Here is a 230,686-nt window from a genome sequence, read left to right on the forward strand (position 1 = left end):
CAGAGTCTGGTCACCAGCCTCAGGGGTCAGCGCCTCCTGCTTTGCGAAGACCTCATGCAGGAAGGTGAAGAAAGCATCGTTGCTCTTCTGGGCTACGCAAACTCCGTAAGAAGCTGCTTTATAGGCGTACGGATGAATCTCTGTCAGAGGATAGTTCTGAAACACAACACGCGCATTCGGGAAGTCCGTCACCAGTTGATCGAAGATCTTCTCGGACTCCTTGCAGTGCGGGCATTGCATGTCGGCGAACTCGACCAGCAGAAGATCCTTCCCCGCTGCACCCTTGGCAGGACCGTCGGCCCTTTGCTGCAGCGTTGACCGCAGCGCCGCGAACGGCTTTTCTCCGAATGGCATCACCTGGTCACCAGCCAGCGCGAACTTACCATCAGGTGTGGTCAGGAACTGCAAAGACTGCGGCTGCTGGTTTGTCTGCCCCTTTTGCGCGATGAAGACCACAATGCGGCTTATCCCTGGCGCCATGGTCTTCTGGATTGCCATGACACGCCAGATACGATTTGCGTCATAACCCCACTGCGCCTTCAAAAACGCATTCACAGTCGCAACCGTTGGCGTCTCAGCGGTAAAGAACTTCGGATTGGGCTGCGGCAACGGATCAGCCTGTGCCGCGGGAGGGGCGCCCGCAGTCTGCGCCATGGCTGCGCCGCCAGTAAGCGCCGCCGCGAGAACGAAACCAAGTATTTTCTTATTCAATGAGTGACCTTTCTAAACTTGAACCTTTACCGCAATGGGGAACCTGCGTCCGTTGCCGAAAGATTTGCGCGTCACCTTCAGCACCGGCGCGGCCTGTTGCCGCTTGTATTCACTGCGCTCGACTAACCGTAAGACCTGTTCCACCAAAGAACGGTCAACGCCCTGTGTCCTTGCAATCTGCTCAGCGCTTTCGTAGCGCTCCACATAGGCTTCAAGGATCGGATCGAGAATATCGTACGGCGGCAGCGAGTCGGTATCCAGTTGTCCCGGCCGCAGCTCCGCTGACGGTGGTTTCTCAATCGTTGCCACAGGAATGATCTCGCGCTCGCGATTGACGTAACGGCTCAACTCATAGACGCTTGTCTTGGCCACATCCCCTATCACCGCCAGACCGCCGACCATATCACCGTACAGCGTGCAGTAGCCGACCGCCATCTCGCTCTTATTGCCGGTTGTCAGCACCAGCGCGCCAAACTTATTCGATAGCGCCATCAGCAGCGTTCCACGGATGCGTGGCTGAATGTTCTCCTCGGCAAGTCCGAACGATGTTCCCTGGAAGAGCGGATGCAGCACCTTGGTGAACTGGTCGTAGATCTCGCGGATGGCCAGGAGCTCGAAGCGAATCCCCAGGTTCTGAGCCAGAGCTCGTGCATCCTCCACCGAATGAGATGACGAGAACTCGCTGGGCATGCCAATGCCGATCACATTGTCCGCTCCAAATGCCTCCGTAGCGATTGCTGCAACCAGCGCCGAATCGATCCCTCCGCTCAGGCCGACCAGGACCTTTGAAAATCCGCATTTGCGCACGTAGTCGCGTGTGCCCATCACCAGTGCCTGCCAGGCTCCAGCCACCTCATCATCCTGCGCGACGGGTACACAGGGAGTACTGCGATCAGCGGTGTCAAAGAGCACCAGGTCTTCTTCGAACGATTTTGCCTGGGCGATCACACAACCTTCAGGGTCAAATGCGATCGAAGTCCCGTCGAACAGAAGGCTGTCATTACCGCCGACCTGATTGCACATGGCAACCACCGCATGGTGACGGCACGCCAGTGCAGCCAGCATCTCGCTGCGCACCTGCCGCTTCTCTTTCCAATAGGGAGATGCTGAGATGTTCAGAATGATGCGTGGTGCATCGCTCTGCTGCGGCCATTTCTTCATCAGCTCTCCGACCGGATCTACCGGATAAAACCGGCGCGGCCAGTACAGCTTGTCATTCCACGCATCCTCGCAGACGGTGATAGCGATCGGCTGGCCCTTCAACGTGACAATGGTCTGCTGCTGTGCCGGCTCGAAGTAGCGTTGCTCATCGAAGACGTCATAGAACGGCAGCAGCATCTTCTGCTGTAGAAAGCTCACACGTCCTTCGGTTAACAACGCAGCAACATTGCGCACATGCTTGCCCGTAATGACTCCGGACGGCAGCACCGCGCCACACAGTACAGAGGTATAGGCGGTCTGTTCCGCGATCTTTGCCAGGGTTTCGCTCGCACGAGCGATAAAGACATCTTTTTCCAGGAAGTCAGCAGGCAGGTAGCCGCAGACTGCGAGCTCCGGAAAGACGGTCAGGTCAGCCCCGGCGTCGACAGCTCGCCGGGTGAAGTCCAGAATTTTCTTGAGGTTGCCGGAGAAGTCCCCGATCGTAGGGTTGATCTGCGCCAGAGCAATCTTCACAGATCCAGTGTACCGCTAACGAATACTTAGGTACCGGTACCGGTGAAGACCACGCTGATGGTGCGGATCAGAATCTTGAGATCCAGACCAAAGGTCCAATTCTCCACGTATGCCGTATCGAGGGAGATGTAGTTGTCGAACGATGGATCCTGACGCGCTTCCACCTGCCAAAGCCCCGTAATTCCCGGCAGTACATCAAGACGGCGGAGATGCGAGATATCGTAACGCTCGACCTCAGCAGCGAGCGGTGGCCGCGGGCCAACCAGGCTCATATCGCCGCGAAGTACGTTCCACAACTGCGGCAGCTCATCCAGGGAGTACTTCCGTAGGATGCGGCCCACACGCGTGATGCGGGGATCCTGCTTGATCTTGAAGAGAATGCCATCACGCTCATTCATATGAGCCAGCTTCTTCTTCAGCTCGTCGGCATTCGGCACCATCGTGCGGAACTTGAAGCACCCAAACTTACGCCCCTTGCGACCAATACGTTCCGCGCGATAGAAGATGGGCCCCTTCGAATCCAGCCGGACCATGATGGCAATCAGAAGCATTAGCGGTGACAGCAGGGTAAGAGCCAGCGTCGAGATAACCAGATCCAGGATTCTCTTCGCCATAAAAGCCCCGACCGGGAACTCGCGACGATGCAGGGGGATGGTTGGGAACTGACCGATATACTCTACCGGTGCGTTCCAGGCCAGGCCGTCATACAGGTCAGGCACGACACGGACATCGATGCCCGCAGATCGCGCTTCTTCTACGACGCCGATGACAATACTCCGTTCTGCTGGTACCGAAAAGAAAACCTCATCGACAAACAAGCTGCGTGCCAGCGGAACAATATTGCGGAGATCGCCCACGACCTCCTGGTTCGAATTCAGCGCATCCTGCGGTGTCAACGAGACAAAGCCTTTGAAACGGAACCCGAAATGTTGCAGCGTCTCAAGATGGTTACGTAGTGCCTGGGCCACACGGCCTGTTCCGATAATGAGAACGTTGCGGACCTCAAGCCCCTCGCGATAACGCGAGTACACCATCCTGCGCCATGCAGCACGACGAATCGAGAGCGCTACCTGGGTAAAGGCTACCGTCAGCAGCACCACAACCCGCGAGATGCTCTCGCCGTGCGTGAGATACAGGAATCCGCAAAACAGAAGCCCGGCTGTCAGCACAGACTCGAATGTCACTCGCTGTTCATGCAGCCCGCTATGATGCTGGATCGGGGCGTACAGCCCATGAAGCCGCGAAAAGAAGACCACGCAAAATGCGAATGAGAGCAGGTACAAGAGAAACTGCTGCTGCATCGCCTGGAGCAACATCTCGTGATAGAGAATGGTGCTGGGAATGCCAGTTCCCTGGAATCGCATTCGGAATGCGATCACGCCGCACAAAACAGCGGTCAAACAATCAACAGATGCCCACATCAGCGCAGGCGCGGAACTACTCAGCACAGCGCCCCGGCCGGTTCGGTGCGCAGCAGAACGCCCGCGCTTGCCAGCTACTACCGCCTGTTGCAGATATTCAGGTGCTGCCATCGAAAAACTCGCCTAATCCTGGCTAAACAAAAAGTTTTGTGAGCCTTCAGTGCATCGATACCGTCTGCACAATATCGCCCTCTGAAGGTGAAGTGACAGATTGCGTCTGGATCTTGGTCCTTTGTTGACAGGATAACCTTGCGGCATCTCTTAGAACAACCCCTAAGATGCTGCCACGTACCATTACTAAGCCCAGTTTTCTCTGTCAGATAACACGCTTCGGCGACGAAGGTTGCTTTACACGGGTAAAACTAGTTCGTCGAGCGCCAGGAACTCCCGCAGGACTGGATCGTTGGTTCGCTCCATCTCCTCAATCGTTCCAAAGAACTGCGCTTTTCCTTCGTGAAGGAATACCACGCGATCTGCCAGTTTTTTGGCAAACCTCATGTCATGTGTCACAACGATACTGGTTAGGTGAAGTTGACGCTTTAGGCGTTCGATCAGGTTGCCCAACAGTTGTCCCATCAATGGGTCCACCATGGTTGTGGGCTCATCATACAAAATTGCCTCCGGCTGCGATGCCAATGCCCGGGCAATCGCCACGGACCGCTTCATCCCGGTAGACAGGTCCGATGGAAGAAGGTCTTCCATCCCTGCTACTCCAACCATCTCAAGCAATCCTTTGACCACTTGGCTGATCTGCTCCTCGCCAAGATCACCTCGCTCACGCAATGGAAAGGCAACATTCTCGCCCACGGTAATCGAATCGAACAGAGCTCCATTCTGAAAGACCATCGTGACCTTACGCCGGATCCCCTGCATCTCACGCTCTGTGAACCCGCAGATGTCCTCCCCGGCCACGCGTACCTTGCCGGAGTCAGCCTTCAGAAATCCCATCAAAATCTGCAGGGAAACCGACTTTCCGACGCCGCTTCGGCCAAGAATACAAAGGGTCTCGCCTGGCAGTACGCAGAAGCTGACTTGCTGCAGAACATGAGCATCTCCAAACGACTTTGAGACCTTCTCAAATGAGATATAGGGCAAGGGCTTGCCCGGAACAACAGCCGATTCCTTCGCCGCCTCGTTCTGCTCAGCAGCTTCCGTCATGAACTCTTCCACGACATCGGCCACTTCCGGGGAGACATCCGCCGTCAAAGGCGAGTCTTCTCCAGGAATCTGCTCAGGTACGTCCGGTTCCCTTTCACGCATCATCTCTCTGCCTCCCACGAGATGTCGAAGCCCAGCCGGCGAAGGTCAGAAAGTTCCTCAGGAGTATTCAAATTGCGAAACTGTCCGGAAAATTCTTCCCCTGCTTCTATCCACTGCACCGGCGAGACAAGAGCAGCCATCACCTTATATTGTCCCACCTCAACCGCACACCGCAGCTCAGGCAGCACACTTCGCCGATATGCTGCAACCAGAGGCTGAGGACCTTCCGGAGTCCTGGTCACGATCGCTATTGCATTAGACGTGACTGTCATCTGAGCCAGGTTACGCATCCATGCCTCCGGGACCAGAGGCATATCCACTGGAAGAAATAACATCCACTCCGCTTCGGATGCTTCGAGAGCCGTCACGATGCCACCCACGGGGCCGCACGAATACGGATCTTTCAATACGATAGAGCGCCGTTCTTCCGGATCGACACGCTCCCCAGAGGTGTACAGCAGGGTCGTACATACCGCCAGCTTATCCAGCGCGAGAGCATGCAGCGTTCTGCCATTGATCCGAAGTAAGGCCTTGTCACGCCCCATCCGCGTGCTGCGGCCGCCGGCCAGCACACATCCTGCAAGCCGTTCCACGCGCTATGCCCCGCAGCTCTCCAGAAACAAAATGATGGAATCGATTCCCCGATAGAAGTTCGCGATATGAAACTTCTCATTTGGCGCATGCAGATTGTCGTCCGGCAGACCGAAGCCCATCAGAATCACCGGCACCTTAAGGTGGCGCTCGAACTCTCCGACAATCGGAATCGAGCCGCCGCCGCGAACAAAGACAGTGTCCTTCTGCCAGATCTCGTGCATTGCATTGACAGCTTTCTGCACGAAGGGATTGTCCGTACCGATCACCACCGGTTCCCCCGAGTGGATCAGGCGGGTCTCCACAGTGACCCCTCTGGGCGCAATCTGCTGGACATAAGCGGCGTACTTCTCATACGCACCGGCTGAGGTCATATTCGGTACGAGCCGCATACTAACCTTGGCCAAGGCCTTGGCCGGAATCACGGTCTTCGCTCCAGCTCCCGTAAATCCTCCCGGCATTCCGTGCACATCCAGCGTAGGCCTGGCTGAGACGCGTTCAATGACGGAATACCCCTTCTCCCCGATCAACTCCGGGGACCCGACCTCGGTCTGACGGTAATGTTCTTCGTCAAACGGAAGACGCTTCCATGCGGCGAGCTCGTCCTCTGTAGGCGGCTGAATGTCGTCATAAAAGCCCGGAATGCGAATATGGTCATCGGCATCCTTCAAGCCGGCAATGATCTGCGCCAGGGCCACAAACGGATTCGGCGCTGCGCCGCCATAGATTCCCGAATGCAGGTCTGTTTTGGCTCCACGGACTTCGATCTCGGTATAGATCATGCCGCGCAGGCCAACGCAGAGAGTGGGCAGCTCCGGCTCGAACATTTCGGTGTCGCATACCAGCGCCACATCCGCCTTCAACGCGTCAGGATGCTGCTGTACGTACTCGGCAATTCCCTCGCCCCCGACCTCTTCTTCCCCTTCGCAGAGAACCCTTACATTCACCGGCAGCTTGCCGCCGTACTCCTGGAAGAGAGCCTCCAGAGCCTTTACCTGCATCCAAAGCTGTCCTTTGTCATCCACGGCTCCGCGCGCATAGATGTTGCCATTACGCTCTACCGGTTCAAAGGGAGGCGACAGCCACTCATCCAGAGGATCTGGCGGTTGTACGTCATAGTGCCCGTAGCACAGGACTGTGGATTTTCCTGGAGCACCCAGCCAGTCGCCGTAGACCAGCGGATGGCCCGAGGTCTCAATCAGACGCACATTCTCCAGCCCGATCCGCTTCAACTCATCGGCAAGAAATACGGCAGCCTTGCGTACATCCTCGGCATGGTCCGGCAAGGTAGAGATGGAAGGAATGCGCAGGAACTCCTTGAGCTCCGCTAGCGCTTTCCCCTGGTTTTTCGCTGCAAACTCTAACGCTTTCTTCGACATACGTGTGACCGTCCTGATCCTTCCCGATCCAGGGATGCCTTTGGAGGGCGTTCCCGAAAGGTCAATCATATACACGGCCGAAGTTCGGTGTTGACATAAGTGAACTAAACCGTTCAGTATTGAAAAACCGAAGGGAGTGATCTGCATGATCAGTGTCCGTAACCTCGTCCGGCGATTTGGAGATTTCACCGCAGTCAAGGAGATCTCCTTCGATGTCGCTCAGGGCGAGATCTTTGCCTTCCTTGGCCCTAACGGGGCAGGTAAATCCACCACCATCAAAATGCTGACTACCCTGCTGCGGCCAACCAGCGGCTCCATTCAACTCGACGGCATGGACCCCAATGTCCATCAGAAGGAAGCTCGACAGCGTTTTGGCATCGTTTTTCAAGACCCCAGCCTCGACCAGGAGCAGACTGCCTGGGAAAACATGGAGCTCCACGGCATCCTTTACCACGTGCCTCGCAAGGTACGGGCAACACGCATTGAGTTTCTTCTGAAGACCTTTGAGCTCTGGGACCGTAAGGACTCACTGGTTAAGACCTTTTCCGGCGGCATGAAGCGGCGGCTTGAGATCGCACGCGGACTGCTGCATACGCCAAAGATCCTCTTCCTGGACGAACCCACACTCGGCCTTGACCCACAGAGCCGCAATCAGCTCTGGACTCACGTGAAGGCGTTGAACGAAACCGAAAAGACGACTGTCTTCCTGACGACACACTACATGGACGAGGCCGAAAAAATAGCCCATCGCATCGCCATCATGGATCACGGCGCCATCATCGCGCAGGGCACCTCGGCTGAGCTCAAACAGCAGACATCCATGGACTCACTTGAGGCCGCATTCCTCGCGCTGACGGGCTCGTCTCTGCGTGATGAAAGCGCCGATGCAAAAGCAGGGCTGCGCCAGATGGCGCAGATGTGGAGGCGATAGCAATGGGAGCAATCTACATTCTCTGGCTACGCGAACTGAAGCGGTATGTCCGCTCCCGGGTACAGGTTGCCGCCTCGTTGGCGCAACCGTGTCTGTACCTGTTCGCGTTCGGCTTTGGTTTTGGCGCTGTCTTCCGGCAGGCAGGCCGCGGCAGTTATCTGCAATTTATGGCTCCGGGAGTCGTCGCTATGACGGTGCTCTTCTCTGCCGTCTTTTCAGGAATCGCTATGTTATGGGACCGACAATTCGGCTTCCTGAAAGAGACTCTCGTGGCTCCTGTTTCACGGCTACAGATCATGATCGGCCGCACGCTTGGAGGTGCGACGGTGGCTATCATTCAGGGGACAATCGTTCTTGGCGTCTGCCTGCTGGCCGGCTTCCGGCCGCAAAGCTGGCTGGCGCTGCCAGGTGCATTTCTCTTCCTCTTTCTTATCGCTCTTGTCTTTGCCGCGCTGGGCACAGCTCTCGGCTCGGCGATCAAAGACATGCAGGGATTTCAGATTGTGATGAACTTTCTGGTTATGCCTATCTACTTTTTGTCGGGAGCATTGTTTCCGCTCGACAACCAGAAGATCGGCATGCGGATCGCCAATCAGATCGATCCCCTGTCCTATGGAGTGGATGGGCTGAGAGGAACACTCACCAATGTGTGGCACTTCGCACCATCCACCAATCTCACGGTTCTGACGGTGGTCGCGGGGGCCTTCCTGTTGCTGGGCGCCTACTTGTTTTCTAAGATCGAAGCTTAAGTGGCCCGCACGCGAAGTCAAGTAGCTCACCAAAAGGTCATCGAGGCCGCAATCTCGCTCTTTGCTGAGCGCGGCCTCGATGCCACCAGCATGGACACCATCGCCGAGGTCTCAGGCGTCAGCAAAGCAACCATCTACAAGCACTGGCCGAATAAAGATGCTCTGTGCCTGGAAGCCCTAAGTTATCTCGTCGGGAGCGATATCAGGGTTCCTGTACCAGATACCGGCGATCTGCGCGCTGACCTCATTGCACGCCTGAGCTATCAAGCCGCTCCGGACCGCGCCTTTCTACGCGAGCGCATTATGCCCCATGTGCTTGCTTATGCTTCCAGGAACCTGGAATTCGGCAAGGCATGGCGGGCGCGTGCCATGTCGCCTGTCATCACGGCGCTGAAGGAATGGATACAACGCGAACAGCAACGCGGAACACTGGTCCAGACGATTGATGTAGAGTCGGCGATTTCTCTGCTTATGGGGCCACTGCTCTATCGCAATATCTTCCACAAGCGCGAAGCCGGCGCCCAGGTTCAATTTGCACCTCACCTGGAGCGGCATATCGCTGAGGCGTTTCTCGCCCTGTATGCAGTCCCAAGACGTCAGGGTGTGTCACTCTAGGATTTGGGAATCACACGCTCTAATACCGCGGGATAGCAGGATCAACTTCGCGCGACCAAGCGTCGATTCCCCCGGCAATCGACTGCACGCTCTCGAATCCCTCACGGCGAAGCCAGGCCGTTACTGAAAGCGAGCGTGCTCCGTGATGGCAGAGCACCACGATATGCGCGTCCGGGTCCAGTTCCTGGTGCGCACGAGCCTTTACCTCGCCCATCGGCATCCGGACCGCACCTTCGATGCTGGCAAGCTGTACTTCAAGCGGCTCACGCACGTCTACCAGAACAGGAGCTGCCGGCTGTTGTTTTAACCTGGCGTACTCGCTGACGGAAATCTCCCAGTCCATACCAAAAGGATACCCTGTGCCTGCATTTCCTGCTCTGCCGCGCCTGCAATAATGAACATTTTGCATCTAAACGCTCGTACACTTTTAGCTAGGATAGTTTTTTTGTGAATAAGGTTCTTATTGTTGAAGACGAGCCAAACGCTCGCACAGGACTCGCGGAATTGGTAGCCAGCTGGGGTTACCGTACGGACGTAGCCGGGGATGGTCTGGAAGGGCTGGAGAAGATCCAGCAGTGGGCTCCTTCCATCGTCATCACCGATCTGCGTATGCCGCGCATGGATGGTCTAGAGTTACTAGATCGCATTTCGGAACTGCAAACAAAGGTCGCCGTCATTATGGTGACGGCGCAGGGATCGATCGAGTCGGCTGTTGAAGCCATGCGCATCGGCGCCTATGACTTCATCCAAAAGCCGATCGACCCTGTTCGCTTGCGTACCATTCTGCAAAACGCAAGCCGCCAGGTGGGCGCGGACCTCGAGCTGGAAATCACACGCCGTCGCCTGAAGGAGACCGGTGTGCTTGGCCCGCTCATCGGTTCTTCGACCAGCATGAAAGATATCTTCGAGCTGATCGAGCGCATTGCCCCTTCCAATGTCTCGGTTCTCATTACGGGCGAGAGCGGAACTGGCAAGGAGCTGGCTGCCCGGGCCTTGCATGACCTTAGCCCCCGTAGAACCAAACCTTTTGTGGCGGTCAACTGTGCCGCCATTCCGGAGACGCTAATCGAGAGCGAGATCTTCGGCCACGAAAAAGGCGCATTCACCGGAGCGCAGGAACGCCGCGCCGGTTGCTTTGAGCTGGCAGAGGAAGGCACGCTCCTGCTCGATGAGATCGGCGAGATGCCGGCGGCAACCCAGGCCAAGCTGCTGCGTGTCCTGGAAGACCGCAAACTCCGCCGCCTGGGCGCAAAGGCAGAGACACCGGTCGACGTCCGTGTTATCGCGGCGACCAACAAAAACCCGCAGACGGCAGTCGGCGCCGGCGAGCTGCGAGGCGATCTCTACTATCGTCTGAATGTCTTCAACATCCACATGCCTCCCCTGCGCGACCACCTCAGCGATATTCCATCGATCGCGCAATCGATGATCGAGGACATGAACCATCGTCACCACTGCACTGTCTCCGGCCTGACGGATACGCTCATGGCCCGGCTGATGCACTATCCCTGGCCCGGCAACGTCCGCGAACTCCGCAATACGATTGAGCGTGCAGTGATTCTTGCCGGCAGCGGAGCTCTGGATATGAAGCATCTGCCCGCGAACTTCGGAGAGCACGGCTTTATTCCTCCAAGTCATACGGCATTCCAAAGGCCCGTACCGCAGGTTCCGCCGGCATTCCGGGAATCCGCCTCCGGGGCAGGAAACGATATCGTAGAACTAGAGGTCGGCACGACGGTTGATGAAGCCGAGCGCCAACTTATCCTGAAGACACTGGAGTCAACGAACAACAATAAGACCCGCGCCGCCGAGATTCTTGGTATCAGCTCAAAGACATTGCAGAACAAGCTGAAGGAATACGCCAGCGCGGGCGATGAGGCGTAACCCCCTCCCCCGATCGACATGCGCCTGAAAACCAAGCTCGTTCTCGCGTTTACCGCGCTTACTTTCGCCGTCGTGCTGGTGTTATGCCTGGTTTTTCTGGGCGAACTGCTGCGCCAGCGCATCTCCCAGACGGGCGACAGCAATGACGTGTTGGTACGCGAGGTCACCCTCAGCACCCGCCAGGCACTCGTGAGCGGCCTGCGGGAGCATCCCCCTGCCGACAACTCCGACGATGCGTTTCAGAGTGCTGTGGCCAATGCCATTCGCGGATACCAACCGCTCGCCGACGAGATGAATGCCATTGTGCGTTACTCTCCCCCGGTACAGGACGTCACTGTCACCGGCGCCCATGGCGTCGTTCTCTCGTCGACGGATCCGACACTGCTGGATCAGCAATTTCCTTATCGCTCGCCCTTCAGCCGCATTAGTGGAGGTGGCGTACTGGAACAGGCACGGGCCGTCTTTGGCCGTCCACAGGTGCTGGATGTCACTCTTCCTCTGGATCGCAACGGTCAGCCGTTCCTCACGATCCACCTGGGGGTTCGTTCGACCTTTCTGCGCAGCAGCTATGCACCATGGTTGAAGGCCGCGGTTATCTTTGCACTGGTGGCGCTTGCCGCCTGCGTCTTGATCGCTGCCCTGCTCTCCAGTCTTGCCCTTCACCCCATCGAGCGCATCAACCAGCAGCTTGAACAACTCATGCTGGCAAACTCGTCGACACCACTGATCGAAGGTCCGCGCGATCAACCTGACGCCGTCGTCCGTGCCTCGCAGAGCATCGCCAAACTCGGAGAAAAGATTCGCACCACGGAGCAGATCTATTCTGCCTTACAGACGAACCTGAACCAGATGCTGGAGACCCTGCGCGACGGAGTCATCCTTTTCACCGCCGACCGGCGTGCCGTCATGGTCTCTGAAGCTGTTGAAGGATTTCTCGGGCGCGATCGTGACGCCATTCTGGGCAGCACCGCCGAAGACATCTTCCATCGCGGAACGGTGCTGGGACAGGCCGTCCGCGATTGCTTCGCCATGCATACCAATCTGATTGAAGAGCCGGTGGTCCTGGAAGATGGCCGTGAAGCGAAGGTCTCTCTTCAGTTCATCCACGGCGAGCAGACCGGCAGCGGAGAACGTCTGGGAGCCCTGCTCACCCTGCATGACGCGCACTCCGCCAAGCAGCTGGAACAGGAGATCGAGGTCTCGCGCCGCCTGGCTGCAATCGGACGCCTTACCGCCGGTGTTGGACACGAGGTCAAAAACCCGATCAATGCCATGGTGGTCCACCTGGAGCTGCTGCGCAGCAAACTCGCGGAAGCGACCGATGACAGCGCGCAGAAACACGTCGATATCCTTGCCCAGGAGATGCAGCGCCTGGATCGTGTGGTACAGACCCTGGCGGACTTCTCTCGTCCGATCGACCTTCGTCTCTATGACTACGATCTGCGTGAGATCGTGCGTAAAGTCGGCGCCCTCACCGCCGAGTCCTTTTCGCACCAGAAGATTACCCTGGTTGAAGAGCTGCCCTCTACTCCGCTGATGGTCCTGGTCGATGCGGAGCTGCTGCAACAAGCTGTGCTGAACATCGTCTTAAATGGTGCACAGGCTATGCCAAAAGGCGGCACGCTGCGTATTGTGCTTGACCGTAACGATGGAGACGCGCGACTGCGTATTATGGATGAGGGAGTTGGTATTCCCACTGAACTTCTGCCGAAGGTTTTCGATCTGTACTTTACTACCAAGCCCAAAGGAAGCGGCATTGGTCTCGCCATGACGTATCGCATGTTGCAATTGCACGGTGGCTCGATCGACGTTATGTCGAACACGAACCAGACTGCGCCGGACCATGGAAGCACCTTCACGATTCTGCTTCCCCTGAGTCACGGAGTACCAGGCGAAAGGAGCCGTGTATGACACGCCGCTATCCAGTGCTGCTTACACTTGCAGCCGCCTGCATCGTGATCCAGGGTTGCAAACACTCCCCCAAGGCGGTTCAGGCGGCCACGGCTCCCGTAATCACGGCCCCCCCGATCCAGGTGCCTCCAGCTACTGTCCGGGACGCAGAACGCCGCGCGGAAGCCGACATCCCTGCTCCGCCACCACCGGCGCCACCGAAACAGGAAGAGCCGCAGCACCCCCCTAAGACGCAAGGCCGGCGACGGCCGCAAACACAACCCACTACGACACCGCCTCCTACCCAGAGCGCGAGTACAGGGACACCTGCGCCCGATACCGCATCGGTGATTGGAGAGCTCTCTACAGGCGGCGACACCTCGGCCCAGGCCCGACAGCAGGCAGCGGAACTCATAGCCGCAACGCAACGGCGACTTGAGGGTCTCTCAGGCTCTGTGGCGGGTTCGCACAAAACCGCTGTCGATCAGATTAAGGATTTTCTCTTGAAAGCGCGTGAAGCGCTGAAGGCCGGCGACGTGGACGGAGCAAATACTCTGACGACCAAAGCCAAGCTGCTGCTTGACGATATCGCGCGCTGAGTAATTCAATGATCGAAATAATTGAATAATTGAAGGAAAAACCCGGCGGAGCTGGCCAGATGTGCTTCGTTTCCCTTCAACAAGGACCGTTCTCGGGGCCTATGCTTCGGCGCCGTGGCACTTCTTGTACTTCTTGCCAGAGCCGCAGGGGCAAAGATCATTCCGTCCGACTTTCTCTCCGGCACGGCGCGGAGCAGCGGGCTCGGCAGAGGCGTCTCCGCCTGCCTGCCGGGCCGCATTCAGCTCACGTTCCTTGCGCCGCTGGAACTCACGCTCCAGCTCGTCGATCGTTGTTTGCGGAGCCCGCGTCGGAATCGGGATCTCGCGCATGGTCTGCGGAATCTGGGCCGCATTTTCACCGGAGGAGACCTCCACGGCTTCCAGCTCCGGCGAAGCCGCAGGACGCAGCGCTGCCATCTGCTCCGGAGTCTCAATCGGCGTTCCATCCGGTCCGATGATCTGCATGCGGAAGAGCGTGCGCAACGTGTCTTCCTGGAAGCGCAGCATCATCGCCTCGAACATCTCGAACGATTCCTTCTTATAAGCCACCAGAGGATCCTGCTGCGCATAGCCGCGCAGGCCGATTCCCTCTTTCAGGTGGTCCATTGCCAGAAGGTGATCCTTCCAAAGGCTATCGAGCACGCTGAGCATGATGACGCGCTCGTGATAGCGCATACCCTGGGGCGACAGAATCTGCTCCTTGAACTCGTAGCGGCCACGCAGCTTCTCGTAGATCGCCTCACCCAGCTCATGCCGGTTTAGCTGCGAGGCATCGATCTCTCTGTCCAGTCCCGGTCCAAAGACATCGCCCAGCGCAGCGAAGAGCTCTGTCGTCTTCCACTGGTCCGGATGCACGTCCGCCGGCGCGTTTGCGTCCAGAGCACTGCTCAGAGCCGTCGTCAGGTAGTCATCGAGAATCAACTCTTTCTGATCAACACCTTCCAGCAGACCGCGGCGCAGACCGTAAACCGCCTCGCGCTGCTTGTTCATGACGTCGTCGTATTCGAGGACGTGCTTGCGGCTCTCGAAGTTCTGGGTTTCGACGGCCTTCTGCGCTGCCTCGATACGGCGTGTGATCATGTTGCTTTCGATCGGCACGCCCTCTTCCATCCCCAGGCGCTGCAGCAGCGTACTGACCCACTCACGCGCAAAGATGCGCATCAGATCATCTTCGAGGGAGAGATAGAACTTTGAAGCACCCGGATCGCCCTGGCGGCCGGCGCGTCCACGGAGCTGATTATCCACGCGCCGCGATTCATGGCGTTCAGTACCGATGATGAACAGGCCACCCGCTTCGGCTACCTTTGCGCGCTCTTCGACCGCTCTGGCAGCAAAATCGGAAAAGACAGAGTCCCACTGCTGATGTGAGGTCTCGAACTCCTGTCCCTGGTAGTAAAACCGTGTCATGCCTGGTCCGGCGGTTGGCGAAATCGCGCCCTCGGCGGCGCTTACGGCACGCGCCAGATTTTTCTTCACCAGCTCCTGGCGAGCCATGAATTCCGCATTCCCGCCCAGCAGAATGTCGGTGCCGCGTCCAGCCATATTGGTAGCGATGGTCACCATTCCCAGACGGCCTGCCTGCGCGACGATCTCGGCTTCGCGCTCGTGGAACTTTGCGTTCAGCACTACATGGCGGACACCCTTCTTCTGCAGAATCTGCGAGAGCAGCTCCGACTTTTCAATCGACGTGGTACCCACCAGCACCGGCTGGTGATTGTCATGCAGACGCTGAATCTCGTCCGCCACCGCGAAGTACTTTTCCTTCGCCGTCCGGTAGACCACGTCCTGGTGTTCCAGGCGGAGCATCGGACGGTTCGTAGGAATAACAACAATTTCGAGCTTGTAGATCTTGTCGAATTCAGCAGCTTCCGTCTCCGCGGTACCTGTCATACCGGAGAGCTTCTTGTACAAGCGGAAGTAGTTCTGGAAGGTGATGGTCGCCAGCGTCTGGTCTTCCTTGCGAATGGCAACGCCTTCCTTGGCCTCAATCGACTGGTGCAGACCATCAGACCAGCGGCGGCCCGGCATGAGACGGCCCGTAAACTCGTCGACGATGATGACCTCGCCGTCCTTCACCACGTACTCGACGTCGCGGCGGTAGAGCGTATGCGCCTTGACCGCCGTCTCCACGTGATGCTTCAAGTCCCAGTTCTCAGGATCAGCGATGTTTCCGATGCCGAGCAGTTTTTCGATCTTCTCCCAACCCTCGTCCGTTACGGTGATGGCCTTGTGCTTCTCGTCCACAACGTAGTCGCCGGTGTAGATCTTCTGTTCGATCGTTTCTGTCAGTTCACCGCGTTCCAGCTCCGGAATGATCACATTCACACGGGCGTACTTGTCGGTCGTCTGGTCCGTGGGACCGCTGATGATCAGAGGCGTACGCGCTTCGTCGATCAGGATGGAGTCCACTTCGTCGACGATGGAGTAGTAGTGTCCGCGCTGCACCAGATCGGTCAGCTCGAACTTCATGTTGTCGCGCAGGTAGTCGAAACCGAATTCGTTATTCGTGCCGTAGGTAATATCCGCGGCATAGGCCTCGCGCCGCTGGCGGTCGTCCAGGTCGTGCACAATCACGCCGACCGTCAGACCCAGGAACTCGTAGATCTTTCCCATCCACTCGGCGTCGCGCTTGGCCAGATAGTCGTTCACCGTGACCACATGCACGCCTCTACCGGCGAGGGCGTTCAGATAGCACGGTAAAGTGGCGACCAGCGTCTTACCTTCGCCGGTCTTCATTTCGGAGATCTTTCCGGAGTGCAGCACCATACCGCCGATTAACTGCACATCAAAATGGCGCATGCCTACGGCACGCTTACCCGCCTCGCGCACCACGGCAAAGGCCTCGGGCAGCAACTCATCGAGAGCCGCCATCTCTGCCGCGCGCAAGGCGTCAGCATCTTCGATTCCATTCGTCTTAACGGCGATCCGCTCACGGAACTCCACCGTTTTGGCGCGTAGCGCCTCATCTGACAGTGCCGCAACCGACGGCTCAAAAGCATTTATTTGCTCCACCACCGGGAGCAGCTTCTTCACGGCACGTTCATTACTGGTGCCGAAGACTTTCGCGAGAACGGTATTGATCAAAACGAGTTGTCCCTCGGGCACAATGCGCCCATCTATCAGTTTAGACGAAAGCTTCCGCCGGCGCTCTACCGGAGGTACGTAGTCAGCGGCGAGTTTGCGCGCCGCAGCGCCTCCACCACAGCCCCTGCATTCAGCTCCGCGCCCTCGGAGCTGGTATGCGTGTGGTCGATGGGAAATAAAAGCTTTGTCTTTTCAGCACCCATCGCCTCCAGCTTGTCGGCCTCGACCGTTGCCATGTCGACAAACGCCACATGTTCCGCCTCAGCCGTCTGCCCGATAAAGCCGTCATACCCCATATCCCGTTCGATTCGGCCATCCGTCCAGATGTTGCGTACCGTCAGGCTCAGCAGAATCGGCGTCGCGCCTCTGGCGCGCGTGTCCGCAATGTACTTCCGCAGATACCAGCCGTAGGTGTGAACGACTTCCTTTGATCCATCCAGCAGCGCCACCTCTTTCTGCTCTTCGCCGATTCCTTTCAGAGTGCCCCGCGGCTTTTCCCCATCCAGTTGGCCGCCGTCATTGTGTCCCATCTGAATCAGGACAAAATCGCCTTTCTTGAGCTGCGAAAGCACAGCGTCCCATGCACCTTCGTGGATGAAGGTCCGACTGCTACGCCCCGCGCGGGCTCGATTCGCTACATTGACGCGCGAGGTATCGAAATAGTGAGCGAAATGATCGCCCCAGCCAAGATCTGCCTTATTTTGCGCGGTAGAGTCTCCCACGATGAAGATGGTCGGCAGTGCCGGATTCAGAGGTGGTGCAGCGTTGTCGTACTTTGTGACCGGCCGGGCGACAGCATCGTCCGGATTCGTTTGGGTTGCCTGCCCCAGCACAGCGCTAGAGCACACAAAGAGCAGAAAGACAGGCAATGCACGCATACGCGCCACTTTACTACTATCTCGCTCGAGGGTGCGTCTCGTCGTAGACGCGCTGCACCTGATTCACCGTAAGTTGCGTATATCGCTGGGTCGTCGAGAGCCGTTCGTGGCCGAGAATCTCCTGGATGGCACGCAGATCGGCTCCCTCTTCCAGCATGTGTGCCCCAAAGGCGTGCCTCAGCGTATGCGGATGCACGTCCGCCGGCAGACCTTTGCTAACCGCAATTGCCTTCACGATGCGGCCGATGCTACGCGTGGTCAACCGCGCCGAACCACGGATCCGCGCATTTACCAATAGGGGCCCCGCTTCCACCAGAGCTCCCTTACCCGCAGATGTCAGGCGCTGCTCCCGCTCCGGAAGATAGGCGCGAATCGCCTCTGCGGCAGCGTCTCCCAGGGGAACGAACCGCTCCTTGCGCCCTTTGCCGCGAATAAGAATGACTTCGTTCTTCCACTGAATGTCTGCAAGATCCATGCCCACCAGCTCCGAGTTGCGGATGCCGCAGCCATAGAGCAGCTCCCAGATCATGCGCTCACGCGCCGGCCAGGTTGCAGCCTCCTCATCGCTATCCATCGAGTCAAGAACGCGATTGACCTCTTCCACGCTGGGAACACGCGGCAGATGCTTCGGCAATTTCGGTGTGGAGACCAGGAGCGCCGGGTTTTGTTGCACATGGCCCGTCTTCGCCAGCCACTTGAACCACGATCGGATGGCTGCGAGAGCGCGCGCGGCTGATGGCTTTCCCAGACCCCGATCGAACAAGACCGCCAGGTAGTTCCGGATGTGTGTGTGCTCGACCTTGAGGATGCTTCTCTGCTCGCCGAATGTCTCCGCCAGATACGTTGCGAAGTCTTTCAACTCGCGGCGGTACGCACGCAGGGTATGCGGCGAAGCTCCACGTTCGCCTTCGATCACTCGCAGAAACTCTTCCGCCAGGTCCGCAAAACTCATGACACAGCTCCTTCACGACGCTTTGCGCGCGGATGATGCAGCCGGTGCACCTGCTTCAAGCGGCCGAGAGCGACATGCGTATAGACCTGGGTCGTGGCGATATCGGCATGGCCCAACAGGGTCTGCACGCTGCGAAGGTCGGCGCCGTGCTCCACCATGTGAGTGGCGCAGCTATGCCGCAGCATGTGCGGGCTGGCGCGTTTGTCCCACTTCTTCACCATCGCCCATATCCAGTCGCGTGTCAGCGGCTTGCCTCGCACACTCAGAAACAGGGTACGCTCAAACTGTTTTCCGCAGAGGGCCGGACGAGCTTCTTTGAGATAACGCTCCAAAGCTTTGATGGATGGGACACCAAGAGGCACAATGCGTTCTTTGTCGCCTTTACCGCGGACTTGAACACGCGCCTGGTCCAGGTGCAGATCAGCCTCGCGCAATGTCGTAATCTCGCTGACCCGCAATCCGCCGGCATACAGCAGCTCCAGGATGGCGTAATCGCGCAGCATCTGCGGCTCGGCCTGGGGGTGAGCCGCCATTTGAGCAGCTCGCGTCAGCACGTCACCCACTTCTGTCTCGGCCAGCGACTTCGGCAGAACCTTCCAAGAAGCCGGCGTCTCCAGATTTACGGTCGGATCATGCTGGATGCGCTTGTCTTTCAGCAGCCAGCGATAGAAGCCACGCCAGCAACTCAGCTTCCGCGCAATGGAGCGCGACTCGACATGCCGCGACCGCATGTCTTCCATGAACGCACTTACCTGCGTCTGAGTCGCTGATAACAGCGAGGTGTGCGTCGTCTCCAGAAACTCGGCCAACTGCTCCAGATCCCGCAGGTAGCTCTCGCGGGAGAGAGGACGCAGCCCCTTCTCCACGCTGAGGTACGTCATGTACTCGCGCAGCAGTGGCGAATTGTGGGCAGCATCGCTCATCCTTGTCATTATCCGGCGATGTGTACGCCGCGCCGCCATGGAGGAACCAAGGTGGATAGCAGGGCGATCATGCAGAATAGAGAGATGCCCGTATCACTCAGCACGGACCAGTTTCTCGCCTCCATCCGCACACTCGCGCCGAGAGTCGCCGTCTTCGACTGCGACGGCACCTTGTGGCATCCGGACTCAGGTTCGGGCTTCATGCGCTGGAGCACCCAGACCGGCCTCTTCTCCCCGGAGCAGAGCGCGTGGATTGAGGGCCGTCATGCTGCCTATCGCAACGGCGATGTCGACGAGATCACGATCTGCGGCGAAATGGTGCAGGTCTACGAAGGACTGACCGACGAGGCCATCCGATCCTCCGCGGCCGAGTTCTTCCGTACCGAGATCGAACCCTTTATCTTCCCCGAGATGTTTGATCTGGTTGCGGAGCTGCAGAAGAACGGAACCGAGATCTGGGCTGTCTCCTCCACGTGCGACTGGGTTGTGGAAGAGGGCGCCAGCCGCTTTCATATTCCCCCCGAGCGCGTTCTGGCGGCCTGCGTTGAGGTCAAGGGCGGTATCGCCACCCGAACACTTCGGGATGTTCCGTCGGACGAAAATAAGGCCACCTCACTGCGCCGTGTCGGCCTTCCCCAGCCTGATGCCGTCTTCGGGAACTCGGTCCACGATGCGGCCATGCTTGAGATCGCACGGAAGCCCTATCCCGTAAACCCCACCGTCGCCCTCGCCGAGATCAGCCATACAAACGGCTGGGCAGTTTACTATCCGGCTGCCGTCAGAACTCTCTGAGGCTCAGAGGCCCTCTCGGGCGTCTAACCTTTGTGTACGTGAGCCGAGCCGCGAAAAAAAGCCGACGCCGTCCTGGAGCCAAGGAAGCCGCGAAGCAGATTCGTCTTGTTGTCGCCGCACTGATCCTGCGCGAGACGGAGACTGGCCGCGAAGTCCTTGTCTGTCAGCGACGTCCGGAACAGGCGATGGCCCTCAAGTGGGAGTTCCCAGGGGGCAAGATCGAGGCCGGCGAATCCCCTGAGGCTGCCTTGCGCCGCGAGCTGAATGAAGAACTTGGGATCGAGGCCGTCATCGGCCCACGCATTACCCGCCTGCGCCATAATTACCGCAACGGCGGGGCCGTCGACCTTCAGTTCTTTACCGTCCACGAGTTCAAAGGGGCGCTGGAAAATCGTATTTTCAACGACATGCAGTGGACCCTGCTGCCTCGGCTACCCGAGTTCGACTTTCTCGCCGCAGATTTGTCCTTGATTCAGGACCTTGCCTCCGGGAAGTTGCTTTAGAACAAACCCTGGATCGTATTCCACAGCATCACAGCGGTCAGCCCGATCACAACGACCGCTGTTGTCCACGCGACCAGGTTCAGCCACAGATTGTTCGTCCAGGTGCCCATTAGCTCCTTCCGGTTGATGAGCTTGAGCATGAAGATCAGGACGATTGGCAGCAGTACGCCGTTCAGCACCTGCGACAGAATCGTCATTGGCACCAGCGGGAAGTTGGGAATCAACACCACCGCAGCTCCCGCCACAATCAGGATCGTATAGAGCCAGTAGAAGAATGGCGCCTGGCCAAACCGCTTATCGACACCGCTCTCGAAGCCCAGTCCCTCGCATACTGTGTAGGCCGTGGAGAGAGGCAGAATCGACGCCGCGAAGAGACTGGCATTGAATAGCCCGGCAGCAAACAGGATGAACGCGTAGTCGCCGGCCACCGGTTTCATTGCTTCCGCGGCGTCGGCTGGAACTTGAATATCGCGCATACCGTGCGTGTAGAGCGTCACGGCGCACACCACTACGATGAACCAGGCCACGATGTCGGTAAAGATGGAGCCGACGATGACATCCAGACGCGATGCGCGATACTGCCTGACGGAGACACCCTTCTCGACGATCGACGACTGCAGATAGAACTGCATCCAGGGCGTAATGGTGGTGCCGATCACACCGATCGTCATGTAGATGTACTTGCGGTCGCTCCAGACTTCGCGCCCTGGAAGCTTCACCGTCTCGACCAGCGCCGTATGCCAGTCCGGGCGTCCCAATACGCCGGCGATGATATAGGCGATGTAGAAGACACTAGCCACGAGAAAGATCTTCTCGACGTTCTTGTAATCGCCAAGCACGACCAGCGCCCATACCAGCGCCGCGCAGATGGGTACGCTGATGTACTTACTCATATGGAAAAGCTGGAGACTGCCGGCGATACCGGAGAACTCGGCAATCACATTGCCGAAGTTGACGATGACCAGCAGCACCATCATCACGAAGGTTATCCGCAACCCGAATTCTTCACGGATCAGGTCGCTAAGCCCCTTGCCGGTCACTGCGCCCATGCGGGCGCACATCTCTTGCACCACAATCAGAGCCAGCGTGATGGGGATCATGGTCCACAGCAGCTTGTAACCGTACTGTGCCCCTGCCAGTGAGTAGGTAAAAATACCACCAGCGTCGTTGTCGACGTTCGCCGTGATAAATCCAGGCCCCAGCACCGCCAAGAGCATCATGATGCTGGTGCGCCAGCGTTTCAAACGGCTTGTCGTCACCCAATCTTCTCCTGCCTCTTCCGGTTACTTGCTGGATTTGTGAATCGCCGCAACACGGTCCGTAATCAGGCGCATCTGCGAATCGTTGTCGTATCCGCTCTCTCTTGCCCTGCGGCAGCCGGCAGCAGCGATTCTTTCGCGGGCGGGCTCATCATTCAGGTAGCGCAGGATCTGCTGTTTCATCTCTTCGATACCGTCAAAGAAGACGGCCTCTTCCCCTTCGGCAAAGCGGTCTGTATGTCCTTTGGATCGCTCCGCCAGCAGGAACCCCCCGCAGCCGGCAATCTCAAAGCTCTTCTGCGTAAATTCGTCCTGGTTGGATTTAGTGAGAAAGCTGATATTGACCTTGGAGCGCCACACGCCCTCGCGGTAGGCGTCGTCCTTGAGTTCCCCTTCGCGGTACACCTTCTCGAAGATTTCCGGCGCCAGTGCCCGCTTCCACGAGCGTTCCGACCCCGAGATCACTAGCGGAATGCCGGCCTTTGCAAGTTCCGTCAGCACTTCTGCTCGCTGATCGTAAGGGGTGCCGATAAATGACACCTCGCGGTTGCGGTCTTTATCGCTCCAGCCGGCAGGTGGCGGAAAGTGAATCGTCTGCTCGTAGGCTGTCTGAATTTTGACCACATCCCCGGCTCCACGCTTTTTGTACTCAGGAATACTGACGTCGCGCTGTGTGCAATGAAGATCGAAGTATGGAATGTCCTTCATGTACAGACGCCAGCCGGGATCCTTACGCGGCCCGAATGGGTTATCGATCATATAGCTCACCGTGGTAATCCCCATCGAACGCAGTTTCTTCAGCGTGGAGGGTTGCAGAGCCATGACCTTGTCGGCCCAGAAGCAATCGGGCTTGATCTCTCGAGCAACTCGCAGAATCTCCTGGTTCAAACGGCGAACATGAGGCCCTACCAGAATGCGGAAGACGATCTTGAATAACAGAGAATTTGTAGGCCAGAACGGTTTGGCGTCCATGCGCACCACTTCATGTCCGGCTCGCTCCAGCGCTCGCATACGCATGGGGGCTGTACTACCCGGCGAAAATTCGCTGATGTACAAGATCTTCACGTTCTGGCTTTCCTCTCTTTTACTGTTTATGAATCCGACAGGTGTGCACTACTCTTCCCGAAGCTGAGTAATGACCTGCTCAGCATGAATCACGCCAGCGATCTTGCCTTCGTCATCCAACACCGGCAACGACCGCAGATTGTACTTATCGAACAACTCCGCTACGGCCTTGTCCCGCGCGTGCAGACCGGAGCTGACAATGTAGGTTTCGGCTAACCCCTGCAGCAGAGTGTCACGGCTTGCAAGCAAAAGCCGCGGCAGGGTCACCACTCCCTTCAATCTATCGTCATCGTCCACCAGATACACCTCGGTGACCGTATCGGCATCCCCTTCAAAACCACGTAGCGCCTCAACGGCCTGCTCCACCGTCGCGTTCAGATGCACGCTCACGAAATCTGTGGTCATGCTGCCGGCAGCGGAGCGGTCAGAGAACTCCAAAAGGCCTTCGACCTCTTCGCGCTCTTCCGGCTCCATCTCCTCGAGAATCGCTTCGGAACGCTCGTCCGGGAGCTCCGCCAGAAGATCGGCTGCGGCCCCGGGATCCATCTCTTCTACGATCTCGGCGACGCGCTCCGAGTCCAGACCCTCCAGCAGGGCCTTCTGCAGCTTCGGATCGACCTCTTCCAGGGCTTCGGCGGCGACCTCTTCATCCAGGCTGGCAAAGATAGCTTCGCGCTCTGCCGGGGCAAGCTCTTCGAGGATGTCCGCGATATCGGCCGGGTGCATCTTGGCAAGTCGGTTCTGCTCAATCTTCAGGCGAACCCGGCGCGCGGGATCGCGTTCGATCAGATCCACAAACTCCCACGGAATAATCCGCGCAGCCGCTTGCTCACTTAACGAGGCCAAAGGCCGCGGCAGTCCCTTCATCAGCCGGCGCAGAGCACCGCGAAGGCCAACCTCAACCTCGGCGATGCGCAGCCGCAATGGAGCGTGCCCGTTCTCCCCCTCCCACGCGAGATCTACATCGTTCACGCGGACGACTTTGTGGCCGTGCACGTCAATGATCTGCTGGTCCAACAGATCGCGGTCCAGGAGCAGATATTCGTGATCGGTAGCGACGGGCCTTACCTCGGCACCGGGACGCAACCGCAGATCTCCCGCCTGGGTCCGCTCCAGAGATTCAATGGAGACCCAGCCTGGCGCCCGTTCTTTTCCGGCGCGGCGCAGGACAAAACCCGCAACGTGGTTGGTGTCTTTCGCCGGATCGACAGCCAGGTCCCGCACCTTTCCAAGAACGCCCCCATGGGCATTCTTCACCGGCATGCCGATCATGGCGGCAGCGCTGGTCCGGAGATGGAGGGGAGTGTGCATCCTGTTCGCAGTCTACCCAAGCATTTCGATGCGCACCACCAGCGCTATGTAATAGAACCAAAAAGAGAAAGCCGGCCCTCAAAAAGAGGGCCGGCTTCCGGTGCTTCAGGCGTGCGCTAGAGCGTTTTTCCTGTTGCCGGGTATCCCGGGAGGAGCGTGCAGAGGCGTTTTCATTGAGGAAAACGCCCATAGATGCACTAGCCCGGCACTACACCTACAGGAAAAATGCTCTACCACACCTTGCAGACCGCCTCTTTCACCATCGGCTGGCCCTTTTTGCATCCGAAGGCTGTGGCAAATTCGGGCATATTCGTCACGATACCGTTGATACGCGCATAGCCCGGAGAGTGGGGATTGGTGATCGCGCTCACCCGCAGATTCTCCGGCCGCTGGTTCTCGCATGCCCACTGGGCAAACCCAATAAAGAACCGCTGGTCGGGGGTGAATCCTTCCACCGGTGCGAGCCGCTGATTCTCCGTCGCCTTCTTCCAGGCAATATACGCGATCAGCGTTCCGCCCAGGTCGGCTACGTCTTCGCCGCTGGTCAGCTTCGAGTTGATCTTGATGTCGTCTACGATCGTGTAGGTAGCAAACTGGTCGCGAAGGCAGTTGATCTGCTTTTCAAAGCCTTCCGCGTCTTCCTTGGTCCACCAGTCCTTCAAATTCCCTGCTCCGTCAAACTGCCTGCCTTCATCATCAAAGGCGTGCGTCAGTTCGTGGCCGATGGTTGATCCTGTATTGCCATAGTTCGGAGCGTCGTCGAGCTTGGCATCGTACAAGGGCGGCTGCAGCACGCCGGCTGGGAAGTTGATGTCGTTCATCTGGGGGTTGTAATAGGCATTGACGGTCGGCGGCGTCATGTCCCACTCGTTCTTGTCGACCGGTTTACCCACCTTGGCCCACTGGCGCTGGTCTTCGAAAAGCGAAGCCCGCAGCATGTTGTCGAAGTAGTCATCAGCCTTGACCTCCAGCTTTGAGTAGTCGCGCCACGTGTCCGGATACCCGATCTTGTTCCGGACCATATGCAGCTTCTCGATCGCGCGCTGCTTGGTGGCATCGCCCATCCAGCTCAGTCCTTTGATCTCCCCGGCCATCGCCTGCTCGACCTCATCGGTCATCTTCACGGTCTTTGCCTTGGTGTCTGGACCGAAGGTACGGCGGACGAACTCCTGCCCGAGGGCCTCGCCCAGCATGTTGTCTACCTGGCGCGTACAGCGCTTCCACCGGGGCTGCTGTTGCTGCACGCCACGCAGATACTTCGAATAGAAGTTGAACTGCGCCTCATCGAAATCCTTCGACAGTGACGAAGCCGCAGCCGTAATCGCATGGAAGCGCAGGTACGCCTTCAACGCCGGCAACGGTTCCGCAGTCAGCTCCGTCTGCAGCGCTTTCTGGAAGTCAGGCTGGTTCACATTCAGCGACTTCACTCCGGGTACATTCTGCGCCACAAAATAGCGATTCCAGTCGATCGACGGCGTCAGTTTGCCCAAGTCCTCGACCGACATCTTGTGGTACTCCTTGTACGGATCGCGACGTTCGACGCGGGTCAGCGAGGCCTTTGCGAGAGTGGTCTCGATCTTCATAATCGCGGCGGCGTCAGCCTCCGCCGTTGCCTTCGGTTCTCCGGCGAGGGTCAACTGCTGTGCGATGTAGGCAACGTACTTCGCGCGGGTCTCTTCGCTCTTGGCATCGGTCTTGGTGTAGTAGTCGCGGTCGGGCAATCCCAGGCCTCCCGCGGCGATAAATGCGATCACCTGCGAGGAATCGCCGAGATCCTGTCCGGAGCCGGAACCGAAGAAAAAGTTCCCCACCTGTTCGTGGTGCAACGCCGGAAGATAGGCCACCAGTTCCTCGCGCGTCTTCAAGCCGTCGATCCGGGTTAGCAGAGGCTTTAGAGGGGCCAGGCCGCGCTTGTTAATCGAATCTTCATCCATGCAGGCGCCGAAATAATCGCCGACCTTCTGCTCGCTGGGCGTGCGATTGGTAGCCTTCGAAGCATCCACCAGGATGCCCCACAAAAACTGGAGATTGTCCTGCGCCAGCTTGCCGTAGACGCTCCACGCGGCCTGATCCGCGGGAATCGGATTGCTCTTTATCCATCCGCCGCAGGAGTACTGGTAAAAGTCCACGCACGGATCGACCGACTTATCCATATCGGCCACATTCAGGCTGGGGGAGTACGGCATCGCCTGCAAGGGTTTCAGCGATGTCGATTGCGCGGCTGTTGATTGCGCAAAGACACCACCTGCCAGGCCACACCACATCGCGACCGCTAAACCAAAGCGCAAACGCATTTCGTTCTTTCTCCTTTTTAGACACTTCATCCTATCGCGGTGACAGGGCATACGCTCTCGCAGCGACGAAGGTTCCCCGCCCGGGGGAGGGCCTCCAATTCCATTTCTTGACTTTTGCTTCCCCGGGAAGCAAACTGCCTTTGCAAGCACCTTGGACGAAACTCCGGCTCCTCTGGGCGTCGGGAGCTCCAAAATCAGCTTCTCGCCTGCAGGAGTAATTTGGCCGACTCAACCACAAGCCGCGCCAGTTTCACCCTCGACTCGACGCTCGACACCGTTAACCGGCTCGAGCTGGAAGCTGAGCAATTCGCCCAGCGTGCAGGATTTTCCGAGGACGACATCCCCAACATTGCAATGGCCGTGCGTGAGGCTGCAGTCAATGCTGTGCTTCATGGCAATAACTACAGCACGGAGAAGCATGTAAGCGCGTCCTTTGAAACCACCTCGTCAGATCTGGTCATCAAGATTACGGACCAGGGGCCGGGACTCGATCCTGACACCATTCCCGACCCGCTCGCGCCAGAAAACATCCTGCGCGGCTCCGGACGAGGCATCTTCCTCATCCGCGCTTTTATGGATGAGGTACACTTCCGCCAGACCCATCCTGGGACGGAACTGACCCTGATCAAACATCGCACTCCCGCACCAGCGGGCAATTAACTAGGAGGAATCACCACGTGAGCATGAAAGTCAGCACCCGCCAGGTAGACGGCGTCACTATCCTGGATCTGAGCGGCCGCATCACACTCGGAGAAGGCAGCGTCGTGTTGCGCGACGCCATCCGCGACCAGCTCGCTAAGGGCAATAAGAGCGTCCTGCTGAACCTGGGCGACGTCAGCTACATCGACTCCTCGGGCATCGGCGAGCTCGTCAGCTCCTTCACCACCGTCAAGAACTCCGGTGGCGAGCTGAAACTGCTGAATCTGACCAAGAAAGTCCACGACCTGCTCCAGATCACGAAGCTCTACACCGTCTTCGACGTCAAGGACGATGAAGCTTCGGCCGTCGCTTCGTTCACGAAGTAAGCCGGTTAAGCTGATCTGCACTGAGACTTTGACGCAATGAAGAAGGCCGCCCACAAGGGCGGCCTTTCTGTTTTGCTTTGATTCCTTTACTTACCGAAATCTACCTTCGGCGCAGTCTTCGAACCCGGATCGGCCGCATAGTAGCCCGTCTTCGGGGTGAACCCGGCCATACTCGCCCAGATGGAGTGCGGGAACTGCTGAATGTACACGTTGTAGTCCTTGATGGAATCGTTGTAACGGCGGCGCGCCACAGCAATGCGGTTTTCCGTCCCGCTCAACTCGTCTTCCAGGCGCTGAAACTGCTCATTGCTCTTCAGCTCCGGATAGGTCTCCTGCAGGCGGGTCAGCGGCAGCAAGGCGACACTCAGACGATCGTTCGCCGCCAGCTTCTCATCCGGAGTTCTCGCTGTCAGAAGGCCGGCGCGCGCATTGGAGATCGCCGTCAACACGTCCAGCTCCTGCTTGGCGTAGCCCTTCACGGTCGCCACCAGATTCGGGATCAGATCGGCACGGCGCTGCAGGTTTACATCAATCTCAGAGAAGGCAGCCGTCACCTCCTCATTCTTCTGCACCATGGTGTTTTTGGAGCCGGTATAGCTTCCGAATGCGAACACAACAATCAGTACAACGGCTACCAGCCCAATCAGAAAACCTTTCATTTGCCTCGTCTCCTGTTTCTCCGGAGGCTTGCCTCCGGCCAACTCTAAAAATCTTTACCAGTCCCCGCTGGAACCACCGCCACCGGAGTCACCACCACCAAAACCGCCAAACCCGCCGCTGGAGTCGCCTCTGTCGCCACCACCCCCGCCGCCGCGTCCATCCCAGTCACGGCGTCCACCGCCACTGCCCAGGATATTGCCGAGAATCAGCCAGGGCAGCCAACCACCGCCACCTCCACCGCCGAAACCGCCAGGACCACCGCCGCCAAAGATACGGCGCAGGATGCTTACAACGATCAGGAAAAGGATAAAGCCGACGACAAGAACACCGATCCCGATGCCGCCACCGGAGTGTACCGTCTCGCGATGATAGGTATGCGTCGTCTGCGGAGGATTGAGCGTGACACCGGCATCATCGGCGATCGTCTGTCCGATCTCGGTTACACCAAGACGAATAGCTTCGTCCCACTGATTCTGCTGCAGCAGCGGCCGCATCGCCCGCCCGATGTCGCCAGTCTTGGCGTCGGGCAGAATCCCTTCAAGACCGAAGCCCACTTCGATACGTCGCTTGCGGTCCTGCGTGGCAAACAACAGCAGGATTCCGCGATCTTTGTATTTCGGATCCTTGGGTCCAATACCCCATGTGTGAAAGAGATTGTTCGCGTAGTCTTCGATCGGCTGGTCGTCGAGCGACTTGATGATGACCACGGCAATCTGTGCGTGCGCCTGCCGCTCTACCTCGCCTGCATATTGATTGATCTGCGCTTTGGCCGGATCGGACAACACGTTCGCCAGATCGGTTACATAAGCCGTCGGTTTGGGGAGGTCGCTTACCTTCTCACCCACCGCCGCCAAAGGCGCCAGCACGATCAGCAGCGCCCACATCCACGATCTGGCCCATCGGCCCATATCTGTCATCATTCTACGCTTTCACCCCGCAAGAGGTTCCGCAGGGCAAAACAAAGGCGGGCGTTCGCCCGCCTTGTCTTCCAGCATCTTACCTTACTGCATGGCAAGGTAACCGTTCTTACGCGCTACCGAATCCGCCTGCATGATGTGGTCCTGAATCACAGGGATTGTGCGGTCGAGAGCGTCTTTGAGTGAATTATTCGACGTGGCGAACATGGTGTCGCGAAAGAGCTTCAGATCTTCGCGATGGCTTTCTGCCATCGCCATCATGTATTCCTTGTCGAACTGCTCTCCTGAAAGACCGCTCAACCGGTCATACAGCTTCTGGTCCTTCCTGGAAAGCTCCCGGGCCGGAGGACCTCCGAGTTCCTGTGCCAGCGGCTTCCAGGTGCGCGCGAGCGCGGCATGGTCTGTCATGATCTTCTGCGCGAATGTCTTTACATCGTCGTTGCTGGACTTCGCGAGAGCAAGCTGGCTCATTCGAACAACTCCCCTGCTGCTCTGAGCCGCGGTCTTCAGGAAGAACCGGTCCCGCATACGCTCACCGGTATCCCCCAGCGGCGCCGAGGTATCTTCCGGTCTCGCATTGGAAACACCAACACCTGCCGGCTTCTCCTGCCGCTGCTGCTGCGGTGTTGGATTGGTGTTGTAGATGCTGCCGCTCGTATCCTGCTGTGCGGCTAAAGTTGCCGCACCAAATCCCAACATCACAACAAAGGCTGAAACGCCTGATATTCGCATCTTTTGGGGCCCTCCTGTAGCTCTACGATCTCTACGATGAGGCACAATACTCCTCTCTTTCTTAGGGTGGCAACATCCATCTGCGGTTGCCTGTATCCTCTACCTTTGGAGCCGAATCAAGACATGCAACCCCCTGTCGCCCGCCGCGAGCCGCATCCCACCAACATCCACGGACAAACACTCGAAGACGATTACTTCTGGCTCCGTAACAAGGACTCAGAAGAGGTGATCGATTACCTGAAGGCCGAGAACGCCTACACCCATGCCTTCATGGAGCCCACCAAGGGGCTGCAGGACAAGCTCTATCGCGAGATGCTGTCGCACATCAAGGAGACCGATGTTTCGGTTCCCTATCTCGCGAATGGGTACTTCTATTACACCCGCACGGTTGAAGGGCTGCAGTACCCCATCTACTGCCGCAAGCCATCCCCTGCTCCGGGCGATCCGAACGCCGTCTACAACGACGATGTCGCGGAGCAGATCATCCTTGACGTCAATGAACTGGCCAAAGACCAGCCCTTCATGGCCATTGGAGGCCTTGCGGTCTCGCCGGATAATACGCTGCTTGCCTATTCGACTGACAATACCGGCTTCCGCCAATACACGCTGCATATCCGCTCTCTCGTCACGGGAGAAGACCTTCCGGATACTGCGCCGCGCACCGGCTCTCTGGTGTGGGCCGACGATTCGAAGACGCTCTTCTACACCCTCGAAGACGAACAGACCAAGCGACACTATCGCCTTTACCGTCACACGCTGGGAGAGGATACGGCCAAAGACGCCGTGATCTTTGAAGAGACGGACGAGCGTTTCAACCTCGGCGCCGGACGCAGTCGTGACCGAAAGTACATCTTCATCGAGTCCGGCAGTCACACGACAACCGAGGTGCGGTTTGCGCCTGCCTCCAACCCGGCAACGTTCACGCTGCTGGCTCCGCGCATCAACGATCAGGAGTACTACACCGACCATCGCAACGGTCGTTTCTATATCCGGGTGAATGACACAGGCAAGAACTTCCGCCTGGTTTCAGCAGACGTGAATGCTCCCGGACGCGAGCATTGGATCGAAGAGCTCCCTGAGGATGCAGAGTATCCGCTCGAAGACTTCGATCTCTTCCGCGACTTTGCGGTCGCCTCCGACCGCGTGCTCGGCTTGCCTCGACTTCGCGTCTTCGGCTGGAGTGGCGACAAGCTGACATCCGCCTCGGAAGAAGTGACCTTCCCGGAGCCGACCTACTCCGCGGGGCTGCACGTCAATGCGGAGTTTGCTGCGGCTACCTTCCGCTACAGCTATCAGTCGCTGGTCTCGCCTTCTTCGGTCTACAGCTACGATGTCCTTACACATTCCTCCACACTGTTGAAGCAACAGGAGGTTCCGGGCGGTTTCGACCGTTCCCGTTATGCCTCTGAGCGCATCTGGGCCACGGCATCTGACGGTACAAAGATCCCTGTCTCGCTGGTCTATCGTCGTGATGAGTTCGTCCGCAATGGCGAGAATCCGCTTTACGTCTACGGCTACGGTTCCTACGGTTACGCACTGCCGGTTGGCTTCAACCCGAACCGTCTTTCTCTGCTTGATCGCGGCCTGGTACTGGCCTACGCACATATCCGCGGAGGCGGCGATCTTGGCGACAAGTGGCACGACGCCGGCAAGATGCAGGTAAAGATGAATACCTTCACCGACTTCATCGCAGCCACCGAGTATCTTGTAGCTGAGGGCTATGGTGATCCAAAACGAGTGGCCATCGAAGGCGGCTCCGCGGGCGGCCTGCTGATGGGCGCGGTCACCAATCTTCGTTCTGATCTCTTCAGCGTTGTGCTGTCGCATGTGCCCTTCGTCGATGCGATGAACACCATGCTGGATGACTCGCTCCCGCTCACCGTTGGTGAGTATGAGGAGTGGGGCAATCCGAACGAGCCGGAGGCGTTCGCCACCATGCACGCCTATTCGCCGTACGACAACCTGAAGCCGGGCGACTACCCGGCAACACTGGTGAAAACCAGCCTGAACGATTCGCAGGTGATGTACTGGGAACCGGCCAAATATATCGCCAAGCTGCGCACCCTGAAGAATAACGGCACTCCGCTTCTGCTTGAGACCAATATGGACGCGGGCCATGGAGGAGCTTCAGGCCGTTATGACTACCTGAAGGAGATCGCCTTCGATTACGCCTTCCTGCTGACTCAGTTAGGAGTTGAAAAACCATAATGAGAAAGAGAGCACTCTTTACGGTGGCTGCGGCTGCCATGATCTCCATGACCACACACGGCCAAACACCACAGACACCTCACAAATGGGCCATCGTCATCCACGGGGGCGCCGGCGTCATCGAACGCAAGAACATGACGCCCGAGGCGGAAAAGGCCTACCGCGCGGCTCTCGACAAGGTGCTGCAGACCGGCGCGGATGTGCTGGCTAAAGGCGGATCTTCCCTCGATGCCATTGAAGCCTCCATCAAACTGATGGAAGACGATCCGTTGTTTAACGCCGGACGCGGCGCAGTCTTTACCGCTGCCGGACGCAACGAACTGGACGCTGCCATCATGGACGGCAAGACCCTGAACGCAGGCGCAGTCGCCGAAGTCACCCGGACACGGCACCCTATCTCGCTCGCGCGCGCGGTCATGGAGAAGTCGCCGCACGTCATGCTGATTGGCAACGGAGCAGACGAGTTCGCCGCCGAGCGAGGCCTGGAGCAGGTTGACCCCAGCTACTTCTTCACCGAGCGCCGTTGGCAGCAGCTTGTAAAAGCGCTCAAGGCCAAGGGCAAACCGATTCCTCCGCGCCCGGCAGGCGCTCCTTCCGAACCAAAGGAACCGATCTCTTTCTTACAACCCGATGAGCTGCCTGCTGCGGCGTGGCCCGATGAAAGCCAGACTCACAAATACGGGACCGTCGGCGTCGTCGCTCTCGACCGGGACGGCAATGTAGCTGCCGGCACCTCCACAGGAGGCACAACGGCGAAGCTCTATGGCCGCGTCGGCGATTCGCCCATTATCGGGGCGGGTACGTACGCCTCCAATGAGAGCTGCGCTGTTTCTGCCACAGGCACCGGCGAGTATTTCATCCGCCTCACAGTCGCCCGCGAGATCTGCGCGCTTGTTCAGTACAAGGGAATGAGGTTGCAGGCCGCGGCCGACGAGGTAATTCAGAAGCGCCTTACAGCGCTTAAGGGTGATGGAGGCATCATTGCCGTCACACCCGATGGACAACTTGCATGGAGCTTCAATACGCCGGGGATGTACCGCGCCAGACTGGCAGAAGGCGGCAAGGCGCAGGTCAGCATCTATCACGACGAACCATAAGGGTTCGGGGATTTCAAAAAGCAGAAGAGGGGGCAAAATGCCCCCTCTTCTGCTTTGTAACCGTTGGTCTTTGACTATGCCTTAGCTTCTTCTTCCAGCTTGTCGCCTTCGCCGGGAGCCAGGAACATATTCATCTCTACGCCGTGCTGCCGTGTGTAAAGCTCGTAGTAGCGTCCGCCCATTGCCAGCAGTTCCTCATGGCGTCCACGCTCCCGGATGCGGCCTTGTTCCACCACCAGAATCTGATCTGCCCTGCGAATGGTTGAGAGCCGGTGAGCGATGACGAAGGTGGTGCGTCCTCGCATCAGGTAGTTCAGGCCTTCCTGGATCAGCGCCTCGCTCTCCGAATCAAGCGAACTGGTCGCTTCATCCAGAATCAGGATGCGAGGATCCGCAAGGATGGCGCGAGCGATGGAGAGCCGCTGCCTCTGGCCTCCGCTCAGTTTCACGCCGCGCTCGCCGACGATGGTTTCATAGCCTTCCGGGAAGCGCTCCACAAACTCATCCACGCGCGCGATGCGGCAAGCTTCTCTCCACTGCTCTTCCGTAGCTTCCGGACGTGAGAACAGCACGTTTTCACGCACAGTACCATCAAAGAGGAAGGTTTCCTGCAGAACCACGCCAAGCTGCGACCGATAGCTGCTCAGCTTTACATCTGCCAGATCCACGCCGTCCACGACGACCCGGCCCTGCTGTGCAGTGTGGAAGGCACATACCAGGCTGATGATGGTTGACTTGCCGGAACCGGACGAGCCCACCAGCGCCGTCGAGGTCCCGGGCCTGGCCACGAAGTCGATATCGTGCAGCACAGGTTTGCCTTCTTCATACTCAAAGCTGACGTGTTCAAAGCGGACATCCCCACGCAACGTTCCCAGCTCCGCCTTGCGCTTCGAGCCTGCATCTTCGGTCAGCTCCGCCAGCACTTCATTGGTCCGATCCAGGCCGGCTGCGGCTTCCGTCAACTGCGTTCCAATCGAAACCAGTTGCACCATGGGAGCGATCATGAAGGTCAGGAACATGGTGTATTCCACGTATCCACCAACGGTCAGGCGCCCCGCCGTATGCTCCCTGCCGCCGAGGTACATCACCAGGCCGCCGACCACGCCCAGCACCATCGTGCTCGATAATGTCATCATCGACTGGGCCCGCAGCGAGCTCAGCACGTTCGTCAGTAATCGCTGGACGCCACCCGCAAAGACATTCGCCTCACTCTCCTCGGCGTGATATCCCTTGACGACCCGGACGCCGCCTAACGACTCAGTCAGGCGTCCTGTCACCTCTGCAGAGATAGCTCCGCGCTGCCGGAAGATGGGACGGATCGTCTTGAAGGCACGCATCAGGATCACCGCAAAGATCAGCAGGATCGAGAAGGTCAGAAGCGTCATCCGCGTGCTCAGGCGGATGAGCACGACAAATGCAATCGACGCTGTCAGCAGTCCGCCGACAAACTCCACCAGCCCCGTGCCGATGATGTTGCGAACGCCTTCCACGTCGGTCATGATGCGCGAGACCAGCACACCCGTACGATTACGGTCATAAAACTCCACAGGGAGCCGGCCGATATGCTCCTGCACCTTCCGCCGCAGCTCAGCGATAAGCTTCTGGCCTTCTGTCGAGAGCAACTGCGATAGAGCATAGGTTGTGATGCCCTGGATCATGGTCGCAGCAGCGACCATAGCGATGATCTTCGGCAACAACGATGACTGCCCGTGGTACATCACGTTGTCGATCAGGTAGCGAGAGGAAGCGGGAAGCACTAAACCGCAGGCACGGTTGACGATCATCAACAGAAAGCTGCCGACCACCAGACCGAGCCGTGGTCGAAACAGCGCCCATACCTGCGGCAGTACTTTCTTCAGAGGAGGCTTTGGCCTCTTCTCTCCTCCGGGAGGGGTCTTATGACTGCGGATCGGCCGGTCGCCGGCGTGCATCCGCGGTGCTCCTAATGACGACGACATTCCGCCCATATTTCGCTCCACTCCGCTATTGCCGCAGTAGTCCACACCAGCCACGGCCGTACCTCAGAAAATCGACGTTATGCTACCCGTGCGCGGCGCGCAGCGATGAACGACCGCACACACAGCAGCGTGTAAATCAGGCAGATCACTGCCATCAGAACCTCTTCACGAACTGCCAACGGACGAAGGATCGGACCGGACAGGTAGGCCTTCAGGGCGCGAATGGCCGGAAACAGGAAGCCCAGCAGACCGATAGTGACCGCGATATGCATGACGATCATGCGCATCTTTGCGTCTTCCGTACGGGCGACCATTCCCAGGATCGCCAACGCAATCCCGAACCATGCCGGGATAAGTGCAGTAAACGCGGTGTGTCCAGTGATCCAGAAGAAGATCACTCCAAGCAGAATCAGCAACACACCAAACCGAATTGTTACATTTGCCATCAACGTTTCCTCTCAGGCCGCACGGGCCAGTTCTTTCATCCGCGCTGCGACCTGCGCAGCCGTCCAGTCATTCCCCGGAAACCACTCGGCCACACGTCCGCTTTTATCCACGACTACCGTAGATAACGAATGAGTGAGCGATTTATTGTCGTCCGAAGTCACTCCCAGGTCGAAAAACTCCTCCATGGGCCGCAGATCGCTCTGCAAAGGCACTGCAAACTCCCAGTGCCGGAAGTCCGTCTTCCCGGCATAGATTTCGCCGTAGCTCTTCAGCACCTTCGGTGAATCGAAGGCCGGATCGAAGCTAATGCTCAGCAGGTGCGTCCCTGACGCCGCATCCTTATCCGTTGCGAGCGTCTTCTCGATCTCCGCAAAGTTGCGGCTCATCTTCGGGCAGTAGTCATCCAACGGGCAGCGCGTATAGACAAAGGTGATCAACAGAACCCGGCCCTGGAACTCATTCAGGTGAATCGCCTTCCCGTTCTGATTGGTCAGCTTGAAGTCCGGGACGACGTCGCCTTTCGCGGGCGCATGAAACTGCATTGTCGGTTTGTAGTCCGGTTTCCCCTGGGCGATTACGACAATCTGATCGAGCTTGGCGTTCTTGTAGACCTCGCCGTCGTACTCGACAAAGAGCTTTGCCGTAATCCGGTCCCCCGGATGAAGCTCCTTCAGTACCGCCGAATCTTTCACCTTGTACGGCATGATCATGGCTTCCATAAAGCCTGGAATGGCTTCATGATCCAGCGTCACCTCGCTGCGGGCGGGATTCGTCTCGATCACCTTACCGCGAACATCAAACGTCTTCGTCGTGCTCGGAGGTTGGGGGGGCTTTTTGCACCCAGCCATGCAGACCACGACAGCCAGCAGGATCGCAAAAGAAATCTTTCTCACACCCTCATGATAGTCCTCGGCCCCTGCCATCCCGCGTGACACACTGGAGAGGTGCGCTCGAGAGCCCAGGCACCGTCACTTCCGCTGCTCGCCTATGGATTTCTGCTGACCGGCCTGGGTACGGCTCTATTGGGTCCCATCCTTCCCCTGCTTGCAGCCAGGCACCATCTGTCGGACGCCTCCATCGGCCTGCTGCCGTTGGCGCAGTTTCTGGGGGCTACCGTCGGCGGCATGACAGTCTTTCGCCGGCCGCAATACAGCTTCGGAACCGGAGCCTTCGCCGCAGCGGCCGGGCTTGCTCTCTTTGCGATTGCACCTGCTCTCCCGATGCTCATGGCCGTGCTCTTTGGCGGAGCCTGGGGTATCGGCCAGATGATCGCTTCCTCCAATGTGATTACAGGCTCACGCTATACGCAGAATCGCGCCTCCGCTCTCACATTGCTCAATGCCCTGTTCAGCGCCGGTGCGTTGCTGTCGCCGCTGTTCGCCTCCTGGCTTACACCTCACATGCGGCTGCGATCGATGCTGTTGGGTTTCGCGGCTCTCTTCGCGATTGCGGCGCTGCTGTTTGCTTTCGAACGCAGCCGGACCCCGATCGACGTTCCAGAAAACACCTCCGCGGCCGCTTCGGACGTTCCGCCGGTTGGTCTTCATCTGTTCCTTTTCTTTGCCCTTCTGCTTGCCCTGTACGGAGCGTATGAGAGCAGCTTCAACGTCTGGCTTACGACCTACATGCTCCGCTATGGAGGGCGTTCGCTTTCTGAAAGCCAGGCCGTGACCTCCGTGTTCTGGATCGCCCTCGCCTGCGCCCGTCCCCTCTCGTCAGCCGTCCTTCTGCGTCTGAAGGACACGCTCCTGCAGCGTCTTGCGCTGGTGGCGCTGGTGATCAGTACACTGGCGCTGCTCTTCGCTCACACTGCTGTCGAAATCACCGTCGTGGCCGTCATTCTGGGGCTTTCGCTCGGTCCGGTCTTTCCCGTGACCTTCGCCCTCATCCTCGGCCGCAAACCTTCTCCACGGCAGGCAGGTGTCATCCTTGCCGCCTCCGGCCTGGGAGCCGCCCTTCTGCCATGGCTTATGGGAGTTCTCTCACGGCAGTCGGACTCGCTGCGTACGGCATTCCTGCTTCCGCTTGCCGTCGCTGTGGGCCTGTTGATCTTCTCGTTCCGCCTCAGCCGTTCAGCACAATAGCGAGCTATCGGCTGCCGGCAGACAGCTCCCCTGAGATCTCCGCCTCACGCGCAGCCTCCACGTCCTCGATACGGAAGACATGTGTTTCCTTCGGAGGCTCGAACCGTCCCGACCCCAGATACGCGGCAACGATGCCCGCCGTTAACTCCGGATGCAGGAATGCCAGCGGAACCAGATATTTCTTAGACTTCACCAGCGATTCGGCAACTCCGTTCACGCGGGTACTGCGAGGGATATCGCCAGGCACCTGCGGAATGACGAAGGTAGTCAGATCCAGCTCATCGTGTTTGCGGGCGTACTTCACGAAGGATTTCGCAATCTGCTTCGGCGTGGTGATGCCGCCATCCGCCAGAATATTGCGGTGAACCGCCTTCGGGAAGTACAGATTCAGCAGCTTGCGCGAGAAGTCGGCACAGTTCTGAAACAGCAGGTTGAAGTGGCTGCGATTGTGGCCTTCGTTGTAAGCCGTAATCAGCTCCGCATCCTGCGCAGCCGTCGTTCTTACCTGGAAGCCGTAGATCTTGCGGTCGTACGAAGATCCCACCATCTGGATCCAGTCGCCTTCCGGGGTGCTTCCATCCGCCTCATCCGGCACAATCTCACGCAGGTGGCGACGCCGGTACGCATCCCGAAGATCCGTCTCTAGCTGTGCTGTCGCAGCCAACGGGATGTCGCTTCTGTCTTCCACGGCGTACAGGTATGGAATCAAAGGAATGGCTACCCAGTCGTAGTGATTGACCTTGTAATAGCGGCTGATCACCACTCCCAGCTCGCCAGGCGCGCATGTCCGCAGGCTGACCGGAGTCTCGGCGCAGACATGGTCAAGATATATGGCAGCGTGGCCCGTCGGATTCATCTCTCCGAACCGGCCGAAAGGTTCCTCCACGAGCAGTGCGACACTGCCCTGCGCGGCAAAAGAGGCAAAAAACAGTGCCGCATATATTCCCCAACGGAAAAGTCTCCCAAACCCAAATAAGCTCATCAGTCCCGTATTTATTTCGATGCAACTTAAACAACCTGTTTACGGCTTCTTAAGGCTTCAACCGCCACAACAGAAAAAAGTCGCGACGGGATTGGTTGCTCACATTGCCTGCGATAGAGCATTTTTCCTGTAGATGTCGCGCGGGCTTCCGCATCTATGGGCGTTTTCCGCAATGAAAACGCCACAGCACACCCTTCCGGGATACCCAGCAACAGGGAAAATGCTCTAATGATTATTGTGAGCGAAGTTATTGTGCAAGAACGGGTTATCACGCTTGCGATTACCGGCGCCAGTGGTGCGATCTTCGCACGTCTTGCGCTTAAGATGCTGGATACCGACGCCCGCGTTCGCCGCATCCATCTGGTTGCATCGGATGCGGCTCTCCGCGTTTTTGCCGAAGAGCTGCAACTTGCCGGTCGCGCCCAACTCGTGGAACGGCTTCTTGGCCGAAGCTCAGACAAGATCGTGCATCACGGACAGGACGACATAGGAGCAGCGATCGCCAGTGGAAGTCATCTTAGTCACGGCATGATTGTGCTTCCCTGTTCCATGGGTACCTTGGCAGGCATCGCCAACGGCCTTGCCTCTAACCTGATTGAGCGCGCGGCGGATGTCATGCTGAAAGAGCGCCGTCCACTGGTGCTGTGTGTGCGTGAGACGCCTTTCAACCGCATCCATCTACGGAATATGCAGCTTGCGGCAGAGGCCGGTGCGACCATCTATCCCGTTATTCCGACCTTCTATAACCATCCTCAGAGCGTCGAGGATATCGCTCGCAACTTTGTTCATCGAGTTCTGGCGCATATCGATCTGCCACAGGCCGGGGCGTATGAATGGAAGCCGGAAGACTAAGTAGTGGTTTCGCTTCGTGCAGCCATACTTCCTACGCGAACGACTCTTCAAAAGAGATCGGCGCCAGTGATTGGGACAGTAAAAGCCGGGCCCATGTCCCCGAGGGACGAGGGGCACCCAGTGCATGGGTTGTTCGAGATTGGTTGATTCCCTTCGAGCAACCAGGAACTAACAACCAGCAACTCGCTTTACTTCGGCCATTCCCTGCGGCCGCCGGCAGTTGCAGGCTCTGACGCGAGGAATTCCTTCGTCGCTGCAAAGACTGGTACGGGGCACTCGCGGGGAGCCAGATGTCCGCAGCCATCCACGATCTCCAGCCGCGCCTGCGGCACCAGTTGCTGTAACCGCTCTCCGGTCGCGGGCGGAATCAGACGATCCATCTCTCCCCACACGACCAGCATGGGCATCTTCAAGCCGCTCAAGCGGAAGTCCATCAACTCGCGTCCGATGGTCATCGCGTGAATACTCCGCTGCGTCACCCATCCATTCTCGGCGGCACGCCGTACAACATCACGGGATACGAAGTCCGGCAGGCGTGTCGGCACCGGCTCCAAAACGCGCAGCAGCTCGGTTACCTCGTCGATGCTCTTCGGCGTGAAGTTGTCGAACGAGAAGTCCACCTGGAAGTAGAGACCGGCGGTGTCATACAACACCAGACGCCGAATGCGCTGCGGATAATCGACCGCCAGACGCATGCTTACCCAGCCACCCATCGACCAGCCGATCACGTCCGGCTGTGCCAGGTGCATAGCGTCCATGAACTGAGCCACCATCTTCTCTTCTTCAGCGATGGAGTAGTCGGAGCCCTGGGGCTTTGCAGACCGGCCGTAGCCCAGCAGATCAGGCGCGTAGACGTGATATCCCTCACCGGCGAACCTAGGCATCAACTCAGCCCAGTCCTCGACGCGGCTTCCCAGTCCGTGAACCAGCAATAGCTGCTTCCCGTTCACAGGCCCGGCTTCGACGTAGTGAATCCGGTGACCGTCAAGCTCGATGTAATGGCTGCTTACGCCCTGCCGCCACATCTTGTAGCGCAGCAATTGATCGCTCACCCACAGGGGCCGTAGATAAAACACTGCACCAGCGACGAGAACCACCAGCAGAAAACTTCCAAGGATGCGTAAGAACCAGCTCTTCATCAGGTCAGTTGAACCCCAGCTTGCGGCAGAGACTGTCGACCCGTGCCTTTACCTCTGACGGCATTTCCAGCATCTCCGGCCATTCGCGGGTGAAGCCTTCGGCGGCCCACTTCCGTGTTGCGTCGATGCCCATCTTGCTGCCGTAGTTCGGCAGACGCGATGCGTGATCCAGAGAGTCCAGCGGCCCCAGTGTGAACTGGATATCGCGCTCCGGATCGATGTTGTTGGTTACGCGTAGCGTCACTTCGGCCAGATCCTGCACATCGCAGTCCTCATCTACCACGATCACGATCTTGGTGAACATTGCCTGCCCCATCGACCAGATGGCGTTCATCACCTTGCGCGCCTGTCCGGCGTAGCTCTTCTTGATGGAGACGATCATCAGGTTATGGAAGACACCCTCCGGCGGCAGATTCACATCCACAATCTCCGGACAGGTCAGCTTCATCAAAGGCAGGAAGATACGCTCCACCGCCTTCCCCATCCATGCATCTTCCATTGGAGGCTTGCCCACTATCGTGGCAGCATACACGGGGTCTCTGCGATGCGTGATGCACGTAATGTGAAAAACGGGATATTCGTCCTTCATGGTGTAGAAGCCAGTGTGATCGCCGAAGGGGCCTTCGGTACGCAACTCCGTCAGATCGACATAGCCTTCCAACGCGATCTCCGCATGCGCCGGCACCTCCAGATCGACCGTCTCGCACTTCACCAGTTCCAGCGGCTGCTGCCGCAGGAAGCCAGAGATCAGATACTCCTCCACCTCAGGCGGAGCGGGCACAATCGCGGCGAAGGTCGTCGCCGGATCGGCGCCAATTGCTACCGCGACCTCCATCCGGCTGCCGCGAATCTTCGTCAGCACCTGCTGCGGCACGCTGCTTATATCGGCCGCGGCTGCCGTTCCCCCCTGCGTCAGGGCCATCACGTTCACCGCATCGGTGCTATTACCGGCAGCCTCACGCAGGACCTCCCGCAGGTGCTCCGCGGCGTTCTTCTGCCGCTGCCAGTGCATGCCGGTCGTCTGACCGTCGTAGACCTGCATGCGATACATACCCAGGTTGCGCTTACCGCTCTTCGGATCTTTCGTCGTTACCAGCGGCAGCGTAATAAAACGCCCTCCGTCCTGCGGCCAGGTCTTCAACACCGGAAACTCAAGGACGTCGAAGTTCTCGCGCCGGATCACCTCTTTGCACGACGCGTCCTTATTGCTGACGACTTTGGGGAAGAACCGGCCGACCTCTGCCAGCTTGGGCAGCATCTTCAGCTTGTCCATCAGGCCACCGGGCATTGGCGGATGCAGCAGCTCCTCAATGCGTCCTGCGACTTCGTCGAGCGAGTTCACGCCCAGCGCCATCATCATGCGGCGTTCTGAACCGAACTGGTTCATCAGGACGCGGCTTCCTGAGTATCCCTTCACGTTCTCGAAGAGAAGCGCCGGACCATCGCTTTTGACCGCACGGTCGGCGATCTCGGCCATATCAAGAATCGGATCGACCTGCTCGCGGATCCGCACGAGTTCCCCAGCCTGCTCCAACGCCTTGATCCAATCCCGCAAATCCCGAAATGCCACTCGACTCTCCTTACCACCCCTTATCCTACCCTGCGCTACGCTGGAGGCATGCTCCTTCAGCCAGCCTTGCGTGACGATATTCCGGCCATCTGCGCGATTGAGTCGCTCTATCCCGCATACATCACCGTGCAGCCGGCGGAACAACACCTTGCCGCCCTCGATGACCCGAATCTCGCTTACCTTGTTGCGCGTGACGCGGACGGCAGCGTTGCAGGATACGTGATCATGGCCGGACGTCGTTCACTGCACCACATCATCGAGCTGCGCCGTATCGCAGTAGGCAATCCGAGCCAGCGTCTGGGCCGTCCGATGCTGCTTGAAGCCATGCGGCTCGCCTTCCGCAAGTATGGTGCGCATCGGCTATGGCTGGATGTCGCCGAAGATAACGAACGTGCACACGCGCTCTACCGTTCCGCCGGCTTCCAGAAGGAAGGCGTTCTGCGAGAAGCCCACTATCACGACGGGAACTATAGCTCGTTGGTGCTGATGTCGATGCTGGAACAGGAATACAAGGAACAAGAAGGCAAGGAACAAACTTAGATCCGACAGTGTCTAAGGCAGCGTACGCATTCCTCGCTGGATGCGCACTCACTTGAAGGAGAGTGCCATCATGCTTGAGTCTGCCCTGATCGAATCCACAGGACGCATTCACACCGCCCGCCGCTACACCGCCATCGCCTCGATTGGTCTCCAGCTAGTTATCGGAGCAGCTTGCATTACCTATCCGCTGCTCTACCCAGAAGCACTTCCAAAGTCGGCGATCACACCGCTGCCCCTTCAGCCGCCGATGCTTACCAAAGCGCCTCAGGTCGTTACCCAGGCAGCAGCCAGAACCGTAACTCAATCGACGCCTCTGATAGATCGCACATTTACGGTCCCACGGCAGATACCAACGACCATTGATACAACCCCAGATCCAGATGTGGCAAAGATCGGGATTCCTGACATGAACATGGCCTCCGGAAATACAAACGATGTCATCGGAGCGCTCCTTCGCAACGCAGGCCCGGTACCTTCCGTTGTCAGCGTCACACCAAAACCCAAGGCGGCCATGCCGCGTGTCACGGAGGGCGTTACACGCGGCCTTCTGCTGAAGTCCATCACTCCTGTCTATCCAGCTATCGCCCGCGCGGCGGGTGTCCGGGGCACAGTTGTCGTTACGGCGGTGATCTCGAAGTCGGGAGCAATCGAGAGCCTGCAGGTGGTCAGCGGCCCTGAAATGCTACGCGGCGCCGCCCTTGATGCCATCCGCGCTGCACGCTACCGGCCCTATCTTCTGAACGGCGAACCTACGGAAGTACAGACCACCATCACGATCAACTTCATCATGGGCGGCTAGAAAAGCAGTTGCTCGATAGGTATCGGTAGCGAAGCAGATTTCTCCGCTTCGCTACGAAATGACAAAAAGTTTGTTGGAACCGACAATGCTGACGAACAACCAGCAACCAGCAACTAGAATCAGGCGCTCACCGCAAGCTTTGACCCGGTGGAAGCCGGCTCGACGTACTCTTCCAGGGGGTATCCGGCCTGCTTCCACCCGTCAAAGCCGCCCTTCAGAGGTCTTACGCGGTAGATGCCCAGCTTGTGCAGCCGCAGCGCCACCTTCGCGCTGGTCTCCTCGCTCGGACAGGTGCAGTACAGCACCACATCCCGGTCGCGCGGAATTTGGTCGTGCTGCTTCTCCAGCTCTGCCGGCTGAATGCGGACGGCGCCCGGCAGGACCCGAGGGTCCGGGAGGTAGTCCAGCGGATGCCGCAGATCCACGATGAACGGCGCTACAGTTCCGTCTTCCAACGCTGTATCGATCATCTTTTTCAGCTCAGAAGCGTCCAGACGGAGTTCGCGCACGCTCAAAAGGAACTTGCGCTGCCGCCAGATCTTCTGCACAAGGAAGCCGATGACAAGCAGAACGAACAGAACCCCTGCGAACCGTCCCATCCAGTGGAAGAAAGCTGCGTTCCTTTTGGCGATATCGCCAAAGAACCTACCTGCGAAGATATATGCGCTTCCCCAGATCAGTGCCCCAAGCCCATCCATGACCAGGAACTTCGGATAAGACATGCCGGTTTGCCCGGCAACAGGAGGGGCGAGGGTATTCAAACCCGGCACGAACTTGGCGAACAGCAGGGTTACGCCGCCGCGGCGGCCAAAATATCCCTCGGTCTTCTTGACGCAGGCGCTCGCCTCCAGGCTCAACCGGCAGACCAGCTTTACGACCTTGCCGCCGAACCGGCGTCCCAACCACCACCAGACAGAGTCCGCCAGAAGACACGCTACGACCACTGCCGCCAGAGAGAAGGAGGCGTGTAGCTTGTGAGCAGCCGAAAGGGTTCCCACCGTAAGCAGAGCGGGCGTCGTCGGAATAGGAATGCCGAGCTGCTCCAGCAGGACCCACGTAAACAAAATCACGTAGGCGTACTGCACAAAGAACTCGATGGCGATAGGCATGAAAGTGGCCCCGGAGGAGGTTACATCCTAACTCACTAGATGTATGGATGGGTAAAGAAGGTGCAAAGCAGCAAAAAGAGCCTGCCCCGCCAGGGACAGGCTCTCATATTTTAGGGCTTCCGGGGTAGATTTACTCCGCAAAGGTCAGAGGCATCTCCACCAGGTGTTGGCTGAGGAACCAGCTCTGCAGCTCGTTCGGGCGGAGCACATCGCTGACCGCCAGATCATTGGTGCCATCATCGCCCGCCTTATCGGCAGCCTCGGCCAGCTTGCGGCACTCCTCGATGATGACCCGGTGGGCATCCAGCAGGCGTGAGATCTGCACTGGAACCTCTTCCCGGCCGCGGGGCGGACGCTGAATCTGCGATACTTCAGCGACATCCGCTCCCATCGCGATCGTGACACCACCCAGCAACTGGATGCGCTCGGCGATCACGTCGACGATCTCCACCTGCTCTTCGAAGTGTTTATCAAACAGAAGGTGAAGCTGGTAGAAGGTAGGTCCCGCCACCTGCCAATGGTGCTTTTTATACATGTCACGGAGGGTGATCGAGTCCGCCAAAAGCTGATTCAGCTTAGCGCACATCGCTTCACGAACATCGGACTCCAGAGCGTTCGGAAGATCCTTCACTACCGAACCGTACTTCTGGATCTCCTTCGCCTTCTCATGCCAGTGGGGCGTGATCAGGTCTTTGCTCTCAACCTTCTTCATAGCGACAGCCATTGTTGTTCTCCTTGGGGAATCCCACATCGTGCTTAGGATGCGGGCTTCCCCAATTCGGATTGCCGCTACTTGATCCGTACCTCCGGCACAACCGAATAGCCGGGCCGCAAGGAAAGATCCTTGTTTTCTTCCTTCAGGTTGGTGAAGTCAATGCGTACCGGAATACGCTGCACGACCTTTACGTAGTTACCCGTGGCGTTCTCCGGCGGGAAAAGGCTCAGTCGCGAGCCGGTCGCTCCACCGATCTGCGTCACCTTGCCCTTGTACTCACGTCCACCCAGAGCGTCTACCTTGATCACGACTTTCTGATCAGGGTGCATCTTCTCGAGCTGGGTTTCCTTGAAGTTTGCGGTCACCCAGAGGTTCTCCAGAGGCACAATGGTCAGCAGATTCTGCCCGATGGACAGATTTGCCCCCACCTGAACGTTCTTCTTGTTCACAATGCCCGTCACCGGAGCCAGGATCTTGGTGTAGCTCAAGTTCAGTTTGGCCTGATCGACCCGGGCCTGGGCCTGCTTGACTTCGGCTGCCGCAGCAGTGGCGCGAGCCTCCTGCACTTTGACCTGTTGAGGACCATTCTTGGCGGCCTGCGCAGCACTGGCCTGAGACTGTATCAGCTTCTGCTGCGACTGGCGGACTGCTTCCTGCTGCGCTACCAGGGACGACTGGGCTTCGAGGTACTGCGCCTTCTGTGCGGCAGCAGTCGCGACAGCAGCGTCGAACTGCTGCTTCGAGATCACGTCCTTAGCCACCAGGGGCGTATACCGTTGTACATCCAGATCGGCTTTGGTCAGGTTCGCCTTCGCCTGTTCCACCCGGGCCTCGGCAGCAGCTACCTGCTTCTGCGCCTGCGCCACGGCGGCGATCGATCCCTGGACGTCCGAACTTGTAGTCGAGGTTTCTGTAAGAGTGCTCAGGCTCGTGATCGGTACGTTGACCGTTGCCTGCTCATAGGAGGCCTGGGCATTCGCCAACTGCGCCTCGGCCTGTTGCAGCGCTACCTCGTAGTCCTTCGGATCGATCTCCGCCAGCACCTTGCCAGCCTCAACCGTCTGGTTGTCTTCTACGTAGACCTTGATGACCTGGCCGGTCACACGTGAGCTCACCTGGTACAGATCGCCATCCACCTGGGCATCATCGGTGTCTTCGGTGAAGGTGCTGCGCCAGTAGAACAAGCCGCCCGCCAGTGCCAGCAGCACCAGCACCGCAATCACGATGACGCGCCGCTTGGCCTTCTTCTCCGGCTGCTCGGGCGCCGTATCATCGCTGCGCTCCTGCACAGCCTGCGGCTGAATCCTCTGCTGTTCCTGATTCTGTTGTCCGTCCGCCACGGTCACTTTCCTCCCACATAATCTTTGTAGTTCGTCTGCGCCACACCCAAAGCACGCGCCAGTTCCAGCTTGGCGAGGTTGTGTTGATACAGCGCACTGATGTACTGATCGTTTGCCTGCGCGGACTGCGCCTGCGCCTGAGACACCGCAAGGTTATCGCTCACTCCGGACTTGAACCGCTCCTGAGCTTCACTCAAAGCCTCATTCGCCGTAAGCACGTTGGTATGCGTTGCCTCTATCAGCTTCGCCGCAGACTGAATATCCAGAATCGCCGTGCGAATGTCCTGATTGACCTGCTGCACCTTATCGGAAAGCTGAGCCCGTGCCGTCTGGTAACTCGCATCGGCTACTTCTTCGTCGCCGTGCGTCTTCGCAATCTGCAGTAGCGGAGCCTTGACATTGCCGCTCGCCGTATAGGTTCCATGCGAGTGTCCTGGCGTGGGTCCAATGTCGCCATAGTCACCGCTCACCGTCACGGCCGGTAGCTGCTGCGCCCATGCTGCCGTCTTCTGTGCATCCGCGCCTTTCAGCGTTTCCTCTGCAGCAGCCAGATCCTTCCGGTTCTTCAGCGCCTGCTGGAAAGCAGCATCCGCATTCAGATTCTCCAGCGGAGCGAACGGAGCCGTATCCGTAAGCCGGAACTCCTGCTCCAGAGGGAGACCGATCGTGCGTGCAAGAGCCAGTTTGTCCTTTGCCAGGTCGTTCTTCGCTGAGATCAGTTGCTGCTGCTGGTTCTGATAGTCCACCTGGGCCCTCAGAACATCGAGCTTCGGGCTCGTACCGGCATCGTGGGCGGCTGTCGCCTGATCCAGGCTCACCTTCGACGAGTCCACCTGGGCCTGCACGCTCTCCACGCGCGAGGCATCCGCTATGCATAGCAGATATGCATTACCTACTGTCAGCGTGACCATGTCACGGGCATCTTCCGCGTTCAGCTTCGATGCCGCGAAGTTATGTTTCGCCGCGATGTAGTTCTCCAGCGATTGAACATTGATCACAGACTGTGACAGGTATCCACGGAAATCGAAGACCTGGAACGGTCCGACAATCGGGCTCACTCCGGGGAAACTAAGACCAAATGCCGCAAGGTTAACCTGCTGCACGTTATAGGTCATCTCACCACGTGCCGTCGGCAACAGAGCCTGCAACTCCTGCAGCCGCTTGCCCCCGGACTCTTTCACCGAAGAGGTTTCCAAAATCAGTCCGAGGTTCGTCTTCAGTCCACGTTGAATAGCGTTAGCGAGACTCAAATCGAGAACTCCGTCCGTGGCTTTTCCCTCCACGACCGAGCCCTTGAAGTTGTCTTGCCCACTCGTCCCTGTCGTGCTCCGCGACTGCTGTTGCAGCACACCTTGTGCTGTCTGCACCGCCGCGGCGCCAGAACCCGGCGAAGTATTCCCCCCGCCCGAAGGCGCCACACCGCTGCGCGATTGCTGCGCACCGAGGGCTCCAGCCAGGAGCATCGCCGGCAAAACCAAGATCTTTCTCTGCGCCATTGTCCTCATGCTAATCGCAACCGCACATCACACTTTGCCGGTCTTGATCCGCCGGCCCTTTTTCATACGACTGGAGCGGTTGTTCTTCCTTTGGATGCAGGCCCCTGCGCTGAACGCTTCAAAAAAGTTGCATTTCATCTTCCATTTCGCCAAATCCCTCGTCCTGGCATCTTGCATATCGAGCTCTTTCACCTGCACCCTATACCCATGATTCGCACCGGACTCATCGGCTTTGGCCTCGGCGGCCGTGTTTTTCACGCGCCCTTTATCTCCGTCACCCCCGGCATGGAACTTACCGCGGTGCTGCAGCGCGGCCCATGGAAGCAACCCTTCCCATCGGCCTCAGAACAGTACCCAGGCGTCCGCATCGTCGGCTCCGTCGAGGAACTCCTGGCCATTGAGGAGATCGACCTTATCGTCATCTCCACGCCGAACGAATCTCACTTCTCGCTGTGCCATGCCGCACTCTCCGCGGGAAAGCATGTTGTTATCGACAAACCCATCACGACCTCATCCGAGGAAGCCCGGCAGCTTATCGACCTCGCTGAGTCAAAGAACCTCATCTTCGCCCCCTTCCAGAACCGGCGCTTTGATGCGGACTTCCGCACAGTCGAACGCATTCTGGACTCCGACCGTCTCGGTCGCCTGGTCACCTTCCGCGCGCACTTCGATCGCTTCCGCCCCGGCATTCGTGCGAATACCTGGAAAGAGAGTGGCGCCCCGGTCAACGGCCTGCTCTTCGATCTCGGACCGCACCTTGCCGATCAGCCGCTTGCACTCTTCGGTAGGCCGGACTTCGTCACCGGCTCAGTCCGTACCGATCGCGATAATTCTGCGATCGAAGATGCCTTCGATATTCGCCTCGACTATCCGCGCCTGACGGTTCACCTCTCGTCGAGCATGATCGCTGCCTCGGCGTCGCCGCGTTTCCTGCTGCACGGTACGGGTGGCAGCTTCGTAAAGTACGGTCTTGATCCGCAGGAGCCTGCTCTGCTTGCCGGTCAGCGGCCCACAGTGGACGGAGAATGGCTCTGCGAACCGGAATCGGCCTGGGGCACTCTGGTCCTTGCCGATCCAGCATCCGGCGGTACGGTTTCAGAAACTGTTCCGTCTGAGACCGGCGACTATCGTCTGTTCTTCGCAAACGTGCGCGACGCTATCACCGGTAAGGCGCCGCTCACAATTCCGGCCATTCACGGACTGCGTATCACCCGCACCCTCGAACTGGCCCGTCAGAGCAGCGCGGAAAAACGCTCCATCCCGTTTACCGAAGCTGAATGGAATTACAGGTAAACTCAACCGAGTAATGAACGAATCACAGCCTTCCTCACTTCCTGCCGGCTTTCTGTGGTCTGCCACGAAAGCCGGTATTAAGGCCTCCGGGAAACCCGATCTGGCCCTGGCTCTGGCGCCCGAAGGCGCCACCGCGGCAGCAGCTTTTACCAGCAATCAAATGGTCGCCGCTCCCATCATCATTGGGCGGCAGCATATCGCCGCTTCCGATGGCCGCGTCACGGCGCTGTTGATCAACGCCGGCAACGCCAATTGCGCTACTGGACAGCACGGACTGGATGCCTGCGTAACCTCCTGCGATACATTGGCGGCCCTGGCCAACTGCCGCCGGGAAAATATCTTCCCTTCCTCCACCGGCATCATCGGAGTTCCCCTTCCAGCTGAGAAGATTACCGCTGCCCTCCCCACCGCCTTCGCTGCCCTCGCCGGTACCGAAGAGGCTGCGGACAGCTTCCGCCGCGCCATTATGACGACGGATACCAAACCGAAGTCGGCACGCGCCACTGTCATCTATAAGGGCAGGTCAGCCTCGATTTTCGGTGTCTGCAAAGGAGCAGGCATGATCGGCCCACAGCTCGGGCCGCCGCACGCCACCATGCTGGTGTATCTGTTTACGGATATCGCAGCTACTCCTGCCCAGCTTCGCGAAGCGCTCGGCCCGGCGGTAGAGGCCAGCTTCAACTCCATTTCGATCGACGGCGATACCTCCACGAACGATACGGTGCTCCTGCTTGCCTCCGGGGCCAGTGGTCTGACGTTGGATAGCGACACCACGGACGCCTTCCGGAGCGCCCTGAATCAGGTTACCCAGGATCTGGCTCACCAGATCGTCGACGACGGCGAAGGCGTAACGCATGTGGTCACGCTGCACGTCACCGGAGCTGCCTCTGTCGCAGACGCCCGGGCGATCGCCCGCACGATCGCCAATTCTCCGCTCTGCAAGACCGCGTGGTCCTCCGGCGATCCGAACTGGGGACGCATTATTGCGGCGGCCGGCCGTTCGGGCGTCGTCTTCGACCCCGCCCTTGTGTCCATCCATATCGGCGATCAGGCGGTCTTTGAAGCAGGTACGCGGTCACCGCATTTCGACGAGGCCGCAGCGCATGCCGTCATGCTGCAGCGTGAGTACACTATCCGGCTGGATCTCCACGCCGGCCAGGCTGAGACCCGCTTTCTGACCTGCGACCTTACGCACGAGTACGTCAGCATCAACGCCGACTATTCCAGCTAGTATTCCCTCTGTCCGCTCCTGGAAAACCGGGAGCGGGCCCTGATTTTCTCCTCTTCCGGCAAGAACTCCCAAAAGTTCGCACACCCGTGCGGTGATCGCACGGAAACGGTGACGCGCGTATGGGTAACGGTTTATCGTGGTAGGCGGCAGGCTGATATCCGCCCAAACTTCTACTTATAGGGGTGCCCCGTAATGTCCACGAAGCTCGATAACCCTCCGGCGACCGCCAACCCGGATTTCCTGGCTGAAGTCTCCGAGTGGATTGAAGCATTTGACGAGCTCGTCGTCGCCGAAGGCCACGAACCCGCCGCTGAGCTGCTGTCTGCGCTGAAACAGCGCGCTGCCGAAGCCGGCGTGGCCGCTACCGGCGAACTGACGACCCCATATCGCAACACCATCCATGCCCATGATGAGGTTCCTTATCCCGGCGATCGCAATCAGGAGCGCCGCGTCGAGGCCCTGATCCGCTGGAACGCCATGGCCATGGTGCACGGCCAGAACAAGAAGGATGCCGGCATCGGCGGTCATATTTCGACCTACTCGTCGCTGTGCACCCTGCTTGAAGTTGGTTATAACCACTTCTTCCGCGGCAAGTACGGCGACCAGCCCGGCGATTTCATCTACTTCCAGGGCCATGCCTCGCCCGGTGTCTACGCCCGCGCCTTCCTTGAAGGGCGCCTGAGTGAAGACCACCTGAAGAACTTCCGTCACGAGCTCCGTTCTAAGCCCGGCCTGTCGTCCTATCCCCACCCTTGGCTGATGCCGGAATTCTGGAACTTCCCCACCGTTTCCATGGGCATCGGCCCGCTGAATGCGATTTACCAGGCACGCTTCATGCGTTACCTGGAGAACCGAAATCTGATCCAGAAGACCGGCCGCAAGGTCTGGGCCTTCGTCGGCGACGGCGAGTCGGACGAAGTGGATACCCTGGGCGCGATCGGTCTTGCTTCGCGTGAGAAGCTCGACAACCTGATCTTCGTCGTCAACTGCAACCTGCAGCGCCTGGACGGTCCGGTCCGCGGCAACAAGCGCATTATCGACGAGTTGGAAGGCGTCTTCCGTGGCGCCGGCTGGAATGTCATCAAAGTGGTCTGGGGCGCGGACTGGGATGAGCTCTTTGCCCGTGACTACAAGGGCCTGTTGCTCAAACGCATGGAAGAGTGTGTCGACGGCGATTTCCAGACGTTCAAGGCCAAAGGCGGCGCCTACCTTCGTCAGCACTTCTTCGGTAAATATCCGGAGCTTCTGGAGATGGTCGCCGACAAGACGGACGAGCAGCTTGCTCGCCTGCACCGCGGCGGCCACGACCCCGCCAAGATCTTCAACGCCTACAAGCGTGCGACCGAATACACCGGCGGCCCGACCGTCATCCTGGCCAAGACTGTCAAAGGTTATGGCCTGGGAACGACGGAGGCTCGTAACGCCAGCCACCAGGAGAAGAAGCTTACCGACGAGGGGCTGGCGGCATTCGTCAAACGTTTCGACATTCCCGTGTCAGAGCAGACTGCTAAGGATGCCGGTCTCTATCACCCTGGACAGGATGCTCCCGAGATCCAGTACCTGCAGGCTCGCCGTAAAGAACTTGGCGGTTACCTGCCGGTTCGCGAAGTCCCCGCGTTGAACTTCAAGGCGCCGGGGCTCGACTTCTTCAAGGAGTGGATGGCCGGCAGCAAGGGCCGCGAAGTCTCCACCACCATGGGCTTCGTCTCCATGCTCCGCTCTCTGCTCAAGGAGCCGAACTTCGGCAAGTATGTTGTGCCGATCGTTCCTGACGAGGGCCGCACCTTCGGTCTTGAGTCTGTGATCAAGCAGGTCGGCATCTATGCCTGCGAAGGTCAGAAGTACACGCCGCACGATGCCGACATGCTTCTGAGCTATCGCGAAGAGAAGGATGGCCAGATCCTTGAGGAAGGCATCACCGAGGCAGGTTCAATGGCCAGCTTCACCGCTGCGGGAACTGCCTACTCCAACTACGGCATTCCTTCGATCCCGTTCTACATGTACTACTCGATGTTCGGCTTCCAGCGCGTCGGAGACATGGCCTGGGCATTTGCGGATTCTCGCGGAAAAGGCTTCCTGATGGGCGGGACAGCTGGACGCACCACCATGCTGGGCGAAGGCCTGCAGCACCAGGACGGCCACTCGCCTGTACTGGCAAGCACCGTTCCAACCTGCCTGAGCTACGATCCTGCCTTCCTCTTCGAAATGGCAGTCGTCATTCAGGATGGCCTGAAGCGGATGTACGAACAGGGTGAGAACGTCTTCTACTACATCACCATGTACAACGAGGACTACGTTCAGCCTGAGGCGCCGGCGAATCTGGACGTCAACGGTATTCTCAAGGGTCTGTACCTTTACAAGCCTGCTGCCGGTGAAGCGACGGTGCAGCTCTTCGGCTCGGGCACCATCCTGAACGAGGTGGTCAAGGCGCAGCAGATTCTGGCCGACGAGTACAAGATCCAGGCAAGCGTATGGTCCGTCCCCAGCTACACCGAGCTCCGCCGCGACGCACTTGCGATTGAGCGGTGGAATCGCCTGCACCCCGCAGAGCCGGAGAAGAAGCCGTATCTGCTGGAGGCTCTCGGCAACGCTCAGGGGCCGGTCATCGCGGCCTCGGACTACATGAAGGTCATGCCGGATGCTCTGGCTCCGTGGCTCGGCCAGCGTCTGGTCGCGCTCGGTACAGACGGCTTTGGCCGCTCTGACAACCGTGAGTACCTGCGTGCGCACTTCGAGATTGGCGCCAAGGATATCGTCGCAGCCGCGCTCTCCAAGCTGGTTCGCGACGGTAAGGTGAAAGCCAAAACCGCGCTCAAGGCGTTTGCAGACCTCGGCATCAACACCGAGAAGAAGGACGCTGCCCGCGCCTGAGATCCACTATCATCCGTAAAAGCCCGGCTGTCGCCGGGCTTTTGCTTGCCAAGCACAAGCACCATCTTGCTCTTTTGGCGGTGTGTGCTACCTTGCAGAGAAACAGGTCGAAATGTCTGCCGCTACTTTTGAAAACCCACTGATTCCTAATCAGCGTCTCAAGCAGCTCTACAACGCCATGCGCGATCTGCGCTCCGGCAGCAAACGTACACGCGGTCTTGAGGCCGGTATCGCGGCTACAGCGAACCACCTGCGGCCGCAGGACACGATCGCCGCCTCCGCCGCCCTGGCGCCGGCTGTCGGCATCGTGCAACAAAGCAGCGGCAATCTTTTGCCCAGCACGCTGGACGCTGCGCAACAGTTCGCTGCTGTACATGGCGCTGCCTTTGCGAACATGCACTTCACTCCTGGCTTTGTGGCTGTGCTCTATCTGGATAGTGCACTCCCTGCCGGATGTGAAAGGTTCATTGAAATGACTGCGAAGCGCGAGTTACCCGTGCTGTATCTCCAGCTTCCAGGACATACTCCTCATCCCTCCGCCGCGAAACATAAGATCCCGGTCATTCCTGTCGATGTACACGATGCTGTCGCGTGTTATCGCGTGGCACAGGAGGCGTTTACGCGGGCTCGTACGCTGCATCTACCCACGTGGATCAGCTTCCAGCAGATTGGTAAAGAAGATTCTCTCGATGCAATGCGCGGGTATCTTAAGGCCAAGGGCCTGCTGGCGCGTTCCTGAGCAAAGGTAAACTGAAAGCAGCATGCGCCGCTTCCCTACAGCACTCTCCCTCGCTTTCGGTTTCGTCTTTTTATATTCCGCCAGTGCGCAGCAGAACGATTCGGCGCAGCAGAACCTTCCTGCGCAACAACCCGGTTATAACCAGCAACAGCAGACCAATCCCCCGGCTCTGCCTCCTTACAATCCGGACCAGAAGCAGCCTCCGACCCTGCCGAAGCCGCAACCCGTACCTCCTCCAGTCGTTGCACCGCAGCCGACAGAGCAACATCCATTCACGGCGCGCAACCAGTACGGGCCGCCAGCAACGATCCGCAAAATAGACTTCCTGGGGTCTGTCTATATACCCGTCGATAGCTGGATCTATCCAGCCATGCTGCGTCTGCATGCCTACGGATATCTCAACACGGCTTTCATCAGCATGCGGCCCTGGACCCGGCGTAGCGCCATCAATATGCTGGTGGACTCAGAGCAGGACATTCGCGCCAGCGATAATGAAGAAGCGAAGGCTATTCTTGATTCGCTGCTTCATGAGTTCGATGCGGAACTAGCCGCGAACTTTGATGGCATTGGCGCAGTGAACGGACTTTATTCGGCGTACACCCGCCTCGGTTATATCTCCGGACCTGTGCTCCGCGATAGTTTTCACCTGGGGCAGACTGTCAGCAATGACTATGGGCGCCCGTATCAGAACGGCTTCAATAACATCACTGGGTTCTCTACCGTCAATGAGATCGGACGGCTCTCATTGTCAGTTCGTGGAGAGTACCAGCATGCGCCTTCGGCCGATGGATACAGTTACGCACTTGCGCAACAACTGGCGGCAGTCGACAGAATTTCTTACGACGGGTTCAATCGCCCCCAAAGCACGATTCCTGAAGGTCCTATTGCAGCAACGAATACGTTTCGGATCCAGGAAGCAAATCTCTCATTTCACCTTGCCAAGCACGAGTTCTCACTCGGAAAGTCCGATGCCTGGAATGGTCCTGGCGTGGGAGGTGCCTTCTCCTGGACCAACAATGCCGAGAATATTTATTCGTTCCGCATCAACCGAGTCGAACCCATGTACATTCCGTTCATCCGTAATGTCCTGGGACCTGTTCGCTATGACATCTTTGTCGGCAGCCTGAAGGGACACACGTATCCGAATTCTCCGTGGGTACATTCCACTACGTTTAGCTTCGCACCTACGAAGAACTTCCAGTTTGGATTTTCCCGTACCGCGATCTGGGGCGGTAAGGGGCATACGCCGATCACCTTCCACACGTTCCTGAAGAGCTTCTTCCACTTCCAGGATACGAATGGGTCTGAAAAATTCTCCCGCTCCGACCCGGGAGCTCGTTTCAGTATGTTTACGGCGTCGTGGCGCCTTCCCATTCCGAAGCACCTTGTGACCTTCTATCTCGATTCCATGGTGCACGACGATGTCACGCCAATAAGCGCTCCGCATCGTGCCTCGTTTCGTCCGGGGCTCTATCTGGCGCAGCTTCCCTATCTTCCGAAGCTCGACCTCCGCCTCGAAGGCGTCAACACCGATCCTCCGGTCGTTAACAGCGGGAACGGCGAGTTTATGTACTACGAAGTTGTTCAGCGCCAGGGTTACACCAACAAAGGCTTCATCATGGGAGACTCAATCGGCCGCGAAGCCAAAGGAGGCCAGGCATGGCTTACCTGGCACTTCTCCGGCAACGAATGGTTACAACTGCAGTACCTGAACAAGAAAACCGCTAAGGACTTTGTCCCCGGCGGCACTACGCAGAACCAGTTCTCCGTCAACCTCGTCAAGCGCTTTGCCAAAGAAGTGGAACTCAATGCGACCTTGCAGCACGAGATCTGGAAGGCACCCATCTACAAGCAAGGCCAGCAGAACAATACACTCGTCCAGTTTCAGCTCACCTGGTACCCGCGCCTGCGTCAGGGACTGGGCATGCACTAAACAACCAGCGATTAGAGCATTTTCCCTGTAGGTGTAGAGTGAGTCTTCCGCATCTATAAGTGTTTTCCGCAATGAAAACGCAGCTGTACTCCTCTATACCCAGCAACAGGGAACATGCTTTAAACAGAAAAGGCTCGCTCACTTGAAGTGCGCAGGCCTTTTCTTCGTTTTTATGCTAGATCGAAGCTGCGGACTTCTCTGCCTCGACACAGCTTTTGAAATACGTCAACGAGAGTCCAAGCCCTTCATGCAGCATTACCTTCGGTTCCCATCCCAGCAATGTTCGTGCCTTGGTGATGTCGGGACGGCGCTGCTTGGGATCGTCCTGAGGAAGAGGCTGGAAGCTGATATCACTCTTCGAGCCTGTGATTGCCAACACCTCTTTGGCGCACTCCAGAATCGTCCACTCCACCGGATTGCCAATATTCGTCGGCAGGTGCTCGTCGCTCCACGCCAACTTGACGATTCCATCAATCAGGTCGGAGACATAGCAGAAGCTGCGCGTCTGGGATCCATCCCCGTAAATCGTGAGGGGTTCACCACGAAGCGCCTGCATCATGAAGTTGGAGATGACACGGCCATCATTTGCCTGCAAACGAGGACCGTAGGTGTTGAAGATACGCACCATGTGCGTATTGACGCCGTGATAGCGCTGATACGCAGCAATGGCAGCCTCGCTGAAGCGTTTGGCCTCGTCATACACGCTGCGAGGGCCAATCGGATTGACATTGCCCCAATACGTCTCCACCTGTGGATGCACGAGGGGGTCCCCATAGCACTCCGATGTAGAGGCGTGAAGATATCCAGCCTTGTATTTCTTCGCGAGTTCCAGTGTGTTCAGCGTACCGGCAGAACCGACTTGCAGCGTCTCGATGCCGAGACGCATATAGTCGGCGGGACTGGCAGGTGATGCCATGTTGAAGATGTAGTCGAACGGGCCGGGATCGAAGCTCTGGCAGATGTCCTGCTCGGCAAAAGAAAACCGCGGTTCACTGGCAAGATGGGCCAGATTGGCCATCTTGCCAGTCGCCAGGTTGTCGATGCCGTGCACGTCATGCCCTTCACTCAGAAGCACATCGCATAGATGCGACGCGAGAAATCCTGCAGCTCCGGTGACAACAATGCGGCGTTTGCCCATGCTTTTGGGTCTTCTCCTTATGCGCGTTACGTTCGAAATTTAGTGAGCCGGATGAGCCGAAGGACGTCCAACACTGGTGTAGTGGAACCCAGCTTCCGCCATCGCTTCAGGCTCGTACATATTGCGGCCGTCCACAATGATGGAATAGCGCATTGATTTATTCAGCCGCGCCAGATCGAGCTGGCCAAACTCCGCCCAGTCTGTAAGGATCAATAGCGCATCAGCATCGTTTGCCGCTTCATAGGGATCGCACACATACTTGCAGTTCGGCCCCTCAGGCAATTCCAGCTTAGCGCGGCCCATGGCAGCTGGATCGAATGCTGCAACCGAGCAGCCCTCAGCCAACAACGTCTGGACCAGATCAATCGCAGGGCTCTCGCGGATGTCATCCGTGTCACCCTTGAAAGCAAGTCCGAGCACGGCCAGTTTCTTACCGCGCAACGTCCAGAGGGTAGAACGAACCTTGGCGATAAAACGCTTCTTCTGTTGTTCGTTGATCCGCTCGACCTCTGCCAGCAGATTGAAGCCCAGGCCCATCTGCTCAGCCACCGAACGGAACGCCGAAACATCCTTCGGGAAGCAGGAGCCACCGTATCCGATCCCAGGCCGCAGGAAGCGAGGCCCGATACGTGCGTCCAGCCCCATGCCCTTTGCCACCTGCTCGACATTTGCGTCAGCTTCTTCGCAGATATTGGCCACGGCATTGATAAAGCTGATCTTCAATGCCAGAAAGGCATTGGAGGCATGCTTGATGATCTCTGCACTCTTGGTAGAGGTAAGAAGAATCGGAGGAAGCTCCTCTGTATTGCAGATACCGGTGATGTGCCCTTCCTGCTTGTAATAGGCACCTTCCGTCAGGGGAGCATAAATAGCTCTGAGAAGCTCGGCTGCACGCGGGCTGTCAGAACCTACGACAATGCGGTCAGGATGGAGGAAGTCCTCAACCGCGGTACCCTCGCGCAGGAATTCGGGGTTTGATACGACATCAAAGAGATGCTTATCTACGCCATTGCGCTCAATGACGCGGCGAATCCATTCATTGGTGTAAACAGGCACAGTGCTCTTCTCGACAATGACCTTATACCCATTGATGGAACGCGCAATCTCGGCGGCAACAGCTTCAACATAGGACAGATCAGCATCGCCTGTCTCGCTTTGCGGTGTACCTACAGCAACAAAAATGACATCAGAGTTCTTAGTGGCTTCGCCCAGGTCGGTCGTAAAGGTGACCCGGCCATTTCGATACTTGCCCAGCAGTTCGGGCAAGTGGTTTTCGTGGATCAGCGTGTCACCGCCCTGTAATGCCTTCACCTTGCGCTCGTCGTTGTCGACACATACGACCGAGTGCCCGATCTCAGCGAAACAGACCGCCGCCACCAGCCCCACATACCCTGAACCGACTACTGCGATGCGAACGTTTTGCGCCATAGGCTCCCTATCAAAATTTGATCTACTGGCTCCAGTCTAGGGCATAGCAAGGCTTTTTTAATCATTTGCGGCATTTGATGCAGTACTTTTCAAATTCCATGAACCTAGGGTCTCGGTTAGACTGAGTAAACATGGGTCCGCAAAATCCTCAGCAACCTCTCCCGCCGACGACGGATTACCGTGCTGCTGCGTCTGCGCCTACGGATGCATCGCTTTCTGAAGCAATCCTCGTCCTGCGCAAACGCCGTTGGGTTCTGCTCATCGCCATTGCAGTGGGCTTAGCGTACGGCATGTACCGGTCGGTCTCCCAACCGCGCTTATATATAGCGACCGGCCGTATTGAGGTGCGTTCAGGCTCCTCGAACGAGTACCGACTCACGACTGTAGGCGCTCCCGACACGAGCAATCACCTCACGACCCAGTCGTCCATCCTGACCAGCGAAACCCTGCTGCTGACGGTTGCTCGCGAGCTGAATCTTAATAACGAACCGGCTTTCCTGGGCGTACGTCCCCCCGTACCTGTGACATCCCTCGATACGCCGATGATCCGCCAGGCCACATTGTCGCGGTTGAAGGCAAATCTCACAGTGTCGATCGTGGCACGTACGAACCTGATCACGATCAACTATCGCAGTCTCGATGCGCATCTGTCGGCTAACATTATCAACACGCTGATCAAAGATTACATCCAGCGCAGCTACCAGACCCGGTTCAACTCAGCACAGCACGCCAGTCAATGGCTGACCGGTCAGCTTGATGATCTCAAACAGCAGGTAGAGACTTCGCAGGAACAGCTTCTCGAGTTACAACGCCGCCTCGGTTCTGTGGGCGTGAGCATCGATCCAACCCATAGCCAAAGCGAGATCACTTCCCTGATCGACAGCCTCACGAAGGCGGCCGGCGATGCCCGCATCAACCGCATCATCGCCGAATCCCGCTATCGCGCGCTGGCCCAGGCGGATCCGGCATCGATGGAAGGCCTCATCGATGCAACCCCCAGCATCCAACCGGCGCCTCTGAATGCTTTGCGTAGTCAGCTGGCTACCGCCCGCGCGCACTATGCCGAACTGACATCGCAGCTTGGTCCGAACCACCCTCAGGTCAAGGCAGCCAAAGCGCAGATGGATGAGCTGGCTACCGAGATCAATACCGAGCAGGGACGTCTACTCAATCAGGCAAAACAAACGTATCTCGCTGCTAAGGCCACTGAAGAGCAGACCCAGGCCGCACTCGAGGCACAGAAGGCCGACGCATATAAACTACGCGACGAGCTGGTGGAATATACGCTGCGCCAGCGTGAGTTCGAATCGGGACGACAGCTTTATGACAGCCTGCTGCAGCGCTTGCGTGCTGCGGGTATTCAGGCGGGTCTCGAATCCCTTGAAATTGACGTCGTCGATCAGGCGCTGATTCCGGCGGCACCTACGCTTCAGTCAGCAACCACCATCATTATCGTGACGCTGCTGTTCAGCCTGTTTGGAGGCATCGTCATTGCCTTCCTGCTTGAGAGCCTCGACACGGGCCTGCGTACGATTGCTGAAGTCGAAGGCATCACGGAACTACCGGCATTGGCCATCATCCCGAGGTCACGCCGCACCGTCAGCGAATTGCCTGCCGGCATGAGTGTGACACAACTCAATATGGGTGTGCTTACCATGCCCAAATCCCAGTTTGCTGAAGCATTCCGTTCGCTTCGGACCTCCATCCTGCTGGCCGATACGGCTCATCCACCCCGGACGATCCTGTTTACCAGTGCGACGCCGTCGGAAGGCAAGACCACCTGCTCTACAAACCTGTCCTGCATTCTGGCTCAACGTGAGACCAGGGTGCTTCTTATCGATGCCGATCTTCGGCGTCCCAGCGTCCATCATCGTTTTGGATTGAATGGCAAGGTTGGTCTCTCTACAGTACTGAGCGGGTCCACCAGCCTCGAAGAAGCGGTGCAACAGGTGGCCGATGTTCCGAACCTTGACATTCTGGCCAGCGGTCCGGTTCCTCCCTTCCCGACCGAGATGCTCAGCTCAGAAGGCATGCAGCATCTCATCGAGAGCGCAAAGACGAAATACACGCATGTCGTCATCGACTCCCCCCCAATTCTTTCCGTTACGGATGGTGTGATCCTTGGTCGCCAGACGGATGCCGCGGTACTTGTCATTCGGCACGGCAAATCCAGCAAACAGGTTGTCCGCCGTGCAAGAGACCTTCTCGTCCGCTCCGGTATCCGTGTGACTGGTTTTGTATTGAACGCGGTCGATATCAACTCGCCTGAATACTATGGCTACTACGGCTACTCGGGTTATTCCTACGCGAACCTTGACTCTGACACGTGGGAGACAGCAGCCACACCCAAGAAGCGTCAGGGGGAAGGAGAGTGAAACTGACTATGCCGTTTCTCAAGGTTAAGATCGGATCTCCGGTTCTGCTGGCTGTCATCATGGCCGCATCGGTTCCCTCGATTCGTGCACAATTCGCAGGCCCGGCCCCGGGGAATGATAGCGGTGTCAATCATCCGCTGAAGATCACTACGGACCCAGCTCTCCTCTTCCCCCCTGACCGCGAACCAACGATCGGCGGCGGCGACTTGCTATCGGTCCATATCTACGGAGCCACGGAGTACAATCCGACGGCTCGCGTCTCACTCGATGGCTCAATTGCTCTTCCCCTGGCCGGTGTTGTCCATATCCAAGGATTGACCCTAACCCAGGCCGAACACGCCCTCGCCGAACGCCTGGTCGCCGGAGGGATGTATGTTGATCCGCAGGTTTCCATCCAGGTCATGGAGACCCCAAATCAGATCATTACGGTCACTGGCGAGACAAGGGGCGTTGGAAGCGTTGTCCCGGCTTTGGGGCGGCGGCGTCTTTTTGATGTTATTGCAGCGGTCGGAGGGCTTCCTCCTACTGCGAGCCACGTGGTCACCATCCTACGGCCCGGCAAGGACGCCCCTCTGGTTGTCGATCTCGGCAATAACCCGGCTAACGGCTCCATGGCAAATGTGCCTCTCTTTGCGGGTGACACCCTGGTCATCGCAAAAACGGGCGTGATCTATGCTCTTGGAGCATTCCGCACACAAAGCGCGATTCCGATGATCAGCAACTCGCCTCTTACCGTGCTGCAGGCCATCACGATGGCAGGCGGCCCGAACTTTGAGGGGAAGCGCGAGGATACCCGCATTATCCGCACCGAGGGAACACGCCGCATTGAAGTAAAGGTCAATATGTCTCGTGTGATTGCAGGCAAGGACCCAGACCCAGTCCTGCAGCCAGATGACATCCTTTACCTGCCGACAAGCGGAATAAAGGCCGCGATTCGCGCTGGCGGTATCGCCACACTGATGGGTATCGCACAGCTTTCGTCTTACATCACGCTCAGTCACTAAACGCCACGACGTCCATTCAGGAAAGGAGTTCAACGTCCGCATGGTGGATGACCATCAAGTGTCCTCCAGGCGCAAGCTCCGGCTCGCATACCTGGTTACGCATCCGATCCAATATCAGGCCCCCCTGCTCCGCCGTATCTCTCAGGAGCCGGATATTGACCTGACTGTTTATTTCGGTTCGGACTTCTCCGTTCGCGGCTACAAAGACCAGGGGTTCGGCGTTGAGGTGAAATGGGACATTCCTCTCCTGGAAGGTTATAAATACGAATTCCTCCCCCGGATTCTGGACAACGTCGCTTCACCAGATCATTTGCGTCCCCTGAACCGAGGTTTTTTCTCCAGAATCGCCCGGCACGACGTGCTTTGGACCCATGGATACTCCAGCGTGAATGCTCTCCATGCCATGGTGGCTGCCAGGGCGCTTGGGGTGCCGGTCCTGCTACGGGCCGAGCCATGGATGGCGGACCGGCCGAGAGCCGGATGGAAGCTGGGGATGAAGAAGGCCTACTTTGCGGCTCTGTCGCATCTGATCGATGCGACCCTGCCGATCGGAACCTTGAATAGCAAGTATTGGAGCTATTACTTCGGGGAGGATATTCCTCAGTTCCTCTTTCCGTATGCGGTCGATAACAGTTATTTCCAGCAGCGCGCGATTCCCGCCCGGGAGACTCGTGCGCAGTTGCAACAGGAGCTCAACCTGGATCCATCTCGCCCGGTGATCCTGTTCGCTTCCAAGCTGCAGCAGCGCAAGCACTGCGACCATCTGCTGGAAGCCTACCTTCGGCTGTCGCCGGGGACAGGAATCGATCCGCATCCCTACCTCGTCATCGTCGGAGACGGAGAACAGCGGGCGCATCTGGAAGCACGAGTCAAAGAGTCCGGATGCACCAGCGTCCGCTTTGCCGGTTTCCGCAACCAGGCAGAGCTTCCCCGTTTCTTCGATCTCTCAAGTGTCTTCGTTCTACCCTCACGGCATGAACCCTGGGGACTGATCGTCAACGAGGTCATGAATGCCGGACGCGCGGTGATCGTTTCGACCGATGTGGGCTCTCAACCAGACCTTGTAACCGACGGCGTTGAAGGTTGCGTCTTTCCTGTTGGTAATATCGATGCACTGACTGATGCCCTGCGGCGTGTTTTTGCGACACCGGATACTCCGGCGGCAATGGGTACCGCCGCCCTGGAGCGAATCAACCACTGGAGTTTTGAAGAAGATGTGCAGGGACTGCGGCAGGCGCTTGCACACGTTACCGGCAACTTTATCGCCTGAACTGTTTTATTACCTGTTGTCCCTGAGAATCTCTGCCAGACCATGCGCATTCTGCACATCATCCGGACGATCAACCCTGAAGCTGGCGGGCCGGCTGAAGCGGTCCGCACCCTGATCAGCTATAAGGACCTCGGTTATGAAGGGGAAGTCCTTACGCAGGACGATCCGAATGCTCCTTATCTCAAAGGGCTGCCCTTCCCCGTGCATGCCCTAGGGCCCGTCAATTCGACCTATGGCTACACCTCGAAGCTGATTCCATGGCTCAAGAAAAACCGTTCTCGCTTTGATGGAGCGGTGGTCAACGGACTTTGGAATTATGGGGGGCTCGCTGCCTATCGTGCGCTCTTCGGAGAGATTCCGTATCTTGTCTTCCCACATGGGATGCTTGACCCTTATTTCAAGTCGGCATACCCGCTGAAACACCTGAAGAAACTTGCCTATTGGCTTTCGGCAGAGTACCGGGTCCTAAAAGGGGCCAACTACGTGCTCTTTACCTCTCAAGCAGAGAAAGAGCTTGCCGAGAAGACCTTTCCCATCTACCGGTGGACGCCCCATATCGTTCCCTATGGGGCCGACACGCCGCGCATTCAAAAAGCGGAAGCGCTACGAGCCTTTTATGACCATGCGCCGGAGCTTAGAGGCAAACGTTTTCTACTTTTTCTGGGACGAATTCATCCTAAAAAGGGTGTCGATCTGATGCTTCAAGCCTTTGCACAAACTGCGGCGCTCGACCCCGAGTTGCATCTTGTGATCGCCGGCCCGGATCAGGTGGGATGGCGCCATGAATTACAAACTATCGTCGACAAGGCGGGCCTGACCAGCCGTGTCCATTGGCCCGGCATGCTCAAAGGAGCACTCAAATGGGGGGCGTTTTACGCCTGTGAAGCATTTATTCTGCCGTCGCACCAGGAGAACTTCGGCATCGCGGTTGCCGAGGCTCTTGCCTGTGGTAAGCCAGTGCTTCTCTCCGACCAGGTAAACATCGCGCCCGATATCAAAGCAGATAGCGTCGGTCTGGTGGAGGCTGACACCCTGGATGGAACACTGAACCTCTTCCGGCGCTGGAATGCTCTTTCCGCAGACGAACGCACGCAGATGTATAAGCAGGCTCCAATCACTTTTCGTACACGGTACGACATGAAGGAAAACGCCAAGATTATCCTGGGCCTGTTTGGCAAAGAGCTGAAGAAGCATCCCCTCAACAACTCGGAGAGCTAGTGATGGCCAGACAGATCGATTACAAGTCGACAGAGGCACTGCCTTCTGACACTACGGGCGATCCATATCTTCGCCCCGCCTTCTCTGTCGGAAACCGCCTTAAGCGCCTGGTATGGAACATTACCTGGCTGCTGCTGTATCGGCCCTCGCCTCGGCCATTTCATGCGTGGCGTAGCATGCTTCTGCGCCTCTTCGGCGCAACCATGGGGGCGCACTGCCACTTCTATCCCGGCTCGCGCGTCTGGGCTCCATGGAATCTCATCTGCGGTGAACAGGTAACCCTTGGCGACGGCGCAGAGGTCTACAACCCTTCGCCCATGACCTTTGCCTCCCACGCCATCGTCTCGCAGAATGGCTATATCTGTGGCGCAACCCACGACTACGACGATCCGGCCTTTCCCCTGGTCAGCTACCGCATGCGCCTCGGCGAATACTCCTGGATCTGTGCCCACGCCAACGTCGCTCCTGGCGTCAATGTTGGTGACGGAGCCGTCCTCGGTCTGGCTTCTACCGCTACCCGAGACATGGAACCCTGGACCGTCTACGCCGGTTCGCCCGCCGTCAAGATCAAAGACCGCAAGCGTGTCTACACCACCACGACACCCTCCGGAGACGAACGGGCATGATCTCCATCCTCATCCTGACCAAGGACGAAGAGAAGAACCTTCCCGGATGCATTGAGTCTGTCCGCTGGTCCGACGATATCCACGTCCTCGATTCCGTCTCCCGCGACAACACCCAGGCCGTCGCTCGTAAGCTCGGAGCCATCGTCACCGAGCGCCCCTTCGATAACTGGGCCGCACACCAGAACTGGGCACTCGCCAATATTCCCTTCAAGCACATGTGGGTCTTCTACCTGGACGCCGACGAACGCTGCACACCCAGCCTAAAAGACGCCCTTCTGCAAGCCGTCGCCGCTCCGGGTGAGAACGTCGCCTTCCGTATCCAGCGCCGCGACTTCTTCCTCGGCACCTGGCTCAAGCACGTGCAGACGTCGCCCTTCTACATGCGCCTCTTCCGTCCCGAGTGCATGAAGTACGAGCGCCTGGTCAATCCCGTCTCTATTCCTTCCGGCCCGGTTGCCCAGCTCACCGGATACCTCGACCACTTTCCATTCAGCAAAGGCATCGGCCACTGGATCGAACGTCATAATCAATACAGCCGCTTTGAAGCCGAACAGATCGTCGCCAACCGCCGCGCCCAGAGCGAAGAAAGCCCCAAAGTCAGCATCCGCTCAGCTCTCTTCGAGAAGGACTTTCACAAGCGCCGCTTCCACCAGAAAGAACTCTTCTACAGAACACCCGGGCGCCCGCTCATCAAGTTCCTGGTCCTCTACCTGCTCAAGAAGGGCTTCCTCGACGGTCGCGCCGGCTTCACCTACGCCACGCTACAGGCCATCTACGAATATCTGATCGTCCTCAAAACCCGCGAGATCGAATACATCGGTCAACTTTAAGCGCCGTTCCATACGTCTCATCATTCAATCCTCTTAACAAAACAAAAAGCGCCCCTTCCCCAGGGACGCTTTCTGCTTACTTACTAAAAATTTACCCGCGAAGCTTTGCCAACAGGTCGGTTGGGTGTACGGGCTTTGCCAGAATCTCGAACTCGTGCCCTTGGCTCCGTGCCTTGTCCAGCAGATCGGCCGTAGCGGCCTGTCCACTGAAGAGAAGAATTTTGCAGTGGGGAAGACGCGTACGCGTCTCAATTGCAGCTTCAATACCCGTCATCCCGGTCATGATGACATCGCTGATCAGCATGTCCGGACGGAAGGAGTCCAACGCCTCCACGGCTTTTTCGCCGCTATAAACAGCCTTTGCCTCGAAACCGGCCTGGTTGAGAATGATCGCCAGCGTATTCGCGATCACCTGCTCATCGTCCGCCACCAGCACCTTGGCGCGTGGCTGATTCCCTGTGGTCTCTGTCATGGGGGTGATTCCTTACCTCAAAGTCGAAAAATTTCAACCGGCAGCTTGCACGAACGTATTATCCTGCGCGAAAGCGTCTGACGCGCCCGCTGAAACAATGATACGCTGTCCGCAGCGTCCCCGCTTGCAAGTTGTGAATTTTCAGCAACAAACGACTTATCAAACCTCAACATTAAAAATCAAGAAGCATGCAGCCAGCCATCATTCGCGCCGAGCGCGTCGAGAAATATTATTCCCAACCGAGCGAGAACCGGATCCAGGTGATCTCGCCGACGGACCTCTCCATCGTCCAGGGAGAGATCATCGCCTTGCTTGGCCCTTCGGGCTCCGGCAAGTCGACCCTGCTGCGCATGCTCACTGGTCTCTCCACGCCTTCGGCGGGGCAGGTCTACTGGCACGAAGCGCCGATCCAGAGCGCTGATGTGAATGTCAGCATCGTCTTTCAGTCGTTCGCGCTCTTTCCATGGCTTACGGTTCTCGAAAACATCGAAGCACCCTTGAAAGCACGTGGTGTCGATGCGGCGACACGCCGGAAACGCTCCCTCAAGATCCTCGATACTGTTGGTCTCGACGGCTTCCAGGCCGCCTATCCCAAGGAGCTCTCGGGAGGCATGCGACAGCGCGTCGGCTTTGCCCGTGCCCTGGTTGTCGAACCAGAGGTACTGTTCATGGACGAGCCGTTCTCCGCGCTGGATGTCCTTACGGCGGAGAACCTGCGCTCAGAGCTGCTGGAGCTGTGGCACAAGAAGACAATCCCGACGAAGTCGATCTTCATCGTGACCCACAACATCGAAGAGGCGGTACTACTTGCAGACCGCATCATCGTGCTTGGCCGCAACCCCGGCCACATTCGTACGGACTTCCGCGTCAATCTGGCTCATCCTCGTGACCGCAAAGCCGCTGCCTTTACGCAGCTGGTTGACTACATCTACAAAGTGCTTACGCAGCCCGAGGCGCCCGCGCCGGCACTTCCGAATATCAACGGCCGCCGTGTTCGCGATCAACGCGAGATGAAGTACCAGATGCTGCCGCACGCACGTCCGGGCGGCATTGCGGGTCTGCTTGAGTTCTTGCTCGATCACGGCGGCAAATCGGATATCTATCGCCTGGCCGATGATCTTGCCTTTGAGATCGATGACCTGCTGCCGATCGTGGAAGCTGCATCGATCCTGAAGTTCCTCACAGTGACCGAAGGCGATGCCGCCATCACAGCCCTGGGCACCGAGTATGCCAACGCAGAGATCCTTCGCCAGAAAGAGATCTTCCGCGAAGCCGCGGTAGAGAACGTGTTGCTGCTGCGTCAAATCGTTCGCGCACTGCAATCGAAGTCTGACCATACCGTGCCGGAAGACTTCTTCCATGACACGCTTGACGAAGTCTTCTCCGAAGAAGAAACCATCCGGCAGTTGGAAACAGCGATCACCTGGGGTCGTTATGCAGAGATCTTCGACTTCGACTCGACGCGTCGCCGCTTTATCCTTCCCGAGTCGGCTCTTGCAGAGCCGGAGAGCATCTTCGCCGATGCTCCAGAGGAAGAGGAAGAGAAAGACAAGCAGGAGACCGGTCTATGATTCAGCTTCCTGCCGGCTTCCACCTGCGGCGCGACACTCTCGCACGGTCTGTCGTTGTCCGTCGCAGCTGGCCGGTCTTCCTTGACCTCTGCGTCGCGGGCCTTCTGCTGGCTTGTTTTTACGCCGTCGTACAGATTGCCCGTTACTGGAACTCGACTCCACGTACGGATTTCGCCATCTCCCTCTCGCCGCATGCATTGCCGATGTATGCCTTTTTCTCGATCGTGCGCATCGGCTTTGCTTACGTGCTGTCACTCGCCTTCGCGCTGACATACGGCTACATCGCCGCCTATACGCCACGGCTTGAGGGCCTGATGCTGGCATGCCTGGACATTCTGCAATCGATCCCGGTCCTAAGTTTCCTTCCCGGAGTCATGCTGGCGATGGTGGCGCTCGTTCCTGGCCATCAGCTCGGCATCGAGATGGGCGCCATCATCCTCATCTTCACGGGACAGGCGTGGAACATTGCATACAGCTTCTATGCATCGCTCAAGGCCATCCCGCGCGAGTTGACCGAAGCAGCCCGCATCTACAACTTCTCTCCGATGCAGCGGTTCTTCCATCTGGAACTTCCCTTCGCCACCATCGGTCTGATCTGGAACTCGATGGTCTCGGTCGCCGGGGGATGGTTCTTCCTGATGGCTTGCGAGATGTTCATCCTCGGCAGCCGCGACTTCCGCCTGCCGGGCCTCGGATCGTACCTGCAGACAGCGGCAGCGAGTGGGGACTTCCGCGCCATCACCTACGGTCTGCTTACGATGATCGCCATCATCGTGGCCACCGATCAGCTTCTGTGGAGACCGCTGATCGCATGGAGCGATAAGTTCAAGTTCGAGCAGACAGAGAGCTCGAACCGCGTCTCCTCGCCGCTGCTGCATCTACTGCAACACTCCTCGGCAATTCGTCACCTGCAGCAGCGCACGCTACGGCCGGTCAGCGAGTTCTTCTACCGCACCTCGTACAAACGCCGCGCAGCACAGCACCTGCAACCTGCTTCGAACTCCAAGGTGCAGAAGGTGCTTCGCTATATCGCGGCCGGCCTATTCATCGGCATCGTGCTGTTTGCAGCGACCCATGCCATCGTCCTGTTGCGCGAGGTGCAGCCGCGACAGATCGGAATGATCTTCCTCGGTGCCGGAGCAACCTTTCTGCGTGTCTTTGCTGCGTTGCTGATCGGTTCCGCATGGACCATCCCCGCCGGTGTAGCAATCGGCCTGCATCCGCGCCTGGCCCGCATTGCACAACCCCTGGCGCAGATCGCGGCATCTGTGCCGGCGACCGCCGTCTTCCCGGTGTTACTGCTTGCGATCGTGAAGGCAGGCGGCGGACTGGGCATTGGATCCATCGCGCTGATGCTGTTGGGCACACAGTGGTACATCCTGTTCAACGTCATCGCTGGAGCGATCGCCATTCCGAGCGATCTGCGCGAGGTGGGCCGCCTCTTCCGATTCTCGACGGTCGAAAAGTGGAAGGTGATTATTCTGCCGTCGATCTTCCCTTACCTGATCACCGGCCTGGTGACAGCATCCGGCGGCGCATGGAATGCGTCCATCGTGGCGGAGTACTTCCGGTTAAAGAATCAGACCTTGTCCACCTTCGGCCTGGGAGCGCAGATCTCCGCGGCGACGGATGCCGGCCAGTTCCCGGTTCTGCTATGGGCGACGATCGTAATGGCGTTGATTGTCGTAACCATCAACCGGCTGCTGTGGCGGCCGATCTACCGGATTGCGGAGACCCGCTACAGACTCAGCGCGTAGAAAAACGGCCTTCGGCCGCTTTTCAGTTGCTGGTTGCTAGTTGCTAGTGTCCTGAGTTTAAAGTTCGCACCATCAATGCCAAAGTGTAGACGACGACATTCTGGGTGTTCCATCAACTAGCAACCAGAAACCAGTAACTAGGAACTAGTTTGGGTACTTCACGGCACATCCATAGGGCCGCGTTGATGTTACAGCAACCGGCTGACCAGCCATTGCCGCAGTCAAAGCATCGTTGAGATAGTTCTTCGCGCCCTTGAGCGTCGCCGGATCGGGCGACGGTTTATCATCGATCGCTCCCATGTACACGAGCTTTCCCTGTGGATCGATCACGAACATATGGGGTGTCGTCTTCGCGTCGTATAGATGGCCGATAGAGCCCGATGGATCGAGAACAACTGCCGAGGCAGCAACCTTCATCTTCCTGATGTACTCATTCTCCTGCGGTGCGGTGACATATCCCTGCTCTCCAGGAGCCGACGAGATAATACTCAGCCAAACCACACCTTTATCCGTCCATTGCTTCTGCAGGGCTTCCATGTTGCCGCTCTCGTAGTGCTTTCGCTCGAACGGACATCCCTGGTTATGCCACTCAAGCACGACCCACTTGCCCTTGTACTGTGAGACCGACTGGGTTTTGCCGTTGGAGTCCGTTCCCTTGAAGTCCGGAGCGCTCTCCCCCGGCTTCACAGCCATCGCAGGCAGCGTCAATCCCGCTGCCAGGCCCAGTACCACTAGTCGACGAGCTATCATACGCACCTCCGCGTGCCCAATATTCTGCTCTGGAGGCGGCAGGTCCGGCAAATCCCTGAGGTGGGGCCTGTCCTAGTACACTGAAAGTATGGAGCTTACTATTTACTCCGCCGGCTGGTGCCGGGACTGCCGCGAAGCCAAGCGCTTCCTCACCAAGCACAATATCCCCTTTACCGAGATCGACATTGAAAGCACTCCCGGAGCTTCGGACGAAGTGATCCGCAATGTTGGCAAACGCGCCATTCCGCAGTTCGTAATCAACGGGAAGTGGATTCAACCCTACCGCCCGGGCGAAGGCTTCCTGCACGACGAGATGTCCGAGCTCTTCGGCGTTACAGGCTGAGTTCGCCTCTTTAGAGCATTTTCCCTGTTGCTGGGTAGCCCGAAAGAGGAGTGCAGCGGCGTTTTCATTGCGGAAAACGCCCTTAGATGCGGAAGCCCTACACCACACCTACAGGGAAAATGCTCCGCCGTCGTCTATCCATTCCACGCGGCAGCTCTCGCAATGCCAGCGGTCACTGGGTACAGGTACCGGAAAACCGAGCCAGAGCAGGAAATAGCTCCAGCCTTTGCGGATGCCTGGATGGGAGACATCGAGAGAACCGCAATGTGGGCATCGAGGCTGCGGTTCAGGCTCTTCTCCATCCGCGACGTCCAGCTCTTCCGGAATGGGTGCGGCCAACAATTCCCTCGCCCTCTCGAGATCAGCAGGCGCCACCTGTAGACGAATCCAGCCGATGAACTGCGAGTAGCCCCAGTCCATCCGGACAAAGTTTTCGTCCTGCAGAAAACACTGGATGCCATCGCTCTCCAACAAACTGCGCGCGATCATAGCAGCGGTCAGATCGCGAAACTTCTCGACATTTACCAGAGCTTCGGCCATGTGCCGCCCATCTTACCCGAGGACCCTCGCCCTACTGACATATCTCGGCCCGAAGCTTATTTGCTCATGACCTTTTCCAGAGCCTGCTTGATCTGGGGACCGACGCGATCCAGCTCCAGGAGGTGCCGATCAACAAGGCGCATGAGGATGCGCTCTCCGCGTGGCGTAAGCTTCAACACAACTCTGCGGGCATCAATCAGATCACGCTTGCGAAGCAAGAGCCCTTCTTCGACGGCACGGCCAACCAGCTCCACCGCGGAGTTGTGCTTCAGGTACATCCGTTCGGCAACGTAGGCTATTGTTGGCTCCGTTGCCGCAAAGACAACCTGCATAAGCTGGTATTGCTGGGCATGAATTCCCTCTTCCGCAGCGGCTTCCTCACTGAAGAAGAGAAAGCCGCGCAGGGTGTGGCGGAACTCGACCAGGCGTTCAAAGCGATTCGCGTTCATGTTTATATCGTATCACGATATTTAAAAACAGTTGCCAGTTTACAGTTTCCAGTTGACGAGCTACGGCATGGGCGCGCCCTGCATTCTCAACACACCAGCTCAGGCAACCCATCGCTGTATCGCTAGTCCAAACTGGCAACTGGCAACTGGCAACTGGCAACTGGCAACTGGCAACTGGCAACTGGCAACTGGCAACTGGCAACTGGCAACTGGCAACTGGCAACTGGCAACTGGCAACTGGCAACTGGCAACTGGCAACTGGCAACTGGCAACTGGCAACTGGCAACTGGCAACTGGCAACTGGCAACTGGCAACTGGCAACTGGCTCTCCGGTAAACTAGTGTTTTCAGGGAGAATTTCACGGAATGATCGCGCGCTATACCCGCCCGGAGATGGGCAAGATCTGGTCTGACGAGAGCAAGTTTGGCTCCTGGCTGAAGGTGGAGCTGGCGGCCACAGATGTACTGGCCGAGCATGGCATTGTTCCCAAAGAGGCTGCCGTTGAGCTGCGCGCCAAGGCGAAGTTCGATGTCGACCGCATCCGTGAGATCGAGCTGGATACGCGCCATGACGTCATTGCGTTTACGACCAACGTCGCCGAGAACGTAGGGCCTGCCTCGCGCTGGCTGCACTATGGCCTGACCTCGACCGATGTAGTCGATACCGCTCAGGCGCTGCAACTGGCCGCCGCCAATGCGATTCTCCGCGAGGGCATCCTGAAGCTGATCCTGGTGCTGAAGCGCCGCGCGCTCGAGTTCAAGCACACGCCCATGATCGGCCGCACGCACGGCGTCCACGCCGAGCCGACGACTTATGGCCTGCGTCTGTTGCTCTGGTACGCCGAGATGCATCGCAACCTCAAGCGCTTCGACGCGGCAGCGGAAGATATGCGTGTCGGCAAGCTTTCGGGCGCCGTCGGCAGCTTCGGCCACCTGAAGCCAGAGCATGAAGAGCGCATCTGCGCGTCTCTTGGTTTGCAGTCTGCTTCGGTTTCGACTCAGGTGCTGCAACGCGACCGCCACGCCGCCTATATCGCCACGCTAGCCGTCATTGCGAGCACCCTGGACAAGATCGCGCTTGATATCCGTCATCTGCAGCGCACGGAGGTGCGCGAGGCAGAGGAGTTCTTCTCTGCCAAACAGAAGGGGTCGAGCGCCATGCCGCACAAGCGCAATCCCATCACCTGCGAGAACATCTGCGGCCTGGCTCGCGTGATCCGCGGCAATGCGCAGGTCGCGCTGGAGAACGTGGCCCTATGGCACGAACGGGATATCTCCCACTCGTCGGCCGAACGCGTCATTTTGCCCGATACGACCATCGCCCTCGACTACATCCTGGATAAGACCTCCAACCTGATCGACAAGCTGCTGGTCTACCCGCACCGTATGATGAAGAACCTGGAGCTGACGGGCGGTCTGGTCTTCTCTGGCCAGCTTCTGTTGGATCTGGCGGAGTCCGGAATGCTGCGTGAGGATGCTTACAAGCTGGTCCAGTCGCATGCAATGGCCGCATGGGCAAGCGAAGGTGAAGGCCCCACGTTCAAGGACAGGATTGCCACCGATCCTGAGGTCACCAAGCGTCTGTCACCGGAGAAGATTGCACTGGCATTTACCTTTGAGCGGCAGCTTGCGAATGTAGACACAATCTTCGAGCGTGTATTAAGCGAACATGCTTAGATATGGCGCGGATCTGGGTTGAACGTTCCAAGTATCAGCGGTCGATGCCAATGGGCTGGACTCGATTCCAAGAGAGACCTCGTTCACCCCATGACTTCCGCGGACTTGAAACCTGGTACGTCCGCGTATGTTCCTTTACGTTTCGATTTACAAACATCCAACAACTGGAGGCGTGTCTTTTGTATTACGGCCAGAAGACACGCTCGACCAGCAAGCTCCCTTATCGCGAGATTAAGCCCTTCATCGAGTTAGGATTGCGCGGCTGGGAGATCGAACGCTGGTTTGAACGTCTTCCCATGTATCTTCTCGAAGAACCGAAGAGGCAGAAGGTTGTAAAAGCCCTAACATTGGCACACCGACAATGGAAGGCTTGAAACGAGAAATTGGTCCGTCCACTTATTGACTCTTCTCCATCGAAACCGGTAGGCTTTCCTCCGGAAACATCCAATTCTCCCGAAAGTGGTCTTATCCGTATGTCGAAGTCTCTCTTTGCCCTGGCCCTACCAATTCTGATGACAGGCGCTGCGTATGCGGCCCCGGTCTGCAATGTGACCCAGTACGGCGCGAAGGCCGACGGAACGACCAAAAACACCGCCGCGATTCAGAAGGCCATTGATGACTGCTCCGCAAAGAAGGGCACGGTTGTGCTCTCGGGCGGAACCTTTGTCTCCGGCCCCTTGGTGCTGAAGAGCAACATCACCTTCCGCGTGGAGAAGGGCGCGACGCTGCTCGGCTCCGCTGACCACGATGACTATCCGAAGATGGAAGTGTTGCGGGCACCGGGCCGGCAGTCGCTGATCTCGTCTGATCACGCGGAGAACATCACTATCACTGGTGGCGGTCTAATCGACGGTAATGGTGAGAGCTGGTGGAAAGAAGCTCGTGCGACCAAGAACGCCGGCTTTGTCGGCGGCGATACCATCTTCCGTCCGCGCCTGGCCGTCTTCAACTACTCCAAGCACATCAAGATGGAAGACATCACCTTCCAGAACTCACCTTCCTGGCAGGTGGTTCCCTACTACTGCGACGATGTGATTATCCGCAACGTTCGCATCCTGGCCCCGGAGCACTCACCTAACTCCGACGCGGTCGATCCGTTCTCGACCTCGAACATGATCATCGACCACCTGTACGCCGATGTGGGCGATGACAACATTGCCATCAAGTCCGGCCTGGTGAATTCTCCTGGGCCGGATGCTCCGTCGAAGAACATCACCATCACCGATTGCACCTTCATGCACGGCCATGGACTTTCGATCGGAAGCGAGATCGCCGGCGGAGCCCAGAACATCCGTGCTGAGCGCATCCACTTTGACGGCACCGATCAGGCGCTGCGCATCAAGGCCAACCGCGATCGCGGCGCCGACGTCTCGAATATCGTCTTCAAAGACATTGATATCAAGAACGTGGGCATGGCCATCCTGATCTCAGAGTATTACCCGAAGGTGCTTCCGCCCGAGGGCGATTCAGCCCAGCCGGTAACGCGCCTGACCCCGCTCTTCCACGACATCACCATCGAAAACGTCACCGCCACCAATGCCAAGACCACCGGCGTTATCATCGGCCTGCCGGAGTCGCCGGTGAAGAACGTCGTCCTGAAGAATGTACACCTGGAGGGTGGCGCCGGCTTCCGCATCAGCGACGCTACCGTCACGGCGGAGAACTTTACCGTCAAGGCTGAAAAGGGTGAGGCGATCATTGTTCTCCCTTCGGCCAAGCTGACGAAGAAGTAGAAGTATTCCATGCATCCAATAAGGCCCGGCGGCGCCGGGCCTTTCGCTTTAAACTGAAAACAGGCAATCTCCATGACCGACCAGGACCTCATTCAGATCACGACTGCAGCGCTGGCTTCCTCCGCCGAGCGCGCAGGGCAGCATCTCGCCTGTCATCCTGGCTGTCATCAGTGCTGCATCGGCGTCTTTCCCATCTCTCAGCTCGATGCCCATCGTCTGCGTTTAGCGTATGAAGCATCTCCCAAGCGAGCTGTGATCCATGCTCGTGTGCAGGATGCTATTGCCCGCCTGAGCCCTGACTTCCCCGGAGACCCGGCGACCGGACTGCTCGATCCGGACGATCCTACATTTGAAGACTTTGCCAACGATGAGCCCTGTCCGGTGCTCGATCCGGTTACCGGGACCTGCGATCTCTACGAAGCTCGCCCAATCCCCTGCCGGACCTTCGGCCCTCCTATGCGTACAGAAGACGATGGTCTCGCTGTCTGTGAGCTGTGTTTTACGACAGCGACACCAGAGGAGATTGCTGCCGCTGAGGTAGATCCGACGTTCCTGTCGCTGGAAGAAGAGCTCAATGCGCAGTATGAAGAAAAGGCAGGCAAGCATGGACCGACGTTGATCGCCTGGGCGTTGCGAGAATAAATGCCGTTCCTGCCGACGGCTCTATAGCGCGGGCCTTCAGCCCGCAATCCTTCGCTTGCACCCATACCTGGGCGTTGCCCCAGGCTGGCATAGAACGCGCCTCCACCCCAACGAACACGTTCGTTGGGGGCCCCGGCCCTTCAGCGCTTTGCGAACACTGCCAGCAAAGCGGGTCCTTCGCTACGCTCAGGATGACAAGATCCAGAAGGCGTTCTCCACAGACGAGCACCGGCAACAACGCTGTAGGAAACCATCTAAGCTAGAACGAGTGCCTTTCACCGTGATCCTGGAAGCGCTGCAGCGCGGCGCGACAATTCTGACCGGCAATCAACGTGCCGCCCGTTCGCTTTCGCGTGAGTACGCTCGGCATCAGCGTGCGCAAGGTTTACGTGTGTGGCAGTCGCCCGTCATTCTTCCCTGGTCGGCCTGGACACACACTCTCTGGCAACAGCTTCTTGTCGATGGCCATGAGCATCGCCTTCTACTCAATCCCTGGCAGGAATCGGAGCTGTGGCGTCGGATCATCGCTGACGATGAACGGCTCTCCACACTGCAATCGGCAGATTCGCTGGCACCGTTGGCGCAACGCGCCCACACGCTGATGCATCGCCATCGCGCCCGGCGCAATCTTGAAGTCCACAACCTGAACGCCGATCAGCAGGCTTTTCTTCGCTGGCTCCACGCCTTCGAACGCACGTGCCGCGCTGATGCCTGCCTCTCTTCCGCTGAGCTTGAGTCCGCCCTGCTCGCGAAGGCGGGCGAGCTCCGCCTTGCCCGAGAGTATCTGCTGCACGGTTTTGATGGCCTGACGCCCGCGCAGCGGGTATTGCTGCATACGCTGCGTGCACAGACCACCTTCTCTGAGACACCGCCAATCGCAATCACTGCACATGCATCGCTCCATGCAGCTAATAGTCCCGATGATGAACTACGTTACCTTGCGCAACAGGTGCGGGATCGACATGCTGCGGAGCCTTCGGCCCGGATCGCCGTCATTGTGCCCGATCTGCAATCGCAGCGATCAATCGTCGAACGCGCCTTCCGTAATACGGTCGCTCCCTGGCTCAACCGTGTCGGCAATACGGCTCCTGCGCCCTTTGAGTTCACACTTGGCACGCCACTCTCGCAACAGCCCGCCATCGTTGCTGCGCTGCGGCTGATACGTTGGATAAACCGGCCTCTCGCTCTCGACGAAGTCTCAAGCCTGTTGCGTTCTCCTTTTCTCAAAGGAGCCGAAGAGGAGTTGCTGGCGCGTGCAGATTTCGATGCGCGTGTGCTGCATGAACAGGCTCTCGTCGAACCCACGCTCTCCGCCGATCGCCTGCTCTCGCTGATCAGGACGCGGCATGCTCCGCGGCTTGATCGTCTGGAGGAGGTGCTCCACGCCATTCGCCGCACCAGCACGCGCGCGCGCAGCTTCTCCCAATGGTCCACCAGCCTTCGTGCCCTGCTTGAGGCCTGCGGATGGCCGGGAGACCGCTCGCTGGACTCCGCTGGTTTCCAACTTATGGAACGCTGGCAGGACCTGCTCGACGACCTGACAAGCCTCGACTTCACCGGCGGGACCTACAGCTTCAGCCACATGCTCGGCGCCCTGGAACAGGCCGCGCACAGCACGCTCTTCTCGCTGCGCTCTCTTGATGCACCGATCCAGATCATGGGCGCTCTTGAGTCTTCCGGCAGCACCTTCGATGCGATCTTCTTCCTGAACGCGACCAATACGGCCTGGCCTGCCCCGGTCTCCGCGCATCCTCTTCTGCCCTTCGCGCTGCAGCGCATCAACGCCATGCCCGGAGCTGATGCCGCGACCGACATCGCTCAGGCACAGCGCATCACGGGCCGGATCCTTAGTAGCGCACCCACGGTAGTGGTGACCTATGCCCGCGAATTCGCGGAGGGCGAGCAACTGCCGTCCCCTCTGTTCACTCACCTGCCGCAGATCGACGCCATGCCACAACCGATCTCATCCCCTGATGTGAAGCTTGAGCCAGTCGACGACACGGAAGCCATCCCGGTTCCACATGGGACGTTACGTGGCGGCAGCAGCCTTTTGCGCAATCAGGCAGCATGTGCGTTTCGCGCCTTTGCCGAAGGGCGCCTACATACGCGCGCTATCAACGATGATTCTCCGGGCCTGACTCCTCGTTCACGCGGCAATGTGACGCATGCGGTGCTTGAGCACTTCTGGAAGGACACCGTCAGCCAGGCCGCATTGAAGTCCATGCCAGCTGCAGAGCTTGCGGCACGTGTGGATCAGGCCATCGATGATGCCTTCGCACAGATCGCCGCCGATGCCTCTTCCTGGAACCGCGCCTATCTGAGCGTGCAACGGGAACGTTTACGCAAGCTGGTGTTGCAATGGCTGGAGTACGAGAAGAAACGGTGTGACTTCACCGTCGCCGGCGTCGAAGAGAAGCGCGAGAATGTCGCGTTTGGTCCGCTGGAACTGACCCTTCGCGCCGATCGCATCGATCGCACCGAAGAGGGCCTGGTACTCATCGACTACAAGACCGGCCAGGCGAAGCCGAAGTCATGGTTAGGCGATCGCCCAGACGAACCTCAACTTCCTCTTTATGCCTCTCTTCCCACGGAAGAGCCCGTTGCAGCCATTGCCTTTGCCACATTGCGCGCCGGCAAGGAGTTACAACTCGCCGGCTTTCAGAGCGCTGTTCGCGTACTGCCGAGGCCTGACAAACATCAGCCAAAGGAACCCTTCGAAAAGACCCTTGCCAGATGGAAGGATGTCTTGCTGCGGTTGGCCGAAGAATTCTATGCCGGCCACGCTGAGGTGAACCCGAAGAACTATCCCGCGACCTGCGAGTTCTGCGAACAGCGGCTTCTCTGCCGTCTGAATCCTGCAAACCTCGACCGGGATGACGAAGACGCAGCGGAGGATGAGGATGAGTAAGCGGCCCGCGGATTTTGCTCAGCGCCAGGCGGCGTTGAATACGCGTGCGTCCGTGCTCGTCGAGGCGCCAGCCGGTTCCGGCAAGACAGGTCTGCTGATTCTGCGCTATCTGAAGCTGTTGGCCGATGCCTCCGTGGAGCAGCCGGAGCAGGTGCTCGCGATTACCTTCACCCGTAAGGCAACGGCCGAGATGAAGGCTCGGGTGTTGGGAGCTCTGGCGGCTGCACAATCCGGATCGGAACCCGAAGGCGAGGAGTGGGAGCACAAGGCACAGGTGCATCGCACGGCGGTGCAGGCGCTGGAACGCGATGCTCAGCTTGGATGGCACCTGCTGGAGCATCCGGGGCGGTTGAATATCCGAACCATCGATTCCGTTTGCACGGAGCTGGCGCGGGCATTGCCGGTGTTGGCTGGAGCCGGCGCTCTGCAACAACCCGTCGATGACGCATCAGCACTCTATCGCGAGGCGGCATCGCGCACACTGCGCCTGCTGGGCGGTGAAGATGCAGTGCTCAACGACGATATCCGCCTGTTGCTATTGCACCGCGACGGCAATCTGTCCGACTGCGAGTCGCTGCTGGCAGAGATGCTGGCCCTTCGAGAACAGTGGGGACATATCGTTCCGCTGACAGGCGATCTGACCGATAAAGCCCTCGATACGGAGGTTCGCCCACGGCTGGAAGAAGCAATCGAACGGCTGATCTGCCTGGAACTGAGCAAGCTGCTGGAGATGCTTGGCAGCGAGTTGGCAAACCGGATCGCACGCATGGCGGCTGCTTTCGGCGACGAGCCTGCGTATGAGTCGATTCCCAATCCCTATGTCTTGTGTCTCGGACTTACCGGACATCCCGAGCCCTTACCGCATGCTGTCGAACACTGGAAGACCTTTGCCAGGATGTTCACAACAGGTGGAGGCAAGGCGTGGAGGTCCGGATCGATCTTCAATCAGAAGAACATGCAGGTGGCGGCCTCAAAGGCTCTAAAACAGCAGTTCCAGTACCTTCTGGCGGATGTCGCCCAGAACGAAGCCTTGCTGCCACAGTTCAAAGCAGTATTGCGACTTCCCGACGCGACGTATCCCGACGATCAGTGGCAGGTAGCAAAGGCTCTCTTCCGCCTGCTGCGGGCGGCGATGGTAGAGCTGAGGCTGCTCTTCGCCGAGCGCGGGCAGTGCGATTTCTCTGAGCTGTCGCTGGCGGCGCGCGCCGCGCTGGACCAGGATGCGGAAGCAGCTTCGCTGGCAGCCGGGTTGGGCATGCGGCTGCAGCATTTACTGGTGGACGAAATGCAGGACACCTCCACCTCGCAGTATGACCTGTTGGAGAAGCTGACCGAGGGGTGGGACGGTATCAGCCAGACGCTGTTCCTCGTCGGAGATCCCAAGCAGTCGATCTATCTCTTTCGCCAGGCGCGCGTTGAGCGCTTCCTGGAGACGATGCAACTAAAGAAGCTGGGGACCATTCAACTGGAGGTGGTTCAGCTCACGACGAACTTCCGCTCGCAGCATCATCTGGTCAAGGAGTTCAATCGCCACTTCACGCCTATCTTCGCGGAAGACGCGATTGCCTACACAGAGGCGGCGCCTCATTTGGAGGCCGGTGGCAAGGAGCCTATCCGCTGGCATGCCTGGGTAAGCTCCGCAACCCAGCTCTCTCCAGAGGGCAAGCGGGAAGCCCGGCAACAGACCCGCGCCTTCGCCAGGGAGATTGCAGCCCTGGCAAAGCACGAGGTAGGGTCGAAGGCCGTCCTTGTTCGCGACCGCAAGCACCTGCTGGAGATCATCGCCGCCTTTCGGGCCGAGGGTATCCCCTACCGCGCGGTCGAGATCGACTCGCTGGCCGAGCGCATCGAGGTCCTGGATCTGCTGGCCCTGACGCGAACTATATTGCACCCGGCAGATCGTCCCGCCTGGTTTGCAGTCCTGCGGGCTCCGTGGTGCGGCCTATCGCTGGCTGAGATGCACCTGTTGGCCGGGCAGGACGATCACGCCTGGAGGCATGTACCCGTCCCCCGGCTGCTCACCGAGCGGATCGCACTCCTGGCACCCGAAGCGGCCGCACGGGCCGGGAGGACGTGGGAGGTGCTTCAGGCTTCCATCGCGGAACGTGGTACACAATCGACGGCACGCTGGGTCGAGCGAACCTGGAGGTCACTGGGAGGAGATGTCGGCCTGACTCCAGAGGCGCTGACCAACGCGGAGGCTTTCTTCCGTCTGCTCGACACCCTGGAATCGACAGGGGCTTCTTTGACGACACTGCCCGACCGGTTGCAGAAGCTCTACGCCACACCAGAACATCGGCCGGACGCAGTCGACCTGCTAACAATCCATAAGTCCAAGGGACTGGAGTGGGATGTCGTCTTCGTGCCGGCGCTGGAACGGAAGTCTGGCATTACGGGCTCGCGCGCGCTCTCATGGCTGGAGCTTGAGTCGAACAGCCACCTGGTGCTGCTCTCGCCGATTGCGCCCCGTGAGGAGGAAAAAGACGCACTCACATCCTGGATCAAGAACATTCATAATCAGCGAGAAGCTCATGAAAGAAAAAGACTTTTTTACGTTGCGGCAACCAGAGCCAAACGTAGCCTGCATCTGTTCGCGCTTGCCCATACGAGCGCGAAGAATACGGTAGAGCCCCAGTCAGGGACCCTGCTTCAGGCCGCATGGCCGGCCGCGCAGACCCACTTTGCTCCTGTGCTCGATCCCGGGCTTCCGTTCCCAGCGCTCGACGAAATGGAACAGGAAAGCTCTGCTGGCGAGACTGGAAATGGGCTCCTTCGGCTACCAGCGGCGTTAGACCCCATGGCGTGGCTGGCACGACCAGACAAACTGGGGGTGCCATTGGAGCCGAGCTATCAACGCCCCCAGGGCGGTATCGAAGCCAGGGCCTTCGGCAATGTGGTGCATCTGCTGGTCGAGTCCATGGCAAACGCCATTGCCAGAGGAGAAGAACCAGACGTCACTCAATGGCATCCCCGCGCGCACGCTCTGCTGCGAACGGAGGGCATTGCACCGGACGATCTACCACGTCAGACCCGGGAGGTGGTGAGAGCCCTGGAAAGCATGCTGTTAGATCCCCAGGGCCGCTGGCTACTGCAGCCGCATCTCGCAGCGGCGAGCGAGTATGCCCTGGAAGACGAGACCGGACGACAGCTGCGTACCGACCGCACATTCTTTGCCGGTGCTGCTCCGTTGGCTTTGGGGAAGGAGGCGCTGTGGATTGTGGACTTCAAATCCTCAGAGAACTCGGGGAACGATACAGACGCTTTCCTGGCTGCACAGAAGAGACTGTATGCGCCCAAGATGATGGAGTATGCCCAGACACAACGTGCACAGTTGGGGGCGGAGACACCGATCATCCTGGCGCTCTACTTCCCGCTGCTGCCCGCCCTTATCCATTGGCAGGCAGAATAGAGCACCGGGCTTTCGTCATGCTGCGGCGCTGATGCGCACCGACTTTGCGTCCTTAATTTGGCGGTGCATGCGCGCCAGATCCCGCAACTGCTCCGCCTCGTGGCGGTCCGCAGGAGGCATCTGGCTGGCTTCGGCTTCGAGCAATCGGGCGATGTACTCCCCCACCGTCATGCGAACTTCGTATTTGGTTGCCATATTTCGATCTTTCCGTTGGAAAACGTTTCCTGTAGGAACCATTCCAAGCCGTAACGTTACCGCTTACGTACGATATCGGCGGCTTTGCTCCAGGCTTTAGTTTTGATTTCGTACTATTTTTCGGAGCGCCGCAGCACCCGGCGTTTCCCGGGGTCACGGAAGATCCAACTACCCGTCGATACCGGTGGGAAACCCGTCGATGCTGCGGGTGTTCTTGAGTCTGCGGTACTCCTCAAGCTCGGTTTCGCTTTTGGACTCTGCCCAGCGGGTCAACGTGGCGCGATCTTCGACGTATTCGAATCTGGGGACTCCGTAGCCGCATGAGGTCTGCACCAGCTCAACTCTGAGCACGATCATCTGCCGCGCTCCCGGACGCTCGGAACCCGCGAAATGTGCGACAAGCAGATCGCCGTACTCTTTCGATCCCCGCTTTGCGATTCGTCCCATGCCATAGAGCCGCAGGATCATCGGCGGTCCGTCCAGCGCGCAAAACATCAGAGTAAGACGGCCGTCCCGAAGGAGATGCGCTGCGGTTTCATTGCCGCTTCCCGTCTGATCCAGATAGAAGACCGCTTGCGGATCAATCACACGTAAGGCGGCAGCATCCTTCGGCGAGAGGTTGATGTGCCCCTCCGCCGCAGCCGAGGCGGTGAAAAAGATTCGCTGCTTCTCGATGAATTCGCGATGGATCGGCTCGATGGAGGAGAACTGCTTCGCCATAACAATCTGATTCTAGCGACCCGCCTCTCTTCATTGTCCAGAATGGGAGGAGGCCACACCCGTGTGGTGCGACTAACGTACACGTCAAAAATTCATTGAATTGAATAGAGAAATCTGATTGACAAATCGTTATCGTACACGTTTTCATGTTAGCCGTTATCTGCGGCCTGAGATTCCCGGCACGTCGAATCGTCAAAACCTCTTTCCCTTGTCTGCTGAGGCACATACCGGTAACAGAGGAAGTGATCGCATGAGACGCAGTTTCCTTCGCCCTCTCGTCCTGCTTACGGGACTTACCTTCTTTCTTCCCCACGCCAATGCCCAGGTCAACGGCTCGGGACAGAAACCCTACCTCGGCTGGAGCAGCTTCAGCCAGCAGACCCTTGACGGCAACTTTCTGACGCAAGCGAACATGATTGCCCAATCCGATGCGCTCAAGGCGTCGGGACTCCAGGAACACGGATTTGTTTACATCAATCTCGACTCTGGCTGGCAGGGCAGCTTTGACCAGAACGGACGTCCGATCCCCAACACGGCAACCTTCCCAGACATCAAGGCGCTTGTAGATCACATCCATGCCAACGGCCAGAAGGCCGGCATTTACTGGATTCCCGGTATCGAGCAGCCTGCGGTTGACGGGAACTACCCGATCCTCGGCACGCAGTACCACACACAGGACATCGTGGTGACTCCGCTCGCCAGGGGCAATGCCTTTGGCGGCAATCCGCCAAATCCCTACCACGACAAGATCGACTTTACGAAGCCCGGCGCGCAGGAGTACATGGACTCGGTCGTCGCGCTCTTCTCTTCCTGGGGTTTCGACTTCATCAAGCTGGATGCCGTGACGCCTGGGTCCTATTCCAACGATCTCTCCATCGATAACCGCGCTGACGTCGAGGCCTGGTCGAAGGCGATCGCCAAGACTGGCCGGCCGATCTGGCTTACGGTCTCCTGGCAGCTCTCGCAGGACTACGCCTCTGTCTGGCAGCAATGGTCAAACGCGCGCCGCATTGACGACGATGTGGAATGCGAAGGCCGCTGCGCTACGCTCACCAACTGGCCGCGGATCGTTTTGCGTGAGTATGACGACGTGGGCTGGCAGCACGAGACCAGCACGACACTCGGATGGAATGACATGGATACACTCGACGTCGGCGATGGAGCGCTCGACGGCCTCTCTGATGACGAGAAGCAGACCGCGGTCACCATCTGGGCCATGGCGAACTCGCCCATGTATCTGGGCGGAGACCTCACGAAGCTGGACGATTTCGCCAAATCTGCCTTCACCAACGATGAGCTCATTGCCGTCGATCAGTCTGGACGTCCTGCTGTGCAAGTGACGGGAGGTCCGCAGCCGGTATGGATGTCGAAGCAGGCAGACGGCAGCGTCTATGTCTCGCTTTACAACCTGAACGGACTCCCCAGCAAGATCACCGTGCGCTGGCGCGATCTCGGCTTTCGCAGTGCCAGCGCAGTGCGCGATGTGTGGAACCGCATTAACCTCGGGGCCTCACCCACGGCCTTCACCACAACCGTCCTTGGTCACGGCTCACGTCTGCTGAAAGTGACACCATTCAGTACGGTCTCCGCACCGGCAGGCCATGTCTACGAGGCGGAGTCCGCAACGCTCAACGGTACCACCTACGTCTCCCAGTGTTCTGCCTGCTCCGGTGGCGCTAAGCTGAGCTATCTGGGCGCCTCACCTACGACGAACAACGCAACCTTCAATGTCTATGTGCAGAAGGCCGGCACCTATCGCATGGAAGTCGACGCGATGACTCAGGGACCGCGTGCCCTGGTTTACACCGTCAATGGGAGCCATCCTGCGACTCTCAATATGGGTGGAGGCAGCTTCAACCTGCCTCAGGCCACAACGGTTCCGGTAACGCTGCTAGCCGGGAATAACGCGATTACCTTCGGCAATCCCGGCACCTATGCCGCGGATCTCGACCGCATCGTGATCTCCGGCGATGGCAGCGCGATTGCACCCGACTTCATCACCTATGAGGCGGAAGCCGCGCAGCTCAGCGGCACGGCGAGCGTTGGCGGATGCAGCTTCTGTTCCGGCGGAGCCTATGTTGGGAACTACGGCGACGGCAGTCAGAACGCTGTCACCTTCCCTAACGTCACAGTTACGCAGGCGGGCACGTATCAGCTTGAGATCGACTACACGACCAGCGGCCCCCGCACCTTCTATATCTCCGTCAACGACGGTCCCGCGAGTCCATTGGAAGTGAACGGCAGCACCTTTGATTCCCCGGTACCCGTCCTTCTGCCCGTGCAGTTGAATGCAGGCAGCAACAAGATCGTTGTCAGCAACCCGAACGCCGGCGGCTATGCTCCCGGCCTGGATAGCATTACCGTCGGACCGATCGTCGGCACATCCAGCCTGACGGCGGCAATTACCAACAAGACAGGCCCAGACCTGCTCCGGATCTGGCAGCTTTCCCTCACGAATGCGGGCAATGCCGCGGCACAGAACGCGCACCTGAACAGCTTCACGCTGATTCCGACCAACGCCGGTACAGGATGCTATGCCAAACCAGCGCTTCCGACGCCACTTCCTCTGGGTAGCATCTCCAGCGGATCAACAAGCAGTCTGAGCATGCCCATTGCCTTCTCGCCGCTCTGCCGCGATGATGACACCTACCGTTTGCAAGCCATCTTCTCTGCCAACAACGGAGCCGATGTCGGCAGCCTTACCTCTATAGAAACCCACTAACGCCACAGATGAGAAGGGCCGCCCGATGGGGGTGGCCCTTCTGTTTGTTCCATCAGAACGCACATCATTGGCGATCGAGAACGAACATGGCTGCCTGAAAGTCTCCACGTAGAGCGACATCGACACCGTGATGCATCCAGTACGCTCCTGTCGCAGATTGGGGAGTATCGTCCTCTGATTTGCCAGTTACAACTCTAAGTTTGTAGATGGCGTCCTCGCGAAGCCCTCGTAGATAGATACGGGGGAAGGGGTAGAGCTGGGAACTGGAATGCAGGAACGCGAAGATCACGGCCTGCCTTCCATCGCGGGAGACACTTTCGGTCACGGCCTGCTCTCCCTCACGCGGAGACATCAGGCGGTAGAGACTTCCCCTCTGTACGGTCTCCCGCACTCCCTTGTAAACATCGATCATCGTGCGCGCCTTCGCGAAGTCTTCCGGTGTCCACTTGTTCAGGTTGGCGCCGATACCGAGCGATCCCTGCATTGACGAGAGGAATCGATACTCGAGCGAGAGCGCACGCTGGTTCACCCAGGTCGGTGAATCAGTTACCCAAGCCATCATGACCGCCGGCGAGTAGGCGTAGCTGAAGCCTTCCTGCAGAAGCAGCCGGTCATACGCATCCGTGTTGTCCGAGGGCCAGACCTCGTCTGTAAGGTGCATGACTCCAAGGTCAACACGACTTCCGCCGCCGGAGCAGCTTTCGATCTCGACACTGGGATGCTTCTGCCGAAGCTTCTCCAGGATGTCGTAGTAGTTGCGCGTGAAATCGACGTACACGTTCTTCTGCTCTTCCACCGGCACTGCGGACCATCCAGGCTCGGACCAGTTGCGGTTGTAGTCCCACTTAAGGAAGGCGATATCGTTTTCGTTGAGCAGCTTATCGAGAGCCTGCAACACGTAGTCATGCACATCCTTGCGTGCCAGGTTCAGGACCAGTTGATTGCGTCCTTCGGTACGCGGTCGACCAGTAAAGTTCAGAACCCAGTCCGGATGCTTTCGATAGAGATCGGAATCGGGGTTCACCATCTCGGGCTCAACCCACAGACCGAAGTCCATCTTCAGGGAGTGCACCTTATCGATCAAGGGCTTCAGTCCGTGAGGAAACTTCTGCGGATTGACCGTCCAGTCTCCAAGCCCGGCGTGGTCGTTATTCCGCTGGCCGAACCAGCCGTCATCCATCACGAAACGCTCGACGCCGATACTCGCGGCCTTGTCAGCCAGCGCCATCTGGCCGGCCTCATCCACATTGAAGGTCGTGGCTTCCCATGAGTTATAGAGAACGGGCCGCAGCTTTGGTTGCGGTGCATGGGGCAGCAACGAATCCACTTCGAACCGATGCAATAAACGCGATGCGCCACCGACGCCCTGACTGGAGAAGCCGCCGTAAAAATATGGTGTCTGGAAGGTCTCACCGTTTTTCAGCAGATATGAGAAATCAAATGCGTTTGGCCCTCCCGTGATGCGGACGCCTTTTACAACATCCTGCTCGATAGAGATCTGCCACGATCCGCTCCAACCCAGCGCAGCAAACCAGACCTCGCCCGTGTCCTGATCGTGATCTCCGACGTGATCAACCATGATCCATGGATTGTTCTGAGAACCCGTCGTACCGCGACGGCTCTCAAGAACGGTCCTACCGGCGTGAACGGGCTGTTGTTGCAGATCCCACTCACCGGCCCAGCGCCCTGTGACGTAATGCAACTGATAGTTGAGAGCACGAGGCAGGTTGTAGGTTCCTCCGGCGACCTGTTCGATAAGGAATGGCGCACCTGTCCGATTGGAAACCTCGGCGGAACGGCGAACGATACCGGTCTCGCGGTCTATGCGGTACTGAACCGTCACATAAACCTCGCGAGAGATGTCTTTCATCACAACGTCGAAGCCGTCGGCGACAACGCGATGGGATTGATACTTCAGCACGAGGTCGCGGTTCCCATCCGGGAAGGTCACCTTGAGATCAGGTTCGACATACAGTCCCCCACCCCAGCCAGTGAACTCCTGCGGTGTTGTGTTGGATGACATATCGAAGGACGAAGAGCCCTGCCCCGGCTTCGGCGGGGCAAACTCCTGGGCCGCCGGAAGACGTTCCCCCCAATACATGGTCTGCAGCTGCCCGGCATCATTGACACCTGCAACATAGGTCACGTCACCGCCATCAAGGCGAAAGACGCGCTGCGATGGATTGCTCTGTGCGCGGGAAACCTGAATCGAAAAAGCGACCGCTGCCATCAGCAGAGCAGCCGAGCGGATGCGCCTCATGTCGTACTCCTTATTGCTTGCGAAGTTCAGAGGATGAGAGGATGCGTGATTCTTCGCGGCGCAGTACCACGCTTGAACGCCGGTCACGATACCGGATCTCCACGGGACCTCCGATCCGGCTTTGAATCTTTGCGGAAACGAGCGAGCCCTTCCGCCACAGAATGTCCACGACACAGCCGCCGCGCGAGCAAAGACCCTTGACCTCTCCATCGGGCCAGACGGCCGGAAGCGCTGGAAGCAGCTCGATATAACCGGCGTGTGATTGCAGCAGCATCTCAGCGATGGCCGCCGTGCCAGCGGTGTTTCCGTCGACAGAGAAGATATTGTCTTCGGCGCCGGCGACTCCTGCCGCTGAGTATGTCAGCAGGCTGTCGTCGGCGGAATTCGCGATGAGGTCGATCAAGTAGCGATGCGCGACATCGCCTTTCAGCAGACGTGAGTAAAAGGCCACGAAGTTAGCGCGTCCCCACTCGCTTTGTTCCCAGTTTGCCGCCTTCGTGCGCATCTCGATCGTTACTTCGCAAGCGCGTGCAAGATCGGGTGTGCTCTGGGGCGAGATCTGGGACTCAGGATACAGCGCCGTAAGATGAGAGGTATGACGATGATTTGGGTCCGCATCGTCAAAGTCCTCGATCCATTCCTGCAGCCGTCCGTGTCGCCCGATCTGGAAGGGCGGGAGCTTCTCCCGCGCCACCTCAACACGGGCTCTGAACTCAGGATCGATAGCCAACCGTTTTGCGGCTTCGATGCAGTGGGTGAACGTGGCGTAGACAAACACGCGGTCCGCCGTGTTCCCCATAGATTCGGCGGCCCGTTTGCCTGACGGCGTGAGATACCAGTTCTCCGGGGAATCCGATGGGCCTGTAAGCAACCAGCCGTGAGTCGGATCGGTCACGAGATAGTCCAGAAAGAACTCCGCCGCTGAACGGAGAATTGGATAGGCCGTCTTGCGAAGGTACTCCAGGTCTTGCCCGAAGGCATATCGATCCCAGAGCTGCAGGGCAATCCAGGCTCCTCCAGCGACAAACAACCCCCAGCCTGATCCTGATCCGGGTGCGGTGTATCCCCAGGGATTGCTGACGGTATGAGCCACCCAGCCCTTTGCTCCATACATCTCCTGCGCGGTTCTCTGTCCAGCGACACTTAACGCATGGATGTATCGAATGAGTGGCATCTGGCATTCGCCGAGGTTGCATACCTCGGCGGCCCAATAGTTCTGTTGCGTATTGATATCGAGATGGAAATCGTTAGACCATCCCATACCGGCCGCCAGGCTATCGTTCCATATTCCCTGTAGCGCCAACGGAAGCGGAGAATCATGCCTGGAACCTGCAATCGTCAGATAGCGGCCATATTGAAAGAAGAGCGCAGAGAGTGGATGATCTGTTTCACCGCTGCGAACGCGTTTTCTTCTTTGATCGGTGGGAATGCCATCCAGTGCCGTCGAGTGATCGCCGGAAAGCTGCAGCGAGCAGCGATTGAAGAGTGGCTGGTAATCATTGAGATGACGCGTCTTCAGCGTGTTCCATGACAAGGCTTTCGTCCGTTGCAGAGTCGCCTTGCATTGTTCTGTAGGGTCATGGCCTGCGAACGAGGTAGCGATCGCCAGTCGAATCTCTACTTTGCGGGCTCGATCGATCTGCAAAGAATCTCTCTGCGGCGAGATCTGACCGTCGGAGAGGATGTACAGGCGAATCTCAAATGCGACTCCCGTCGCTCCGTCGCTATGTTTCTTCTCGAAGGCATGACCACAGAGATAGAGCGCGCTTCCATCGTTGATACCTTTGCTGATGGGGAGGCCTGAGTCTCCAAAACCGATTGTCATTCGCGGCATTGCCTGGGGACTGCTGATCCGCGATACCAGTATCTGGTCGGCATGCGAGACAAAGGTCTCTCGGGTGTACCGCGTGTCGCCGCTCTCAAATCGAACGTAGCTGATCGCGTCGCTAAGATGAAGGGATCGCCGATATGCGGCCGGCGCTGACAGGCTGGAGGTATGAATCAGCAGCTCAGGAAGAGGAACATTGGTGCCAAAGTTCTTCATCTTGCCGAACATGTATTTCGAGCACTCCGCATTGAGCTCGTCATACTTGCCATCGAACCAGAGCTGGCGGATTGCGGGCAGTCGCTTCTTTGCCTCCGGATGGATCTGATCCGAGTCTGGTCCACCCGACCATGCTGTTGACTCAGACAACGCAATGCGTTCGGTCTCAACGCCGCCGAAGACCATCGCGCCTATGCGTCCGTTGCCCAGTGGAAGAGCGGATAGCCAGCGCTCAGCAGGCTTGTCATACCACAATTCAAGGGGTGCAGGCTGCACCTGTCCTCGCGCGGCGGGAAGGCTTGAAGCAGTCGCAACAGCCCCAGTCAACTTGAGAAAGTCACGGCGTGACGTCTCTATCACTACTTCTCCTTCTTGAAGCGAATCGCGGCTCCACCGCCCGGCGCCAACCGAAGCGACAATGCCTCCTTGCCCGATACTTGCCTGGACGAGATGTTGAGATGCTTCGGCTCGGTCGCTGCGTCCTGCGCATCTTCATACGTCTGTGCAGTGTAACGGCCGTTGCCGAGGAAACTGAGCGGTACTTGTAGCGTCCTTGCCTGCCAGTTGGTCATAGCTCCCAGATACCATTCATCACCGTGACGGCGTGCGATCACAGCTTCCTCTCCGGGCGTGCTCGACAACACGCGGGTCTCGTCCCACTCGACTGGGACATCCTTCAAGAACTGAAAGCCCGGCTGGTTGGTGTAGTTCTGCGGGCTGTCAGAGAGCATGGGAAAGGGCGTCTCATAGATGACATAGAGCGCTAACTGCTGTGCACGGGTTCCCATAGCCATGGGAGCTTCGTTACGCGCGACAAACTTGTCTTCGGTTGCGTTGTCGAAGGCTCCGGCGGTGAAATCCATCGGCCCAGCCATCAGCCGAGTCGAGGCAAAGGCCGTACGATCGACGGGACTATCGCGCCGTCCAACTTTGTTGTTTTCCAATCCCAGAACAGCCTCATAGCTCAGGACATTGGGATAGGTGCGGAGGAGTCCCCACGGTGTGTGGCATCCATGAAAATCAACCATGATGTGATGCTCCGCCGCCAGCTTCGCAACGTCATAGTAGAACTGAATTCCCTGCTGGTCGTCGCGGTTGACGAAGTCGATCTTCAACCCAGCTACGCCCCATTTCTCATAGAGCGGAAATGCTTCCTGCATCTGCTTCATCACCGACGTGGAATAGAGCCAGATCCAGACCTTCACGTTCTTGGTCGCACCATAGCGGACCAGCTCCGGAACATCGACCTTGCCGTTCAACTGCGTAATGTCGCCGGACTTCGACCAGCCGGCATCGAGCATGAAGTAGGACAGCCCATTTGCTGCTGAAAAATCGATGTATTCCTTCATCACTTCTGTGGTGAATGCGGAGTGTCCGGTCTTGCTGACATTGTCGACCCACCAGTTCCAACTGGCCTTGCCACCGTGGATCCAGCTTGTGTCCGTCACTCGAGACGGCGGATTGAGATCGGTAAGCAGATTGGATTCGACCAGCGATCCGGGTTCGTCGGCGACGCCGAGCACTCTCCAGGCTGAGTGATGCGGCAGCGTGCCAAGGACAGCGTATTGCTGGTCATCCCACCGTGGAGACAGCTTCACCGAAAGAAGGTGGCCGGCCCAGTTGCCTGAGGGGTTGGTCAGATACATAGAGCTGTTGGTTTCGAGATCGGCCTCCATCAGCGACAGCCATGCCACGCCAGGCTGATGGAGCAGAACAGGAGTTCCAATCAGGAAGTTGCTGGAGACGCCGCCCTGATTGCTCAAAGCCGAGAGGTTCAGGCGGACATATTCACTCTCATAACTGCTGCGATAGTTTGGCAGGGCCAACACCCAGGCGGTGTCATCTTCGGCAAATCGGAACTCCGTTCCTTCCGACTTCAGCTTGAGATCCGACAAGCCTTCCTGCGCGGGAAGGAGATAACGAAATGCAATGCCGCTGTTATAGGCGCGAGCTTCCACGTCGAGCTTCCGATGGATTCCGGCGGCCTCTACCGAGTGCACAACCACGGCGTTGTATGGGTCGTGGACTTTGCTTGTCTTGGTATTGCGCAGGCTGTAGTCATCGACACCCGATGAGGGCTCTGCTCCTGCAACTCGTACATCTGCCCCAAGCATCGGTCCCGGATCGAGATCGAGACCGAGCGCCGATTCGTTTAATACGCTCTTCCCTTTGAAGGTCACCGAATAAACCAGAGCACCGGTTCCCTCGCGAGCCTCTTTCCCTTGTTTCAAGGTGAAGGTCATTCTAAGGCGTCCATCAGGAGACGTTACAGCGGGAGGCTCCTGAGCGAAGACGGGTGTAACGACGGTTAGAGCGAGAGCGGCAGCAAGGGGGGCGATAGAACGCAGGTGCATCCAGCAGACTCCATGGAACGAGGAGAACAGAGCAGGTGACGTTCACCCTGCTCCGTTCCTCATATTCAGTTACCTAGAAAACATACTTCAGAGAGAGCTGAAGGAAGCGTGCATCAGGTGCATTTGCCTGAAGATTCTTGGGACCGGTGATCTGGCCGCCGTTGCTTCCGTTGCTGGTGTTGGATGGATTGCCAAGTGTCGGGTGATTGAAGAGGTTGAAGGCATCGGCCCGGAACTGGAGGAACTGCTCCCGGAAGGTTGGGAAGTTCTTGAAGATGGACGAGTCTGCCCGCCAGAAGCCCGGACCATAGATCAGGTTCTGCTTATCGCCGAGATAGGCAAGCACCTGGCTCGGGTTGGTGATGAGGGTTCCTGCCGGGATGGTATTTCCCGGTAGTGGGTTGGCAAAGGCGCAAGGGTTGTACCAGTTGTCTTTGGTCCGCACCTGCGACGGGCAGGCGCTGGCTCCGCCTACCGGCGCCGTGCCTCCAGCCTTGAATGGATCGCCAATTCTGACAGCGCGGGCCGAACCACCTGAGGCCGTGGAGCCGATCGGGCTGATGCCGCCAAGTGGAAGTCCGCCCTGGCCCGTGAAGGTAGCGCTGACCTGCCACCCGCCGACCGCGAGATCGAGCAGGCGCGAGTTGTTCAGGTAGCTACGCCCATGTCCAAAGGGAAGCTGATAGCTGCCATTGAAGGTGAAACGGTTGCGAATGTCATAGGAGGAGTTCGTGTACTCCGAACCAAGGCCCAGGAGATAGTACGAACGTACACCGATTCCATTCGAAAGGCCGCCTGCAGAGCTCGAGTTATCGAGCGCATGAGCCCAGGTATAAGTCGCCAGGAAGGAGAGGCCGTGCGAGAACCGCTTCTCCAGCTTGGTCTGCAGCGAGTTGTAGTCGCTGACGCCGCTGTATTGGATCTGCCCGGTCCATCCAAGAGTGGGAAACGGATTGAGATTATTGGTATTCGTTCCTGCCGTGGTGAGCGCCAGGGACGAATTAGGCGCCCAATAGGTGGAGAGGTGACGGCTCACATTGCCGACGTAGGCGATGGAGGCCACAAAGTCGGAGCTGAGCGCGTACTGGAATGAAAGGCTGTAATTCTGCGTGTAGGGCGTCTTGATGCTCGCATCCGTCGCATGGAATCCCGGCTGCGTTGGAACAGCACTTGCATTCAGAGCCGGGAGCCCCGACTGCAAAGTATATGGAAGCGGGCTGCAGCTTGTGGCGTTGCAGGTGGGCTGGTTATAGCTCGAATTCAGAGTGAAGGGATAGTTTGCTCCCAGGTTGCCATTGCCATGACTCTGCAAGCCGCCGTAGAAGATACCGTAACCTCCACGAATGACCGACTTCGGAGTGAGCTGATACGCGAAGCCGAAGCGCGGCGCAAAGTTCACCTTCTGCGCCTCCAGCAGGCGGGAATTATCGACATACTGAACGGCGACATTATTCGCCGCCAGCAGGGAGACAAATGCCGGGCTCAGCGAGTAACGCTGGGCTCCCGTCGGTAGCTGATATACCGCTCTGCCGGTTCCAACACCAGAGCTGTTAAGGCCAACAGGGCCGGTAAGGACGAAGTTCGCCTGCTGATTGCGAGATTCCGCATAGGGCTGATACCAATCCCAGCGAAGTCCCAGATTGAGTGTCAGCTTCGACGTGGCGCGCCAGTCATCCTGAAAGTAAGCCGAGTCATACCACTGCTGATCGTGCACCGCCGGAACGTTAGAGATGTACGCGCTCGACATCTGGTTCGCAAGGAAGTCCGCCGTGCCGCTGGTCGCGCTGGATCCGGGGACAGACGTATAGCTGCCGTTGAAGTTGTACTGACCACGCGGCGCTTCCGCGTAGGTGTAGTAGAAGCGGACGTTCTGGAAGGCCACACCGTACTTCATGGAGTGGTTGCCCAGAATCTTCGTCATGTTGTCGAGGATCTGGTAGACATTCTGCGACTCGTTCGAGGTACCAACCGATCCCCAGTAGCTTGCACCGACCGTTCCCTGCAACTGCCCCTGCGGAAGTCCGCCCTGGAAGGGGCTGAAGGGTACATTACCCAGACCGAGGCTGGAGGCCAGGGTGGAGTTGTTCGCGTTCGGCTGCAGGAAGCGGAAGACGCCCCAGTTGTAGCCAGCCCGAAACTCATTCGTCAGCGACGGGCTAAAGACGTGAGTCTCGCTGAACATACCATTCTGTGAGAGGTTCGTGTCGCGCTCGCCGCCATAACCGCTGCCGTCGAGAATGGAACCGAAAGGGAGACCGTTGTTGATGATCTCGTGGGCATAGCTGTAGCGGCCATAGATCTGGTCTTTCGAGCTGATGTTCCAGTCGAGACGCTGGTCCCACTGGATGGTGTTATCACGCCTGCCGATGTTGGTGTTGTAGTTGTTGTAGGTCTTGCCGTTGTTGACGTTCGGCGACGGATACAGGTTGAGAATGTTCTGTGCGGTTGCATTGATGTCCGCGGAACAGAAGACATTCTGCGCGCGGCCGCATGGCTGGCCGAGAGGCACGGTGCCGCGGGAGCCGGGCTGATACAGATTGATGGGTCCGCTATAACCGGTTAGCGATGGGTTCAGAAGCTCCGTGAAGTCGCCGGTACGCATTCTCGCTGTCGGCACCGTAAAGATCCCAGGGCTGCCGAATGAGACGCGGTTCGCTTCGATATCGCCGAAGTAGAAGAGCTTGTCCTTGAGGATAGGAAATCCGAGCGTCGCTCCGAACTGATTCTGATGGAATGCCGGAACAGTCAGCGCGTTCCAGTTACGGGCATTCATCTTGTCGCTGCGGAAGTACTCCCAGAGGCTTCCGTGGATGGCGTTGGTTCCGGACTTGATACTCGCGTTCAGGACGGCGCCCGCCGAATGGCCGAACTCCGCACTGTAATTGCTGGTCTGAAGGTTGAACTCGGCGAGGGCATCTGGCGGCGGCCGCATGACGAAGGTTGCGCCGTTCAGGAAGTCGACAAGGTTGGTGTTGTTATCCACACCGTCCAGAATGAAGTTGTTCTGCTCCGCGCGCTGACCGTTGGCGACGAAGTCTCCCTTGCCAGAGCCACGAGTCTGTCCTTGAGGAGGAGCGACGCCGGCTGAGAGCTGCGCGATAAAGACCCAGTTGCGACCGTTAAGGGGTGTCTCATTAATTGCCTTGGAATCGACAACCTGCCCTACCGCTCCGGTCTGCGTATCCAGAAGTGGCGGCGCCGTATCCACCGTGATGTTCTCGGTGACTGCACCAGGCTTCAATTCGAAGTTGATGCCCAGACGGGCCTGAACATTCAGCACCAGGTTCTCACGCTTCGACGTCTGAAAGCCGTCTGCCGTGATCGTGATGGAGTATCGGCCGATCTTCACTGGTGAGAAGACATAGATACCGCTCTCGTTGGTCCACCGTTCGAGACTCAAGCCAGTATCAGTGGCATTGAGCGTGACCTTTGCATTGGGAATCGTTGCGCCGCTGTTATCGCTCACGACTCCGGTGATGGTTCCCTGGTCCATTTGGGCTTGTGCAGGGGGGAGAGATAGCCCGAAGACAAGTCCGACGATTGCGATAAGCGGGCGTAACCGCACCCAGATATTTTGCTTCGAGATGCACATACAGGCCTTCCTTTACTGAACTCCGTTCCCCGATCGAACCTTCCCGGAAAACGTGTTCGTACACGTAAACACCCTCATGTATGAGGTGCCGGCAAAACTAATACAAACCGTGAACGTATGTCAAATACCTTTAACAAACTAAATAAAGGAGTTGAAGGAAAGACCCCGCTCAGCGTGCCCAAAAGCAAGAGGAAGTCAAAGGGATCCCAGGAAAATCCAGAACTATAAGATCAAATCCAGATGAGAATTGGTTTCTCCTGTGGTACGGTAACGTTCACGATAGCTTTGCGTTCGTTCGCAACATCGGGTAACTTTCCACGAGGTAATTGTTATGGCTTACGAGTCCATCTCAGACCAGAACCTGGCGCCGCACTCCGAGTCACAGCTGGTTTTGCCAGAAGCGCCCAGCTCTGAGACCGGTCCAGTAAAGGTCTGGAACGAGCCCGTCACCATGCTGACGTATGAGCCTGCGGCGCCTGACAGGAATCCCCTCTTTCTGGAGAAGCGTGTCTACCAAGGCAGCAGCGGCCGGGTCTATCCGCTGCCGGTGATCGATTACATCGCCACAGAGCCCGAGCCCAAAGTATGGGAGGCGGTCCATCTCGAAAACGAGTATCTGCGCCTGATGGTCATGCCCGAGATCGGCGGACGAATCCACGTCGGTCTCGACAAAAGGACGGGATACGACTTCTTCTACCGCCAGAATGTGATTAAGCCGGCTCTGGTGGGACTCGCCGGCCCCTGGATCTCGGGCGGAGTTGAATTCAACTGGCCGCAGCATCATCGTCCTGCCACCTTCATGCCCGTGGAGGTCAGCGTGGAGCGTGCATCAGATGGCAGCGTTACGGTCTGGTGTTCCGACCATGACCCCATGTCTCACCTGAAAGGCATGCATGGCATCTGTCTGCGGCCGGGATCCGCAGTGGTGCAAGTAAAGGTTCGCTTATACAACCGGACGCAAGATACGCAGACCTTTCTCTGGTGGGCAAATGTCGCCACGAGGGTCCATGAAGAGTATCAATCGTTCTTTCCGGAAGATGTACGCTTCGTTGCGGACCATGCAAAGCGGGCTATCACGGAATATCCGCTCAGCCAGGGAACGTACTACGGCGTGAACTACCAGCAGCGCGCGCTTGAGGGTGTTCCTCCGGAGGAGATGCCACCCTGCTTTGTGCCCGACGGCTCCTATCCTGCCAATGACCTGGGCTGGTATGCCAATATTCCCGTGCCGACGAGCTACATGATCGTCGGTTCGCAAGGCGACTTCTTTGGTGGATATGATCATGCGCGGAAGGCGGGAACGGTCGCTGTTGCGAATCACCATGTAGCTCCGGGCAAAAAGCAGTGGACCTGGGGGAATCACGAGTTTGGCTATGCCTGGGACCGTAGCTTGACGGACGACGATGGTCCTTATGTCGAGCTTATGTCCGGTGTCTACACGGACAATCAACCGGACTTCTCCTTCCTGGCGCCGGGTGAGACCAAGACCTTCAGCCAATTCTGGTATCCCATCGGGGAGATCGGAGTTCCGAACCTGGCGAATGTCGATGGAGCGCTTCGTGTCGAGCGCAATCCTGAAGCGATCACCGTACACGTTCAGTTGACCTCAGCAAAAGAGGATTGCACCGTCATCGCACGGACTGCAGAGCGCGAGCTCGGTCGCTGGTCGGGCAATCTAACGCCGGAGATGACATGGTCCGGACGATTTGATCACAGTGGCTCGCTAGAGGGTCTCGAAATAAACGTACAGGCTGGAGATGTGACGCTCCTGCGTTATGCGCCTGACGAAACGGTTCCCGTTCAGGCTCCTGAGGTGGCGACCGAGCCGCTGCTGCCGCAGGACGTAGGCAGCATAGATGAGCTGTTCCTTACCGGTCTTCATCTCGAACAATATCGCCATCCGACGCGCAGCCCCGAGGCTTACTGGCTTGAGGCCATCCGTCGCGATGCCGGAGACAGCCGCTGCAATCACATGCTCGGACGGTGGCATCTGCGGCGGGGCGAGTTTGAAAAGGCGGAGCAGCATCTGCGCACCGCGATCGCCCGCCTGACTCGGCGCAACCCTAATCCTTACGATGGCGAACCGCACTACAACCTCGGACTCACCCTGCGTTATCAGCAGCGGATTGCCGAAGCCTATGATGCCTTCTACAAAAGCACCTGGAGTGCTGCCTGGCGTGGACCGGGATATCACCGCCTGGCGGAGATCGATTGCGCACGTGGAGAGTGGCCGCAGGCGCTCGATCACCTCAACCGCTCGCTCAGCGCAGATACAGATAACCTTTCTGCGCGCAATCTAAAGGCGATCGTGCTGAGCCGGCTGGGAAGAAGCGAGGAGGCACAGCGGCTTCTGGATGAGACTCAGGCGCTTGATCCTCTCGATGTATTCGGCCGCTTCCTGAGGCATGGGGAAATACTCAACAATCCCCAGATGCAGCTTGATCTCGGTTTCGATCTCGCGCGCGCAGGACTCTTCGAGGAAGCTCTCCAGGAGCTGCCGGCCGATGCTCGGTCCACGATGGTGAGGTACGCTCGTGCCGCTGTCCTGTGGCAGATGGGAAGAACAAGAGAGAGCGCTGAGGCATACAGCCTCGCTTCAGAGGGAGACCACGATTATCTCTTCCCGGATCGTCTGGAAGAACTGGTCGTTCTCGAGCAGGCTCTGAAGGTCAATCCGAAGGATGCACGCGCAGCCTATGCGCTGGGCAATCTTCTATACGATCGACGGAGACACCGCGAGGCTATCGCCCACTGGGAACAGAGTGTAGCTGCAGAGCCTGACTTCGCGGTCGCCTGGCGAAATCTCGGAATCGCGTACTTCAATATTCTCTCCGATAGCCGTAGCGCTGTTGACGCCTTTGAGTGCGCTCGCAGATGTGCTCCGGACGATGCACGGCTTCTCTACGAGCTGGATCAGCTTCGCAAGCGCACTGGGACTCCTCTCGCCGCGCGACAGAGATCGCTTCTGGACGAACACGAGCTTGTCGAGAAACGTGATGATCTCTCGGTGGAGCTTGCCTCGCTGCACAACAGTCTCGGCAGACCTGAAGAAGCGCTTCGCATTCTTCGTCAACGGCAGTTCCAGCCCTGGGAAGGTGGGGAGGGATTGGTGCTCTCAGAGTATGTCCGCGCGAACGTGCTTCTGGCCCAGGATGCGCTCTCTGCAGAACCACAGAAGGCTCTGGAGTTTCTCCACGCGGCCAGTTCCCCTCCCCTCAATCTCAGCGAGGCGAAGCATCTGCTGATGAACCTCAGCATGATCGACTACTGGTACGGGGTTGTTTATGCTGCGATTGGCAATATGGACAAGGCCCGGGAATCCTGGTCACGCGCAGCCCGGTATACCGGCGACTTCCAGCAGATGCAGGTGCAACCCGTATCCGAGATGACGTACTGGAGTGCGATGGCGTTGCGGCAGCTGGGACAGGAGCAGGAAGCAACTGGTCTTTTCCGAAAAATTGAGACGTACGCATCCGCGCTGGAGCACCAGACACCGAAGATCGACTACTTCGCAACGTCATTGCCTGCCATGCTGTTGTTCGAGGTCGATCTGAAGGAGCGCCAGACGACCACGGCGCGCTTCCTCAAAGCACAGGCAGCATTCGGAGTGGGAGAGCGCCAACGCGCAATGGAGCTGCTCGAACAGGTCGAGACAATGGATCGCAGTCATAGCGGCGCCATCGATATGCGCAAGCTGGTTATGGGTGAATCATGCACGGTCCGATAGAAGTTGCCACGACAGGAAGTTCTGTCGAAGCAGAAAAGACGACGTATGTGTGGGGCATCGCCATCGCCGCTGCGCTTGGCGGTCTGCTCTTCGGCTATGACTGGGTGGTGATTGGCGGCGCGCGCGCGTTCTATGAGGTCTACTTTCATCTCACCTCCGCCAATCTTGTGGGATGGGCGAATAGTTGCGCACTGGTAGGCTGTCTCGCCGGTTCTTTGATCGCTGGCTCGCTTGCGGATCGGTTTGGAAGAAAGCCGGTCTTGCTGGTCTCCGCGCTGCTGTTCGCGGTCTCTTCCATCCTGACAGGCTGGGCATATACATTTACGAGCTTCATTGCGTGGAGAATCGCCGGAGGAGTCGCGATTGGACTTAGCTCGAACGTGTCGCCTCTTTATATTGCCGAGGTTAGCCCGTCCTCACTTCGCGGGCGACTGGTCAGCCTGAATCAGTTCGCGATCGTCGTCGGAATCCTACTTGCCCAGCTTGTCAATTGGCTTGTGGCAAGGCCTATCCCGGAACATGCTTCCATCGACGTTCTTTTTTCGTCATGGAATGTGCAAAACGGATGGCGCTGGATGTTCAGCGCGCTTGTGATTCCATCCGCAATCTTCGCGTTAGCCTCGTTATGGCTTCCAGAGAGCCCACGCTGGCTTGCCGCCCGCGGACGGCAAGAGGATGCGCAGCGTACGCTTCAGCGAGTGGGCGGCAAGACCTATGCCCAGGCGGAATTGGCTAATATTGACCGCACGCTGCATTTCGAACACAAGGTTGCGACCAGCCTCTGGAAGGAACTGGCAATTCCTGCCGTTCGCCGGGTCCTGCTTGTGGGAATCGCCCTGGCCGTCCTGCAGCAATGGACGGGGATTAATGTGCTTTTCAACTATGCGGCAGAGGTCTACCGCAACGCAGGCTATGGCGCCAATGACATCTTCCTCAACATCGTCATCACCGGAACCATCAATCTGGTCTTTACTATTGCGGCCGTCTTTCTGATCGACCGGATCGGGCGGCGCAAGCTGATGATCTTCGGCTGCGCCGGGATCGCTATCTCTCACGTTCTGTGCGCGATGGCGTATCGAGCCGGCATGGGCGGAATCGCAGTTCTTGTACTTACCCTGAGCGCCATCGGCTGCTATGCACTGACGCTTGCTCCTGTGACCTGGGTTCTGATCTCTGAGATCTTTCCTCAACGCGTTCGGGCACAGGGTGTCTCCATTGCTGTCAGCGCGTTGTGGATTGCCTCCTTTGCCCTGACCTACAGCTTCCCCATCCTCAACCGCCGTTTAGGTACAGCTTGGGTCTTCGCCGGATACGGTGCGATCTGTGTCCTCGGAGGCATTCTGGTCGCAACCTCGGTTACAGAGACCAAGGGCCGCAGTCTTGAGGAGATTGAGGCGGGAGTCCTGCAGGGCTGAAAACGCAGCAGTTACCTGTGTTTTCAGTGAGAGAATAGCTCGTATTCCCAGGAACGGATCAAAGCCCGCATGAACGATGAACCGAAGAGTATCAGCATTAAAGATATTGCCGAGGCCCTGAATATCTCGATCGGAACCGTGGACCGTGCTCTTCATGGGCGCCGCGGTGTAAGTGAAAAGACAAAAACCCGCGTTCTCAAAACGGCCGAGCAGATGGGGTATAAACCCAATCTTGCGGCGCAGGCTTTGAAACTGAACCGCCGCATCTCGATCGGCGTTGTCCTGCCAAAGCATATCTCCTACTTCTTCGATCCGTTGCGCGCGGGCATCCGTGCCGCTGCCGGCGCAGCCATGGGCTCACAAATCTCTCTTGAGTTTCACGAATATCCCCGCATCGGCAGCGGCGATATTGAAGCGCTTGAAGCAGCGCATGCACGGAAGTATGACGGGCTGATCTTTCTTCCCGGAGACATTCAGCGATTCAGCCCACTGATCCGCAAGATCTCACGCAGCGGTACGCCGATGATGTGTGTCGGCAGCGATGCTCCCGATACTGGACGCATCGGTTCCGTCTCTGCGCATGCCTATATCAGTGGCTCGATTGCGGCCGAGTTGCTTGCCCACAAGCTGCCACGCAAAGCCAATGTAGCCATCCTGACAGGAGAGCTGTCCACCCTGGATCACGCGGAAAAGCTGAGTGGATTTGCAGCGACGCTGGCGATCCAGGCGCCTCATCTAACGCTTATGCCCACGTTGGAAGGTCACGAGAAGCCTAAGGAGGCTTACCGGCAGGCGCTCACCCTGATGCGGCAGAAGGACCGCCCCGAGGGGCTTTATCTCAGCACAGCCAACAGCATTGCCGTGATTGAAGCCCTGGAAGAGCTGGGGCTGCTGGGCAAGGTTCAGGTGGTGGCAACCGATCTGTTCCAGGATCTGGCTACGTTAATTAAGTCCAACAAAATTCTGGCGACGCTCTATCAACGGCCGTTTACGCAGGGCAAAGTGGCGTTCGAGAATCTTGTAGCCTATCTCACCCGCGGCAATCTTGAGTCTCCGGTCGTACAGCTCGCACCTCACATCGTGTTGCGGAGCAATCTGCCGCTGTTTGCAAGCCGCATCTCTGAGACGGACGAGGGTGAACCTGAGTCAGACAGTCTGGAATAGCTGAGTGCCGCTATCGACTGCTCCCCGGAATGTCTCCCACGTGATTCCGGAAGGCGTCAGATGGATTCCCAACTCCCACTCAAACGCCTCGCCAGGCGCTAACTGGAAAGCAAGCCCCTTCTCATGCGCCTCTTTCAAGGTTCCGCATGGGGCTGTGGTCGGTTCCAAAGCAACTGCATATTGCTGCGGCGCCGATCCCCCGGGCCATCCTCCATAACAGAGCCAGAGACCGAGGTATGGCAGCTTCTGAGGCGAGAACGAGAGAAGTAGCCCTTGCTTCCCCTCCGACCGAAACAGGCCGCAACGTCCTGTGCTCAATTTACCGCTGTAGAGCATCTCGGCATCTCCTGCTTCGGCTGGCAGAACCACGTCGAACTCGTTGCCAGGCCAGGCGACTTGATCCCCAGGCTTTCCCATTCTTCCCGTACGGGAGTAGGTCAACTGTAATGTTTCCGCCTCCGACGGCAGCACGACCCGGTCGCCAGGCTCAATCGCAAAGAGAGGATGGCAGGCGTACAGAAATGAAGTATCGCGCTGGCCGATATTCTGGACACGATAGCGTATGGAAAGACCACTCTCCTGCAGCGAGATCGTCTTCTGAAATAGCAGCGGCCGGCTGAATCCATTCGCCGCAAGAGCGGCATTGTCGGCCGATTGCGCGGTCACCCGCCAGGAGAGTTGCCAGAAATCGCCGTGGTCGGGGACCGGGCCACCCGCAGTTGTGTCGTCACATATACCTACCGTCGGCAGACACTCTTCGATTCCCGCACAAGCGCCATGCTGAAATTGCGCATCGAGGCCTGGCTTCAGGTGGAGATCCTCGTTCGTTGACTGCGTAAGAAACTCGATCCCGGTGACACGCGAGACCAGAGAGCTGATCCGGCCTCCCTCTTCCGGCACGATACTTACTGAAAGCGAGCCATTTGTCAGGACAATTGTTTTGCGATGAACACCCACGTCGTCAAGTATCCTCCACAGACAAAAGTGAATCCAATTACCATTGCGTTACTTCTACTCGCCATCAACAATCCACACAGCGAAACATACCGAATCGTCAGCTATTCTTGAGACATGGACATTGACTGGATCATTCGCGAAATCGATACAGAAATAGAACGGCTTCGCCATATCCGCGATTTCGTCGAGAATTTGTCCAATACGCTTGACGTAGAACCCAAGACGGCTCGTAAGGCATCCTCGAAGAAAAGGACCTCCCCTCGGAGTGAACCGCCGGTGATCGTACTGCCCCCGAAAGAGAAGCGGACCTATACTCCACGTCGCAAGTCCCCCGTCGAGTCGCCTCGAGCTCTCGCCTCCGCGATCCCCGATCGCCCGGTCTTCGTCTCAAAACCGTCTCCTGTCTCCGCTCCAAGCGTAAAGATTGAGACCCCTCCGCTAGATACGAAGGAACTGGAAGCGGCCGTCCGGCGCAGCCTGTTTGGCCAAACGGCATAGTCAGAAACCACCGTTGGGCTCTCCACCGGCCAGCGGGCCCTGAGAAATGTCTACCCGTGCTAACTAAAACATTAGTTGCCCGTCCATCTCTCTGAGACGCTATGCCGCCACGCCGCTCCAATACGCTCACTGAGGCCGAACTCCGGCTGATGCGCCTGCTATGGCGGCTAGGCGAATGCTCCGTCCAGGATCTTGTCTCGGCCATGCCTGCTGATGCTCGGCTCGCCTACAACTCCGTCCTGACGACCATTCGCATCCTCGAATCCAAGGGCTACGTCGAGCACCGTCAGGATGGCCGCGCCTTCCTCTATACCGCAGTTGTCGCCGAGCACGATGCGCAGCAGAGCGAAGTGCGCCATGTGATCGGCCGCTTCTTTGAGAACAGCCGTGAAAAGCTGATGCTCGCGGTGCTGGGAGACGGCCAGGTCAGCGCAGAAGAATTGGCCCGGCTCAAGCAGGCCATTGCGGAAGCCGAGGCTGCGGCACGATCCACAGAGCAAGAGGTGCCCGGCCAATGACTGCCTCTCTCCTGAAACTGTCATCACTGCTCGCCACGACCTGGGCTGCCAGCCTGTGGGAAGGCGCCGCCTTCTCCCTCATCGGCTTTGCGCTATTGCGGCTGATGCCCCGTGCGTCCTCGGCGCTTCGCCATACACTGCTACTGGCTCTTTTTCTGCTTAGCGCAACGCTTCCCTGGCTTCCACTTCACCGTGGCACGGTTGACGGCGCAGCACCCCATGTACTCACGCTCTCCCAGTGGCTGGCGACCGCAATCGCCGCCGTCTGGCTGGCGGCCACAGGGATTCGCGCCACTCTACTGGTTATCGCCTGGAGGCATCTCCGCGACGTGCGCCGCTCTGCACAGCCACTCGCTCTTGACCTCCCTCTCACTACGCATCGCCGTCCGGTCGTGTGCACTTCCTCTACGGTCGAGTCGCCACTCATCGTTGGCTTCTTTCGCCCGGTGCTTCTGCTGCCCGAATGGCTCGTGCCTCAACTCAGCGATCGCGAACTTCGGCAGATCGTAGTGCATGAATGCGAGCACCTGCGCCGCGGTGACGACTGGACCAATCTGTTACTGCAGATCGGCCTGATGTTGTTCCCGTTGAATCCGGCGCTCACATGGCTGAATCGCCACATCGGCGTGCAGCGCGAACTCTCCTGCGATGCCGCCGTCGTTGCGGCAACTGCGCAGCCGCTGGCCTACGCGGCATCATTGACGCGGATTGCGGAGCAACACCTTGAGCGCAGCTCGCTGCGCCTGGCGCTGGCTGCATGGGGACGCCGCTCCGAACTTGCCCAGCGTGTTCATGCTTTGCTCAGGCAGTCAAAGAACTGGAAGCCGTGGCAGTCCGCGGTTGCCTCCATCGCCAGCGCAGTCCTCCTGCTCGCCATAGCTGCCGGTCTCTCCCGTGCGCCGCAGCTTGTTGCCGTCGAAGCACCTGTATCGGAATCGGCCGCTACAAGCTTGCCCGCGGTCCCGACATTGCCGTCCGCAGCTCCGGTTCGGTTTGTTCCCGCGTCATTTACAACAGACGCGCCGGCCCCAGCCACTCATAAACCCAGCCGCAAGCACACGCCTCTAAGACAAACCGCCGCACCAGAGCCGGGCAGCAATAGCACCAAAGTCAAGCGCGCTGAGATACAGCGAGTGGAACATGCTCCCAGGTTCCTCCGCACCGCCGCCGCAGGCGACACAATACTTTTGCAGAACTCTGACGGCAGCATCAGCACGCGTGAGCGTGTTGCTCCGGCTGTTGTCCTGACACCCGCGTGGCTCGCCGTGCCTGTACCGGACGGCTGGCTCGTCATTCAACTCTAGTCACACTCAACACAGGAGAAAACTCAAACCATGCCCGCAAAAACTAATTCATTAGTTACCAGCAAACTGACTCGCCGCATTGTCCTGCCCGGCATCCTCGCCTTGGGAGCCTCTGGTGCTGTCCTCATGGTTCACAAGCATGAGGTGCAAGCTGCGGCAGTCACCGCCTCTGCGCTCGACGACAATAGCGTCCCCTCCCTGATCGCGCTCGACCGCGACATGGAAACTCTTGCGGCTCGCGTGACCCCTGCAGTCGTCAACGTGGCCGTGACCAGCAAGGGCGGCGATGACGAAGACGTGCAGACGCACATGCAGGGGGAGCTTGATCCCAACGACCTTCCACCACAGTTCCGTCAGTTCTTTGGATTCGGAGGCCCCGGCGGCCACCGCACACCACAGCAGGAGCCGCTCCGTCACGGTGTCGGTTCCGGCGTCATCATCTCGCCTGACGGTTACATCGTGACCAATCATCACGTCGTCGATGGAGCGACACAGATCAAAGTGACGCTTCATGATCGTCGCGTGCTCACTGGCAAGGTCATCGGCTCCGATAAGCTGACGGACATTGCCGTGATCAAGGTCGATGCGCATGATCTGCCGGCCATCACCTGGGGCGATTCCGCCAAGCTGCAACCAGGTCAGAGCGTACTCGCCTTCGGCAGCCCGTTCGGCGTGCTGCAGTTCAGCGTCACTCGCGGCATTGTCAGCGCTGTCAATCGTCCGGCTCCCTTCTCCAGCGATGCCCGCACTCCTGGAGGCCTGATCCAGACGGACGCTGCCGTAAACCCTGGAAACAGCGGCGGCCCACTGGTCAACGCACACGGTGAGCTTGTCGGCATCAACCAGATGATCGCCACTAATAGCGGATCGTTCGCCGGCGCCAGCTTTGCTATTCCGGCAAACACCGCCAAGTCCATCTCCGATCAGATCATCCGCACCGGCTCTGTTCATCACGCATATCTTGGCATCGGAATGAACGACGTCACGCCTGAGAACGCACAGTTCTTCAATCTGCATGATGCTCGCGGCGCGGTCATCTCTCAGGTCACCGCCGGATCTCCTGCTGCATCGGCCGGACTGAAGAATGGCGACGTCATCCATACACTGAACGGACATCCCATCGCGAATGGCGGTGACCTGCAGTTACAGGTTGCACAGATGACTCCTGGGACGAAGGTCGCTCTCGGCATTCTGCGCAACGGGAGCGAGCAGACGGTCAATGTCACGCTGGGCGAGTACAAGAAGAACGCCGAAATGGCCTCTGAGGACGGCGACAACAGAGGACAAGCGAACGGAAACAACGGCAAGATCGGTATCGCGCTCGGCGAGCTGACACCGGATCTACGTCAGCAGCTCAATATCCCATCTGACGTAAAGGGTGCGGCGATCGAGCAGGTTCGGCCGGGCAGTCCTGCCGAAGATGCCGGTCTTCAGCCCGGTGATGTAGTGCTCGAAGTCAATCGCAAGCCTGTTGCATCAGCCGATCAAGCAGCAAGCAGTCTTCGTGGAACTGCAGACGGCAAGAACGTCTTGCTCCTGGTCTGGTCAAATGGTGGAGCAAGTTATCGTGTCGTTACACCAAGCCGCGGCTGAGACAGCAGGAGAACAATAACAGCCAAGAGGCTCCCCTTCCGGGGGAGCCTCTTGTGTTTTCTATGGCGACCAGCGAGATCGCAAGAATTTTGTCACTCCTTCGTCTTCACATTGCCATTTCTCGGCATAGCGCCGTTCCAGAGGCCGGCAACGGTATCAAATTTTAAGAGCACCGACGGTGCAGGCGCGATCGTTCAAAGTGACGATCGTGATGACACAGAGCTCAAGACCGATGAGGTACATATTCACGATGAAGCGCGCACATACCGCACTCCTCTTCCTGATTCTCGGTATTGTTCTTGTTCCCGCAGTAGGATGGCTCTATCTGCACTTCGGCCATCCACCTGTCGCGGTAGCCGATCCCATGCTTCCCGGTGAGGAGCAGATCGCACGTTCTGCACTACTCGCCCGCGTCGACGAGGAACGCCCCAGGAACAATCCCGTCCCCATCAACGAAGCCACCCTGCAGGAAGGCGCATCCATTTACATGAGCGAATGCGCATTCTGTCACGGGGTTCCCGCTATTCAGTCAAGCGTGGGAGTCAATACGTTTCCTAAGACACCGCAGTTCTTTCGTCGTCATGCCACGGGCAGCCGCCCGCCAGATTTGGCCGACCGAGCGGCGTCGTATCACTGGTTTGTAGAGAACGGTGTCCGTCTAACCGCGATGCCCTCATTCAAGCACGTTCTGACCGATCGGGAGCAGTGGGAGGTAGCAAATCTGCTGGCGATGAGTGAGACTCCCCTGCCGGAGAGCGTAAAGAAAGTCCTGGCCGGATCTACCGACTAGAGAACATGGCACAGAGCCTGTTCTTGCAGGGCGTACGCGGAGTCTCTAGAGCATTTTTCCTGTTGCTGGGTATCCCGGGAGGGAGCGTGCAGCGGCGTTTTCATTGAGGAAAACGCCCATAAATGCACAAGCCCTGCGATACACCTACAGGAAAAAATGCTCTATCACTGGCAGCTTGACCAGATTGCACAGATCAACAGCATGAGAAGAATCGAAAGCCAGGTTGTCTGGCGGCTATCGGCTAAGTCGGTTAAGTCGGTTTGCATTTCAATCTCCCCCTTATCAAACATGCTGTATATCGGACTCAAGATGAGAGAGTTTAACGCTGTTGCGAACGTTCGCAACAAAAATTATTGAGCTTTGAGGACCAAATCGGCACCGCGACGAGCGATACCGCTGCGGCCGGCAGCATGTGTCCTCGGTTCGGACATTCTTGCGGCCATTGATGAGATGACGGTTAACAAACCGGGCGTGTAGTCTCTTCCGAAGAGTTCCGTCGAACGTGAGAGCCGGTTGTGCGGGGAACTCTGCACGAATCAGGCATTTCTCGTGAATGCCGGCCCTGAGGAGATCTCGATGAAGCGCATCCTCCCTGCTGTACTGGCTACTCTTCTTTTTGCTAATCCGCTGGTGTCACAGGCTCCGGCAACCAATGCAACGAAGCTCTACCTTGGCGCTGCATGGTACCCGGAAGCGTGGCCGGAGAGCCGCTGGGAACGCGATCTCACGCTGATGCAGCAGGCAGGCATCAACTTCGTTCGCATTACGGAGTTTGCGTGGAGCGCGATGGAGCCTAGCGAGGGCCACTACGACCTTGATTGGGTTAATCGGGCGATCCGCCTCGCGGAGAAGCACGGCATCGCCGTGGTGCTTGGTACGCCAAGTGCGGCGCCTCCCGCTTGGCTAACGCAGAAATATCCCGAGACCTTGTGGGTTGACCAGAACGGAAAACGCGCGGAGCATGGCAACCGTCAGCAGTTCAACTGGGCCAATCCCAAGTACCGTGAGTTATCCGCCAAGATAGCATCGGCCATGGCGGAACGGTTTGGCCGTGACCCGAATGTCATTGGATGGCAGATTGATAACGAGTATGCGGAGGTCAGCTACGATCCGGAGACCAAAAAGATGTATCAGGACTGGCTCCGGGCTCACTATGGCACACTCGATGCTTTGAACACGCGTTGGACCACCAGCTACTGGAGCCAGACCTATAACGACTGGTCACAGATTCCCATCGAGACGAAGTACGGGAATCCGGGTCTGCTGTTGAGCTGGAAGCGGTTTATCTCTGATACGTGGCGCAGTTATCAGAAGAATCAGCTCGACGTCATCTGGGCGAAGGCAGACCGTCGTCAATGGATCACCACTAACATGATGGGCTGGTTCGATGAATACGACCACTACACCGTCAGCCAGGACCTCGATCTCACATCTTGGGACGATTATGTCGGCAGCGGCCATCTCAATGCCGCGCGCAACGGTGCGGCCCACGATCTGACCCGCGGCTTTCTCCGTAAGAATTTCCGGGTGATGGAGACTCAGCCGGGATTCGTCAACTGGCACGCAAACAACAACGCGCTCGACAAGGGCGAAGTCCATGCAATGGCGTGGCATGACATTGGTCACGGCGCCGACGCGGTTGAATACTGGCAGTGGCGTTCCGCACTGAACGGGCAGGAGGAATACCACGGCACCTTAGTCGGTGCGGATGGTGAACCCGTCCCACTGTACGACGAAGTTGCCCAGGTGGGTAAAGAGTTTACCGCCGCTGTCGGGGGCCCCCTTCGTTAGAAGAGGAACGTCGTTCTCGTCTGAAGCATCCTACGGTGCATGGAAGACGGTGGAAGGTGGTTCAACGTGAAGGGTGAGAGCAACTTCGATCTTCCCATCGATCCACCGGTCCTCCCCATGCTTTCCAAGCGAGTCGATCAGCTACCCACGGGTTCTGAGTGGATCTATGAACCGAAGTGGGATGGGTTTCGTGCACTGGTGTTTCGCGACGGGAAAGAACTCCTGCTCCAAAGCCGGGATACAAAGCCGTTGAACCGATACTTCCGGAGCTTGTCGATGCCCTCCTTGTGCAACTCCCGGAGAAGTGTGTTCTCGATGGCGAGATTGTGATCTCCAGAAACGGGGCCCTCGACTTCGATGCCCTGCAGCTCCGTATTCATCCAGCGGCATCGAGGGTAAAGCTGCTGAGTCAGCAGACACCCGCCTCAATCGTATTTTTTGATCTGCTGGCCGAAGACAATCGCGACTGGAGGGAGACAGCGTTTCAGGAGCGGCGAGCTAAGCTGCAATCGTTGTTTTCCAGGACCAAACCGCCAATTCATCTCACACCCGCCACAGACGATCTTGAATTAGCGCGTGACTGGTTCAAGCGTTTCGAGGGCGCCGGCTTCGACGGCGTCATCGCCAAAGCGAAGGACAGCACCTACCAGTCCGACAAGCGGACCATGTTTAAGGTGAAACATGAACGCGACTGCGATTGCGTTGTTGCGGGGTTTCGCTGGTATCGCAAAGGCGATCATCCGGCCGTCGGTTCCCTGTTGCTAGGGCTCTATGATGATTCCGGCGTGCTGCAACATGTTGGGGTGTGCGGAAGCTTTCCTCTCAAAAAACGATATGAACTCGTCGAGTACTTGAAGCCCTATCAGAAGGATGCTCTCGCGAATCATCCCTGGAAGGGGAGGTTGGACGAGGCGATGGAAGATAGCGGCGGCGCACATCGCAGGCCTGGAGGCCAGAGCCGCTGGAGCCAGGGGAAAGATCTTTCCTGGGAGCCTCTTCGACTGGAGCTTGTCGCCGAAGTGGCCTATGAGCACATGCAGAGTGGACGTTTTCGTCACATGGCGCAGTTTCGCCGGTGGCGTCTTGATAAGAAGCCGGAGGAATGCACGTACGAACAACTTGAGGTCGTGCCACCGGAAGAGTTGAAGGCAATCTTTCCGGAGAATCAATGAATCAGTTCTTTGCCGGCTGCCGCCGCGATCTGCCGGCCTTGCGAGTCGGGTCGTCATCCGGATCTGGAGTCTCCTCAACCGGTCGCATCGCTTCAGGCACATGACGGAGATTCACCCGAATTCTTGTCCAAGTCGACGATCGGCCACGCATGGAATCAACCAGTATGTCATCCGGCTCCAGGTGGCTGGCTGCTTCTGCATGCCTGGTCTTCCATCGGTCGAGCCCAGCCAGGGCAGCATCTTTGTCGGGTGAATTAGCAACTGTTACAAGCGGCATCTTCACCCGTGGCTTCTTGGCGCGGGAGGGCGCCACACGAGTTCCCTCACCTTCGGTCTTGCGGAAATGAGGTGGCCAGGGCGCATCACCCAGACCTGCGGCATCGTCTCGCGCAGCCATCTCTAAAAGCTTCTCCAGCGATCCGGGATGGACATCCATATCGGCATGCGCATCTCCTCGCGCGGCAAACAGCCCGGGCACGGTCAACACGGTGAAGTCGGCGGGATTACACTCCCGTACTTCATTCCATGAGAGAGGCATGGATACGCGGGCATCCGGAAGTGGACGGACAGAATAGGCCGACGCCGTCGTACGGTCCTTTGCGTTCTGGTTGTAGTCGAGAAAAACTCCGTGGCGTTCCTCTTTCCACCATTTCGATGTGGCCAGGGATGGTGCACGGCGTTCGATCTCGCGAGACAATGCCAGGGCGGCGCGCCGCACTTCCTCGAATGTCCATCTCGGCTCAATCCGAACGTTGACGTGCATGCCTCTGGAACCACTTGTCTTCGGCCATCCACGAAGTCCGAGTTCTTCAAGGAACGCATGGACTTCAAGAGCGACGTTACGGACGTCTTCCCATTCCACACCTGGACCGGGATCCAGATCGATTCGCAGCTCATCGGGATGATCCAGATCGGTCGCCCGTATCGCGTGAGGATGCAGTTCGATACAGCCAAGGTTCACCACCCAGATCAGTCCGGCTGCCTGATTGACGACAAGCTCTTCAGCGGTTCTTCCGGATGGGAACGAAAGCGTGACCGTCTGCAACCACGAGGGATGATCGGCTGGAGCACGTTTCTGGTAAAAAGCCGGCGCTTCGGCCCCATTCACAAAGCGCTTCAATACCAGTGGACGATCTCGGATTCCGGCGAGAGCGCCAGGCGCTACTGAAAGGTAGTAGTGAACAAGATCAAGCTTGGTAAGACGAGTCTCCTTCGAGAAATAAAGCTTTTCAGGATGCGTAACACGCACCTCCAGCCCGTCGATCGAGAGGATCTCCACCGCTTCTGTTTTTGCCATCGGGTCGTGCTCCCTCTTCCACCACAGTGAGATGCGCCGCCGGCGTGGGCAGAAAATTCACCCTACACGATATAGTCGTCTTTTGGCAGCATCTAACGGGCTTGAGGAGACATGGGGAAGAGACACAGACGTGAGTTCCTGAAACTATGGGCGGCGTCCATGCCTGCGCTTTTTCTTGAACACGAGGCGCACGCCCAGAAAAAAGAACCGAGCCCTCCGAAGACCGGCTACCGGACACCCGCGACCGTTGAACGCTACATCGACCCTTTGCCGAGACTGTCACAACTGTCGCCCTACAGAAACACGAGGGGTAAGGACCTGTATCGCATCCGGATGACGGAGTTTACCCGTCCGTTGCATTCACAGCTTCCTCCGGCACGCCTGTGGGGCTACGAGGGACAGTATCCCGGACCGATTATCGATACGCGCCGCAACAAGCCAATTGCAGTGCAATGGGAGAACAGGCTTCCAACCCGGCATATTCTGCCGATCGATCCCCACATCCATGGAGCCATGCCCCCAACCCCTGAGGTCAGAACGGTGCCTCACCTTCATGGAGCAAACGTCCCTTCGCCCAGCGACGGCCTTCCGGAAAAATGGTTCACGCCGGGGCACTCCGCACGGTACGAGTACCCCAATCGACAGCGCGCTGCGACGTTGTGGTATCACGATCATGCCATCGGTATCACGCGACTGAATGTTTATGCCGGCCTGTCGAGCTTCTACCTGTTGCGGGATGACGAAGAGCTAGGCATGCACTTGCCTTCCGGTGAATACGAGATTCCTCTCGTGCTGCAGGACCGCACACTGGATGAACACGGCCAGCTTCTCTATGCCCCCACGCTGGACGACGCTGTTCCGCTGCCAAAGGGAGTCTGGGGGCCGATGTTTTTCGGAGAGCTTCCGGTGGTCAACGGGGCAATCTATCCATATGTGGAAGTCCGGCCCCAGCTTTACAGGATTCGCCTGCTGAACTCTTCCAACTCCCGTGTTCTGAACCTGTACCTGAATCTGGCGAAGAGCCCGACGGATATTCCTCAACTGATCAAATTTCATCAGATTGGTTCAGACGGTGGACTTATGCCACGGCCTGTTGCTCTCGAAAAGCTGGAACTGGCGCCTGGGGAGCGGGCAGATCTCATCGTCGATTTCTCGTCGCTCGCTGGAAAGACAGTCACTCTCAGCAACGATGCACCTGCCCCCTATCCGGGTTGGAACGTGATGAACGCCACCTGGCCGATTCTGTTGGAATTCATGCAGTTCCGGGTCACCCTTCCTGCCGAGCCGTCACGATCATTCAGCCTTCCGCAGAACGTAACGTTTGCGAAGCTGGACGAAGGGGAAGCCATACGCACGCGTGACTTCATCCTCACGGAGGAGATGGACGCACAAGGCCGATCGGTCGGTCTCCATATTAATGGGAAGGGATATCACGATCCTGTTACCGAAACGGTGACGCTGGGTACGCTGGAAAAGTGGCGGTTCATCAATACCAGCGATGATGCCCATCCCATGCATCTGCACCTTGTGCAATTTCAGATTCTGCATCGGCAAGGCTTCAATCTAGGCACCTACCGCATGAACGGAAAGATCGAACCGGTCGGCCTGACGAGGCAGCCACGCGCGAACGAACAGGGATGGAAAGACACCGCCACCGTAAATCCCGGCGATATCCTGACCATCCTTGCACGCTTTGAAGGCTATACCGGGAAATACGTCTTTCACTGCCACATGCTGGAGCATGAGGACAACGACATGATGAGGCCATTCGTCGTTGTCGCACCCGGCCAGGGGTGAGAAAGCGTTATCAAGCGGCTCGCATTCTCAGGTCTCCGAAGTAGATACAAGGGGCCCTTCCGCGGGACCGGCCGCCGGCTTCGGCGCCAGTAGCGGCCAGCCTTTATGAACAACGATATCCAGCCACGCACCCGCAATCTGGGATGTAACGACAGCGGCCACAACTAACGTCGTGTAGAACTGTGCGCTGATGATGCCGGCATCGAGGGCAACGCTGGCGAGAACAATTCCCGGACCTCCGCGCGCATTCGTAGTAATGGCGAGGTTGATGAGGTCCAGTCCGCGGAACCCGGCGAAGCGCCCGGCCAATGAAACAGACAACACCTTCACCGCCGACGTTCCCACGATGAAGGCTGCCAACATCCAGAAGGATAATCCTCGAATCAGATCGAGCCGTAAGCCGACGATCGCGAAGTAAACCGGAATGAAGAAGGCAAAGGAGACCTTGCCGATGGCTTCCAGTGCATCGGCGAAGAGCCGGCGCTTTTTGTGGACGACGGCAAAACCGGCAAGAAACGCAGCGAAGACCATGCTGATATGCAGGACTCCTGCGATTACGCAGTATGCCAGCAACACGGCAACGGCATAGCCGGTCGGCGAGGCCTTTGCCATCACGTTGAAGCGGGCTTTGTTAAACCGCTTAACCAGCCGCGGCGCCAGGGTGAGTCCAAGGATAAAGAAGGCTACCGTCACGATAAGGTGGTAAGACAGCCCTCGGACGTCCAAAGTAGCCTTCCCTGCCGCGGCAGTAGCAATCGCCAGCGCCAGCCACAAAACGATGTCTTCGAGGACTGCCACGCCCAGCACCAGACGCGCGAAACGCGTGTGCAGGATCTGCAGGTCGGCAAAGATTTTCGAGACAACCGGCACCGAAGTGACGGCGACGCCTACAGCCAGGATGATGGTGATCGAGATTCGATTTCCATTTGGGCCCAGCAACGACGGCTTAATGAGCCAGGGAGCAAAGAATAGCCCCAACAGGAATGGGAGGCCCGTACCGACAATCGTCAGCCAACCGACCTCGCGCCGCTCTTCGCGCGTAAAGAGCTGCTGTGTCTCCGCACCGGCAAGAAACATAAGCAAGAGAAGACCAAGCCAGTAAACGAAATCAAGAATATTGCCTTGATGTTTCGCGCTGTCGATGAAATGCGCGACAGCAGGAATGCGACCGGCCACCGCATTTCCCAGGATGACACCGGCGAGAATTTCACCAACTGCTTTAGGCTGTCGCAGTTTGACAAAGACCCACCCCAGCAGCTGGGCCAGACCGGCTAATAGCAAAAGAAGAAAGAGAACCTGAGTCAGCTCAGAATTGTTCATCGCTGCAAAGTCTCATCAGTGAATCTCGTTCATGGCTGCAACCGTCGTGACCGCCGGCCGATTGGGGGCCTCCGCAAAGACCCACACCCCTCGAAAGTTCTCGCGAACCTCAGGGTGTTGCTTCACGAATGCACTCATGGCGTCACGGTTACGCTTCTGCGCTACGGCCGGATCGGTAATGGAGGGGTCCATTTGCATGTGAATGGCAATATCCAACTTATCTGCGTGGAGACCATTGTCCGGGGCGATGGAGAAGAAACGGTACGCTGTACCATCGGCACCGTTGACAAGCAGTGGCGTATCCGGACCGATGCCGTTGGCAATCTCCGGCGGGAGAGCGCTTGTTGACTCAGAGCGAAGGCTTTCCAAATGCGTGCTTGATACAAAGACGGTCGGCTGAAGTAGCAGCCTGGCCTGCTGATAATAGATATAGGCCACCCAGAGCGCTTTACTGGCCGCCATGGTTCGCCCCTGGCGCCAGTACCACAGGCCATCATGGCCGGCGGCGGAGTTCTCCTTCGGGAATAAACCTGCGAGCTTCCAGGGACTACCTGCGCCATCTTGACGCAACAGCATGGAGAGAGTCCAAGGAGAAGAGCCTGCAAAATCCACCATCGCAAACGCGTAACGCCCCGGCGGCAATCCTGGAATACTGAAATCGGCCTCAGCATTACGACCGTTGAGTGTGCAGAAGAATTCGGCGTTCGAAAAAGTTCCATCCGCATTGCGCGCGTTGCCGCTCGCATCGAGCAGATACACCTGCTCCACTTCAGCGTTCTTCCCTGCAAGCTTCGGAGACACGGTAGTGATTGCACTGGCAATGCCGCTGAAGTTTGCCGCGAACTCCGGGATAGTCGCAGCTTGCACGCCAGGCTGGTCGTTTGCCTGGACCTTCCGGGCCAGGGCTAACGAGGCATCCGCCAGAACGTTCCTTTCGGCCGGCTGCATCTTTGATTGTGTCGTGCACGTTTCAGCGGGAACCTGATAAGGAAGAGTCAGCAACATTCCCGTGCAGAACGTTAACCAAAAGCTTCGCTTATTCGAACACTTCATAATGCGTCCTTCTTACTAAACAGTTCCAAATACGTGGGCCCTAGCTCAAGATCTGGAAGTTCACTTCTACGTTCATCTCAACGGTGACAGGGTGTCCATCCTTCATCGCCGGCTTGAATTTGTACTGACGAACAGCTTCCAGTGCCTTTTCATCAAGCCCCATTCCCAGGCCGCGGACAAGGCGTACATGCATGGGGCGCCCATCGGGGCTTACCTGCAGATAGACAATGACCTTTCCGGAGACTTTCGCCTGCCTGGCCTCTTCCGTGAATCCTGGCGCCGGTGCAGAGATTACCTGCGGCTCTGAGACACCGCCACCAACTTTGAAGACACCGCCGCCAAAATTACCGCCTGAACCCGATCCCAGGCCATTTCCGAAGCCCGCACCCAGTCCAGCACCTGCCCCGTTCCCTGCCGATACTACGACTGATGGGGCACTCGATATTCCCAGGTTGGGCACATCGGCCTTAGCCATCTTCAGATCCGCCTGAACATTAATCGTTGGCTGGACTGCCATCGTAATTTTTGGAGCCGCCGTCGGTTGTACCGCCGGCATGATGGTCGGCTTCGGCTCAAACTTCGGCGGATTGCCACGCGAGACGGGAATCGGAGTGTGTTGCCCTCCACCACCACTCATCGCTACCGCTTTCGGGGGTGCGATAGGTAGTACCGGAGGAGGCGGTAGAGGGTCGACCAAGGTGACATGAGTCGTCACTGGCCTTGGAGTCACAACAGCAACGATCTTCCGGCTGCCGAACCAGATGAGAGCCACAAGTGCAAAACAGTTGATCGCAATGGCAAGGCCAGTCGCCCGAGGGTCTCGTTTCACTGCCATGCGGTCGGGCAGAACAATGGGCCGCGATGTTGTATGCAGAGGAGGAGCCTTCGGTGGAGCTATAACATCGTGCAGGCTCTCCATGAGAGAAGCAAGCACACTCTTCTCGGTAACCTGGGACAGATCGCCACTCAAGATTTTGTAGTCTTGAGAATTTTTCGCTTGGGGTTGCGTTCGATCAAAGGCAGGTAACGTTTGCGAGATTCCCATGATAGTTACATCCTCAGTTCTTCTGCTATCGCAGGATGTCGTTCGAGTATTTGGATGCAATGAAGAGTAGGAATGTTTCCTGTTGGGCTCGAGTACTGCACTTGCATTTCTCATGAGTGCTCCAGATCCTTACAGCCATAGATACAGTCACCGAGCTGACGTGTTACCGGATAAAGAAGAAGGCCCCTCGCGCAAGCCGAGTAGCTATACGTGAGAGGCGATGGATAGTAACTCATATTCGTCATTGAGCAATTGCAGGCCGTTTCGATCTCTCGATGGGACGCGAAGGAGCAGTCACCAGGTTGCTGGTATCCCTCATCGCCGCGATCGCACGGCTGTAACGGCCGGCAGCCGCATTGAATCGTATGATCGCCATCTCTTCCAGCATCTTGGCACCATCCCTGAGATAGCTGATACGGCTACGATCATCATGTCCCCATGTAACTGGAACCTCCGTAATGCGGTAGCCAAGCTTACTGGCGATAAACAGTAGCTCCGGATCGAATCCCCAGCGCTCGATCGTCTGCAGGCGGAAGATCACCTGTGCCGCATCACGCTTGAATGCCTTGAACCCGCACTGCGTGTCCTTGAAAGAGAGACCAGTCACAACTCTCGTAACGTAATTGAAGCAACGGCCGAATATCTGGCGATACAGCGGCTGCTGTACTGTCTGTCGAGACCGCTCGAGCCAGCGCGATCCAATGGCTACATCGACGCCTGCATCCAGTGCAGCAATCAACCTCTCCGCCTCGATCATTGGTGCAGAGAGATCCGCATCGGTAAACATGACGACGTCGCCCGCCGCTTGTAGAACGCCATTGCGGACGGAGTATCCTTTGCCACGGTTGCTGAGATTTTTGATCAGATGCAAACGCGGATAGCGATCCATCCACGCTTCAACAATCGAAGCCGTACGATCCGTGGAACCATCGTCCACCACCAGCAACTCCGCGTCCCAGCGACGCGCCTCAATGCATTTCAAGATGAGGCTCAGCGTATTGCCGATCCGGTTAGCTTCGTTGTAGGCGGGAATTACGATGCTGAGGTGCGGATGGGACATAGAGCCCAACTCCAGACAGGAAAATTAGCGTTCCATAAAGATGACCTGTGCGGCCCATATAACTTTCCTGTTTACCCTGGACCACACATGTCACAAATACATGTGCAATATTTGTTGCTGCAAACCCGCACAAGGTTGTGCAGGCTGAACCGGAAGAGCTCACCAGATTCCCTTGTCACTACCGGTGATCTTGTGTCCGATTGCCGCAGCCGTTGCAAGCCACGGCAAAAGCCCCAGGCGGGCGCCGCTGCTGATTTCGCCCTTCCTGAACGTGTCCAGCAACTGCAGTCTGTAGAGTTCCGCTGACTGAGGCACGATGGGTACGCGCAAAAAGCTCTTCCCGCAGTACATAACCTTTCCATCGAAGCGGGCGGCATCTCGTACAAACGCGGGGAGTACAAGATGGGAGCCGGTGTACTTCCAGACGTAGTCCGAGACCAGTACGAGGTAGGTTGCAACCCCCTCCCAGATTCCGCTTTGTTGCGCGGAACGTCTCAGGTCCTCATAGTCCAGAACGCCGGAGGCTACCAGCCCTGCAGAGTCCACGATGTCGCACAGGCGGAAGTAGAAGTGGCGATACATGCGCTGCAAGGTTGAAATCATGATCCGGTCGGAAGGCGACGGTACGCGAAACCTTTTCCTATCAAACTCCACCGCTCGTGACCGCGCTGGGATATTCTCTGCGAGTGTCAGATGTTCCCCCGTCTGTCCCAGGCGGCACATGTGGATCTCGACGGATTCAGGCAGACCGGGAATCTCGAAGTTCCACTTCCCTGCCAGGCGATCTCCCCAACTGCGCGACACGATTGTGGCCTCGAACTGTCGCTGCATCAAAGCCAGCACGACATCTGGAGCAGCGTTCGTATACAGGTCCATATCGCTTCCGAAGTCGGGCCAGTGATCCAGGGTCTTAATGACGGTTACGTCAAGACCGGCTTCAGAAAACGCGGCACAGATCGCCTGTAGATAAGCCGTAGCATGCGCGATACGGGCACGCTCCGCAGCGATGACCTCATCGGCACGCCGAACCTGCTCAAGATCGTTCGCCTGGAGCATCAAACTCCGGTATGCCTCCATTCCTCGAACGACCACGTGGTTGGCATGCGCCAGCGACACGAGCTCATCGAGCTGAGCCGTGCTCATCTGCTGCAAACGGGTGATGAGCGAAGACAGACCCGCCACTGGCGATAGGACCAGTCGAGAGAGTATGTCCATGGTGTCACTTATGGTATCGGGCAGACGGGAGTTCGGCATTCCTGGGAGCATCCTTTGATTGATCGTGGCTGTGCTTCGCGGGCAAGGGCGCGGGCTCAGCGAGGTAACGGCGCACTGGAAGGCGCCGGCGTTGGATTTTCGGGTTCAGATGGCGGCGGTTCCGGACTACCATCACGCCGTATGAGTTCGACGGGTTCATTGGGGTTAGCAGGGGCGGGATTTCGGGACTTCAATGCCTGATAGACATCCTGCCGGCTCTGAAGCGCGACTTCGGCGAGGCGACGCCCCTCGGCATCTGAACGGCTCGCCATACCAACTGCTTCTCCCGCATCCCTCGCAGCTCTGGCTCGTGTGTAATAAGCAACCGCCGTCTCCAGATCGCCATCTCGCTCTGCCAGATAGCCAATGTTGTTGAGAGAGAATGCGCTCGAGGGATCCGCGGCGTAGGCCTGTTCAAAATTGCTGCGGGCGGCAGCCCAATCTTCCTTATTAAGCGCCGAGACACCTCTTACCGTGAACATGTGAGCACGAATCTGATGAATGTCCATCTCCGCCATACGTGCGCGAAGCTTATCGGCGGATTCTGCAGCGAGCACACTGATGGGCTTACCTCGTGACGACTTATCGAGAGCTACCACTACCTTCTGCGTCGAGCGGGTTCTCGCTGCTGCGTCATAGTACTTGAGGGCATCTTCGAGATTCCCCGTCGCCTGTTCGGCAATACCAAGATTATTCAGCGTGAACGGATTGTTCGGATCCAGAGAAAGTGTCTGTTTCAGCACAGCCTCCGCATCAAAACTGCGATTCTGCTGCAACAACTGCATCGCATAGATATTGATGCGGTTGATCCTCATCGGCATGTTCTTGATCGTACCGAGGGCATCCATCATGGGTTTGCCCTTAAGTTCCTTATCGCTGCTGCGGTCGATCACGGCTTCGCATCCCTGCTGCACCGCAAGCCGGTAATACTCGGCGGCGCGTTCGACCTGACCCTGAAGCTCGGACACATAACCGAGGTTGTTCAGGGTGAACGGATCGGAAGGATCGTAGAGATAGGCTTTGTAAAACAGAGCCTCTGCCCTCTCGTACTTATGCTTCACGACCTGGTCGACGCCCTCGCGGTTGAGCCGTTGCACCGGAGTCGATTCGGCCCGTCGCGGAATCGTGATGCGGATGTACTGCTGCGCAGAAAGAAGCGGCGCGGTTAGAACACCAGCAAACGCAACCCAAAGATATTTACGATTCATAGGATGACCCGTTGCTTCGGATAATTGACACACTTCCGCAACTTGGGGAGTTAGATTCAGGTACGGGGCATTTGGGTTTCCTGCTAAGTACGCGTGTAACTCAGGCTTTTTCGTCCAGACCACCTGGCGGCCCGCCAAAGCATCCCACCGTCATGCGCGTCTCGTGTCTTGGTCTGCTGGCTCTCTGTGCCACTGCCGCTTCCGGTCAGGCTCTTCCGGAAGGGTTACTCCCCCCGTCTGAGACGGTGGCGAGGACAACCTTGCCATCGGTCCCGCCAGGGCGCAGCACCGTCATGGGCGGGCAAATCGGAGATGTCGACCTTATTCGCGACCAATTTTCCCTTAAGGTGCCCGGCAGCGGGGGCAGCCACACGATCAAGATCCTCTTCGACGAACGGACGCAGGTCTATCAAAACGGGCAGAAGATTTCGGTATTACGTCTTCATCCTGCGGACCATGCATCGATCGAGACCAGGTTGGATGGAACCTCCATCTTTGCCGTCCGCATTCATATCCTTTCCAATACGCCCGACGGGCAGCTACGTGGTCAGGTCGTCGGCTTTGACGCCGGCAAGGGTGAACTGAAGATACGCGGGACGAATATCGATAGCACCGTGACAATCACCGTACCCGCTGGGACGCCGGTCGCCCGAACCGGTCAGGCAGCGTTTTCCAGAACGAGCCCAGGCCTGGCCGATCTGGTCCCCGACGCAATCGTTGATGTCGCCTTTCGACCCGGGAACAACGGTATTGGGCAAGCTAACCGGATTGATGTGCTTGCGGTTCCGGGTGCGGAGTTCGTCTTCCGCGGTGAACTTCTATCGGTAGACCTTCGGGCCGGAAGAATGTCTATCGCGACAACCTCCGATCATCCGCCCATGGATATCGCGTTCGACCCCTCCCGCTTCGAAATAACCCGGCAGCTGCATCAAGGGGGATTAGTAAAAGTCACGACACGCTTTGATGGAACCCGTTACAACGCGACAGACATCCTGACTCAGTAAAAAAATAGGCCTTAACGCATTCCTATTTGGGATCGCGATCTTTCCTTTCTATTGAAATCCTTATTCCAAAAATCAGAGGGAGCCGGACCGGCTCCCTCTGATTTTGCGCTTAGTGGGAACTACGGTCCAAAGTTCGTCGGTGTGCACGGATCGTATCCGAGTGAAGCGGGCGACACAGGAGTTGGCGGTGTCGGGGGTGCTGTCCAGGGAGCGCCGGTAAAGTCGAAGAAATCGGTCAAATCCGGCTGAGCTTTATCGCGTTCCGTGAGGTGCTCTGAGGCGCCGAGGAAACGGTTCTGCACGAACTTCAGGATGGCCGTGTGATCCATTGGAATATGAGAGACATAGTGTTTCCGGACGTATGGAGAGATGACCATATTAGGTACCCGGAAGCCCAGTTGCGCTGCAAAGCCCTGTTGGGCCGCCGCATCGTTGATGTTGGCGCCAGGCTGTGATGGCCTCAGGTCGCAATGCGTGGTGGGAGTTCCCCCCGGTGGCACGCAGGGGTTATATGTGTCTGGGTTTACAGATATGGAGCGGATGTCCGGAATGTCTGCGACCGAAAGGCTGCCTACCATTGAATCTGTATTGTCGTTCGAATGTGCCGGAACCGGAGGCACATGATCATATGGGCCGCCGCCTTCATCGTAGGCCAGGAAGAAGACGGAGTTCATCCAGGAAGAGCTCGTCATGAGCGAATTTACGACCTTCGCCACCTGCTGCTGTCCGGCGAGAATTGACTGCCCTGAACCAGGATGCTCGTCGTTTACCCCGTACCCGGCTTCGATGAACGCGAAACTTGGCAATGTTCCGTTTGCCAGGTCCGTGTAGTAGGAGGACAGAGGGGCGATGTGTGTCGGATCGATGCAGAACGAGTTCGACGAGTCACCCACGACGCTCGATGGCTGGGTCGGAGCAGCGCAGGTACCCGGATTCGAGTGGAGGTAGGTATAGGAGTCCGCAAGCTGCGAGAAGTTTGTTGCCGGATATACAGCGGATGCTCCAGCGCTCTGGCAGTCGTCAGGATCGAGACATCCCCCCTGGGTCACCGTGTAGTAGAGCTTCCAGGAGACATTCGCAGCAGTCAGTTTGGCGAAGATGGTGGGAATCTGCAATTGTGGCAGGCCGTCATCGTTGCCAGGATCCAGAGCCAGCCCCTGGGTCGTGCCTCCGGTCAAGGTGGCGATGCGATTCGGGATGCTCTTGCTGGATACCGGCGAGAACCAGCGATCGGAAAGAGCAAACTGAGACGCCATGTAGTAGTAGTAGTTCAGGAAACCCTGATCGTAATACCCCATGGCACGACGGCCCGTGAAGTCGCTGAAGGTTCCCGCACATCCTTTGCCTCCTGCGGCCTGGCAATTCTTCGCATAGTTTTCGTTGGTATGCACGAAACCATCCATCAGGATTGACCTGCCAGTCGTGAAGTCATAACGGCTGGCGTCGCCGTAACTTTCGAGCCATGAGGACGTCTCATCTTCGACACAACTACTGGTCAGTTTGAATAATGAGTAGGCTGTTCCCTCATCGCTCTTATTGCTTATCTTGGCTAACTTGTCCTCGATGCCGTCGACGTCGTAGGTCTTTCCATCGTTACCGACATTCCAGTTGTTCGTCAGACGATATGGATTCAACATGCCGAAGTACTGGTCGAAGCTGTGGTTCTCCTGCAACATGAAGATGACATGGCGAATGGATTGCAGATCCGCTGTCACCGTCACCTTCGTTGTAGCAGTTGCATTGCCTCCGCTTGAACCAGTGGCTGTCGCGGTGTAGGTCGTGGTTGCAGATGGTGTCACATTCTGCGTTCCACCGGTCGCCGATAGCGTATAGCTGCTGCCGTCTGTCCCCGTAATCACAACCTTCGTTGCATTCGTCGCAGTTGCGGTGAGGGTCGAAGATCCGCCCGGTGAGATGGAAGTCGGACTGGCGCTCAGGGTGACCGTCGCCGGGTTGCCCGTCACTGTCACCGTCGCGGTGGCAGTTGCTGTGCCGCCGGCAGCACCTGTGGCGGTCGCCGTATAGGTGGTGGTTGCTGACGGTGTCACAGTCTGAGTTCCGCCCGTCGCCGAAAGCGTATAGCTGCTGCCGTCTGTCCCGGCAATGACAACCTTCGTCGCATTCGTCGCGGTCGCGGTGAGGGTCGAAGACCCGCCGGACGAGACCGAGGTAGGATTCGCGCCCAGGGTGACTGTGGGCGGGTTGACCGCTCCACCTATTGTTACGGTCGCGGTAGCACTGGCGCTTGCCCCTCCAAGCCCCGTAGCAGTAGCGGTATATGTCGTTGTCGCAGATGGAGATACGCTCTGGGTCCCGCCCGGCGGCGACAGCGTATAGCTACTGCCGTCACTTCCCGTAACGGAGATATGCGTAGCGTTCGTTGCCGTCACGGTCAGGACGGCCGACCCCTCGGAAGAGATCGTAGTTGGATTGGCGTTCAAGGTGACCAGGACAATCGGGTTACCTGGCATGCCAGAACCGCATCCGCTCAATATCAATAGTAGGAACGGGAAAACAATCCACTTCACCCTTACTAAGGCACGCCAATTGAGGACAGCACCACATGACTCGAGCACTGCATTTCTCCTATCCCACTCGGGAGTGGAATGTGCCGCAGAGATCAGAGATACAACCAAGAACCCAAAAGGAACCTGAAAGTCCTGCAACGTCATACTTCGCTTGCATATCGTGATGCATACACTAAAGAACTCGTGATGCATACACTAAAGAACCTGTTCTGGATAGCCATTCATCGCTGCCGGAGGTGCGGCCTCAAGCGGTACAGCGTTTTGCTCCGGCACATCGCGGCGCGGCGCGGCCGGCTCCTCCCGGGCAGCATAGCCACCGCTGAAAATGTGCTGCACAGGCATTCCACCAACGTGTCGAGTCCACACGCTCCATGGACGAAACCGCCTCGCCAATCCTCTGGCATCCACAATCTTCTTGAGCTTATGCAGCTCAAACCAGCGAAGATAGGTCCGGGCGACATTCGCCATCGCCATCTGGACGCCAGCCTGGTAGTTGTGCTCTGACATCTCCAACTGGACCTGGGGAGATTCAAGGACGTTGACAATTTTCTCGGCGAAATCCGCGGCATCACCGGTTTTGTAAAAGAGGATGGCCATATCATCGTCCGTCCCCATGCAACGAAAGTCTGGGATATCCGAACACACAATCGGGAGGCCGTACTCACAAGCCTGATGTGCCGGACCGCTGGACCCCGTCGATGAGTCATAGGGCATCACCAGAAGAGAGCTGGTACGAAACAGCTCCGAAACATCCTTTTGAGGGATATAGCCGAGGAAATCAACCGGAAGCTGAGGCGGCAGCGAAGCGCGCACAGACTCCCAATAACCGGCGGCGGCCGGATGATTTCCACCAGCCACGATCAGGCGCGCATTTGGGATCTTCTCAAGTACCGCGGGGAACGCTTCCATCAGCTTCTCGAGCCTCTTGTAGGTTCCCCAGTTCCCGAAGGCAAGAATGCGGTGTTCCGGGTTTCCGCGCCGGCTTAGATCGGGCCCCTCTGAGATGGTCGTGAAGGTGCCATGTGTACCGATCATGATGTTTCGGGCGGCGTACTTCCTCTCGAGTGTCCTTCGGTAATCCGATAGCAAAACCGTGACCCAGTTCGCCTTCAACAGAACACGCGTTGCTACATAGGTTCCCGTGCGCAGCAGCTTTTCCCGTTGCAGGCTTGCAGTAGAAGCACTCTTGAAGTCAACATGCTCGATGATGTGATGGAGCGTAATGTGGGTGTAGAACCCGGCTGCCCGGGTAAGAGCCGGAGCGAACAGCCCTAGAAACGCAGCGACTGGATTCTTCGGCGTTCCGAAGCTCGAGAACACCAGGTTGAACCAGACCACATCGGGCTTCCATTCGTGAATTGCTTTAAGAAGCCTTGCGGGGTTCGCCAGGCTGTCGACCTTCCAGCAGCGTACGATCTTTATCCCTGGGAGACCTGGCACCTCTTCCGAAGAGAGGGTCTTTCCATGAGCATCTGTGACGAACTTGTACTCTTCAATTTCATCCGCGAGAACAATCAGCTCTACACCTTCATGACGCTGAATCTCTCTCGCGATGTGGTAGGAATATTCGTTCAACGGCCCCTTACTTGGAGGAAACGCCGCGACTAGGCAGATTCGAATCATGGTACTTAGAAGAGGCTTAATGACTAATTGGATGTATTGGTTAAGGTCATTTTTTTGAGAGGTGAACGCCAGAATGTGCGCGCCAATCCTGCAAACTTAAGTAACCGCGGCCTCCTTCGATCAAAGCTTTTGCAGGATGAAAACAGCTTCTACTTATAAGAACCGATCTCCTTAGAAGATGGTCAGGCTGAAAAACGGAACCAGCTTCTGGCTCGAACCCTGGGTAAAGTTGGGGAAGTTCTGCGTGCGAACGCCTGCCGCCAAACGAATGGGATACTTCAGGCGTACTGCCCCTGTGCTCTCATTGAAATTGCGTTCGAGCGGGCGAACATACGAAACCGTAAACGAGTTCTGGATCATGTCGTAAACATGAAACCCACGCGTCAGTTCATAGGAGCCTGATGCCTGCATCTCCCAACGCGTGGTTGGGGAGTAACGAATGGAGGCGGCGGGCCGAAGAGCCTGCGAGATGGCCGAGTGGATAGGAGAGTAAGGCTGGCTCCGCCATGCGCGAAGATCTTCGGCAATCGCTTCGGCACTGAAACGCGACGAGAAGCGTCTGCTCAAGCCGATGTAGGTAGAGGTGTAGAAGTTTCGGCTGTTCCCCAATTGGGAAGAGTCGAACCGCTGGTCCGTTGTCTTCCAGCCTGTGATCAATGCGGTCTTACCCCATGGCATACCTACCCGAAAATTGATCGCGCCCGAAACCTGACGCTCGGTGATCGGACTCTCGGTAAACGAGCCGAATTCAGCCGAGAAGAAGCCATCCGCGGAAAGTACATTGAAAAACGAACTCGTGCTCGCATACGTAAAGACGCGGAACAGGTTCTGGTTCATCTGAACGGGAGAGCGCGTATCGCGACGGAGCGTCCCCTGTATGCCGCTGTTGAGCGAGACGACATTCGAACCCAGATGCAGTGTGGGATCAATTCCGAAATTGAGAGCGTAATCGGTCGTGTTGCGTTGCACTACGGAGCGTGTCGCCGGAACAGAGATGGTGCCCTGCGCGTTTCGAACCTGGAAGAATCCACTCGTCGTTGGCAGTGACGCCAGGTGCAGGTTGAAGGAGTTGAGCAGGTTGGTCTCTACCGAGGATCGAGGAGGCGGCAGGTTCGCGACATCGGAAGGGTTCACCGGACCTGCAGGGCTATTCAACTTCGAATCGAGCACATACACGGTGCTATCTTCGAAGATGGGCTGCACAACAAGGTTCGAGAGCAGGCTCACCTTGGAATTCACCCGGTAGCCTTCCGTCCCCCCGGCCTCGAGAAGACGTTGCTCCGCTGTAGGGTCCTCTCCGGCATCAGAGGCTGCGGCAGCGAAGGATGAGAGTGTCTCCGCGCTCCGGTGTTCCTGCTGGTACAGCGACGCCTGCGCCAGCAGGTATTGATAATCCACTTCACTGTCTTCCACCTGCTTGACAGCAGCAAGTTCAGCGGCGGCGCGGCGTGTCTCACCCAGAGCCAGATAACTATTGGCGAGCGTAATGCGAACGGATGGATCCGGCGCACCTGCGGCTTTTGCGCGTTCGAGATAGGTCTGAGACAGCTCGTACTCATGCAATTGCTGGAGCACGCTCGCCATCGCGATATATTGTTCGCCGCTGGGAGGTTCGGCATCCTTCGCGTCGACTTCCATCTGCGCCAAAGCGATCTGGCGCTCCGCGTCCTCGGTCCTCCCCTGCTTCGCCATATTCTTGGCGACGGCCAGACGTACGCCAACGCGGTCTTTCGGATGCAGCTCGAGCGCCTTGCTGAAACGATTCATCGCCGCATCCTGCTCTCCCAGTAGGGCCAAAGCTTCTCCAGTGGAGACATAGATATCGGTGAGTGCGTCCTGTGCGTCTGGGTCGTCTGCATTCGTTTTGTCCGCCGAGGTGGACGCAGCATACTGTTCGGCCAGATCGACGTCACGCATGGCTTCGTCGTGATTGTGCAGTTCCGCGTTGGCTCGCGCCATGACGGCGTAGAGAGAGGCGTCTTTCGGCAGATGCTCCCGTGCGTTTTGCAGCTCGACCAAAGCTTCGCGATAACGCCGCTGCGCCATCAGGATATTGGCCAGTCCAAGGTTCAGCGAACCATCGTCCGGATCGAACTGGAGAGCTGCCCGGTACTCCTGTGTGGATTTGGTAAGCGCTCCCTGCCGGCCATACGCCGTTGCCCGCACGACGTGGATCAACTTTGAATCGCCTGCAATCGCCTCAGCGAGTTGCGTTTGCTCAATTGCAACCTTCGGATGACCGAGATTCAGCTCCGCAAATGCCAAGCCCATATGCGTCTCTGCATCATCAGGCTTAATTTTGAGTGCCGATTCAAAATCGGCAGCCGCCAGCGCAGGCTTACGTAGATCGTTATAGACAAATCCCCTGTTTGTATAGGCTGTCGCCACCTTCGGATCCCGCTTTAGCGATTCGGTGAAGCTCTTCACCGCCTCCTCGCGCTGACCATTGTGCTTATAGACGTAGCCGGCCAAAAGCGGGACATCAGCATCCTTAGGAAGCACATCGAGGTTGTTTGCCGTAAGAGTCTGCAGTTCGTCGAAGAGCTGCAGATGAAGCAGATCGTATCCGAGGTAGACAATGACCTCGCGGTCACGAGGAATCAGCTTGAGGGCCTGACGTCCGAGATCTGCAGACCGCCGGTAATCTCCCATGAAGTTGAAGTATCGCTCCTCTTCCCGTAACACCTGGGGCACCGTCGCCATCTTCTCGCTCACCCGTTGCTGCCAGATCCCGGCCAGCGGAAGATTGTGCGACTCGATTGCCGCATTCATTCCCCCGGCGACGATCATGGAATTCTGAGGAGCGAGTTTGTATCCGTGGGAATAGGCCTCTTCAGCCTTCTTGTACTCGCGGTTATCCGTGTACATGTCTCCGAGAGCGAGGTACGGAACGTAAGACGCTGGATACGCTTTGGCCAGGAGATTGAAGTACTTCTCCGCTTCAGCACTGTCCCCCTTAGCACGCGAGGCGTACCCCAGGGAGGTAAGGGCGAAACGGTTACGTGGATCGAGCTTGAGAACCTGCTGGAATACCGCGATCGCTTCTGAGGTGCGGCCGAGCTTCATCAGCACGTCTCCATTGAGCTGAAGACTATTGGGATCGTTCGGCGTGAGCGCGAGAGACTCCTTCATGTCACTCAGAGCCGCCTCGTACTCTCCCGCCTCGGAGTGAATCACGGCTCTCAGGCGAAGAAACGCGGCGCGATCTGCGCCCCGCTCATCCAGACTGCCGATCAGCTTTTGAGCGCTTGTCAGTTCCTGGCGAGCCTGGTCAGGCTGGTTGAGGTTCTTGTAGAGCGGAATGAGATCCATGTGGAGCTGGATTCCGTACAACGGGCCTTCGATCGGGGTAGGTGGCAGGGCCGCGATCGCGGCGCTGAACTCGTGGGCCGCCTCTTCGTCGCGATCCTGGATCTGTGCGATCTGGCCGCGGATCGCGTGCAGGCGATAGTAGTTTGCATCAAGCCTGGATGCACGCTGCAGGAATTCTTCCGCGCGGTCAAAAGATGCAATGCCCACCTGTGCCTGTGCCGCGGATAGCTGCAGGGTGAGGTCATGCGGCATGGCGTTCGCTGCCTGGACGTAAGTCCGCGCCGACTCTTCCGGGCGTCCGGCGAGACCATAGGTGAAGGCGAGCTCGGCTACGACGTCCGGTTTAGGATTGCGGATTCCGGCCAGCGACGAGACAGCCTTGTCGTAGTCGCCTGTGTCGCGATAGAAGGCAGCAAACGCCCGCTGCACGTCAGGGTTGTTCGGCGCTCGGCCTTTTGCCAGCTCAAGATAATGGGCAGCCTGATCCATCTGCTTCAGATGCTGGGACGCAATCGCGAGCAACAGCTCTGTCTGCGCCGCGGGCTCCAGATGCTCAGCCTTCTCAAGCCAGACCTTTGCCTCCTGGTAATTTACTGTCCGAATGTACAGATCACCGAGAATTAGAAGCTCGTTTTTGCGCTGAGGCGCCGCGGTCACGACCTGCTTCAGCAGACGCTCAGCCTCCCCGGTACGGCCGGAGGCGAGGTAAGTTTGCGCCATTCCGGACATCCCGTCAATGGAGGACGGATTCAGACGCAGACTATGTTGATACGCATCCAGGGAAGCGCCCAGCTTGCCATCGAGCCTGGCCGCATATCCCAACAGCAACCAGAGCTGCGGGTCGTTGGGAGCCGCCTGCGCGGCACGCTGCGCGTAACTGAATGCCTGGGCATGATCCCCACGCTGCAACGCCAACTCGGCCGTCCTGGCCAGACGGGCATTCTGGATGTTTGATCCCCAGCCGAGATCCTGCTGCTTCCCTTCAGACTGTTTCGGCGCAGGCTGCCCCGTGGCATCTGGTCCAACCTGATAGGTTTGAGCAACGCCATTGCTGGCAAGAATAAGCGCAGCAACACACCAAACGGATCGAAACTTAATACGAATCTTCAAGGCACGTCACCGGCAGAAATCTTTTGAACGCATTCAAGGAGTGAGCTCCCAAGGCTTGCGAAGTTGCACCTTCGGATGCTGGCGAAGGCTTTGAAAGTTGTCCGGTGCTCTATCTCCCATGACCAAGAACTTACTTAGTTGAACGAGTTTTGAGGGGAGCAACTAAGAGCAGAAGAGAGCGCATCTCAAGGAAATACAAGAGGGAAGTCCCTTGCAAAATCCTGCTTCCGCGTATCCATCTGCACGACCCATTCCCATGAGCTTCATTCTCATGGTCGCTGTAGCCGTTCATCTGCCGTTGCTGCTGATGCAGCTACCGCTGAAGTCGTACGACACCAACTTCCACATCTTCTTTGCCTCGCACTACGCACAACACTGGTTCGATCCGTGGAACCCCAAGTGGTTTGCCGGTTTCTCCCAGACCACGTACCCGCCTCTGCCACAGCAATGGACCGCGATCCTTTCGTGGGTCCTGGGACTGAACCTGGCGTATATGACCGTGCAGTTCGTTGGAATCCTGCTGCTGGTTGTAGGGGTATACCGCTTCGCGGAGCTCTGGGTGTCACCGCGTGCTGCATCGTACGCAGCGCTTGCATCTGTCTTCATTGCCGCTGAAGGCTTTCTTGTCTATTCGGCCGGCCAGCTCAGTACTACCGTCGCCGCTCCCATTTACCTGAACGCACTTCCCTTTCTCTTCCAATGGCTTCGCCACGGAAGCTGGCGATCTTTTTTGAAAGCATTTGTGCTGCTGGTAACCGCAGCGGCCGCCCATCACGTCACGCTAATCTTCGGCTCGGTGCTATTTGCGCTTCCGATCATCGCGCTTGCATGGATGGATGGCCGCGACAGCGAAGACTCGGATAAGGTCTCCGCGCCGGCGCTGGTGGTCCGCATTGTCTCGATCGTTGTTGTCGCTGGAGCAGCGATTGCCGCCGTACTGCTTCCCTTCTGGATCGGATTGATCCGCTATCCCGTAACCCAGACCCCCATTGCCCACGCCAGCCGCGCCAACTTTCTGCTGAGCCCAGAAGCGGGAATAAACTACTTCGTCGTTCCCTATGGCGCCCTAATTCTGGCCCTGCCTTTCATCGTGATTCGCGGCAGTTCCATCCGCCGGCTCCGGCCGCTGCTGCTCGGTTTCTGGGCGACGTTCCTGCTTGGCCTCGGTGGCACCACTCCCGTAGCTCCGGTCCTGCTTGGCCGCTCCTTCAACGTCTTGACCTTCGAGCGGTTCAGCTACTGGGCGACCTTGCTCTGTCTGCCTATTCTTGGCCAGGTGATCGTGGAGGCTGTTGACCGGTTCCGGCTGAAGGCGCTTATCCCGATTGCATCGCTTGCAGCAGCTACATGTGCGCTGGCAGTGGCGTGGTCGACATACAAGCCGGCCGATGCATCCAATCTCAACGTTGACTCTGTCGCGTTGTGGCTCAACCGAGACGGGCATGACCACTACCGCTACATCACGCTGGGGTTTGGGAATAAGTTGTCACGACTGGCAATCCAGACAAACGCCAATAGCGTCGATGGAGAATCCAATTCGGCCCGTATGTTGCCGGAGCTTACTCAGTTTGGCGGTGCAGCCCTCACCAGTTCCAAGTACTTTGCCAAGCCTGGCCTGGATTCGCTGAGGGCCATGCTCAACCATGCCGACCGGTACGGGCTGAAGTTCATCATTGTCCGCGATCCCTATTACGATCCCCTGCTCTACTTCGCCGGTTGGCGCCAGGTAGATTCTCTTGACGACAAGACAATCACCATCTGGAGCAAGGACGGCGTGCCGCCGGCGCTTCCGATGAATGCCGCGGAGATGCCGACCCACTTCCAGGGTCTTATCTGGGGTACGCTACCAGTCGGCTTCAGCCTTCTTGCCATGCTTGTCGTCCTACTTCCGGAAAAGCGGTTGCGTCCGGAGCATGTCACAGATGCCGCCTATACGCGGGAACATCTCGTCTCTGGAGGAATGGTGTCGTGAGCCAAGGAAGACTTCTCGCTACCGCGATTGCCGTCACGACCGGCCTGCTGGTCACCGCAGGCACCTTGTGGCCCTCCGCCATCGCTGCTTCCTATGGCGGAGGCAAGACGGAGGGCATACTCAGCTCCACCTCAACTCCGGAGGCGGCAGTGAATGACCTTACCGCACAGCTCAAGCTGCACGCACTGGCCAAGGCTTACTCAAGCCTGGCCAATAAGGCCGAGTTCAGCGAAGCTGACTTCGAGCGCGACCTGCTTGGTTCCGGGCTAAGCCTCCGCACCTATGCGACGCTCGACAGTGTCGATGTGCGCCCCCTCCATCAGTCCAATACCGACGCCGATCTGACGATGAAGATGCATTGGTCCTCTGTCGTCGGCAATTTTGATGACACGCGCGATGTTCACGCTGTCAAAGTGGGTAACCACTGGGCCCTCAATTGGCCGTTGAAGCACGAGTCACCTGTGCCGCCGCAAGTTATTCCGGTGAACTACTTGCGCTGGGACGTCATCTATCGCGGCGCGGGCGACGACTGGGGGAGCCAGGACGTGGAAGCACCCCATGTTCGCATCGTCGACATGCACCCTCTAAGCCGCGCTGAGGGTGTGGTGGTCATGGGTGAGTTGCTGAACGAGGACGTTGTACCCGCCTTCGTCTCTGTAAAAGCCACACTCGTAACCAAGGCAGGAGAAACGCTGGACAGCGAAGGCTCCTTCGACATGATCTCGCATACTTTGCTGCCGAAACAGGTCACGCCATTCATCATCCATTTCCCGGGAACCGACCTCTCCAAGATCTCCACCATCCGCATGGAACCGACTTCCGTACTGGTGGCCGCATCGGCCGACCCGGTGATCGAGATTGAAAACCAGCAGTATCAGGAAGGTTCCGGAGCCGCTGTCACGGGTCAGCTTACAAACCAGAGCGGGCATACGGTCAATGTCTCCCATGTGCTGTCGACGTTTTATGACGCCAACGGCCAGGTGGTCTGGGTCGGCGGGCAATATATCGATCGTGCCCTGCAGCCGCAGACTCCTGTGGATTTCCGCGTCCCCGTGCCTCAGGATCTCGCCGGAAAGGTGAAGAGCGAGCGCACCGTGGTCTCTACCTATATTCAGGGGAATTCCTAGTGAAACCGCGAGCATTGCTTCTACTGACCCTTGCTCTGCCGGTATCGAAGATGCCTGCTCAGGAGATACAGGTCCCGAGCACCGTAACGGCCGGAAGCGCCTTTGCCGTCACCACAACCGGTAGTGGAAAGGCTGTGTTGTACATTGTCGGGCCAGGACAGGCGCTTCGCCGGGATCTTCAGCTTGGAGAGCGTGTCTCGTTTGCCACAGGGGAGTTATATAGCGCCGGACACTACACGGCGGTCCTGGCAACCGAGTCTTCGTCGAAAAACGCAGAATTCGATGTGCTGCCCGCAGCGCAGCCCGGTTCCCTGGGTTTTCTGGCAAGGCCTTCTCGCTTGCCAGTCAATGTGGCTAATGGAATCAGCGGCTCCATGTATGTCTTCGACTCGTACCATAACCTCATCACTACCCCAATGCCTGCAACACTTGAGCTCTCGATTGCGGGTGGGGCGACGCTCACTCGTACGGTGACAACGCGCAACGGACTGGCGTGGGCCACGATGAACTCGGCCACCAAGGAGGGTTCAGCACGATTCACAGCGCGCGTCGGAGATATCTCAAGCACGCGCATTATCAATCAGGTTCCGGGAGAACCTTGCTCAATCTCCATCAGCGCCAGACCCAACGGATCAAAACTCGAAGTACAAACAGCGCCCGTGCGTGATTGCAGTGGAAATATGATCCCCGACGGCACCATCATTACCTTTATCGAAACCCTTGGGAACGCTCAATCGACAGTTGATGTACCTCTGAAGAAAGGCATTGCAAGCGTGGTCATGCCGGCGAACAAAGGATCGAAGATATCTGCCGCCAGTGGCGCCGTAGCAGGAAATGAAATCCATTGGGATGGTGGCCGCTGATGAAGCCAATTGCGTGTCTGACTTCTGCCCTCCTGCTCTCGGCGACCATGCTCGCGGATGAACCTGCGGTGCGCGTGGCTCCTCCCCAACTCCAGGGCTCCCGACCGCTGGAGAAGCAGACCGAATCCTCGGTTATCCGCAACTATCTGGAGTCCTGGAAGAGCCTGCAGGAGGCGCTTGATCAAAACCAGGCCGGCAAGCTCGACCGGGATTTTGTTGGTGTAGCCAGAGATAAGCTGGGCGATACCGTCGAAGCGCAGAGCCGGATGGGAATACACACACGCTACCAGGACCTTTCCCACGATCTACAGATCGTTTTCTATTCGCCGGAGGGTTTGTCGATCCAGATGACTGACAACGTTGAATACCGGCAGCAGATCTTTGAGAAGGATAAGGTTCTGGCCACAACAGTCGTCCACCGGCGCTATCTTGTTGTCCTGACTCCCTCTGAGGTCCGTTGGCAGGTCCGGATCCTGCAGGCCGGGCTCGACTGACGGATCCTATTGCCCGACAAAGCAAAGGCGATCGTGAAAAGCGACCGCCTTTTGTCGTTTCGCTCTTCTAGAGCATTTTTCCTGTTGCTGGGTATCCCGGGAGGAGCATGCAGTGGCGTTTTCATTGCGGAAAACGCCCATAGATGCACAAGCCCTGCACTACACCGACAGGAAAATGCTTTATTGCGTCGTCTGATTCTGCGCGCTGGTCAGATTTTTCCCTGGTCCCTGGGTACAGGTCGGAATACCGGTTTCGATTTGTGAGCCCTCTTCGTAGTCGTTCCAGGTCTGGACCAACATAAACGGAATGACCTGCCCGGCTGGAAAATACTCTTTCCATAACTCCAGCGCCTCACGATAAGTTTGCCCGCACCGTGCAGAGATATGACGATTCAAACTCCAGGCAGCCCTGGAATCGTCAAACTGTGGCCACGCACCACCGACGACGATCTTGTCGGAGTATTTCTCAGCCATGTTTTTATAAAAGTCTCTGAGGTAACGATCTCCCCAATGGCTTCCATCCGCAGCCCAACCATCGGGGCCAGGATTCACCCACGGATAAAAGCCGTCGAAGGCTTCAGGATGGGGTCCGGGAAGGTTTTCCTGCATTAACCAGGGAGGCGAGCTCCACTTATTTACGGCAGTCCGGACCTGTGCCCAATCTGTATGGCTGCCATGTGGAAAGACAAAGATCACCGGCCTTCCCTTGTACGTCAAATAGGCCTCATGACCGGGGGAGTTCGGGAGTAAGTAGTTGTCATGAAAGGCTGTGAGGTCGGCAATCACCTGGTCTGTTGCTCCCTCATCGGTATCGCCCTCGTCGTACATCAGCGCCACCGTGAACTTTTCCTTCGCAGCGGCTTTTTGAATCACGGCATAACTCTGGTCGATGAACGGCTCGCGGTTTCCATACCAGTCCACCACAAATCCCGTGATACCAAGCGACTTCGCTTTGCGCATCTGCGTACGGACCGTCTCGGCATTATTGGTCGAATAACCTACAGAAATGTGTTTGGGCAGGCCGAACCACGCTTCATATACGGCCAACGTCTGCGGTGCGTTTCCGACGGCTTTATGTGTCAATTCGACCGCTCGTGTAGCACCACAACCACGGAAGAGAAGAAAAAGGCACAAACAAGACACACTCGTGGCGAACGACATGCCTGTTAGAGAACTTCTGGAGATATTCGGTTGTACGACAATTCTTTCTCTCTGGCGGATGAAGCGGGAATAGCGCCAAAAGTAATATCCAAAAGTAACTTCAGAGAAGTACAACAATGTCCCTAAAAAGGGATAAAAGGCGGGCAACTAGGGCGAAACCTCGAAGCATCGATATGGAATCACGATTGTGTTATTTCGGGGAGACAAAACAAATTCGTCTCGCTCGGTAGCGAAGGATTTCACTGTGTCTACGGGGCCGTCGGTCGAAAAAAGCCTAAGAACACGGATCATTTCCGGAAGTGTGGTTCTGCTTTCCGGCTCTACTCTTTCGGTCGTCATCAATCTTGCCTACAACGTTTCAGTCGCCCACTTTCTTGGACCAAAGGGATTTGGAAACGCAAACGCGCTTTACACAGTCCTGACGCTCATCTCCGCCATCACTCTTTCGTTCCAGATCATTACCGCGAAGATCGTTGCGCAGCAGGGGGAGGGAGCCCGCCGCGACACGGTGTACCGGACGCTGCACCGTGGCAGTTGGGTATGTGGACTGCTGGTAGCTCTACTGCTGCTCGTGTTCCAAAATCAGATCACAACATATCTCGATCTTCCGGGTACAACCCTTGTGACGATCCTGGCGGTAGGAGCCGCCTTCTATGTTCCCCTGGGATCTCGCCGTGGATACATACAAGGGGCCTATGGATTCCGTAAGCTGGCCGCGAACCTGGTGCTTGAAGGCGTCACGCGACTGCTTGGTTCGCTCCTGATGATCTCACTCGGCTTCGGCGTGGAGGGAGTCATTGTCGCGAACTCGGCGGCCATGGCTATCGCCTACTTCGCTATAGCCCCAAAGCTCGACTTGGCCGCGATCAACCCACTGAGTCTGCGCACAGCATTTCAAGAGGTCTCGCACGCGACCGTGTTCTTTACCGGGCAGGTATTGATCAACAACTCCGACATTGTTCTGGTCAAACACTTTCTGCCTGCTCGGGAAGCCGGTCTGTATGCCGCAATCGCCATGGTGGGGCGCGTGATCTTTTCAGGGTCTCAGGCGATTGTGAACAGCATGTTCCCTGTCGTTGCGGGCTCGAAGGCGGAAGAGAGAAAGAACCTTTCATTGATTGGGACAGCACTTCTTTCGGTACTGGCTGTGGGCATGGCAGTCTCCGTCGGCCTTGCGATCACGCCTGACTGGCTGTGGACCATTCTGTTCGGTCCCGAATTCAAGATTCTCGGGCCCCATGGATTTCCATATCTCCTGGCGATCTATGCCGCAACTACAGTTGTCTATTGCCTCAGCGTGGTCGTGATGACCTATGAGATGTCATACAAGATTGCGAACACGGCCTGGTTCCAACTCCTCTTCAGCGGAGTTCTGATCGCCGGCATCTGCAAGTATCACGAGTCGCTGCAACAGGTGATCATGGTGCAGCTCGTCTTGCTCGTCTGTTTCCTTATTCTGGTAGCCGTTCCATTCTTCCTGGACATGCTGAACAACGCAGGCTTCCTGTTGGAGCGTCGTAAGCTTCGACTTATGCGGCGAATGAGCGAAGACGAAGTGATCTCAGGTTTTCTTAAAAGTGAACTCGGAAAGGGCGTCTATGCCGAGTACGAAGAGAGATTGCGGAGCATTTTCCTGGCCCCCGACCTGCAGGACGTCTCGGAGTGCGCCGTTCGCCGGGCACTCCTGGAACTTCGGCATCGCGCTCTGTGGAGGGAACTTCCGGATGATACGCAATGGTATGAGGTCGAGATCGGCGCGGCAGAACTGAATCAGATCCGCGTCTTTCCAAGGGCACAATGGGCGAGAACCGCCCGGGGCAACTTTGCGATTAAAACGGTAGCCGAACGCATTAAAAATCGTCAGTCTCTCCCTGACGACCCATTTGTACGCAAGATCAGTGAGATTCGCGGCGCCCTCACCACGGACACCCTGGATTCAGGACCGATCATTTTGATCGGTCTAACAGAGTCAGACCCGCTGACAATTCTCGACGGCAACCACCGTTTTGTCGCGGGTGTTTTGGAACAGAAAGTAGAACGCCTCAAATTTGTCTGCGGCCTGTCAACCAGCATGGCGCAGTGCTGCTGGTACAAAACCAGCCTATTCAATCTGCTCAGGTATGGACGAAATCTCCTTAGAGCTTTTTTGGAGATACGAAACACAGAAGTACTCCAGTTATGTGAGAGTCCGGGAACGCTTCCGGATGAAGTTCCGCCTCCGCCTGTGCTGTAAGCACGTTCGCCCATCCATACGTCCTCAACAAAAGGGATGACTCCGATGTCTATTAGAAAAAGAGCAGTAAATATTCTTCAGCTTCCAGGCCAGATCTCTTCCAGTAGTCATGCAGAAATACTTCGCCGGCTTAAGCTGGCCGTTCAGAGTGGTCATCCGCGGTTCGTGCTTGATTGCTCAAGGATTGAAGTCATGGGTGCGGAAGAGATCCAATTTATTCTCTCCTGCCTGGAAGAAGCTATGAAGCATAACGGTGATGTAAGACTTGCCGCAGTGACCCCAGAAGCTCGCGCCGTACTACAGAATGCCGGAATCAGTCGTCTGTTTGAAATTTACGGATCGACAGAAAGTGCAATTCATAGCTATCAGGTTCGCCCGGCCAGCATGGCGCCCCTGTACTCGGAAACCGCTGAAACACAACCGGACAGCGAATACGCGGCTTAAAGCATCCAACGTCCAGCTGGTCTCAATGAGTGCAGCAGCGTAAGCCTGGAGCGTGAAAGAATGCCCCGCAATCGATTCCTGAAACAATACTTATCTCTGTGCCTGGTAGCTTCACTGGTTCTGCCGTTTGAGGCATATGCCTCTACGGATCATGACGATGCGGAACAGACATCATCCACGAGCCAGCAGAGTACTCAAACCACCGAGCCTGCCACGACAGGCAAGGATTCCAGCGCTCCTGCGCCACAGTCCACGGATGCACTCCAGAACAACGCCCAGCCCGGCTCTCAGAACGGCGCCCAAACTCCTACCCAGCAGCCCTCACAACCACAGGAGAAGGTGCCGCCGCCCAAGGGCACGGCTGCCGCTCCTGATACCCGCGTCGATGGAGTGCCTGCAGCCACTCCATCGGGCGCAGCTATTGCGCCGGCGAAACAAAAACGCGTTCGCAGGTTCTCCATCAGGACGGCTCTTGTCGTTGGGGCTGTGATCGCCGTGGGAACTGTGGCCGGACTATCCCTTGCTACCTCAGCTAAGCCTTCTAACTGAAGCGAGCCAGAAGATGAATCAGACCTTGCCTGAAAAGAGGCCTCTTCTCATAAGCTTTTCCGGTATCGATGGAGCCGGAAAGAGCACGCAGATTGCGCTGCTTCGCGACATTCTGCAATCGTCGGGACAACAGGTCCAGTTGGTCACCTTCTGGGATGATGTCGTCGCGCTGAAGTCTTTCCGGGAAGATCTGGGCCACAAAGTCTTCAAAGGCGACAAAGGAGTCGGCTCTCCGGAAGCTCCCATTCACCGCCGGGACAAAAATGTTCAATCACCGCTGCTCACCTGTATGCGGATGGCACTCTATGCGCTGGATCTTCTATCGCTGCGCCGAACAGTAAAGAAGCTTCTTCGGGCAAATCCTCGGGCTGAAGATCGTGTCGTGATCTTTGACCGCTTCCTTTATGACGAGCTTGCCAACCTGCAGGTGGATCGTTCCTTTCACCGCTTGTATGTACGCGCAATCCTACGGTTTATTCCGAAGCCAGGCCTCGCCTTCGTTCTGGACGCCGATCCCGACACAGCGTTCGCCCGCAAGCCGGAATATCCTCTGGAGTTCCTCCGCTCGAACCGCATGGCGTATCTCCGTCTCGCCGCGATCGCGGGAATGGCAGTGATTCCGCCGTCAAGCGCGGAGCTCGCACACCGTGAGATATGCCGCAAGGTCGAGGAAAGGAAACATGCCCTGCTCTCAAAAGGAAAGACAGGGCATGAGCTGCGGGATGAGAGATTGTTTTCCGGACCGGTCTCTACCAGTACGTAAAGTGGAAGTTATCAAGGGCGGTGGTATAGCCATCCATCTTGTAGTTGCCATCCATCTGGTAGTTGACGGTCATCCCCCACCAGTCTGATGGAACCGCCTTCGGCGCTACGGTAATATTCAGTGGATAAACCACTCCGTTCACGGTGATGGACTGGTAGAGAAGATCGTTGTTGGCTTGCCGATGCGCTTGTAACGTTACATGGTTCCAGCCATCTTTGAGTGTGCACGGGATCGAGGTCGGCACCCATCGGGCTTCAACGTTGTTCCAGTAGTCCCAAACGTTGCCATTCAAGTGATTGCACTCAGTTCCCCACTCCATACCTAATCCTCCGGCATACATGTTCAGATCGAACTCGAGCACCTGGGTAACGGCCCAGTTGCTCACATACACGTCGGTGTCATAGAGAAAGTCATGCAATGTCGGCAGGAGGGTGTGGCTTTCGTCTGTTAGGCCCTGCTTGTTCCCATGCCCGATAACAGGGTTCGAGAAGAGGACGTCAGAATAGGGAGTCGTACCGCCAAGATAGAACTGCGTTGCATTGCCGCTGAGCGAAGGTGTCTGCTGGTTCTGCGTCATCGACCAGTAGACTCCCGCACAGGGTGCATCGCAGATGTCATATACAGGCGGCAACTGTCCCCACTGATTCCACCCTGGAGCTGCCTGCAGATTTGTCAGCCTGGTTCCCGTAACGGTGACATCAATGGGCGTTGCCGCGGTTCCTCCACAGTTATCCCATGCCTGAACAACCGTGGATTGCTGCCCTTGTCCCATGGTGATCGGAGTGGCAAGTGTCGAACCGTCGACCTTATAAACGAGCTGCTGATTGACGTAAATGCCCATCGCAGATATGCCTTTGTCGCAAGCCGTCGTGGCACTCGCAACATAGATCGCAGGAGTTCCTACCTTGCTCCCGTTTGCGGGCGAGGCGACGTTCACACCGGCGGAGGAAGACGAGGTTAGATTCAATGGAGTATAGGTAGAGCCTCCGCAGTAGTCCCATTCCTGTACCACGACAAGGTGATTGCCAGGAGAAAGAGGAACGGATGAGTCTAGAGTGGTTCCGTCTACAACACGCTGTAAAGCATGATCGACGTAGATGCCCATTGAGGCGACCCCATTGGAGCACGACGTTGTGGCATTCGCTGTGACCCGGACAGACGATCCGACGGTCGTGTTATTGGTGGGTGAAGTAACTGCAACTGTAGCAAACGCTGGAATCGCGCAGCCAAAGAACAATATCAAACGAACAAATACGTTCATTCACACAAACTGAGCGGCCGTAGAACATTTTCCCTGTGGGTGTAGTGTAGGGCTTCCGTATCTATGGGCGTTTTCGCAATGAAACGCCGCTGCACGCCCTTCCGGGATAACCGGCAACAGGGAAATGCTCTAGTCGACCACCTTTTCCTGGGGAGTGCCGAGGAGTGCTCGCCTTGGCAACTTGAGTATATGGGGAAAAAACCTAAATGGCGGGCAACGAAAGTTCCACAAGCGCGCATCTTTAGATAGCCAGCGCCAGCGCGTAATTCTTTCCTGTCCCCGCAATTAATGCCACCTACCGTGAACTTTCTTCCCTCTCTCCGTTGTTACCACCAGCATCTACAAATCCATCGGGCCCCAAGGTGCAATTTATGGCCGAAACTTCTAGAATCCTTCTAGCGGACGCCCATGGCAGAGTAATCTCGTCCTATCCTTGCGGCATCTGAACGCGCCGGCGACAAGCTTTTCATGCGCCACAAAAACATCAAAAATCGCTTTCAAGACCAGATCGGAGAGTTAGCTCCGGTTTCTGTCGCTCTTCTCCTGATGTCGGTGATTCCCCCATGCCGCGCCCAATCGACATCGCGGCCGACTGCAGCAGCAAAGAGCCATTTCCAATCTCGCGAGAAGTTGAATTCAAAGATCGCCAACCCTGCTCCTGCTCCAGCGCCCGCGCCGGCGGCCAGTCCGGCAGCCGTCCGCCTCAATGGCGGAATGCTGACCGTCAATGCGGATAACTCCGAGCTTCGCCAGGTCTTGCAGGACATCTCAAGAGAGAGCGGCATGGCTATCCAGGGAAAAGTCAGGGATGCCCGGATCTTTGGCAACTACGGCCCGGGTGAGCCGTCGGCCGTTCTTACCGAGCTACTGGCCGGCCAGGGTTACAACATTCTGATGATCGGTGGTGGCCGGGAAGGGGCTCCCCGGCAACTGTTGTTGACCGACCGGAGTAATGGCCCTGCTCTTCCTTCCCCACAGCCGGCCATCCAGAACAAAGCCGAAAGAGTTGAGCTCGGCCCAGGCGCCATCGCGCATCCTCCGCCGGAGGCGGTGGATGATCCCCAGATGCGCACATATCTCCGTGACCGAAAGCTGCAGCAGATGTACGAGTCGCAGGAGAAAGAGAATAAGGGCAACCCGGCTCCTCCCAAATAGACAATCAGATAGAGAAACAACGCTGAAGGGTCTGGTCATCATCCAATGACCGTACGTCGAAGATTGCGGCAGCGCCCAGTAGCTGCTGCCGCAGTCCGACGCTACGATCTTCGTTCGACCAGGTACCTATGCAGCTTCGCCTTCCCTTCCTGCTCTGCTCGGTTCTGACACTAATGTGTGTGGGTGCAGGTCACGCGCAGACCGCACCACAATCATCACGATCGCTGAGTGTGGATCGTGATCCAGCGCCCTCCATCGATCCTGACGGAGTCACTCCGGCGCAGCCGGAGCCAGCTTCTGCTGTGGCCACCGGTCCAATCCAGAAAGATGCGGGTGGACGCTATACGCTACGAGCTGATGCCTATGAAGTACAGCTCAATGTAACCGTTCTGGATCCCTCAGGCCGGCCAGCGACGAATCTTACAAAAGATACGTTCCATGTCGCGGAAGACGGTGTGCCGCAGACCATCACCAGCTTTCGGCATGAAGACACTGCCGTTTCGATCGGCCTGCTGATCGACAGTTCTGCGTCGATGTACGACAAGCGCGCGGCAGTAGAGAAAGCGTCTCTGGACCTTATCCGCCTTTCCAATCCCAAAGATGAAGCCTTTCTCGTCGACTTCAGCTCAAAGGCTTACATCGATCAGGACTTTACCTCCTCGGTAGACAAGCTGCAGCAGGGCTTACGTTATGTGAAATCCACTGGCGGCACCGCGGCTTACGATGCCGTGATGGCGTCAGCGGAATATATGTCGAAGCACCGCAAGAATGCCAAACAGGTTCTCGTTCTGATTACCGACGGTGACGACAACGCTTCGCGAACGACATTGAGAGACATGATCAAGCGCGTGCAGGGTCTGGAAGGTCCGGTGATCTATTGCGTTGGCCTTCTCTTCGGCGATGACATCGATAAGGTAGAAGCACAACGGGCACACGCCCTGCTCGAACAGATTGCCGATCAGACGGGTGGAGCCGCCTTCTTTCCGAAATCTCTGAAGGAAGTGGATACGATCGCCTCGGCCGTAGCAGAAGATATCAGAACCCAGTACACCATCGGGTACCGGTCTACCAATCCGCCTAGCAACGGTGGCTACCGTACGGTACACGTCGATGCGTTTGCCGGACGTCAGAAACTCACAGTGCGGACAAGAAATGGATATCTGGCGAAAGCGTTGCCGGTTGCATCCTCTAAATAGGTGATAACTCCTGTGTCCTGAATCTAAGGTTCGCGACATCAACCATCAAGAACTTTGCCATCCGAAGTGTTGAAAAGCAGGTCCTTCACAACGTTTAGGATGACAACATTTATGACAAGAGCTCCGAGACACCATTCCAACCTCCGTGATCAGTTCTGCCCGTATGTAAAGCATGGGAAACTTCTGCCCTAAATGAAAACTTAATCGATATCCTGAGCAACCATCTGGCTCGCGGAAGACTCCTTTAGTGCGCATTGCAATCACTCGGCTCGTCTTCAGGAGTCCCCCATGCGGTTCCCCTTTGTCCCTGTCTTACTTCTATTAGCCAGCAGCTCTATTCTTCCCGCGCAAACCAATCTGAGTTTTGAACTGAGCCGCGATACTTACATGGCCTTCGGCGTCGAGGCTATGGCACAAGGTGACTTCAACGGAGACGGCAAGCCTGACATGGTCTTCGGCGGGGGCTCCAGCTTTACCGTAGTCACACTACGCCTCGGTAACGGGGACGGGACCTTCCAGCCTCCAATCACTGTCGGGCAGGCGGATAGTTCAGAAGTGGAGGATATCGCCGCGGCTGACCTTAACCAGGATGGCAAGCTTGATGTCATTGTCCTTTGTATCGGTGGCACCTTCGATGTCTTCCTCGGCAACGGGGATGGCTCGTTCCAACCAGCCATCGCGGTGGCTACCGCGGGTTCTCCACGTGCGATGGCGGTAGGCGACTTCAACGGAGACCAACGACCTGACCTGGCGATCGGCGATTCGCAAGGGTCGGTCGAGATCTTCAACAACACAGACGGCAAAAACTTTGTGTTAAGCAACACGGTCCCGATTGACCCCACCAGGGACATCCTGAATGTGAAGGCCGGCGATTTCGACGATGACGGAGTCACGAATCTTGCAGTGCTCACCTCCGACTCCGCTTATGCTCTCTGGAACGATGGAGCCGGGAATTTCAGGAAGAGTGCGCTGTCCGCTTATACCAACCCTGCGGGACTTAACGTCGGCGATCTGAACCAGGATGGAATGACAGACATTCTCGTCTCCTATGACTGCCACCCCAATCCTCAGTACCCTGGCCCCAAGGGACCGATCTCTACGTGCGAAGGTGTCGATGTCTTTTATGGGCAAGGGCAGCAGAAGACCTTTGAACGTCACATCATCACCGCGGATACGGTTGGAGCAGCGAGATATCTTTGGGCCGCTGACGTCAACGGCGATGGCATTGGCGATCTTGTCACCGGCACCTCCGACCAGAACGGCAGCCAGACAGGACTCTTCATCTGGCTCGGCCACCCGGATGGCTCCTTCGATCAGGCTGCGAGCCGCTTCATTGCTACCTCAAGCGGCACCGGACAACTTGTGGTAGCGGACTTCAACCGCGATGGAATGATTGACTTCGCGCAAGCGCTTCCCGGAGACGCACAAACCCAGATCTATCTGAACGCAACCAACCGTGCCCCTTGCGCTACGAGTCAAATCAATCCAACCGTCACAGTATGTCAGCCTGTGGACAACACTTACCTCCCAGCTCCTGCCATCAGGGTAACGGCCAATGCCTACGACACGAATCAGGTAACGGCGATGCAGCTGTATGTCAATGGCGACCTTGTCTATTCGCGGCCAGTTTCCGGCTTCAACCGCACCTTCCAACTCGGAGAGGGCTCTTTCAATCTTGTCACTAAAGCGTGGGACTATGCCGGTTTAAACTTCAGGTCGGTCCGGCACGTGACGCTCTACAACGGGACACCTGGATCTGTCTGCGCAGCCGCACTGGGTACCGCGGAGATCTGTCTTCCCTCTGGAGCGACTTCTACGTCGCCCGTGCATATCGTTGGCAACGGCTATACCTCTTATGTTCCGACCGCGGCTCAGCTTTATATTGACGGCAACCTTGTCATCAACAACACAAGCTGCAACGACTATGGAGCTTGCCCCGGTGGCTCATCGCTTGTCGATACCTATCAAGGCCTCTCCAGCGGCAGCCATGATCTGGTCTTCAAGCTGTGGGATGCCAACGGGAACATCTACAGTGCCGATAAGACTGTCTCCGTCGAATAATTCGACCGCGGCTGGAGATATTCCAGCCGCGGTCGATGGTGACCAGTTTTCAAATCTACTCTACGTAAATTGTCTTCTGATCCTGATACACATCCCCCGCCAGATCCCACACCTTGAAGACAAGCGTGTGTGATCCAGGGGATAGGCTCTGCTCCGTCTGCACCATCGTATTGACTCCATAACAGGCTGTCTCGCAGGGAGCCGCATTGTTCACGACCAGATTGTCATCGATATAAAGCTGCGCTGCGGTTGTAAGACTTGTCCCTGTGTTCCCGTTGCCCACAATCAGGACAGGTCCTGAGCTACTCGTCCCTTTTGGGAGACAGAGGCTGGCGGAGTTCATCGCCGCGTAGCATGTGGCTCCGGGCGTCCCGTCGTACACGGTTACTGTTCGGAAGGACATGAAACTCGCCCCGCTTGCGTCCCAGGCTTTGGTCACGAACAGATGAGAGCCCTCGCTCATCGGGAATCTCTGGTCAAGGCTCGTTACAGGCTCAGAGTACTTCAGCACACCGTCGATGTACTCCTGGAGGGCTGTCACCTGGGTCGTGTCATAACTACTAGCACGCACATGCACGGAGTTCGGCAAGTAGGTGTTATCGACTGGAGAGCATACCGTCACGGAGGGGCTGATGGTATAGGTCCCGCAGTTCCTTCGCCGTGTTGCGTTCAGATAGAACTCCGTTGGTCCCCCAGCTCCGGGTTGTGTCTGGGCAAAGTCCATCCTTCCGTCGCGATTAAAATCCGCCATAACGGCTGCGCCCACCTGTACATTTCGCGAAGTGAAGAAGTTCGCAGGAGTCTGGAGAAATGATCCGTCGGCATTTCCCTGCCAGATCGAAAGGCCCTGCGGTGCATCGTTACACTCTCCCGTAGAACCATTACACTGCAGCGCTCCGACCGCAGCGATATCGATGTAGCCGTCCCCATCCACATCGACACCTTCAATCTGCCCAAGATCTCCAGGATTTAAGCCTGACGTCGAATTGACCAGCGTCTTCTTGGAAAGATTGTTTTGTCCGGCTCCATAGAAAGCATCGAATCCCACGCAGTAGTAGCCAGTTCCGGGCGGCGGTGTGCACTGGTAACTCACAAGGAGATCTGCATTGGCATCCCCGTTCATCTGAGCGGTTGTGATTTGAGACCAGGAATATTGCCCTAGCACCTGCCGTGTAAAAGCTCCATTGCCGTTATTCCATAACACGCTCAACTCCGATGGCATCGCAAAGTCATTGGAATTCAGAACAAGCGCTGCAAGGTCAGAGATCCCGTTGCCATTCAGGCTCCCTGCCACTACCTGAACGGGGCTGAAGTTTCCAGTACCAACCGATATCGAGCCCGCAAAAACAAACGTTCCATCTCCATTGTTGCGGAATAGCTCGATCAGGCCGTACGACTCGCCAACCGCAATGGCCGATTGACCATCATTGAAGAAGTTCCCGACAACGGCTTGCCCAGGCTCTTGAGTGGTCGCGTAGGTCTGCGGTGCTCGAAACGTGCCATCCCCATTTCCCTGGAAAATACTCAACACATATGTACCGGCCGCGGGAGGCGCAGGGGGATTCAGAGCTGCGACTGTAACGAGGTCGAGGTTGCCATCATGGTTTATATCGGCTGCAATACCACTCTGCAGCGCAACGGCATCCGCAGATGCCGTAACCGGTGGCTGAAATGTGCCATCGCCGGTACCTGCACGAAAAATCAGATTCCGAGTTGAGCTGCAACATTGGACCAGATCAACTTTGCCGTCGCGATTGAAATCGGCTGCGATCATTGGACCGCTGCCTCCGTTATATCTGTCTCCATAGCTCTCGAAACTAAGTGGAGTTTGACCGCATAGCCGTGAAGCGCACACGGCAATAGTGACGACTACAACAAGTCGGGGAAGCATGACCGGGGAACCTCCTGGGGATCAACGAGACATCGGACTTTTGGAACACAGCGGCGCGAAATTCATAGTGACGCAGTTCTTATCGCGCAAACTTCGTTACAAGTTGTGAAAGGAGATCTTCAGTGGGAGGGTGGGGGATGAATGTCGCTCGGGGTAAAACAATCACGGAGACAAGTGCGCAGCAACATAGGTGACTCCAGGCGTGATCATGAGAGCGACGCAGCAACTTTTAGGTTGTACTTTCACACAGGAAAGTCACGAATTCCTGTAAAGGTTTCCGTGGTCTATTGACTTCCGATTTTGAAACACCGGCCATTGCCTGCCTTCCTCGGGCTCCAGCTCAACAAAATAGCCAGATTTACTGGGGAATCGGCATTAAGCAGGTTTAATCCCAAATCGGCATCGCTTCTTTCGGTTCCCAGAAAGTCGTAGCTGACTTCCTGAAGTACCGGGTTACTCTCTGAATAACAAAAGCAAGCAAATCCCCCCACGAGGACTGCTCAAGCTCAGGGAGATCAAGGGCAGCAGCGCTTTCGTGGTCAAGCAGGTTCCCATGCGGAAACTCACCGCACTCCTATGCCTTGTCGCAGCATTTGTCATCGCCAGCTCAGCTCACGCAACCGTCCTCGTTTCACAGCCCTTCATCGGACAGACCACTGGAACGAACGTAGCGTTCGCCGCCACAGCCACCACAACGACGTGCAGCCGCGGTATCGCATCAATCGGTGTCTACATTGACAACACACTCGTCTACGTAGCCCAGGGAGCCTCCCTCAACACCACACTGCCAGTTTCATTGGGGTCACACTACACCGTCGTGCAGGCATGGGATCTCTGCGGCGGCTCGACAAATCTGCCTGTGCCTATTACAGCCAAGAGCGAGGCGGGCGTATGGGTGAACTCGCCAGCCAGCGGCAACTCCAGCACGCAGCCGGCGTTTGTTGCCTCCGCCACAACGACCTGCGCTTCCGGTGTGGCGGCAATGGGGCTTTATATTGATAACCAGCTCGTTGACGTCGAGAATGGCAATGCCCTCAACTACCAGGCCACGCTGACACCCGGCACACATCACACCATCGTGCAGTCCTGGGATAACTGCGGCGGTTACGCCAAGACCCCGCTCGACCTTACGGCCCTCGGAGCATCCAACACCTTCAGCAATCTGCAGATGAGCCCGGCATGGAATATGTCCGGCCAGAAGGCTCCCTACTACGACAACTGTGTCGACCATGTTGAGGCAAACGCCTGCGCCGGCATTACCTACTCCTACAACCGGAACATCGCCAATCCGTCACTCAGCGGATCCGCGACGCAGTTCAACCTTGGCGGCACTCTGCCTTACTCTGATGTACTCTTCTGGAACCACCTGATCGGTGCGTACTCATCGCAGGGTCTTCCGGATGTGGATCACACTCTTATAGCTGCAACCAAGAACTTCACCTATGATGCCTACTTCTATGTCACCAGCTATGATGAGGCCCACACCCAGGCACTGGAGTTCGACATCAACTGGTTCCTCAACTCCTTCGGTATGACCTGGGGTACCGAGTGCCGCCTCCACGGTGGCCATGAATGGGCTCTCTGGAACAACGTTGACAAGCACTGGGAGGCCACCGGCATCGCTTGCAACCCAATGAAGGATGCCTGGAACCACGTGACCATCAGCGGCAAGCGGAACGGTGACAACACGCTGACCTACCAGACCATTACACTCAACGGCAAAACCATCGTTCTGAATAAGACGGTGCCACCGTTCTATGTCCCGGCCAACTGGTACGGCGTCACCGTGAACTATCAGATGGACGGCGATGAGTATCAGACGTCAATCAAGAGCTACGTCGATAAACTCAGCCTGATTTACTGGTAGAGACGAGCGAAGCAAGCGATGACACAAGGCCCTCCAGCTGGAGGGCCTTTGATTTTGTCAATTCACATTCATCGCCATGCAACGTCACTTGCTCCAGCATGTAGGAGAAAATTTCCGACATTGCGTAAAAATTGCCAAGGCACAGGGAACTTATTGCCTTTAGATGGGCCTTATCAAAAATACGTTGCCATCCGCACAGGATACTCATTGCGTTTCCTCGAAAGCGAGAGTTAGGATTTGGTTATTCCAGTAGTGGATTTGGAAAGCACTTTTGCAGACTTGCAAGTCCAGCCGAGGGAGTGTGTGCGGCTGAGAGTAGAGCAACAGCGCACTCGCGAATTTCATTGCTTCGCAATCAGAACGATTGCTTTCCTTTGCCTGCCAGCATCGCCAACAATTTGTCGACCCTTGTAGAACACCTGGGGGCGGTGCGCGACATTACTACTAGGATTTTTGATGAAGATCTTCCGTCTTTTTTTATTTCTCTCTCTCTTCATCTCGTGGCCGGCATTCGCAACGGTCGTTGTCAGTTCTCCCGCAAACGGCTCGACTGTCGGCACTAACGTTCAGTTTGTTGCATCGGGAAGTACTAGTTGTTCCAGTGGCGTTTCAGCCATGGGCGTCTATGTGGATGACGGCCTGATCTATCAAGCCGGCGGCACATCGATGAATACCACTCTTACCCTTCCTACAGGCAATCATCGAGTAGCCGTACAGGCGTGGGATTATTGCGGTGGCGCCACCAACACGCTATTGAATCTGGCAGTGGCCTCGCAGGGAGGAGTCACCGTCAGTTCGCCTGCAAATAACAGCACCGTAAGCGCCCAGGCGCACTATGCCGCAAGCGCAACCACAAGCTGCGGCAGCGGAGTGAGTGCGATGGGAGTTTATGTGAATGACTCTCTTGCCTACATGGTCAACGGAGCATCGATGGATACGACCCTGACGCTTCCCGCCGGTACGCAAAGAACCGTTGTTCAAGCATGGGATCGCTGCGGTGGCGCCTCAACGACGCCGATTACGGTCAATGTCACCGCAGGAACGAAGATCAGCAACATTCACGCGACCAACGGCTGGAATCAGTGGGGTGAGCTCCCGCCGGTCTATGACATCTGCGGTGCTCCCTGCTCCGGAGTGGATTGGTCAATGACGCAGCACGTTGGCTCCGGATCATTGAGCGGTAACGCCACAATCTTCTGGGTTGGCGGATCCACTCCCTATTCTGATGCTCTTTGGTCGAATAAGCTGATCGGCCAGGGCACGACCCAGAACATGCCTGACACGAATCAGACCATCCTGCCTTCCATCCATCACATGGTCTATGACACCGACGTCTACGTCAGCAATCTTGCGGTTACGCAGGATCTGGAGTTTGACGTCAACCTATTCATGTACGGTGTCGGCATGGAGTTCGGAATGGAGTGCAACCATCTCAACGGCAATGTGTGGGACATCTGGAACAATGTGAACGTACAGTGGGTCCATACGAGTATTCCGTGTACGCTCAATGACAAAAGCTGGAACCATGTCAGCTTCCAGGTTCAGCGCGAGTCGAATAACGACCTGACGTACCAATCCATCACCGTGAACGGAACCACCTACACCATCAATCAGACGGTCGCCCCCTTCTCCGTTCCCAGCGGCTGGTATGGCATGACAGTGAACTATCAGATGGATGGCAACTACCAGCAGACGCCCTATACGACCATGCTGGACAACCTGAGCATTACCTATTGGTAGAAAGAGGAGTTCGACATTAAGGCGCCACATCGTGGCGCCTTTTTTCGCTCGTCAGGCAAGACTCATAGAAGGAGTCTCAAACACAACCATTCGGTATAGCAGCGCATCTATCTTTTCGAATTGGTGGTGCCAGTGCTGAGCGAACCAATATATAGTTTCTTCCGCTAGATTGAATTAGCGCATTCCCACGACTCCGAGGAATGCGCTTTTTTTTGCGATCTGATTTATGTATGCCGTTGTTGCCGCACAAACAGCAATGCCGCGATACCAGTGGTCGCACAGCCCATCACCAGCAGAATCAATCCATTCATCCAGAGATCCTCGAGGCCGGCGCCGCGTAACACAATGCCACGCAAAATGCGGATGTAGTACGTGGTCGGAACCAGCTTGCTGAGCATGGCAAAGAACGGCGGCATGTTCTCAATCAGAAAGATGTATCCGGAAAGAAAGATCGATGGCAGAATAGTCGCCATTGCAAGCTGAAAGGCCTCTGCCTGCGTCTGTGCCTTGGTGGAGATGATCAACCCGAGGCCAAGAACCGTCAGCAGGAAAGGAACCGACAGTACGAGCAACGTCAGCACATTTCCATGCACCGGCACCAGGAAGACCATGCGCATCACCACGAGGATCACGCACAGCTCCGCAAAGGCCATGACGCCATATGGGATCATCTTGCCGACCATCAGCCCCAGCGGAGCCACCGGCGTCATGGTCAACTGCTCCAGCGTGCCGCGTTCCCGCTCGCGCACCAGGCTTAGGGCTACCATCAGGATCACCATCATCTGCAGCAATACCGCAATCAGACCCGGGATAAAGAAGTTCGCTGAACGCGTGCTGGGGTTGTAGAGGACCGACGGCCTTACTTCCACCGGCATCGGCGTATTGCCCAGTAACTGCGCGAGTGAGAGCTGCATCGCCACGCCGGTGGAGGCATTCGTCGCCTGTCCGGCAACGGATGAGTCCGAGCCGTCCATCAACACCAGCACCCTGGCGGTGCTGCCCCCCTGCAAGCGGCGCGCGTAGTCATACGGAATCCGCACGCCGACTCTTGCTTCGCCCGCGCGAATGGCGCTATCCAGCTTATCCGCGGAGTCTACGTGAGCCATGATATGGAATGAGTCCGACGCTGCAAGTTTGTCGATAAACTGACGGCTCTGCTGCGTGTGCGACTCATCCAGAACGACCGTCGCAATTTGACGCACATTCGTATCCACCGCAAGGCCAAGCAGAAACAACTGCATCAGCGGTACGGCCAGAGTGAAGAACAGAGTTGTGGGGTCACGCCGGATGTGCGTGAACTCCTTGCGGCAGATGGGCCATAGCCCGTAGAAGAGATCCTTCATCGCCGCTCCTTCATGATCTCGTAGGTCAAGGTGACGAAGACATCCTCAAGCGACGGGACAATCGTCTCCACGGATGCCCCGTTGAGCTGCTGCCGAATGGCTTCCAGATCATCCTGCTCCACCAGCGCGTGAATCGAACGTCCGAAGATCGTTGCTTCACGAACTCCCTTCATCGATCTCAGACGTGTCAGCTCCATGGAAGCATCCCGTGCTTCAATCTGTACCCGCACAGTTCCCTTCGGATTGGCTTCAGGCAACTGCTGCAGTTCGGCGACCGTGCCTATCGCCGCCAGCTTTGACAGATAGATATAGCCCACACGGCCACAACGTTCAGCCTCATCCATATAGTGCGTCGTCACGAAAAACGTAACGCCCTCACCCGAAAGTTGAAAGAACAGATCCCATAGCGATCGCCGCGCCACGGGGTCGATACCGGCCGTCGGCTCATCCAGAAAGAGCACCTGGGGCGAATGGATGATTGCACAGCTCAACGAAAGGCGCTGCTTCCATCCGCCGGAGAGAGCTCCTACGCGCCGGTCCAGATAGGGCTCCATACCGGTCAGCGCAAGCAACTCCTTTGTGCGCTGTTCAGCCTGCGTTCCTTTGATGCCATACACACCGGCGTAGAAGGTCAGGTTCTCCGCCACCGTCAGGTCTTCATATAAACCGAACTTCTGTGACATATATCCGACGTGCCGGCGAATATCCGCAGCATGCTTGCGGATATCCATCCCGAGGATGGTGCCTGTACCTTCAGTTGGCGTCAGCAGACCACACAGCGCTTTGATGATCGTCGTCTTCCCCGAACCGTTTGGTCCAAGAAATCCAAACAATTCTCCCTTACCCACCTGGAAGCTCACGTCCTGCACGGCTGTAAAGCTGCCAAAGCGAATCGTCATTCCATCGACAGTAATCACCGGTGTCATGGCAGGAGCACCGTCGCCGCCATGCCGGACTTCAGCACACCGTCCGGGTTATCAATCATCACCTTTGCACCAAAGACCTGGTGTTGGCGGTCATCGCGCGTCTGTACATTCCGCGGTAGAAATTCAGACGAAGCATTCACCTGCATCACGTGCCCGGTAAAACTGCGTCCGCTGAAGGAGTCGACGGTGACCGTTGCCTGCTGGCCCACCTTTACCTTCGCCATCTCCGTCTCCGGAATATAGATCCTTACCCAAAGCTGTGAGCTCTCGAGCATTGTCAGCACAATACGGCCGGCGGGCACCAGATCGCCGCTGCGCACACTCACCGTCTCAATCAAGCCATCGGCCGGCGCCGTCAGCTCAGCTTCGCGCAAGCGCGCCTGCAACTCTTCGACATGTCCGCGGGCCTGCGCCAGCCGTCCGCGCGCGGCCTGGATGTCCTCCTTGCGGAAGCCGCGCTGTGCCAGTACGGCCGCGGCTTTGGCCTGTAGATATCGTTGTTCAGCTGCATCCAGATCTTCTTTGCGGGTGCCTGCCTGCAATAGCTTCAACCGCTGCCTCGCTGACTCCGCCTTCTGTGCCGTAGTGTCGCGTTTTGCCAACGCGTCATCGTACTGCTGCCGCGAAATCGTCTCGCCGCGCACCAGCATCGCCATACGCTTGAAAGTCGCCTCGGCATTGACGGCATCTGCCTGTGCTGCATCGAAGTCAGCCTGCGCCTGCGCAAGCTCCTGGGTGCGCGGTCCGTTTTTTGCGGCCTCATACGCTGCCTGCTGTACTCTCGCCGTAGCCTCGGCCTGGGCAATCTCTTCGGGACGGTTACCGTGCTCCATCTTGGCTAGATCTGCCTCGGCCTGATCCACAGATGCCCGCGATTGCGCCAACTGCGCCTTCAGCTCATCCGCCTCAAAGCGCACAAGCGTGGCGGAGGCCTTCACCATCTGCCCCTCTTCGACAGCAACGTCAGTCACTCGGCCACCGACCTTCGATCCCACTTCGATCTCGCGTGTCTCCACCGTACCGGAGTAGACCAACGCCCTCGATCCGCGTAACAGCCAGTACGACAGGACGGCGATCGCCACCAGCATTAGGCCACCACCTGCGATCACTGCGTTCCGCTTCATATCACCCCCGCAAACGCAACACCAAGCCGCTGCTCCAGCGTGTGCGAAAGCCAGTTCACCGGCAGCTTTTCGTTGACCATCCATTCGAGCATGGTTGCCATCAAGACGGCGAAAATCGTCTCCGCCACCATACGTGCGGAAAATAGTTTCTTCCTGCGGGGCATCTGATCGATCAAACCACTCAACACCTCCACCGCCTCAGCGCGCCTTTCCAGCAGATAGCCGTACGACGCCGGCTGAAACCACGCCAACATCATCAGCTTGCGATGCCCACGAGCGATCTCTTCATGCTCTCGCGCGATCCGCAGAATGAAGGCGAGTATCTCGTCCCGTGTGACAGGGCGGGCGCCTGCCTCCATCTGCCCGGCAAACTCCTTCAGCCGCTCCACACGTAACCGCGCAATCTCCGGAAGAATCAGCTCCTTGCGCGCAAAGTAGTTGAACAGGGTCGCACGCGAGACCCCCGCGGCCTCGCTGATGGCTTCCATGGAAACCTCGTCATAGCCATCCCGGACGAAGAGATCGTAGGCGGCGCGCACCATCTCCATCCGGGTCTGTTCCTTCTGCCGTTCGCGAAGTGAACCAGCCATTTGCCCAACACTATAGTCCAAAATTTGGACTCAAATATAAACTTTTGCGATTTGGCCTCCGGGCATGTGCGGCTCAAAAGCCACCCCATCGGGCAGATAGTTGTAGCGACGCTCAAATATCTCCTGAAGGGACGTCATCAAGAGCCTCATGCAAACGGCATCGATCGACAACAGAGCTTGCCGGCCGACAAGTCCAATCTCATCTATTTGATACCGATACGTCTCAAAAGATTGAGGTCAGGTTACTAGTCGCAAAAAACTCAATCTTCATGAGATCTCTTTCCTTGACAGCGTCTCTCAGCCTCTTCTAGTTTTCTCGTGGCCCAAATCAGCATCTTTGGGGGCCATTAGAGTCGTGTTTCTTTAACTGTGGTGTTTCGGCACCTTTTTGGAGGCAGCCATGAGCCTGCTACGGCATTTCAGAATGTCGCTTTATGTCTTTGTTCTATTCCTTCTTCTCTTCCCATCCCTTACCAACGCACAGACCGTCTCGGCTACATTGGTTGGCACCGTTACGGACAAGACCGGCGCCGCGACGCCAAACGCCAGGGTAGTCGCGCGAGAAACGTCTACCAACGCAATGCGGGAGACCTCGACGAACGATAGCGGCAACTATACGTTCTCTGACATTCCCCCGGGCAACTACGCCATCTCCGTCGAGATGCAGGGCTTCAAGAAAGAAACCCGTGCATCCGTCGACGTGATTGTGAATACAACCTCACGTGTGGACTTCAACCTTAGCCCTGGTGCGGCAACTGAAGAGATTACTGTCACCGATACTATTCCGCTGTTGCAGACAGACCGCGCGGACGTCAGCACCAAGCTTGAGGCTGAGAAGCTTGCGAACCTGCCTGTGGGTACCAACCGCAACTTTCAATCGCTGCTGAACCTTGTACCCGGCACCACGCCGGCTACATTCCAGCACTCGCAGTTCTTCAACGCCAGCGCATCGCTGCAGACGGAAGCAAACGGTCTGCCTCGTATGGGCAACGTCTACCAGATCGAAGGTATTGACGACAATGAACGTACCGGCCTGCTGCAGGTGCTTATTCCTCCCGCCGATTCGATTCAGACTGTAGATACGTCGACCAACAACTACGAAGCGGAACTCGGACGCGCTGTCGGCGCCGTGGTGAACGTGACATTGAAGTCCGGAAGCAATGCATTCCACGGCAGTGCTTCAGAGTATCTGCAGAACGACTACTTCAATGCGCGCTCGTATTTCTCCAGTAAAGTAGGTAAGGTTGCCTACAACTACTTCGGCGGCAACCTGAGCGGTCCCATTATTAAGGACAAGTTGTTCTTTTATGGCGATTACTTCCGCACCTCTGACCATGAAGCGAACAGCAACACCGTAACGATTCCCTTTAAAAAGACGACGACCTGCGTCGGCGGCTTCTACGATCTGAGCGATGGCTACACCGCAAACGGCAAAGGCCAGATTTATGACCCTTCAACCGGCACTCAGACCGGCAGCAACACCGGCAAGGGCCGTACACCGTTCGCGGGAAACCTTATTCCCTGCGGACGTGTGAACCCGGTAAGCGCAGCACTACTGGCGCTGATTCCGACGCCCAACACAAACCTCAGCTCGGCCAGCTCACCCAGTAATAACTACTTCATCAACCTGCCATTTCAGAAGACGTCAGACAACTACGATGGCAAAGTCGATTGGCAGATCAGGGCCGCCGACCGCCTGAGTGGCCGCTTCAGCTACCAGAAGAACAACCTGTTTCAAGCTCCTATCTTCAACAGCTTTGCAGGCGGCCCTTCTCCGAATGGCGGCTTCGCGGGCAGCGGTGTTCAAAAGGCATGGAGTACAGGCGGAAACTATACCCACACCTTCTCGTCCACGTTCCTCACAGAGGTTCGCCTGGGGGTCGCACACTACCGTAATGACGCGCAACCCTCTGACTACGGCAACAAAGATGCAACGACCATCGGTGTTCCGGGCGTGAACCTCGACGCCCTGACCTCCGGCCAGGTGGGCATCAACCTTGGCAGCTTCTCACAGCCGACCCTCGGTTACGCCGCTTCCCTGCCATGGATCCGGGCGGAGGCGAACATCGACTTCGTCAATCACTGGACCAAGGTCGCAGGCAATCATCAGTTCAAGTTCGGTATCGACCTTCGCCGGGTCCGGGACGATCTGCTTCAGGGCCAGACGTACAGTCCGCGTGGACTCTATACCTTTGCTCAGAATCAGACCGGCCTTAACGGCGGACCGGCAACGGACTTCCATAACGACCTTGCTTCGTTCCTGCTCGACCTGCCGAGCGCCGCAGGGCGTGACCTTTTCACCTATTTCCCGACGTATCGCCAATGGTGGTTCTTTGCCTTCGCCGGCGATAAATGGAATGCCACATCACGGTTGACACTGGACTACGGTCTCCGCTGGGAGTTCTATCCGCCGGCCACAGCCCGCAAGGCGGGACAGTTCTCCAACTACAACCCCACGAACAACACGCTGGTGATCGCAGGAATTGGCGGCAACCCATCCAACCTCGGGCTCACGACGCGCTACAGCTACTTCGCTCCCCGCACAGGCTTCGCCTTCCGCGTGAACGACAAGCTGGTTGTCCGTGGCGGCTTTGGCATGAGCTACATGCCATTTGAAGACAACAGCTATGCCTATAATTACCCGGTACGCGCCAATAATGCGTACTCCCAATCCACAACGCAGAACAGCTACGGCCCTGCCGTGCTGGCGGACAACACGACGGCGGCGACCTTCCAGGCGGGCTTCCCTGCTCCCGTACCGGTGACCGTTCCGTCCAACGGCATCATCTCGATTTCCGCTGGTACCGCGCTGAACTCTTCCTCCTATACCTATATTCCGCAGAACTACCGCAATCCGTACGTGGAGAGCTACAACCTGTTTGTGCAGCGTGCCCTGCCATGGGACTTCTCGCTTTCGGTAGGCTATGTCGGCAATCACGGTGTAGGGATGGGTGCAAACCAGAACATCAATCTATCCTCACGTCTTGGCGGCGGCAATGCGGACCTTCCACTGAATATCGCCTTCGGAAGGACTGCGGCTGTCACACAGTACTTCATCGGCACATCCACCAACTACAACTCGCTGCAGGTGTCGTTGAACCGCCGCTTCACGCACGGCTTCTCCAACATCACCTCATTTACCTATGGCAAGGGACTGAACCTTTTCACCGGCGACGATGGCGGCTTCATGTTCTTCCAGGACCAGCGTCGCAACTACGGTCCTACCGATTACGACCGCAAGTTCAACCTGCAGGAAGCATTCACCTATGAACTTCCGTTTGGCAGAGGCAAGAAGTTCCTCAATCACGGAATTGGAGCCTATACCATTGGCGGCTGGAAGCTCTCCGGCGTGGTCTCGGTTGTTAGCGGTACTCCGTTCAGCGTGACCGCTAACAACAATCTCAATACGCCGGGATGGACACAGACGGCCAACCTCACTGGAAAGTTCACGAAGCTGGGCGGCGGACCAGGACATAAGTGGTTCGATACCTCGGTCTTCTCACAGCCCGCAGGTTGCACGGTCGTCTGCTCGGAGAACTCGGGTACAACGGTCGGTAACACGGCACGCAATGCATTCCGTGGTCCGGGGTTTGTGCAGAACAACGCGTCGATCTTCAAGACATTCCCGGTCTACAAGGAAGGCACTACGCTGGATATCCGTATGGACATCTTCCAGGTGTCGAATACTCCACAATTTGCAACTCCGACCACCAGCACCGGTCCGGACGTTGCGAACATTACCGGCGGTACCTTCGGGCAGATCACCCGCACCGTTGGCAGTGGAAGTGGTGTCAACGGAACGGGAGGCGGCCGCTCATTGCAACTGGCCGCAATCCTGAAGTTCTAAAACCTTAACAAACCGCTAAAGCGAAACGGCCTCGTACTAGAGATACGAGGCCGTTCTGCTTTAGTCTCTGACTACCTACACTTTGACCACTTCGTGTTTCGCAATATAGGCAGGATCGATGTCGACACCCAGGCCCGGTCCAGTGGGGACCGTTACCACACCACTTGAGTCGGATCGCAGGCTTGAGGTCGCGCACTTGTAAGGCAAGGTGTCGTTGAACTCCTTGAACTCATGGTACGGGCCGGAGTTAGGAATCGCGGAAACGAAGTGCATCATATACACGTAGCCAAGACCGGTAGCAGAGATGTGCGGAATCGTCTGCTTGCCGAAGGCGTTGGCCATGCGGGCAACCCGCACGCAGCGCACCATTCCCCCGAAATAAAACATATCCTGCTGCGTAATCGAGAGAGCTCCATTCGCAACCAGCCAACGGAAGTTGTGCATGGAGGGTTCCTGCTCGCCGCCGGCGATAGGAATCTCCAACGCGTCGGCTACCTGCCTGGTCTCTTCGTACCAGTCAAAAGGCACCGGCTCTTCGTAGAAGGCATATTTATGTTCCTGCATCAGCTTTCCGATCGGGATTGCCTGTTTTGCCGTATACGAGCCGTTGGCGTCGGCCGAGATCACCATCTCGTCACCAAAGGTCTTGCGGACCAATGGAATCAATTTCTCGCTTCTGCCGGCAGGATACTCGACGTGGCTCATGCGGCCGCCGAGCTTGAACTTGATAGCCTTCGCATGTGAGAGAGCCAGATCGCGCTGCAGGTGTTCAATCACCTCTTCCGCCGAGTTATCTCTCTCGCCGTTCGCCTGATACACGTTGATCTTCGGGTTATAGATCTTGTCCGAGATCAACAGGCCGATCGACCGGTTTGACATTTTCCCAAACATGTCGAGGATGGCGAACTCGATTGTCGCTAATGGAACCCAGATCGCGAGGCTTTGCGCCTTGTAGTTGGAAGCGTAGACCGTAACAGCTTCGAGAAGATCTTCCAGGTCTCTGGCATCTTTGCCGATGAAGAACGGCGCCATACGTTTTACAAGGACAGGATAGAAGATCTGCATCTGATCGGCATTGGAGACCGAGATCCCTTCGTGCCCATCTTTGGAACGTACGCGACAGATCCATGAATTCTTGTAATGCAACAGCTCAATGGATTCGATAATGACGGGATCCTTGAACAACTCGCGCTTGAAGACCGGCTGCCCGAGGATGGTGTCCAGCTTCTCATAACGATCCTGAAGAGTGCCGAGGAGCCCGTGCCTTGGTGCATTCAGGAATTGAGCCGAAGCCCTGCCATGCAGAGCGGACAAAGCGCCTGCACCGAGCGCTCCATGGAAGAGTTGACGTCGATTCAAAGCCATTTTTTCATTCACCCTTTACCTGCGATCTTTTTCGGAGCATCGGCAGCGAGAAACATACTAGAGCCTTTTCCCTGTTGCTGGGTATCCGGTCGAATCGAGCCTTGCCCAAATGGTCTCGAGTTTGGCACCATCGATTGCATTATTGATTTCCTACTCGGAGCGTTCTCTCAAATGCGTGTTCAGCAATGGTGTGCGATTGGCTTTCTGTTAACAACGATCTCAATGGCAGGAGCTCAGACTGCTACCCCCACCGTGATGACGGGAACCTGGGCTACCGCGCCCGTCCAGGCACTTGCCAAAACCACTGACGCCGGTGACAAGACGATTCGCAACATTGTGCGTGTCTCCCTTGGATCAACGGACACCGTCAGCGTTCAGTTGACCAATGAGTTTGGGATCGAACCACTCACCGTAAGCGCTGCCACCATCGCCCTTAGGCAGACGGACAATACAGTGTCCACACCGGTTGCCTTGTCCTTTCATGGGCAGGCGAGCATTGTGATTCCTCCCGGCAAATTCGTCTGGAGCGATGCGGTTCATCTTCCCTTCCCCGCGATGAGCGACGTCGCCGTCAGCTTGTTCGTTCCCACTCAGCCGATGACCTTCGTCTCGCAACATAACTTTGCGAATGCCACCAACTATCTGGCTCCGGGAAACCAAGTATCTGCTCTCACTTTGACGGATGCAACGAAGTTGATGAGCTTCCGCTACCTGAAGTCTGTCGCGGTGTCCTCGCCCTCGCAGGGAGCCATTCTCTGTTTTGGCGACAGCATTACAGACGGCTCCAGAAGTACCGCCGATACGAACCAGCGTTGGCCCGATCTACTGGCTAAGCGCCTGGCCGCAAATTCCCCAACGGCAACGCTGGCGGTGATGAATGTAGGCATTGGCGGGAATCGGATTCTCCACGATGTGACCGGCCCCAGTTCTCTATCGCGATTCGACCGTGACGTCCTGGAACTTGCGAACGTCAAGTATGTCGTTCTTCTGGAAGGAATTAACGATATCGGGCACAGCTACGACCAGAAGAATCCCTATGACCATGTATCAGTACAGGAGCTCATCGCGGCAGATCGTCTACTGATCACACGTGCCCATGCAAACGGGCTCAAGATCATCGGCGCAACGCTTACACCGTACCTCCCAACCGGATACTCTTCACCCGCCGGAGAGCAGGTGCGGTCTGCGCTGAACCAGTGGATACGGACCGGAGGCGAGTTCGATGGAGTGATCGATTTCGAAAAAGCGACATCGGATTCCGCAAAGCGGGACGCATTTCTTTCGACGTACGACAGCGGCGATCACCTTCATCCGAACGATGCGGGCATGAAAAGCATGGCCGATTCCATCGATCTGACGCTATTCACGAAATAGTGTCAGGTCGCTTCCCCGTAACGGTTCGCCGAAAAGGTAGGATTTTCTGGAAAGTGGTGGAGAAGATGCACAGGATCAGACGAATTCATTGCTTCGCGATACTACTTTGCCTGTTGGCTCAGACTGCACAAAGCCAGACAGCGGCGCCCGCTCCTGCAAGCCACCAGATCATCATCGATACCGATATCGGCGACGATATCGATGATGCATTTGCCCTCGCACTTGCACTTCAGAGCAGAGACATCAACCTGCTCGGCGTTACAACTGCTACCGGAGACACGAAGACCCGCGCACAGCTTGCCCTTCGCATGCTGCGTGAGTCCGGCCACGGTTCTATTCCGGTGGCTACAGGGCGGGCGACGCGCCCGCCCACAACGCTCACCCAGGAAGACTTTGCCAAAGACATTGATCTCCGAGGGGTTCGTTTCCCCTCGGCGGTTGACTTCGCTCTGGCACAGATTCGTAAACATCCACATCAGATTGAACTGGTGGCGATTGGACCTCTTACCAATCTGGGCGACATGATCGACAGAGATCCCGCGACATTTCATCTCCTTAAGAGGATCGTCATCATGGGAGGCGATATTCCAACCGAGACCGAGAAAGCCTTACCGGAGTGGAACATTAAGAACGACATAGCTGCGGCTCAGAAGGTCTTCACTTCAGGCGTTCCGATGACGGTGTTCCCTCTCAACTCCACTCGCTTGAGACTTGATGCCGAGAAACGGAAGACCATCTTCCGCCAGGCATCGCCACTTACCTATATGCTGACGGCACTTTACTACCAGTGGGGACAAGAGACGCCGACCCTCTTCGATGCAATGACCATTGCTTCGCTGCTGCTGCCGGACGTTTGCCCAATAACCCCGATGCAGGTGAGTGTCGACGAAAAGGGATCGACGGTTCCATCGTCGGGAACACCCAACGTAGACGTCTGCCTCACAGCCCACGAAGATCAGTTCTTTCAGCTTTACCTGCAACGCATACTGGCGAAGCATCCGTAGCCAGCTGCATAGGCGGCGAAGGGCCTGCTGGTCATTTCCCCTCGAAGATGCGATCGGCAAACTCGATAAAGTATGGCCAGTTTGGTGCAGGAGTGTGGCCGTACTGGTGCTGCCGGAACGCGACTTTGCCAGTATTGACGAAGGTATTCATGGGCGGAAAGGTGCTGGTATTCAATCCCTTCGTCCCATAGATCTCCCATGCGGGACTGGCTGCTGCGGCTGCCATGAACATTCCTTGAGCGTCCTGCCAGGCATCTCCGGGAAGGTACTTCGGCTCTTCGATGAATGCGCCTCCGCCGATAAACACAGCGCGTGGAGCAGACAGTGCAATGAACTCGTGGCTATCTACCGGCATCTCGTTGGCCGTATGACCGACAGCGGCATAGCGCAGGAAGTTCCCGGCAAACCAATGGAACTCCGAGTTCCCTGTCAGATTGCTTACCGCCTCGCCATAGTTGCGGCGGTAGAGGTTGGCTCCGCCTGCGCCTGAGGAGGAGATGTATCCAATAGCGATGCGTGCATCATCGACCATGGCGACCAGCGCAGCCTTGCCTCCGCGCGAATGACCAGTGACGCCAATCTTCGTGCCATCAACGTTGGGATCAGTCAGCAGATAGTCCACGATGCGGCTATCGCCCCATCCCCATGCGCGCAGAACACCCCAGTCGTCCAGGCTTCGCGGCTGGCCCTTATTGACCAAGCCGATGATGCCGCTGGTCAGACCGGCGCCGTTGTCGGCCTGCACCTCATTCGAAGTACGGCTGACAAAGCCCCATCCATGCTTCAGCAGAAGCTCCGCGGAGTCCGGCGGATTCTCCGGCATGGAGAGCATATGTACCTGCTGCCCCGCTGCCGCCGGCGGGCGCACCGGGCGTGGACGAGTGGAGCCGCCGCCGATGATGACCGGCACCTTCTTGCCTTTTGCTGAGGCCGGCGTCACCAGGTCAGCGTGGATGTCGACGGTGATGGCTGGATACGCCGAGTTGTCCGTATGCCCAACGAGATGCTTCACTACCGCCGGAACACCAGCGACCGTCATCTCCTCGGTACCGGTAACGGTCCAGCTCACCGATGGGATCTTCGCTGGAAACTTGCCGTAGACGTCCTCATCAAACGACGCTTTGATCTCTTTGCGCCGTTGTTCCCACTGCGCCCGCGTCTTCACCTTCGCGCCGTTCTGCAGGGTCATCAACTCCGGCAGCCTGGGAAAGGGATTCGCCTTAGACTCGTCGTAATTCGCATTGCCGGGCTTGCCGACGTCGTACGCAGTCACGCCCGGTTGCATCTCCGTAATGCCCAACAGCTTTAGTTCGCGATTGCGTGCGGCGACATTTCCGGCGTCAATGCGCGCCCGCTCCTCCGGGGAAGGCATCTGGCCTACTATGGCGCCGGTGAGGGCAATTGCACTTAACGCAGCCAAAGCACGTCGGGTGCGGATATTCATAGCTCTCCTCAGAAAGTAGCGTCGTACACTGTGCGGCAACGTGCGACATCGGATTTAGTTTCGAACCCGAATAATACTCCTTTGGGCCTATGAGTGCATTTCCGCAAACCCACAGCGTTGGCAATATCCCTCGATCGAGTGGTATCTTGCTGCCCCAATGGGTCCTTTTGCCGGTTTACCTCCGTTTGCTACGGTTGCACAGCCGGTCCGAGATCGTGGCGAACGCCACAGAGATAAGGAGAACGACCATGTTCAAGATGTCATCCATCAAACCCGCTCTTATTGCAGGTACACTCGCAGGCCTTCTGACACAAGGAAGCCTAGCCTATGCACAGGAAGACCTCGCCCATGCCGTAAAGGGAATCGTCAAACATGTCGACCATGATGCCAAAAAGATCACTATCAAGACGGCCGATGGCACAGAACACACCATCAAGTACACGGATCACACGGCCATTCGTGCAGGCAAGGCAGCAGCACGTGTTCCAGCGGATACATGGCTAGGTACAAAAGAGGGTTCAAATGTTGTGGTTCGCTACACCGAAACCGCCGGAGAAAAAACTGCGGTTGCGATCAGGGACGTAGCGAAAGATACGGAGAAGGCCGTGAAGTAGGAGCATGCGTAGCCGCAAGGCGATACGACCTTCGATCTCACTGACTCGGATGCGGTAGGAGCGGTTTGGATCAGGGGTGCACCTGGACAACACGGATCTGTTCAACTCACGGCAAGCCATCCAGCATTTGAATCGAAATCCGTGGTCGTCAGCATGCTGTAACCCCACATCCCGGCTACGCCGGGATGTGGGGTGCCCGTCAGCGGGTTACTTCAGTGCTTCTCAACCTTGGGAAGAGCAAAGGCGACATAAGAGCCGTGTACGATCTTCGGGGTGGTCGTGCCAAAGTACGTTGATGCAGCGGCAGCGCAGAAGACGATGTATTGCCGCCCCCCAATCTCATAGATAGCCGGTATTCCCTCGAGAGCTTCATCCACGGTTGCCTCCCAGAGAACCTTGCCGCTGGCTGAGTCCAGCGCACGCACCTTGTGATCGCGGGTGCCCGTGAAAATAAGACCACCTGCCGTCACAACCGGACCGACCTTCGGCATCTGGGATCCGGTGTCCTTTATGCCTTTCTCCGCAAGCTCAGGCACCTCGCCCAGCGCAATCTTCCAACGGATGTCGCCCGTGTTCAGATCGTACGCTGTGAGTGAAGTCCAGGGCGGAGCAATCGCAGGAAGACCATTCCGTCCCACCATGAATCCAAACCCGCTGCGATAGTGCGCCGTTGCCGGATCGACGACCTTCGGCTTTGAAGAATCTACATCCACGGCAGGCGCGAGATCCGGCTGCGCAAGATAAGAGAGGATGTTGCCCGCATCCGCTTCCGAAATCTTCGCAAACGCCGGCATCTGTCCCTTTCCGTACTGCATGACGTCGCGGATCTGCTCGTCTGACAGCCGCGTTCTGACATCGGCCAGTGACGGAATCACCGGTGGTTTCCCTGCTCGATCGGCACCGTGGCAGATGCTGCAATTTGCGTTATACAGATCGCGTCCCTGCGCGACAGGAGTTCCGGAGCGATCCACATCAGTCGACAGCTCAAGCTTCAGCATCGCAGGCAGGTCTTTCGAAACGACGTAGACCATACCGGCAGGATCAGCCGCTGCACCGCCAAAATTCGCTCCGCCATTATTGCCCGGCATCTGCACGGTGTTCTGTGTCCCGGGAGGCGTAAAGAGGCCGTGATTCTTGGCCTCCAGCATTTGTTTGTGAAATTTCTCGCGCTCATCGGCATCGAGATAAGGATTGATCTGGTCGGCTGTAAAGCTCTGCCGCGCAAAGGGCAACGGCTTGGTCGGAAACGGCTGCGTCGGCCAGGTCTCCTCACCGGGCATGTCTGATTTCATCTGCGGCCGTTCTTCGATCGGCCATAGCGGTTTTCCAGTCTCGCGATCGAAGACCCACAAGAAGCCCGTCTTGCCTGGCTGTGCGACAACATCGACCATCTTGCCGTTGTGCTTCACCGCGGTCAGCATCGGCGTGGTGGCATTGTCGTAGTCCCAGATGTCGTGATGGACCATCTGGTAGTACCAGACAAGCTTGCCGGTACGCGCATTCAACGCCAGCAGCGAATCGCCATAGAGGTTCTTGCCGAGCCGGTTCGCGCCATAAAAGTTATACTTCGGACTCGCCGTCGGGACATAGACGATGCCGCGTTTCTCATCCAATGCCATGCCTTGCCACGCATTGGCTCCGCCGGCTGTCTTCCATGCATCCTTGGGCCAGGTTTCGTAACCGGCCTCCCCGGGATGCGGAATGGTGTGGAAGATCCACACCATCTTGCCAGTCAGCACGTCATAGGCCCGCACATCGCCGGGCGCCGAGTTGTACTCCTCGTTCGTGGCGGACCCCAGAATAAGCAGATTCTCGAAGACACGGCCTGGATTGACCGACTGCACCAGCGTCAGCGTATGCGGATCGCGCCCAAGTTCCTCACGCAGATCAACGTGTCCGTTCTTTCCGAAGGTCGTGATGCTCTTGCCCGTGCGCGCATCGATCGCCTGCAGGGAGTTGTTCACGGCAAAAAGAAGCCGGCGGTCGGACCGGTCAACGCTCTCCCAATAGTTCAGGCCGCGATACGTAAGCAGCGTGGCCTTCGGATCGGTAGGGTGCACCCACAGCTCTTTGCCTGTGGCGGCATCCAGCGCAACGATGGAGTTCTCTTTCGCCAGCACATACATCACGCCGTCAACCACGAGAGGATTGAAGAGATACTTACGATTGTCTCCGGTGGAGTATTTCCAGGCCACCTGCAACTGCTTCACATTGGAGCGATCGACCTGCCGCAAAGCCGAGTACTGGGCGCCATCGGCGGCGCCGCCATATTCCCGCCAGGTTGTGTGTGTCTTATCGTTGTGGGGCTTTGCGGACTGCCCCGGCAGAACACCGGAAACGAATCCGAGCATCGTTACGGCAATGGTTTGCCAGGGCCTGTGCAGGAAGCTGTTTTGCATGCCAATTTTCTCGTTTGTCGAAGCACTCAAATCCTCTCATCTTTGAGGCACAACAATCCACTCTTGCGAAAGCAAAGGCGTTCCAAGGATTCTTCTGATTTAGACTTCGTAGCGGCGGGCAATCGATCATAAAAATCGATCACAAAGAGGGGGAAGACATGCTGGTTTGGCACTCGTTTTTATTGGCATTCAGTGCCCTGTTACCGCTTATCAACCCACTGGGCTCAGCTTTAGTCTTTCTCGGGCTCGCGGGCGATGCGCCGAAACCCGTCTACAAAAGTCTCGCGAGGAAGATCGCGCTCAATAACGTCATCTTCCTTGGAATCTTCGAACTCCTGGGCTCAACCATCCTGAAGTTTTTTGGGATCTCTCTCCCGATCGTGCAGGTTTCGGGCGGTCTCGTGATTGCCGCCATTGGATGGTCTGTTCTCAACGAGAAGGACTCGGAGGCCGCGGCAAAGGATAAGCAGGAAGAAGCACACATCATGCCTGAAGATCAACTGCACAGCCTGGAAGAAAAGGCGTTCTACCCATTTACGTTTCCAGTCACCTCCGGCCCCGGAACGCTGGTCGTTCTGCTCACTCTCAGCGCCCGGTTTTCGGAGGGGCCCGATAGCGCGGTCGTTCTCGCCCATCTGGCGCTTTTCCTTGCAATTGTCGCGGTCAGCCTGCTGGTGTTTGTGTGCTATGCACATGCCGCGAAACTCACGAAGCTGATTCCGGCCTCAACCGCCCACGGAATTTTGCGGGTAGTGGCGTTCATACTGCTCTGCATCGGAGTGCAGATCACATGGAATGGCGCCTCGGCATTGATCGCAACGTTGTCTCGCCATTAGGCAGCCAGCCCCATATCTCCGCCGAGCCGAGAGATGGGACACGCGTCCGTAACGAAAACGAGTAGGTGCGGGCTCCCCAGGCGCACTCTTGGGTGATCCAACCAGGACGGCAATGAAGATTCAGATAAAACGAGCCTACGAACCGGCTGCCCCGTCCGACGGGTTCCGCATCCTCGTGGATCGCCTGTGGCCGCGAGGATTATCCAAGGAGAAGGCGCACATTGACCTTTGGCTGAAAGAGATCGCTCCGAGCCCGGAGTTGAGGACATGGTTCGGCCATGATCCAGCCAAATGGAAAGAGTTCCGCTCTCGCTACCTGTCGGAATTACGGGGAAAAAGCGACGAAATCGATCAGATCAGAGAGAAAGCCAGGGACGGAGTCGTGACACTGGTATACGCGGCAAAGGACGAACAGCATAACGATGCCGTCGTGCTGCTTGAGCGAATCAGCCACCCGTGAGCGTCAGAAGCGTACAGACCTGTTCAATTGCGAATCCAGCAAAATATCGGCATAGACCGTCTGCTGTGGCAGAACGATGGAGAAGCAGGTCCCATGCCCTGAAGGATCGGTCGAGGTTTCGAACTCGATCGTTCCGCCATGTCCTTCCACAAATTGCCTGGCGATAAACAGCCCGATTCCTGTGCCGATAGTGTGCCGCGTCGTGAAAAAGGGTTCGAAGATGCGCTCTCGATGCTGGTGAGGAATCCCGCAGCCGGTGTCCTCAATGGAAAGGCGCACGGCGGGCCCATCGTCCTTCATGATGTCCTCCACAGTAACACTGAGGTCCCCTCCATCCGGCATCGCGTAGATTGCATTAATGATGAGATTCGAGATGACCTGCATCATCTCTCCCGTGCGCAGCACCAGTCTGGCTTCAGAGTTCAGACTGGCCTTCACGAGCGCTCCAACGGTTTTACAGCGAGGCCCGTAAATGCGAAGCACATCTGCCACGAGGCTCGAGATTGAGATCAGAGCAACGGCAGAGTGCTCTCGATAAAACCCCAACGTCTGTCGGGCAAGATGGGCAATACGGATTAACTCTGTCTCTGCATCTTCGGCATAGGCGAGAACCTGAGAAGAATTCGCGGCGTTCGTCTTAATGAGAAAGACAAGATTCAACACCGCTTCAAGTGGATTGTTGATCTCGTGGGCGATCGTAGCCGCCATGCGACCGGCAGCCGCCAGTTTCTCGGCCTGGATCAGTGCCTTCTCCATATTTTTCCGGCGCGTTAGATCGCGCAGGATAGAAGACGAGCCGACGACGGCGCCAGAACTGTCACGAAGGGGAGAAATCCCAAGATCGACGTGCAGGGTTCGTCCGTCTTTCGACAAACGAAGCGTTTCATAATTTTCAAGCTTCTCGCCGTTGCGGATGCGGCCGAGAATGGCCCTCTCCTCTTCGTGGAGATGGGCAGGGACAAGGTCGAAGATCGGCCTTCCAACCATCTCCTCTTTACTGAAACCGAAGATCTGCACTGCAGCCTGATTCCAGCTTGTAATACGGCCATTCAAATCTTTACTCAGGATCACGTCATCGGACGATTCCACGATAGCGGCAAGAGCTGTTACGTGGCCTGACACATTCATGAGATTGAGCTTCGATTTCTCCAGATCCGCGATCTTTCGTGTGAGCTGCTCGCGAAGCCGCACGTTCTCAATGGCAGCTGCGGCCTGGGCAGCAACCATGGCGAGAAGTTCTTCGCACTCCAACTCGAAGATTCCTGCTTCTTCGTGCCCATAGAAGAGACCTCCAAGGACTTCGCCGGAACTCGCCTTAACCGGGACAGCGAGATAACTGCGAACCGGCAGGTGCCCTTCTGGCATTCCTTTGTATGGGGCATTTTGTCCATAACGAGGATCTTTGGTGATGTCGGCGGAGCGAACGATGCCAGTTCCCTCGAAGGTAGGTGCAAACACACCTGTATTACGGGGCATCGGAAACTTTGCGAACTTCTCTCGCGCAACGCCCGAAAGGGTGTAGAGGGCATAGCGCTCCCCATGCTTGTCGAGGACATTGTAGAAAAAAGCACCGAACTGAGCGCCACACAGTTCGAGCCCTGCATCGGTTGCAGCTTGCACTATGGTTTGCAGATCAAGATTTTTCGCGAGAAGCAGCCCAGACTGGACAACGAGTTCCAATTTTCGCTGATCAGAATTCAAGAGGCCCATACCGTCATTCCGCAACGGGTATCAAAGTCAGAACCAAAACACAGACCCTACACTGCCGGGATCGGGAAGAAACCGTGAGATGAGAACTGGTCCGATGCGATTATTTTAGAGCATTTTCCCTGCTGCCTGGTATCCCGGAAGGGTCGTACAGCGGCGTTTTCATTGCGGAAAACGCCCATAGATGCGGAAACCGTACATCCCATCTACAGGAAAAATGCTCTAGCCTAAGACCGATCTTTCCAATTTAGGGAAGTCCCCAGGTTTAATCGATGGTTCGGACGGTCTGTCACCGCACAATGGAAACAGAAAATTCAAAATTGCAGGTACACCCTCTGGAGCTGCCTGCATTACGGACGGACCAGGGGTCCCGGGCTGAGCCGGCATTGATAGAAGTCGATTTTTCGATACTTTATTAGTGCGTTCTAATCTGCCCTCTTGCAATATCGCTGTACGATGCGTTAAAAGTGGTAAACGTCCGGGGCCATAGTTTATAAAGTCACCCCTCTCTGGGGGGGTCGAAGTAGGCCACGGTTATGGAGTGGTTTGCTTCGAACACTATGGCAAGCAGCCTTGGAAATAGACAGCGAATTTACGTAGTTGATGACGAGCACGTGATTGCGACGACACTCGCGATCATTCTCGCCCAGAATGGCTTCGATGCCCTGGCATTCGGGTCGGCGAAAGAGGCTATAACCGCCGCTGAGGCGTTGCCGCCAGATCTTCTGCTGACCGACGTGGTTATGCCGGACATGAATGGCATAGAGTTGGCGATCCAATTTCGCCAAAAGTATCCTGATTGTAAGGTTCTTTTATTCTCCGGCCAGGCTGCCACAAACAATCTGCTAGAGGAAGCGAAGGGCGCCGGATACGATCTGGAACTGCTATCCAAACCTGTCCACCCGCAAGATCTTCTTGCAAGGCTTAGCTACGATCCAGCCTCTGGAAGAGAATAACTTGCGAGCAACGGCGCCGAGCGATCAGCTCCTGGTCGTGAGTTCTATGGCTGGAGAGCAACGCACTGCTCTCCAGCTCGACCTCTCGTATCGCTAGAGCATTTTTCCTGCAGGTGTAATGTAGAGCTTCCGCATCTATAGGCGTTTTCCGCGGCTCGCCTTGGGCTTGGCCCGGGAGCTTCGAGTTCGGCATTGGATGCGTTAGTTGTCAATGCTCTGCTCACGGCACACCAGACCGATTCCCGCTAATAAGCGGTTGCGATCGGATTGATCGTTACTGGAATCTGAGATAACCCCACATCTCCGGAATATGCATGTTTACCGCGCCCTGCGGAGACCAAACCCAGTTGTCCTCACGGGGCTGGCCTGCTTTCCACTCCACACGACTGAAGTTGACGCGCCACTCCGTGCCGGGCTTGGGAGGCTCTACGGGGAGCCGCGAAGTGAATGCGGTCCATGGAATGGCGATCTCGACGCTCCATCCCTTATCGGCGTCATTACTCTTGTTCAGCGTGCCATTCAACGAGACCGCAGTTTTCAAGCCCGGGATATCCCAGGAATTGTCGGCCTTGCCACCCTGCCGGTAGGGTTTGTTCAGGAATAGATCCCATGAGGTATTCAGCGCATTGATCTCAAACTCAAAGTAGCCGGGTGAACTGGTGGGAGGCTTAAGAAATAGCTCGAAGTCGTTGTCATGGAAGATGACCGAATCGTGCTCGGTGAGCTTTGCTTTAATGTCGGGTTCTTCCAACTCGGCGCCAATGTAGAGATACGTCTCATCCCATAGCATCTTCATGCGCGTATGAAAACGCGGACGTGGCTTGGCATCGCCCTCGATGTCCACGAAGTCAGTGCTCCAAGCAGCGGACCTCCAGGCGCGGTCGTCCAGTTTGCCGTCGATGACCAGTGGTCTGGCAGTGTGCTTACAGTCATAGCTCTTCGGAGTCTGCGCGACGGCAGTAGGAGATAGGAGAGCCAGGGTGCCGGCAACGAGGAAACGAGCGCGGGTAGAAAAGATGCCCATAAGGATGGAGTCATCATAAGGCGTCCCCCAGGGAGCAGGCTCGGTCAAAATACCTACGCCTGCGTGCTCCCCACTAGATCGATGGGTTTCCTGCGGAGGACGTGAGGTTAATCGCTTGACTTCCCTTTCTGATTTTCCATAGGATTCGCTTCGATCCACACGAACTTCGAAAGAGAGGCGATCTTCATGAAGACGATCCTTGTCGCTGCACTGATTTTGCATGCTGGGTTACTCGCGGCACAGACACCGGGGTCCCCAGCGAATGTATTCGCTGGGGTGGAGATACCGGGGTCCCCAGCGAATGTATTCGCTGGGGTGGAGATACCGGAGAAGTATGCATTGCAGTTCAGCGAAGACTTCAAAGGCGACCAGGTCGATACGAACCAATGGACCTTCCGGACCGATGCGAAGGCGCTGAGCACCCAACTTGCCCGCAACGTGAGTGTGCACGATGGCAAGCTCTACATCACGCCACGCAAGGAAGATGTGGCAGGCATGCATTACACCGGCGGAGGCATCGTTAGTAAAGCCGCATTTCGTTATGGATATTTCGAAGTCACCGCACAGGTCACCAATGACCCGGGTTGGCATACATCGTTCTGGGCAATGGCCGGTGATGGCAAAACGACCTTCACCGATATCAGTCGTACCGAGATCGATGACTTCGAGATCGAGTCGCCGCTAAAAGTTTCGATGGGGTATCTCGTGTGGAAGAACCGGCAGAGCATCAGTTCAGAGCGCTGCGACGGAGGATTCAGTCCCGGTTTCAGCACAGCCTCCGGAATGCACATGTACGCGGTGGAGTGGACGGAGACATCGCTTACCTATTACCTCGACCGAAAGAAGATCTGCCAGCAGGCCTACCTGCCGACTCAAGGCACCCACGACCGCGTAAACATCTGGCTGACAACCATTGGCGCCAAACAACCGATCGATGCGAGCGGCACAAGCCCGGCCATATACTCCCAGGTCCGATACTACGTACGCGATTACTACATCGGTGCAGCAGAACAAGGCTATGCCGAATATGGAAAAGACTGGCATGACGGCCCCGAGCCGGGATTCAGCAATTCCCTAACCCGCGCCTCCTGCAGCGGTGACGCCACGGCCATGTATGTTCCCTCCATCGCGCAGAGTGGAACCTATAACGTGCAGGTCTGGCACGTGAAAAATAACCCATCACTGCGAAATGGTGCTGGCGAGGCGCACATCCTCAGCAAGGCCGGGCCAAGTACAAAAGAAATTCCCGCCGATACGGCAACTGGCTGGGTTGATCTCGGCACTTACGACTTCGATCGCGGGACAGCAGGTTCCGTCACCCTCGCCCCCAAAGATGGCTGCGTTGAGGCGAACATGGTGAAGTTCCTGAGGCGTTAGTGCGAACGATGGACGGAGCTAGGTCCCGGTTTGATGAAGTGGTCTCCCCTACCTCATCAGGCCGGGATGAACTACGCATCAGGAAGCGTTTCTACCCATAACCTTGATGAAATAAAACGTCATGAGCGTTTGACCGGTGTTCCGAACACCATGCAACACATTGGATTCGGCGAATAGCATGTCGCCTGTCTTTACCTGTGTGGCCACGCCGTTGAGGATGAATTCACCTGTGCCCTCGCCCACGATCATGATCTCTTCCTCAGGATGCTGGTGCGGCGGATGTGGCTGTGCTCCTGGCTCCAGGGTCACAAGGCCGGAGGCTACTGCCTCGAGCTGCTTTGTCGGCCCATTGAAGTGCACATACGCCTTCGCACCGGGTGCGGCGCCCTCCGGTTTCAAGCTCTCAACCTTCACAACACTGCTCTGAAGCAATGGACCGCTGGTCTTGGTATCCACATGAGTAATCTGCGGCCCGGATTGCGCCAGAACTTCGGAGAACATAGCCGTTCCGGTCAATGCAGTCATAGACGTCAGGAGTTGTCGTCGGTTCATGCTTCCCCTCCGCAACAAGTCTACAAGACACGCGATCGGCCGGTTGAGCGACTGGGCCCCCGGAGCAGGCACGGAATTGTCTCCCCTGCTCTAACCTTCATTCCTAGAGTCTGCAGATAAGCAGTTCTCTTTCGTAGATCATCTCCGGTGGTAGATGGTCATGGAGTGGGAGGAAGAGTTCCTCATGGTCCGTCACCTCTTTTCTCCAAGCGGCCTGATCGACGTGCGAACCGTCTACCCAATGAATCGCCGATGGCCGGCATAAATCCGCCAACATCTCTACCCAACGGATAAGGTGACGGTTCGTCGTCGGAATCGTCGATTGTGCTCGTTGCGGTATGGTCTCCATTGGCATCTGTCCATTCTTCCGTTTGAGAAGACAGAGCGAGCAGAGAAACAGTATCGCTACCGTTCTGAGTAGGTATCGGAAACATGATTTACGCAGAATAGCGGAAACAGGAGGCGATGGAAGGCCAAAAAGACCGGCTTTCCGTCGTCCTCATGCTGGCGAGGCACTGCAATCGTAATCCCGGAGAGAGGATCCACGTCATATTGCATGTTGATCTTTTTCTCGGAGAGTCCCAGGAGCACGAATGCTTCTTCCTTCAAGTATCTGTCACACCAGCCGCACCCTCACCGTGCTATTGCTTTCCTTTACCGTCGCTCTCGGGGTTGTGGGATGCGGCAGTGGTGGTGGAACTGCCGGCACGAGTGGATCTACGACCACTACCCTAACGTCCTCTGCCACCTCGGCGATTTCCGGCACCTCCATTACACTCACTGCGGCGGTGTCCCCAAGCGGCGCAACTGGAACTGTGACCTTCTACGACGGCTCTACTTCAATTGGAACGGGAACGCTCAGTTCTGGAGCCACAAACATTTCTACGAGTTCGCTTTCCGTCGGCACTCACACCATCACCGCTACTTACGGCGGAAACTCTTCATACTCGGGAAGCACTTCAAGTTCCGTATCCATTACGATCACATCGGGCTCGACGACCTCAACCACAACGACGTTGAGTACTAGCCTGACCTCTGTCACGTACGGTTCCGCTGTTACTTTTACGGCAACTGTATCTCCGAGTGCGGCCACAGGCTCTGTGACCTTTTACGACGGATCAACCTCTCTTGGGGCCGTCACGCTCTCCTCTGGCAGCGCTTCACTCAGCACCTCTACGCTCACTGTTGGCACTCATACGATTACAGCGACCTATGCCGGTTCGTCGACATACTCTTCGAGCACTTCGAGCGCAGTAACTGTGGTCGTAAATTCCAGTTCGAGCAGTAGTTGCTCCAACTATACCGGAACACCGCTCATCGTCTGCTTGGCACAGGAGTTCTACGCGACATTGTCAAGCACTCAGCAGTCAACGATGCAGCTCTCCTACACGGAGGCGAATGCAATCATCTGGTCCAACCTACCGACCGCGCAGGTCTCACGTAACGGCGTGAAGATCGCAGACCTGTCATCCACTCAGGTGACGGCTCTCAAGACACTGCTCGCCGCAGTACTTTCAAGCGAAGGTTATACTCGGGAAGAAAACCTCCGTGTTGCGGATGACTACCTGGCATCCAACGGCGGCGGTACAAGTTCTTACGGTGCGGGACGCTACTTCATCGCCTTCCTCGGAACACCGTCCACGACATCCGCCTGGCAACTTCAATTCGGCGGACATCACTATGCGCTGAACGTGACCTATAACGGAAACTATGTGAGCGCCACACCTTTCTTCCTCGGTGTGGAACCTCCGACCTTTACGTCGAGCGGTACCACGATTCAGGTCATGGAGAAGCAGCGCGCAGCTGCGTATGCACTTGGCCAGACACTCACCAGCAACAGCTCGGCCAAGCTGTCCGGCACATTTGACGATGTGGTTCATGGCGCGAACGGCAGCACCAGCCATGATGACAACTATCCCCAGGCATACCCGACGAGCGGCCGTGGCGTCCTGTACTCCTCTCTGAGCAGTACGCAACAAGCGCTGGTGAAATCGTTCATCGAGGCCTGGGTGAATGATCAGAATAGCGACATCGCCTCTACACTGCTCTCAACGTACGAAGACAGCACGGCACTGGCCAGCACGTATGTCGGCTACTCTGGCACAGGTGCATTCACGACTCAGGGCGATTACATTCGCGTAGACGGACCGCGTGTCTGGATCGAATTCGTTGTCCAGAATGGGATTGTCTTCTCCAGCAGCATCCACTATCACTCCATCTGGCGTGACAAGTCGGCAGACTACGGTGGGGACTTCTAAGTTGCTGTCTGATTCAACGCATCATATTCGCACCCAGAATCGCACTCCTCGATGTTTGGGAGTGCGATATCTGCTTGGCGCCGCTTTACCCTTCTCCACGCCTGCAACGGCTCAAAAACGAACAGCGCTCGTTTTGGTTGAAGGGATGTACGCGACCAACTTTGAGAGGTGATCGATGGCAAACAGTCGCATAACACGAACGGCCGCAATGGCGGCATGGGTTGCGCTTTTTGTGGCTCTTCTTGGAGCACCCTGCAAGGTGTCAGCACATGCGATGTATCAGACGGCCGTGCTCCTCGACTTCGATGACAATCGCGTCGGTGCAGAACTCCAGTTGCCGGTCGATCGTCTCTCGATCTCTTTCAGACAGACCGTCGACGCAGAGCATCTCCCTTTGGAAAAAGATTCGCTTCGCCAGTACGTCCTGGGGCACGTTCATCCTGTTGCGCAGGATGGTCGACCCTTCATAGTAGAGTTCATCGACCAAGCGATCCAGACTGTGGAAAACGCTCCCTATCTCGTCGTTCATTTGATGCTCACACCTCCGAAGGGCGCGAGTGTCGGCCACTTTATGCTGAACTACGACGTGATTGCTCACGAGATCGTCACACACGTTGTGCTGATCTCCATCCGAAGCGATAAGCAGCATCCTATTCCCGCAAACGACCCTGTCTTGCTCGGAATGATCCGTTACACCAAACTCTCACAGGATATAGATCGGATGAAGAGATAGGTGAGAGGCATGGTTCGTCGAACGCTAGGTTGGTGGATTCTGCTGCTGGCGCTCGTTATGCCAGAGATCGCCCAGGCGCACTCCATGTATCAATCTTCGGTTCTGCTCGACATCCACAACAATGAGGTTGATGTCGAAATGCAATTACCTTCAAGCCGTCTGGGCGATGTGCTTGATGTCGCCATCAATTCCACGACACTGGCAACTCAGAGCGATCGCATTCGTGCATACTGCGATGCACGACTCAGCGTAAAGGACACTCACGGAACCGCTTGGAAACTCGGCAAAGTATCGATCCCCGAGTGGAGAATGATCGATGGCACACCCTATATCGTCATACATCTGATCGCACGGGCGCCAAACGATGCAGATAAGCGCAATTTTATTCTTGATGACCGAATCATTACGGAACGTCTACGCTCTCACGCCGTGCTCGTCACAGTACGATCAGATTGGGAAGGCAATGTCTTCGCAAACAATCCGAACCTGGTTGGCATCATCACGGGTGATGAACAAACTCTCGCGATAGACCTTGGACCAGGTAGCTGGCAGCGGGGTTTTGGAAGTGTATTTCGTCTGGGAATCGAGCATATCGCACAGGGTACCGACCATCTCCTGTTTCTTCTTGCATTGCTGTTGCCAGCACCGCTTTGTCATCTTGGAAAGCATTGGGAAAGTCACGCCAGTGTGCGCCGAAGCAGTTCGCAGATCGTAAAGATTGCAACGGCCTTTACGTTCGGACATTCGCTCACCCTGGCCCTTGCTGCCTTCCGCGTGGTTCATGTACCGGATCGTCCAATCGAGATCCTGATTGCATTCAGTATTCTCGTTTCTGCTATCCACGCTGTCCGTCCCATATTCCCCGGGCGTGAAGCGGCCGTAGCTGCTGGCTTTGGTCTAATTCATGGCCTTGCTTTCGCAACGACGCTCGCCGATCTCGGCCTTCAAGGATGGGAACGCTTGCAAGGCATCCTTGCGTTCAATCTGGGTATCGAGGTGATGCAACTTGTGGTAATCGCCTGTGTCATGCCTTCACTTGTCCTATTGAGCCGCATAGAGTTCTACAAGGCGTTTCGAGTGACTGGCGCGCTCTTTGCGATCGCGGCCTCCAGTGGCTGGATGATTGAGCGGATCAGTAGGCGGTCTCTCGGGGTTGACAACGCTGTGAACGTCGTAGCAGTACGATCAGCTTGGATTGCAATGCTCCTCTTCTTGACCGCACTGATTCTCTACACGGCGAAGCGACAGAAAGATTCACAACCCGCCTCATCCCTATAACCACGTTTCATACCGGAGAATGTGTAGCTCCTCGTCCTCCCGTAACAGACGAGTGCTGGAAATGACGAGGAGTGGAGAGCATGGAAAGCCAAACACTGGCCTTTCCGGCATCCCTGCTCCTCTCGGCAATCCTTCCCTGGAGTTAAGTTTTATAGAAGAGACAAAAGATGTACTTGCCGGAGAACTGCATGATGCGTGGATCAGCCGCAGTGGTGATGTATCCGAACTGCGCGCTGCTCAGTGCGCTGGTTGGGTTATTGAAGTTTGCCTTGTTCGGAACGTTGAAGGTCTCCCAACGAAACTGGAGCTTCTGCGACTCAGTAATCCTGAACTCGCGCGACAGCGAACCCGTCCTCGTCGCTATTGTCCGTGTGATTCGTGTATGGCGACCGCCGCGATCCCAACTCCTGATTCCACTGGCTGTGGAGATGTCTCCCGCCGCCGAGCGTAGCAAAATCCGATGTCCCGCTTGCACGGACCTTGGGGACTTTATCGGTGATCGATGTCGCTACCTTGGATCCATTTCATATCGATTTCGCCCGCCACCCTACTGCAAGACCTTCTTATAAGGTCCAAGTACTAGTGCTCCGTCTTTTGTCACGACAACATCGTCTTCAATCCGAATGCCGCCATGCGCGGTCGTATAAATACCCGGCTCGACTGACGTAAACATACCTTCTTCCAATACATCCTCTGAATGCGGCCCAAGAATGGGAGCCGGCTCGTGGTATCCAAAGCCAAGACCATGACCCGTGATGTGTGGGAAGCTGGGACCGTACCCAGCCTCTTCAATCACAGCTCTGGCCGCGGCATCCACGTCTCTGGCGCGTACACCGGTATGCACAGAAGCAACCGCTGTCTCCTGTGCCTTGCGCACCGTCTCGAAGATCCTTATCTGCTCATCGCTTGCGTGCCCCGCGACGCGGACCCGCGTCCGGTCTGCCCAGTAGCCATCGACCACAACTCCAAGTTCCAGTACCGCAATATCTCCATCGGCCATCGGTCTCGTAGTGGAGATGACGTTCGGCCGATGGGCATAGGCTGTCTCTGCCGGCCCTGTCGTAACTTGAGCAAAAGCTCTCACACGTACACTGTCGCGATACCCGGTACCGTGCACCATCACCGCCTGTTCCACCAGGGCAGCGAGCTGCACTCCAGAGATGCCAATACTGACGGCCTGCTCAAAGGCCTCCAGTCCGAAACACGAGACCTCACTCGCAATCGCCAGCCGCACGATCTCATGCGGTGTCTTGCGCATCCGCTCTTCGAGGATCAGTCGTGTCACATCGACGAGCGTCTTTCCCTCACATGCTTCGGCGAGTAGATGTTGAAAGGAGGCTGTGGGCACCAGGCCTTCAGCCGCATTCCATGAAGGAGCAACCGTCTCGAAGTCTCCTTCATACCCAATCGTGCGCCACTCTGGCTTCATCTGCTGCGCCAATAGATCTTTCACTACACGGGCCGCCGGCGGATCCAGTGCGCCGCCCAATGGGTAGTGGATCGGCTCGCAATCGACCAGTGAGCCACCAACCTCTGCCTGATAACACTCCGGAACTATACAGACTGATTTTCCTTCACGGGGAAAGACCAGGTAAGCAGCGCCAATCATTGGCCAGTGCCCGCTCAGCAACAACACATTCTCCGGCAGACGGAGAATCAGTGCATCCAATTGCTGCGCTTCCATCGCGTGACGCATGCGGAGCCTGCGTTGCTGATTCACCATTCTCTGTTCACCATTCCGTCTTCTTCCCTTCGCATTGACAATCCCTGTTCTGCCTAACCCGCACCGATAAAGCCCGGATACAGCGACATACCGCCGTCAGAATAAATGGTGCCCATGAATGTAGTCCGGCTGATCTGAAATAAGCCACACCGCAAGTTGCGCGACATCCTCGGGCTCCCCAATCCGTCTGGAGGGAATCAACTTCAGCAGCTTACCGCACGGGTCGTGTTCAACCCGCCCTCCAACCGCGCCGTGACGGTCAATTTCCCGGAGCCTCGACGCAGCGTAGCGACCGGCGTGACTGGCCGGGCCCTCACGGCGGCGGCGGGAGACGGTGACCTGTTCCTTCACGTGAGCGGAACGCCCCCGATAGCGCGATGATCTGCATTAACCTGTATCAGGAGAGTGGTGGTGGAACAGTTTCGTATTCACATTGCGGATGAAGTGCTCGACGACCTGCGGGCGCGACTACTCCATACGAGATGGCCCGACCAGATACCCGGCATAGGCTGGACACAAGGCACTGAACTGGACTGGTTGCAGCGCCTCGTGTCCTATTGGACCCATGAGTTTGATTGGCGCATCTGGGAGCAGAGGCTCAACACTCTCGACCATTTCACGTGGGAGGGCATCCACTTCGTATATAAGCGAGCGGCCTCGGGCCGGGGTATACCAATTATCCTTACGCACGGCTGGCCCGGCACCTTTCTCGATTATGTGGACATGTTGCCGATGCTCGACGACTTCGATGTGGTCGTACCCTCTCTACCCGGATATGGATTTTCACCACGCCCACCCCAGGTTGGAATCAATTACCGATACGTCGCGGAAAGATGGCATCGGCTTATGTCCAAGCTCGGGTATTCCAGTTTTGGTGCGAGCGGTTATGACTTTGGGGCCGGAGTAACGACAATTCTCGCTCTGGACCATCCAGAATCGGTAACCGGAATCTATCTCACCACACTGGAGTCCGACCTTACGCCCATCGTGGATGATGCGGACTTGTCGGATGGCGAGCGCTCGTATCTCTCTGTAAACCGAAGCTGGGATGCCACGGAACGAGGCTACAGCGCGATTCAGTCCACTAAACCACAGACCATCGGGTATGGACTGAACGATTCCCCAGCGGGGCTTGCGGCATACATGGGTGAGAAGTGGCACTCATGGAGCGACGCCACACCGCCTGATGACTTCCTTTGCGCCACGCTTACCCTGTACTGGATCACGCAGACCATCACTTCATCGATGCGTGACTACTGGGACAATCGCTTTTACCCAGTTGATCGTTCTTATGTCAACACGCCCACGGCATTTGGCGTTTTCGCACACCAGACCGTTTCCGAAGGTGAGCCGCCGCGCTCGTATCTGGAGCGCGTGTACAACATCCACCATTGGACAGTCTTTCCACGCGGAGGACACTTCGCTCCGGTTGAGGAGCCAGTGGCCGTCGCGGAGGACATGACCACTTTCTTCCGTAACCTCAGATGAAGTGTCATGCTGACAATCCACGCTCTCATCGGTGAATGCGGTCGAGCTGATCGATCAGCTTCGATACATCATCGACCAGTGTACCCAGGTCGTAACCGATGTTTGGTGCGTCCGAACGGCCATGCCCTCGGCGACCTGGAGCAGTTATCGCGATTCTAAGAGGCTCAATAACGGAGGCAACATGGCTAAGAGTCGCTTTTTGCTTACTCCATCGCGCGCCTGAACTGAAATACCATGCAGAGCCGTAGCATAGAGGTCCCCCAACGAGTCCGCATCCGTACCGGGAGGCAACTCGCCCATTCGCTCTGCCTTTTGAAGGCGTTCCAGGATAGTTGCGGTTCGAGACCGGCGATGACCAGCCAGCCATTCACGCACTGAATCATTTTCATTGCTGCAGTTGGTCGCCGAGGATACGACCATACAGCCGCGCGGGGCTCCTTTACGCGTGTAGAGGTCGATGGCATCGATAAACAGGCGCTTGATCGCTTCCGACACGGAACAAGCTTCAGACAACGCTTTTGCGGCGAATGCCCCCTCCTGTGCCTCATAAAGAGCAACGGCTTCTCGGAACAAAGCCTCTTTCGAGCCGAAAGCGGCATAGATGCGTGCGGAAGCCAATCCGAGCTTTGCCGTAAGATCAGACATCGATACGCCCTCGTAGCCGCGCTCCCAAAAGAGGTCGCGTGCTTTTCGCAAAGCGATATCTCGATCAAATTCGCGTGGTCTTCCTGCCATATTCCTTGCCAACCGTTAAAGAATACATGAATCGGTGCTATTCTTTGTTGGTCAGCAAAGAATGGAGGCATATGCGTGCTGCAGTCATCGAAGAACTTAACCGTCCGCTTGTAATCCAGAACGTGCCTGATCCGGAGTGCCCACCCGATGGGGCGATCATCCGCGTAGGGGCGAATGGTATCTGCAGGACGGACTGGCATCTGTGGACGAATGACTGGACATGGCGAGGTCTGGCCATACAGCCGCCTTTTGTTCTGGGACACGAGTTCAGTGGCACTGTGGAAGAAGTGGGCCGTGACGTGAAAAGCTGGCGTCAAGGAGATCGTGTCATCTTCCCGATGAATCCTGGTGAAGGTAGCTGCGAGTGGTGCCGCAGTGGAAACCAACACGTCTGTAATTCAGGTGCAAAGCTCGTCCCCGGTGTGTCATATTGGGGAGCTTTCGCGGAATATGTCATGGTCCGATACGCAGACGTGAACCTGGTACGTCTTCCCGAGTCGCTTTCCTTTGTGGAATCCGCCAGCATGGCTTGCAGGTATATGGCGGCGTTTCGCGGCATAGTCGACCAGGCTGAAGTGCGTGGAGGCGAATGGGTCGTCGTTCATGGAGCTGGCGGTGGAATGGGACTTTCTTCTGTGCAGATCGCCGCAGCCGTTGGGGCCCGTGTTATCGCGGTGGACGTCTCAGAGCGGGCATTATCAGCAGCGCGCACTGCCGGCGCGGAATTCACCATCAATAGTAGGAAAGAAAGTCCGATCGAGGCAGTGCGAACTATAACGCAAGGCGGTGCGCACGTATCCCTCGATGCCCTAGGAATCGCCGAGACCTGCCGCAACTCAGTCCTGTCCCTTCGCAAATTAGGCCGGCACATCCAACTCGGTCACACGACCCGGAAAGAGGAAGGCTACGTTCCGCTTCCAATTGACGTCATTCTTCTCAACGAATTGCGCCTCTTTGGAAGTTTTGGCATGCAAGGTCAACAGTTCGGAACCATGCTCTCCATGTGCGAGGCTAGGATATTGAGACCGGGCCAATTGGTCTCGAAGCAGGTAGATCTTGGGGGCGTCAATGCTGTCCTTGAAGCGATGGGCGATTTTGGCACGACGGGCGTGGTCGTCGTCTCTGGCTTCTAACCGGATTAGCGTGGGAATATCCCAAGGCTATAGAGAGATAACGTTGTCTACCCTCACTACATCCATCGTGGATGAGGGCAGCCTGCTCTGATACCGGATGACGCGCATTAATTTTGTGACCACAACTTAATAGATTTGCTTTGAAAAAGTCAACCAGAAGTCTTTCTCACCAAAATTTATTCGCTTCCCGAATGATCATCACGGCATTCGAAACGTTTTGAATTCCACCGGTGGCCATCGGGAAGAAATCGGGCATTGCGGAAAACGTTTACCTGCTGCTGTAATGACCTCAATAAGGCATCTACGGGTAGAGCGTTCGCAAAGGTAGCTCAACATCTGCAGGCTCGCCCGTTGCCCAACGTGAATCAATCGATGGAGGACCACTTGACGAGGACTCGAACACAAAAGCTCCTCTCTGCCGCAATTTTCCTGGAGATCGCTGTCATGGCTTCGGCCCCGGCCTTTGCCGCAGCGAGCTCTTACCAGAAGCAGCAGAGCGGAGCTCAGATGGACTTAGACGGCGGCACTCTTCGCATCCAGTTCTGGTCTCCAGAGATCGTTCGGGTTACGTATGCGCCTGGAATAAAACTGCCGGAGCTGGCAAGCTTTTCCGTCGTTGCCAAGCCATCGACTGTCTCTCTAAAACGGCAGGAGAGCAAGGATGCGTTCACTCTCGCATCAACAAAAGTCAAGGTACAAATCGATAAGCAGACCGGCGCGGTGAGTTTCTGGGACCCGGCGGGTCATATCCTACTGAAGGAAGCGGCGCATAGCCGCGAGATCGCTCGGGCAACGGTAGCGGGCGTGTTCGTCACGTCGGCAACGCAGAGTTTTGACGTGGCTGCGGACGAAGGCATTTATGGCCTGGGTCAGCACCAACAGGGTGCATGGAACTACAACACGAACGTTGGATCCAGTGTGAAACTGGCGCAGGCGAACACGAACGTCGCCATTCCCGTGATGACTTCCAGCAAAGGTTACGTGCTTCTGTGGGATAACCCCGCGGTGACCACGATTTCGACGGAAGCTCCGAAGGAAGCAGCATCCTCTGGCCGCTTTTTGCGCTGGTCCTCAGAGTACGGCAAGGCCATCGATTACTACTTCTGCTTTGGAGACGGAAACATCGCAACCGCCATGGCGGCCTACCGCACGCTGACAGGTCAGGCGCCTATGATGCCGCGGTGGCAGTTCGGCTTCTGCCAATCGAAGGAGCGCTATGCCTCCCAAGAGGAACTGCTGGGTGTCGCCGAGAAGATCCGTAGTCTGAAAATTCCCGCGGACGGCATCATTCAGGATTGGCAGTATTGGCCTGAAGGAAACAATACGTGGGGATCACACCTTTTCGATCCGAAACGCTACCCCGATCCTGCGGCCATGTTCCAGAAATTACATGACCAGCACTTTCACGCGCTCATCTCTGTATGGGCCAAGTTTGATGTGGGCAGCAAGAACAGCGAGGAGTTGAATGCTGCAGGTGGCATGTTTCCGGAAATAACCCATTACGTCTTCCCTCCTGGCCAGGGGCAATGGTACGACCCATTCAGTCTGGCCGGCCGCGAGATTTACTGGAAGCAGATCCGCACAAACCTCTTTGCAAAGGGTGTGGATGGTTGGTGGCTGGACGCGCCCGAGCCGGAGATCAACAACATGGGCTTCCGCACGTATAAGACACCTGCGGGCCCGGGATACACGGTATACAACCTCTATCCGCTGATGCACTCTGGGGGCATCTACCAGGGACAACGCGTCGCGACGGACCAGAAACGGGTCGTGATCCTGACGCGTTCCGCGTATGCAGGGCAACAGCGCAATAGCGCAATCACCTGGTCCGGCGACATACAGGCGACGTGGCAGGTGCTTCGCAACCAAATTCCGGCAGGTCTGAACTTCTCCTTGTCAGGTATTCCATATTGGAATACCGATACGGGTGGCTTCTTTGGCAATAAGGAGGCGGGCGACGGCGATCCCTCGAATCCAGCATATGAGGAATTGTTTGCGCGGTGGTTCCAATTCAGCTCCTTCTGTCCTATGTTTCGCGTGCATGGCTCGTATGGGCTGAAACCTGGCAAGGAATTGTGGCGCTTCGACGACAAAACGCAGGCGATCATGCGGACGTATCTTAATCTGCGTTACCGGCTGCTTCCCTATACCTATTCCGTGGCTTGGCAAGTCACATCGGAAGGAAGCACCTTCCTGCAGCCGCTCGTCATGAATTTCCCCAAAGATCCGAAAACATTGAACATCGGCAATCAGTATCTCTTTGGGCCCGAGATCATGGTGACACCGGTGACGAACGCCGGAGCGACAGAACAGGACGTATACCTACCGGCCACGGGAGCGCCCTGGTACAACTTTTGGACCGGGGAGAAGGCTGAGGCCGGTCGGAATGTCCACGCATCAGCTCCGGTGGAGACGCTGCCCTTGTTCGTTCGACCGGGAGCAATCCTACCCATGGGCCCATTCCTACAGTATTCCGATGAGAAGCCTGCCGACCCGATTGAGCTGCGCATTTACCGTGGCGCGAATGGCAAGTTCACGCTTTATGAGGATCAAGGTGACTCGTATAACTACGAGAAAGGGCAGTTCGCCACTATTCCAATTACGTGGCGCGAATCCACGCAGACCCTTGAGATCGGTGACCGCACGGGAAGCTTCCCCGGCATAGTAAACGACCGCACCTTTCATATCGTGTGGGTCTCGGATAACCATGGTGCCGGAGTAGATCTTACGGAGAAATATGACTCCATAGTTCACTACAGTGGCAAGTCCGTAAAGATCGCCGCTCATTGAGGCAAAAGGCGCAACCCGTTTCGGAGGTTCCGGAGCTTGACTCATAGTGTAAGTTACTGCCAACCTACCAGCCGCTGTTCCACGAGGTCGCCTGCTTCCGAGAGCCAGTGGGTGCGTTCTTCTACGGTGCTGGTCGCAATGACTCGAAATACGTACCGAACCACATTGCGGACACCGCAGTAGTGCAAGAGACAGTTTTTCCAAATCAGTTCCAGAGGGTCTCCGAAGTTCGCGTGTTCGCGCACTATGGGCGTATTGCTGGTGTTGAAGATGAATGCCTCCTTGAGGCCAAGAAGTCCTTTGGGGACATCGCCTGCATCGGATCCCTTCTCGAAGGCATACGCCGCATTCAGCGCGAATACTCGATCAATCCATCCTTTCATCATCGCGGGAGGAGATCCCCAGCAGTTTGGATGAATAACGACGAGAATGTCCGAAGCTCTCAAGAGCTCTATGTGCTCAATCACCAATGGATCCGTAGTCGCTTGCCCGCGCATTTCACTCGCTGTAATCCTTGGTTCGAACTCTTCGGCGTAAAGATCACGCAAGGCGGTGGATACGCCCAGGCGATGTAGACGACCAACCACAGATTGGGCGATGGCGTGATTGAAGCTATTCTTGTCTGGATGAGCAACTACTATGAATGCGGTTGCACGATGAGTTGAACTATTTTCCTGCCCCATAGCTTGCGAGCATTCTAATTTATGTAATTCCGATGCGCCCCCAAGATTCTTCCGCACTCGAGTGGCCATTTCTAGCCACATGTTCAAGTCTTCCCCTAAAAACAAATCTCGATTCCCCGCCCGATGATCCTCCTGTCACGAAAGAGAAACGTCACCGGTCTTTCTAATGAGCCGTGCGTTCGATAGAACGCGGCGTTGAACTGTTCCTCAGGCGTTGAGGAGCGCAATTAGGAGGGGATAGTGCAGATTCCCAGATGGTTGGTGGCCGTGCCGGTACCTCCTCCTCCGTCGGGAGCTCCCCCAGCGCCTCGTGGCATGCCCCGCATGAGTAGTACCTTCAGTGAGATGATGTTCGCGGACCTGGTCCCCATGGTGGAGAAGAACTATCGCGTTGCTCCAGGACGTGAGAACCGCGCAATGGCAGGGCTCTCCATGGGCGGCTTCCAGACCTTCAACACCGGGCTTACTCATCTGGACAAGTTCTCGTACCTGGCCGGCTTCAGCGGCAATTGCGGCGGTGGAGGAAATTTTGATCCGAAGACGAGCTGCAGCGGGGCATTTGAGAAACCCACGGAGTTCAACAAAAAGATCAAGTTGCTCTACCTCTCGACTGGTTCAGTGGAAGGGCCGCGCGTTAAGCAGTTCAGCGAAGAACTCAAGAAGATCGGCGTGGAGAATGTTTATTACGAGTCTCCCGGGACAGCACATGAGTGGCTGACCTGGCGCCGGTCATTCTATGATTTTGCGCCGCGGCTATTCCGGTAGGAAGCCAGAATGCAGGCCTAAGAAAAGAGCCTCCTCGACGGAGGCTCTTTTTCTTATGGCTTGGTTTTCTCTGAAAGTTTATGAAGCATTCGTTGCAACGAATCTGCGACTGAGCGGTCTGGTTATGTACGACAGCATCAGGGCCGCAAACGTAGCGAGTGGCTCAAGCGCGAGAAGCCCATCACCTGAGCAATAGTGCGAATAGCAAGCGCTCAGGACCGTGATAGTGAAACCCGCATAAACCCACTCCTTTAGCCTCGGTAGTCCGGGAGCCAGAAAGATGCCAAGTCCAAGGAGCTTTCCGATTCCAAGTATGTTTGAGAAATACGGCGGATATCCAAGATGAGCCAACGCCTTCATCATTGGCGGAAGATGTATGATCGCCAGCCCGCCAGACACACCCAGCACTAAGGTGACCAAGCCCGTCGTCACCCAATAGACAATTGCACGACCTGCCATCGCGAGTCCTCACAAAGCGGTCACAATTCTCGCGTTTCTTCTGAATTGCACTCGCCTATACCAAAGACCGGCGAAGCGTGGGATTCGTGACAGCAACATGTCCTCAAGTAGCGATGGGAGATAGCGTCACAATCAAGCGTGACATCCCCACGATCTGTGCTAGGGATGCATGAAACGGTCGATGATCTCTCCCTGCAATATCACCGACCTGATCTCACGCAGCGCGGTAACATCCTTTCGTGGATCACCTGTGAGCAATAGGACGTCGGCTCGGCGCCCTTGCGCAAGTTCACCACGATCCATCCAACCGAGAATATCCGCGAAATTGCTAGTCGCCGCTGCAAGCGCCTCGCGGGGTGTGAGGCCAATTCGCTCAAGAAGGGAAAGTTCGAGGTGCAATCCGGCTCCGGGGAGGTTCCCAAATGCCGGCGTCGCACTCCCCGCAAGGAAATGCGCTCCCGCGCGGTGGAATTCGCCATCCAACTCCTCCCGGTGTAACGCACATGTGCGCAGAGATTGCTGTTTCTCTGGGGTATGCCGCGCAAGATAGGGGTGTATCGCTGTCTTTGCGTCTACAGGATCATCGAGATCGGTCGACGTTATAAAGCGCGCGGCACGATCCATCCAGGGATTGGGCACATCAAGATCGTCCGCATTGGCTTCGATCGAAAGCATCGGCATGAGGGCGGTCGTCGAGCCTTTCAGTTGGGCTCCAAATGCTGAAACTCTCTCTTCTCGTATATCGCTGGCGCACACCCCGCGATAGCCCGGAGCCCCACCAGGGCCTTCCGGATCCTCACTGTAAGCGAGGAAATCCTGCGCAAGGTCAATTGCGGTTTGATAGCGGTCGTTCCGCAAGAAGGCTCCGATCCCGGCCCGTAGAGCATACGGATAAGAGGTGAAGGCCATCTCACCAAAGGTGCTCAAGTGGTCCCGCTTAGCCGCTTCGAGAAGCACATCCAATTGATCGGGCCAGACATCCATACCAATCAGGACCCCTCGGTATCCGTCCCTTGCGAGTTCATCGACCCGTTGCTCCAGTTCCTCCCTGCTTAGCCGCTTTCCATGCAGTCTCTCTGCTGTCCAAGGATGCTCGTGAGAGGTCGTTCCGTCTGCTCGATAGCCACCCACCATGCCACCGCGCAGGATGTCAGGACTCGGATGTATCGCAGCTACCGATTGCTCACCGTCCTCTCCGGCTGGAGACTTCATTACAAAAACTGTTGTAATGCCTTCGGACAGGTAAGCGTCGGCATAGCCTTGTGTGCGCAAGGCACCAAACCCGTCGATTAGACCGGGTGCAAGGAACAATCCCCTCGCGTCTATAACGCGATATCCCTTCGGTATGGAAAGTCCCGTGCTTGGGCCGACGGCCTCGATCTTGCCATCGCGTATCAGGACCGTCGCATCCAAGATGTCTCGTTGAGATGTTCCGAAGTGACTCACATCGATGAGAGTGCCACCGCGAATCGCAAGCCAGTGGTCGTTTGTCTGTGAGGCAAGGCGAGGAGAAAGGCAGATGTACACGCCCAGTGTAAGGAGGGCGTTCCGCCAGCCCGATCGATCAAGATATCTTAAACAGATCATTCGTTTGGAGAGTCCTTCCCTGCCGCAACTTCCACGACTGCGCGGAGGTCTGACCATGGCGACGGCGATACATGCATCATGAAGTATCGCGATACCTCTAAGTGTTCGCGATCGGCAGCCTGCAACACTTCGTCGACAGTCTGAGGAAGGTTATAGCTGCCGTCAGGATTGATTTGAAACGCATCGCTACCATAAAGGAGCCTTGATTCCGGGAAGTACGCCATCATCTGCCGCTCCGTCGTCGGCCCGCGCAACGGCATGAGTTCGATCGGATTGTGCTCCGAGGCCAGTCGTTCATGCTCATGCACAAAATGGAAGACCGCCTTGCGCGGTGATTTCTGAAGGAGATCTGGCTCGTGAGTGTGGGGTGCGGTAATGGTTCGCTCCAGGATGGGACCGTCAAGATCCAAGGCATAGATAGGAATTCCACGCGCCACGTACTCTCGAATTCCAGCCAAATGCGGCCAAGAGTCAGATGTTGTAATGACTGCCTTGACTGGAATACCCGGGAAAAGCTTCTGTGCTTCGGCAATTGCCTTTGCCGAGTATCCCGATGAAATCGGTGCTTCTAGGATGACCACCCCATCGTCCTGCCGAACAAGAGTGACATTCCAGTTGCCGGCGATGAACCAAATGCCGGGTGCGATCTCGCGTTCAGGCTCTTGTCCAGTACCCAGGGGGTAGTTTTCTAAGGTTGCGCCCTCGGGATTGTCCGCGATCTTCTTTCTCACGCTATCCGGAATCTCAAAGGTCTTGTTGTCTAGCTGTCCATTGATGGTTACGGACCGTGCAACCAGGACTCTGTCAGGAAGTCCATTGCTCTCAGAGGTCCATGCCATCGGTAGATGAACGCCATCCTTGGCGAGCCACCAGATGCCGTACCACGTACTGGATGTAACGTCACCCGTAAAAGCCCAGAAGCCCTGCCTTGCCATCGGCCCGGAATAATCCACGCGAGTTGGAAGCAACGAGTAGGCATTCAGGAAGATCCGAACAGGCGATCCATCCAGATCGAAAGAGATCACTCGTTGAGGTACGGTGCGCAGGCTTGTATCTGGTTCGAGACGGGCACTTCCCGAATCGACTGCAGTGACCAACAATCGTTCCGGGCTCAGGGCCAGCCGTTCTTGCAGCGCTTTGACCTGCTCCGCATTTCCCGCACGTTCGCGGCCACCAATCACTCGCATCGACGCAGACAAATCTGCAACTGTCGTTTCAGAGAACTTGAATGCAGGGGGGACATCTGCCTTTATCGAGACGCGAAGCCGGGAATGTCCGTAGTCATGAACTTCGTCGGTTGTGTCGAATTCCTGAACGTAAGGACCTTCGGGGCGCTCTGATTGCTCGACTTCTTGCCGATAGCCCTCCATCTTCCACACTACAGAGCGGATCGCTCGGAGTCTCCCTTCACCGCCTTGAGCAGCCAGAGCGCGACTCAGGAGAGCGTTCGCCTGTGGGTTATTTTCCCCGCGTGCCAGCGCAGTCGATATGAACAAACCAGCGGCACACGCCGCGATAACCCGATTCAAATTTAGTTTCTCCGGATACCAAAGATAAGAGTTGACCGATCCACTCCCTGAACAGAAGACCGAAGAGACGAGCAAAACGTGACACAGGGGGGATCTGAGGCCGTTTGTACCTCGACCGTTGCCTGTATGGTCGAATAATGCCGCCTTGTGAAGGGCTGATCGTCCCTCTTCTTTATCGTTCGGAAAACCAGAGCATTTTTCCCGCACTACACCTGCAGGAAAAATGCTCTAACGTTCCTGGGCTTTACTTCGAGTTTGACCAGGAGCCAATGTAACCATGTGCAATGTCCTTTCGCCGGAACTGTAATGTTGCCGGATGTCCTTTGATTGGCCCTATGACAAATAGCTCGTAAGTTGCTTTGAACAGATCCGAAGCGGAGAGGTAGAGCGGCTTGCCTTTGCCATAGCCATGGCACCGGAGTACGTCGCGATAATGAATGTCGCCGCTTCATCTGCCCTCAGGTGCTTCAGCATGCCACGTGTCTGATCGTGCTGAATCTTCTTTGCGAGTTCCCTGTGCCAATGTGAAAACACGGTATTCAATGCGGCCCGCAAGTCTGAGTCTTGAGTAGAAAGTTCAAGGACAAGGTTGTTAAGCGGGCAGCCAGAGATGGTCCCGGCTCGGTCGAGTGATTCGATGATCTTGCGGAAAACCACTGTGACACCTTGTTTTGTAGAATCCGCAGCCATGACCGGATTAACCCATGACTTGTCGACCGCGTCTTTAATGGCGGTGGCGATAACCGCCAGGGCGAGATCCTTCTTCGAGGGAAAATGATGAGAGTACGCGCCACCACTCACTCCGACTGCGCGGATGAGGTCCTGTATGCCGGTCGCGTTGAAGCCCTTTGTCGTAAATGCTTGAAAGGCTGCGTCAACTACGCGCTGCTTGAGAACTTCGGGATTGTTCGTTCGACTCCTTTTGACTGAATTCATCGCAAAACCTCCGCACAAATCGACTCCAAGCTTGACAAACAGGACATTCATCCTGTTTCCTGACTCTGACAATACAGGACAAATATCCTGTTTACAACAGGAGCTACATGATGGTTCCAACCAATGACACTTCAGGAAATGCCGGCGCTCAGGCGGGGATCATCACAGAACTTCGATGCTATCGCCTGTATCCGGAGAAACGTGAAGATCTAATTTCTCTGTTCGACCGCGAGTTCGTCGAAACCCAGGAAGAAGTGGGCATACACGTCGTCGGTCAATTCCGAGACATCGACCATCCGGACACGTTTGTCTGGCTGAGAGAGTTCGCGAACATGGAGGCCCGTGCGGCAGCACTCCAGGCATTTTACGGCGGTCCCGTTTGGTCGAAACATGGCGCTCAGGCGAATACCACGATGCGCAATTCCGACAACGTACTCCTTTTGAAACCATGGGCAATCGATACTGCTTTACCCACGTCGAAGGGGCGACGCCCAGCACCGGGAGACAGCGCAGTTCCCTGCAGTCTGTTTGTGTGCAGCATCTGCTATCTCAAGCCGTCAGGTGAAAAAGCGTTTGGCGATTTCTTTGAACAGAAGGTAAGGCCAGAGCTCCTGGAGGCGGGCGCAGAAATTGTCGGAGTTATGGTCTCAGCTCATACGCCAAATACCTGGCCACGTCTCCCAGTGAGAGAAGGAGAGAATGTCTTCATTTGGCTGACTCGCTTTTCGAGCGTTGGTGACTACTCGATTTACACTGGCCGCTTGGCGCAGAGCGGTACCTGGCGAGACATCATTGCGCCTGAATTGGACATGCTTCTTTGGAGACCAATGGAAATGAGCCGCCTGTCACCCACCTCCCGGTCTGGACTACGCTGAGATATGGATAGGGAGAGCGTCCTCAAGCACCTGTAACTTTCTTCGGTATGGCTGTTCTGAGTTGTTCCTTTGGCCCTGAGCAAGTGAGTCTCCAAGAAGGTCTGGACATCACGCGCAAGAGCAACAATGCAGTTGCGGACGCGATCAGGAGAAATCCGGGACGCTACCTCGGTAACACAATACGTACAGCTCCACTGGTTTTTGAATTTCAGGAGATTCCGTCAGTTGAGTTGGACAGTCCTGTATTGTCCATCATCGCCCTCAGGCGCTCCTCGACCGCGGGGGTGATCGCCTGGAGTGCGTCGCTTCCGGCAACGAACAGCTTCGGAGGGTTGTCCATTGCGGCGATCTGCACCAATGCTTCTCCCAGCTTCGTCGGATTTCCTGGCTGCGCCCCGTTGTACGGCGACCACATGTCTTCCGCGGAGCCCTCGTGCGCGTAATCGTTGATAGAACTATCGGCGTATTGAACACTGCCCTTATCGATTAAGCTGGTGCGGAAGAAACCCGGTTCGACAATCGTGATCTTGATGCCGAACTGTTCGACTTCATTCGCAACAGCCATTGACAGACCCTCGACTGCGAACTTGCTCGCACCGTATGCGGAGCAGTGTTTGAATCCAACGACACCGGCCACAGAGCTGATGTTGATGATGTGTCCGGAACGTTGTCGACGCATCACCGGAAGAGCGGCACGCATGACGTGGGCCACGCCGTAGAAGTTCGTTGCCAACTGACGTTCGATGTCGGCAGTGGTGAGCTCCTCGAAGTTGCCGAGAACACTGTAGCCTGCATTGTTGACCAGCACATCTATACGGCCGAACCGCTCGCATGCCGCCGCAACGGCAGCGTGCGCCTGCGCCTCGTCAGTGACGTCCAGCTCGATGAGAGCTAGATCTTTCTGTCCGGCATCGGGGTACGCGGAGCGTAACTTCTCCATGTTTCTGGCAGTTGCGATGACGCGATCACCTGCCTTCAGTGCGGCCTTTGAGACTCCGAGTCCAATACCGCTATTGGCACCAGTGACAAACCAGACTTTGCTCATGCTGCTCTCCTCCAACTTCTATTTCGAGACTAGACAGATTCGATGACTCGGCGGTAGCCCGATCCTTCCAAATTGTTGCCTATTCGTCCTCAGCACAGGACTTTTCGTTTCTGTCAGGTGAGCCGCGGATTATGCTTGAGAGGAGGCGCGGAGGCCTGGATGATGGCAAAAGGACGCATTATTGACGCGGCAAATACGTCTAGACTCGGCCAGGCTTTGATCGAACTTGGGAGTAGGATTGCCAATTCAGTCGGTAGTCTAGGTGAACTCGCAACGGAGGTGCCAGGGCTCATGCTGTATCGATCCACTGCACCAACCGCTCCCAATCCCTGCAGTTACGAGCCAAGCCTCCTTGTCGTCGCACAGGGGAAGAAACGAGTCGATCTCGGCAGGACAAACTATGTGTTCGGGGGATCGCGCCTCCTCCTCACGACAGTCGAGCTTCCGGTCGTGAGCCAGGTGACTGTGGCTACCGAACGAGTGCCATACCTTGCGTTCTTCCTGAAATTGGATTTATCTACGGTTCGGGACATCTTGAATATGGAAGAAGTACACATCCCCGACGCCTCTCAAGGAACTCGTGGAATGGCTCTCGGAGAGACCACGATTGAAATCGTCGGCGCGTGTTCCCGTATGGTGGATCTCCTGAACACTCCGCAAGACATTCCATTCTTCGGGAAGTTACTTCAGCGCGAAATTGTCTATCGCATACTCCAAGGAAGACAGGGAGGGCTCCTCAAGGCAATCGCAACCCTGGGCGATCAGAGCCATCGGACGGCGAAGGCGGTTGCGTGGTTGCGTGGACACTACGAAAAGCCTCTGCGAGTGGAGCACCTGGCAACGATTGCAGGCATGAGTCGATCTGCGCTGCACCACCATTTTCGATCCGTTACCGCGATGAGCCCTCTTCAGTTTCAGAAGCAGCTTCGTCTCTATGCCGCACGGAAGCGGATGCTTGCCGGTGAATTGGATGCCGCAAGTGCAGCGTTCGAGGTAGGCTACCAGAGCGCAAGCCAGTTCAATCGCGAATATAAGCGTTTCTTCGGAAAGCCGCCCATGCGAGATATAGAGGCACTGCGATTCATTGGGAACGCAGCGCCATAGATCACCGACCGTGTGGAGGCGCGCCAGCTAGCGGGCGATGGAAAAGGGGACGGTAGCTATGTCGTCCCCTTCTTTCGTCATACTCGAAAAGCTGCATTGGGAGAGATTTTTCCTGTTCCCCTCTATACCATTCTTCCTGGGCTTGCTCAGCGAACAAGGGTCATCAGCGCAGAGAGTTGTTGTGCCGCACGTAGCAAAGATATTGGTGCCGGGATTGGCTATTCGAGGCTTTCAATCCGTCTTATCACGCCGTCACTTTTAGTCATTACGTAAATTTCTCCGTCGCTATCCGTTGCGAGACGAAGGTCGATTCGAAGCGGTCTCGGCGGTGGGGCTGCCGCCCCTGGAGCAGGTGCTGCCGAAGGCTGCGGTACACGAACGCGCGCTCGATCGAGCGCAACCTGCGGCAAGTCAGTCTTAATCTCGGTGTAAGGTGCAAGCGTGGTCGGGTCTCCATCGGTGGCGGTTATCAAATCGGCCACCTTCGCATAGAAGATGCGACCGCTGGTGATATCGCCGAAGACCAGCGAGCCTTGCAGCGCCGGCCACTTCGTACCCCGATACACAAAGCCGCCGGCGATAGCGTTTCCTTCAACCGTGGTCTTATATGCCAGAGCCGAGTCTTGCATTGGTACGCGTTCGCTCAACACCACCGTATCGGTGATACGGAGCGGCAGGCTCTTATCTGCCGCGAGGGATCCGTATATCTTGTGTTCCGGCCGAAATTCTGGTCCTTCTCGCAGCGGATAGCCGTAATTGGCACCCCGCCGAATGACATCGACGGTTTCATAACGTACCGGATTGCCACCGTTAGCCCCGATCACAAAAGCCAGAAGGTTGGCCTGATGGGGCGACTCGATGTCCCAGGCCATTCGATGTGGATTGCGCATACCGTAGGCCCAGATCTCTTTGCGGGCGCCAGGTGTTGAGAAGAACGGATTGTCGTTTGGGATGCGATATTGCCTGTTCTCGCTCACTTCGCTGCTGGAGACATGCTCCTTCAGGTCAGGTATGATCCGGATGATCTTGCCGCCGAAGTGATCGAGTCGCTGCGGATTCAAACGCCGGACGTCGTCCGTCTCCCCCGTGCCGCCGTCCCCTGTCGAAACGTAGAGTACCCGCCAATCAGGATCGCCGCGTCGCGCCGTTGGATTGAAGGTTAGATCGTCCATAGGGTGAATTCCGTTCAACAACTGAACCCGCATCACCTCTCGGGCAGTGCCCTCAAACTTCGTGTCTCCGATGTTCTTATCAGTCCATTCGATGAGAACGGCTTCGCGCGTTATGGAATAGCTGCCAGCAGGGGTGACGACCGACTTGGTCGGAACGTACTTCGACACATCGAGACCCGGAATGACGCCAGCCTTTGGAAGGGATGACGCCGTGGAAGCCGCGTCCTCCAGATGAATGGTGTAGAAGATACCATTGCGCTCATAGTCCGGATCGAAGGTGAATCCGAGCAGACCGCTCGCATAGCTCCCATCGGCAAGAAAGGTAGGAAAGAGGCCCTTTCCGCTTCCTGAGCCGTCGAAGTTGAGATAAACGGTTGGCTGATGGGTCTTCTTATCGAGGATATAAAGTGGACCGCTGGAATCGCTGACAAAAAGCCTGCCATGATTCGGTTCCTCGACGAGAAAATTGATCCGGGCCGGCTGAGAGCGCGTGTCCCGAACGCTGAAATTACCCGTCAGTGGCATCTCGACATAGTCTGTCAATCGAGCCGCAATGGGCTTCGGCGCGCTTTGGGCTGGCATTGCGGCGACAAGTGTGAGCGCCAGTGCTAAGCCGCAAACCGCTTTGATCGTCGAAGCTGCTTTGTTCATGATTTCTCCCATTGTTTGCTCGAAGAGGTCGCTCTGAAGTCCGGTGTGGCGAAGCACTGCGGAAACTGAAATTCCAGACGCCTTCCGCCTCAGCAGAAGACGGACTCGAACACGGAAGTGTTTAGGCGTCTGTACTCGCTTCAAAGCTTAGCGAGAGGAGGACTTCAGCGCCATGCAAGGCACGACATACATACTCCCGATTCCGCCAATTTCAGCCCAGAAAGATTCTTCGGCTAGGCCTTCATCATCTGCTTCACGTACTCGGGACGAAATGGGAGTTTGCGCGCGTGTTTTCCGGTTGCGTCGAAGATGGCGGCCGCGATCGCTGGCGATGCGAGAGCGTTAGGCGCTTCTGAGCCCTGTCCATAGATACCGGCTTCTGGATTGTGAATGAGCACAACTTTGACATCTGGAATCTCGTTCATCGTGAGGATGGGATACGAGTACCAGTTTTCTGACGTGATTCCGCTTTCGTTGAAGGCAACTTCTTCATGCAAGGCGATACTTACGCCCATGACCGCTCCGCCTTCAACCTGGCGCTTGAGTTGTTCTGGATTGATGACAATTCCAGGATCCGAAACGATGGTCATTCTTTCGACCTTAATGGCGCCAGTGTCAGGAGTAACGGCGATCTGGCACGCGCAGGCCCAATAGGTGTTGGAACGAAGCATGACGGAGATGCCTTGTCCGCGGATGGGCGCGGAGCCAGTGGATGCAGCTGCCGGACTTGGCGAAGGGCGTGATTCCCAGCCGTGCTCTTCACGCAAGCGGCGGAGGGTGTTCATCATACGCTGATCTTTGGCGTGATCGAGGCGGAACTGGATGGGATCAGCTCCGGCGAGGGCGGCAGCATCATTGATGGCGACTTCGCGAGGGAAGTTCTGTTGAAACTGGCCAGGGGTACGCATCGTGTGGTCGCGAAGACCTATGGCGAGTGGAGAAGCTTTCTGGCCAACCTGGTAGGTTCCATAGCAGAGTTCGGCAAGGTTTGGGACCTGATCATACATCCAGGGATCGGATGGACCGTTTGCCGTGTTGTTGAGAATTCCGCCCTTTTCACTGGGAGCGGGCATTGTGGGCAGACCAGCGAGGACGGCGCCGATGAGCCGATCATCTTGCCCGGCCGGCATGTAGTGCTCAATCTGATAGGACGAGATGCGATTGTTCGCATCGAGACCTATCTTGACATCGGCGTAGGCAGCGGGCGATTGCGTGGACCACTGCATGTCATCGTTACGCATCCACTGCACTCGGACAGGTTTTCCAAGTTCCTTTGAGAGAATAACGGCCTCGTCTTCCGCGCCTGCGTTGCCACCGTTGGAGCGGCCGTAGTGGCCTGCACCGGGGTAGGTCTTGATGACAACTTTATCGACAGTCGTGCCAAGCATCATCGCAATCTGTCCGCGGAGGGCCTGTGCATTCTGAGTATGCCCATGAACAGTGACGGTTCCGTCTGGCCGATAGTCCGCAAGCGCCATCGTAGGTCCGATGGGAGCGTGCTTGAGAAACGGCATTGCGTAGGTAGCAGTGAGGGTCTTGGTAGAAGACTGAAGTACGGCTGCGGCGTCGCCGGTATTCTTTCTCCCCTTGGCGACCGGAGCCGACTTCCAGTCAGACTCGTTGCGGAGATGATCGTAGAGCTTTGCCGGCGTCGGCAGAGACTTCCACTCGGACCACTTGGTTTGTTCCGCGACTTGCGATGCGGCCTGAATTGCCTCCCACTCGTCGGGCGAAACTACTGCAACAAGATTGCCCTTCACGACGACCTGGGCGTTTGGGTACTTCTTCTTGTCAACGACACCTGCGGAGACAAGGGTAGAACCCAGAGTCGAGGGATGGACGACACGGGCATGAAGCATGCCTGGAAGCCTAACGTTGGTGACCCAGAGCTCTTTGCCGGTGACCTTGGTGGGGATGATGGAATTCTTGAAGGACTTGCCGACAACCTTATAGCTGCTGACGGGCTTCATCGGCGGATTGCCGGTGACATTAAGCCCGAAGATACTGGTGAGTTCACCAACAACCGGAATGGTGAGCTTAAGGTTCTGCCCTTTGACGAGTTCTCCGTACTTGATGCTTTTCCCTGCATTGGGAACGACGCCGCTCTCTGCAGTGACAGATACAACACCGCTTTCGACAGTGAGCTGCTCTTTAGGGACGCCAAGCTTTTCGGAGGCAAGCTGCATCAGGGCCTGGCGCGCGTAGGCTGCGGCCTTCTTGATGTTAGGGGTACCGCGACCGAGAAGATCGAAGGTGCCTCCGCCTTCGGGTGTGGTATCGGTGTCAGCCGTAAAGACGGTGGTAATGGATTCGAATGGGACGTCGAGTTCCTCGGCGACGATCTGGCGGTAAGCCGTGTAGACGGTGCCCTGGCCGAAATCACTCTTACCGGTGCGGAACGACACGGTGTTATCGGGATGAATCTCGATCCAGGTTTCGACAAGCGCTGCATCGAAAGCGCGGATGGTGGTGTTGTCAACGGCCTCTGCGCGGGCGATACCGGAGCGGATAAGGCTAAAGCCGACAGCGAGGGACCCGCCGGTTTTAAGGAAACCGCGGCGAGTGAGTTGAGCGCCGTAGATGCTTGTGGTGGTTTCCGCAATGGGCTGAGCCGGCGTGACTTCAGAGAGAGCTTCGATAACTTCAATCACTGCGCGCCTCCTTTGGCCATCAGCGTTGACGCGAAGCGGACCGCATCAATAATGGCAATGTAACTACCGCAACGGCAAAGGCGGGGTGAAGGAGCGGAATTGGTAAAGGCGTCCTTGATCTGCTCCACAGACGGATTGGGATTGCTTTCCAAGAGCTCAGTCGCCTTGATCATCATGCCGCTCTGGCAGATGCCGCAAAGAGGCGTCTGCTGTTCGATCCAGGCTTCCTGCACCGGGTGGAGCGTCTTTGCAGCTTGTGCGGGTGAGAGGTGCTTTTGCTGTGCCCAGCGGGCGGAGAGCCCTTCGATGGTGGTGATCTCTTTGCCGGCGGCCATCATCGCGGGAGTGATGCAGGAGCGGACCTCTTTCCCGTCAAGGAGGATGGAGCAGGCTCCGCACTGCGCCATACCGCAGCCGAACTGCGGGCTGTCGACGCCAAGTTCGTTGCGAAGGACATAGAGCAGCGGCGTTCCCTCAGGCGAACTGACCTGTCTTTTCTGTCCATTGACTGAGATTGTGAGCATTCGTCACCCCTTCATGGGCCACACTAAGTGCACTGCTAAATACGTCGAGGATTTGCGATACGAGGTTAGCGCATTCTCGCAAGAAGCGAACCTGCCTGATTCAATATTGGCGCGATCAGCCTGAATGTTGGCGCGATCAGCAGCGTCATGTTGTATCGATATCAGTGAGATGCGGAAGGCACGAAAATAGCGCGTCTTCAATTCGCTTTCCACGACCGATGCGTCTCTCTCCAATCGCGAGGAGCCATCCCTTCCCAGTTGCGAAATGCACGTCCGAAAGAGTTCGGGTCTTCGAAACCGAGTAAGTATGCAGCTTCATTCAATTCAAGGGCGGAGTTGCTGAGGTAGTACCGGGCCATCTGATGACGCGCTTCATCTAGAACACGTTGGAAACTCGAACCCGAGTCCTGCAATTTGCGTTGCAATGTTCGTGAGCTCATATGCAGCACATGAGAGATGGAATCAACGGATGGTCGTTGCCCTGTCAATCGGTCTTGAATAGCGCTGCGTACGAGCTCAATAAAGGAGTCCTCTTCTTTGTACTGCCGCAACTGCTCCTCAAACTGAGGCGCTAAGAGGTCGAGTAGTTCGGCATTCCGTGTCACAAACGGCGCAGTGGCATCGGAGGCGCGGAATACGATCAGGTTACGAGCAGCTCCTCCCAAGACCGGGCAGCCGAGACTTCGCTCAGCGGCCCGAAGGTTGGCACGCCCATGAACATACTCGGCGCGTATAGGGTTTAGCCGGGTTCCAGTTCCGTGACGCGCGATCGTCACCATCCAGGAAAAACAATAGTCCGTTAGCACCTGAGGCTCGTCATCAACCGAAAGCAGCCAGCGAAAGCCGACGCGAAACTCCTCGCCCTCCAGTGTGTGGGTGATTTCTTCGGGTGCCGTCAGCTTCTTATACCGAGCCATATGCTCGACAGCAGCCACATAGTTCTGCGTGGACAACGCCGCTATCGCCATTGGATGAAAGCGTTCGGTCTTGGTTTCGACGCCAAGTTTGAAACCGATCAACGGATCGGCACTCACACTTTCGATCGCACGCCAGAGCGCAAAGAGCTCGCCCGTAGAAACGAGAATGCGTACCTGATCGAACAAATCGCGAGGAAGGCCGGCACGACGGAGGACATCTGGAACGGAAACCCCCAGCTCTGTCAGCTTGAGAGCGAGCCGTCCGGGAATCCGGAAATGCTTCAGCATGGATAGTTCCCTCTTATAGAGCCTACCGACCTTTTGCCAGCGCCACCCTGCAGTCTACGCCATAGATCCAGCAGGCTGCGCCAAACTGGCCGCTGGTGAATTGGCGTGATCTGAAACGATATTGGCGGGTTTTGCTGGGCAGCGCCCCTTGCTTCAGCCTACCTTGGAATCCACGGAAACTGGACCTTGCTCAAGATCCGGCGTCGGGTCACAACAGTACAAATGGGAAGGAACTTCATTAAGGACTCTGAAGACCTTGCGCAGAGACGGAACAAGGGCCCCCAAGCGGCGTGTCTTCATTCGCACTGCAGGGGCAATGGCAGCAATAGCTATGATGGAATGCCTCTCCACCCTCGCTGTTGCCTTCAGCTTCGAATCGAATGAAAGGAATCAGGAGCAATTATGCAAAAGCGCAAATTAGGTAAAGAACTGGAAGTCTCGCCACTCGGACTCGGTTGCATGAGCATGACCTCAGCCTACGGCCCGGCAGCCGACAAGGTTGAGATGATCCAGCTAATTCGTACGGCATACGAACGCGGCGTCACACTGTTCGACACCGCAGAAGCTTATGGTCCATTCGCAAACGAAGACCTGGTGGGCGAGGCGCTTCAACCCATCCGCGATAAAGTCATTATCGCGACGAAATTTGGTTTTGATATCGATCTTGAAACCGGTAAGCGTGGTTCTGGAACCAATAGCCGTCCTGAGCATATTAAGGCAGTGGCCGATGCGTGCTTGAAGCGACTGCGAACGAACCACATCGATCTCTTCTATCAGCATCGCGTAGATCCTGACGTACCGATTGAAGATGTTGCAGGCGCCGTTAAAGGACTTATTGCTGAAGGGAAGGTCAAGTACTTCGGATTGTCAGAAGCCGGCGTTCAGACGATCCGCCGTGCGCATGCGGTTCAGCCCGTGACAGCAGTACAAAGCGAGTATTCGCTATTCTGGCGTGGACCTGAGGAAGAGCTTTTGCCAACTCTTGAGGAACTTGGCATCGGCTTCGTCCCATTCAGTCCGCTCGGGGCCGGCTTCCTTACCGGCCAGATCGACGAGAACACCAAGTTCGATCCCAGCGACTTTCGGAACTATGTGCCTCGCTTTTCGCCTGAGGCGCGTAAGGCAAACATGGTTCTAGTCCATGCAGTCAAGGCTGCGGCAGATCGCAAGGGTGTCACGCCTGCACAAATTGCGCTCGCGTGGCTGCTCGCACAGCGACCCTGGATCGTACCGATTCCAGGTACCACCAAGCTTCATCGCTTGGAGGAGAACCTTGGGGCAGTCAACGTAGAACTCTCAGCCGAAGACCTCAAGCAGATCGACGGCGCCACCTCGAAGCTTTTATTGGAAGGCGCACGCTTACCGGAAGCTGCACTCAAGATGACGGGGCGCTAATCCATCGATAGTTGCTCTATGCAAGTTGAAGCGGTCGCCAAAGATCTTAAGGCTGGAAGGGCTCACCAGGGCGTGAAATTTAGGATCTCGCCCGGATACTCGAGCTCAACACTGATCGTTTTGCAAGATCTGCTCCAGATCTTCTCAAAGCTCGTCCTGACGTGACAGAATCAGCGGCCAATGGAGATCTTCACTCACTAGCCTTGCCGCAGTTCATAAAAACCAGGGGAGGAATACGATGCAGATTCAAATGGCGCTTTGTATCTCGCTTCTGATGGTCGCACCAACGATATACGCTCAAAGCTCCGCGACTAAAGATTCCATAGTTATCTGGCGTCGCGATTCACAACCCTCTCGCCAGGCTGGAGACGAACATTTCACCGGCACGGTGCGCGTAGATCGTCTCTTTGAGGCGAAAAGTCCTGCACGCGCATCAGCTTCGCTTGTCAACTTCGATCCGAATGCACGCACCGCATGGCACACTCACCCGCTCGGCCAGGTTTTGATCGTGACCTCCGGCACCGGACGCGTTCAGCGATGGGGCGATCCAGTCGAAGAGATTCGCCAGGGAGACGTTGTCTGGATCCCACCCGGTCAGAAGCATTGGCACGGCGCTGGGCCTTCGGGAGCAATGGCACACATCGCCATTGTGGAACAGCTCGATGGCAGGTCTGTGGACTGGATGGAGAAGGTGAACGATTCACAGTACAACGCCCCGCCGGAGGACGCGAAAAGTGTGACTTCCAAGCCCAGGCCCTCCCAGGCTGCAATCGGAGACTTTGCACCCAAGCTGGCTCAGATTACCGACGACGTGCTGTACGGAGATGTCTGGGAGCGTCCAGAGCTATCGAAGCGAGATCGGAGCCTTATCACAGTATCGGCGTTGATCGCCATGAACCGGCCCGACCAGCTCCGCTCGCATCTCGTACGGGCACGAGAAAACGGGGTTACACAGGACGAGGTGGTTGAAACAATTACCCACCTTGCTTTCTATGCTGGATGGCCGAATGCCGTTTCCGCGCTGTCGGTTGCGAAGGAAGTCTTTGCCCAGAAGTAGCGAACAGCTTCAGACTCAAACGATGGAGAATCACCACACATGTTTCGTAGCAGGTTCAACCGCACAGTAGCAGTCGTCGCTGTATCTACAGGCCTGGCGCTCTCCGCAAACGCGCAGACGTCGAACGGTAAGAATGCGCCCCTCATGATTCAGGAGCAAGGCAGCTTTGCTGTCGGTGGCAAGGTCATTACCAATCCAGGGACTTTCAATCCGAAGCAGCCGACGCCTGATGGACAAACGCTACATGGTGACCACGCCTATGTTTCCTACGAGATTCCTGTCAACCGACGTAAACTCCCGCTTGTTTTCCTTCACGGGACCGGACAATTTTCGAAGACATGGGAGACCACTCCGGACGGCAGAGAAGGTTTTCAGACGATCTTCCTTCGCCGTCGCTTTCCCGTCTATCTGATCGACCAACCGCGACGTGGCGATGCTGGACGCGGCACGGTCTCTGCGACGATCAACGCAACACCGGATGAGCAGATGTGGTTCGATACCTTCCGGGTCGGTATATGGCCTGACTATTTTCCCGGTGTGCAGTTCTCCAAAGATCCGGATGCTCTCAACCAATACTTCCGTCAGATGACACCGAATGTGGGGGCGTACGATCCTAAGGTTATCTCTGACGCGTGCGCGGCCCTATTCGACAAGATTGGGCCGGCCATTTTCGTGACTCACTCACAGGGCGGTGGTCTGGGATGGGCGACAACGCTGAAGACAGCGAACATCAAAGGTATCGTTGCCTATGAACCCGGCAGCGGTTTCCTATTCCCGGAAGGTGAGGTTCCTCCCCCTCTTCCAAGTGCTGGTGGAACCCTTGAGGCGATCGGAATTCCCAAGTCAGAATTCCTAAAGCTCACCAAGATTCCGATCATCATCTACTATGGCGATTTCATCCCAGAAAAGCCCATTGACAACCCAGGGCAGGACGGCTGGCGAGTTCGGCTGGAGATGGCAAGAAAATGGAGAGACACCGTGAACCACTATGGTGGTCACGTCACGGTAATCCATCTACCCGAAGTTGGAATTCATGGGAATACACACTTCCCATTCTCTGATCTCAACAATCAACAAGTGGCGGACTTGATGTCGAAATTTCTCAAGGAGAACGCACTCGACTGATTTTTTTGCCGTACGTAGTGGCGGCATACCAAGCCATAGCTTCCCGAGCCGTCCTTACTGAGCGTCACGCTGTCTGTAAAAGAAACGCCATGGCATGATCGGCGAAGTGCAAATTGGACCAGACGTGGCTGGTAGTTCACATTTGTAGAGGTTATGGGACCGAAGTTCGAAGCGGTGACGGTCATATTCGCATTGGCAAAGTTGGCCTGGTTTGCCACGTTGAACATCTCGGCACGAAATTGTGCCCGCACACGCCGGTTGGCGTCGACTCGTGCAAAGTTCACCGTTCTTACTCGAGCCCAAATATCCCGTCCACCGCGCTACAAATCGATGTAAACCTTGTTTTATTGATGTTTTGAAGTTCTAAGTAGTGCGGGAAGGTGCGACGACGTGCGTCATTGGTTGCCTCCCAGGGATTCACTTCTATTGAAAACAAAAGCGATAGGAGAGATTTCCACCACCGTACCCCGATTCGTACCCCTGAAAGAAAATTGGTGCAGGTAATCAATTCTGCAGGCCAAACGAAACCAACGGAGATCTTCGCCTCAGGACTCCCCTACACAAGCATTTTCAATAATTTAGAAGAAATTCTTTACTATAAGAATCAACACCCCACAACCGGCCAGGGGTAGACATAGTAAAAGCGTGGGCTGACTCAGCGAGATCTGGATCGAACGGGCCAAGAACCAAAGGAACCGTTGATCGAGATTCGTACTTTGATCGAGGATGCCCGCCGCAGACCGCTGTTAGCGTCAACATAGCGCTTTGTCAGGACTAATCGTAGAGAGGCGCCTGACCAGTTTTCGATGAGTGGATTGCCCTCATTTCGTGAAACATGTTCATATGGTGCGGAGTTGGAGCTTGGCAAACCCAATTCGCAATATTTCGGATACTGCCCTGTGGGCAGCGGTGTACCGCGCGCAGGAGAGCGAGCGCGCCGACGCCGTTTTCCGCGACCCCTATGCGCGCAAGTTGGCCGGAGATCGGGGCATGCAAATGGCCGCCACGTCGGGAACGTCCGTGAGCGTGATAGAGCCGCCTTGTACGCTTGTTGTCCCTGGAAAAAATGAACGCCGGCCTCGATGGCCGGCGTCTCTCTTTACAAAGCCTTCCTATTGCACGGGTGTCTCATCCACGTGATCCACTACCGTCACCGGTATCGTCCGCTTGCCCTTCACCAACTTCAATCCCAACTCCTTCTCCACCGCATCAAATACCGAAATGCCATTCCCGACGGACGGTTCTCCATTCGCAGTGGGTGGCAGCGGAGCCTCAAGCTGCGCCTTCGACGTCCAACCAACCAGAAAATCCCATCCACCCTCCAGGCCGGTGTCATCTATAACTGGATGATCGAGATACGCATTTGCCTGCTGTTGCAACAACTGCGCTAACTCGCCCATCGACGTGTTCTTGCACTCCACCATCATCACCACGCCAGGAGGCTTTGGCGCATTCGGATTCGGCCTGCACCCAACACGTTGCGACTCATCCGCCTTCGTCAGCTTCGATTTTCCAATCGCTGATAACAGGTAGACCGGTACTTCACGTGTCTCCACATGGGTCTTCATCTCAAACTGGTCCATCAGCACGCCACGCATCATCTCCAGCGCAACAGACAGCGGCGGCGGGCGCAGCTGTCCATTTACTGTATTCACAGCGCCTTCACCAGTTGTCGGCATCTTGCCCACAATATCCCACACCCGCGTCGTCGCCGACTTGGGCAAACCAATGATAGTGTCAGCAGCAACATTGGGTGTGATCTGTAGCGATAGCGCCAGCAGGAAGCTCAAGGTGCCTCCTGCGTGAATCGTGCTCCCACCCTGGTAAAGAATGCCGTTGAAGGGTTTCGCATCTGGATTAGCCAGCTTGATGGTTGCCACTTCAAACCGTGCCGGTGGCAATGCCAGCGCTGTTGCAATGCCGGATGCATTCGATGTCGGCTTGCGATTAACGCTTATGATCGCCAACGACTGCTGTGGGATGTCCTGTTTTGTCAGCTTCAATCCCAGCTGCTTGCTCACGGCGTCAAAGATGGAAATGCCATCATGGCCCTTGGCATCGAGAGCGCCTCGTGACGTCCATTCCAGATCGAAGTCATAGCTGCCTTCCAGCTTGGTCGCATCGATCACATTGTGATCAAGGTATCCACTAGCCATCATGTGCAGATTCTCTGCGATTGCCGCTGCCGTCAGATTGGTGCAGGTCACCTTGATATTCGGCTGCGAAGCGAGATCTGTAGGCGTCGGGCTCGGCGGTTGCGGCTGCGCCTTGCAGCCAGGCGTTGCAGATTCATTTGCGGCGGGCTTCAGCTTCGACCCACTACCAATCGTCATCACATAACGCGGAACCGGCCGATCCTCATTACGAACCACCAGACCAAACCGCTCCGCCAGTAAGCCCCGCAGCATCAGGTCTGCGTCCGCCTTGGTCGTGCCCGCGGGAACTTTCGCGATCACGTCAAACATGTCCGCCCCCACCCAACCCGGGCCACCGGCAATGGTATCTTCTGCAACGCCATAAGCCTGTTCGATGAGGTTCAACATCGTCGCGTCCCGGTTGATGTAAAAGCCGTTGTTAACCAGACCACCAAAGCTCTGTCCAAACCCGCGCTGCGTTGAACTGGAATGTACATCTGCAATCTCAAACTTGGACGGCGATGTTGCGGTTGCAGAAGCAGGGGTAGCCAGCTTTGTCTGCGCAACCAAGACCGGACAAAATAACAGAGTGTATGCAAGTAAGCGCTTCAAGACGTTCTCCTTCTCTGCGAAAGGTACTGCGAAGCCATTTCAGGAACTACTTATATAATGCTACGACCTTTATACGATACAAATCGTAGAGTACGACATTAATCGTTGATGCCAGGTCGGTTTTCCCATTCGGTTACCTCGCTTGTCGTGCAACCGGTTGAATGGGAACATGTCACTATGCGGCAAGTGAGAGCGAACCTATGGGCTTCCTAGCTTGGCTGGTTCTTGGAGCCTATTTCGCCCTGATGATCATTGTTGGTTATTGGGCCCGCAAAAAAGTTAAGAATGCCAGCGATTTTTTCACGGCCGGCGGCTCGATGCCGTGGTGGCTCTCCGGAATCTCACACCACATGTCCGGGTACAGTTCTGCGGTCTTTGTTGGCTACGCTGCGCTGGCCTATACCTCTGGCATCACCGTTTACTTCTGGTGGGCTTCCTCTATTGCGCTCTCCTTGCTGCTGGGAATGGGAATCTTTCCGGCGAAGTGGGCTCGCATGAGGCAGCGTTTCAACGTTATCTCGCCGCTTGAATATCTGAAGATTCGCTACAACCTGCCGACCCAGCAACTGCTTGGATGGAGCGGCGCATTCCTGAAAGTCTTTGACGTCGGCGCCAAGTGGAGTGCATCAGCAATCCTTCTACACGCGTTCGCCGGCGTACCTTTTCTCTGGGGAGTCCTGCTGACCGGCGGTGTCACAGTGGTGTACTCCGTAATGGGAGGCCTCTGGGCTGACGCGCTTACCGACCTGAGTCAATTCGTGATTCAACTGATCGCAGGCATCTCCATGCTGGTGGCAGTGATAATCAGGCTGGGAGGCGTGAGCTCGCTTTGGCGAATGTGGAAGCTTTTGCCACCGGACCATGTGAAGCCGTTTCACGGCGAGTATACGGTCGTCTTCGCAGCAACATATTTCTTTGTAAACATGCTCTCCTACAATGGTGGAACCTGGAGCCTGGCGCAGCGATTCCTTGCTTCAGCGACGCCGGCCGATGCTCGACGGTCGGCGATGCTTTCAGCGTTTCTTTACCTGGTATGGCCGCCGGTTTTGTTCTTTCCCATGTGGGCAGCGCCGCTCATCTTTCCGCACCTGCAGGATCCTTCGGAATCCTATGGACTGCTTACCCAAACGCTGCTTCCCTCTGGGCTGATTGGATTGGTGCTTGCCGGTCTATTTGCGCATACCATGGCTATGACGTCATCCGATGCAAATGCAGTGTCAGCCGTAATCGTTCGAGATATCATTCCCGTTCTCCGAGGCAAACGAGCAAAGTTGCACGACTCTCCGCAGCTTTTGCTGGGTCGCATTGTGACCTTCTCGTTCCTCTTACTCAGCATGGTGCTCGCCTTGTTTGCCTCTCATTTTGGCGGTGTAGTCGGTATTGTTATTCTTTGGTATGGTGCCCTGAGCGGACCGATTGCAATCCCGATCCTCCTCGGCCTTTTGCTTCCCTTCCGCCGAAGCGGATCTGCCGCGGCAATCGGATGCTGGGTTGCTGGTGGCGCGACGTTCGGTGCTCTAAAAATGTTTCCGCCGCAGAACTGGCTCTCCTTAAGTCCACGCTTTGCGAATGCCTTCACCGTGGGAGCGCCGATGTTTGCCGCACTGCTCACCTACATCGCGCTTGGGTTTATAGCGCCTGAACTACGCGAAAACTCTACCACCTTGCTGATGACCCTCGATTCCGATGTCGAAGAAACCGTCCTGCCACTTAGATAGCCCAGGAACCTTGCTTCCATAAATACAACTACACTGAGGAACTTGATGGATATTCGCATTGCCAACACGCGCACAGAGATGGGCCGGCAGGCGGCGGCCGACATTGCAGCCGAGATTCGCGACGGGCTTCAAAAGAAGTCTCATCTTCGCATCGTTCTGGCGGCCGCTCCCAGCCAGAGCGAGATGTTGTCTGCATTAATCGCCGAACCAGGTATCGACTGGCGCCGCATCACAGCCTTCCATATGGACGAGTACATCGGGCTGCCCTCCAATGCTCCTCAGCGGTTTGCCAACTGGTTGCGCGAAGCCTTTTTCAACCACGTTCCTCTGGCCGCCTGCCATCTGATTGAGCCTGGAGACGACGCAGAGGCAGCCTGCCATGAATACGCACGTAAGCTGGCCGAAGCCCCCATCGATTTTGTTCTCCTCGGAGTCGGGGCAAACGGGCACCTTGCGTTTAATGACCCTCCTGCAGACCTTGAGGATCCACTTGCAGTGAAGGTGGTGGAACTGGACGAAGTCTGCCGGCAACAGCAAGTGGACGACGCTTGCTTTGCAACGCTCGACGAAGTGCCGCGCACAGCGATCTCGCTGACGGTGCCAACGCTGCTAAGCGGAAGGAGGCTCTTCTGCTGCGTTCCAGGAGCGAATAAAAGCGCGGCTGTTCAAGCTATGGTTGAATATCCCATCAGTGGTGAATGGCCGGCGACTGCACTGCGAACGCATCCGCGCTGCACTGTATATCTCGATCGCGATTCAAGTGCCCGGCTTGATCGATAAACTTCGCGGGAGAAGACGCTTTGAGCGGAACACCTATCCTCGGCCGTGATCCCAGCACCGGTCAATGCATCCGAGTGCTGGTAGAAAATGGAACAATTGCTTCTGTTGAAGAGTGCGAGCAAACCACTGACCTCTGGATTTCCGCAGGCTTGATTGATCTGCAGGTAAATGGCTATGCGGGTCTCGATGTCAATGGCGAAGATGTCATTCCAAACACTGTCATCGACCTGGTACAAGCAATGCTTGCTACGGGCGTCACCTGTTTTGCGCCGACTATCATTACTGCGCCTGAAGCCACGATCCTTCGCAATCTGCGCGCAATTGCAGACGCACGCAAAAGTGATTCGCATTCCGCCGCGTGCATACCGTTTATTCATGTCGAAGGACCTCATATCTCGCTGGTCGACGGATACAGAGGCGCACACTCCAGGGAGTTTGTTCGTCCTCCATCACTCGGTGAGTTCGAGCGCTGGCAAGCGGCAAGCGGCGGCCTTGTTGGGCTCGTCACTCTTTCACCGCATTTTGACCAATCGGATGAATACATCTCCGCGCTCGTTTCACGCGGAGTCCATGTAGCAATTGGCCATACCCATGCCTCACCCGAACAGATTCGGAGCGCTGTCGATGCCGGTGCGCGCCTGTCGACGCATCTGGGAAATGGGGTCGCCCAGCAAATTGCACGGCATCCGAATCCTATCTGGAGCCAGCTTGCGAACGATCGGCTTTCTGCGTCCTTCATCGCCGATAGCCATCATTTGCCCGCCGAAACCCTCAAAGCAATGGTGCGCGCAAAAGGTCTGGAGCGGTCCTTGCTTGTCTCTGACACCGTGGCCCTTGCCGGCATGCCCCCAGGAATCTACACAGCGCCCGTAGGAGGCCGCGTGGAGCTCAGTCCCAGTGGACGACTTTCAATGGAAGGAACAACGACACTGGCAGGCGCTGCAATCCCGCTTGTCCACTGTATCGGCGAGGCTGTCCGAATGACCGGCTTTTCACTTCCCGAAGTGCTTTCCATGGCTACCGCAAATCCCGGACGCTTTGCCCGTGGACGAGGACTGCTCCAGGAAGGAGCACGTGCGGACCTCATTCGATTCCGCTGGACACGCGAAATTGCCATCCATGATGTATGGCTGGCAGGCGAGCTGGTGCATCAGGAATCGGCCTGACCGCATTTCTGATGCGACACCCGACCAGCTAGACCGCAGAGTACTTTTTGCAGAGCCGCTGGATCTCTGCAATCTGTGCAGGCACTCCGGTAAGACTCTTCTCTTCCCCCTTCTACGACATATAGCCCTTATACCCCGCATCGGCAAACATCGTCCACACGCGGTTCATGTCGATCAACGTGCCATCATCGAATGTATTGCGGATATGCGTATGTGTCGCATACGGGATACAAGCGGCAATCTGAGCGTATGAGTCCTGGGCAGGCGTCGGTACAAAGTGCGAGATGTCGATATTAACTCCGGCGCATTGAGAGTTGACCCGATGCATAATCTCCGACACACGTCCGCACTCTGTGACACGCCAACATGGTCTGGGGCAGCGCCCCTTAGCGAGGCTTGTCTTGCATATTCGCATGCGTCAGCGTGCAAATTTTCGAGGGGCAGCGTTTGCAGGCACGAACGAGACTTTACGAGTTCTTTTTACGGTGGGGCCAGAATTACTGACGCGAAGCCGCGCCAAGTGCTACCACATACGCTGGTGCTACACCGATGCTGTTCTTCGGCGGCTGAAAGTGATTGTCCCTTCTTGGGGACCACAGAAAGGAAGCACCGCATACAAATGGATTGTTCCGGCCCGCCCGGTACCAACTTTGGGAAGAATTTCGTTCCGGAGTCCATGCTCACCTCCCCAGATGGACAAGGCCGGATGCAAGAACTCAAATCTCTACAAGGCAATCCTCTTCCCGCGAAGGCCAAACTGATTGCCCTCAACGCGCTTCATTATCTTCACTCTGGAATCATTTTTTTGGGAGCACTACTAACGTGAGGCGTGGATCTTGCTCCGCAGAGATGCAACTTCGGCATGCAGATGTCTCACCTGCTCGACGTGAGCTTCCACAATTGCCTTCTTATAGAGAAGCTGCTGAGCAAGCATTTCTTCCAGCATGGCGATACGGGTTTTGGCCTTCTCTCGATTTTTCATGAAGGAGAAGATTCCAGTGTCAGAAATGCCAATGATCTTACCAATGGTTAGTTGCTTAAACATAATTTCTCTCCAGATCGTCCGCCCCGGGACACACCGAAGTTAGATCTCAACATTGGGCAGGATATTCAAGAGAATTATGCCGTTGTCCAGCTGGCGATCATATAACACTTCCGTGCTAAGACATCCAGCGAGGGGCTACAGAACTGCCCACTCCGTAATCTGGGCAACAAACACGGATACGGCCTTCCACACTCGATCAGCTATTTGGACAGACAGGCTAGCCGCCAACTCCTCGCATGAAGAGTCTTCGTCGCCAAGATAGACCAGGGGAGGCAGGTGAATTGTCTCCAGCGTTTCGTTTGGAACGCTCTGTCCAACGATCTCCTTATAGAACCCGTTTTTATGCATGAGATCATCAAGCCGGACAAACTCTTCCGGTCCGGGAAATCCGGACAAATGCACACACACGATAAAGCGCACGCTGTCTGCTCCTTCGTGACGCTACCACTCAACCGGGAAATTTAGAGAATTTTACGCGAAGAGACCGAACCTGCCACGAGAAAAACTTCCTATGCGTGCACTCTCACTTTTGCAGGGTGAAAATTACGGTTTTCATGGCGTTTTGCTCGTAAATATCGAATCGGCCCGCAAAACTCCGGCAACAGGTGGGGAGAAGCCGGCCCAGCCTGACTGGGTTTCTGGACACGCACGCAAGCTGCATATGGGCGATATTGAGACGTAATGTAGTAGCGCCTGTTGAAGAGCGCCGTTTAGATTGCCGCACTTCGTACCGTTTGCAGATGTTGCGCATCCATCATCAGGTCTTCGGTCTGAACCAACGGCTGGTTTACGAGATATCCGACAACATCAACTTGATCTCCCATGGCATACACGCCAGGATGTGTTGGCGGAAAATCCTGCTACATGCCTGGCTACTTCGACCATTTGAGGCATCTCAGCCGGCTCCCATTGCAGGGTGAACCTCTTCAAGCATGAAGGCGCTGCAACCAACCCAGCCACATAGATGTTCCGAAGCGCGACCGATATTCTGGATAAACCTACTCTTGTCCTGCACGGGGCCCATTGATCTCAAAAGATACCGGCTTCGCTGCAATTTTTCCAAGTGTTGCAGTTACCGTTCCCGCGCCATGGACGCCTGAAGGCAGGTCCGGTGTAAAGGCGTTGTTGGCATGAAACTGCAATTGCGCGTTACTAGCCTTGAAAGCGGCCTGCGGACCGCAGTCAGTAGTAAGACCATCGGAGTAGTAGCAAACCAGATGGATTGGCCTCGGCGTATAGTAAGGGCTCCTGAGGGTCATCAACATCAACTTCGATTCTGGAGTCACCTCCATCGAGACAAGCTCTGGTTTGTTTCCTGACTCAACCGCACCGATCGTCTCCGATTTTTCACGAAGCTGTAAAAATGCCTTTTCCACGTTGTATTGAAATCGCACTGGCATCAGGCCGATCATCGGATCCGCAATTAGAGTACCGGCATTCACAGCGCCCCCCTCTTCGACGGGTGCAAAGGTGACTGGATTGTAAGGTTGCAGATTCGTACACGGCGTCGACAAAAACTCGGAGTCCGTAATCCCGTATTGATGCGCGTCAATAGGAATATCGAGGGGATATTGAAATGTGTCGGTATAACTATCCCATCCGTGCACCGAGGCCAAGTCTGTCGATTTCTCGCCTAGGATGGGTCTATTGATGGTGAACGTATCCTTATTCATCAGATTCGTATGCCATATTCCGATAAAGCTGGCATTGCGCGCAAAGGCGAAGATGCTGATCGATCCCGTTCTCGCTTTATAGAAGATGTTGTTCGCAGCCAATATGCGAGGTTTCATGAACTGCTGCAAGGGCTCGGAGCCATTGTTTGTTCCAGAAAGGGTTCCAAATACGGCAAGCCCAGGCTGGTCGACCGTGTTGTTATAGAAGTAGGTAATCCCCAGATGATCTGCCATTTCACTCTGGTTGGCGAAGTTATATCCATAGCCGCCGCCCGAGTCGGCCAATTTCAAATTGGCCAACGAGACGCTTCTGCCGGAGTAGATGTTGCCGTACATGAAGCTTTTCTCCAGGCCTTCCTGATATGCGGCGATATGGTCGGCAGGAACAGCCTCGTCATAGTCGCAATACGGATTTTCGCATTTATGTTTCCCTGTGGCACCCAAATACGCTTCAAATGCCACGTAGGGCTGCGAATCGGTTTCCGATTCGATTCCCACCAGATATCCCGCATTTTGGGTGTGCACAAAGTTGTAACGATGAATAATCTCCAAGCCCCGGTCCTTAATCGCATCCCCGCCGCCAATACCGCGAAGCTGCTCAAACCGGTTTCCCTCGACGACGCTGTACCATGCATTGGAGTAAAGATGGTGTTTCCCCGCATCGCCTGCAACTCCGTTCTCATGAAAACGGTTCCCCCGGATCGTATGAAACTGAGTCACCTGAGAAAAGCCGGCAGCAGAATTGTTGGCGATAAACAGACCATTTCCGCAGTCGTGCAGATCATTCCCAGCGGTTAGGATGTATGTTCCGGAACGGATGTTGATGCACGACGCGAAGTCATTGAACTTCCTGACAGTTCGATCTTCCGACGAAACGAAATTGTGAACTCCATTCGCGTTTCGTACCTCGAATCCGGAAACCACAACATAGTCGGGTCCCGCAGAACCATCTTTGTATTTCCCGTTGTAGACACTTCTTCCCCAAACGGAAATCGCGCCATACTCCTGCGTTGCATTCCTATTCACTGGATCGGATGTTGAATCCTCAGCATCGATCGCTGGAAGGGTGCCTGTGGCATCAGGCACTCCACAGAAGAGAATTGGCTGCCCAGGACGCCCGCCCTTCGTAATTCGGACCGTTTCGTGATACGTCGTCGGATTCTTACCGGTGACATCTGTATTGTGAACACGCACAATGGAGCCGGGAGCCAGTTGATCGAACGGGACGCTCCTCAAAGAGGGATATCTGAGCCCGGGGCCAACCTCATATACTTCCCCTGTAAGCATGGGGTCTGGATAACACTCGATTGATTGCGCCAGATTCTTTGTCGCAAGGCCATATCCAGGAATCTCGTTCGGCGATACATAGACCACCGCCGAAGCGCGCACTGAAGGGTCAGCCGCACTGGTGAAGATCAGCGTATAGCGACCAGACGCTGTAGCGGAAAATACAGCATCCCGTTTGTCGAATTCCTTCAGCGCTCCATCTCCGCCAGATGGCCCGGACGCAATAGACCACCGTCCCGCTTCGTTAGTATTTCCAATGATGTAGCTTTGTAGCTCGACCAACTGACTTTTGTAGGCCTGTTGATAGGCAGGTGCGACCGCTGCCCGGGTTGAATTGGCGCAAACGTTGAAGAGGAAATATGCCGCTTGAGAGCGGTCTTCTGTGGACTGCGCCCGAACAGTGATGGTCACCGGCGACGAGACAGTATAACTACCCAACTGCCCAGAGATTTCACACTTTCCTGCTATCTGTCCGATGGTGACCTTCACCGTTCCAATGGAGTTTCTGCCGCGGTCAAGTGCAGCCGTCGCACCTCCGGTTGTTTTGGCAATCTCCCAATCGACCGTTCTTGTCTTTCCGCCAATCATGCTGACGCTGATCTGACGCTCGGAGCCGGCTAGAACCTGAAAGTTATACTGCGGAGCATTTGCCTGGAGCTTGATGAAAGTCTGCCCGGTTGCCGGCTCCACAAGAAGTACGAAGCATAACAGTGCCTTGCAGGCGAATCTCACTTCAGCATCCCTCCAGTGCCGATTGAATACAGCAATCATGCTTCCACTCAAGCGGAAACATGGCCCTTTGCATGCATACTTTCTTGCTGGTTGCGCGAAATAGAAAATGCAGCAGCCGGGGACTATTCCGGTGAAGAATTTGCGCGTATTGCAACAAACCCAGGAATAGCGATGGGCATTCTTTTTCTCAGGTAGTGGAAGAACAGTTCACACTAACCGCCATCAGAGCCGGAATAAGCCGGTCAACAATAGAACACCGTGCGACTTTATAGGATCTCTTTCAGTGAACTTTATCGATCAGCTAAAACTTCATCGTCTTAGGCAGTTTGAAGAAGAGACAGCTCGCTATGAGAGCGCAGTTGATCTGAGACTGCGGATTCTTGAAACCGTTGTCGAAGCATCACGGGATAGTGTCGTCATCACGGACGCCGCCAGCGACTGTCCCCGCGTTCAATATGTCAATCCCGCATTCACTGCAGCCAGTCAGTACTCTACGGCAGAAATCATCGGGAAACCGATAGCTTGCCTGTGGAGTCTGCCCGCCAACAGCGAAGCCCTGACCTCCATACAAACGGCTTATCAGTCCGCTCATCCTGGCAATCTGGAGATTCAGTGCAAGCGTAGTGACGGTACTCCATTCTGGGTCGATCTGAAATTCTCTCCCCTCGGAGACGAAAATGGCTCTATCCACCATTGGATCCATACTTTGCGAGACATCGGGGACCAGAAGGCGTATGAAGAAACGTTCGTGCGAGCGAAGCTGGCGGAGGAGCAGAACGAGAAACTGCTCTTAGAGATCATGGGCCACAAAGAGCTTGAAAGAAAGCTTCTACACACAGCTTTCTACGACTCTTTGACCGGCCTGAAAAATAGAGCATTCTTTATGGAGCATCTCGAACGGAGCCTCCAGCATACCCATAGCCGCAGTAAATATCGTTGCACGCTGCTCTATCTCGACCTTGACGGTTTCAAACCGGTGAACGACCTACATGGTCATCAGATCGGCGATGCCTTACTTGTCGAGTTCTCGCGCACGTTGAAATCCTGCTGCCGCCCCCAGGATTTCGTTTGCCGTATGGGCGGTGATGAGTTCACCGTGCTGCTCGACGATATCAAAACGAGTGAAAGCGCTCATTCAGTCGCGAAGCGCATTCTCGATCAGCTCCGGACCTCCTTTTTGATTGGCGGAGTTTCGCTGGATATCAGCGTAAGTATCGGGATATGCGAGCTCAACCCACGTCATAAGGTTGTCGACGATGTAATTCGGGAAGCCGATATGGCGATGTATCGTGCAAAACGGGGTGGAGGAAATCAATACGTCTCTTCAGATGGTCCCATCGATATAACTGATGGCCTCCCCATGGGGGACTCGGTAAAGAAAGAGAGAGAGGCACTCTCATTTGCCATCGAGCAAGGAGAGCTAGAGTTGTTTTACCAGCCTGTCGTCGACATCAACTCCCTCCGGGTCGTACAGGTCGAAACCTTGGTTCGTTGGCAGCACCCGGAACGCGGCTTGCTCAAACCATCGCAATTCTTGCCTCTGGCAGAGAAGAGTGGCCTCATTGTTCCACTTGGACAACTCGTCATACGAGCTGCCTGTCTTCAGCTGAAGGAATGGCAACACTTGATTGAATTCCGGGATACGGTATTGAGCATCAATCTTAGCTATACCGAACTGGCAGATGAGCTTTTCTTCGAAAACATTATCGACCTGCTGGCGGACACACTCACCGGACCAGGCAATTTGCAGTTTGAGCTCCCTCCGGACCTGCTGGATTTATCCTATGCCGGCCAGTTCACCGAACGTCTGAGAAAGATAGGAGTCCGCATTGCGCTCTCCCATCCGAGTGAAGGAAACGCTCTGCTGGATGTGATCTCGCATCATCCTGTTGACATGCTCAAGCTCGTATATGAGCCTCGCCGAGCGAAATATCAGCCCATGCTTCCGCCGGAGATCATTGCCCGCACTCAAGGCTCACTTCCTTCATTGGATATCTGTATTGAACGGGTTGAAACAATCGAACACCACTTGAGCCTTATCCGTCAGGGGATAAAACTGGCGCAAGGTAACCTTTACAGCCCGCCGTTGCCAGCCGATGAGGTCATTCATACGCTGGTCTATGGAGTACGGCCGTCGGCACTGAAACTGTCGGCCTGCGGCTGATATTCCTGCCGGGAAGGCTCCACAGAGGCAACACGATCCGATCCTAGCTCCGTGAGCGCCGTCAGCATGCGGGGGTCGATCGAAGACGCATCGTTCGTGGTGAGCATATCGCCGCGCAAATACGTCGTACGATCGTAGAGAGTGGTGTCTGCCACAACCCGCAGCAAAGCTTTAGGATCGTTGCGGGAAAACTCGCTATATTCTGCCCAATTCGACTCTCCGCATACAAGGACGAAGTGCCAATTGTCCACGTGGGAATACCTTGCCACGAGCGTACGCGCAACTCGCATCTGCTCTGCGCAGCTTTTCCTCTCGGAGGCCGTAAAATGGCTGGTTTCGCCGCCCAGGCAGAAACGGTTTTCCGCATTGCAGTGCAAGGCGGCCATGGCAGTGAGTGCAAAGACAACAAAACTACGATAGTTCCGCATGATCCACCTTCCAGAGGTCACAGCAACAAACGCTGGAGACATCGGCATAGTCCGATGTCCTCAACTTAGCATCGAAAGTGGACAATCTTTAGAACTTTGTGGAAGTAAATTCCACAACTTTTGGGGAGTCATGTGCAATTTTTTGCACTTGCTCTTATTAGCGGACCCGAAGGATCACGTAAACAATCACTAATAAACTCGCCGCAGCGACCGCAGACATACGCAATAGCCGGGACGACGAATCAATCTTGTAGGAGCCCCCCTGGGCCTGTCCCATCTGCAATGCCGACTGCATCATGCCGCCATAGATGAAGAGCCACATGACATAGGCTCGCGACAGAAACCAGCCCGCGACAAGAAAGCCCGCCAGTGCTATCAGAATGAACCCGGCAAGTCTCCTGATCTCAGGCTCGGAGACATCGAAAGCCATTCGCTCGGGACCAGGGGATTCCAAAACCGTCATTGCTCGAGAACGGGGAGCATTGGCAAGCGAAGGCGAAGGCCCTCTCTGCAGAGACGCCATCCAATAGGGGGTTGGCTCGGTAACCGGCGGCTCCGCAGGTTCTATGGAGCCGCGGCTAACACTGAGACCCCGGCGAACGCTGGTAACCAGAAAGAGCACCCAGAAATAGAACCCAATGATTCCGAGCTCCGCAGCGCATACCACGATGGAATTGTGCGCGGTGATGTAGTTGTAGTCGGTAAAGCGCTTGAATCCCACTCCGAAAAGAGGATGCGACTTGAAGAGCTCGAGGCCGGTGGCCCACGCATCCATGCGATCGGCGCCGGCTTCCATCGAAATTTGACGTCCCCCCGACCAGCTCAACGCAGTAGCCGCGGCAAACGCTCCACCACCTAGAATGGCCGCCGGAATCGTCCCGATCTTGCGGCGAAAAGCCAGCACCATGACCGCGACCAGAGCCAACATGGCTCCTCTTGAGTGAGTGAGATATAGGCCTGCGATCAAAATAGCAATCGTCGGCACAAGAATGATCATGTTCCGAGACCGCCGCCCCGGACACGCGAAGAAAAACATACAGGGCACCAGACTCACAAGAACCTGCGCAAAATCATTAGGGTCTCCAATGATCGAGAGCCCGCGGATCCTCAGAATATAGTCTTCATTACCAATGCCCTGACTATATATATAAGGGCTGTGCGCGTCGTGCGCACGAACGGCCAATGCGCCTTGAACGATGACGTAACAACTGGCGAGGAAGAGGGTAAGCGTTACGAACTGCAGGCTTCGTTTGCTGCGGCAGTGCGTCACGATCAGGACATACACAAAAACATCTGGCAGGAACTCCATAACGCCGCGCGGCGCAGACCCAAGCCACCCAGTAAAAAGCCGCGACATGAAAACAGCAAACAGCATGCCCGTAATTGCAAGCATCTGTGGCTGTTTAAAAAGATCACGCGAAAAAGAAGGTATGGAGACGAGAAGAGCGATTGCCGCCAAAATGAACTCGAGATGAAAAGCTGCAAGCGGACCAAAAACCGTGGGAGGGCTGAGATAAGCGGTCAAAATGTAGAGCAACGTTACGATTAGGCCCATGGCTTGCAATACTGCTCCTTAGTTATGCTACTGCATGATCGCGCAAGCTCCTTCTCCAATGCTGAGTCTTACCATTTATTTACCAATACGGTGCTTCAGACGGAAACAGCTGCAGTTGCCCGGTCGGCCCCTTTCGCATTTATCCGGCGGCTGAGGCCCCGTTGGATGCTATTGATCGTTTGCGCTCTCTTCGTTCTTCAAGTGCTTCCTTATTTGTCCTATCGCTGGGTCACGGATGAAAGCTGGTATGCAGGGCCAGGCTTGTCTCTTGCACTTGGAGAAGGCCTGAAAGATCCGGCGATTGGTCCGAACGATATTGAAAACCATATTGATGCCCGTCCTCCTGGCACGGCGCTTGTAATCGCTGCGGCATTTAAAACGTTGGGCATTGGCCAGGTTGCGGCGCGCCTGGGATCTGTCCTTGCGGGACTTTTCACCGTCCTTCTGACCTATCTCCTTGCCCGCCGATGGCTCGGAGAGCATATTGCGCTCTTCGCTGGTCTTCTTATTGGCACGGATAACCTTCTCATTCTCAGCTCGCGTACAGCGAGACCTGAGGCGTTCACCATTCTGTTCGTCCTGCTCTCGCTCCTCCTGGTTGATCGCTATTACCAATCCTCGCTGTCCGTTCTTGCTGCCGCCGCGGGTCTCGGAGCTGCCATCGGGACAATGTTCCACATCACTCTGCTGGGCTATATTGTTTCCTCCGTTCTTTTGCTCTTTTGGATCGACTATTCAAACGGCAAATTCCCTCTGCGGGGAGTGGCCCTTTACTCCGCCGGTTTTGCATGTGGCCTCGTGCCTTATGCCGTATGGGTGTTCACCACGCCTCGTGGAGTGGAGGGCTTTCGCGCTGAGTTTCTAAGCCGTGCTGCAACGGCCTCGCTGCTGGCAAAGTTTTTACAAGAGGGACGGCGTTACTCGGATGTTTTAGGATTACATCTTCTGCCTGGACATCTTTTAGGCTCTCTGCCCATTCGGCTTCCCATTCCGCTCTTCCTTTTGTTTTCGGGATGGGTTCTCTGGAGGCTTCGCGCGCGCTGGTTCTATCTTGCGCTGGTGTTGACTGTTCCTTCTCTTCTTTGGTTTATTTATACGGTAAACAAGTCTTCCCGCTATTTCACGCTCTTAAGTCCCGTTACCGCACTTGTTGTCGCGGCGGCTATAGCCGCAACGCTGCATCATCGGCAATTACATCGACTCATGATGGTGGGCGCGTTGATGGTAATTATTGCCCAATTCGCTGCGAATATCACTCTTCTTGCGGCCGCACGGAAAGCAAACTACAACGTACTTGCGTCAGAGTTGCTCAACACAGTGCCCGATGGAGAAGCAGTTTACGGAACAATTACTTTTTGGCTCGCATTCCACGACCGCCCTTATATTTCATATGAGCGGACATGGCCGCTCGATGCAGAGAAGCAGTTTCACGTCCGCTACTTCATTGCGGGCGATCGCATGATGCGGCTCGGCGATGATCGAGACAGCTTCTATGAGGAGCTAAACCAGCAGATGAAGGATATCGAAGCTCGAAGCGATGTTGTACGCAACATCGAAGATCCGTATTACGGAAATCTTAGCGTCTATCGTGTGCACCGATGAGTGGCAATCATTTTCCGAAGTGGAATTCCTTTTCTCTTTCCATACGGCGGAGTGTGCACAATCCGCACAGCTTTCAGATTTGGCGAGAGGATTGCACACATGCATTCGAATCGACTTTCAGCTCTGGGGTTCCCTCGAATGCGCCGTACGATCCTCGCGTTGCTCATCTTCACCACCATCACTTGCGGAATGGTTAAGACCGTATCCGCATCTCCAGATTGTTCTAAATGGATCGCCGACTATCGCCAAAAGCTTGAGGCTGACCGTAAAGTACAGCGCCTGATTCGTGCAAAGAAGCGGATGCATGCCTACCTAAAAACAAAGCTCCACAAGGAACAGAAGCCGAAGCCAGTGCTGGTTCGTACAGTTGCGCGTCCCCGCCCGCGCCGTCCCCGTCTCACACCTGAAGAGGCCCTTCGTCGCTTCAAGATCGAATGCGGAGATCTTCCAACGGAAACCCCGAATGGGCCCCTGCTTCCATACGATCCCACGCCGGCATTCACACTAGCGCGCAACTTTTCGCCTGTCGAGAGTGGAGATACACCTCCCGCCTATCCGCCGTTATCGCCACAGATTCCCTCAAGCCCAAATACTCCTATTCTCCCTATCAATCCATCTCCCCCAGGGCCTCCGCTCATTCCACCTCCAGGACCACCTGTCACTCCTCCTGTTCCCGAGCCGAGTTCGATTGTTCTGGTCGCAAGTGGATTGGCCGGTATGGCGGAGATAGTACGCCGTCGTCGCGAGAACAGATAAGATATGCACTTTTTTGCGGCCAATCGCCCGTAATGGTTATCAGGCGAGAACATTCTTCCGTTCAATTCGCAGAAACATGTCTTGAGAGAAATTTTTTCTCAAGCAAAGAGTCTGCACTGCAAAAGTTTGCGCATGCTTCTAAAGCATGCGCTATAAACCGCTGATTCATTTAGCTGGTTTTTGGAACAGCACATGCATCGTTCTACCGCGCAGCACAATCGTGCAAGTTGGCCAGTAGTCTTCGGCACACGAGCGCACCTATGTTTCACAGCCTGAATCATCACAAAGTTCTCTAGGAGACCCTCTAATGAAACGCATGCTTCTCAAGGTACTGACCATCAGCGCAGTACTTCTTGGATCGGTAGGGATTGCCTCAGCCGACTCGATCGGTGGCAAGATCTCGATCACCGGTGGAGACACCTATAACAACACCTCGGTGACATTCAACGGCCCAAGCAGCGTCACGCAGGGCACGACCACCGGCACATTCAGCGTTTTTGATAGTGCCGCGACCGTCACCATGAGCAGCTTTACCTATAACCCTTTCACGCCGAATACGCAGATCCTGCAAATTATTGAAAACGGCATCACTCTCAACGTCATTCTCCAGAGCATCTCTCTTATCGACAATGCTGGTGGCGCTCTTACGCTGATGGGACAGGCGCTTCTGCAGCAAACGGGATACTCGGATACATTGGGCAGCTTTGTGCTGAGCACGCAAGGTGGCGCGAACAGCAATGTTTCGTTCTCCGCAACCGCAGTTGCACCCACGCCGGAACCGAGCACGTTATTCCTTCTCGGAACAGGGCTGGTTGGATCTGCAACGGCGCTCTACCGCCGGCGCAGATCTGCTAGCGTTGCTGTCTAACCTTTCGAACTCCCGGGAGACATCGTCTCTGATGTCTCCCGGATTACGTTGTAGTAATTGTCGCGGCAACGAGATACACCATCGCCGCTCATAAATATGTTATTTTGCACTACCTTATTTCGCCGGTGCTATTCCCTTCTTCCAAACGAAAATGCGTGATGTATGTGCTTGGCCTCTCCCCATGCAGGATTGGGGGAATGGAACGCTTCCTGAAGGCGATCTCCCTGGAGATGACACAGTCCGGGTGGAACTGCGTTTTTTGTTTCGATGGAGAGATTTCCGACGTGTTTCGCGAGTACATCTCGCAACCCGGAGTCTATCTCGAACGAGTGGACTCCCAGGGTAATTTAGGATTCAGAGCAGCCTTTCGCCTGTTCTCTGTATTGAGAAAATATCGCCCGTCGGTATTCGTCTATGCCTTTCACGGAATAATGCGATGCTTCCCCTGGATTGCCTACCTAAATGGATGCGACTCCATTTATTTCAATGATCACTCGTCACGCGCCCCAGGCTTCGTAGCGCGTCCGCTGAGCTCTCCAAAGCGCGCTATCGGAAGACTTCTTACATGGCCGCTCACCGGCACTCTCAGTGTTTCACACTTCACAAAAATTTCCGGCCACGCGCTAGGCTTATCGAAAGCACCAGGAATTGTTATTCCGAACGGAGTTGAAGCAAGAGAGACAAGCGCTGAGCTCAGCGCGGCTTTCCGACGGGAAAAACATATTCCTTCGGATTGCACTCTAATTTCGCTTGCAGCCTGGATGGTTCCAGTTAAAGGCATCGATGCGGCTTTACGTGCAGCGCAGATCGTTCTAAATAGATCTTCGAATACGCACTTTCTGTTTGCTGGCGATGGCACGCATCTCAGATCCTTTCAATACACGGTCACTGAGCTCGGGATTGAGCACGGCGTTACATTTTCCGGCCCTATAGCGAACCCAATGGAGCAGGGGCTTTTCGATGCCACCGACATCTACATGCAGCCCTCTCTCTGGCAAGAGGCGGCTCCACTCGCTATTTTGGAAGCAATGTCGCTCGGCCTACCGGTCGTGGCCAGTCACATCGGCGGCGTCCCTGAACTAGTGATTGACGGCAAAACCGGTTTCCTCGTACCTCCAGGCGATTCAAACGCCTTGGCAGAATGCATTTTGAGACTCACCGAAGATGGAGACCTCCGTCGAAGCATGGGCTTGCAAGGAAAGCTGATGGTGCAGATGCGGCATCAGCTCCATCAGACCGCATCGCAATACGCCGCTGTCTTTCTACGGAAAATTCCTATATCAGGGGTTCCTGCTGTGGAACAGCCTTATCCTGCATAGGAAGCCCCATCAACGATAAGGCTCCCCTCACCGGCGCAACCATGATTGGGGGGCAGCTGCCAAGCACAACCGCAAAGCGTTCCCAATCCTCTCGCTCGAGCACGCCCAAAACCCGGATCAAGACAAGGCATGCCACAATCGCAGTGATTCCGCCTGTAAATAGTCCTGCTGCTGCGCTCAGATGCGACGTAATCAAATATGCCGCAAGCGACGCCGCAACGCTGGCTGCGACGATCTTCTGCACGAACCTCCAAGGCACCGGAATCTGATACTTTTTGATGCCGATCATCCAGAGAATACCGATTGCAACAGTTTGAGCGGCACCGCTGCCAATGCACGCTCCCAGCGCCCCATAATGTGGAATAAGCGCCCACGCTATACCAACATCAATGAACGAGGCGAAGACCGTTGCCCAGATGAAATATCTCTGTTCTTCCGAGGCCTCGAATAGATTCTGGATCGGAGCCAGGAATGCCTTTGGAAGACATAGAAGCGGTGCGGCCATGGCAACAGCAACTGCTCCAGCATACTGCCGCCCGTAGAGAAAGAGCACGGCTGGCCCTGCCAAGGGGATTGCAATGGCATAGAGAGGTATCGAAGAAAGGGTCAGGTACCGGATGGATGCTGCAACCATCACCGGAACTCTTGTGCGGTCACGTCCATGCTGCACAAACATACTTGCCCCAGCTGCTCCAGCAAAAACATTCGGAAAAATCAGAAGCCGCTCGGCAAGATTAAATGCCACTGAATAAAAAGCGATCTGCCGGATATCTGCCGACAGGTGCTTTAGCAGAAAGAGCTCGGAGCGGTCCCAAACAATGAGTGTCAGTACCATGCTCGCGAGACTTTGAAGAGCAAACGTTGCCATGCGCTTGTAAAGATGTTCGGGGATGCTCTTATTCTCAGGATTCCATTTGAGAATTGTACGAGCGGTAGGAAGAACACGCACCGCGAAATCAACAAAGCGCATGCAGAACATCGCAGAGGCCACACCCACCACACCCCAGTGACGAAACACAGCCAGCAGAATGACGATGAGAAAAACAAGCATCGATGCAAGAGAGGCCGGCAGGTTGGCCGACAGCTGCTCGGCTGCAACGTTCGCCTGGGCCGAAACGAAGTTTAGCATCGCTGGCCATATGCTTAAGAGCAGGATGACAGAAGCACTTCGGAAAGCCGGAGGAGCATGATGCAGTACCCACAGGAGACTGACAGCTGTTGCGATAGTAGCTAGCATCGCCTGCACCATAAAGGTGCGAAGATAAATGAACCGCGCTGTGGCGCGATCGTCCGCCCCCAGATACTCCGCCATATATTTCCGCGTGGTTACCGGGATTCCAATACTGCCGAACGAGCTGGCAATGTTTGCAATCCAGATCACATAGATGATGTATCCCATCTGCGAAGGACCAAGCTCCCTCGCAATGGCAACGGATGTAATAAATGAAGAGCCAATACTGATAAGGTTCTCAAGACCGTACCAAACCGTATTATTCAAGATTCTCTTGCTATTCAACCGGCACCACCATTTAAGCCAGATACTATCCGAGTCGCTGCAGTTCTTGTGTTGCAGCCGACATAGTCTGCGTGTTCGGGGCCAGAGAAACTGCTTTTTGTAAGTGTGTGCGGGCATCAGCTTTCTGGTTGAGCCGGCTATAAGTCATGCCCAGGTGATATTGAATCGAAGCATTCTTCGGGTCTTTCGCGGCCGCATCTTCAAGCAGATCTCGAGCCATATCGTATGCGCCTTTATGGAAATAGACCCACGCGAGGGTATCGGCAGTACTGGGAGAATTCGGCAGACCACGATGTGCTGTCTGCGCGAGCGACAAAGCAACATCCAGATTCATGTCATTCTCTACCATCAGATATGCCAGATTATTTGATGCCATAGGCTGATCCGGTTGGATCTCAAGAGCGTTTTTGTAATAGTCCATCGCCTTACTGTGATCTCCGGAAGCCTCTTCCAGCATCCCCAGAATTGACAAACCCTGAGCATCTTTAGGGTGCGATGCAGACCATTGCTGCCATCTGGAGATCGCAGCGGGAGTATTTCCTAAGGCGAGTTGCGTTTCGGTATAGATCTTTACCGCTGCAGAATCCGAAGGATCAAGGTGCATCGCTCGCTCAGCAGAAGTTGCCGCGCCAGCTAAGTCTTTCCGCTCCAGCTGCAGCAATGCAAGCTCGTTGTTGAGTGCGGCACTCTGCGGGAACCGCCCGGCCTGCTCCCGAACGCGATTGAGAGCTTTGTCTGCCTGCTTCGATTGCAGGTCAGAAAGAACAAGCAGATGAAGTGCCTGCGGATTTCCATTTACCTCCACGGCACGCTCCAGAAGGGCTCTTGCCTCCGGAACGTGACGCTGGGTAAGTCGGACCTGTGCAAGCTCCAGCATCGCCGTCGAGTTTTTGGGATCGGCCTTGAGTGCACGCTGAAAGTCATCCGCGGCCTTTTCAAACTGCTTATCATTTGCTTCCGCGGTGCCCAGCCAAAGAAAACCATCCCCACTTGCGGGATATGCTTTGACCGTCGATGTAGCTATCTGCCTCAGCAGGTCCATATCGCCTTTTGCACTGGCCAACTCGGCCGTGCCTTGAAGCGCGCTGAAATTAGAAGGCTCCGCTATCAGAACTTTCTTGAAGCTCTGCTGTGCTAATGGGAAGTCGCCCTTGGTACGGGCTGCGACGCCCAGCCAAAGCGACACTTCGATATTGTCAGGAGAATTTTTCGCCGCGTCCTGCAACAGCTTATACGCGTCGTCCGCTCGCTTTTGATTGAGAAGGATCATCCCTTTGAGTACCGCCAGGCGGGGATCGCTTTCCCTCAGCCTTCCTGCTTCATCGGCGATCGTCTGCGCTTGCGTGATTTTATTCTGTGCCACGAGAATGTTTGCATAAGCCAGCTTGAGCGAGACGCTGTCTGGATGACGCTGGCTCATTGCCGCATAGGCAGACTCAGCCTGATCCAGCTGACTATTCCGAATATAGTAATCCTTCAGAAGGCCGACGGCCTGCGGTGAATCCCTTAGCTCTTCAGACGCCTTCTGCAATATTGCTTCAGCTTTCGCATGTTCGCCTTGTTGGATATATAAGGCTGCCAAACTCACCCTTGCCTGTAGATTTCCAGGCGATGAGGATACGGCCGCAGCAAATTCCCGTTCAGCACCGGATGGGTTATTTTGCCCTTGCAGCATAAACGCGAGTGCAAGATGAGCCGTTGCATCTTTCGGATCAAGCTCAATCGCTTTCTTCAGTTCGGCCTGGGCTGTACCACCCGGATTTGCCCCCCCACTCTGCAGCATTCCCAACAGGGTATGGAAGCGTGCGCGGTTCGGATCTATAGACAAAGCCTTTTTAATTTCATCCATCGCAGCGGCCGTATCTCCGTTCTCCGCTTTAGCTTTTGCAAGCATTGCATGAGCGTCGGCATTATTCGGCTGAATCGATAGAATTGCGGATGCTTGATCTTCCGTGATGCCGTACTGTTTACCCGCAAGCGCAAGATCCCCTAAATCCATTCTCGCGGCGATATTATCCGGCGCCAGATCCACGGTTCTTTGAAGCTCATTGAATGCAGCCTGCGCCATGTTCATCTGGATATAGGTCTTCGCAAGCTCATAGTGAGCGTCGCCGAAGTTCTTGTCCGCCTTCAATGCGTTGGCGAACTGAATAGCTGCTTCCTGGTACTTCCCTTCCCGCTCATACCGCCTTCCGCTTTCAAGGTATTTCACACGCTGAACTTTCGGATCTCGAAAACAACCTGTAGCCGAGACACAAAAGATTGCGAGGATCATTATTCCAACACGATCTGGCTTTAGCTTCGTCATCATTCTTTACTTTGTTCCTTCATAAGGAGCGATAGCTGCTCGATGAATCTGGCTAGTCTGGGAGAAACCTTGGAAGCACAGGCGCAAGAGCCGATGCAAACCTGGTTGCCCTTTCATGTGCACTTTGATACTGCTCTTTCGGATCAATAGGGGTGATGATGCGGATCAGTGCACCATCTGTGCGTCCGTAACGAATCGCATCCAGCATCATGTATGCCTTTGCGGTGTAGTCATTCGCAATGCTCTTACCGTGTGCGTGATACCAATAAAGCACCAACTGCTTCATGATTCCATTTGTGATCACATACTCGCCTACATCACCCTTCATATCGGCTACGACAATTCTTCGAGATGACACGAAACTCCAACCGGCACCGGGCAGGCAGTTCTGCGGGGAATGAATCGCCTGTCCTGAACGCTGAGTTGGGAAATATGCAATAAACAGGCCGACTGTATCAAAATCTGCACCGCTACCGGCCGTTGCCGCCGATTGGTAGACGCGGTTTAGAAAATACCCGTCGCCTAGTAACTTCAAAATGCCGGCATCAATTGGAATATCCATGCTTACCCGCGAATCAACTTGTTCCGGCAATTGAGATAAAGGTGCGCGGAAAGGCACACGATCCGCATCAGAACGGCTATGGATAATCAGCACTGCTGCTATCAGGGATGTAACAATCACGGCAAAACGAGACTTGCTCATCGGCTCACCTCGGAGCCTTGGGAAAAGACATCCATCATTCTATGAACGCAATAGAGGCACCCTAAAGAGAGCACAAACATTAGCCAGCCTGAGAATTCATGAAAGAAACCAATCGCCTTATCCGGATTCCAATACTGCACACAGAGTCCTGTCCCAACAATCCTTAGGGAGTTTGCTACCACCGCGATAGGCACACTGGCTAACGCCAGCAGAATTCGCTTGCCAGTGCTTCGTTCTAAAAAATATCCATAAAGAATTGCGATCGTGAGAAGACTAAGCAGCGAGCGGATTCCACTACAAGCCTCAGCAACTTCCAGCTGGATGGAAGGTAGTTGAATTACATTGCCTTCACGCAACACGGGGACACCGAACAGGGGCAGCAATAAACTGGCCGTCCTGGAAGCTAGAAGCTGAAGCGGAAAAGTAATCTGATTGAAGATTACTGCGGGCAGCGGTATCGCCAGAAGCAGAATGCCCAACGGGAACTTCAACGCCCGCAGAATGTGCGCGCCTAATAGCGTCCATACGACTCCCGCGAGCAATACCACGAGAGACACCCGTGAGAGAAAAATCTCAGCTCCAAAGGTTCCCAGCATCAGCAGGATCAGACCGAAGGAAAAGAGAGCCATCC

General features: G+C 56.6%; 177 protein-coding genes and 1 pseudogene (2 of these 178 running past the window's edge). 90 read left to right on the forward strand and 88 right to left on the reverse strand.

All coding sequences use genetic code 11. The features are described from left to right. The 6 genes from FTW19_RS16680 to FTW19_RS16705 all read right to left on the reverse strand — a co-directional run. On the reverse strand, nucleotides 1-711 hold the 5' portion of the coding sequence (locus tag FTW19_RS16680; protein ID WP_246153348.1) for a DsbA family protein. Its footprint begins 249 nt before the window's first position; 711 of the gene's 960 nt are visible here — the first part of the coding sequence; its start codon is at nucleotides 709-711; its stop codon lies beyond the left edge, outside the window. 12 nt (nucleotides 712-723) lie between these two features. Further along, a complete protein-coding gene (locus FTW19_RS16685) occupies nucleotides 724-2,385 on the reverse strand; it encodes an NAD+ synthase (RefSeq protein WP_147648680.1) in 1,662 nt (553 codons plus the stop codon). A 26-nt stretch (nucleotides 2,386-2,411) separates the two neighbouring features. Continuing rightward, a complete protein-coding gene (locus FTW19_RS16690) occupies nucleotides 2,412-3,917 on the reverse strand; it encodes a sugar transferase (RefSeq protein ID WP_147648681.1) in 1,506 nt (501 codons plus the stop codon). Nucleotides 3,918-4,154: 237 nt separating this feature from the next. Further along, complete coding sequence (locus FTW19_RS16695) at nucleotides 4,155-5,069, reverse strand: ABC transporter ATP-binding protein (protein ID WP_147648682.1); 915 nt, start codon at nucleotides 5,067-5,069, stop codon at nucleotides 4,155-4,157. Beyond that, a complete protein-coding gene (locus FTW19_RS16700; protein ID WP_147648683.1) occupies nucleotides 5,066-5,659 on the reverse strand; it encodes a molybdenum cofactor guanylyltransferase in 594 nt (197 codons plus the stop codon). The genes FTW19_RS16695 and FTW19_RS16700 overlap by 4 nt, the downstream gene beginning before the upstream one ends. Nucleotides 5,660-5,662: 3 nt before the next feature. Then, entirely contained in the window at nucleotides 5,663-7,036 is a 1,374-nt protein-coding gene (locus tag FTW19_RS16705) for a dipeptidase (protein ID WP_147648684.1), read from the reverse strand. A 145-nt stretch (nucleotides 7,037-7,181) separates the two neighbouring features. On the opposite strand from FTW19_RS16705, the gene FTW19_RS16710 reads away from it, so the two are divergent. Genes FTW19_RS16710 through FTW19_RS16720 form a run of 3 tightly spaced genes read left to right on the forward strand, consistent with a single transcriptional unit; the run spans nucleotide 7,182 to nucleotide 9,331 of the window. After that, nucleotides 7,182-7,967, forward strand: a complete 786-nt coding sequence (locus tag FTW19_RS16710; RefSeq protein ID WP_147648685.1) for an ABC transporter ATP-binding protein — start codon at nucleotides 7,182-7,184, stop codon at nucleotides 7,965-7,967. 2 nt (nucleotides 7,968-7,969) lie between these two features. Beyond that, on the forward strand, nucleotides 7,970-8,716 hold the full coding sequence (locus FTW19_RS16715) for an ABC transporter permease (RefSeq protein WP_147648686.1): 747 nt from the start codon (nucleotides 7,970-7,972) through the stop codon (nucleotides 8,714-8,716). Next, nucleotides 8,717-9,331: a TetR/AcrR family transcriptional regulator gene (locus FTW19_RS16720; RefSeq protein ID WP_147648687.1), complete on the forward strand. Its 615-nt coding sequence runs from the start codon at nucleotides 8,717-8,719 to the stop codon at nucleotides 9,329-9,331. It abuts the gene before it with no gap. Between the two features lie 19 nt (nucleotides 9,332-9,350). On the opposite strand, the gene FTW19_RS16725 is transcribed toward FTW19_RS16720, so the two are convergent. Then, nucleotides 9,351-9,674 (reverse strand): rhodanese-like domain-containing protein, encoded by a 324-nt coding sequence (locus FTW19_RS16725; protein WP_147648688.1) that lies wholly within the window; start codon nucleotides 9,672-9,674, stop codon nucleotides 9,351-9,353. 104 nt (nucleotides 9,675-9,778) lie between these two features. Between FTW19_RS16725 and FTW19_RS16730 the strand changes: the two genes are divergently transcribed. Genes FTW19_RS16730 through FTW19_RS16740 form a run of 3 tightly spaced genes read left to right on the forward strand, consistent with a single transcriptional unit; the run spans nucleotide 9,779 to nucleotide 13,704 of the window. Next, a complete protein-coding gene (locus FTW19_RS16730; protein ID WP_147648689.1) occupies nucleotides 9,779-11,215 on the forward strand; it encodes a sigma-54-dependent transcriptional regulator in 1,437 nt (478 codons plus the stop codon). Between the two features lie 18 nt (nucleotides 11,216-11,233). Further along, nucleotides 11,234-13,126: a sensor histidine kinase gene (locus FTW19_RS16735; RefSeq protein ID WP_147648690.1), complete on the forward strand. Its 1,893-nt coding sequence runs from the start codon at nucleotides 11,234-11,236 to the stop codon at nucleotides 13,124-13,126. Further along, nucleotides 13,123-13,704: a hypothetical protein gene (locus FTW19_RS16740; protein WP_147648691.1), complete on the forward strand. Its 582-nt coding sequence runs from the start codon at nucleotides 13,123-13,125 to the stop codon at nucleotides 13,702-13,704. The genes FTW19_RS16735 and FTW19_RS16740 overlap by 4 nt, the downstream gene beginning before the upstream one ends. A 99-nt stretch (nucleotides 13,705-13,803) precedes the next feature. Here the strand turns inward: FTW19_RS16740 and secA are convergent, their stop codons facing one another. The 4 genes from secA to FTW19_RS16760 all read right to left on the reverse strand — a co-directional run bounded on the left by secA (nucleotide 13,804) and on the right by FTW19_RS16760 (nucleotide 19,541). Next, nucleotides 13,804-16,788, reverse strand: coding sequence for a preprotein translocase subunit SecA (secA, locus tag FTW19_RS16745; protein WP_147648692.1), 2,985 nt, complete (start codon nucleotides 16,786-16,788; stop codon nucleotides 13,804-13,806). Between the two features lie 65 nt (nucleotides 16,789-16,853). Beyond that, on the reverse strand, nucleotides 16,854-17,666 hold the full coding sequence (locus tag FTW19_RS16750; protein WP_147648693.1) for a rhamnogalacturonan acetylesterase: 813 nt from the start codon (nucleotides 17,664-17,666) through the stop codon (nucleotides 16,854-16,856). 16 nt (nucleotides 17,667-17,682) lie between these two features. Continuing rightward, entirely contained in the window at nucleotides 17,683-18,618 is a 936-nt protein-coding gene (locus tag FTW19_RS16755; RefSeq protein WP_147648694.1) for a tyrosine-type recombinase/integrase, read from the reverse strand. After that, complete coding sequence (locus FTW19_RS16760; protein ID WP_147648695.1) at nucleotides 18,615-19,541, reverse strand: tyrosine recombinase; 927 nt, start codon at nucleotides 19,539-19,541, stop codon at nucleotides 18,615-18,617. The genes FTW19_RS16755 and FTW19_RS16760 overlap by 4 nt, the downstream gene beginning before the upstream one ends. Nucleotides 19,542-19,625: 84 nt before the next feature. Between FTW19_RS16760 and FTW19_RS16765 the strand changes: the two genes are divergently transcribed. Both FTW19_RS16765 and FTW19_RS16770 read left to right on the forward strand, forming a co-directional pair. Next, nucleotides 19,626-20,333, forward strand: coding sequence for an HAD family hydrolase (locus tag FTW19_RS16765; RefSeq protein ID WP_147648696.1), 708 nt, complete (start codon nucleotides 19,626-19,628; stop codon nucleotides 20,331-20,333). A 32-nt stretch (nucleotides 20,334-20,365) separates the two neighbouring features. After that, nucleotides 20,366-20,836: a (deoxy)nucleoside triphosphate pyrophosphohydrolase gene (locus FTW19_RS16770; protein ID WP_246153349.1), complete on the forward strand. Its 471-nt coding sequence runs from the start codon at nucleotides 20,366-20,368 to the stop codon at nucleotides 20,834-20,836. Here FTW19_RS16770 and FTW19_RS16775 read toward each other — a convergent pair. The 4 genes from FTW19_RS16775 to FTW19_RS16790 form a co-directional block, all read right to left on the reverse strand. Next, complete coding sequence (locus FTW19_RS16775; protein WP_147650690.1) at nucleotides 20,833-22,056, reverse strand: Nramp family divalent metal transporter; 1,224 nt, start codon at nucleotides 22,054-22,056, stop codon at nucleotides 20,833-20,835. The genes FTW19_RS16770 and FTW19_RS16775 overlap by 4 nt on opposite strands. A 63-nt stretch (nucleotides 22,057-22,119) precedes the next feature. Then, entirely contained in the window at nucleotides 22,120-23,160 is a 1,041-nt protein-coding gene (locus FTW19_RS16780; RefSeq protein WP_246153350.1) for a CgeB family protein, read from the reverse strand. A 48-nt stretch (nucleotides 23,161-23,208) separates the two neighbouring features. Beyond that, nucleotides 23,209-24,471 carry a magnesium transporter MgtE N-terminal domain-containing protein gene (locus tag FTW19_RS16785; protein ID WP_147648697.1) on the reverse strand — a complete coding sequence of 421 codons (1,263 nt, stop codon included), beginning with the start codon at nucleotides 24,469-24,471 and terminating at the stop codon, nucleotides 23,209-23,211. 230 nt (nucleotides 24,472-24,701) lie between these two features. Further along, on the reverse strand, nucleotides 24,702-26,765 hold the full coding sequence (locus FTW19_RS16790) for a M13 family metallopeptidase (protein WP_147648698.1): 2,064 nt from the start codon (nucleotides 26,763-26,765) through the stop codon (nucleotides 24,702-24,704). 219 nt (nucleotides 26,766-26,984) lie between these two features. Between FTW19_RS16790 and FTW19_RS16795 the strand changes: the two genes are divergently transcribed. Together FTW19_RS16795 and FTW19_RS16800 are read left to right on the forward strand one after the other, a co-directional pair. Further along, nucleotides 26,985-27,425, forward strand: a complete 441-nt coding sequence (locus FTW19_RS16795) for an ATP-binding protein (RefSeq protein ID WP_147648699.1) — start codon at nucleotides 26,985-26,987, stop codon at nucleotides 27,423-27,425. Nucleotides 27,426-27,442: 17 nt separating this feature from the next. Continuing rightward, on the forward strand, nucleotides 27,443-27,790 hold the full coding sequence (locus tag FTW19_RS16800) for an STAS domain-containing protein (RefSeq protein ID WP_147648700.1): 348 nt from the start codon (nucleotides 27,443-27,445) through the stop codon (nucleotides 27,788-27,790). Between the two features lie 86 nt (nucleotides 27,791-27,876). Here the strand turns inward: FTW19_RS16800 and FTW19_RS16805 are convergent, their stop codons facing one another. From FTW19_RS16805 to FTW19_RS16815, 3 genes are all read right to left on the reverse strand, one after another. Then, complete coding sequence (locus tag FTW19_RS16805; protein ID WP_147648701.1) at nucleotides 27,877-28,449, reverse strand: LemA family protein; 573 nt, start codon at nucleotides 28,447-28,449, stop codon at nucleotides 27,877-27,879. 54 nt (nucleotides 28,450-28,503) lie between these two features. Further along, nucleotides 28,504-29,370 carry a TPM domain-containing protein gene (locus FTW19_RS16810; RefSeq protein ID WP_147648702.1) on the reverse strand — a complete coding sequence of 289 codons (867 nt, stop codon included), beginning with the start codon at nucleotides 29,368-29,370 and terminating at the stop codon, nucleotides 28,504-28,506. A gap of 81 nt (nucleotides 29,371-29,451) precedes the next feature. After that, on the reverse strand, nucleotides 29,452-30,099 hold the full coding sequence (locus FTW19_RS16815; protein ID WP_147648703.1) for a DUF4142 domain-containing protein: 648 nt from the start codon (nucleotides 30,097-30,099) through the stop codon (nucleotides 29,452-29,454). Nucleotides 30,100-30,222: 123 nt separating this feature from the next. On the opposite strand from FTW19_RS16815, the gene FTW19_RS16820 reads away from it, so the two are divergent. Both FTW19_RS16820 and FTW19_RS16825 read left to right on the forward strand, forming a co-directional pair. Continuing rightward, on the forward strand, nucleotides 30,223-32,307 hold the full coding sequence (locus tag FTW19_RS16820) for a S9 family peptidase (RefSeq protein ID WP_246153351.1): 2,085 nt from the start codon (nucleotides 30,223-30,225) through the stop codon (nucleotides 32,305-32,307). Beyond that, on the forward strand, nucleotides 32,307-33,404 hold the full coding sequence (locus FTW19_RS16825) for an isoaspartyl peptidase/L-asparaginase family protein (protein WP_147648705.1): 1,098 nt from the start codon (nucleotides 32,307-32,309) through the stop codon (nucleotides 33,402-33,404). The genes FTW19_RS16820 and FTW19_RS16825 overlap by 1 nt, the downstream gene beginning before the upstream one ends. A 74-nt stretch (nucleotides 33,405-33,478) precedes the next feature. Here the strand turns inward: FTW19_RS16825 and FTW19_RS16830 are convergent, their stop codons facing one another. The 3 genes from FTW19_RS16830 to FTW19_RS16840 all read right to left on the reverse strand — a co-directional run bounded on the left by FTW19_RS16830 (nucleotide 33,479) and on the right by FTW19_RS16840 (nucleotide 36,702). After that, on the reverse strand, nucleotides 33,479-35,362 hold the full coding sequence (locus tag FTW19_RS16830; RefSeq protein ID WP_147648706.1) for an ABC transporter ATP-binding protein: 1,884 nt from the start codon (nucleotides 35,360-35,362) through the stop codon (nucleotides 33,479-33,481). A gap of 77 nt (nucleotides 35,363-35,439) precedes the next feature. Next, complete coding sequence (locus FTW19_RS16835; protein ID WP_147648707.1) at nucleotides 35,440-35,808, reverse strand: hypothetical protein; 369 nt, start codon at nucleotides 35,806-35,808, stop codon at nucleotides 35,440-35,442. A 12-nt stretch (nucleotides 35,809-35,820) separates the two neighbouring features. After that, nucleotides 35,821-36,702, reverse strand: coding sequence for an SCO family protein (locus FTW19_RS16840; RefSeq protein ID WP_246153352.1), 882 nt, complete (start codon nucleotides 36,700-36,702; stop codon nucleotides 35,821-35,823). 51 nt (nucleotides 36,703-36,753) lie between these two features. Here FTW19_RS16840 and FTW19_RS16845 point away from each other — a divergent pair, with 51 nt between their 5' ends. Further along, complete coding sequence (locus FTW19_RS16845) at nucleotides 36,754-37,893, forward strand: MFS transporter (RefSeq protein ID WP_147648708.1); 1,140 nt, start codon at nucleotides 36,754-36,756, stop codon at nucleotides 37,891-37,893. Between the two features lie 4 nt (nucleotides 37,894-37,897). Here FTW19_RS16845 and FTW19_RS16850 read toward each other — a convergent pair whose 3' ends face one another. Then, on the reverse strand, nucleotides 37,898-38,749 hold the full coding sequence (locus tag FTW19_RS16850) for a hypothetical protein (protein ID WP_246153353.1): 852 nt from the start codon (nucleotides 38,747-38,749) through the stop codon (nucleotides 37,898-37,900). 354 nt (nucleotides 38,750-39,103) lie between these two features. On the opposite strand from FTW19_RS16850, the gene FTW19_RS16855 reads away from it, so the two are divergent. Next, a complete protein-coding gene (locus FTW19_RS16855; protein WP_147648709.1) occupies nucleotides 39,104-39,727 on the forward strand; it encodes a UbiX family flavin prenyltransferase in 624 nt (207 codons plus the stop codon). A gap of 188 nt (nucleotides 39,728-39,915) precedes the next feature. Here FTW19_RS16855 and FTW19_RS16860 read toward each other — a convergent pair whose 3' ends face one another. Then, a complete protein-coding gene (locus FTW19_RS16860; protein WP_147648710.1) occupies nucleotides 39,916-40,866 on the reverse strand; it encodes an alpha/beta fold hydrolase in 951 nt (316 codons plus the stop codon). Between the two features lie 4 nt (nucleotides 40,867-40,870). Beyond that, nucleotides 40,871-42,436 carry a UbiD family decarboxylase gene (locus FTW19_RS16865; RefSeq protein WP_147648711.1) on the reverse strand — a complete coding sequence of 522 codons (1,566 nt, stop codon included), beginning with the start codon at nucleotides 42,434-42,436 and terminating at the stop codon, nucleotides 40,871-40,873. Between the two features lie 48 nt (nucleotides 42,437-42,484). Here FTW19_RS16865 and FTW19_RS16870 point away from each other — a divergent pair, with 48 nt between their 5' ends. Then, entirely contained in the window at nucleotides 42,485-42,976 is a 492-nt protein-coding gene (locus FTW19_RS16870; RefSeq protein ID WP_147648712.1) for a GNAT family N-acetyltransferase, read from the forward strand. 70 nt (nucleotides 42,977-43,046) lie between these two features. After that, a complete protein-coding gene (locus tag FTW19_RS16875) occupies nucleotides 43,047-43,775 on the forward strand; it encodes an energy transducer TonB (RefSeq protein ID WP_187143017.1) in 729 nt (242 codons plus the stop codon). A gap of 119 nt (nucleotides 43,776-43,894) precedes the next feature. On the opposite strand, the gene FTW19_RS16880 is transcribed toward FTW19_RS16875, so the two are convergent. The 4 genes from FTW19_RS16880 to FTW19_RS16895 form a co-directional block, all read right to left on the reverse strand. Next, nucleotides 43,895-44,884, reverse strand: coding sequence for a VTT domain-containing protein (locus tag FTW19_RS16880; protein WP_147648714.1), 990 nt, complete (start codon nucleotides 44,882-44,884; stop codon nucleotides 43,895-43,897). Between the two features lie 130 nt (nucleotides 44,885-45,014). Then, nucleotides 45,015-45,608, reverse strand: a complete 594-nt coding sequence (locus FTW19_RS16885; RefSeq protein WP_147648715.1) for a Dps family protein — start codon at nucleotides 45,606-45,608, stop codon at nucleotides 45,015-45,017. Between the two features lie 65 nt (nucleotides 45,609-45,673). Further along, on the reverse strand, nucleotides 45,674-46,939 hold the full coding sequence (locus tag FTW19_RS16890) for an HlyD family secretion protein (protein WP_147648716.1): 1,266 nt from the start codon (nucleotides 46,937-46,939) through the stop codon (nucleotides 45,674-45,676). A 2-nt stretch (nucleotides 46,940-46,941) separates the two neighbouring features. Next, complete coding sequence (locus tag FTW19_RS16895) at nucleotides 46,942-48,435, reverse strand: TolC family protein (RefSeq protein ID WP_147648717.1); 1,494 nt, start codon at nucleotides 48,433-48,435, stop codon at nucleotides 46,942-46,944. Nucleotides 48,436-48,642: 207 nt separating this feature from the next. Here FTW19_RS16895 and FTW19_RS16900 point away from each other — a divergent pair, with 207 nt between their 5' ends. The 5 genes from FTW19_RS16900 (at nucleotide 48,643) to FTW19_RS16920 (ending at nucleotide 56,502) form a co-directional block, all read left to right on the forward strand. Further along, nucleotides 48,643-49,728, forward strand: a complete 1,086-nt coding sequence (locus FTW19_RS16900) for a Gfo/Idh/MocA family oxidoreductase (protein ID WP_147648718.1) — start codon at nucleotides 48,643-48,645, stop codon at nucleotides 49,726-49,728. Between the two features lie 13 nt (nucleotides 49,729-49,741). Beyond that, the gene (gene argJ, locus FTW19_RS16905; RefSeq protein ID WP_147648719.1) at nucleotides 49,742-50,959 is read left to right on the forward strand and encodes a bifunctional glutamate N-acetyltransferase/amino-acid acetyltransferase ArgJ; all 1,218 of its coding nucleotides are present in this window, start codon (nucleotides 49,742-49,744) and stop codon (nucleotides 50,957-50,959) included. Between the two features lie 192 nt (nucleotides 50,960-51,151). Beyond that, a complete protein-coding gene (gene aceE / locus FTW19_RS16910) occupies nucleotides 51,152-53,830 on the forward strand; it encodes a pyruvate dehydrogenase (acetyl-transferring), homodimeric type (protein ID WP_147648720.1) in 2,679 nt (892 codons plus the stop codon). A gap of 112 nt (nucleotides 53,831-53,942) precedes the next feature. Further along, the gene (locus FTW19_RS16915; protein ID WP_147648721.1) at nucleotides 53,943-54,569 is read left to right on the forward strand and encodes a hypothetical protein; all 627 of its coding nucleotides are present in this window, start codon (nucleotides 53,943-53,945) and stop codon (nucleotides 54,567-54,569) included. Nucleotides 54,570-54,591: 22 nt separating this feature from the next. Beyond that, nucleotides 54,592-56,502, forward strand: a complete 1,911-nt coding sequence (locus tag FTW19_RS16920; protein ID WP_147648722.1) for a capsule assembly Wzi family protein — start codon at nucleotides 54,592-54,594, stop codon at nucleotides 56,500-56,502. Nucleotides 56,503-56,677: 175 nt separating this feature from the next. Here the strand turns inward: FTW19_RS16920 and FTW19_RS16925 are convergent, their stop codons facing one another. After that, complete coding sequence (locus FTW19_RS16925) at nucleotides 56,678-57,640, reverse strand: UDP-glucuronic acid decarboxylase family protein (RefSeq protein WP_147648723.1); 963 nt, start codon at nucleotides 57,638-57,640, stop codon at nucleotides 56,678-56,680. A 39-nt stretch (nucleotides 57,641-57,679) separates the two neighbouring features. Then, a complete protein-coding gene (locus tag FTW19_RS16930) occupies nucleotides 57,680-59,068 on the reverse strand; it encodes a UDP-glucose dehydrogenase family protein (protein WP_147648724.1) in 1,389 nt (462 codons plus the stop codon). 131 nt (nucleotides 59,069-59,199) lie between these two features. Between FTW19_RS16930 and FTW19_RS16935 the strand changes: the two genes are divergently transcribed. The 6 genes from FTW19_RS16935 to FTW19_RS16960 are packed head-to-tail and all read left to right on the forward strand — an operon-like array spanning nucleotide 59,200 to nucleotide 66,391. After that, nucleotides 59,200-61,443, forward strand: coding sequence for a GumC family protein (locus FTW19_RS16935; protein ID WP_147648725.1), 2,244 nt, complete (start codon nucleotides 59,200-59,202; stop codon nucleotides 61,441-61,443). An 8-nt stretch (nucleotides 61,444-61,451) separates the two neighbouring features. Then, nucleotides 61,452-62,447, forward strand: a complete 996-nt coding sequence (locus tag FTW19_RS16940) for a polysaccharide biosynthesis/export family protein (protein ID WP_246153354.1) — start codon at nucleotides 61,452-61,454, stop codon at nucleotides 62,445-62,447. A 58-nt stretch (nucleotides 62,448-62,505) separates the two neighbouring features. Further along, nucleotides 62,506-63,717 (forward strand): glycosyltransferase family 4 protein, encoded by a 1,212-nt coding sequence (locus tag FTW19_RS16945; protein WP_246153355.1) that lies wholly within the window; start codon nucleotides 62,506-62,508, stop codon nucleotides 63,715-63,717. A 42-nt stretch (nucleotides 63,718-63,759) separates the two neighbouring features. Next, nucleotides 63,760-64,935 (forward strand): glycosyltransferase, encoded by a 1,176-nt coding sequence (locus tag FTW19_RS16950; protein ID WP_147648727.1) that lies wholly within the window; start codon nucleotides 63,760-63,762, stop codon nucleotides 64,933-64,935. 2 nt (nucleotides 64,936-64,937) lie between these two features. Then, nucleotides 64,938-65,561 carry a putative colanic acid biosynthesis acetyltransferase gene (locus FTW19_RS16955; protein ID WP_147648728.1) on the forward strand — a complete coding sequence of 208 codons (624 nt, stop codon included), beginning with the start codon at nucleotides 64,938-64,940 and terminating at the stop codon, nucleotides 65,559-65,561. Beyond that, nucleotides 65,558-66,391: a glycosyltransferase family 2 protein gene (locus FTW19_RS16960; protein WP_147648729.1), complete on the forward strand. Its 834-nt coding sequence runs from the start codon at nucleotides 65,558-65,560 to the stop codon at nucleotides 66,389-66,391. The genes FTW19_RS16955 and FTW19_RS16960 overlap by 4 nt, the downstream gene beginning before the upstream one ends. Before the next feature lie 91 nt (nucleotides 66,392-66,482). On the opposite strand, the gene FTW19_RS16965 is transcribed toward FTW19_RS16960, so the two are convergent. After that, entirely contained in the window at nucleotides 66,483-66,863 is a 381-nt protein-coding gene (locus FTW19_RS16965; RefSeq protein WP_147648730.1) for a response regulator, read from the reverse strand. Between the two features lie 188 nt (nucleotides 66,864-67,051). Here FTW19_RS16965 and FTW19_RS16970 point away from each other — a divergent pair, with 188 nt between their 5' ends. Continuing rightward, complete coding sequence (locus FTW19_RS16970) at nucleotides 67,052-68,434, forward strand: ABC transporter ATP-binding protein (protein WP_147648731.1); 1,383 nt, start codon at nucleotides 67,052-67,054, stop codon at nucleotides 68,432-68,434. Further along, nucleotides 68,431-70,191: an ABC transporter permease gene (locus tag FTW19_RS16975; RefSeq protein ID WP_147648732.1), complete on the forward strand. Its 1,761-nt coding sequence runs from the start codon at nucleotides 68,431-68,433 to the stop codon at nucleotides 70,189-70,191. The genes FTW19_RS16970 and FTW19_RS16975 overlap by 4 nt, the downstream gene beginning before the upstream one ends. Before the next feature lie 144 nt (nucleotides 70,192-70,335). Here FTW19_RS16975 and FTW19_RS16980 read toward each other — a convergent pair whose 3' ends face one another. Next, nucleotides 70,336-70,941, reverse strand: a complete 606-nt coding sequence (locus FTW19_RS16980) for a redoxin domain-containing protein (RefSeq protein ID WP_147648733.1) — start codon at nucleotides 70,939-70,941, stop codon at nucleotides 70,336-70,338. Nucleotides 70,942-71,029: 88 nt separating this feature from the next. Here FTW19_RS16980 and FTW19_RS16985 point away from each other — a divergent pair, with 88 nt between their 5' ends. Next, nucleotides 71,030-71,284 (forward strand): glutaredoxin family protein, encoded by a 255-nt coding sequence (locus FTW19_RS16985; RefSeq protein WP_147648734.1) that lies wholly within the window; start codon nucleotides 71,030-71,032, stop codon nucleotides 71,282-71,284. 108 nt (nucleotides 71,285-71,392) lie between these two features. Here the strand turns inward: FTW19_RS16985 and FTW19_RS16990 are convergent, their stop codons facing one another. After that, the gene (locus FTW19_RS16990; protein ID WP_147648735.1) at nucleotides 71,393-71,824 is read right to left on the reverse strand and encodes a DUF2007 domain-containing protein; all 432 of its coding nucleotides are present in this window, start codon (nucleotides 71,822-71,824) and stop codon (nucleotides 71,393-71,395) included. Nucleotides 71,825-71,880: 56 nt separating this feature from the next. Further along, the gene (locus tag FTW19_RS16995; RefSeq protein WP_147648736.1) at nucleotides 71,881-72,273 is read right to left on the reverse strand and encodes a MarR family winged helix-turn-helix transcriptional regulator; all 393 of its coding nucleotides are present in this window, start codon (nucleotides 72,271-72,273) and stop codon (nucleotides 71,881-71,883) included. Nucleotides 72,274-72,304: 31 nt separating this feature from the next. On the opposite strand from FTW19_RS16995, the gene FTW19_RS25850 reads away from it, so the two are divergent. The 6 genes from FTW19_RS25850 (at nucleotide 72,305) to FTW19_RS17025 (ending at nucleotide 82,641) form a co-directional block, all read left to right on the forward strand. Further along, the gene (locus FTW19_RS25850; RefSeq protein WP_187143018.1) at nucleotides 72,305-72,685 is read left to right on the forward strand and encodes a hypothetical protein; all 381 of its coding nucleotides are present in this window, start codon (nucleotides 72,305-72,307) and stop codon (nucleotides 72,683-72,685) included. Continuing rightward, a complete protein-coding gene (purB, locus tag FTW19_RS17005; RefSeq protein ID WP_147648737.1) occupies nucleotides 72,639-73,949 on the forward strand; it encodes an adenylosuccinate lyase in 1,311 nt (436 codons plus the stop codon). Before FTW19_RS25850 ends, purB begins: the two co-directional genes overlap by 47 nt. Nucleotides 73,950-74,422: 473 nt before the next feature. Next, nucleotides 74,423-75,682, forward strand: a complete 1,260-nt coding sequence (locus tag FTW19_RS17010) for a glycoside hydrolase family 28 protein (RefSeq protein WP_147648738.1) — start codon at nucleotides 74,423-74,425, stop codon at nucleotides 75,680-75,682. A gap of 72 nt (nucleotides 75,683-75,754) precedes the next feature. Beyond that, the gene (locus FTW19_RS17015) at nucleotides 75,755-76,324 is read left to right on the forward strand and encodes a YkgJ family cysteine cluster protein (RefSeq protein WP_147648739.1); all 570 of its coding nucleotides are present in this window, start codon (nucleotides 75,755-75,757) and stop codon (nucleotides 76,322-76,324) included. A 268-nt stretch (nucleotides 76,325-76,592) separates the two neighbouring features. Beyond that, a complete protein-coding gene (locus FTW19_RS17020) occupies nucleotides 76,593-79,232 on the forward strand; it encodes a PD-(D/E)XK nuclease family protein (protein ID WP_187143019.1) in 2,640 nt (879 codons plus the stop codon). Then, nucleotides 79,225-82,641, forward strand: a complete 3,417-nt coding sequence (locus FTW19_RS17025; protein ID WP_187143020.1) for a UvrD-helicase domain-containing protein — start codon at nucleotides 79,225-79,227, stop codon at nucleotides 82,639-82,641. Before FTW19_RS17020 ends, FTW19_RS17025 begins: the two co-directional genes overlap by 8 nt. Nucleotides 82,642-82,656: 15 nt before the next feature. On the opposite strand, the gene FTW19_RS17030 is transcribed toward FTW19_RS17025, so the two are convergent. Both FTW19_RS17030 and FTW19_RS17035 read right to left on the reverse strand, forming a co-directional pair. Beyond that, nucleotides 82,657-82,836: a hypothetical protein gene (locus tag FTW19_RS17030; RefSeq protein WP_147648742.1), complete on the reverse strand. Its 180-nt coding sequence runs from the start codon at nucleotides 82,834-82,836 to the stop codon at nucleotides 82,657-82,659. Nucleotides 82,837-83,004: 168 nt separating this feature from the next. After that, entirely contained in the window at nucleotides 83,005-83,556 is a 552-nt protein-coding gene (locus tag FTW19_RS17035; RefSeq protein WP_147648743.1) for a pyridoxamine 5'-phosphate oxidase family protein, read from the reverse strand. A 250-nt stretch (nucleotides 83,557-83,806) separates the two neighbouring features. Here FTW19_RS17035 and FTW19_RS17040 point away from each other — a divergent pair, with 250 nt between their 5' ends. Beyond that, a complete protein-coding gene (locus FTW19_RS17040; protein WP_147648744.1) occupies nucleotides 83,807-86,278 on the forward strand; it encodes an alpha-galactosidase D in 2,472 nt (823 codons plus the stop codon). Nucleotides 86,279-86,342: 64 nt separating this feature from the next. On the opposite strand, the gene FTW19_RS17045 is transcribed toward FTW19_RS17040, so the two are convergent. From FTW19_RS17045 to FTW19_RS17060, 4 genes are all read right to left on the reverse strand, one after another. Further along, nucleotides 86,343-88,538 carry an alpha-galactosidase gene (locus tag FTW19_RS17045; protein ID WP_147648745.1) on the reverse strand — a complete coding sequence of 732 codons (2,196 nt, stop codon included), beginning with the start codon at nucleotides 88,536-88,538 and terminating at the stop codon, nucleotides 86,343-86,345. 10 nt (nucleotides 88,539-88,548) lie between these two features. Beyond that, a complete protein-coding gene (locus FTW19_RS17050; RefSeq protein WP_147648746.1) occupies nucleotides 88,549-90,942 on the reverse strand; it encodes a glycoside hydrolase family 95 protein in 2,394 nt (797 codons plus the stop codon). Then, nucleotides 90,942-92,936 carry a glycoside hydrolase family 97 protein gene (locus FTW19_RS17055; protein ID WP_147648747.1) on the reverse strand — a complete coding sequence of 665 codons (1,995 nt, stop codon included), beginning with the start codon at nucleotides 92,934-92,936 and terminating at the stop codon, nucleotides 90,942-90,944. The genes FTW19_RS17050 and FTW19_RS17055 overlap by 1 nt, the downstream gene beginning before the upstream one ends. Nucleotides 92,937-93,009: 73 nt before the next feature. Continuing rightward, on the reverse strand, nucleotides 93,010-96,528 hold the full coding sequence (locus tag FTW19_RS17060) for a carboxypeptidase regulatory-like domain-containing protein (protein WP_147648748.1): 3,519 nt from the start codon (nucleotides 96,526-96,528) through the stop codon (nucleotides 93,010-93,012). Between the two features lie 331 nt (nucleotides 96,529-96,859). Between FTW19_RS17060 and FTW19_RS17065 the strand changes: the two genes are divergently transcribed. The 3 genes from FTW19_RS17065 to FTW19_RS17075 all read left to right on the forward strand — a co-directional run bounded on the left by FTW19_RS17065 (nucleotide 96,860) and on the right by FTW19_RS17075 (nucleotide 102,834). After that, the gene (locus FTW19_RS17065; RefSeq protein WP_147648749.1) at nucleotides 96,860-100,255 is read left to right on the forward strand and encodes a DUF5107 domain-containing protein; all 3,396 of its coding nucleotides are present in this window, start codon (nucleotides 96,860-96,862) and stop codon (nucleotides 100,253-100,255) included. Next, the gene (locus FTW19_RS17070; protein WP_147648750.1) at nucleotides 100,240-101,670 is read left to right on the forward strand and encodes a sugar porter family MFS transporter; all 1,431 of its coding nucleotides are present in this window, start codon (nucleotides 100,240-100,242) and stop codon (nucleotides 101,668-101,670) included. Before FTW19_RS17065 ends, FTW19_RS17070 begins: the two co-directional genes overlap by 16 nt. A 69-nt stretch (nucleotides 101,671-101,739) precedes the next feature. Beyond that, nucleotides 101,740-102,834, forward strand: a complete 1,095-nt coding sequence (locus FTW19_RS17075) for a LacI family DNA-binding transcriptional regulator (RefSeq protein ID WP_147648751.1) — start codon at nucleotides 101,740-101,742, stop codon at nucleotides 102,832-102,834. Here FTW19_RS17075 and FTW19_RS17080 read toward each other — a convergent pair. Beyond that, nucleotides 102,817-103,791, reverse strand: coding sequence for a DUF4432 family protein (locus FTW19_RS17080; RefSeq protein WP_246153356.1), 975 nt, complete (start codon nucleotides 103,789-103,791; stop codon nucleotides 102,817-102,819). The two genes, FTW19_RS17075 and FTW19_RS17080, sit on opposite strands and share 18 nt — an antisense overlap. 599 nt (nucleotides 103,792-104,390) lie before the next feature. Here FTW19_RS17080 and FTW19_RS17085 point away from each other — a divergent pair. The 6 genes and pseudogenes from FTW19_RS17085 (at nucleotide 104,391) to FTW19_RS17110 (ending at nucleotide 111,457) form a co-directional block, all read left to right on the forward strand. Continuing rightward, nucleotides 104,391-104,807, forward strand: a complete 417-nt coding sequence (locus tag FTW19_RS17085; protein WP_147648752.1) for a BlaI/MecI/CopY family transcriptional regulator — start codon at nucleotides 104,391-104,393, stop codon at nucleotides 104,805-104,807. Beyond that, nucleotides 104,804-106,111: a M56 family metallopeptidase gene (locus FTW19_RS17090; protein ID WP_147648753.1), complete on the forward strand. Its 1,308-nt coding sequence runs from the start codon at nucleotides 104,804-104,806 to the stop codon at nucleotides 106,109-106,111. The genes FTW19_RS17085 and FTW19_RS17090 overlap by 4 nt, the downstream gene beginning before the upstream one ends. Nucleotides 106,112-106,141: 30 nt before the next feature. Beyond that, a complete protein-coding gene (locus FTW19_RS17095) occupies nucleotides 106,142-107,704 on the forward strand; it encodes a Do family serine endopeptidase (protein WP_147648754.1) in 1,563 nt (520 codons plus the stop codon). A 250-nt stretch (nucleotides 107,705-107,954) separates the two neighbouring features. Further along, nucleotides 107,955-108,494, forward strand: coding sequence for a c-type cytochrome (locus tag FTW19_RS17100; protein ID WP_187143021.1), 540 nt, complete (start codon nucleotides 107,955-107,957; stop codon nucleotides 108,492-108,494). A gap of 576 nt (nucleotides 108,495-109,070) precedes the next feature. Further along, complete coding sequence (locus FTW19_RS17105) at nucleotides 109,071-110,285, forward strand: beta-galactosidase (RefSeq protein WP_147648756.1); 1,215 nt, start codon at nucleotides 109,071-109,073, stop codon at nucleotides 110,283-110,285. A gap of 117 nt (nucleotides 110,286-110,402) precedes the next feature. After that, nucleotides 110,403-111,457, forward strand: a pseudogene (locus FTW19_RS17110) (ATP-dependent DNA ligase). A gap of 1 nt (nucleotide 111,458) precedes the next feature. Here the strand turns inward: FTW19_RS17110 and ligD are convergent. Next, nucleotides 111,459-112,754 (reverse strand): non-homologous end-joining DNA ligase, encoded by a 1,296-nt coding sequence (gene ligD, locus FTW19_RS17115; RefSeq protein WP_147648757.1) that lies wholly within the window; start codon nucleotides 112,752-112,754, stop codon nucleotides 111,459-111,461. A 111-nt stretch (nucleotides 112,755-112,865) separates the two neighbouring features. On the opposite strand from ligD, the gene FTW19_RS17120 reads away from it, so the two are divergent. Next, nucleotides 112,866-114,551, forward strand: a complete 1,686-nt coding sequence (locus FTW19_RS17120) for a multicopper oxidase family protein (protein ID WP_187143022.1) — start codon at nucleotides 112,866-112,868, stop codon at nucleotides 114,549-114,551. Nucleotides 114,552-114,578: 27 nt separating this feature from the next. On the opposite strand, the gene FTW19_RS17125 is transcribed toward FTW19_RS17120, so the two are convergent. The 6 genes from FTW19_RS17125 to FTW19_RS17150 all read right to left on the reverse strand — a co-directional run bounded on the left by FTW19_RS17125 (nucleotide 114,579) and on the right by FTW19_RS17150 (nucleotide 121,491). After that, a complete protein-coding gene (locus FTW19_RS17125; RefSeq protein ID WP_147648758.1) occupies nucleotides 114,579-115,871 on the reverse strand; it encodes a cation:proton antiporter in 1,293 nt (430 codons plus the stop codon). Between the two features lie 15 nt (nucleotides 115,872-115,886). Then, nucleotides 115,887-116,819 carry a hypothetical protein gene (locus tag FTW19_RS17130; protein WP_246153357.1) on the reverse strand — a complete coding sequence of 311 codons (933 nt, stop codon included), beginning with the start codon at nucleotides 116,817-116,819 and terminating at the stop codon, nucleotides 115,887-115,889. A 145-nt stretch (nucleotides 116,820-116,964) separates the two neighbouring features. Further along, on the reverse strand, nucleotides 116,965-117,858 hold the full coding sequence (locus tag FTW19_RS17135; protein WP_147648759.1) for an energy transducer TonB: 894 nt from the start codon (nucleotides 117,856-117,858) through the stop codon (nucleotides 116,965-116,967). Nucleotides 117,859-118,210: 352 nt separating this feature from the next. Then, complete coding sequence (locus FTW19_RS17140) at nucleotides 118,211-119,029, reverse strand: dolichyl-phosphate beta-glucosyltransferase (protein WP_147648760.1); 819 nt, start codon at nucleotides 119,027-119,029, stop codon at nucleotides 118,211-118,213. A 159-nt stretch (nucleotides 119,030-119,188) separates the two neighbouring features. After that, on the reverse strand, nucleotides 119,189-120,283 hold the full coding sequence (locus tag FTW19_RS17145; RefSeq protein ID WP_147648761.1) for a nucleotidyltransferase family protein: 1,095 nt from the start codon (nucleotides 120,281-120,283) through the stop codon (nucleotides 119,189-119,191). Nucleotides 120,284-120,339: 56 nt separating this feature from the next. Next, nucleotides 120,340-121,491, reverse strand: coding sequence for a tetratricopeptide repeat protein (locus FTW19_RS17150; RefSeq protein ID WP_246153358.1), 1,152 nt, complete (start codon nucleotides 121,489-121,491; stop codon nucleotides 120,340-120,342). 152 nt (nucleotides 121,492-121,643) lie between these two features. Here FTW19_RS17150 and FTW19_RS17155 point away from each other — a divergent pair, with 152 nt between their 5' ends. After that, nucleotides 121,644-122,495 (forward strand): hypothetical protein, encoded by an 852-nt coding sequence (locus tag FTW19_RS17155; RefSeq protein ID WP_147648762.1) that lies wholly within the window; start codon nucleotides 121,644-121,646, stop codon nucleotides 122,493-122,495. Nucleotides 122,496-122,614: 119 nt separating this feature from the next. Here FTW19_RS17155 and FTW19_RS17160 read toward each other — a convergent pair whose 3' ends face one another. From FTW19_RS17160 to FTW19_RS17170, 3 genes are all read right to left on the reverse strand, one after another. Continuing rightward, the gene (locus FTW19_RS17160; protein ID WP_246153359.1) at nucleotides 122,615-124,966 is read right to left on the reverse strand and encodes an alkaline phosphatase family protein; all 2,352 of its coding nucleotides are present in this window, start codon (nucleotides 124,964-124,966) and stop codon (nucleotides 122,615-122,617) included. Between the two features lie 252 nt (nucleotides 124,967-125,218). Beyond that, complete coding sequence (locus tag FTW19_RS17165) at nucleotides 125,219-126,598, reverse strand: glycosyltransferase (protein WP_246153360.1); 1,380 nt, start codon at nucleotides 126,596-126,598, stop codon at nucleotides 125,219-125,221. Between the two features lie 219 nt (nucleotides 126,599-126,817). Next, the gene (locus FTW19_RS17170; protein ID WP_246153361.1) at nucleotides 126,818-131,068 is read right to left on the reverse strand and encodes a tetratricopeptide repeat protein; all 4,251 of its coding nucleotides are present in this window, start codon (nucleotides 131,066-131,068) and stop codon (nucleotides 126,818-126,820) included. Nucleotides 131,069-131,324: 256 nt separating this feature from the next. On the opposite strand from FTW19_RS17170, the gene FTW19_RS17175 reads away from it, so the two are divergent. Genes FTW19_RS17175 through FTW19_RS17190 form a run of 4 tightly spaced genes read left to right on the forward strand, consistent with a single transcriptional unit; the run spans nucleotide 131,325 to nucleotide 135,524 of the window. Then, on the forward strand, nucleotides 131,325-133,040 hold the full coding sequence (locus FTW19_RS17175) for a hypothetical protein (RefSeq protein WP_246153362.1): 1,716 nt from the start codon (nucleotides 131,325-131,327) through the stop codon (nucleotides 133,038-133,040). After that, nucleotides 133,037-134,167, forward strand: a complete 1,131-nt coding sequence (locus FTW19_RS17180) for an FxLYD domain-containing protein (protein WP_147648765.1) — start codon at nucleotides 133,037-133,039, stop codon at nucleotides 134,165-134,167. Before FTW19_RS17175 ends, FTW19_RS17180 begins: the two co-directional genes overlap by 4 nt. Further along, the gene (locus tag FTW19_RS17185) at nucleotides 134,167-135,030 is read left to right on the forward strand and encodes a hypothetical protein (RefSeq protein WP_246153363.1); all 864 of its coding nucleotides are present in this window, start codon (nucleotides 134,167-134,169) and stop codon (nucleotides 135,028-135,030) included. The genes FTW19_RS17180 and FTW19_RS17185 overlap by 1 nt, the downstream gene beginning before the upstream one ends. Continuing rightward, the gene (locus FTW19_RS17190) at nucleotides 135,030-135,524 is read left to right on the forward strand and encodes a hypothetical protein (protein ID WP_147648766.1); all 495 of its coding nucleotides are present in this window, start codon (nucleotides 135,030-135,032) and stop codon (nucleotides 135,522-135,524) included. Before FTW19_RS17185 ends, FTW19_RS17190 begins: the two co-directional genes overlap by 1 nt. Nucleotides 135,525-135,704: 180 nt before the next feature. Here the strand turns inward: FTW19_RS17190 and FTW19_RS17195 are convergent, their stop codons facing one another. Further along, the gene (locus FTW19_RS17195; protein WP_147648767.1) at nucleotides 135,705-136,685 is read right to left on the reverse strand and encodes an endo-1,3-alpha-glucanase family glycosylhydrolase; all 981 of its coding nucleotides are present in this window, start codon (nucleotides 136,683-136,685) and stop codon (nucleotides 135,705-135,707) included. Between the two features lie 301 nt (nucleotides 136,686-136,986). Here FTW19_RS17195 and FTW19_RS17200 point away from each other — a divergent pair, with 301 nt between their 5' ends. Genes FTW19_RS17200 through FTW19_RS25855 form a run of 4 tightly spaced genes read left to right on the forward strand, consistent with a single transcriptional unit; the run spans nucleotide 136,987 to nucleotide 140,674 of the window. After that, nucleotides 136,987-138,918, forward strand: a complete 1,932-nt coding sequence (locus FTW19_RS17200; RefSeq protein WP_187143023.1) for a lipopolysaccharide biosynthesis protein — start codon at nucleotides 136,987-136,989, stop codon at nucleotides 138,916-138,918. 45 nt (nucleotides 138,919-138,963) lie between these two features. Beyond that, nucleotides 138,964-139,362, forward strand: coding sequence for an STAS domain-containing protein (locus FTW19_RS17205; protein ID WP_187143024.1), 399 nt, complete (start codon nucleotides 138,964-138,966; stop codon nucleotides 139,360-139,362). Between the two features lie 60 nt (nucleotides 139,363-139,422). After that, complete coding sequence (locus tag FTW19_RS17210) at nucleotides 139,423-139,911, forward strand: hypothetical protein (RefSeq protein ID WP_147648769.1); 489 nt, start codon at nucleotides 139,423-139,425, stop codon at nucleotides 139,909-139,911. A gap of 13 nt (nucleotides 139,912-139,924) precedes the next feature. Next, complete coding sequence (locus FTW19_RS25855) at nucleotides 139,925-140,674, forward strand: dTMP kinase (RefSeq protein ID WP_187143025.1); 750 nt, start codon at nucleotides 139,925-139,927, stop codon at nucleotides 140,672-140,674. Here FTW19_RS25855 and FTW19_RS17220 read toward each other — a convergent pair. After that, complete coding sequence (locus FTW19_RS17220) at nucleotides 140,661-141,935, reverse strand: Ig-like domain-containing protein (RefSeq protein ID WP_147648770.1); 1,275 nt, start codon at nucleotides 141,933-141,935, stop codon at nucleotides 140,661-140,663. The two genes, FTW19_RS25855 and FTW19_RS17220, sit on opposite strands and share 14 nt — an antisense overlap. A 468-nt stretch (nucleotides 141,936-142,403) precedes the next feature. On the opposite strand from FTW19_RS17220, the gene FTW19_RS17225 reads away from it, so the two are divergent. The 3 genes from FTW19_RS17225 to FTW19_RS17235 all read left to right on the forward strand — a co-directional run bounded on the left by FTW19_RS17225 (nucleotide 142,404) and on the right by FTW19_RS17235 (nucleotide 146,347). Next, nucleotides 142,404-143,090, forward strand: a complete 687-nt coding sequence (locus FTW19_RS17225; RefSeq protein WP_147648771.1) for a hypothetical protein — start codon at nucleotides 142,404-142,406, stop codon at nucleotides 143,088-143,090. Nucleotides 143,091-143,218: 128 nt separating this feature from the next. Then, nucleotides 143,219-144,286: a VWA domain-containing protein gene (locus tag FTW19_RS17230; RefSeq protein WP_147648772.1), complete on the forward strand. Its 1,068-nt coding sequence runs from the start codon at nucleotides 143,219-143,221 to the stop codon at nucleotides 144,284-144,286. Nucleotides 144,287-144,574: 288 nt separating this feature from the next. Beyond that, on the forward strand, nucleotides 144,575-146,347 hold the full coding sequence (locus tag FTW19_RS17235; RefSeq protein WP_147648773.1) for an FG-GAP-like repeat-containing protein: 1,773 nt from the start codon (nucleotides 144,575-144,577) through the stop codon (nucleotides 146,345-146,347). Nucleotides 146,348-146,402: 55 nt separating this feature from the next. Here FTW19_RS17235 and FTW19_RS17240 read toward each other — a convergent pair whose 3' ends face one another. Then, nucleotides 146,403-148,238, reverse strand: coding sequence for an FG-GAP repeat domain-containing protein (locus tag FTW19_RS17240; protein ID WP_147648774.1), 1,836 nt, complete (start codon nucleotides 148,236-148,238; stop codon nucleotides 146,403-146,405). 553 nt (nucleotides 148,239-148,791) lie between these two features. Here FTW19_RS17240 and FTW19_RS17245 point away from each other — a divergent pair. Then, nucleotides 148,792-150,105 carry a hypothetical protein gene (locus FTW19_RS17245; RefSeq protein WP_147648775.1) on the forward strand — a complete coding sequence of 438 codons (1,314 nt, stop codon included), beginning with the start codon at nucleotides 148,792-148,794 and terminating at the stop codon, nucleotides 150,103-150,105. 456 nt (nucleotides 150,106-150,561) lie between these two features. Next, nucleotides 150,562-151,845 carry an Ig-like domain-containing protein gene (locus FTW19_RS17250; RefSeq protein WP_147648776.1) on the forward strand — a complete coding sequence of 428 codons (1,284 nt, stop codon included), beginning with the start codon at nucleotides 150,562-150,564 and terminating at the stop codon, nucleotides 151,843-151,845. 224 nt (nucleotides 151,846-152,069) lie between these two features. On the opposite strand, the gene FTW19_RS17255 is transcribed toward FTW19_RS17250, so the two are convergent. From FTW19_RS17255 to FTW19_RS17270, 4 genes are read right to left on the reverse strand one after another with little or no spacing between them, the layout of a single operon-like run. Continuing rightward, nucleotides 152,070-153,188: an ABC transporter permease gene (locus FTW19_RS17255; RefSeq protein ID WP_147648777.1), complete on the reverse strand. Its 1,119-nt coding sequence runs from the start codon at nucleotides 153,186-153,188 to the stop codon at nucleotides 152,070-152,072. Beyond that, entirely contained in the window at nucleotides 153,185-154,114 is a 930-nt protein-coding gene (locus FTW19_RS17260) for an ABC transporter ATP-binding protein (RefSeq protein ID WP_147648778.1), read from the reverse strand. The genes FTW19_RS17255 and FTW19_RS17260 overlap by 4 nt, the downstream gene beginning before the upstream one ends. Next, nucleotides 154,111-155,238, reverse strand: coding sequence for an HlyD family secretion protein (locus FTW19_RS17265; protein WP_187143026.1), 1,128 nt, complete (start codon nucleotides 155,236-155,238; stop codon nucleotides 154,111-154,113). The genes FTW19_RS17260 and FTW19_RS17265 overlap by 4 nt, the downstream gene beginning before the upstream one ends. Continuing rightward, nucleotides 155,235-155,828 (reverse strand): TetR/AcrR family transcriptional regulator, encoded by a 594-nt coding sequence (locus FTW19_RS17270; protein WP_147648780.1) that lies wholly within the window; start codon nucleotides 155,826-155,828, stop codon nucleotides 155,235-155,237. The genes FTW19_RS17265 and FTW19_RS17270 overlap by 4 nt, the downstream gene beginning before the upstream one ends. A gap of 400 nt (nucleotides 155,829-156,228) precedes the next feature. On the opposite strand from FTW19_RS17270, the gene FTW19_RS17275 reads away from it, so the two are divergent. After that, nucleotides 156,229-159,675 carry a carboxypeptidase regulatory-like domain-containing protein gene (locus FTW19_RS17275; RefSeq protein ID WP_246153364.1) on the forward strand — a complete coding sequence of 1,149 codons (3,447 nt, stop codon included), beginning with the start codon at nucleotides 156,229-156,231 and terminating at the stop codon, nucleotides 159,673-159,675. Nucleotides 159,676-159,750: 75 nt separating this feature from the next. On the opposite strand, the gene FTW19_RS17280 is transcribed toward FTW19_RS17275, so the two are convergent. Beyond that, nucleotides 159,751-161,040, reverse strand: coding sequence for a mandelate racemase/muconate lactonizing enzyme family protein (locus FTW19_RS17280; RefSeq protein WP_147648781.1), 1,290 nt, complete (start codon nucleotides 161,038-161,040; stop codon nucleotides 159,751-159,753). Nucleotides 161,041-161,211: 171 nt separating this feature from the next. On the opposite strand from FTW19_RS17280, the gene FTW19_RS17285 reads away from it, so the two are divergent. Further along, nucleotides 161,212-162,414, forward strand: a complete 1,203-nt coding sequence (locus FTW19_RS17285; protein WP_187143027.1) for an SGNH/GDSL hydrolase family protein — start codon at nucleotides 161,212-161,214, stop codon at nucleotides 162,412-162,414. A gap of 113 nt (nucleotides 162,415-162,527) precedes the next feature. Next, a complete protein-coding gene (locus FTW19_RS17290) occupies nucleotides 162,528-163,418 on the forward strand; it encodes a nucleoside hydrolase (RefSeq protein WP_187143028.1) in 891 nt (296 codons plus the stop codon). Between the two features lie 31 nt (nucleotides 163,419-163,449). Here the strand turns inward: FTW19_RS17290 and FTW19_RS17295 are convergent, their stop codons facing one another. Further along, complete coding sequence (locus FTW19_RS17295; RefSeq protein ID WP_147648784.1) at nucleotides 163,450-164,862, reverse strand: alpha/beta hydrolase family protein; 1,413 nt, start codon at nucleotides 164,860-164,862, stop codon at nucleotides 163,450-163,452. Nucleotides 164,863-165,110: 248 nt separating this feature from the next. Here FTW19_RS17295 and FTW19_RS17300 point away from each other — a divergent pair, with 248 nt between their 5' ends. Further along, nucleotides 165,111-165,476, forward strand: a complete 366-nt coding sequence (locus FTW19_RS17300; protein ID WP_187143029.1) for a VCBS domain-containing protein — start codon at nucleotides 165,111-165,113, stop codon at nucleotides 165,474-165,476. Between the two features lie 212 nt (nucleotides 165,477-165,688). Here the strand turns inward: FTW19_RS17300 and FTW19_RS17305 are convergent, their stop codons facing one another. Beyond that, entirely contained in the window at nucleotides 165,689-167,875 is a 2,187-nt protein-coding gene (locus FTW19_RS17305; RefSeq protein ID WP_246153365.1) for a PQQ-binding-like beta-propeller repeat protein, read from the reverse strand. A 158-nt stretch (nucleotides 167,876-168,033) separates the two neighbouring features. Here FTW19_RS17305 and FTW19_RS17310 point away from each other — a divergent pair, with 158 nt between their 5' ends. Beyond that, nucleotides 168,034-168,711: a MarC family protein gene (locus FTW19_RS17310; RefSeq protein WP_147648786.1), complete on the forward strand. Its 678-nt coding sequence runs from the start codon at nucleotides 168,034-168,036 to the stop codon at nucleotides 168,709-168,711. Between the two features lie 112 nt (nucleotides 168,712-168,823). After that, complete coding sequence (locus tag FTW19_RS17315) at nucleotides 168,824-169,171, forward strand: DUF488 domain-containing protein (RefSeq protein ID WP_147648787.1); 348 nt, start codon at nucleotides 168,824-168,826, stop codon at nucleotides 169,169-169,171. 3 nt (nucleotides 169,172-169,174) lie between these two features. Here FTW19_RS17315 and FTW19_RS17320 read toward each other — a convergent pair whose 3' ends face one another. Continuing rightward, nucleotides 169,175-170,881 carry a sensor histidine kinase gene (locus FTW19_RS17320; protein WP_147648788.1) on the reverse strand — a complete coding sequence of 569 codons (1,707 nt, stop codon included), beginning with the start codon at nucleotides 170,879-170,881 and terminating at the stop codon, nucleotides 169,175-169,177. 533 nt (nucleotides 170,882-171,414) lie between these two features. Here FTW19_RS17320 and FTW19_RS17325 point away from each other — a divergent pair. Continuing rightward, on the forward strand, nucleotides 171,415-171,834 hold the full coding sequence (locus FTW19_RS17325; RefSeq protein ID WP_246153367.1) for a response regulator: 420 nt from the start codon (nucleotides 171,415-171,417) through the stop codon (nucleotides 171,832-171,834). Between the two features lie 274 nt (nucleotides 171,835-172,108). Here FTW19_RS17325 and FTW19_RS17330 read toward each other — a convergent pair whose 3' ends face one another. Next, a complete protein-coding gene (locus tag FTW19_RS17330; RefSeq protein ID WP_246153368.1) occupies nucleotides 172,109-172,906 on the reverse strand; it encodes a carbohydrate-binding family 9-like protein in 798 nt (265 codons plus the stop codon). Between the two features lie 138 nt (nucleotides 172,907-173,044). Between FTW19_RS17330 and FTW19_RS17335 the strand changes: the two genes are divergently transcribed. Beyond that, nucleotides 173,045-174,235, forward strand: a complete 1,191-nt coding sequence (locus tag FTW19_RS17335; protein WP_147648789.1) for a family 16 glycosylhydrolase — start codon at nucleotides 173,045-173,047, stop codon at nucleotides 174,233-174,235. Between the two features lie 78 nt (nucleotides 174,236-174,313). Here FTW19_RS17335 and FTW19_RS17340 read toward each other — a convergent pair whose 3' ends face one another. After that, the gene (locus FTW19_RS17340; RefSeq protein ID WP_147648790.1) at nucleotides 174,314-174,787 is read right to left on the reverse strand and encodes a cupin domain-containing protein; all 474 of its coding nucleotides are present in this window, start codon (nucleotides 174,785-174,787) and stop codon (nucleotides 174,314-174,316) included. 593 nt (nucleotides 174,788-175,380) lie between these two features. On the opposite strand from FTW19_RS17340, the gene FTW19_RS17350 reads away from it, so the two are divergent. The 3 genes from FTW19_RS17350 (at nucleotide 175,381) to FTW19_RS17360 (ending at nucleotide 179,056) form a co-directional block, all read left to right on the forward strand. Further along, the gene (locus tag FTW19_RS17350; RefSeq protein WP_147648792.1) at nucleotides 175,381-177,045 is read left to right on the forward strand and encodes a DUF3500 domain-containing protein; all 1,665 of its coding nucleotides are present in this window, start codon (nucleotides 175,381-175,383) and stop codon (nucleotides 177,043-177,045) included. A gap of 259 nt (nucleotides 177,046-177,304) precedes the next feature. Then, entirely contained in the window at nucleotides 177,305-177,778 is a 474-nt protein-coding gene (locus FTW19_RS17355; protein WP_147648793.1) for a hypothetical protein, read from the forward strand. A 9-nt stretch (nucleotides 177,779-177,787) separates the two neighbouring features. Further along, a complete protein-coding gene (locus FTW19_RS17360) occupies nucleotides 177,788-179,056 on the forward strand; it encodes a HupE/UreJ family protein (protein ID WP_147648794.1) in 1,269 nt (422 codons plus the stop codon). Nucleotides 179,057-179,198: 142 nt separating this feature from the next. Here FTW19_RS17360 and FTW19_RS17365 read toward each other — a convergent pair whose 3' ends face one another. Beyond that, nucleotides 179,199-179,510 (reverse strand): hypothetical protein, encoded by a 312-nt coding sequence (locus tag FTW19_RS17365; RefSeq protein ID WP_147648795.1) that lies wholly within the window; start codon nucleotides 179,508-179,510, stop codon nucleotides 179,199-179,201. Nucleotides 179,511-179,603: 93 nt separating this feature from the next. Then, nucleotides 179,604-180,779 carry a M24 family metallopeptidase gene (locus FTW19_RS17370; RefSeq protein ID WP_147648796.1) on the reverse strand — a complete coding sequence of 392 codons (1,176 nt, stop codon included), beginning with the start codon at nucleotides 180,777-180,779 and terminating at the stop codon, nucleotides 179,604-179,606. Nucleotides 180,780-181,190: 411 nt separating this feature from the next. Between FTW19_RS17370 and FTW19_RS17380 the strand changes: the two genes are divergently transcribed. Next, the gene (locus tag FTW19_RS17380) at nucleotides 181,191-182,267 is read left to right on the forward strand and encodes an epoxide hydrolase family protein (protein WP_246153369.1); all 1,077 of its coding nucleotides are present in this window, start codon (nucleotides 181,191-181,193) and stop codon (nucleotides 182,265-182,267) included. A 144-nt stretch (nucleotides 182,268-182,411) separates the two neighbouring features. Here FTW19_RS17380 and FTW19_RS17385 read toward each other — a convergent pair whose 3' ends face one another. After that, nucleotides 182,412-183,002: a TetR/AcrR family transcriptional regulator gene (locus FTW19_RS17385; RefSeq protein ID WP_147648798.1), complete on the reverse strand. Its 591-nt coding sequence runs from the start codon at nucleotides 183,000-183,002 to the stop codon at nucleotides 182,412-182,414. Between the two features lie 71 nt (nucleotides 183,003-183,073). Here FTW19_RS17385 and FTW19_RS17390 point away from each other — a divergent pair, with 71 nt between their 5' ends. Beyond that, nucleotides 183,074-184,135: an alcohol dehydrogenase catalytic domain-containing protein gene (locus FTW19_RS17390; protein WP_147648799.1), complete on the forward strand. Its 1,062-nt coding sequence runs from the start codon at nucleotides 183,074-183,076 to the stop codon at nucleotides 184,133-184,135. Between the two features lie 444 nt (nucleotides 184,136-184,579). Continuing rightward, nucleotides 184,580-186,925, forward strand: coding sequence for a glycoside hydrolase family 31 protein (locus FTW19_RS17395; RefSeq protein ID WP_187143030.1), 2,346 nt, complete (start codon nucleotides 184,580-184,582; stop codon nucleotides 186,923-186,925). Between the two features lie 53 nt (nucleotides 186,926-186,978). On the opposite strand, the gene FTW19_RS17400 is transcribed toward FTW19_RS17395, so the two are convergent. Further along, nucleotides 186,979-187,665 carry an NAD(P)H-dependent oxidoreductase gene (locus FTW19_RS17400; RefSeq protein ID WP_187143031.1) on the reverse strand — a complete coding sequence of 229 codons (687 nt, stop codon included), beginning with the start codon at nucleotides 187,663-187,665 and terminating at the stop codon, nucleotides 186,979-186,981. A gap of 183 nt (nucleotides 187,666-187,848) precedes the next feature. Here FTW19_RS17400 and FTW19_RS17405 point away from each other — a divergent pair, with 183 nt between their 5' ends. After that, entirely contained in the window at nucleotides 187,849-188,373 is a 525-nt protein-coding gene (locus tag FTW19_RS17405; protein WP_246153370.1) for an alpha/beta hydrolase, read from the forward strand. A 78-nt stretch (nucleotides 188,374-188,451) separates the two neighbouring features. Here the strand turns inward: FTW19_RS17405 and FTW19_RS17410 are convergent, their stop codons facing one another. From FTW19_RS17410 to FTW19_RS17425, 4 genes are all read right to left on the reverse strand, one after another. Beyond that, entirely contained in the window at nucleotides 188,452-188,832 is a 381-nt protein-coding gene (locus FTW19_RS17410; protein WP_147648802.1) for a DoxX family protein, read from the reverse strand. Nucleotides 188,833-188,991: 159 nt separating this feature from the next. Continuing rightward, the gene (locus FTW19_RS17415; protein ID WP_147648803.1) at nucleotides 188,992-190,245 is read right to left on the reverse strand and encodes an amidohydrolase family protein; all 1,254 of its coding nucleotides are present in this window, start codon (nucleotides 190,243-190,245) and stop codon (nucleotides 188,992-188,994) included. 170 nt (nucleotides 190,246-190,415) lie between these two features. Beyond that, on the reverse strand, nucleotides 190,416-191,606 hold the full coding sequence (locus FTW19_RS17420; RefSeq protein ID WP_147648804.1) for a hypothetical protein: 1,191 nt from the start codon (nucleotides 191,604-191,606) through the stop codon (nucleotides 190,416-190,418). Between the two features lie 675 nt (nucleotides 191,607-192,281). Beyond that, nucleotides 192,282-192,935, reverse strand: a complete 654-nt coding sequence (locus FTW19_RS17425; protein WP_147648805.1) for a TetR/AcrR family transcriptional regulator — start codon at nucleotides 192,933-192,935, stop codon at nucleotides 192,282-192,284. 56 nt (nucleotides 192,936-192,991) lie between these two features. Between FTW19_RS17425 and FTW19_RS17430 the strand changes: the two genes are divergently transcribed. Continuing rightward, a complete protein-coding gene (locus tag FTW19_RS17430) occupies nucleotides 192,992-193,759 on the forward strand; it encodes a putative quinol monooxygenase (RefSeq protein ID WP_147648806.1) in 768 nt (255 codons plus the stop codon). A gap of 208 nt (nucleotides 193,760-193,967) precedes the next feature. Here the strand turns inward: FTW19_RS17430 and FTW19_RS17435 are convergent, their stop codons facing one another. Continuing rightward, nucleotides 193,968-194,804, reverse strand: coding sequence for an SDR family oxidoreductase (locus FTW19_RS17435; RefSeq protein WP_147648807.1), 837 nt, complete (start codon nucleotides 194,802-194,804; stop codon nucleotides 193,968-193,970). Between the two features lie 291 nt (nucleotides 194,805-195,095). Between FTW19_RS17435 and FTW19_RS17440 the strand changes: the two genes are divergently transcribed. Beyond that, nucleotides 195,096-195,908: an AraC family transcriptional regulator gene (locus FTW19_RS17440; protein ID WP_246153371.1), complete on the forward strand. Its 813-nt coding sequence runs from the start codon at nucleotides 195,096-195,098 to the stop codon at nucleotides 195,906-195,908. A 218-nt stretch (nucleotides 195,909-196,126) separates the two neighbouring features. Here FTW19_RS17440 and FTW19_RS17445 read toward each other — a convergent pair whose 3' ends face one another. From FTW19_RS17445 to FTW19_RS17460, 4 genes are all read right to left on the reverse strand, one after another. Further along, on the reverse strand, nucleotides 196,127-197,731 hold the full coding sequence (locus tag FTW19_RS17445) for a PQQ-dependent sugar dehydrogenase (protein WP_187143032.1): 1,605 nt from the start codon (nucleotides 197,729-197,731) through the stop codon (nucleotides 196,127-196,129). Between the two features lie 233 nt (nucleotides 197,732-197,964). After that, nucleotides 197,965-200,382 (reverse strand): xanthine dehydrogenase family protein molybdopterin-binding subunit, encoded by a 2,418-nt coding sequence (locus FTW19_RS17450; protein ID WP_222705469.1) that lies wholly within the window; start codon nucleotides 200,380-200,382, stop codon nucleotides 197,965-197,967. Then, nucleotides 200,379-200,906, reverse strand: a complete 528-nt coding sequence (locus FTW19_RS17455) for a (2Fe-2S)-binding protein (protein WP_147648809.1) — start codon at nucleotides 200,904-200,906, stop codon at nucleotides 200,379-200,381. Before FTW19_RS17455 ends, FTW19_RS17450 begins: the two co-directional genes overlap by 4 nt. A 197-nt stretch (nucleotides 200,907-201,103) precedes the next feature. Further along, complete coding sequence (locus tag FTW19_RS17460) at nucleotides 201,104-202,111, reverse strand: AraC family transcriptional regulator (protein WP_147648810.1); 1,008 nt, start codon at nucleotides 202,109-202,111, stop codon at nucleotides 201,104-201,106. A gap of 402 nt (nucleotides 202,112-202,513) precedes the next feature. On the opposite strand from FTW19_RS17460, the gene FTW19_RS17465 reads away from it, so the two are divergent. From FTW19_RS17465 to FTW19_RS17475, 3 genes are all read left to right on the forward strand, one after another. Further along, complete coding sequence (locus FTW19_RS17465) at nucleotides 202,514-203,506, forward strand: aldo/keto reductase (protein WP_147648811.1); 993 nt, start codon at nucleotides 202,514-202,516, stop codon at nucleotides 203,504-203,506. 238 nt (nucleotides 203,507-203,744) lie between these two features. After that, nucleotides 203,745-204,563: a (R)-mandelonitrile lyase gene (locus FTW19_RS26360; RefSeq protein ID WP_147648812.1), complete on the forward strand. Its 819-nt coding sequence runs from the start codon at nucleotides 203,745-203,747 to the stop codon at nucleotides 204,561-204,563. A 39-nt stretch (nucleotides 204,564-204,602) separates the two neighbouring features. Continuing rightward, complete coding sequence (locus FTW19_RS17475) at nucleotides 204,603-205,688, forward strand: alpha/beta hydrolase (RefSeq protein WP_147648813.1); 1,086 nt, start codon at nucleotides 204,603-204,605, stop codon at nucleotides 205,686-205,688. A 1,112-nt stretch (nucleotides 205,689-206,800) separates the two neighbouring features. Here the strand turns inward: FTW19_RS17475 and FTW19_RS17485 are convergent. Continuing rightward, nucleotides 206,801-208,435 (reverse strand): TIGR03435 family protein, encoded by a 1,635-nt coding sequence (locus tag FTW19_RS17485; RefSeq protein WP_147648814.1) that lies wholly within the window; start codon nucleotides 208,433-208,435, stop codon nucleotides 206,801-206,803. Nucleotides 208,436-208,635: 200 nt separating this feature from the next. Between FTW19_RS17485 and FTW19_RS17490 the strand changes: the two genes are divergently transcribed. From FTW19_RS17490 to FTW19_RS17500, 3 genes are read left to right on the forward strand one after another with little or no spacing between them, the layout of a single operon-like run. Next, nucleotides 208,636-210,153 (forward strand): sodium:solute symporter family protein, encoded by a 1,518-nt coding sequence (locus FTW19_RS17490; RefSeq protein ID WP_147648815.1) that lies wholly within the window; start codon nucleotides 208,636-208,638, stop codon nucleotides 210,151-210,153. A 45-nt stretch (nucleotides 210,154-210,198) separates the two neighbouring features. Then, nucleotides 210,199-210,933, forward strand: a complete 735-nt coding sequence (locus FTW19_RS17495; RefSeq protein WP_222705471.1) for a glucosamine-6-phosphate deaminase — start codon at nucleotides 210,199-210,201, stop codon at nucleotides 210,931-210,933. Between the two features lie 20 nt (nucleotides 210,934-210,953). Next, nucleotides 210,954-212,099: an N-acetylglucosamine-6-phosphate deacetylase gene (locus FTW19_RS17500; RefSeq protein ID WP_147648816.1), complete on the forward strand. Its 1,146-nt coding sequence runs from the start codon at nucleotides 210,954-210,956 to the stop codon at nucleotides 212,097-212,099. A gap of 112 nt (nucleotides 212,100-212,211) precedes the next feature. Here FTW19_RS17500 and FTW19_RS25860 read toward each other — a convergent pair whose 3' ends face one another. The 3 genes from FTW19_RS25860 to FTW19_RS17515 form a co-directional block, all read right to left on the reverse strand. Continuing rightward, nucleotides 212,212-212,427 carry a hypothetical protein gene (locus FTW19_RS25860; protein WP_187143033.1) on the reverse strand — a complete coding sequence of 72 codons (216 nt, stop codon included), beginning with the start codon at nucleotides 212,425-212,427 and terminating at the stop codon, nucleotides 212,212-212,214. A gap of 489 nt (nucleotides 212,428-212,916) precedes the next feature. Next, a complete protein-coding gene (locus FTW19_RS17510) occupies nucleotides 212,917-213,144 on the reverse strand; it encodes a hypothetical protein (protein WP_147648817.1) in 228 nt (75 codons plus the stop codon). Nucleotides 213,145-213,279: 135 nt separating this feature from the next. Next, nucleotides 213,280-213,564, reverse strand: coding sequence for a hypothetical protein (locus tag FTW19_RS17515; protein ID WP_147648818.1), 285 nt, complete (start codon nucleotides 213,562-213,564; stop codon nucleotides 213,280-213,282). 91 nt (nucleotides 213,565-213,655) lie between these two features. On the opposite strand from FTW19_RS17515, the gene FTW19_RS25865 reads away from it, so the two are divergent. Continuing rightward, complete coding sequence (locus tag FTW19_RS25865) at nucleotides 213,656-213,826, forward strand: hypothetical protein (protein ID WP_187143034.1); 171 nt, start codon at nucleotides 213,656-213,658, stop codon at nucleotides 213,824-213,826. Between the two features lie 316 nt (nucleotides 213,827-214,142). Here the strand turns inward: FTW19_RS25865 and FTW19_RS17520 are convergent, their stop codons facing one another. After that, nucleotides 214,143-216,692: a hypothetical protein gene (locus tag FTW19_RS17520; protein WP_147648819.1), complete on the reverse strand. Its 2,550-nt coding sequence runs from the start codon at nucleotides 216,690-216,692 to the stop codon at nucleotides 214,143-214,145. A gap of 427 nt (nucleotides 216,693-217,119) precedes the next feature. Here FTW19_RS17520 and FTW19_RS17525 point away from each other — a divergent pair, with 427 nt between their 5' ends. Further along, entirely contained in the window at nucleotides 217,120-219,000 is a 1,881-nt protein-coding gene (locus tag FTW19_RS17525) for a putative bifunctional diguanylate cyclase/phosphodiesterase (RefSeq protein WP_147648820.1), read from the forward strand. On the opposite strand, the gene FTW19_RS17530 is transcribed toward FTW19_RS17525, so the two are convergent. Next, nucleotides 218,955-219,428, reverse strand: a complete 474-nt coding sequence (locus FTW19_RS17530) for a hypothetical protein (protein WP_147648821.1) — start codon at nucleotides 219,426-219,428, stop codon at nucleotides 218,955-218,957. The two genes, FTW19_RS17525 and FTW19_RS17530, sit on opposite strands and share 46 nt — an antisense overlap. Before the next feature lie 157 nt (nucleotides 219,429-219,585). Then, on the reverse strand, nucleotides 219,586-220,983 hold the full coding sequence (locus tag FTW19_RS17535) for an O-antigen ligase family protein (RefSeq protein ID WP_246153767.1): 1,398 nt from the start codon (nucleotides 220,981-220,983) through the stop codon (nucleotides 219,586-219,588). Between the two features lie 165 nt (nucleotides 220,984-221,148). Between FTW19_RS17535 and FTW19_RS17540 the strand changes: the two genes are divergently transcribed. The 4 genes from FTW19_RS17540 to FTW19_RS17555 all read left to right on the forward strand — a co-directional run bounded on the left by FTW19_RS17540 (nucleotide 221,149) and on the right by FTW19_RS17555 (nucleotide 225,528). Next, on the forward strand, nucleotides 221,149-222,585 hold the full coding sequence (locus FTW19_RS17540; RefSeq protein WP_187143035.1) for a glycosyltransferase family 39 protein: 1,437 nt from the start codon (nucleotides 221,149-221,151) through the stop codon (nucleotides 222,583-222,585). A 138-nt stretch (nucleotides 222,586-222,723) separates the two neighbouring features. After that, complete coding sequence (locus tag FTW19_RS17545) at nucleotides 222,724-223,341, forward strand: PEP-CTERM sorting domain-containing protein (RefSeq protein WP_187143036.1); 618 nt, start codon at nucleotides 222,724-222,726, stop codon at nucleotides 223,339-223,341. A 307-nt stretch (nucleotides 223,342-223,648) separates the two neighbouring features. Then, on the forward strand, nucleotides 223,649-224,209 hold the full coding sequence (locus FTW19_RS17550) for a PEP-CTERM sorting domain-containing protein (protein WP_147648825.1): 561 nt from the start codon (nucleotides 223,649-223,651) through the stop codon (nucleotides 224,207-224,209). Nucleotides 224,210-224,406: 197 nt separating this feature from the next. Beyond that, nucleotides 224,407-225,528, forward strand: coding sequence for a glycosyltransferase family 4 protein (locus tag FTW19_RS17555; RefSeq protein ID WP_187143037.1), 1,122 nt, complete (start codon nucleotides 224,407-224,409; stop codon nucleotides 225,526-225,528). Here FTW19_RS17555 and FTW19_RS17560 read toward each other — a convergent pair. The 4 genes in view from FTW19_RS17560 to xrtA are tightly spaced (at most 49 nt apart) and all read right to left on the reverse strand, a layout consistent with a single transcriptional unit that may run on beyond the window. Continuing rightward, a complete protein-coding gene (locus FTW19_RS17560; RefSeq protein ID WP_187143038.1) occupies nucleotides 225,485-227,026 on the reverse strand; it encodes a lipopolysaccharide biosynthesis protein in 1,542 nt (513 codons plus the stop codon). The genes FTW19_RS17555 and FTW19_RS17560 overlap by 44 nt on opposite strands. A 43-nt stretch (nucleotides 227,027-227,069) precedes the next feature. Further along, nucleotides 227,070-229,355 (reverse strand): tetratricopeptide repeat protein, encoded by a 2,286-nt coding sequence (locus tag FTW19_RS17565; protein ID WP_147648828.1) that lies wholly within the window; start codon nucleotides 229,353-229,355, stop codon nucleotides 227,070-227,072. A gap of 49 nt (nucleotides 229,356-229,404) precedes the next feature. Further along, complete coding sequence (locus tag FTW19_RS17570; protein ID WP_147648829.1) at nucleotides 229,405-230,055, reverse strand: exosortase C-terminal domain/associated protein EpsI; 651 nt, start codon at nucleotides 230,053-230,055, stop codon at nucleotides 229,405-229,407. After that, a protein-coding gene (gene xrtA, locus FTW19_RS17575) for an exosortase A (protein WP_246153372.1) crosses the window boundary here: on the reverse strand, nucleotides 230,052-230,686 show its 3' portion. It continues 316 nt past the right edge of the window; the window shows 635 of its 951 coding nt (coding positions 317-951); its start codon lies off the right edge, out of view — the gene reads right to left on this strand; the stop codon is at nucleotides 230,052-230,054. The genes FTW19_RS17570 and xrtA overlap by 4 nt, the downstream gene beginning before the upstream one ends.

Origin of the sequence: Terriglobus albidus, from assembly GCF_008000815.1 — a bacterium.
GTDB lineage: Bacteria > Acidobacteriota > Terriglobia > Terriglobales > Acidobacteriaceae > Terriglobus > Terriglobus albidus_A.

What these genes read in the sequence shown, in the direction of transcription:
- FTW19_RS16875 (WP_187143017.1), top strand. Translation starts at nt 43,047, where the DNA reads ATGCTTGAGTCTGCCCTGATCGAATCCACAGGACGCATTCACACCGCC.
- FTW19_RS16825 (WP_147648705.1), top strand. Translation starts at nt 32,307, where the DNA reads ATGAGAAAGAGAGCACTCTTTACGGTGGCTGCGGCTGCCATGATCTCC.
- argJ (WP_147648719.1), top strand. Translation starts at nt 49,742, where the DNA reads ATGAACGAATCACAGCCTTCCTCACTTCCTGCCGGCTTTCTGTGGTCT.
- FTW19_RS17280 (WP_147648781.1), bottom strand. Translation starts at nt 161,040, where the DNA reads ATGGCTTTGAATCGACGTCAACTCTTCCATGGAGCGCTCGGTGCAGGC.
- FTW19_RS17530 (WP_147648821.1), bottom strand. Translation starts at nt 219,428, where the DNA reads ATGCGGAACTATCGTAGTTTTGTTGTCTTTGCACTCACTGCCATGGCC.
- FTW19_RS16740 (WP_147648691.1), top strand. Translation starts at nt 13,123, where the DNA reads ATGACACGCCGCTATCCAGTGCTGCTTACACTTGCAGCCGCCTGCATC.
- FTW19_RS16785 (WP_147648697.1), bottom strand. Translation starts at nt 24,471, where the DNA reads ATGCACACTCCCCTCCATCTCCGGACCAGCGCTGCCGCCATGATCGGC.
- FTW19_RS16925 (WP_147648723.1), bottom strand. Translation starts at nt 57,640, where the DNA reads ATGGGCAAACGCCGCATTGTTGTCACCGGAGCTGCAGGATTTCTCGCG.
- FTW19_RS17055 (WP_147648747.1), bottom strand. Translation starts at nt 92,936, where the DNA reads ATGCACCTGCGTTCTATCGCCCCCCTTGCTGCCGCTCTCGCTCTAACC.
- FTW19_RS17095 (WP_147648754.1), top strand. Translation starts at nt 106,142, where the DNA reads ATGCCCGCAAAAACTAATTCATTAGTTACCAGCAAACTGACTCGCCGC.
- FTW19_RS17420 (WP_147648804.1), bottom strand. Translation starts at nt 191,606, where the DNA reads ATGCGAGTGATTGGTGGCCGCGAACGTGCGGGAAATGCGGAGCAGGTC.
- FTW19_RS17440 (WP_246153371.1), top strand. Translation starts at nt 195,096, where the DNA reads ATGCTGTATCGATCCACTGCACCAACCGCTCCCAATCCCTGCAGTTAC.
- FTW19_RS17030 (WP_147648742.1), bottom strand. Translation starts at nt 82,836, where the DNA reads ATGGCAACCAAATACGAAGTTCGCATGACGGTGGGGGAGTACATCGCC.
- FTW19_RS16975 (WP_147648732.1), top strand. Translation starts at nt 68,431, where the DNA reads ATGATTCAGCTTCCTGCCGGCTTCCACCTGCGGCGCGACACTCTCGCA.
- FTW19_RS17520 (WP_147648819.1), bottom strand. Translation starts at nt 216,692, where the DNA reads ATGATTGGCGGAAAGACAAGAACGGTCGATTGGGAGATTGCCAAAACA.
- FTW19_RS16855 (WP_147648709.1), top strand. Translation starts at nt 39,104, where the DNA reads ATGATTATTGTGAGCGAAGTTATTGTGCAAGAACGGGTTATCACGCTT.
- FTW19_RS17335 (WP_147648789.1), top strand. Translation starts at nt 173,045, where the DNA reads ATGAAGACGATCCTTGTCGCTGCACTGATTTTGCATGCTGGGTTACTC.
- FTW19_RS17310 (WP_147648786.1), top strand. Translation starts at nt 168,034, where the DNA reads ATGCTGGTTTGGCACTCGTTTTTATTGGCATTCAGTGCCCTGTTACCG.
- FTW19_RS17445 (WP_187143032.1), bottom strand. Translation starts at nt 197,731, where the DNA reads ATGAACAAAGCAGCTTCGACGATCAAAGCGGTTTGCGGCTTAGCACTG.
- FTW19_RS17425 (WP_147648805.1), bottom strand. Translation starts at nt 192,935, where the DNA reads ATGAATGTCCTGTTTGTCAAGCTTGGAGTCGATTTGTGCGGAGGTTTT.
- FTW19_RS17015 (WP_147648739.1), top strand. Translation starts at nt 75,755, where the DNA reads ATGACCGACCAGGACCTCATTCAGATCACGACTGCAGCGCTGGCTTCC.
- FTW19_RS16970 (WP_147648731.1), top strand. Translation starts at nt 67,052, where the DNA reads ATGCAGCCAGCCATCATTCGCGCCGAGCGCGTCGAGAAATATTATTCC.
- FTW19_RS16880 (WP_147648714.1), bottom strand. Translation starts at nt 44,884, where the DNA reads ATGCCTATCGCCATCGAGTTCTTTGTGCAGTACGCCTACGTGATTTTG.
- FTW19_RS16980 (WP_147648733.1), bottom strand. Translation starts at nt 70,941, where the DNA reads ATGATAGCTCGTCGACTAGTGGTACTGGGCCTGGCAGCGGGATTGACG.
- FTW19_RS17565 (WP_147648828.1), bottom strand. Translation starts at nt 229,355, where the DNA reads ATGATGACGAAGCTAAAGCCAGATCGTGTTGGAATAATGATCCTCGCA.
- FTW19_RS16760 (WP_147648695.1), bottom strand. Translation starts at nt 19,541, where the DNA reads ATGAGCGATGCTGCCCACAATTCGCCACTGCTGCGCGAGTACATGACG.
- FTW19_RS16820 (WP_246153351.1), top strand. Translation starts at nt 30,223, where the DNA reads ATGCAACCCCCTGTCGCCCGCCGCGAGCCGCATCCCACCAACATCCAC.
- FTW19_RS17390 (WP_147648799.1), top strand. Translation starts at nt 183,074, where the DNA reads ATGCGTGCTGCAGTCATCGAAGAACTTAACCGTCCGCTTGTAATCCAG.
- FTW19_RS16705 (WP_147648684.1), bottom strand. Translation starts at nt 7,036, where the DNA reads ATGTCGAAGAAAGCGTTAGAGTTTGCAGCGAAAAACCAGGGGAAAGCG.
- FTW19_RS16990 (WP_147648735.1), bottom strand. Translation starts at nt 71,824, where the DNA reads ATGGCCGAAGCTCTGGTAAATGTCGAGAAGTTTCGCGATCTGACCGCT.
- FTW19_RS17555 (WP_187143037.1), top strand. Translation starts at nt 224,407, where the DNA reads ATGGAACGCTTCCTGAAGGCGATCTCCCTGGAGATGACACAGTCCGGG.
- FTW19_RS16805 (WP_147648701.1), bottom strand. Translation starts at nt 28,449, where the DNA reads ATGAAAGGTTTTCTGATTGGGCTGGTAGCCGTTGTACTGATTGTTGTG.
- FTW19_RS17465 (WP_147648811.1), top strand. Translation starts at nt 202,514, where the DNA reads ATGCAAAAGCGCAAATTAGGTAAAGAACTGGAAGTCTCGCCACTCGGA.
- FTW19_RS17255 (WP_147648777.1), bottom strand. Translation starts at nt 153,188, where the DNA reads ATGAAGGATCTCTTCTACGGGCTATGGCCCATCTGCCGCAAGGAGTTC.
- FTW19_RS26360 (WP_147648812.1), top strand. Translation starts at nt 203,745, where the DNA reads ATGCAGATTCAAATGGCGCTTTGTATCTCGCTTCTGATGGTCGCACCA.
- FTW19_RS16955 (WP_147648728.1), top strand. Translation starts at nt 64,938, where the DNA reads ATGGCCAGACAGATCGATTACAAGTCGACAGAGGCACTGCCTTCTGAC.
- FTW19_RS16695 (WP_147648682.1), bottom strand. Translation starts at nt 5,069, where the DNA reads ATGATGCGTGAAAGGGAACCGGACGTACCTGAGCAGATTCCTGGAGAA.
- FTW19_RS16710 (WP_147648685.1), top strand. Translation starts at nt 7,182, where the DNA reads ATGATCAGTGTCCGTAACCTCGTCCGGCGATTTGGAGATTTCACCGCA.
- FTW19_RS17490 (WP_147648815.1), top strand. Translation starts at nt 208,636, where the DNA reads ATGGGCTTCCTAGCTTGGCTGGTTCTTGGAGCCTATTTCGCCCTGATG.
- FTW19_RS16715 (WP_147648686.1), top strand. Translation starts at nt 7,970, where the DNA reads ATGGGAGCAATCTACATTCTCTGGCTACGCGAACTGAAGCGGTATGTC.
- FTW19_RS16860 (WP_147648710.1), bottom strand. Translation starts at nt 40,866, where the DNA reads ATGAAGAGCTGGTTCTTACGCATCCTTGGAAGTTTTCTGCTGGTGGTT.
- FTW19_RS25865 (WP_187143034.1), top strand. Translation starts at nt 213,656, where the DNA reads ATGCGTGCACTCTCACTTTTGCAGGGTGAAAATTACGGTTTTCATGGC.
- FTW19_RS25855 (WP_187143025.1), top strand. Translation starts at nt 139,925, where the DNA reads ATGAATCAGACCTTGCCTGAAAAGAGGCCTCTTCTCATAAGCTTTTCC.
- FTW19_RS17430 (WP_147648806.1), top strand. Translation starts at nt 192,992, where the DNA reads ATGATGGTTCCAACCAATGACACTTCAGGAAATGCCGGCGCTCAGGCG.
- FTW19_RS16725 (WP_147648688.1), bottom strand. Translation starts at nt 9,674, where the DNA reads ATGGACTGGGAGATTTCCGTCAGCGAGTACGCCAGGTTAAAACAACAG.
- FTW19_RS17315 (WP_147648787.1), top strand. Translation starts at nt 168,824, where the DNA reads ATGAAGATTCAGATAAAACGAGCCTACGAACCGGCTGCCCCGTCCGAC.
- FTW19_RS17550 (WP_147648825.1), top strand. Translation starts at nt 223,649, where the DNA reads ATGAAACGCATGCTTCTCAAGGTACTGACCATCAGCGCAGTACTTCTT.
- FTW19_RS17085 (WP_147648752.1), top strand. Translation starts at nt 104,391, where the DNA reads ATGCCGCCACGCCGCTCCAATACGCTCACTGAGGCCGAACTCCGGCTG.
- purB (WP_147648737.1), top strand. Translation starts at nt 72,639, where the DNA reads ATGATCGCGCGCTATACCCGCCCGGAGATGGGCAAGATCTGGTCTGAC.
- FTW19_RS17410 (WP_147648802.1), bottom strand. Translation starts at nt 188,832, where the DNA reads ATGGCAGGTCGTGCAATTGTCTATTGGGTGACGACGGGCTTGGTCACC.
- FTW19_RS16915 (WP_147648721.1), top strand. Translation starts at nt 53,943, where the DNA reads ATGTCTGCCGCTACTTTTGAAAACCCACTGATTCCTAATCAGCGTCTC.
- FTW19_RS17325 (WP_246153367.1), top strand. Translation starts at nt 171,415, where the DNA reads ATGGAGTGGTTTGCTTCGAACACTATGGCAAGCAGCCTTGGAAATAGA.
- FTW19_RS17510 (WP_147648817.1), bottom strand. Translation starts at nt 213,144, where the DNA reads ATGTTTAAGCAACTAACCATTGGTAAGATCATTGGCATTTCTGACACT.
- FTW19_RS17225 (WP_147648771.1), top strand. Translation starts at nt 142,404, where the DNA reads ATGCGCCACAAAAACATCAAAAATCGCTTTCAAGACCAGATCGGAGAG.
- FTW19_RS17545 (WP_187143036.1), top strand. Translation starts at nt 222,724, where the DNA reads ATGCGCCGTACGATCCTCGCGTTGCTCATCTTCACCACCATCACTTGC.
- FTW19_RS16755 (WP_147648694.1), bottom strand. Translation starts at nt 18,618, where the DNA reads ATGAGTTTTGCGGACCTGGCGGAAGAGTTTCTGCGAGTGATCGAAGGC.
- FTW19_RS17320 (WP_147648788.1), bottom strand. Translation starts at nt 170,881, where the DNA reads ATGGGCCTCTTGAATTCTGATCAGCGAAAATTGGAACTCGTTGTCCAG.
- FTW19_RS17125 (WP_147648758.1), bottom strand. Translation starts at nt 115,871, where the DNA reads ATGAACAATTCTGAGCTGACTCAGGTTCTCTTTCTTCTTTTGCTATTA.
- FTW19_RS17105 (WP_147648756.1), top strand. Translation starts at nt 109,071, where the DNA reads ATGAAGCGCATCCTCCCTGCTGTACTGGCTACTCTTCTTTTTGCTAAT.
- FTW19_RS16790 (WP_147648698.1), bottom strand. Translation starts at nt 26,765, where the DNA reads ATGCGTTTGCGCTTTGGTTTAGCGGTCGCGATGTGGTGTGGCCTGGCA.
- FTW19_RS16750 (WP_147648693.1), bottom strand. Translation starts at nt 17,666, where the DNA reads ATGCGTGCATTGCCTGTCTTTCTGCTCTTTGTGTGCTCTAGCGCTGTG.
- FTW19_RS16765 (WP_147648696.1), top strand. Translation starts at nt 19,626, where the DNA reads ATGCCCGTATCACTCAGCACGGACCAGTTTCTCGCCTCCATCCGCACA.
- FTW19_RS17535 (WP_246153767.1), bottom strand. Translation starts at nt 220,983, where the DNA reads ATGGGCCTAATCGTAACGTTGCTCTACATTTTGACCGCTTATCTCAGC.
- FTW19_RS17370 (WP_147648796.1), bottom strand. Translation starts at nt 180,779, where the DNA reads ATGGTGAATCAGCAACGCAGGCTCCGCATGCGTCACGCGATGGAAGCG.
- FTW19_RS17570 (WP_147648829.1), bottom strand. Translation starts at nt 230,055, where the DNA reads ATGAGCAAGTCTCGTTTTGCCGTGATTGTTACATCCCTGATAGCAGCA.
- FTW19_RS16960 (WP_147648729.1), top strand. Translation starts at nt 65,558, where the DNA reads ATGATCTCCATCCTCATCCTGACCAAGGACGAAGAGAAGAACCTTCCC.
- FTW19_RS17245 (WP_147648775.1), top strand. Translation starts at nt 148,792, where the DNA reads ATGCGGAAACTCACCGCACTCCTATGCCTTGTCGCAGCATTTGTCATC.
- FTW19_RS17395 (WP_187143030.1), top strand. Translation starts at nt 184,580, where the DNA reads ATGGCTTCGGCCCCGGCCTTTGCCGCAGCGAGCTCTTACCAGAAGCAG.
- FTW19_RS16995 (WP_147648736.1), bottom strand. Translation starts at nt 72,273, where the DNA reads ATGAACGCGAATCGCTTTGAACGCCTGGTCGAGTTCCGCCACACCCTG.
- FTW19_RS17120 (WP_187143022.1), top strand. Translation starts at nt 112,866, where the DNA reads ATGGGGAAGAGACACAGACGTGAGTTCCTGAAACTATGGGCGGCGTCC.
- FTW19_RS17010 (WP_147648738.1), top strand. Translation starts at nt 74,423, where the DNA reads ATGTCGAAGTCTCTCTTTGCCCTGGCCCTACCAATTCTGATGACAGGC.
- FTW19_RS16830 (WP_147648706.1), bottom strand. Translation starts at nt 35,362, where the DNA reads ATGTCGTCGTCATTAGGAGCACCGCGGATGCACGCCGGCGACCGGCCG.
- FTW19_RS17230 (WP_147648772.1), top strand. Translation starts at nt 143,219, where the DNA reads ATGCAGCTTCGCCTTCCCTTCCTGCTCTGCTCGGTTCTGACACTAATG.
- FTW19_RS17210 (WP_147648769.1), top strand. Translation starts at nt 139,423, where the DNA reads ATGCCCCGCAATCGATTCCTGAAACAATACTTATCTCTGTGCCTGGTA.
- FTW19_RS17140 (WP_147648760.1), bottom strand. Translation starts at nt 119,029, where the DNA reads ATGTCCCATCCGCACCTCAGCATCGTAATTCCCGCCTACAACGAAGCT.
- FTW19_RS17155 (WP_147648762.1), top strand. Translation starts at nt 121,644, where the DNA reads ATGCGCGTCTCGTGTCTTGGTCTGCTGGCTCTCTGTGCCACTGCCGCT.
- FTW19_RS17435 (WP_147648807.1), bottom strand. Translation starts at nt 194,804, where the DNA reads ATGAGCAAAGTCTGGTTTGTCACTGGTGCCAATAGCGGTATTGGACTC.
- FTW19_RS17250 (WP_147648776.1), top strand. Translation starts at nt 150,562, where the DNA reads ATGAAGATCTTCCGTCTTTTTTTATTTCTCTCTCTCTTCATCTCGTGG.
- FTW19_RS17265 (WP_187143026.1), bottom strand. Translation starts at nt 155,238, where the DNA reads ATGAAGCGGAACGCAGTGATCGCAGGTGGTGGCCTAATGCTGGTGGCG.
- FTW19_RS17360 (WP_147648794.1), top strand. Translation starts at nt 177,788, where the DNA reads ATGGTTCGTCGAACGCTAGGTTGGTGGATTCTGCTGCTGGCGCTCGTT.
- FTW19_RS17090 (WP_147648753.1), top strand. Translation starts at nt 104,804, where the DNA reads ATGACTGCCTCTCTCCTGAAACTGTCATCACTGCTCGCCACGACCTGG.
- FTW19_RS17540 (WP_187143035.1), top strand. Translation starts at nt 221,149, where the DNA reads ATGCTATTGATCGTTTGCGCTCTCTTCGTTCTTCAAGTGCTTCCTTAT.
- FTW19_RS16920 (WP_147648722.1), top strand. Translation starts at nt 54,592, where the DNA reads ATGCGCCGCTTCCCTACAGCACTCTCCCTCGCTTTCGGTTTCGTCTTT.
- FTW19_RS16930 (WP_147648724.1), bottom strand. Translation starts at nt 59,068, where the DNA reads ATGGCGCAAAACGTTCGCATCGCAGTAGTCGGTTCAGGGTATGTGGGG.
- FTW19_RS17130 (WP_246153357.1), bottom strand. Translation starts at nt 116,819, where the DNA reads ATGCAGCCGGCCGAAAGGAACGTTCTGGCGGATGCCTCGTTAGCCCTG.
- FTW19_RS16690 (WP_147648681.1), bottom strand. Translation starts at nt 3,917, where the DNA reads ATGGCAGCACCTGAATATCTGCAACAGGCGGTAGTAGCTGGCAAGCGC.
- FTW19_RS17495 (WP_222705471.1), top strand. Translation starts at nt 210,199, where the DNA reads ATGGATATTCGCATTGCCAACACGCGCACAGAGATGGGCCGGCAGGCG.
- FTW19_RS16815 (WP_147648703.1), bottom strand. Translation starts at nt 30,099, where the DNA reads ATGCGAATATCAGGCGTTTCAGCCTTTGTTGTGATGTTGGGATTTGGT.
- FTW19_RS17285 (WP_187143027.1), top strand. Translation starts at nt 161,212, where the DNA reads ATGCGTGTTCAGCAATGGTGTGCGATTGGCTTTCTGTTAACAACGATC.
- FTW19_RS17075 (WP_147648751.1), top strand. Translation starts at nt 101,740, where the DNA reads ATGAACGATGAACCGAAGAGTATCAGCATTAAAGATATTGCCGAGGCC.
- FTW19_RS17045 (WP_147648745.1), bottom strand. Translation starts at nt 88,538, where the DNA reads ATGAGGCGCATCCGCTCGGCTGCTCTGCTGATGGCAGCGGTCGCTTTT.
- FTW19_RS17070 (WP_147648750.1), top strand. Translation starts at nt 100,240, where the DNA reads ATGCACGGTCCGATAGAAGTTGCCACGACAGGAAGTTCTGTCGAAGCA.
- FTW19_RS17235 (WP_147648773.1), top strand. Translation starts at nt 144,575, where the DNA reads ATGCGGTTCCCCTTTGTCCCTGTCTTACTTCTATTAGCCAGCAGCTCT.
- FTW19_RS17195 (WP_147648767.1), bottom strand. Translation starts at nt 136,685, where the DNA reads ATGTCGTTCGCCACGAGTGTGTCTTGTTTGTGCCTTTTTCTTCTCTTC.
- FTW19_RS17350 (WP_147648792.1), top strand. Translation starts at nt 175,381, where the DNA reads ATGCTTCTTCCTTCAAGTATCTGTCACACCAGCCGCACCCTCACCGTG.
- FTW19_RS17035 (WP_147648743.1), bottom strand. Translation starts at nt 83,556, where the DNA reads ATGGCGAAGCAGTTCTCCTCCATCGAGCCGATCCATCGCGAATTCATC.
- FTW19_RS16895 (WP_147648717.1), bottom strand. Translation starts at nt 48,435, where the DNA reads ATGGCGCAGAGAAAGATCTTGGTTTTGCCGGCGATGCTCCTGGCTGGA.
- ligD (WP_147648757.1), bottom strand. Translation starts at nt 112,754, where the DNA reads ATGGCAAAAACAGAAGCGGTGGAGATCCTCTCGATCGACGGGCTGGAG.
- FTW19_RS17300 (WP_187143029.1), top strand. Translation starts at nt 165,111, where the DNA reads ATGTTCAAGATGTCATCCATCAAACCCGCTCTTATTGCAGGTACACTC.
- aceE (WP_147648720.1), top strand. Translation starts at nt 51,152, where the DNA reads ATGTCCACGAAGCTCGATAACCCTCCGGCGACCGCCAACCCGGATTTC.
- FTW19_RS17475 (WP_147648813.1), top strand. Translation starts at nt 204,603, where the DNA reads ATGTTTCGTAGCAGGTTCAACCGCACAGTAGCAGTCGTCGCTGTATCT.
- FTW19_RS16950 (WP_147648727.1), top strand. Translation starts at nt 63,760, where the DNA reads ATGCGCATTCTGCACATCATCCGGACGATCAACCCTGAAGCTGGCGGG.
- FTW19_RS17160 (WP_246153359.1), bottom strand. Translation starts at nt 124,966, where the DNA reads ATGCCAGGTAACCCGATTGTCCTGGTCACCTTGAACGCCAATCCAACT.
- FTW19_RS17175 (WP_246153362.1), top strand. Translation starts at nt 131,325, where the DNA reads ATGAGCTTCATTCTCATGGTCGCTGTAGCCGTTCATCTGCCGTTGCTG.
- FTW19_RS17145 (WP_147648761.1), bottom strand. Translation starts at nt 120,283, where the DNA reads ATGCCGAACTCCCGTCTGCCCGATACCATAAGTGACACCATGGACATA.
- FTW19_RS17100 (WP_187143021.1), top strand. Translation starts at nt 107,955, where the DNA reads ATGAAGCGCGCACATACCGCACTCCTCTTCCTGATTCTCGGTATTGTT.
- FTW19_RS17205 (WP_187143024.1), top strand. Translation starts at nt 138,964, where the DNA reads ATGTCTATTAGAAAAAGAGCAGTAAATATTCTTCAGCTTCCAGGCCAG.
- FTW19_RS16835 (WP_147648707.1), bottom strand. Translation starts at nt 35,808, where the DNA reads ATGGCAAATGTAACAATTCGGTTTGGTGTGTTGCTGATTCTGCTTGGA.
- FTW19_RS17240 (WP_147648774.1), bottom strand. Translation starts at nt 148,238, where the DNA reads ATGCTTCCCCGACTTGTTGTAGTCGTCACTATTGCCGTGTGCGCTTCA.
- FTW19_RS17190 (WP_147648766.1), top strand. Translation starts at nt 135,030, where the DNA reads ATGAAGCCAATTGCGTGTCTGACTTCTGCCCTCCTGCTCTCGGCGACC.
- FTW19_RS16810 (WP_147648702.1), bottom strand. Translation starts at nt 29,370, where the DNA reads ATGATGACAGATATGGGCCGATGGGCCAGATCGTGGATGTGGGCGCTG.
- FTW19_RS17460 (WP_147648810.1), bottom strand. Translation starts at nt 202,111, where the DNA reads ATGCTGAAGCATTTCCGGATTCCCGGACGGCTCGCTCTCAAGCTGACA.
- FTW19_RS17150 (WP_246153358.1), bottom strand. Translation starts at nt 121,491, where the DNA reads ATGAATCGTAAATATCTTTGGGTTGCGTTTGCTGGTGTTCTAACCGCG.
- FTW19_RS17385 (WP_147648798.1), bottom strand. Translation starts at nt 183,002, where the DNA reads ATGGCAGGAAGACCACGCGAATTTGATCGAGATATCGCTTTGCGAAAA.
- FTW19_RS16735 (WP_147648690.1), top strand. Translation starts at nt 11,234, where the DNA reads ATGCGCCTGAAAACCAAGCTCGTTCTCGCGTTTACCGCGCTTACTTTC.
- FTW19_RS17040 (WP_147648744.1), top strand. Translation starts at nt 83,807, where the DNA reads ATGAGACGCAGTTTCCTTCGCCCTCTCGTCCTGCTTACGGGACTTACC.
- FTW19_RS16870 (WP_147648712.1), top strand. Translation starts at nt 42,485, where the DNA reads ATGCTCCTTCAGCCAGCCTTGCGTGACGATATTCCGGCCATCTGCGCG.
- FTW19_RS17260 (WP_147648778.1), bottom strand. Translation starts at nt 154,114, where the DNA reads ATGACACCGGTGATTACTGTCGATGGAATGACGATTCGCTTTGGCAGC.
- FTW19_RS16965 (WP_147648730.1), bottom strand. Translation starts at nt 66,863, where the DNA reads ATGACAGAGACCACAGGGAATCAGCCACGCGCCAAGGTGCTGGTGGCG.
- FTW19_RS16885 (WP_147648715.1), bottom strand. Translation starts at nt 45,608, where the DNA reads ATGGCTGTCGCTATGAAGAAGGTTGAGAGCAAAGACCTGATCACGCCC.
- FTW19_RS16850 (WP_246153353.1), bottom strand. Translation starts at nt 38,749, where the DNA reads ATGAATCCGACGGGCCACGCTGCCATATATCTTGACCATGTCTGCGCC.
- FTW19_RS17270 (WP_147648780.1), bottom strand. Translation starts at nt 155,828, where the DNA reads ATGGCTGGTTCACTTCGCGAACGGCAGAAGGAACAGACCCGGATGGAG.
- FTW19_RS17220 (WP_147648770.1), bottom strand. Translation starts at nt 141,935, where the DNA reads ATGAACGTATTTGTTCGTTTGATATTGTTCTTTGGCTGCGCGATTCCA.
- FTW19_RS17060 (WP_147648748.1), bottom strand. Translation starts at nt 96,528, where the DNA reads ATGTGCATCTCGAAGCAAAATATCTGGGTGCGGTTACGCCCGCTTATC.
- FTW19_RS25860 (WP_187143033.1), bottom strand. Translation starts at nt 212,427, where the DNA reads ATGCATCGGGTCAACTCTCAATGCGCCGGAGTTAATATCGACATCTCG.
- FTW19_RS17455 (WP_147648809.1), bottom strand. Translation starts at nt 200,906, where the DNA reads ATGCTCACAATCTCAGTCAATGGACAGAAAAGACAGGTCAGTTCGCCT.
- FTW19_RS16935 (WP_147648725.1), top strand. Translation starts at nt 59,200, where the DNA reads ATGGGTCCGCAAAATCCTCAGCAACCTCTCCCGCCGACGACGGATTAC.
- FTW19_RS16900 (WP_147648718.1), top strand. Translation starts at nt 48,643, where the DNA reads ATGATTCGCACCGGACTCATCGGCTTTGGCCTCGGCGGCCGTGTTTTT.
- FTW19_RS17305 (WP_246153365.1), bottom strand. Translation starts at nt 167,875, where the DNA reads ATGCAAAACAGCTTCCTGCACAGGCCCTGGCAAACCATTGCCGTAACG.
- FTW19_RS16940 (WP_246153354.1), top strand. Translation starts at nt 61,452, where the DNA reads ATGCCGTTTCTCAAGGTTAAGATCGGATCTCCGGTTCTGCTGGCTGTC.
- FTW19_RS16775 (WP_147650690.1), bottom strand. Translation starts at nt 22,056, where the DNA reads ATGATGCTCTTGGCGGTGCTGGGGCCTGGATTTATCACGGCGAACGTC.
- FTW19_RS16985 (WP_147648734.1), top strand. Translation starts at nt 71,030, where the DNA reads ATGGAGCTTACTATTTACTCCGCCGGCTGGTGCCGGGACTGCCGCGAA.
- FTW19_RS17025 (WP_187143020.1), top strand. Translation starts at nt 79,225, where the DNA reads ATGAGTAAGCGGCCCGCGGATTTTGCTCAGCGCCAGGCGGCGTTGAAT.
- FTW19_RS17340 (WP_147648790.1), bottom strand. Translation starts at nt 174,787, where the DNA reads ATGAACCGACGACAACTCCTGACGTCTATGACTGCATTGACCGGAACG.
- FTW19_RS17065 (WP_147648749.1), top strand. Translation starts at nt 96,860, where the DNA reads ATGGCTTACGAGTCCATCTCAGACCAGAACCTGGCGCCGCACTCCGAG.
- FTW19_RS17295 (WP_147648784.1), bottom strand. Translation starts at nt 164,862, where the DNA reads ATGAATATCCGCACCCGACGTGCTTTGGCTGCGTTAAGTGCAATTGCC.
- FTW19_RS17275 (WP_246153364.1), top strand. Translation starts at nt 156,229, where the DNA reads ATGAGCCTGCTACGGCATTTCAGAATGTCGCTTTATGTCTTTGTTCTA.